Origin of the sequence: Xanthobacter autotrophicus, from assembly GCF_005871085.1 — a bacterium.
Classification (GTDB): Bacteria; Pseudomonadota; Alphaproteobacteria; order Rhizobiales; family Xanthobacteraceae; genus Xanthobacter; species Xanthobacter autotrophicus.
This window is the reverse complement of the sequence record NZ_VAUP01000015.1, coordinates 339,530-562,423: the sequence shown is the minus strand read 5'-3', so window position 1 is coordinate 562,423 and position 222,894 is coordinate 339,530. Positions and strand designations below refer to the sequence as shown.

At 66.3% G+C, this 222,894-nt stretch carries 216 protein-coding genes, 5 tRNA genes and 2 pseudogenes (1 of these 223 running past the window's edge); 125 read left to right on the top strand and 98 right to left on the bottom strand.

Annotated features, from left to right (window positions below; all coding sequences use genetic code 11):
* From FBQ73_RS07415 to FBQ73_RS07395, 5 genes are all read right to left on the bottom strand, one after another.
* Positions 1-56, bottom strand: the 5' portion of a protein-coding gene (locus FBQ73_RS07415) for a type I restriction endonuclease subunit R (protein WP_138398826.1). 3,202 nt of this gene lie to the left of the window's left edge; the window shows 56 of its 3,258 coding nt (coding positions 1-56); it begins with the start codon at positions 54-56; the stop codon falls past the left edge of the window.
* The gene (locus tag FBQ73_RS07410; RefSeq protein WP_138398825.1) at positions 53-1,372 is read right to left on the bottom strand and encodes a restriction endonuclease subunit S; all 1,320 of its coding nucleotides are present in this window, start codon (positions 1,370-1,372) and stop codon (positions 53-55) included. Before FBQ73_RS07410 ends, FBQ73_RS07415 begins: the two co-directional genes overlap by 4 nt.
* Positions 1,365-4,004, bottom strand: a complete 2,640-nt coding sequence (locus FBQ73_RS07405; protein WP_138398824.1) for a type I restriction-modification system subunit M — start codon at positions 4,002-4,004, stop codon at positions 1,365-1,367. The genes FBQ73_RS07410 and FBQ73_RS07405 overlap by 8 nt, the downstream gene beginning before the upstream one ends.
* Positions 4,005-4,167: 163 nt before the next feature.
* Positions 4,168-5,357, bottom strand: a protein-coding gene (locus FBQ73_RS07400) for an IS3 family transposase (RefSeq protein ID WP_392567223.1) whose coding sequence is annotated in 2 segments (ribosomal slippage) — positions 4,168-5,108 and positions 5,108-5,357 — 1,191 coding nt in all. Because the reading frame shifts where the segments join, the coding sequence is not laid out codon by codon here.
* Positions 5,358-5,568: 211 nt separating this feature from the next.
* Complete coding sequence (locus FBQ73_RS07395; protein WP_138398822.1) at positions 5,569-6,213, bottom strand: hypothetical protein; 645 nt, start codon at positions 6,211-6,213, stop codon at positions 5,569-5,571.
* Positions 6,214-6,332: 119 nt separating this feature from the next.
* Between FBQ73_RS07395 and FBQ73_RS07390 the strand changes: the two genes are divergently transcribed.
* Together FBQ73_RS07390 and FBQ73_RS07385 are read left to right on the top strand one after the other, a co-directional pair.
* A complete protein-coding gene (locus FBQ73_RS07390; protein WP_138398821.1) occupies positions 6,333-6,578 on the top strand; it encodes a helix-turn-helix transcriptional regulator in 246 nt (81 codons plus the stop codon).
* A 606-nt stretch (positions 6,579-7,184) separates the two neighbouring features.
* Positions 7,185-9,287, top strand: a complete 2,103-nt coding sequence (locus FBQ73_RS07385) for a DUF3363 domain-containing protein (protein ID WP_138398820.1) — start codon at positions 7,185-7,187, stop codon at positions 9,285-9,287.
* Here FBQ73_RS07385 and FBQ73_RS07380 read toward each other — a convergent pair.
* From FBQ73_RS07380 to FBQ73_RS07365, 4 genes are all read right to left on the bottom strand, one after another.
* Positions 9,284-10,543: a hypothetical protein gene (locus FBQ73_RS07380; RefSeq protein ID WP_138398819.1), complete on the bottom strand. Its 1,260-nt coding sequence runs from the start codon at positions 10,541-10,543 to the stop codon at positions 9,284-9,286. The genes FBQ73_RS07385 and FBQ73_RS07380 overlap by 4 nt on opposite strands.
* 399 nt (positions 10,544-10,942) lie before the next feature.
* Positions 10,943-14,035 carry an AAA family ATPase gene (locus FBQ73_RS07375; protein ID WP_138398818.1) on the bottom strand — a complete coding sequence of 1,031 codons (3,093 nt, stop codon included), beginning with the start codon at positions 14,033-14,035 and terminating at the stop codon, positions 10,943-10,945.
* Positions 14,032-14,607, bottom strand: a complete 576-nt coding sequence (locus FBQ73_RS07370) for an ABC-three component system middle component 1 (RefSeq protein ID WP_138398817.1) — start codon at positions 14,605-14,607, stop codon at positions 14,032-14,034. The genes FBQ73_RS07375 and FBQ73_RS07370 overlap by 4 nt, the downstream gene beginning before the upstream one ends.
* Before the next feature lie 65 nt (positions 14,608-14,672).
* On the bottom strand, positions 14,673-16,811 hold the full coding sequence (locus FBQ73_RS07365) for an ABC-three component system protein (protein ID WP_138398816.1): 2,139 nt from the start codon (positions 16,809-16,811) through the stop codon (positions 14,673-14,675).
* Positions 16,812-17,727: 916 nt separating this feature from the next.
* Between FBQ73_RS07365 and FBQ73_RS23460 the strand changes: the two are divergent.
* A pseudogene (locus tag FBQ73_RS23460) lies at positions 17,728-18,777 on the top strand (recombinase family protein); the annotation flags it as partial.
* Positions 18,778-19,335: 558 nt separating this feature from the next.
* Here FBQ73_RS23460 and FBQ73_RS07350 read toward each other — a convergent pair.
* Together FBQ73_RS07350 and FBQ73_RS07345 are read right to left on the bottom strand one after the other, a co-directional pair.
* Positions 19,336-19,410: transfer RNA gene (locus FBQ73_RS07350), tRNA-Glu, on the bottom strand.
* Positions 19,411-19,578: 168 nt separating this feature from the next.
* The gene (locus FBQ73_RS07345) at positions 19,579-20,001 is read right to left on the bottom strand and encodes a VOC family protein (RefSeq protein WP_138398814.1); all 423 of its coding nucleotides are present in this window, start codon (positions 19,999-20,001) and stop codon (positions 19,579-19,581) included.
* A 119-nt stretch (positions 20,002-20,120) separates the two neighbouring features.
* Between FBQ73_RS07345 and FBQ73_RS07340 the strand changes: the two genes are divergently transcribed.
* The 3 genes from FBQ73_RS07340 to FBQ73_RS07330 all read left to right on the top strand — a co-directional run bounded on the left by FBQ73_RS07340 (position 20,121) and on the right by FBQ73_RS07330 (position 22,150).
* Complete coding sequence (locus FBQ73_RS07340; RefSeq protein ID WP_138398813.1) at positions 20,121-20,891, top strand: SIR2 family NAD-dependent protein deacylase; 771 nt, start codon at positions 20,121-20,123, stop codon at positions 20,889-20,891.
* A 132-nt stretch (positions 20,892-21,023) separates the two neighbouring features.
* On the top strand, positions 21,024-21,602 hold the full coding sequence (locus FBQ73_RS07335; protein WP_138398812.1) for a cold-shock protein: 579 nt from the start codon (positions 21,024-21,026) through the stop codon (positions 21,600-21,602).
* Between the two features lie 107 nt (positions 21,603-21,709).
* Positions 21,710-22,150 carry a DUF192 domain-containing protein gene (locus FBQ73_RS07330; protein ID WP_138399028.1) on the top strand — a complete coding sequence of 147 codons (441 nt, stop codon included), beginning with the start codon at positions 21,710-21,712 and terminating at the stop codon, positions 22,148-22,150.
* Positions 22,151-22,282: 132 nt separating this feature from the next.
* Here the strand turns inward: FBQ73_RS07330 and FBQ73_RS07325 are convergent, their stop codons facing one another.
* The 3 genes from FBQ73_RS07325 to FBQ73_RS07315 form a co-directional block, all read right to left on the bottom strand.
* On the bottom strand, positions 22,283-22,816 hold the full coding sequence (locus FBQ73_RS07325) for a chromate transporter (protein WP_138398811.1): 534 nt from the start codon (positions 22,814-22,816) through the stop codon (positions 22,283-22,285).
* Positions 22,813-23,439: a chromate transporter gene (locus tag FBQ73_RS07320; RefSeq protein WP_138398810.1), complete on the bottom strand. Its 627-nt coding sequence runs from the start codon at positions 23,437-23,439 to the stop codon at positions 22,813-22,815. The genes FBQ73_RS07325 and FBQ73_RS07320 overlap by 4 nt, the downstream gene beginning before the upstream one ends.
* A gap of 79 nt (positions 23,440-23,518) precedes the next feature.
* Positions 23,519-24,355: a hypothetical protein gene (locus tag FBQ73_RS07315; protein ID WP_138398809.1), complete on the bottom strand. Its 837-nt coding sequence runs from the start codon at positions 24,353-24,355 to the stop codon at positions 23,519-23,521.
* Positions 24,356-25,148: 793 nt separating this feature from the next.
* On the opposite strand from FBQ73_RS07315, the gene FBQ73_RS07310 reads away from it, so the two are divergent.
* Positions 25,149-25,793 carry a transporter gene (locus FBQ73_RS07310; RefSeq protein WP_246089608.1) on the top strand — a complete coding sequence of 215 codons (645 nt, stop codon included), beginning with the start codon at positions 25,149-25,151 and terminating at the stop codon, positions 25,791-25,793.
* 60 nt (positions 25,794-25,853) lie between these two features.
* Here the strand turns inward: FBQ73_RS07310 and FBQ73_RS07305 are convergent, their stop codons facing one another.
* The 16 genes and pseudogenes from FBQ73_RS07305 to FBQ73_RS07230 all read right to left on the bottom strand — a co-directional run bounded on the left by FBQ73_RS07305 (position 25,854) and on the right by FBQ73_RS07230 (position 34,301).
* Entirely contained in the window at positions 25,854-26,138 is a 285-nt protein-coding gene (locus tag FBQ73_RS07305; protein ID WP_138398807.1) for a hypothetical protein, read from the bottom strand.
* Between the two features lie 256 nt (positions 26,139-26,394).
* Positions 26,395-27,555 carry a tyrosine-type recombinase/integrase gene (locus FBQ73_RS07300; protein WP_138398806.1) on the bottom strand — a complete coding sequence of 387 codons (1,161 nt, stop codon included), beginning with the start codon at positions 27,553-27,555 and terminating at the stop codon, positions 26,395-26,397.
* Between the two features lie 23 nt (positions 27,556-27,578).
* Positions 27,579-27,743 (bottom strand): annotated as a pseudogene (locus FBQ73_RS23495) (helix-turn-helix domain-containing protein); the annotation flags it as partial.
* A complete protein-coding gene (locus FBQ73_RS07290; protein WP_138398804.1) occupies positions 27,743-28,234 on the bottom strand; it encodes a hypothetical protein in 492 nt (163 codons plus the stop codon). The pseudogene FBQ73_RS23495 and the gene FBQ73_RS07290, both read right to left, overlap by 1 nt.
* Entirely contained in the window at positions 28,234-28,719 is a 486-nt protein-coding gene (locus FBQ73_RS07285) for a DUF968 domain-containing protein (protein ID WP_246089607.1), read from the bottom strand. The genes FBQ73_RS07290 and FBQ73_RS07285 overlap by 1 nt, the downstream gene beginning before the upstream one ends.
* On the bottom strand, positions 28,716-29,582 hold the full coding sequence (locus tag FBQ73_RS07280; protein WP_170218778.1) for a 5'-3' exonuclease: 867 nt from the start codon (positions 29,580-29,582) through the stop codon (positions 28,716-28,718). Before FBQ73_RS07280 ends, FBQ73_RS07285 begins: the two co-directional genes overlap by 4 nt.
* A 29-nt stretch (positions 29,583-29,611) precedes the next feature.
* A complete protein-coding gene (locus tag FBQ73_RS07275; RefSeq protein ID WP_138398802.1) occupies positions 29,612-30,055 on the bottom strand; it encodes a hypothetical protein in 444 nt (147 codons plus the stop codon).
* A 3-nt stretch (positions 30,056-30,058) separates the two neighbouring features.
* Positions 30,059-31,159: a recombinase RecT gene (locus FBQ73_RS07270; RefSeq protein WP_138398801.1), complete on the bottom strand. Its 1,101-nt coding sequence runs from the start codon at positions 31,157-31,159 to the stop codon at positions 30,059-30,061.
* Between the two features lie 10 nt (positions 31,160-31,169).
* Positions 31,170-32,198 (bottom strand): hypothetical protein, encoded by a 1,029-nt coding sequence (locus tag FBQ73_RS07265; RefSeq protein WP_138398800.1) that lies wholly within the window; start codon positions 32,196-32,198, stop codon positions 31,170-31,172.
* Positions 32,191-32,388 carry a hypothetical protein gene (locus FBQ73_RS07260; RefSeq protein ID WP_170218777.1) on the bottom strand — a complete coding sequence of 66 codons (198 nt, stop codon included), beginning with the start codon at positions 32,386-32,388 and terminating at the stop codon, positions 32,191-32,193. Before FBQ73_RS07260 ends, FBQ73_RS07265 begins: the two co-directional genes overlap by 8 nt.
* Complete coding sequence (locus FBQ73_RS07255; RefSeq protein ID WP_138398798.1) at positions 32,378-32,605, bottom strand: hypothetical protein; 228 nt, start codon at positions 32,603-32,605, stop codon at positions 32,378-32,380. Before FBQ73_RS07255 ends, FBQ73_RS07260 begins: the two co-directional genes overlap by 11 nt.
* A 171-nt stretch (positions 32,606-32,776) precedes the next feature.
* Positions 32,777-33,031, bottom strand: a complete 255-nt coding sequence (locus FBQ73_RS07250; RefSeq protein WP_138398797.1) for a con-10 family general stress protein — start codon at positions 33,029-33,031, stop codon at positions 32,777-32,779.
* The gene (locus FBQ73_RS07245) at positions 33,031-33,345 is read right to left on the bottom strand and encodes a hypothetical protein (RefSeq protein ID WP_138398796.1); all 315 of its coding nucleotides are present in this window, start codon (positions 33,343-33,345) and stop codon (positions 33,031-33,033) included. The genes FBQ73_RS07250 and FBQ73_RS07245 overlap by 1 nt, the downstream gene beginning before the upstream one ends.
* Positions 33,342-33,581, bottom strand: a complete 240-nt coding sequence (locus FBQ73_RS07240) for a hypothetical protein (RefSeq protein WP_138398795.1) — start codon at positions 33,579-33,581, stop codon at positions 33,342-33,344. The genes FBQ73_RS07245 and FBQ73_RS07240 overlap by 4 nt, the downstream gene beginning before the upstream one ends.
* The gene (locus FBQ73_RS07235; protein WP_138398794.1) at positions 33,578-33,931 is read right to left on the bottom strand and encodes a hypothetical protein; all 354 of its coding nucleotides are present in this window, start codon (positions 33,929-33,931) and stop codon (positions 33,578-33,580) included. Before FBQ73_RS07235 ends, FBQ73_RS07240 begins: the two co-directional genes overlap by 4 nt.
* Before the next feature lie 46 nt (positions 33,932-33,977).
* A complete protein-coding gene (locus FBQ73_RS07230; protein ID WP_138398793.1) occupies positions 33,978-34,301 on the bottom strand; it encodes a hypothetical protein in 324 nt (107 codons plus the stop codon).
* Positions 34,302-34,545: 244 nt separating this feature from the next.
* On the opposite strand from FBQ73_RS07230, the gene FBQ73_RS07225 reads away from it, so the two are divergent.
* Entirely contained in the window at positions 34,546-35,457 is a 912-nt protein-coding gene (locus FBQ73_RS07225) for a hypothetical protein (RefSeq protein ID WP_138398792.1), read from the top strand.
* A 44-nt stretch (positions 35,458-35,501) separates the two neighbouring features.
* On the opposite strand, the gene FBQ73_RS07220 is transcribed toward FBQ73_RS07225, so the two are convergent.
* Both FBQ73_RS07220 and FBQ73_RS07215 read right to left on the bottom strand, forming a co-directional pair.
* Complete coding sequence (locus FBQ73_RS07220) at positions 35,502-35,762, bottom strand: hypothetical protein (protein WP_138398791.1); 261 nt, start codon at positions 35,760-35,762, stop codon at positions 35,502-35,504.
* 314 nt (positions 35,763-36,076) lie between these two features.
* Complete coding sequence (locus tag FBQ73_RS07215; protein ID WP_138398790.1) at positions 36,077-36,784, bottom strand: S24 family peptidase; 708 nt, start codon at positions 36,782-36,784, stop codon at positions 36,077-36,079.
* An 85-nt stretch (positions 36,785-36,869) separates the two neighbouring features.
* Here FBQ73_RS07215 and FBQ73_RS07210 point away from each other — a divergent pair, with 85 nt between their 5' ends.
* From FBQ73_RS07210 to FBQ73_RS07195, 4 genes are all read left to right on the top strand, one after another.
* Complete coding sequence (locus FBQ73_RS07210; protein WP_138398789.1) at positions 36,870-37,091, top strand: hypothetical protein; 222 nt, start codon at positions 36,870-36,872, stop codon at positions 37,089-37,091.
* Complete coding sequence (locus FBQ73_RS07205; RefSeq protein ID WP_138398788.1) at positions 37,088-37,288, top strand: hypothetical protein; 201 nt, start codon at positions 37,088-37,090, stop codon at positions 37,286-37,288. Before FBQ73_RS07210 ends, FBQ73_RS07205 begins: the two co-directional genes overlap by 4 nt.
* 538 nt (positions 37,289-37,826) lie before the next feature.
* Entirely contained in the window at positions 37,827-38,060 is a 234-nt protein-coding gene (locus FBQ73_RS07200) for a hypothetical protein (protein ID WP_138398787.1), read from the top strand.
* Positions 38,060-38,434 carry a hypothetical protein gene (locus FBQ73_RS07195; RefSeq protein ID WP_138398786.1) on the top strand — a complete coding sequence of 125 codons (375 nt, stop codon included), beginning with the start codon at positions 38,060-38,062 and terminating at the stop codon, positions 38,432-38,434. The genes FBQ73_RS07200 and FBQ73_RS07195 overlap by 1 nt, the downstream gene beginning before the upstream one ends.
* Before the next feature lie 2 nt (positions 38,435-38,436).
* Here FBQ73_RS07195 and FBQ73_RS07190 read toward each other — a convergent pair whose 3' ends face one another.
* Positions 38,437-38,919, bottom strand: a complete 483-nt coding sequence (locus FBQ73_RS07190; RefSeq protein WP_138398785.1) for a hypothetical protein — start codon at positions 38,917-38,919, stop codon at positions 38,437-38,439.
* 107 nt (positions 38,920-39,026) lie between these two features.
* Here FBQ73_RS07190 and FBQ73_RS07185 point away from each other — a divergent pair, with 107 nt between their 5' ends.
* The 7 genes from FBQ73_RS07185 to FBQ73_RS07155 all read left to right on the top strand — a co-directional run bounded on the left by FBQ73_RS07185 (position 39,027) and on the right by FBQ73_RS07155 (position 45,225).
* A complete protein-coding gene (locus tag FBQ73_RS07185; RefSeq protein WP_170218776.1) occupies positions 39,027-39,416 on the top strand; it encodes a hypothetical protein in 390 nt (129 codons plus the stop codon).
* Positions 39,417-39,614: 198 nt separating this feature from the next.
* Positions 39,615-40,235 carry a hypothetical protein gene (locus FBQ73_RS07180; RefSeq protein ID WP_138398783.1) on the top strand — a complete coding sequence of 207 codons (621 nt, stop codon included), beginning with the start codon at positions 39,615-39,617 and terminating at the stop codon, positions 40,233-40,235.
* Positions 40,235-41,479, top strand: a complete 1,245-nt coding sequence (locus FBQ73_RS07175; RefSeq protein WP_246089622.1) for a DNA polymerase III subunit beta — start codon at positions 40,235-40,237, stop codon at positions 41,477-41,479. The genes FBQ73_RS07180 and FBQ73_RS07175 overlap by 1 nt, the downstream gene beginning before the upstream one ends.
* On the top strand, positions 41,476-41,697 hold the full coding sequence (locus tag FBQ73_RS07170) for a hypothetical protein (RefSeq protein ID WP_138398781.1): 222 nt from the start codon (positions 41,476-41,478) through the stop codon (positions 41,695-41,697). The genes FBQ73_RS07175 and FBQ73_RS07170 overlap by 4 nt, the downstream gene beginning before the upstream one ends.
* A complete protein-coding gene (locus FBQ73_RS23455) occupies positions 41,694-42,296 on the top strand; it encodes a helix-turn-helix domain-containing protein (protein ID WP_210236689.1) in 603 nt (200 codons plus the stop codon). The genes FBQ73_RS07170 and FBQ73_RS23455 overlap by 4 nt, the downstream gene beginning before the upstream one ends.
* A complete protein-coding gene (locus FBQ73_RS07160) occupies positions 42,293-42,529 on the top strand; it encodes a hypothetical protein (protein ID WP_138398780.1) in 237 nt (78 codons plus the stop codon). The genes FBQ73_RS23455 and FBQ73_RS07160 overlap by 4 nt, the downstream gene beginning before the upstream one ends.
* Entirely contained in the window at positions 42,526-45,225 is a 2,700-nt protein-coding gene (locus FBQ73_RS07155; protein ID WP_138398779.1) for a DNA methyltransferase, read from the top strand. The genes FBQ73_RS07160 and FBQ73_RS07155 overlap by 4 nt, the downstream gene beginning before the upstream one ends.
* Here FBQ73_RS07155 and FBQ73_RS07150 read toward each other — a convergent pair.
* The 3 genes from FBQ73_RS07150 to FBQ73_RS07140 all read right to left on the bottom strand — a co-directional run bounded on the left by FBQ73_RS07150 (position 45,189) and on the right by FBQ73_RS07140 (position 47,125).
* Positions 45,189-45,824: a hypothetical protein gene (locus tag FBQ73_RS07150; protein ID WP_138398778.1), complete on the bottom strand. Its 636-nt coding sequence runs from the start codon at positions 45,822-45,824 to the stop codon at positions 45,189-45,191. The genes FBQ73_RS07155 and FBQ73_RS07150 overlap by 37 nt on opposite strands.
* Before the next feature lie 89 nt (positions 45,825-45,913).
* On the bottom strand, positions 45,914-46,351 hold the full coding sequence (locus tag FBQ73_RS23090) for an HNH endonuclease (protein ID WP_246089621.1): 438 nt from the start codon (positions 46,349-46,351) through the stop codon (positions 45,914-45,916).
* A 504-nt stretch (positions 46,352-46,855) separates the two neighbouring features.
* Positions 46,856-47,125 carry a hypothetical protein gene (locus tag FBQ73_RS07140; protein ID WP_138398776.1) on the bottom strand — a complete coding sequence of 90 codons (270 nt, stop codon included), beginning with the start codon at positions 47,123-47,125 and terminating at the stop codon, positions 46,856-46,858.
* Positions 47,126-47,190: 65 nt separating this feature from the next.
* On the opposite strand from FBQ73_RS07140, the gene FBQ73_RS07135 reads away from it, so the two are divergent.
* From FBQ73_RS07135 to FBQ73_RS07125, 3 genes are all read left to right on the top strand, one after another.
* Positions 47,191-47,670 (top strand): XF1762 family protein, encoded by a 480-nt coding sequence (locus tag FBQ73_RS07135; RefSeq protein WP_138398775.1) that lies wholly within the window; start codon positions 47,191-47,193, stop codon positions 47,668-47,670.
* Between the two features lie 717 nt (positions 47,671-48,387).
* Positions 48,388-49,053 carry a hypothetical protein gene (locus tag FBQ73_RS07130; protein WP_138398774.1) on the top strand — a complete coding sequence of 222 codons (666 nt, stop codon included), beginning with the start codon at positions 48,388-48,390 and terminating at the stop codon, positions 49,051-49,053.
* 157 nt (positions 49,054-49,210) lie between these two features.
* Positions 49,211-49,774 carry a hypothetical protein gene (locus FBQ73_RS07125; protein ID WP_138398773.1) on the top strand — a complete coding sequence of 188 codons (564 nt, stop codon included), beginning with the start codon at positions 49,211-49,213 and terminating at the stop codon, positions 49,772-49,774.
* A 347-nt stretch (positions 49,775-50,121) separates the two neighbouring features.
* On the opposite strand, the gene FBQ73_RS22710 is transcribed toward FBQ73_RS07125, so the two are convergent.
* Complete coding sequence (locus tag FBQ73_RS22710) at positions 50,122-50,265, bottom strand: hypothetical protein (protein ID WP_170218775.1); 144 nt, start codon at positions 50,263-50,265, stop codon at positions 50,122-50,124.
* Between the two features lie 22 nt (positions 50,266-50,287).
* Entirely contained in the window at positions 50,288-50,944 is a 657-nt protein-coding gene (locus FBQ73_RS07120) for a YfbU family protein (RefSeq protein ID WP_246089606.1), read from the bottom strand.
* 190 nt (positions 50,945-51,134) lie between these two features.
* On the opposite strand from FBQ73_RS07120, the gene FBQ73_RS07115 reads away from it, so the two are divergent.
* The 6 genes from FBQ73_RS07115 to FBQ73_RS07090 all read left to right on the top strand — a co-directional run bounded on the left by FBQ73_RS07115 (position 51,135) and on the right by FBQ73_RS07090 (position 57,705).
* Complete coding sequence (locus FBQ73_RS07115; RefSeq protein ID WP_246089605.1) at positions 51,135-51,755, top strand: putative metallopeptidase; 621 nt, start codon at positions 51,135-51,137, stop codon at positions 51,753-51,755.
* A 243-nt stretch (positions 51,756-51,998) separates the two neighbouring features.
* Positions 51,999-52,466, top strand: a complete 468-nt coding sequence (locus FBQ73_RS07110) for a DUF2280 domain-containing protein (RefSeq protein ID WP_138398771.1) — start codon at positions 51,999-52,001, stop codon at positions 52,464-52,466.
* A complete protein-coding gene (gene terL / locus FBQ73_RS07105) occupies positions 52,453-53,850 on the top strand; it encodes a phage terminase large subunit (RefSeq protein WP_138398770.1) in 1,398 nt (465 codons plus the stop codon). The genes FBQ73_RS07110 and terL overlap by 14 nt, the downstream gene beginning before the upstream one ends.
* A gap of 8 nt (positions 53,851-53,858) precedes the next feature.
* Complete coding sequence (locus FBQ73_RS07100; RefSeq protein WP_138398769.1) at positions 53,859-55,292, top strand: phage portal protein; 1,434 nt, start codon at positions 53,859-53,861, stop codon at positions 55,290-55,292.
* The gene (locus FBQ73_RS07095; RefSeq protein ID WP_138398768.1) at positions 55,292-57,163 is read left to right on the top strand and encodes an ADP-ribosyltransferase; all 1,872 of its coding nucleotides are present in this window, start codon (positions 55,292-55,294) and stop codon (positions 57,161-57,163) included. The genes FBQ73_RS07100 and FBQ73_RS07095 overlap by 1 nt, the downstream gene beginning before the upstream one ends.
* A gap of 62 nt (positions 57,164-57,225) precedes the next feature.
* Entirely contained in the window at positions 57,226-57,705 is a 480-nt protein-coding gene (locus FBQ73_RS07090; RefSeq protein WP_138398767.1) for an HK97 gp10 family phage protein, read from the top strand.
* Here FBQ73_RS07090 and FBQ73_RS07085 read toward each other — a convergent pair.
* Positions 57,696-57,908: a hypothetical protein gene (locus tag FBQ73_RS07085; protein ID WP_138398766.1), complete on the bottom strand. Its 213-nt coding sequence runs from the start codon at positions 57,906-57,908 to the stop codon at positions 57,696-57,698. The two genes, FBQ73_RS07090 and FBQ73_RS07085, sit on opposite strands and share 10 nt — an antisense overlap.
* 29 nt (positions 57,909-57,937) lie before the next feature.
* Between FBQ73_RS07085 and FBQ73_RS22900 the strand changes: the two genes are divergently transcribed.
* The 26 genes from FBQ73_RS22900 (at position 57,938) to FBQ73_RS06965 (ending at position 79,269) form a co-directional block, all read left to right on the top strand.
* Complete coding sequence (locus FBQ73_RS22900) at positions 57,938-59,053, top strand: HK97 family phage prohead protease (protein ID WP_210236688.1); 1,116 nt, start codon at positions 57,938-57,940, stop codon at positions 59,051-59,053.
* Positions 59,054-59,079: 26 nt separating this feature from the next.
* Complete coding sequence (locus FBQ73_RS07075; protein WP_138398765.1) at positions 59,080-60,432, top strand: phage major capsid protein; 1,353 nt, start codon at positions 59,080-59,082, stop codon at positions 60,430-60,432.
* Between the two features lie 69 nt (positions 60,433-60,501).
* The gene (locus FBQ73_RS07070; protein ID WP_138398764.1) at positions 60,502-60,936 is read left to right on the top strand and encodes a hypothetical protein; all 435 of its coding nucleotides are present in this window, start codon (positions 60,502-60,504) and stop codon (positions 60,934-60,936) included.
* Between the two features lie 57 nt (positions 60,937-60,993).
* Positions 60,994-61,521 carry a hypothetical protein gene (locus FBQ73_RS07065; protein WP_138398763.1) on the top strand — a complete coding sequence of 176 codons (528 nt, stop codon included), beginning with the start codon at positions 60,994-60,996 and terminating at the stop codon, positions 61,519-61,521.
* Between the two features lie 3 nt (positions 61,522-61,524).
* The gene (locus FBQ73_RS07060) at positions 61,525-62,070 is read left to right on the top strand and encodes a DnaT-like ssDNA-binding protein (RefSeq protein WP_138398762.1); all 546 of its coding nucleotides are present in this window, start codon (positions 61,525-61,527) and stop codon (positions 62,068-62,070) included.
* Positions 62,067-62,423, top strand: a complete 357-nt coding sequence (locus tag FBQ73_RS22705; protein WP_170218774.1) for a hypothetical protein — start codon at positions 62,067-62,069, stop codon at positions 62,421-62,423. Before FBQ73_RS07060 ends, FBQ73_RS22705 begins: the two co-directional genes overlap by 4 nt.
* A gap of 2 nt (positions 62,424-62,425) precedes the next feature.
* Positions 62,426-62,851, top strand: a complete 426-nt coding sequence (locus tag FBQ73_RS22700; RefSeq protein ID WP_170218773.1) for a DUF4128 domain-containing protein — start codon at positions 62,426-62,428, stop codon at positions 62,849-62,851.
* A 68-nt stretch (positions 62,852-62,919) separates the two neighbouring features.
* Positions 62,920-63,402, top strand: coding sequence for an iron ABC transporter substrate-binding protein (locus tag FBQ73_RS07050; protein WP_138398760.1), 483 nt, complete (start codon positions 62,920-62,922; stop codon positions 63,400-63,402).
* A gap of 38 nt (positions 63,403-63,440) precedes the next feature.
* Entirely contained in the window at positions 63,441-63,773 is a 333-nt protein-coding gene (locus tag FBQ73_RS07045; RefSeq protein WP_138398759.1) for a hypothetical protein, read from the top strand.
* 83 nt (positions 63,774-63,856) lie between these two features.
* Positions 63,857-64,009, top strand: a complete 153-nt coding sequence (locus tag FBQ73_RS22695; RefSeq protein ID WP_170218772.1) for a hypothetical protein — start codon at positions 63,857-63,859, stop codon at positions 64,007-64,009.
* Between the two features lie 6 nt (positions 64,010-64,015).
* Positions 64,016-67,351: a phage tail length tape measure family protein gene (locus tag FBQ73_RS07040; protein WP_170218771.1), complete on the top strand. Its 3,336-nt coding sequence runs from the start codon at positions 64,016-64,018 to the stop codon at positions 67,349-67,351.
* Positions 67,348-67,776 (top strand): hypothetical protein, encoded by a 429-nt coding sequence (locus FBQ73_RS07035; protein WP_138398757.1) that lies wholly within the window; start codon positions 67,348-67,350, stop codon positions 67,774-67,776. Before FBQ73_RS07040 ends, FBQ73_RS07035 begins: the two co-directional genes overlap by 4 nt.
* Entirely contained in the window at positions 67,773-68,273 is a 501-nt protein-coding gene (locus tag FBQ73_RS07030) for a DUF1833 family protein (RefSeq protein ID WP_138398756.1), read from the top strand. Before FBQ73_RS07035 ends, FBQ73_RS07030 begins: the two co-directional genes overlap by 4 nt.
* A 9-nt stretch (positions 68,274-68,282) precedes the next feature.
* Positions 68,283-68,792: a C40 family peptidase gene (locus tag FBQ73_RS07025; protein WP_138398755.1), complete on the top strand. Its 510-nt coding sequence runs from the start codon at positions 68,283-68,285 to the stop codon at positions 68,790-68,792.
* Positions 68,777-71,080, top strand: coding sequence for a host specificity factor TipJ family phage tail protein (locus FBQ73_RS07020; RefSeq protein ID WP_138398754.1), 2,304 nt, complete (start codon positions 68,777-68,779; stop codon positions 71,078-71,080). The genes FBQ73_RS07025 and FBQ73_RS07020 overlap by 16 nt, the downstream gene beginning before the upstream one ends.
* A gap of 36 nt (positions 71,081-71,116) precedes the next feature.
* Positions 71,117-71,560 carry a hypothetical protein gene (locus tag FBQ73_RS07015; protein WP_138398753.1) on the top strand — a complete coding sequence of 148 codons (444 nt, stop codon included), beginning with the start codon at positions 71,117-71,119 and terminating at the stop codon, positions 71,558-71,560.
* 342 nt (positions 71,561-71,902) lie between these two features.
* On the top strand, positions 71,903-73,207 hold the full coding sequence (locus tag FBQ73_RS07010; RefSeq protein WP_138398752.1) for a hypothetical protein: 1,305 nt from the start codon (positions 71,903-71,905) through the stop codon (positions 73,205-73,207).
* Positions 73,208-73,245: 38 nt separating this feature from the next.
* Positions 73,246-73,782: a hypothetical protein gene (locus FBQ73_RS07005; RefSeq protein WP_138398751.1), complete on the top strand. Its 537-nt coding sequence runs from the start codon at positions 73,246-73,248 to the stop codon at positions 73,780-73,782.
* Positions 73,779-74,459 carry a hypothetical protein gene (locus tag FBQ73_RS07000; protein WP_138398750.1) on the top strand — a complete coding sequence of 227 codons (681 nt, stop codon included), beginning with the start codon at positions 73,779-73,781 and terminating at the stop codon, positions 74,457-74,459. Before FBQ73_RS07005 ends, FBQ73_RS07000 begins: the two co-directional genes overlap by 4 nt.
* Positions 74,460-75,004: 545 nt before the next feature.
* Positions 75,005-75,337 (top strand): hypothetical protein, encoded by a 333-nt coding sequence (locus FBQ73_RS06995; RefSeq protein ID WP_138398749.1) that lies wholly within the window; start codon positions 75,005-75,007, stop codon positions 75,335-75,337.
* Positions 75,334-76,644, top strand: a complete 1,311-nt coding sequence (locus FBQ73_RS06990) for an SGNH/GDSL hydrolase family protein (RefSeq protein WP_138398748.1) — start codon at positions 75,334-75,336, stop codon at positions 76,642-76,644. The genes FBQ73_RS06995 and FBQ73_RS06990 overlap by 4 nt, the downstream gene beginning before the upstream one ends.
* Before the next feature lie 18 nt (positions 76,645-76,662).
* Positions 76,663-76,911 carry a hypothetical protein gene (locus FBQ73_RS06985; RefSeq protein ID WP_138398747.1) on the top strand — a complete coding sequence of 83 codons (249 nt, stop codon included), beginning with the start codon at positions 76,663-76,665 and terminating at the stop codon, positions 76,909-76,911.
* A 352-nt stretch (positions 76,912-77,263) separates the two neighbouring features.
* Positions 77,264-78,172: a glycoside hydrolase family 108 protein gene (locus tag FBQ73_RS06980; RefSeq protein WP_138398746.1), complete on the top strand. Its 909-nt coding sequence runs from the start codon at positions 77,264-77,266 to the stop codon at positions 78,170-78,172.
* Positions 78,169-78,474, top strand: a complete 306-nt coding sequence (locus tag FBQ73_RS06975) for a hypothetical protein (RefSeq protein WP_170218770.1) — start codon at positions 78,169-78,171, stop codon at positions 78,472-78,474. Before FBQ73_RS06980 ends, FBQ73_RS06975 begins: the two co-directional genes overlap by 4 nt.
* Before the next feature lie 105 nt (positions 78,475-78,579).
* Positions 78,580-79,026 carry a hypothetical protein gene (locus tag FBQ73_RS06970; RefSeq protein ID WP_138398744.1) on the top strand — a complete coding sequence of 149 codons (447 nt, stop codon included), beginning with the start codon at positions 78,580-78,582 and terminating at the stop codon, positions 79,024-79,026.
* Between the two features lie 3 nt (positions 79,027-79,029).
* Entirely contained in the window at positions 79,030-79,269 is a 240-nt protein-coding gene (locus FBQ73_RS06965; protein WP_138398743.1) for a hypothetical protein, read from the top strand.
* Positions 79,270-79,607: 338 nt separating this feature from the next.
* On the opposite strand, the gene FBQ73_RS06960 is transcribed toward FBQ73_RS06965, so the two are convergent.
* Complete coding sequence (locus FBQ73_RS06960; RefSeq protein WP_138398742.1) at positions 79,608-82,301, bottom strand: HD domain-containing protein; 2,694 nt, start codon at positions 82,299-82,301, stop codon at positions 79,608-79,610.
* A gap of 1,087 nt (positions 82,302-83,388) precedes the next feature.
* Here FBQ73_RS06960 and FBQ73_RS06945 point away from each other — a divergent pair.
* Positions 83,389-83,643 (top strand): nucleoside/nucleotide kinase family protein, encoded by a 255-nt coding sequence (locus FBQ73_RS06945; RefSeq protein WP_138398740.1) that lies wholly within the window; start codon positions 83,389-83,391, stop codon positions 83,641-83,643.
* Between the two features lie 186 nt (positions 83,644-83,829).
* Here FBQ73_RS06945 and FBQ73_RS06940 read toward each other — a convergent pair whose 3' ends face one another.
* The 3 genes from FBQ73_RS06940 to FBQ73_RS06930 form a co-directional block, all read right to left on the bottom strand.
* A complete protein-coding gene (locus FBQ73_RS06940; RefSeq protein WP_138398739.1) occupies positions 83,830-84,516 on the bottom strand; it encodes a hypothetical protein in 687 nt (228 codons plus the stop codon).
* A gap of 8 nt (positions 84,517-84,524) precedes the next feature.
* On the bottom strand, positions 84,525-85,895 hold the full coding sequence (locus tag FBQ73_RS06935; RefSeq protein ID WP_138398738.1) for a hypothetical protein: 1,371 nt from the start codon (positions 85,893-85,895) through the stop codon (positions 84,525-84,527).
* 165 nt (positions 85,896-86,060) lie between these two features.
* A complete protein-coding gene (locus tag FBQ73_RS06930) occupies positions 86,061-86,846 on the bottom strand; it encodes a hypothetical protein (protein ID WP_138398737.1) in 786 nt (261 codons plus the stop codon).
* 290 nt (positions 86,847-87,136) lie between these two features.
* On the opposite strand from FBQ73_RS06930, the gene FBQ73_RS06925 reads away from it, so the two are divergent.
* Positions 87,137-87,469: a hypothetical protein gene (locus tag FBQ73_RS06925; RefSeq protein ID WP_138398736.1), complete on the top strand. Its 333-nt coding sequence runs from the start codon at positions 87,137-87,139 to the stop codon at positions 87,467-87,469.
* Positions 87,470-87,855: 386 nt separating this feature from the next.
* On the opposite strand, the gene FBQ73_RS06920 is transcribed toward FBQ73_RS06925, so the two are convergent.
* Complete coding sequence (locus FBQ73_RS06920; protein ID WP_138398735.1) at positions 87,856-88,524, bottom strand: SOS response-associated peptidase; 669 nt, start codon at positions 88,522-88,524, stop codon at positions 87,856-87,858.
* A gap of 110 nt (positions 88,525-88,634) precedes the next feature.
* On the opposite strand from FBQ73_RS06920, the gene FBQ73_RS06915 reads away from it, so the two are divergent.
* From FBQ73_RS06915 to FBQ73_RS06880, 7 genes are all read left to right on the top strand, one after another.
* Complete coding sequence (locus tag FBQ73_RS06915; protein WP_138398734.1) at positions 88,635-88,844, top strand: hypothetical protein; 210 nt, start codon at positions 88,635-88,637, stop codon at positions 88,842-88,844.
* A gap of 1 nt (position 88,845) precedes the next feature.
* Positions 88,846-89,070, top strand: a complete 225-nt coding sequence (locus FBQ73_RS06910) for a hypothetical protein (protein WP_138398733.1) — start codon at positions 88,846-88,848, stop codon at positions 89,068-89,070.
* Between the two features lie 249 nt (positions 89,071-89,319).
* Positions 89,320-89,805 carry a thermonuclease family protein gene (locus FBQ73_RS06900; protein WP_138398731.1) on the top strand — a complete coding sequence of 162 codons (486 nt, stop codon included), beginning with the start codon at positions 89,320-89,322 and terminating at the stop codon, positions 89,803-89,805.
* A 502-nt stretch (positions 89,806-90,307) separates the two neighbouring features.
* Positions 90,308-90,384: transfer RNA gene (locus FBQ73_RS06895), tRNA-Pro, on the top strand.
* 138 nt (positions 90,385-90,522) lie between these two features.
* A complete protein-coding gene (locus FBQ73_RS06890) occupies positions 90,523-90,828 on the top strand; it encodes a hypothetical protein (RefSeq protein ID WP_138398730.1) in 306 nt (101 codons plus the stop codon).
* 125 nt (positions 90,829-90,953) lie between these two features.
* Positions 90,954-91,259, top strand: a complete 306-nt coding sequence (locus FBQ73_RS06885) for an ETC complex I subunit (RefSeq protein WP_138398729.1) — start codon at positions 90,954-90,956, stop codon at positions 91,257-91,259.
* Positions 91,260-91,437: 178 nt separating this feature from the next.
* Positions 91,438-91,514, top strand: a tRNA-Arg gene (locus tag FBQ73_RS06880).
* Between the two features lie 218 nt (positions 91,515-91,732).
* Here FBQ73_RS06880 and FBQ73_RS06875 read toward each other — a convergent pair.
* On the bottom strand, positions 91,733-92,341 hold the full coding sequence (locus tag FBQ73_RS06875) for an LOG family protein (RefSeq protein WP_138398728.1): 609 nt from the start codon (positions 92,339-92,341) through the stop codon (positions 91,733-91,735).
* A 189-nt stretch (positions 92,342-92,530) separates the two neighbouring features.
* Between FBQ73_RS06875 and FBQ73_RS06870 the strand changes: the two genes are divergently transcribed.
* Both FBQ73_RS06870 and FBQ73_RS06865 read left to right on the top strand, forming a co-directional pair.
* Complete coding sequence (locus FBQ73_RS06870) at positions 92,531-92,938, top strand: ArsR/SmtB family transcription factor (protein ID WP_138398727.1); 408 nt, start codon at positions 92,531-92,533, stop codon at positions 92,936-92,938.
* Positions 92,939-92,944: 6 nt separating this feature from the next.
* Positions 92,945-94,909: an ABCB family ABC transporter ATP-binding protein/permease gene (locus FBQ73_RS06865; RefSeq protein WP_138398726.1), complete on the top strand. Its 1,965-nt coding sequence runs from the start codon at positions 92,945-92,947 to the stop codon at positions 94,907-94,909.
* Positions 94,910-94,922: 13 nt separating this feature from the next.
* Here the strand turns inward: FBQ73_RS06865 and FBQ73_RS06860 are convergent, their stop codons facing one another.
* The 8 genes from FBQ73_RS06860 to FBQ73_RS06825 form a co-directional block, all read right to left on the bottom strand.
* The gene (locus tag FBQ73_RS06860; RefSeq protein ID WP_138398725.1) at positions 94,923-95,360 is read right to left on the bottom strand and encodes a VOC family protein; all 438 of its coding nucleotides are present in this window, start codon (positions 95,358-95,360) and stop codon (positions 94,923-94,925) included.
* Between the two features lie 92 nt (positions 95,361-95,452).
* A complete protein-coding gene (locus tag FBQ73_RS06855; protein WP_246089603.1) occupies positions 95,453-96,712 on the bottom strand; it encodes an RNA polymerase sigma factor in 1,260 nt (419 codons plus the stop codon).
* On the bottom strand, positions 96,709-97,083 hold the full coding sequence (locus tag FBQ73_RS06850) for a YciI family protein (RefSeq protein WP_138398724.1): 375 nt from the start codon (positions 97,081-97,083) through the stop codon (positions 96,709-96,711). The genes FBQ73_RS06855 and FBQ73_RS06850 overlap by 4 nt, the downstream gene beginning before the upstream one ends.
* Before the next feature lie 103 nt (positions 97,084-97,186).
* Positions 97,187-97,588: a DUF1398 domain-containing protein gene (locus tag FBQ73_RS06845; protein WP_138398723.1), complete on the bottom strand. Its 402-nt coding sequence runs from the start codon at positions 97,586-97,588 to the stop codon at positions 97,187-97,189.
* A gap of 42 nt (positions 97,589-97,630) precedes the next feature.
* A complete protein-coding gene (locus FBQ73_RS06840; protein ID WP_246089602.1) occupies positions 97,631-98,110 on the bottom strand; it encodes a MarR family winged helix-turn-helix transcriptional regulator in 480 nt (159 codons plus the stop codon).
* 113 nt (positions 98,111-98,223) lie between these two features.
* Entirely contained in the window at positions 98,224-99,732 is a 1,509-nt protein-coding gene (locus FBQ73_RS06835; RefSeq protein WP_138398722.1) for a carboxypeptidase M32, read from the bottom strand.
* Between the two features lie 186 nt (positions 99,733-99,918).
* Positions 99,919-100,254, bottom strand: a complete 336-nt coding sequence (locus tag FBQ73_RS06830) for an antibiotic biosynthesis monooxygenase family protein (protein WP_138398721.1) — start codon at positions 100,252-100,254, stop codon at positions 99,919-99,921.
* A gap of 58 nt (positions 100,255-100,312) precedes the next feature.
* Positions 100,313-102,427 (bottom strand): TonB-dependent hemoglobin/transferrin/lactoferrin family receptor, encoded by a 2,115-nt coding sequence (locus FBQ73_RS06825; protein ID WP_246089601.1) that lies wholly within the window; start codon positions 102,425-102,427, stop codon positions 100,313-100,315.
* A gap of 441 nt (positions 102,428-102,868) precedes the next feature.
* Here FBQ73_RS06825 and FBQ73_RS06820 point away from each other — a divergent pair, with 441 nt between their 5' ends.
* The 3 genes from FBQ73_RS06820 to FBQ73_RS06810 are packed head-to-tail and all read left to right on the top strand — an operon-like array spanning position 102,869 to position 105,602.
* Positions 102,869-103,729 carry a heme/hemin ABC transporter substrate-binding protein gene (locus tag FBQ73_RS06820; protein ID WP_170218769.1) on the top strand — a complete coding sequence of 287 codons (861 nt, stop codon included), beginning with the start codon at positions 102,869-102,871 and terminating at the stop codon, positions 103,727-103,729.
* Positions 103,726-104,814, top strand: a complete 1,089-nt coding sequence (locus FBQ73_RS06815; protein WP_210236686.1) for a FecCD family ABC transporter permease — start codon at positions 103,726-103,728, stop codon at positions 104,812-104,814. Before FBQ73_RS06820 ends, FBQ73_RS06815 begins: the two co-directional genes overlap by 4 nt.
* Before the next feature lie 11 nt (positions 104,815-104,825).
* Positions 104,826-105,602 carry a heme ABC transporter ATP-binding protein gene (locus tag FBQ73_RS06810; RefSeq protein ID WP_138399020.1) on the top strand — a complete coding sequence of 259 codons (777 nt, stop codon included), beginning with the start codon at positions 104,826-104,828 and terminating at the stop codon, positions 105,600-105,602.
* Positions 105,603-105,685: 83 nt separating this feature from the next.
* On the opposite strand, the gene FBQ73_RS06805 is transcribed toward FBQ73_RS06810, so the two are convergent.
* Positions 105,686-106,159 carry a peroxiredoxin gene (locus tag FBQ73_RS06805; protein WP_138398718.1) on the bottom strand — a complete coding sequence of 158 codons (474 nt, stop codon included), beginning with the start codon at positions 106,157-106,159 and terminating at the stop codon, positions 105,686-105,688.
* Between the two features lie 275 nt (positions 106,160-106,434).
* Here FBQ73_RS06805 and FBQ73_RS06800 point away from each other — a divergent pair, with 275 nt between their 5' ends.
* Together FBQ73_RS06800 and FBQ73_RS06795 are read left to right on the top strand one after the other, a co-directional pair.
* Positions 106,435-109,959, top strand: coding sequence for a YhdP family protein (locus FBQ73_RS06800; protein WP_170218768.1), 3,525 nt, complete (start codon positions 106,435-106,437; stop codon positions 109,957-109,959).
* A 110-nt stretch (positions 109,960-110,069) separates the two neighbouring features.
* A complete protein-coding gene (locus tag FBQ73_RS06795) occupies positions 110,070-112,211 on the top strand; it encodes a sodium-translocating pyrophosphatase (RefSeq protein WP_138398716.1) in 2,142 nt (713 codons plus the stop codon).
* A gap of 38 nt (positions 112,212-112,249) precedes the next feature.
* Here FBQ73_RS06795 and FBQ73_RS06790 read toward each other — a convergent pair whose 3' ends face one another.
* Complete coding sequence (locus tag FBQ73_RS06790) at positions 112,250-113,446, bottom strand: M23 family metallopeptidase (RefSeq protein WP_138398715.1); 1,197 nt, start codon at positions 113,444-113,446, stop codon at positions 112,250-112,252.
* Positions 113,447-113,705: 259 nt separating this feature from the next.
* Between FBQ73_RS06790 and secG the strand changes: the two genes are divergently transcribed.
* The 7 genes from secG to FBQ73_RS06755 all read left to right on the top strand — a co-directional run bounded on the left by secG (position 113,706) and on the right by FBQ73_RS06755 (position 121,153).
* On the top strand, positions 113,706-114,107 hold the full coding sequence (secG, locus tag FBQ73_RS06785; protein ID WP_138398714.1) for a preprotein translocase subunit SecG: 402 nt from the start codon (positions 113,706-113,708) through the stop codon (positions 114,105-114,107).
* A gap of 120 nt (positions 114,108-114,227) precedes the next feature.
* On the top strand, positions 114,228-115,856 hold the full coding sequence (locus FBQ73_RS06780) for a CTP synthase (RefSeq protein ID WP_138398713.1): 1,629 nt from the start codon (positions 114,228-114,230) through the stop codon (positions 115,854-115,856).
* Positions 115,857-115,959: 103 nt separating this feature from the next.
* Positions 115,960-116,832: a VOC family protein gene (locus FBQ73_RS06775; RefSeq protein ID WP_210236685.1), complete on the top strand. Its 873-nt coding sequence runs from the start codon at positions 115,960-115,962 to the stop codon at positions 116,830-116,832.
* Positions 116,833-117,158: 326 nt separating this feature from the next.
* Entirely contained in the window at positions 117,159-117,476 is a 318-nt protein-coding gene (sugE, locus tag FBQ73_RS06770; RefSeq protein WP_138398711.1) for a quaternary ammonium compound efflux SMR transporter SugE, read from the top strand.
* Positions 117,477-117,567: 91 nt separating this feature from the next.
* Entirely contained in the window at positions 117,568-118,446 is an 879-nt protein-coding gene (kdsA, locus tag FBQ73_RS06765; RefSeq protein ID WP_246089600.1) for a 3-deoxy-8-phosphooctulonate synthase, read from the top strand.
* 182 nt (positions 118,447-118,628) lie between these two features.
* Positions 118,629-119,999 carry a glutamate--cysteine ligase gene (locus FBQ73_RS06760; RefSeq protein ID WP_138398710.1) on the top strand — a complete coding sequence of 457 codons (1,371 nt, stop codon included), beginning with the start codon at positions 118,629-118,631 and terminating at the stop codon, positions 119,997-119,999.
* Positions 120,000-120,229: 230 nt separating this feature from the next.
* The gene (locus FBQ73_RS06755) at positions 120,230-121,153 is read left to right on the top strand and encodes a DMT family transporter (protein ID WP_170218767.1); all 924 of its coding nucleotides are present in this window, start codon (positions 120,230-120,232) and stop codon (positions 121,151-121,153) included.
* Positions 121,154-121,218: 65 nt separating this feature from the next.
* Here the strand turns inward: FBQ73_RS06755 and FBQ73_RS06750 are convergent, their stop codons facing one another.
* The 5 genes from FBQ73_RS06750 to FBQ73_RS06725 all read right to left on the bottom strand — a co-directional run bounded on the left by FBQ73_RS06750 (position 121,219) and on the right by FBQ73_RS06725 (position 128,359).
* Positions 121,219-122,418, bottom strand: coding sequence for an amidohydrolase family protein (locus FBQ73_RS06750; protein WP_138398708.1), 1,200 nt, complete (start codon positions 122,416-122,418; stop codon positions 121,219-121,221).
* Positions 122,419-122,535: 117 nt separating this feature from the next.
* A complete protein-coding gene (locus FBQ73_RS06745) occupies positions 122,536-123,309 on the bottom strand; it encodes a ferredoxin--NADP reductase (RefSeq protein WP_138398707.1) in 774 nt (257 codons plus the stop codon).
* Between the two features lie 22 nt (positions 123,310-123,331).
* Complete coding sequence (gene fdxA, locus FBQ73_RS06740; protein WP_138398706.1) at positions 123,332-123,664, bottom strand: ferredoxin FdxA; 333 nt, start codon at positions 123,662-123,664, stop codon at positions 123,332-123,334.
* A gap of 676 nt (positions 123,665-124,340) precedes the next feature.
* Complete coding sequence (locus tag FBQ73_RS06730) at positions 124,341-127,889, bottom strand: molybdopterin cofactor-binding domain-containing protein (protein WP_138398705.1); 3,549 nt, start codon at positions 127,887-127,889, stop codon at positions 124,341-124,343.
* Positions 127,886-128,359: a (2Fe-2S)-binding protein gene (locus tag FBQ73_RS06725; RefSeq protein WP_138398704.1), complete on the bottom strand. Its 474-nt coding sequence runs from the start codon at positions 128,357-128,359 to the stop codon at positions 127,886-127,888. Before FBQ73_RS06725 ends, FBQ73_RS06730 begins: the two co-directional genes overlap by 4 nt.
* A 533-nt stretch (positions 128,360-128,892) precedes the next feature.
* On the opposite strand from FBQ73_RS06725, the gene FBQ73_RS06720 reads away from it, so the two are divergent.
* The 12 genes from FBQ73_RS06720 (at position 128,893) to FBQ73_RS06665 (ending at position 141,826) form a co-directional block, all read left to right on the top strand.
* Entirely contained in the window at positions 128,893-130,398 is a 1,506-nt protein-coding gene (locus FBQ73_RS06720; protein ID WP_138398703.1) for a 6-hydroxynicotinate reductase, read from the top strand.
* 5 nt (positions 130,399-130,403) lie between these two features.
* On the top strand, positions 130,404-131,360 hold the full coding sequence (locus FBQ73_RS06715) for a UPF0280 family protein (RefSeq protein ID WP_138398702.1): 957 nt from the start codon (positions 130,404-130,406) through the stop codon (positions 131,358-131,360).
* Positions 131,353-131,937 (top strand): amino acid synthesis family protein, encoded by a 585-nt coding sequence (locus FBQ73_RS06710; RefSeq protein ID WP_138398701.1) that lies wholly within the window; start codon positions 131,353-131,355, stop codon positions 131,935-131,937. Before FBQ73_RS06715 ends, FBQ73_RS06710 begins: the two co-directional genes overlap by 8 nt.
* Positions 131,934-132,518, top strand: a complete 585-nt coding sequence (locus tag FBQ73_RS06705; protein ID WP_138398700.1) for an amino acid synthesis family protein — start codon at positions 131,934-131,936, stop codon at positions 132,516-132,518. The genes FBQ73_RS06710 and FBQ73_RS06705 overlap by 4 nt, the downstream gene beginning before the upstream one ends.
* 53 nt (positions 132,519-132,571) lie before the next feature.
* Positions 132,572-133,780 (top strand): ABC transporter substrate-binding protein, encoded by a 1,209-nt coding sequence (locus FBQ73_RS06700; RefSeq protein WP_138398699.1) that lies wholly within the window; start codon positions 132,572-132,574, stop codon positions 133,778-133,780.
* A 331-nt stretch (positions 133,781-134,111) separates the two neighbouring features.
* Positions 134,112-136,004, top strand: a complete 1,893-nt coding sequence (locus FBQ73_RS06695) for an ABC transporter permease (RefSeq protein WP_138398698.1) — start codon at positions 134,112-134,114, stop codon at positions 136,002-136,004.
* Positions 136,001-136,783, top strand: a complete 783-nt coding sequence (locus FBQ73_RS06690; protein ID WP_138398697.1) for an ABC transporter ATP-binding protein — start codon at positions 136,001-136,003, stop codon at positions 136,781-136,783. The genes FBQ73_RS06695 and FBQ73_RS06690 overlap by 4 nt, the downstream gene beginning before the upstream one ends.
* Positions 136,780-137,484, top strand: a complete 705-nt coding sequence (locus tag FBQ73_RS06685) for an ABC transporter ATP-binding protein (RefSeq protein WP_138398696.1) — start codon at positions 136,780-136,782, stop codon at positions 137,482-137,484. Before FBQ73_RS06690 ends, FBQ73_RS06685 begins: the two co-directional genes overlap by 4 nt.
* Positions 137,485-137,486: 2 nt before the next feature.
* The gene (locus FBQ73_RS06680) at positions 137,487-137,984 is read left to right on the top strand and encodes a MarR family winged helix-turn-helix transcriptional regulator (protein WP_138398695.1); all 498 of its coding nucleotides are present in this window, start codon (positions 137,487-137,489) and stop codon (positions 137,982-137,984) included.
* A 610-nt stretch (positions 137,985-138,594) separates the two neighbouring features.
* On the top strand, positions 138,595-139,158 hold the full coding sequence (ahpC, locus tag FBQ73_RS06675) for an alkyl hydroperoxide reductase subunit C (protein WP_138398694.1): 564 nt from the start codon (positions 138,595-138,597) through the stop codon (positions 139,156-139,158).
* 111 nt (positions 139,159-139,269) lie between these two features.
* Positions 139,270-140,859, top strand: a complete 1,590-nt coding sequence (gene ahpF / locus FBQ73_RS06670; protein WP_138398693.1) for an alkyl hydroperoxide reductase subunit F — start codon at positions 139,270-139,272, stop codon at positions 140,857-140,859.
* A 58-nt stretch (positions 140,860-140,917) separates the two neighbouring features.
* On the top strand, positions 140,918-141,826 hold the full coding sequence (locus tag FBQ73_RS06665; RefSeq protein WP_138398692.1) for a LysR substrate-binding domain-containing protein: 909 nt from the start codon (positions 140,918-140,920) through the stop codon (positions 141,824-141,826).
* Positions 141,827-141,850: 24 nt separating this feature from the next.
* Here the strand turns inward: FBQ73_RS06665 and FBQ73_RS06660 are convergent, their stop codons facing one another.
* A complete protein-coding gene (locus FBQ73_RS06660; protein ID WP_138398691.1) occupies positions 141,851-143,539 on the bottom strand; it encodes a Na/Pi cotransporter family protein in 1,689 nt (562 codons plus the stop codon).
* Between the two features lie 425 nt (positions 143,540-143,964).
* Between FBQ73_RS06660 and FBQ73_RS06655 the strand changes: the two genes are divergently transcribed.
* The 6 genes from FBQ73_RS06655 to gabT all read left to right on the top strand — a co-directional run bounded on the left by FBQ73_RS06655 (position 143,965) and on the right by gabT (position 154,873).
* Positions 143,965-145,800, top strand: coding sequence for an autotransporter assembly complex protein TamA (locus FBQ73_RS06655; RefSeq protein ID WP_246089599.1), 1,836 nt, complete (start codon positions 143,965-143,967; stop codon positions 145,798-145,800).
* Positions 145,800-150,101 carry a translocation/assembly module TamB domain-containing protein gene (locus FBQ73_RS06650; protein WP_138398689.1) on the top strand — a complete coding sequence of 1,434 codons (4,302 nt, stop codon included), beginning with the start codon at positions 145,800-145,802 and terminating at the stop codon, positions 150,099-150,101. The genes FBQ73_RS06655 and FBQ73_RS06650 overlap by 1 nt, the downstream gene beginning before the upstream one ends.
* Positions 150,102-150,276: 175 nt before the next feature.
* A complete protein-coding gene (locus FBQ73_RS06645; RefSeq protein WP_138398688.1) occupies positions 150,277-151,557 on the top strand; it encodes an efflux RND transporter periplasmic adaptor subunit in 1,281 nt (426 codons plus the stop codon).
* On the top strand, positions 151,554-152,780 hold the full coding sequence (locus FBQ73_RS06640; protein WP_138398687.1) for an ABC transporter permease: 1,227 nt from the start codon (positions 151,554-151,556) through the stop codon (positions 152,778-152,780). Before FBQ73_RS06645 ends, FBQ73_RS06640 begins: the two co-directional genes overlap by 4 nt.
* A complete protein-coding gene (locus tag FBQ73_RS06635; RefSeq protein ID WP_138398686.1) occupies positions 152,773-153,495 on the top strand; it encodes an ABC transporter ATP-binding protein in 723 nt (240 codons plus the stop codon). The genes FBQ73_RS06640 and FBQ73_RS06635 overlap by 8 nt, the downstream gene beginning before the upstream one ends.
* Before the next feature lie 91 nt (positions 153,496-153,586).
* The gene (gabT, locus tag FBQ73_RS06630; protein ID WP_138398685.1) at positions 153,587-154,873 is read left to right on the top strand and encodes a 4-aminobutyrate--2-oxoglutarate transaminase; all 1,287 of its coding nucleotides are present in this window, start codon (positions 153,587-153,589) and stop codon (positions 154,871-154,873) included.
* 261 nt (positions 154,874-155,134) lie between these two features.
* Here the strand turns inward: gabT and FBQ73_RS06625 are convergent.
* From FBQ73_RS06625 to FBQ73_RS06605, 5 genes are all read right to left on the bottom strand, one after another.
* Positions 155,135-155,210, bottom strand: a tRNA-Asn gene (locus FBQ73_RS06625).
* 126 nt (positions 155,211-155,336) lie between these two features.
* On the bottom strand, positions 155,337-157,202 hold the full coding sequence (locus tag FBQ73_RS06620) for an ABC transporter ATP-binding protein (protein WP_138398684.1): 1,866 nt from the start codon (positions 157,200-157,202) through the stop codon (positions 155,337-155,339).
* Between the two features lie 214 nt (positions 157,203-157,416).
* Positions 157,417-157,490 (bottom strand) — tRNA-Cys (locus tag FBQ73_RS06615).
* A gap of 16 nt (positions 157,491-157,506) precedes the next feature.
* Positions 157,507-158,589 carry a glycosyltransferase family 2 protein gene (locus FBQ73_RS06610; protein ID WP_170218766.1) on the bottom strand — a complete coding sequence of 361 codons (1,083 nt, stop codon included), beginning with the start codon at positions 158,587-158,589 and terminating at the stop codon, positions 157,507-157,509.
* A 370-nt stretch (positions 158,590-158,959) separates the two neighbouring features.
* Positions 158,960-159,397, bottom strand: coding sequence for a group III truncated hemoglobin (locus FBQ73_RS06605; protein WP_138398682.1), 438 nt, complete (start codon positions 159,395-159,397; stop codon positions 158,960-158,962).
* A 491-nt stretch (positions 159,398-159,888) separates the two neighbouring features.
* Here FBQ73_RS06605 and FBQ73_RS06600 point away from each other — a divergent pair, with 491 nt between their 5' ends.
* From FBQ73_RS06600 to FBQ73_RS06580, 5 genes are all read left to right on the top strand, one after another.
* Positions 159,889-160,551, top strand: a complete 663-nt coding sequence (locus FBQ73_RS06600) for a protein-L-isoaspartate O-methyltransferase family protein (protein WP_138398681.1) — start codon at positions 159,889-159,891, stop codon at positions 160,549-160,551.
* 200 nt (positions 160,552-160,751) lie between these two features.
* Entirely contained in the window at positions 160,752-162,101 is a 1,350-nt protein-coding gene (locus tag FBQ73_RS06595; protein ID WP_246089598.1) for a TolC family outer membrane protein, read from the top strand.
* Positions 162,102-162,281: 180 nt separating this feature from the next.
* Positions 162,282-163,208 carry a PopZ family protein gene (locus FBQ73_RS23355; RefSeq protein WP_210236683.1) on the top strand — a complete coding sequence of 309 codons (927 nt, stop codon included), beginning with the start codon at positions 162,282-162,284 and terminating at the stop codon, positions 163,206-163,208.
* Positions 163,209-163,443: 235 nt separating this feature from the next.
* Positions 163,444-166,236, top strand: coding sequence for a valine--tRNA ligase (locus FBQ73_RS06585; RefSeq protein ID WP_138398678.1), 2,793 nt, complete (start codon positions 163,444-163,446; stop codon positions 166,234-166,236).
* A gap of 457 nt (positions 166,237-166,693) precedes the next feature.
* Complete coding sequence (locus tag FBQ73_RS06580) at positions 166,694-167,629, top strand: tetratricopeptide repeat protein (protein WP_138398677.1); 936 nt, start codon at positions 166,694-166,696, stop codon at positions 167,627-167,629.
* 24 nt (positions 167,630-167,653) lie between these two features.
* On the opposite strand, the gene FBQ73_RS06575 is transcribed toward FBQ73_RS06580, so the two are convergent.
* The 3 genes from FBQ73_RS06575 to xth all read right to left on the bottom strand — a co-directional run bounded on the left by FBQ73_RS06575 (position 167,654) and on the right by xth (position 169,307).
* Complete coding sequence (locus tag FBQ73_RS06575; RefSeq protein WP_138398676.1) at positions 167,654-168,031, bottom strand: hypothetical protein; 378 nt, start codon at positions 168,029-168,031, stop codon at positions 167,654-167,656.
* A gap of 62 nt (positions 168,032-168,093) precedes the next feature.
* Positions 168,094-168,510 carry a GFA family protein gene (locus tag FBQ73_RS06570; RefSeq protein ID WP_138398675.1) on the bottom strand — a complete coding sequence of 139 codons (417 nt, stop codon included), beginning with the start codon at positions 168,508-168,510 and terminating at the stop codon, positions 168,094-168,096.
* 8 nt (positions 168,511-168,518) lie between these two features.
* Positions 168,519-169,307, bottom strand: a complete 789-nt coding sequence (gene xth / locus FBQ73_RS06565; RefSeq protein WP_138398674.1) for an exodeoxyribonuclease III — start codon at positions 169,305-169,307, stop codon at positions 168,519-168,521.
* Between the two features lie 167 nt (positions 169,308-169,474).
* Between xth and FBQ73_RS06560 the strand changes: the two genes are divergently transcribed.
* Positions 169,475-170,881 (top strand): MBOAT family O-acyltransferase, encoded by a 1,407-nt coding sequence (locus FBQ73_RS06560; protein ID WP_138398673.1) that lies wholly within the window; start codon positions 169,475-169,477, stop codon positions 170,879-170,881.
* Positions 170,882-170,893: 12 nt separating this feature from the next.
* Positions 170,894-172,057 (top strand): alginate O-acetyltransferase AlgX-related protein, encoded by a 1,164-nt coding sequence (locus FBQ73_RS06555; protein ID WP_170218765.1) that lies wholly within the window; start codon positions 170,894-170,896, stop codon positions 172,055-172,057.
* 123 nt (positions 172,058-172,180) lie between these two features.
* Here the strand turns inward: FBQ73_RS06555 and FBQ73_RS06550 are convergent, their stop codons facing one another.
* On the bottom strand, positions 172,181-172,555 hold the full coding sequence (locus FBQ73_RS06550; RefSeq protein WP_138398671.1) for a HesB/IscA family protein: 375 nt from the start codon (positions 172,553-172,555) through the stop codon (positions 172,181-172,183).
* Positions 172,556-172,706: 151 nt separating this feature from the next.
* On the opposite strand from FBQ73_RS06550, the gene FBQ73_RS06545 reads away from it, so the two are divergent.
* The 3 genes from FBQ73_RS06545 to FBQ73_RS06535 all read left to right on the top strand — a co-directional run bounded on the left by FBQ73_RS06545 (position 172,707) and on the right by FBQ73_RS06535 (position 177,675).
* Positions 172,707-173,912, top strand: a complete 1,206-nt coding sequence (locus FBQ73_RS06545) for a deoxyguanosinetriphosphate triphosphohydrolase (protein ID WP_138398670.1) — start codon at positions 172,707-172,709, stop codon at positions 173,910-173,912.
* Positions 173,913-173,947: 35 nt separating this feature from the next.
* Positions 173,948-175,708, top strand: a complete 1,761-nt coding sequence (gene argS / locus FBQ73_RS06540) for an arginine--tRNA ligase (protein WP_138398669.1) — start codon at positions 173,948-173,950, stop codon at positions 175,706-175,708.
* Between the two features lie 107 nt (positions 175,709-175,815).
* A complete protein-coding gene (locus FBQ73_RS06535) occupies positions 175,816-177,675 on the top strand; it encodes an SPOR domain-containing protein (protein ID WP_138398668.1) in 1,860 nt (619 codons plus the stop codon).
* A 78-nt stretch (positions 177,676-177,753) separates the two neighbouring features.
* Here the strand turns inward: FBQ73_RS06535 and FBQ73_RS06530 are convergent, their stop codons facing one another.
* Positions 177,754-178,650 (bottom strand): ATP-binding protein, encoded by an 897-nt coding sequence (locus FBQ73_RS06530; protein WP_138398667.1) that lies wholly within the window; start codon positions 178,648-178,650, stop codon positions 177,754-177,756.
* A gap of 210 nt (positions 178,651-178,860) precedes the next feature.
* Here FBQ73_RS06530 and FBQ73_RS06525 point away from each other — a divergent pair, with 210 nt between their 5' ends.
* Positions 178,861-179,505 (top strand): hypothetical protein, encoded by a 645-nt coding sequence (locus FBQ73_RS06525; RefSeq protein WP_138398666.1) that lies wholly within the window; start codon positions 178,861-178,863, stop codon positions 179,503-179,505.
* A 4-nt stretch (positions 179,506-179,509) separates the two neighbouring features.
* Here the strand turns inward: FBQ73_RS06525 and FBQ73_RS06520 are convergent, their stop codons facing one another.
* Together FBQ73_RS06520 and dusA are read right to left on the bottom strand one after the other, a co-directional pair.
* The gene (locus tag FBQ73_RS06520) at positions 179,510-180,346 is read right to left on the bottom strand and encodes a sulfite exporter TauE/SafE family protein (RefSeq protein ID WP_138398665.1); all 837 of its coding nucleotides are present in this window, start codon (positions 180,344-180,346) and stop codon (positions 179,510-179,512) included.
* Between the two features lie 141 nt (positions 180,347-180,487).
* Positions 180,488-181,480 (bottom strand): tRNA dihydrouridine(20/20a) synthase DusA, encoded by a 993-nt coding sequence (gene dusA / locus FBQ73_RS06515; RefSeq protein ID WP_138398664.1) that lies wholly within the window; start codon positions 181,478-181,480, stop codon positions 180,488-180,490.
* Positions 181,481-182,164: 684 nt separating this feature from the next.
* Between dusA and FBQ73_RS06510 the strand changes: the two genes are divergently transcribed.
* The 6 genes from FBQ73_RS06510 (at position 182,165) to FBQ73_RS06485 (ending at position 189,369) form a co-directional block, all read left to right on the top strand.
* Complete coding sequence (locus tag FBQ73_RS06510; protein ID WP_246089596.1) at positions 182,165-183,835, top strand: ABC transporter substrate-binding protein; 1,671 nt, start codon at positions 182,165-182,167, stop codon at positions 183,833-183,835.
* 68 nt (positions 183,836-183,903) lie between these two features.
* Positions 183,904-185,544, top strand: a complete 1,641-nt coding sequence (locus FBQ73_RS06505; RefSeq protein ID WP_138398662.1) for an ABC transporter substrate-binding protein — start codon at positions 183,904-183,906, stop codon at positions 185,542-185,544.
* A 3-nt stretch (positions 185,545-185,547) separates the two neighbouring features.
* Entirely contained in the window at positions 185,548-186,516 is a 969-nt protein-coding gene (locus tag FBQ73_RS06500) for an ABC transporter permease (RefSeq protein WP_138398661.1), read from the top strand.
* 12 nt (positions 186,517-186,528) lie between these two features.
* Entirely contained in the window at positions 186,529-187,419 is an 891-nt protein-coding gene (locus FBQ73_RS06495) for an ABC transporter permease (RefSeq protein WP_138398660.1), read from the top strand.
* Positions 187,416-188,429 carry an ABC transporter ATP-binding protein gene (locus FBQ73_RS06490; protein WP_138398659.1) on the top strand — a complete coding sequence of 338 codons (1,014 nt, stop codon included), beginning with the start codon at positions 187,416-187,418 and terminating at the stop codon, positions 188,427-188,429. Before FBQ73_RS06495 ends, FBQ73_RS06490 begins: the two co-directional genes overlap by 4 nt.
* Positions 188,419-189,369, top strand: a complete 951-nt coding sequence (locus FBQ73_RS06485; protein WP_210236707.1) for an ABC transporter ATP-binding protein — start codon at positions 188,419-188,421, stop codon at positions 189,367-189,369. The genes FBQ73_RS06490 and FBQ73_RS06485 overlap by 11 nt, the downstream gene beginning before the upstream one ends.
* A 310-nt stretch (positions 189,370-189,679) precedes the next feature.
* On the opposite strand, the gene FBQ73_RS06475 is transcribed toward FBQ73_RS06485, so the two are convergent.
* From FBQ73_RS06475 to FBQ73_RS22895, 8 genes are all read right to left on the bottom strand, one after another.
* Positions 189,680-190,486 (bottom strand): ABC transporter permease, encoded by an 807-nt coding sequence (locus FBQ73_RS06475; protein WP_138398656.1) that lies wholly within the window; start codon positions 190,484-190,486, stop codon positions 189,680-189,682.
* A 17-nt stretch (positions 190,487-190,503) separates the two neighbouring features.
* A complete protein-coding gene (locus FBQ73_RS06470; RefSeq protein ID WP_138398655.1) occupies positions 190,504-191,706 on the bottom strand; it encodes an ABC transporter substrate-binding protein in 1,203 nt (400 codons plus the stop codon).
* A 25-nt stretch (positions 191,707-191,731) separates the two neighbouring features.
* The gene (locus FBQ73_RS06465; protein WP_138398654.1) at positions 191,732-192,499 is read right to left on the bottom strand and encodes an ABC transporter ATP-binding protein; all 768 of its coding nucleotides are present in this window, start codon (positions 192,497-192,499) and stop codon (positions 191,732-191,734) included.
* A complete protein-coding gene (locus tag FBQ73_RS06460) occupies positions 192,496-193,575 on the bottom strand; it encodes an acyl-CoA dehydrogenase family protein (RefSeq protein ID WP_138398653.1) in 1,080 nt (359 codons plus the stop codon). The genes FBQ73_RS06465 and FBQ73_RS06460 overlap by 4 nt, the downstream gene beginning before the upstream one ends.
* Entirely contained in the window at positions 193,572-194,138 is a 567-nt protein-coding gene (locus FBQ73_RS06455; protein WP_138398652.1) for a carboxymuconolactone decarboxylase family protein, read from the bottom strand. Before FBQ73_RS06455 ends, FBQ73_RS06460 begins: the two co-directional genes overlap by 4 nt.
* 473 nt (positions 194,139-194,611) lie before the next feature.
* The gene (locus FBQ73_RS06450; protein ID WP_138398651.1) at positions 194,612-195,151 is read right to left on the bottom strand and encodes a sigma-70 family RNA polymerase sigma factor; all 540 of its coding nucleotides are present in this window, start codon (positions 195,149-195,151) and stop codon (positions 194,612-194,614) included.
* A gap of 152 nt (positions 195,152-195,303) precedes the next feature.
* Entirely contained in the window at positions 195,304-195,984 is a 681-nt protein-coding gene (locus tag FBQ73_RS06445; RefSeq protein ID WP_170218764.1) for an NrsF family protein, read from the bottom strand.
* A 152-nt stretch (positions 195,985-196,136) separates the two neighbouring features.
* Entirely contained in the window at positions 196,137-196,727 is a 591-nt protein-coding gene (locus FBQ73_RS22895) for a CGNR zinc finger domain-containing protein (RefSeq protein ID WP_138398649.1), read from the bottom strand.
* Between the two features lie 179 nt (positions 196,728-196,906).
* Between FBQ73_RS22895 and FBQ73_RS06435 the strand changes: the two genes are divergently transcribed.
* Positions 196,907-197,836: an alpha/beta fold hydrolase gene (locus FBQ73_RS06435; RefSeq protein ID WP_138398648.1), complete on the top strand. Its 930-nt coding sequence runs from the start codon at positions 196,907-196,909 to the stop codon at positions 197,834-197,836.
* 90 nt (positions 197,837-197,926) lie between these two features.
* The gene (locus FBQ73_RS06430; RefSeq protein ID WP_138398647.1) at positions 197,927-198,940 is read left to right on the top strand and encodes an alpha/beta fold hydrolase; all 1,014 of its coding nucleotides are present in this window, start codon (positions 197,927-197,929) and stop codon (positions 198,938-198,940) included.
* A gap of 62 nt (positions 198,941-199,002) precedes the next feature.
* Here the strand turns inward: FBQ73_RS06430 and FBQ73_RS06425 are convergent, their stop codons facing one another.
* Together FBQ73_RS06425 and FBQ73_RS06420 are read right to left on the bottom strand one after the other, a co-directional pair.
* Positions 199,003-199,644: an NrsF family protein gene (locus FBQ73_RS06425; RefSeq protein ID WP_138398646.1), complete on the bottom strand. Its 642-nt coding sequence runs from the start codon at positions 199,642-199,644 to the stop codon at positions 199,003-199,005.
* Positions 199,641-200,198: a sigma-70 family RNA polymerase sigma factor gene (locus FBQ73_RS06420; RefSeq protein WP_138398645.1), complete on the bottom strand. Its 558-nt coding sequence runs from the start codon at positions 200,196-200,198 to the stop codon at positions 199,641-199,643. The genes FBQ73_RS06425 and FBQ73_RS06420 overlap by 4 nt, the downstream gene beginning before the upstream one ends.
* A gap of 263 nt (positions 200,199-200,461) precedes the next feature.
* Here FBQ73_RS06420 and FBQ73_RS06415 point away from each other — a divergent pair, with 263 nt between their 5' ends.
* Entirely contained in the window at positions 200,462-200,740 is a 279-nt protein-coding gene (locus FBQ73_RS06415; RefSeq protein WP_138398644.1) for a hypothetical protein, read from the top strand.
* A 139-nt stretch (positions 200,741-200,879) separates the two neighbouring features.
* On the opposite strand, the gene FBQ73_RS06410 is transcribed toward FBQ73_RS06415, so the two are convergent.
* Genes FBQ73_RS06410 through FBQ73_RS06400 form a run of 3 tightly spaced genes read right to left on the bottom strand, consistent with a single transcriptional unit; the run spans position 200,880 to position 204,400 of the window.
* Entirely contained in the window at positions 200,880-202,889 is a 2,010-nt protein-coding gene (locus tag FBQ73_RS06410) for a hypothetical protein (protein WP_138398643.1), read from the bottom strand.
* 38 nt (positions 202,890-202,927) lie between these two features.
* Complete coding sequence (locus FBQ73_RS06405) at positions 202,928-203,719, bottom strand: molybdopterin-dependent oxidoreductase (RefSeq protein ID WP_138398642.1); 792 nt, start codon at positions 203,717-203,719, stop codon at positions 202,928-202,930.
* 12 nt (positions 203,720-203,731) lie between these two features.
* A complete protein-coding gene (locus FBQ73_RS06400; protein WP_138398641.1) occupies positions 203,732-204,400 on the bottom strand; it encodes a cytochrome b/b6 domain-containing protein in 669 nt (222 codons plus the stop codon).
* Positions 204,401-204,519: 119 nt separating this feature from the next.
* Between FBQ73_RS06400 and FBQ73_RS06395 the strand changes: the two genes are divergently transcribed.
* Positions 204,520-204,984: a PRC-barrel domain-containing protein gene (locus FBQ73_RS06395; protein ID WP_138398640.1), complete on the top strand. Its 465-nt coding sequence runs from the start codon at positions 204,520-204,522 to the stop codon at positions 204,982-204,984.
* A 26-nt stretch (positions 204,985-205,010) separates the two neighbouring features.
* Here the strand turns inward: FBQ73_RS06395 and mtnK are convergent, their stop codons facing one another.
* The 7 genes from mtnK to FBQ73_RS06360 form a co-directional block, all read right to left on the bottom strand.
* On the bottom strand, positions 205,011-206,270 hold the full coding sequence (gene mtnK, locus FBQ73_RS06390; RefSeq protein ID WP_138398639.1) for an S-methyl-5-thioribose kinase: 1,260 nt from the start codon (positions 206,268-206,270) through the stop codon (positions 205,011-205,013).
* Between the two features lie 17 nt (positions 206,271-206,287).
* Positions 206,288-207,166 (bottom strand): nucleoside phosphorylase, encoded by an 879-nt coding sequence (locus tag FBQ73_RS06385; RefSeq protein ID WP_210236681.1) that lies wholly within the window; start codon positions 207,164-207,166, stop codon positions 206,288-206,290.
* Between the two features lie 9 nt (positions 207,167-207,175).
* Positions 207,176-207,910: a glycosyltransferase family 2 protein gene (locus FBQ73_RS06380; RefSeq protein ID WP_210236680.1), complete on the bottom strand. Its 735-nt coding sequence runs from the start codon at positions 207,908-207,910 to the stop codon at positions 207,176-207,178.
* On the bottom strand, positions 207,910-208,977 hold the full coding sequence (locus tag FBQ73_RS06375; protein WP_210236679.1) for a radical SAM protein: 1,068 nt from the start codon (positions 208,975-208,977) through the stop codon (positions 207,910-207,912). The genes FBQ73_RS06380 and FBQ73_RS06375 overlap by 1 nt, the downstream gene beginning before the upstream one ends.
* A 31-nt stretch (positions 208,978-209,008) precedes the next feature.
* On the bottom strand, positions 209,009-209,836 hold the full coding sequence (locus tag FBQ73_RS06370; protein ID WP_246089594.1) for a TIGR04282 family arsenosugar biosynthesis glycosyltransferase: 828 nt from the start codon (positions 209,834-209,836) through the stop codon (positions 209,009-209,011).
* A 123-nt stretch (positions 209,837-209,959) separates the two neighbouring features.
* Complete coding sequence (locus FBQ73_RS06365) at positions 209,960-210,604, bottom strand: pyridoxamine 5'-phosphate oxidase family protein (RefSeq protein ID WP_138398638.1); 645 nt, start codon at positions 210,602-210,604, stop codon at positions 209,960-209,962.
* Between the two features lie 55 nt (positions 210,605-210,659).
* Positions 210,660-211,211 (bottom strand): carboxymuconolactone decarboxylase family protein, encoded by a 552-nt coding sequence (locus FBQ73_RS06360; RefSeq protein ID WP_138398637.1) that lies wholly within the window; start codon positions 211,209-211,211, stop codon positions 210,660-210,662.
* A 183-nt stretch (positions 211,212-211,394) separates the two neighbouring features.
* Here FBQ73_RS06360 and FBQ73_RS06355 point away from each other — a divergent pair, with 183 nt between their 5' ends.
* Positions 211,395-212,324 (top strand): LysR family transcriptional regulator, encoded by a 930-nt coding sequence (locus tag FBQ73_RS06355; protein WP_138398636.1) that lies wholly within the window; start codon positions 211,395-211,397, stop codon positions 212,322-212,324.
* Between the two features lie 12 nt (positions 212,325-212,336).
* On the opposite strand, the gene FBQ73_RS06350 is transcribed toward FBQ73_RS06355, so the two are convergent.
* On the bottom strand, positions 212,337-213,236 hold the full coding sequence (locus FBQ73_RS06350) for a LysR family transcriptional regulator (protein WP_138398635.1): 900 nt from the start codon (positions 213,234-213,236) through the stop codon (positions 212,337-212,339).
* 95 nt (positions 213,237-213,331) lie between these two features.
* Here FBQ73_RS06350 and FBQ73_RS06345 point away from each other — a divergent pair, with 95 nt between their 5' ends.
* From FBQ73_RS06345 to FBQ73_RS06325, 5 genes are all read left to right on the top strand, one after another.
* A complete protein-coding gene (locus tag FBQ73_RS06345; protein WP_138398634.1) occupies positions 213,332-213,958 on the top strand; it encodes an FMN-dependent NADH-azoreductase in 627 nt (208 codons plus the stop codon).
* A 151-nt stretch (positions 213,959-214,109) separates the two neighbouring features.
* Positions 214,110-215,066 carry a metallophosphoesterase family protein gene (locus tag FBQ73_RS06340; RefSeq protein WP_138398633.1) on the top strand — a complete coding sequence of 319 codons (957 nt, stop codon included), beginning with the start codon at positions 214,110-214,112 and terminating at the stop codon, positions 215,064-215,066.
* Between the two features lie 69 nt (positions 215,067-215,135).
* Positions 215,136-215,480, top strand: coding sequence for a cupredoxin domain-containing protein (locus FBQ73_RS06335; RefSeq protein ID WP_138399015.1), 345 nt, complete (start codon positions 215,136-215,138; stop codon positions 215,478-215,480).
* Between the two features lie 169 nt (positions 215,481-215,649).
* Positions 215,650-216,324 carry a sigma-70 family RNA polymerase sigma factor gene (locus tag FBQ73_RS06330; protein ID WP_246089593.1) on the top strand — a complete coding sequence of 225 codons (675 nt, stop codon included), beginning with the start codon at positions 215,650-215,652 and terminating at the stop codon, positions 216,322-216,324.
* The gene (locus FBQ73_RS06325; protein WP_138398632.1) at positions 216,321-217,157 is read left to right on the top strand and encodes an anti-sigma factor family protein; all 837 of its coding nucleotides are present in this window, start codon (positions 216,321-216,323) and stop codon (positions 217,155-217,157) included. The genes FBQ73_RS06330 and FBQ73_RS06325 overlap by 4 nt, the downstream gene beginning before the upstream one ends.
* A gap of 3 nt (positions 217,158-217,160) precedes the next feature.
* On the opposite strand, the gene FBQ73_RS06320 is transcribed toward FBQ73_RS06325, so the two are convergent.
* From FBQ73_RS06320 to FBQ73_RS06310, 3 genes are all read right to left on the bottom strand, one after another.
* Positions 217,161-217,913 carry a haloacid dehalogenase type II gene (locus FBQ73_RS06320; protein WP_138398631.1) on the bottom strand — a complete coding sequence of 251 codons (753 nt, stop codon included), beginning with the start codon at positions 217,911-217,913 and terminating at the stop codon, positions 217,161-217,163.
* Positions 217,914-217,966: 53 nt separating this feature from the next.
* The gene (locus FBQ73_RS06315) at positions 217,967-218,557 is read right to left on the bottom strand and encodes a TetR/AcrR family transcriptional regulator (RefSeq protein ID WP_138398630.1); all 591 of its coding nucleotides are present in this window, start codon (positions 218,555-218,557) and stop codon (positions 217,967-217,969) included.
* A 120-nt stretch (positions 218,558-218,677) separates the two neighbouring features.
* Positions 218,678-219,391 (bottom strand): glutathione binding-like protein, encoded by a 714-nt coding sequence (locus FBQ73_RS06310; protein WP_138398629.1) that lies wholly within the window; start codon positions 219,389-219,391, stop codon positions 218,678-218,680.
* A 168-nt stretch (positions 219,392-219,559) separates the two neighbouring features.
* On the opposite strand from FBQ73_RS06310, the gene FBQ73_RS06305 reads away from it, so the two are divergent.
* Together FBQ73_RS06305 and FBQ73_RS06300 are read left to right on the top strand one after the other, a co-directional pair.
* Positions 219,560-220,270, top strand: a complete 711-nt coding sequence (locus FBQ73_RS06305; RefSeq protein ID WP_138398628.1) for a glutathione S-transferase family protein — start codon at positions 219,560-219,562, stop codon at positions 220,268-220,270.
* Between the two features lie 37 nt (positions 220,271-220,307).
* Positions 220,308-221,114, top strand: coding sequence for an SDR family NAD(P)-dependent oxidoreductase (locus FBQ73_RS06300; protein ID WP_138398627.1), 807 nt, complete (start codon positions 220,308-220,310; stop codon positions 221,112-221,114).
* Between the two features lie 103 nt (positions 221,115-221,217).
* Here FBQ73_RS06300 and FBQ73_RS06295 read toward each other — a convergent pair whose 3' ends face one another.
* On the bottom strand, positions 221,218-221,595 hold the full coding sequence (locus tag FBQ73_RS06295) for a tautomerase family protein (protein WP_138398626.1): 378 nt from the start codon (positions 221,593-221,595) through the stop codon (positions 221,218-221,220).
* Positions 221,596-221,691: 96 nt separating this feature from the next.
* Between FBQ73_RS06295 and FBQ73_RS06290 the strand changes: the two genes are divergently transcribed.
* Positions 221,692-222,549 carry a LysR family transcriptional regulator gene (locus FBQ73_RS06290; protein WP_138398625.1) on the top strand — a complete coding sequence of 286 codons (858 nt, stop codon included), beginning with the start codon at positions 221,692-221,694 and terminating at the stop codon, positions 222,547-222,549.
* Positions 222,550-222,894 lie beyond the last annotated feature (345 nt).

Sequence of the window (222,894 nt, the reverse complement as noted above, 5' to 3'; positions counted from 1 at the left end):
CCCAGCCCTGCAAGCTGGGTCAGCAACGGCTTTTCGACATGGGCGTATTCGCTCATGCGGCGATACTTTCAAGCAGCGGTGCGACCGAAACCTTGCCCGTAAGCAGAACCTGCATCAGGCCGGACTTCTTGAGTGTCAATTTGGAAACTTCGTCTCGCATCGCTTGAAGATGGGACGTCGCTTCACGATAAATTCGGACGATCTTGGATTGTTCAGGGGGCGGGGGCAGAGGCAGCCGCAGTTCCTTAAGCGTAGACGATTGGATTGCGTCCATGATCCCTCCCTGGGACTTCGCCCGGAACCGCGAAAGTACCCAAGGCGCGTGATTCAACTGCCAGCAAACCAGCTCCGGAAGCACTTTCGACTGATCGAAGGTCATCGTCCAGAGGTGCTTAGACGAGAGCATTTCGCCATAGCCGTGAGGAATCACGCAGCAGCGACCAACTGTACCCATAATCGTGATGACTACATCATCGGGCAGAACACGATATCGGTATAGTTCTGCGAATTTTTGAGGCGTAACAAAGCGGATGAAATCGGGTTTGAACTGCTCTACATGAACATTGTCGATACCGAGAAATGGAATGCCGGCAGCAGCCAGCTCGTGCTTCAGAAGCGCGCTGCCGAATGGTCCGCTTCGCATGGGTGTCGGAATATCCGCCAGAAGGCTTTCCAATTCGGGCGCCTTCCACCCCTGAGGCAGCCACCCGAGTTCTGTCTCGTGGTAGAGGTGCGGGGCTTCTTGGCGGTGCGGGAGGAGCTGGCCGTGTTCGTCGACCCCGCGCGTGAACAGGTCCTGCATCAAGCCGGCGCGCACCCGCTCCTGCTTGGCAATCAACGCCTCCGTCGCCTCGATCTGGGCGTCGACGAGCGCGAGGACTTTAGCGATTGCGACTTGGCTCGCTTCATCCGGAATCAACACTGGGAAAGCTACGGTGTCCTTTTTGCCAACTTCCAGAAAGGTACTACCTGAACCGTACCGTGCATATGCCTGCTTGGTACGCTGCATCTGGTAATAGAGGAACTCGTTCGATACACCTTTGTTCGCCACCAGCGATTTGAAGCCCTGATTGGTACAAGATGTCATGGTGGAAATCTTCGCTTCACCAAGCGTCGCACGGGACGTCATGAGGATGCTGCCGGGTGGCAGCAAGCTGGCAGAGCAACTCAAAAGTCCTAGCTTCGTGATCCTGTATTTGGCTTCCGAGATGTATTTTCCAGGGGTAGCCGTTATATCCGTGGGAGTGATCCAAGGGATCGTTCCGCCTTCCCAGAAGCGGGGCACGTTTCTTGATGGCGTTCCGCCACTGATGACCTGCGCCAGGTCTCCAAGCGGCTTAAGAGACCACCCGAACGGAAGGTGCTCAGACATATCTCAGCACCTTCAGATAAGCATCCAGCGCCGCTGCCGCCTTGCTTCGCTGGCGCTCGATATCCCGCACCGTCACCGCATATTTGTCGTGCAGATTCTCGATGGCCGCCGTCACCGCCCTCCGTTCCGCATCGAGATAGGCGCGATAGGTTTCGAACAGGGTGTTGCGGAATCGAGCGAGAATCTGGCTTCGCGCGACGTCCGGGGTGATCTTCTCACGCGCGGCGGCCACCAGTTCCTCCCGCTTCTTCTCCGCCGCCCGCAGTTCCGCCTTCAGCGCCTTAGCTTCGTCCTCCAGCGCCTTGTGCCGGGCCAGTTTTCCTTCCGCATCGGCCAGCACATCCATCATCGCCTGCCCCCGCTGCGCTAAGGCCACAATCGGCTCGGCGAAGTGCGAGGGGCTGGCCGCCTTGCGGGCCGCCGCCGCCAGCCTGTGCACGGCCACGAAATCGGGATCGCCCAGCTTCCCGAGCTTCGCTGCGCCTTTGGGCAGCCCGAGTTCGGCAACCAGATCAGGGGCGGCCCCTAGCGCCGCCCTGAGCAGCGCTTTCAGTTCTGCCCCTCGCGTCTTGATGAGGTCCTTCAGTCGCCGCACCTCAGCCGAAGCGAGAACGCCGCCGTCATCCTCGTCCTCATAGCCCTCCTCGTCGGCCGCCGCGAAGAGGGCCTGCACCTCGTCGATCCGGGCGCGCTTCGCCGCCAGCTCCTCGACCAGCTCCGGAAACTCGCTCTGCAGGATTTCGTCGTCGGGGATCAGCTCCGCACCCCAGCCGCTCGCGGCCACCGACTTCAGGTCGGTCTTCAGGCCATCGACATAGCGTGCCATCGCGCCGCGAATCTGAAAAGGGGTGAGCAGGGTCTGGTCGGCAAAGGCCGCATCGATGTCGCCCACCAAAGCCCGGCGCAGCGCATAGACGTTGCCGCCGCGGCCTCCCGCCGCCGCATCCGCCGGCGCGAGCTGGGCGATGGCGGGCTCGGTCGCCTGCCACCATGCCTCCAACCGGCTCATAAATTCATAATGTGCGGCCAGGACGCCGGGGTGCCCCTTCACCAGCTCGGCGATGTCGCGTCGGGTGGTGACGGCGGCGGCGAAGTCGCAATAGGCCGCATCACCGCTGCGCGGCGCGAAACAAGCCTCGCGCAGGCCATCGTAGTTCCGCCAAAACCGGTCCAGCGCATCGACTTCCGCCACCGGCACACCGCCGTGAATGTGCGCGCGCACGTCCTGCGGCTCGGGCGGAGGAGCGTTATCGACATAGCGGCGAATGTTGCAGTTGAACTCTTCGGCTTCGATCTCCGCAATGGGCACGACGCGGGCATAGCCGGGCACGTTCTGCCTCCGGCGATAGACGTCCACGATCTTCGCCATGTCCTCGGGCCGCAGGAAGTTCTGCGCCTTGCCTTCGCCGTACTCGCGGTCGGCATTGATGAACAGCACGTCCCTTCGCGCTGCCGCGTTCGCCTTATTCATCACCAGGATACAGGCGGGGATGCCGGTGCCGTAGAACAGGCTCGGCGGCAGGCCGATGACCGCATCGAGCCAGCCCTGCTTGATGAAATATTCCCGCGCCTCTTTTTCATCGCCGCCGCGAAACAGAACGCCGTGCGGCATCACCGTCGCCATGCGCCCGCTGCTTTTGAGCACCGCTAGCATGTGCTGGACGAACATCAGGTCGGCCTTCTTGCCCTTTTCCGGCATCCACTTCACGAATCGGCCTTTGAACTCCATCTCGGCGGTGCTGTAGTTCTGGCTGAACGGCGGGTTGGCGAGCACGCGATCGAAGCGGGTTAGCTCGCCGTCCTCAGTCCGGTGCTGAGGCTTGGCCAGCGTGTCTTCCTGCCGGATGTCTGCCGAGTGGATATCGTGCAGGATCATGTTCATCCGGCAGATCGACCAAGTCGTGCCCTGCGATTCCTGTCCGGCGAGCGAGAGGTCGTTCGGGTTGCCACCGTTGTCGCGGACGTAGTCGCGTGACTGGATCAGCATACCGCCCGAGCCGGCCGTTGGGTCATAGATGCTCATACCCGGCTGCGGATCGACGATCTCAACCATTGTGCGCACCACATCGGCGGGCGTGTAGAACTCACCCGCCTTCTTCCCGGCCGAGTCGGCGAAATATTTAATCAGGTATTCGTAGGCGGCGCCAAGGAGGTCCGGGAACTCGAAGTTCTCATCGCGCAGGGGGATTCTCTCGAACACCTGGATGAAGTCGACCAGCGTGTCGTCGCTGAGCGTGCGCTGCCCAATCTTGCGGTTGAAACTGATGTGTTCGAGCACATCCTCTAGCTGGTCCTTGTTGTGCCGCTCCAGCTCGCCCAACGCCGTATTGAGCCCGTTGCCGACGTCCTTCTTCAGATGGCGGATTGTCGCCCAGCGCGATTCAGGGGGGACGTAAAAGGTGTATTGGTCGCGACTTTCCAGCAGGGCCCGGAGCTTTTCGCCTTCAAGGCCATGAGCGCGCAAGCTGGCTGTGAGCTTCTCGCGTTGTTGGTCGAAGAGGTCGCTGCACCGCTTCACGAACAGGACCCCGAAGATGTACTCCTTGTACTCCGAGGCATCCATGTTGCCGCGAAGCTCGTCGCACGCCTTGAAAAGGAGGCTAGTTAGTTGGGAGAGGGTCAGCTTGGCCATGCGGGCAGATGACATAGAACACGTGCGAATGTCGAGGCATGGGAAGGCCGCTCTTGGTGGTCTCCTTGGTTCGCATGGGTCGCAACGTCGGTCACCATACGACACTGCGCCATCAGTCGAATGACCTCGACGCGAGGATCTGCCGTGACGTTGCCCCCAGCTTTTATCCAGCGCTGAGTTCGTTTCCGGCGGTTGCGGAGCCCGTCCGGGCTGGTGAAGCGAGGGGCTCTGGCGCTGTGCTTGTCGCATAGCGCGGCGCCAGGGCCCGTCGCGGGGTGAAGGTCGAGGCGAAGACAGACGGCGTCTGCCACCCGAGCTGGGAGTGAGGGCGTTCGGTGTTGTAGTCTGATCGCCAGTTGGCCAAGGCGGTCCGGGCCTGTGACAGGGACGAGAACAGCGTTTCGTTCAACAGTTCGTCTCGCAGACGGCCATTGAAGCTCTCGATGAAGCCGTTCTGCATCGGCTTGCCGGGCGCGATATAGTGCCATTCGACGCGGGCCTGATCCGCCCATGCCAGGATCGCGTTGCTGGTGAACTCGCTGCCATTGTCGCTGACGATCATCGTCGGCCGGCCGCGTTCCGCGATGAGGCGATCCAACTCCCGCGCCACGCGCAGACCGGAGAGCGAGGTATCGGCCAGCAGGCTGACGCATTCCCGCGTGCAGTCATCCACGATGGTGAGGATACGGAAGCGCCGGCCATCGGTGAACTGATCGCTGACGAAGTCGAGCGACCAGCGTTCGTTGGGCGCGAGCGGCGTCAGGATGGGCGCCCGCGTCCCCATGGCCCGCTTGCGGCCACCGCGCCGGCGCACCATCAGGCGCTCCTCGCGATAGATCCGGAACAACCGCTTGTGGTTGACCGCAAAGCCCTCCCGCCGCAGCAGCACGTGCAGGCGCCGATAGCCAAAGCGGCGGCGCTCGGCTGCCATGGCCTTCATGCGCTCGCGCAAGACGCCATCGTCAGGGCGCGCGGCTTGGTAGCGGACCGTCATGCGGCAACAGCCGGTGGCTTTACACGCCCGCCGTTCGCTCATCGCGTGATGCTGCACGAGATGCGCGACAGCTCTGCGCTCGGCAGCGGGCGTCACCACTTCTTTCCCAGCAGATCCTTCAGCGCGACATTGTCGAGCATCGCATCGGCCAGCATCCGCTTCAGCTTGGCGTTCTCGTCCTCCAGCGTCCGAAGGCGCCTTGCCTCCGACACGTCCATCCCGCCGAACTTCGCCTTCCACTTGTAAATGCTGGCGTCGCTCACACCGTGCTTGCGGCAGAGATCGGCGACCGAAACACCCGATTCCTGTTCCTTCAGGATCGCGATGATCTGCTCTTCCGAGAAGCGGCTGCGCTTCATGTTCTGGTCCTCTCAATGGGCCAGAACGAACTTCAAACCGGATCAAGCCCGAGGGGCAACGTCAGCCGGCATGCCAGCGATGCCGATGGCGAGCGCGCGTTCATCAACTTGAGCAGGCATGCCATTACACCGCAACGGATGTTCGATTGTCCGCGCCCCCACCTCGTGCGCTGACATCGCGAGCACTGTTTCAAGCAGTGAAGGCGATCGGCTACGGCCGCTGCAGTTGCACTAAACGGGCAGCATCCCTACGGATGCGCCGCAGCTCCGGCCACGGGAAATGCCGCCCCTCGGCGCCATCCGCGCCGACGGCAAGCAGCACGTCGAGCTTCGTGGAGAGGCCACGCACAGACGTGGCTTCCGCTGCAAGAACTCCCTTCATCAGGCGCTCTTCTTCGTCGGAAGCCGCCTCCTCTTGCTGCCGAGCGACGGAGTAGCCGATGGCGCGGTCCGCGTCGTCCCAACGCTGCTGATGTGCGCGCAGCACTGCGGCGACTTCGGCGCGCCGCGTGCAAAGCGATGGTACATCTCCAGCAAGCTCATCGAACTGCCACAAGGAGTTGATGCGCACCGGTGATGGCAATTCGGTTGCAGCCAGAATCGCCTGCGGAAAGCCGATCGTCCGCGCGAGCTCGGATTCCAATCGCTGCTGCTTCCGGCACAGGGCGAGCGTCCGCCGATGCGCTGCGCGCCACGCATTCCACGCAAGGATTGCGGCGTCCGTCGTGCCACCATGCTGCGGCGCAGCTGCAGCGGAATTGTTGAAGGAGGTGCCGCCGATCGTCATCAGGGCGGCAGAGAGAACGTCCCTCCGGGATGGCCGGGACAGACTCGTGGTAATCTCAGAATCAGCCATGATCCGAGCTCCAAGCAGCTAGGGTTTTGGTCAGGCTGGGTGAGTGTGACAGCACTCGCTCAGCCGCCTCTCATTATGAGCATATCTGCGCATTTTGCGCAAACGAGACATATTGACTGATGAAGGTTACGCCAGCTCAAATCCGTGCCGCGCGTGCATTGCTTGATATTTCGCAGCAGGAGTTGGCTGACTTATCGAAGGTCGGATTGCGCACGATTGTGCAGTTTGAGCGCGGCTCAACATCGATATCTGCATCGATCATCCAGGCGCTGGTACTGTCGCTCGAAGCCACTGGTATCGAGTTCATTCCCGAGAATGGGGGCGGTGCTGGGCTGCGCTTTCGCAAGCCTGCAGTATCTGAATAAGGCCGCGATGGTTGCAGACAACTCGCCAAATAATTGCGAGTTCGGTGCAACTCGACGACAGGTTCGCTGCGAAGTTTCTACACGGCAGCGGACACCCATTCGCATCTTGAAATGTAAGTTCGAAGGCAGCGAGGCTGCGCTCGAAGCGGCTTTTGACCGCGAGCCCACGGCATCAACGATCGTGCCTCCTAGGCTGGATATAGCAAATACGGCGGAAATAATGCGTCATCGGCGGCCCTTGACGGCAGCTGACATTGTTCGATTGGTTCTTCGTAGTATATTCGGCACGCCTGGGTAGCTTAAGTCCTTCGGTGCAGAAACAGAGGGAAGGACGGCAAGATAAAGCGGATTTTCAATCCGCGCGGGCTGTGCCCCTAATTTGTTGTCTCCACGTTGTTTTCCGCTCCGGAAAAAGGATCTAAAGCGGTTTTTGGAAGGTGCGGATGTGCGCAGCTACCGTTCAAATCGTTGATAGGTTTCTGGTTTTCGCGCGCATGCGCAATGTACGCTCCGCCGCTAGCTCGCCATAACCGACGTTTCCACGCTATACTTTGATAGGCTGTTTTTCGACTTGCAGGCCTGACCTGCGCGGCCAAACCTGCGGTCATGACACGCCGCGACGAGGATGATTTTCGCATCAAACCGGGCCGGCCGCGAAGCCGGGGAACGCGGCTGAAGACCCACGAGCTGCCCTTCGTTCGGCAGGCGCTGATCGCCGCGCGCGACGCCGGCGGCGGTGCGCGGCCGGGTGGCGGGGTTGCCCGGGAAGTGGGTGGCCGGTTCAATGCGCGGGGACGGGGCGCGAAGCTGATGGCGTCGCTGCCGCGCGATAGCGGCGGCTGGCAGTCGGGTTCCTCAGGCCGGTTCCGCTCCCGCCGCGTCGTGGTCAAGGCGCGGGTGGTGAGGCTTGCCGGGAAGGGGAAGAGCGCCCGCGTGCCGAAGATGCGCGGCGCTTTGTCCGTGGGCGCGGTCGGCGCGCATCTGCGCTACCTCGAACGTGACGGCGTGACTCGCGACGGCGAGAAGGGCCGCGCCTACTCGGCGTTCGGGGACGAGATCGACGCCAGGGCCTTCGTCGAGCGCAGCCAGGACGATCGCCACCAATTCCGGCTCATCGTCGCGCCGGAGGATGCCACTGAGCTCGGCGACCTGAAGCGCTTCACTCGTGACCTGATGCGGCACATGGAGAACGACCTCGGCACCAGGCTCGATTGGATCGCCGTCGATCATCACAACACGGGCCACCCGCACAGCCATATCCTCGTACGCGGCGTGCTGGATGATGGGCGTATCCTCAACATCGCCGGCGACTACATCGCCCATGGCATCCGCCATCGGGCGAGCGAGCTGATGACGCTGGAACTCGGCCCGCAGACCGAGGTCGAACTGCAGAACAAGCTGCGTCATGAGGTGGATGCCGATCGCCTCACCCGGCTCGACCGGATGATGATCGCCGAGCAGCGCGAGCACGGCATCCTCGATCTGCGGCCGGACGCTGGCGAGAGCTACCTCGTGCGGACCAGCCGGCTTGTTCTCATCGACCGGATCAAGCGGCTGGAGAGCTTTGGTGTTGCCGAGGAGATCGAGCCAGGACGCTGGAGCATTGCCGAGCGGGCCGAGAGCACGCTGCGGGCGATGGGTGAGCGCGAGGACATCCTGCGCACCATGTACCGTGCGCTGGCCGATCACGGCCTCGCGGACGAGCGCGGCGCCGCGCAATACGTCACCCATGGCAACCGCATCTCTCATGCCCTCGTCGGACGCGTGCTCGACAAGGGATTGGCTGGCGATGAGATGGGCGAGCGGGTCTATCTGGTCATCGACGGTGTGGACGGACGCACCCATCATGTCGAGACCAGCGATGCCTCCCGGCTGGAAGACATCAAGCGCGGCCACATCATCGCGCTGGACCCGCTGCCGACAAAGTCCGACCCGCGCCCGGCGGACCTCAACATCGCCACCATGGCCGAGGCAAACAATGGCATCTATCGGCCGAGCGAGCATCTGGAAGCGGCGCGCCCGGCGATCGAGCAGCAGCGCGGCGATCCGGATGCCTTCATCCGCGCCCATGTACGCCGGCTGGAATCACTGCGCCGCGCCGGCCATGTCGAGCGCATCGACGCCGACCATTGGAAGATCCCGGAGGACCTGCCTGAGCGCGGCATCGCCCATGATGCACGCACCGCGAGGAAGGACTTCGGGGTCCGCACGCTCTTGGCCTTCGATCTCGACCAGCAGGTGGGCAGCGACGGCTCTACCTGGCTCGACCGGGAACTGGCCTCGCGCCAGCGCACGGAGCTTTCCGACGTGGGCTTCGGCCGCGAGGTGGGCGAAGCTCTGGAGCGCCGCCGCCAGAGCCTCGTCGATCAGGGTCATGCTGTCCGGCTGGAGAACGGCACCGTACGGGCGCCGCGCGACATCCTCGCCCGGCTTGAGGCTGTCGAGGTGGACCGCGTCGGACGGGCGATGGCGGCCGAGCGCGGCCTTGCCTACACCCCCAGCCAACCGGGCGAGTATGTGTCCGGCCGGCTCGCCGGCTCAGTCAATCTGGTCAGCGGGCGCTTCGCCATGATCGACAATGGTCTCGGCTTCCAGCTCGTGCCCTGGCAACCGGTGCTGGAGAAGCAGATCGGCCGGCACATCTCCGGCGTCTCCCGCGACGGCGGTGTTGAGTGGCGCCTTGGCCGAAACCGGGGGCTGGGTCTTTAGGTCGCGTCCCCCTGCGGCGGCGGCGTCTCCAGATCGGGATCGGCTGGCAGAGGAGCGAAGGGATCGACTTCCGGGAACAGCGTGCGCTCACGCAGCCAATCGCCAAACGAAGCGGGATCGAGCGCACGCTCTAGTTCACTAAGACGCTGGCGCGCCCAGCTTAGCATACGCTGAGTCTCGGCATCCTCGATCCCATCTGCCCAGGCCATCCAGGAGCGCAGCTGGTCGGCGTTGCGGCCCATCTCGACTATCTCGTCGAGCAGATCGTCGCGCTCCTTCTCACGCTTGGTGCGCGCCTCGGTCCGCTTCCGGTTCTCTTCCGCGCGGCGGCGGAGGCGTGCGTTGCGCTCGTCTTTGAGACGGTCATCGCGCCGGTAGTCGATCCAGCCGTGGAGTTCCTCGATGATGGAGTCGAGTTGGGCCTCCAGGGTCGCACGGGTGTTGTCCCGCCAGTTGCGCCGGCGCTGGTCTGTGCTCCAGGCTTCAATCGCGATCGTCAGTTCACTGCTCGGGATGTAATCGAACTCGGGATATTGGCGTTCGTAGGAGAAATCCCAATCACGGTAGCGAGCCGAGCGCCGATAGCGCTCCTCCGCCTTTAGCTCATCGACCGTCGGCTCGTGCTTTCGCCTTTTGATGGTCTCCGCCAGGATGAAGGGGACCTTGTCGACGCCCCGGCGGACTTCGACGTGCTTGCCCGCGAAGGTGCAAGACATCTCCCGCGCCTCCAGCCCGCGCGCGATGCTGTCGAGAATGAAGATCGCCCTCTCGATCGAACCGGCTCCCAGCCGCATCGACAGCAGGCCTTCCCCGCTAATGGCGATGATGCCGTCATGATCCGGCTTGGCGCGGCGCAGCGTATGGGCGGTCAGCGATACGGCAGTGTGGGGTTTGTCGATCCGGCTCCAGTCTATCGTCCGTGTGTTCGGCTCTCGCGGCTTCAAAAGCCGGCGTGGCGCGATCGCTGCCTTGCGCGTCCGTTCGAGGCGCTCCTCGATGACGGGATCTGACGGGCTCGTCGGGTCGAGGCTGATGAGCTCGACGGCGGGATCGGCGGAGGAGGCAAAGATCGTCTGCCTCGGGCTCTTTCCGGCCGCTCGGCCACGCCAATAGGCCGCCGTCGGCAGCGGCACGCGATGCTGGACGCAGAGATCTTTCAGCCGCCAATGCGAAATGCCGAGCTTGGCAGCAACGGCCTCAAGCGGCTCTGCCCAAACGAGATCGTACATCTCGCGGCGGGTAACGTGGGCAATCATGCGGATATGCGGGCGACGTCAACGGGAAGTCCGCAATCTATCGCCGATCCATGACATCTCCGCCGGGCGACTAACGCCATTCACAGAAAAGCGCCTCCGCGCAGGACCAGTAGGCCGGTCCGCCGCAGCCGCATCAAGGCTGGCGCTTCGCGCCACCGCTCACTCGGCTACGGCCTTGACCCAGCCGCGGCAGACCGGCAGGGGCTGGCCATCGCGTAAGGCGGAGTGTGGGCGACTTTCTAGTCTCGGCGAGTGAGGGAGAATGTCTGTGCGGTCGAAGCGCGGCAGCACCGGACATTCACGCGCGCGAGAAGCAGACCGTTAGCAGCAAGCGCGCTTCATGGCAGCAGACGATCGGCGTCCACCATCTCCTCAAACAAAGGCTTAGGCGCATTCCGCCTAGCCCACTGCCGCCCGAGGCGCTTCGGGGCCTTGGATGGCCTGTTGGACGCCACCCTCGCCCGCCCCCAGAAGGTTGACGAGGGTGCATGGTATGTCTCGCGCCCGAAACTTGCGGCGCAGGAACTCCGCCTGGGACAACTCGTGGGTTGTGAGCAGTACTTGGTAGCGCCGATCAAGAACGATGTTGCCAACGAAATCGGCGAACGCGGATGCATGGATTGCGTCGTTGTGTTGCAGGGGGTCGTCCAGAACCAACGCCTTCCAGCGCGACCACGGAAAGGTCAGGCTGGCGGCGCAGAGAAGGCTGACACCGAGGGCCGCCATCTGGCCTTCGCTGTGGACCAGCAGAGGGTTGATGCCGCCGCGATCCGTCGGGATCAGGTCGCCCTTCACCGCCGCTTGATTGACGGCGTTGCCGTCGATGCGAAACTCTACGCCGATCCGTGGATCACAAAGGATAGCGCGGTTGACTCGCACCATCAGCCGCGCGAGCGGCTGAATGTATTCGTCGTTGAAGGTGCTCAGCTCCCCCTCGATCGCTGTGCTGGCCTGAGCCGCAATCGCCTTGGTACGAGCAATCAGCGCCGACCGTTCGACCAGCGCCTTCAATTCGGCTGTTGACGCGGTGCGGATCTGCTCGCGGGTATGGTTGGCGGCGCCGTGAACATGCGCGCGAAGTCTCTCCAGCGCCTCCTTATGGGCGCCTTGCTTAGACCAAGCTGTGGCCGCCTCGCGCAAACGGGTCAGTTGCGCCCCGGCGTCGGCCAAGGCGTTTCGCCCTGACATGAGTGCCTGCTCCTCGCGGTCAATCGCCGCTTGCGCCGCGTCACCGAGTTCACCACCAAGACCTAAGGACGACCATTCCACGGACTGCGCGGCGTAGCGCGTGTCGAGCGTCCGAAGGGTCTGTCGAGTCTCGTCCCGCCGCGCCTCAAGCTCGACGCGCTCGAGCGTCAGCAGTGTCCCGAGTTGTTCGGCCGCGGCGAGTTCAGCTTGGACAGACACCTGCTGAACCCGCGCGCCGGCAGACGAGGTCTCGAGCCGGGTCACTTCCGCAGCCCGCGCTTCCAGGTTGGCTTTGTCCCCTCCGAACAAGGCCACTGAAATGCGGACGACGTCGGCCTCTAGCTGCGACCGGCGGCGGTCTCGATCCGCCTGTGCGCGGCCTTCCGCCTCGATGACCCGCACCGCCTCGTCGCGCTGCCGGACGGCGCTCTGGGTTGCAGCGGCGGCGTCGACCGCTCCCAACATCGCGCGCCAGCGCGACCGTCGCCGCAGTCTGCGCTCCAAGCTTTCAATCAACTGCGCTAGGGCGTCCGCAACGCGGGTGAGGTCGGCACTGTCAGCGACCCCCTCGGCCTCGGCTCTGCGCCGAAAGCCCTCTCTCTCGAGCCGTTCGGCCTCAAGCGCCGCCTCGGCTTCGTCGACGCGCGCCTTCGCCAGGCAAAGGTGGTTCCGTCGCGCGACTCGCTCACGATGTTGGGCGCTCGCCTGTTCGAGCTGCGCCTGTTGCTGACGGATAGCGGGCGCGAGACGATCAGCTGCGGCCTGGGCGCGGGCGCGCAACACCGAGGGATCCGGAAACTCGGTCGCACAGACTGGGCAACCGCAGGCTTCAGGACCGAGATTGGCGACTATCGTGCTCACTGCCTCGGTAATTTCATCAGCAGCTCCGGTCATGGTCGACAGCGCGGTCTGCAAGCCCTCTGCCACCGCAGCGGCCTGCGTCTCCGCGACCTCGGCAGCTTCGAGACGCGCCTCAAGGTCGGGGTACTCGGCGCGCAGGGCCGTCAGGGCGGAATGCAAATCGGTCAGTCGAAGGTCGGCGGACCGCAGGGTGTCGACAGCCTGCTTCTGCCGCACCACGCGCTCGATCTCTCCCGCGAGCGCGTCGCGCTCCGAGCCTAGGCGATTCTCGATCTGGCGACGGCGTTGGAGGCGGCCAATCTGCGTCTCAGCGGCCAGGCGCTGAGCGGTCGCCTGCGTCGCCACCAGTGACGCCGGTTGCGCCGCCAATTGCTGCAGCGCGATCTCAGCGTCCGATAGCTCTCGCAGGGAGGCTAGGCGCGCGCCTTCGGCAGCAAGCTGGGCGACTAGTGTCTCAAGTTTCGACCGGGCCGTTGCCGTACGCTCGCTCGCGTCCTCCGCTGCCTCGATCAGCGCCGCGAGCCGCGTCTCGGCGGCGCCAATGACCTGCTCTGCCGTCGATCGCTCCACCTGCAGACCCCGGCGTTCGGTCAAGAGCGCCTTGGCGCGCGCAAGGGCGAGCGATCGCTGTTCCACGGCTTGCCGCCCTTCAGCCAGGCGCGCGGCGAGCGCGATGGGTCCGACATCCGGGTCGGCTTGGGCATTTGACGGAACCGCTGCCTGGATTAACCCCACGATCGTGAGTCCAAGCGCCCGCCGCTGCCCGTCGTCGAGCGCGCCAGAGACCTGCGCATCAGCCCAGGCAGCCTGTTCTTGATCGAGCAGCAACCGCAGGGCCGCCGCTGCGGCGTCGACCTTGTCCTTCAGCGCCTTGAATGCCCGTGCAGGCCGGGTTGTGCCTGCGCCGTGAAGCGCCTTGGCGATTGCTTCAGGCCGTCGGCTTTGAGCGGCGTCCTTTAGAATGTCGAACAAGACTGGCCCATCCCGGTGCGCCAACCGGGGGAGGTTTGATTGCGACAGGAAATGGGTAAGCAGCAGATAGTGACCCAGATCGCCTACGGTCGCCTCCCAGTCTGGCGCCGTAAGGTACGCCGCAAGATCCTCATGACCCGAGAGCTTTGATGTTTTGGACTTGGGCGTCGCCAGCTCGCGCGTCAGCGTCACGCCATCGGAAAAGCCCATGACGACCGCCGTCGGCTCCGCCACCGGCTTGGTCCATCGACACAGGTAGCTCGCTCTGACGCGGCTCTTGTCGACCAGCCGAAACTGCTCGATCTGATCGGTGAGCAGCCACTCCATGCCTTGAAAGAGCGACGATTTTCCAAGGCCGTTGGAGCCCTGAACAATCATCACGCCGGGTTGCGGCGCCAACTCGACGTCAAGCGTCGCAAAGTTGCGAAAATGCTTCAAGCTCAACCGCGTTAGGAAGAGATCGTCGCTCATGGCTTCGGCTCCATCAACGCAACGAGCTTGGCTACGAGCACATCAGGATCGTCGGTAGTCTTATCGATCAATTGCTCCCAACGAGTTGCCATCGCAGGATCCAACCCGGCCGCAATCAGCGCGCTCCGAACCACGTGGCGATTATGGTCCAAGGGCGCATCGAGGACGGCGTCGTCGCCGTCCCATGGCCTCGCGAGGAAGGTGCGCGCGACAAATGCATCAAAGGATTTGTCCAAATCGTCCAAGGCCGGCACCCAAACTACCTTGCGGCAGACCGATTCATCGCGCTCGGCAATATCGACGATAGATTCCCAGTCGCCGACGCCAGATTCGGTAGCACAGAGAAACAGATGCGCGTTGATGACTTCCGCGGGACGCATATACGAGCGGGCGATGACCACTTGTCCGTGAAGCGCCTTGAGACGCGCAGTGAGCGCCGCCCGGTCGTTGAGCTGAAGCGTCGCCGCGAGCACCGGATAGGAGCCCAGCTGCAGCCCGACCACCTCACCCGACTTCACCGGCGAGATATCGTCATTACTACTTGGAAAGCTGCGGGCGGCATAGTCGTCCACTCGGGTCGCCGTGCGCCCAGCGCTCTTGGCGGCGTTAAGGACGCGATCGCAGAACTCACTAAGAGTCATGACTTGGTCACCTCCTCGAGGGACGCCTTCTGCCGCCTTCTCATAGCGGCGAACTCAGCCTCGACCGCAGCGGTCCACTCGCTGAGACTCGCCGCCAACCGCCGGCTCCAGGCCTTGCTATTCTGGATTAGGGCTGGCTTGACCCGGCGGGCGGCTCTGAGACTGCCAGAGGCCGCGTCGGCACCGAGACGGTCGAACGGCTCGACGATATCGACTTCGCTCGTGCCGGCCAGGATGAGCGCTTCGACACCCCACTGCTCCGCATCCGAGCGGTCTCGCAGTTCTTCATTGGCAAGCGATCGACAACCGCTGCCGAGGGCCACCCCCCGGTCAACGAGTTCAAGGTTGCCGCGACCCGGGGACGCCGGATGTAGCTTTTCCCCAAGATGGGTGGCCAACATATATACCAGCGCAGCCACGAGGTCGGCGGTGGCCACGTGATCGCCGCTCCATGGCGTGCGGCCGTGGGGGTCAACGCTGTAGAGCCATCGCAGAAAGCTGGAACATAGGACAGGGTTTGCCACGAGCTCCGTTCGCCAAGTCATCCAGGTCGCGCTCAAGGCCCCGGCGATTTCGGGGCTGAGGACGCCGACGCCGGGGACCTTCGAGGTTGCGACAACCGACACCAGACCCCGATCCAACAACCGAAGCAGGCACAAGTCGATGGTTCTGTCCAAGTTGACAACCGGCAGGGCCACCGGACGATAGCTGATGACCGGAGGAGGTTGGGCCGTGATGTGCGCCGACAGCTTAGACCAGTCGTGTTGAACAGTAGCGTCGGCCGACAAGGTAATGCGACCGGCGCTGGCTGCCGCCAAGCGAACGAGCGCTTCGGCCTCCGGGAACTCCGAAGGCGAGCAAACCAGGTGAATTTCGTACGGATCTCCGCGTTCGCAGCGCTCCGCGATATCCGCCAGGCTCACTCGCCCTTTTTCAAACAGCCGCTTTGAGGCCTCATCGACCCCGACCAACACCGTGGCTTCGCCCCGGGCGGCGGCGTTCGTCTGGTCCGCGGCCGCAGGCCCTTGAACCAAGGCGCTGATCCGCCGCTCGTCGAAGAACTTGAACGTCTGCGGATCCAGGCGCGGCGGGACGCCAAGCTCAGGTTTGTTACGGAGGGTAATCTTCAAGTGGGCTAGATAGGCGTCGTATTGCACCTTCGCGCACGCGTACCGGGCCGCGGTCTCTGGACCATGACGCAGGATGGCGTGATCCGCGACCACCGTTCCCGGCCCGCCCGTTTTGAAGGCGACGCTCCGCTCTTTCACTTCCACCGTGATCGACTCGACGGTACCTCGGGTTAGGTTAACGGGTCGGCCGGCGTCCGTCGCCGCTTCGAGGACGGCATATGCGAGCACCTGATTGAGACGCGCAGCGCGGCCAAAAGCGAAAACCGGCCCCGAGCTGTTGAGGGTCAGCCGGCGATCCATCCGCAGGCGGGTTTGCAGCCATGCGGAGACTTCCGCTGCTGCGAGCGCCGGGCGAATATGTGTATCGAACGCGCTCTTCAGGTCGCTGTCCAGAGTCTGCCCTGCGAATGCCGCCTCTGCAGCGCGCGTTAGCGCGTCTCCATTGAACCGGCCCAGCACCTCTTCCGCGAAGGCGACATGCTGAAAGTCGTCGATCAGCAATGACATCAGGTCGGTGAGCCCGCCGTCGCCCGTGCCGCTCAGAAGATAGGTGACTTCGGGTGCGGCCTCGATCGCTGCGGCACTGAGGTTGCCGGGACTCCAGTAGCCAAGAGTTTCTGCGCCTGGCAGGACAGCCTCTTCGCCAAAACCCATCGCCAGGACGACCTTGGAAAAGAACACCAGATCGGCCGTACCAGCGAAGGTAAGCTCCCACCCGTGTTTGCCTGCGGCCACCGATTCCAACGTGCCTGGTTTGGAAACCAAGCTCGACTTCAAATGGACTTGGGCCGCCTCAAACTCCTTTTTCAGACGCTTGATGACTTCGCCAGCTGGGTCAGCCGACCAGTCTAGGATCGGCAGGCCAGCGCGGAGGTCTAGAGATCCTAGATCCGGCCATTCATAAACATGAGGGTGAAGCAGCCGAGGAGAAGCGCTTTGCAGCTGAAAGGCGCCGCCGGAGTTCGAGTAATGGATGACCTCGGCCCCCGCCAAGGCGAAGGCCATGGCAACTGTCGTCCCTGCAGCGCCAGCACCAACAACAGCGACCTTCTCTTTTGACTTGAGCTTACCGGTCGCCGTGAGCGCGTGGACAAGCCGCAGGGCCCTGACCTGCTGAGAGTAAAACGTAATGCGACTTTGACGAGGCCCGAGAAAGTAGAGGCCGTCGTGCGCCGGGTCCCGGCACAGATCGAGCCAGCTCTCAAAGTCGGGAGCACTAGGGGGAATCATGAGGCCCGGATCTGAAAGGAGAATTCCTACGCCCCTCCGGCATAATGCAGGGTTGAGCGGAGGCGCAAGTCGGGTCGGATACTACCGCTATCGTTCGGCGGCGCGCAACGACTGCGCAGCTGCTTCGAAGCCGATCCCGCAGTAAGGCGCGAGGTGGCCGACGAGGTCCCGCCTATCGGACCTTCCGAACTCGCTGATGGGTCAAGTTCAGAGCTATCCGCCAGAGCGCTCGTTCACCCAGTTTTCCTGAAACGCATCTGCGCCGCCTCTCCCAGGTATTTTCGCGACGCGGTACGCCGCAGCTGTACGGCGTAGAATTGGACTGTTTGCCAATTGAGGGATCCCCGCGATCCTGCGTGCATGCACCCGTCACGCCCTCCTAGCCGGCAGAAATCAGCAGCCCAGCCGGGCAGCAATGCGCCACGGCAATTGGCATGCAAGGCTCTTATAGCTTTCCCCATTAGCCCCGACCGCGGTGCTGGCACCGTTCGAAATGTCTGCCAAAGCCTTGCAACGCCGGACTCAGGCGAGCATGATTCGGATGCACTGCATGTCACCGACGACTGGCCATCATCCATCCCGGTCACTCCTTACGAAGTCGACGTGATCGAAGCCTTTCTCAGGTGGGAGATTGATACGCTCCTTAGGTGACGGTGCTGTCGCGCTCGACCAGAAGGGAGACGACCGGACAATGAACGTCACCTCGCCGATCACCAGCCGCGCCGCGCTTTATCTCCGGGTTTCGACCACACGGCAGGCCGACGTTGACCTCTCCATCCCAGACCAGCGCCTCCAGACCGCCGCCTACTGCGAACGGCAGGGCTGGCCCGTTGTCGCGGAGTATGTGGAGCCGGGCGCCTCGGCCATGGACGATAGCCGGCACGAATTTCAGCGTATGATCGAGCGGGCCTGCGACGATGATCGTCCCTTCGACGTCATCGTAGTCCACAGCTTCAGCCGCTTCTTCCGCGATGCCTTTGGGCTGGAGATGTACATCCGCCGTCTCGCGAAGCACGGCGTGCGGCTCATCTCCATCACCCAGGAACTTGGCGATGATCCGGCTCAGGTCATGATGCGGCAGGTCATCGCCCTGTTCGATGAGTACCAGTCCCGGGAGAACGCCAAGCATGTGCTGAGAGCCATGAAGGAGAATGCCCGGCAGGGTTTCTATAACGGCTCCCGCCTTCCGCTTGGCTTCACCCTCGAAGAGGTTGAGAAGCGGGGCCATCGCGTCAAGAAACGGATCGTCGTCGATCCCGTCGAAGCCGAGCTCGTGCGGCTGATGTTCGGTCTCTACCTTCAGGGAGATGGCGCATCGGGCCCCATGGGCATCAAGGAGATTACCAAGCATCTCAACGCCAAAGGCTATCGCACCCGCCTCGGAGCCCGCTATGGCGTCGGCACCATCCACGGGATCCTGACCAATCCCGTTTATGTCGGAGAGTGGAGCTTCAACAAGCGAAGCTCCAAGACCGGTCAGGTAAAGCCGCAGCGCGAAGTTATCCCGATCGCCGTGCCGGCCATCCTTGAGCGCCGAACCTTCGACAGGGTGCAGAAGGCGCTCAGGGCCAAGAGTCCGCACAACAGCCCGCCACGTGTCATCTCAGGTCCGATCCTGCTGACGGGGCTGGCCTACTGCGCCCGTTGCGGCAGCGCCATGACGCTGCGCACCGGCACATCGAAAAGCGGCAGGGTCTATCGCTACTACAGTTGCTCCACCTCCGGCCGGGTCGGCAAGTCTGCCTGTAAGGGGCAAGCGGTGCCGATGGAGAAGCTCGACCATCTCGTGACACGCCATGTGGCCGAACGCGTGCTGATACCCGAGCGGCTTGAGGCGCTGCTGCAGTCCGTCGTCGACCGGCGGGTGAAAGCCGATGCCGAGGTTCAGGCGCGGCTCGACGAACTCTCTCGCGAACGGACGACCGCGGAAGACAAGCTCCGGCGGCTCTACCAGCTCGTCGCCGACGGCATCGCAGAACCAGACGACATGCTCAAGGAGCAAATCGCCAAGCTCAAGGCAGATCGGGAACGCGCGCACTCAGCGCTGGAGCGGATCGAGAATCAGGGCGCAGCCGCAAGCCGGCTTGATGCGGACAAGCTAGCCCGCTTCGGGCAGCTCATGCGCTTAAACATTACGAATGGCGAGGTACCGTTCCGCAAAGCCTACTTGCGCTCGCTGATCGACGCCGTCGAAGTCGACCCACACGTCGTTCGCATCCACGGATCAAGGACGGTGCTGGAGAGAGCCGTACTCGCCGACCGAGCCACCCAGCCGGGTGTTCGCGGTTTTGTACGGAAGTGGCGCGCCCTAGGGGAGTCGAACCCCTCTCTCCACCGTGAAAGGGTGGCGTCCTAACCGATAGACGAAGGGCGCGCGTCGCTTCGGTTCACAGGAGCGATCCGAAGTGCGCGTCCTTATAGGGGGAGGCCCATGCGTCCGCAAGGGTCGCATGGGAGATTTCCAAAGCCGACTTCCGGCGGCATCGGCAAGCGGCGCCAAAGTCTGCCCAAACGGGGCCGCTCGTTCTCGCGCGGCTTCAGCTCACCACTTGCCGGTGTTGGCCATGGAGGCCCAGGGCTCGGCCGGAGGCTTGGGGCCACCCTTCTGCAGCAGCTCCACCGAGACGTTGTCGGGCGAGCGGACGAAGGCCATGTAGCCGTCGCGCGGGGGCCGGTTGATGGTGACGCCGCCCGCCAGCAGGCGCTCGCAGGTGGCGTAGATGTCCTCCACCTCGAAGGCGAGATGGCCGAAATTGCGGCCCTCGCCATAGGGTTCGGGATCCCAATTGTAGGTCAGTTCGATCTCCGCCACGTCCTCCTGGCCGGGAGCGGCGAGGAAGACGAGGGTATAACGCCCCTGCGGCACCTCCTTGCGGCGGACCTCCTTCAGCCCCAGCTTGTTGCAGAAGAAATCCAGCGACTGGTCGATGTCGGTCACGCGGACCATGGTGTGCAAAAAGCGCATTGGCGTTCTCGTCGTTTGGAGGGAGCGCGGCGCTCCGGATGGGGATAGGGTCGCCGCCGGCCGGTGAAGCCGGCGCCGTTGGGGCAAGTGGAGGGCGCCGGTGCTGGCGCTGCTGAGGTATGATCTTTGACACCGATCTCAAGGGTGCGCAGGCACGCCTGACCGAACTTCTCGATCAGGCGTCCTGCGCCGTCGCCTTTACCGGCGCCGGCCTCTCGACAGAATGCGGCATTCCCGATTTCCGTTCCCCGGGCGGGCTGTGGGCCCAGAACAAACCGATCCCGTTCGATGTCTTCGTCGCCCACAAGGCGGCGCGGAACGAGGCGTGGCGGCGCAAGTTCGCCATGGAGGAGGCCTTTGCCTCCGCCCGTCCCGGCCGTGGCCACCGGGCGCTCGCGTGGCTCCACGGACGCGGGCGGCTTAAAGGCATCATCACCCAGAACATCGACGGTCTGCACCAGACCTCCGGCGTGCCCGATGCAGCTCTGATCGAACTGCATGGTAATGGGACCTATGCCACCTGCCTTGAGTGCGGCACGCGCTATGAGCTGGAGTGGGTGAAGGAGCGGTTCGAAGCATCCGGTGGCTCCGCCCCCGATTGCCCGGCCTGCGACGGCCCCGTGAAGGCGGCCACCGTCTCCTTCGGCCAGGCCATGCCCGAGGCCGAGATGGCACGGGCGGACGAACTGACCCGGCAGTGCGACCTGTTCATCGTCATCGGCTCGTCCCTGGTGGTGTTTCCGGCGGCCGGATTTCCGCTGAAGGCCAAGAAGAAGGGTGCACGGCTGGTGATCCTCAACCGCGAGCCCACGGATTTCGACGAAATGGCCGATCTTGTGGTGCGGGCCGAGATTGGCGACCTGCTCGCGCCCTTTGCGCAGGACGCATGACGCCGCAGGCTCTCGCGGAACGATGCCGCGAGCGAAGAGGCGCGTGAAGAGGGTGGGCGAAGCCCTGGCGAGTTGCTATCCTGACAGCGGCGCGGCAAAGCGTGCGCGGCCGCGTGTAAGGTCGGGGTGGTCATGGGGTCTGACGCACTGGGGCTGGGGCCACGGACCGCCGGCTCTTCGGAGGACGGACACGAGGAGCCCGAGGGGCTCGTCGAGGTCATCGGCTCCATCAAATGGTTCGATGCCTCCAAGGGCTACGGGTTCATCGTCCCGGACGACGGCGGCCCCGACGTGCTCGTTCATGTCACCTGCCTGCGGCGCGACGGGTTCCAGACCGCCATGGAAGGCGCCCGCGTGGTCTGCGAGGCGGTGCAGCGGGCCAAGGGCCGACAGGCTTCCCGTGTGCTCTCCCTCGACCTGAGCACCGCGATCCATACCGCGCCGCCCCAGCCGCGCACCCGCACCATGGTGGAGCCGAAAAGCGACTTCGAGCCCGCCACCGTGAAATGGTTCAACCGCCTGCGCGGTTTTGGCTTCCTCACCCAGGGGGAGGGGACGCCGGACATCTTCGTCCACATGGAGACGCTGCGCCGCCACGGCCTCACCGAGCTGCGACCGGGCCAGACGGTGATGGTGCGCTACGGCGACGGCGACAAGGGCCTCATGGCCGCCGAAGTGAAGGCCGATACCGGTCCCAGCGGGAACACCTGATCATGCCATTCGCCATTTTGAAGACAGGCGCGCGCCCCGCGCCGGGAGAGAGCCGCCTTTTGGGCCGACGGATTGCTGGCAGAGTGATTCTGGCGCTCGCCTTTGCCATGTCCATTGCCCCCCTTGCACCCGCGTGGGCGGAGCCAGCCCCGGCGGCGCAGGCGGCGAGCCTCGAGGCGCTGGAGATCGCGTCGTCCAAGGGCGTGGTGACCTTCGAGGTGGAGGTGGCCCGCACCGACGAGCAGCGCACCACCGGCCTCATGTATCGCAAGTCGCTGGGCGAGCGGGCGGGCATGCTGTTCGATTTCAAGGTGGACCAGCCCGTCTACATGTGGATGAAGAACACCTACATCCCCCTCGACATGCTGTTCATCCGGGCGGACGGGAGCATCGCCCGCATCGCCGTCATGACCACTCCGCTCTCCACCGAGACCATCTCCTCCGGCGAGCCGGTGCGGGCGGTGCTGGAGATCGCAGGCGGCCAGGCCCGCAAGCTCGGCATCAAGGCCGGCGACCGGGTGGCGCATCCGGTCTTTTCCGGAAAATAGGTGGCGCGCGCCGCCTGCTGGCGGGGAGCCTAGAGCGTTTTCCGCTCGCCCGAGCTCACGGAAGTTGCTCTAGAGCTTTGTGTTCACGTGTTTTCTTCACGCGAACCGGTACTCACTTCGCTGGAAAACGCTCTAAGACAGCGTCAGATAGCCCACTGCCCCGCCGGCGAGGATAAGCAGCGCCGGGTTGATCTTCGGCCCGAAATACAGGAGCGCGAACACCGCGATGGCCAGCAGCGTCGTCTCGGTGCCGGTTATGGCGGTGCGGGCGATGGCGATCATGCCCGCCGCCATGAGCCCCACCACGATGGGCGCCAGCGCATTCTGCAAGGCAAGCCGCCAAGGCGACCCCTCGAAGTGATTCCACAGGCGGGACGCGCCCAGGGCGAGGGTGGAGGCCGGCAGGAAGAATCCGGCGAAGGCGATGAGCGCCCCCGGTGTTCCCGCCACGTGATAGCCGATGACGATTACCATCAACATGTTCGGGCCCGGCGCCACCTGGCCGAGGGCGTAGATGTCGCGGAACTGGCCGTCGGTGATCCAATGGTGAGCCTCCACCGTGAGCTGCTTCATCTCCGGCAGCACCGCCGTGCCACCGCCGATGGCCAGCAACGACAGCAGGGAGAAGACGCCGAGCAGGCTCAGGTCCGAATTGGACTGGCTCATGGTGCTTCCTCCTCGGGGATCTTGGGACGGTCGTCGCTGCGCGGCCGGTAGATGAACAGGGCGAGCGGCAGCACGGTCAGCAGCACCGCCAGTAGGGAGATGTGCAGGAAGCTCACCATCACCACGGTGATCACCACCAGCGCGAGTTCAGTGAAGTGCTCCAGCTGCTTGTGACCGATTTGCAGGGTCACCGCGGCGAGCAGCCCGACGGACGCCGCTCCGATGCCGGCCAGCACGCTGTGCATGGCCGGGTTGCCGTGATTGGAGGCGTAGAAGACGCCGAGCGCGAACACCAGGAGGCCCCCAGGTAGGGTCATGCCCAGGAAGCCGGCGATGGCGCCAACGGGGCCGCGCAACCGGTCGCCGACGATGACGCTCATGTTGGTGGCGTTGAGGCCGGGCAGGGCCTGGGAGATTTCGAGGGCGGTCATGAACTGCTCCTCGTCGAGCCAGCCTTTGGAAATCACGAGGGCGTTGCGCAGATAGGCGACCACGCCACCGCCGAAGCTGGTGGCGCCGATGACGAGGAAGGTCAGAAAAATCTCGGAGATGGAAACCCGCGCGGCGCCGGGTGCGGCCGGCGGCGCGGCTTCGGGTGAGAGGGATGGCTGTGGTGCGCTCATGGCGGCTCCGGCGCGATGCGGCAGGGCGAGGGCAGGGAGGTCGGGCCGGCAGGGGCGTGTCAGGCGCCCCTGCCCAGGGTCATTCGCTGTGCGCGACCTGCTTTGCGCCGATGCCGTAGACCATGGCGGTCTTGGTGGTGCCGAGCTGGACCCATTCCGGTGCGAGCGTTTGCACGTCGCGGAAAAAGTCCTCGGACAGCCGCTTGGCCTTCTGGTGGACCTCGTCGTAGTGCTGGAACTTCGCCTGGAAGGCGAACTCGCCCACCAGCGAGGTTTCCGAGGCGCGGTTACGCCAGATGGCGATGGTGGCCTTGGCGTCGAAGCCGTGGCCGAAATCGAAGTGGCCAGGGTCTACCTGGATCTCTTCCACCGCCATGTTGTTCACGAGATCGATCTTGGTGTCGCCGTCCACGTCCGCCCGGGCCATGACCGGGAACACGGTGATGATGTCCCTCAGCCCCTGGTTGAGGACCACGCCCGGCGAGATCACGATGCAATTGTGGGAATAAAGCGAGCGCATGCCGCCGAGCCCGTCCTTGAGCGGCAGGATCTCCTCCTTGAACTTCACCTCTACCTGGCCGACGATTCGCGGCACCATGTCCACGGTCGTGCAGGTGTCACGGTCGGGGCTGCGGTATTTGACGGCAAGCTCATGTTCCGGGCGCGGCCAGCCGTCGTCGTAGAAGGTGCGCTTGCGCAGGATGAACGAGTTTTTGTAGAGGTCGTAATTGGGCGTGTCGTAGAAGAGGACTTCGCGCACCATGCGTTGAAATGCGTTCTCATTGGTCTTGACGCCAACGCCATGCTTCTTCGCGACGTTCTTCACCTCGTTCCAATAGTCCTCGAACCTTTTCGGCGCGTAGAACTGCTCGGGTCGCAGGAGGATTTTGTATTCCCGATAATGGATGTCCTGCATGGGGAACCGTGCCGCGTAAGTTGGTGAAAACGGGAGACGTGAGCGATCCCGGCTCGCACGCGGAAGGAATCTGGAGCCAGTTTCAGCAGCTTCCGTCCGGTTGATGGAGAAGTCCACTCCCCCGGCAGCCTGTCGCCAGCCCATGCACGCGCCCGTCCCTGCTGCCGTAAGGTTATTGTGATGGTTCCGCAACAGTGCGTGGTTTTTAATCGGGATGACACTCTCGCGAACGTGAACCCTGTGGCTGATGCCCAAATTGTGAGCTATGTAGATTCTTGCTTCGGCTTCAAGGACCCGGTGCCGGGATGGCCGGATATCCTCGAAGGTCTCGGGCGGCATTGAGCGGGTGAACCCCGCGCCGCCAAGGTCGTGACACGCTGCCGCAGCATTCCCCGCCGCAAGCGCGTGCTCTCCGGTTGTCATCCGGGGTGCAGAAGCAAAGTCGCGTCCGCTTCATTGCGGGCGGTCCGCTGCAGCAGCCGCAAGGGGGCTCGACCCTCCTTCGGACGATAAGAGTCCGGCGCAAAAGCGCCTGAGGAAGCGCCAGCGAAGAGCCCACCGGTGGGACCCGGAGAAGGGCTCACGCCTTTCGGAGGAAAACATGACGACATTCGCAAGAATGGCGGCAGCAGGACTGTTGTCCCTTGCCGCACTCGTGCCCGCGCATGCGGGATCGGTTACTCAGCCTGGTGAAACGGTCGGTCTCGCAGTCGGTGCCCCCCTTCCAGAGGGCGCCTATTTCGTGAATACGGCCGATTGGGGGTGCCGTAACACCTCTCCGGAGTCCACCTGCGTGGGTGTGACCATCCCGGTTCTGGCCTGGGCGACGCCGGTCTTCCTGTTCGGCGGGCGCGTCCAGTTGCTCACCGCCTTGCCGATGATCGAGGTGAACGTCGACAACGGGCCATCGACGTCCGGCTTCTACAATCCCTTCTTTGCCGGCCAGATCGCCTGGGATCTTGGAAACGGGTTCGGCTTCAGCTATCTGGCCGGGTTCTATCTGGGTGTGAACACCGGGGTGGCCTTCGATTCCACCTCTTTCAACCAACGCTTCGCCGTGAGCTATACGGCGGACGGCTGGAATCTCACCGCCAATGCCATCTGGGGCATCCAGGCGCAGGGCGTGACCGACACCATCAATCCCAACTTCCTGAACGTGGATCTCACCGCCACCAAGAAGTTCGGCAAGTTCGAGATCGGGCCGGTGGCCTATTACTCGACGGATCTCAATAATCCGACCGCCTTCTACCAGAAGCAGAGCCAGTTCGCGGTCGGCGGCCTTGTCGGCTACGACTTCGGGCCGGTGATCGCGCAGGCTTATCTCACCACCGACGTCTACCAGCAGAATTATGGTGGTAACGACACCCGGGTCTGGGGTCGCGTCATCGTACCGCTGTGGAATCCCCCGCCGACGCAGACCGCCCTGCTCCACAAGTAAACGCGACCCGGCCGGCAGGGGGGCGCCGGCCGGGTTCCCGGTTTAAGGATGGATCCTGGGTTACGGCTGCGCCACCGCCTTGCCGGCGGCGGTGAAGAAGGATTCGGAGTACCAGCGCATCTCGGCCTCGATCTCCGGCTTGCCGGCAAGTTCGCACTGGTCAACCAGCATGCTCACCCGCTCGAACATGGAGGCGACGAACGCTTCCGGTCGGTCCTGCTGGCCGGCGATCTGGATCACGATGTCCCGCAGAATGAAATGCTGCACCATAGTATGGGCCTGGGCGGTACCCAGCGCCTTGATCATCGAGCTCAGCCACTCGGTCAGCTCGGCATCGGACGCCATCTGAAAATCCCCGTTGAAGAGCAAACACAATCGTTCAAATCGGTCGGCGCGCCCCGAAAAGGAGAGAGACCGGCGGTGCCTCAGCTTTCGGCGCGCCAGCTGCGGAAATCAAGCGGGACGCGCCGCGAGCAGGGTTCGTCCGCTTGGGCAACCTTGCGTCGTCCGCGCCGAAACGATACGAACAGCGCAGGCGACAACGCCGTCGGAGCATAGCGCAGCCTGGTAGCGCATCTGCTTTGGGAGCACGTGCGCTGCATCACTTAAGTCGCTGCTTCCCCTTCACATTTTCCGCGTCGTCGGCATCATCTCGGTGATTTACTCGGGACTTTGACACGGCCTCCATGGCGGCGCGCAGGTCCTCGTCCTGGGCGTGGGCGTACTTGGCCGTTGTGGCGATGTCCTCGTGGCGGAGCAGGCGCTGGACCAGTTTGAGGTTGCCGCCCTCGCGCAGCAGGCGGGTGGCCGCGGTGTGGCGGGTGTCATGCAGGCGGAAGTCATCGACGGCCGGAGCGCCCTGGCGGCGCCATGTGGTTTTCAACCCCTCATAGGTGATCGGGTAGCGCTTGCCCTTCTCGATCATGCGGTGCGTCTTCTGGATCGTTCGCGACCTCTGGGCGACGTAGGTAAAAACGTGTTCGGGGTGGTGCCCGCTGAGGGGCCACAGGATGCTGCGTAGCTCGGATGTGAGCGGGATCACGTCCGGCTTGTCGCCCTTGCCCATGATCGAGATGGTGCGGGCTCCCCAATCGATATCCTTCCATTTCAGGGCCACCACCTCCTTCAGGCGGCATCCGGATACGACGAAGAATCCAAGGGCCGGGAGGTAGTCGTCTCGTATCGCCTGGTTGAGGGCCGTCTCTTCGTGCTCGCGCAGCTCGCGCACCCGTTCCTTGGGTTCGGGCAGAAGGTGCATTCCCCACGCGACCTTTCCAACCGGGACATCCCACGCGTCCCGCGCGCGGTTCATGATGCGCCGCAGCGGCTCGGTGACGGTTCGGTTGACGGTGGCGTTGGAGATCGGGCGCTTGGCGCGCGCATTCTTCTTCGGCAAGAGCGGCGGTTGTCCGCGACGCTTTGCCACAAGCTCTGCAACAAGGGCGTTTCCGAAGTCCGTCAGGCGTCGGTTCCCGGCATGCAGGACCAGCCATTCCAGCGAGCGCTTGAAGGTGACGCCGGCCTGTCCACGGTAATATTTCCCTCGCTCCAGCCAGAACCGGCCGGCGGCATCATCCAGCGTCAGGTTTTCACCCGGCGTAACCCCTGACGCGATCAGCGCCCTGGCTTCGTCTCGTCGGTCTTTCTCATACTGTTTAGCTTCTGGCTTCGTTCCGCGGCCAGTAGAGCCGAAAAAGCGACGACCTTTGAGCTGGAAGTCGTAATGGTAGAACGGGCTGTCCCCGCGCTTGTAGACGGACATTGGTCAATGCTCCGGCGCCGGGCGACAAATGCGGCGATGTCGTCCGGATGGTACAGGCGCCGTTGGCGCACCCTCCCCAGCCCGACCGAGATGTACGCTATCTCCCCGCGGCGGGTCAGCTCAAGCAGGGTGCGGGGGCAGACCCCGATCTGCGCGGCCGCCTGATCGACGGTGAGGAGCTTGCTCATCATCCCTCCCGCCCGTCGTGCTCGGCGAGGGCGGAGAGGTTGTGACGCTCGACGAACCTTACCGTCTTCAAGAACTCTTCTCGCCATAGGCCCTTCAGAACGTCTCCGGTTTCGGTCGTCCACTTCTTGAGCCACTGCACGTCGGTTAGCGTGTCGATAGCCTCGGTCTTCGCGGGTTCCGGGGGCGGGGCGGGCGAGATGACGCGGACGGCGCGCAGCTTCCGTTCAGGGCAGCAGCCCACGTAGCCGTTGGCCTGCATGGTGCGAAGGTCGCCCTCCGGCCGATACGAGAGGCGCCCGCACGACATGCACTCCCAAGCCTCGCGCCCGTCCACCACCCCACGCAGGAGCGCAGCGAGCGCGCGGGCTTCGGCATCGTGAAAGCAAAGGATGATCGGTAGGATGGATTCGATGCTGTCTGACGCGAGTTCGTGGGTGATGTCGTCTGCCACTCTGAGCGCCAGCGCGGCGGTGTCGATGGTCTCGGTCATCACTTCCCCCGTCCGATTGGTTCGCCCGTGGCTTCGGCCCGCGCCTTGTTCACAATGGCGGTGAGCGCCTGCACGATTTCCGCTTCCGGCCGTCCAAGCCCCCGGAGGGCCACAGACAGGTCGTAGAGCCGTTCAGCGACACGGAGGGGGTTGATGCCGTGGCGCTCCCAAAACCAGCGCTCATTGCCTTCGTGCTGCTCGCGGTGCTTCTCGGCCGAGAGCGGGACAGTCCAGCAATCGGACGGCTTGGCCCCAACACCGGCGTTGCGCTTGCCCATCGCCGCGTCGGACATCCGGATGTGTGCCGCCTCGATGCGCTCCCGAGACCCAGTGACGAGGCACGGCAGCTTTCGGATAAGCGCCAGGTGCGCAGGGTCTTCCTGACGGCCACGCTCCCTTGCCGGCTTTCTGGCGCGGTCGGGATGCGCTGTCTTTTGGGGTATCGGCGGCCAGCCACCTTCGGGGACGATGCGGAGCGCCATCATGCGGCCCTCGCACTCAGCCGCTCGGCGAGGCCGCCGAGGTCCCATTCATTGAGGAACGCCGCAAAGGCCGCCATGTCCGGCTCTTGCGCGCCGAGGTGTGCGAGTGCCAGAGGCACAGGCACGGCGGTGTCGAGCGTGGCCAGCGAGCGGCTGATGCGGGCGCTTGCGGCGTGATCGGCCACCTTGGCCGCCTGCTTCTCCTTCCGGGCGGTGCCCGCGGCGATGATGTCTTCGAGGCTGCCGTGCCGGCTGACGAGTTCGGCGGCACGTTTGGCGCCGATGCCGGGAACGCCGGGGATGTTGTCGGTGGTGTCGCCCGCGAGGGCGAGCAGGTCGAGGACGCCAGCCGGCGGCACGCCGAAGCGCTCAAGCACCTCGGCCTCACGCATCGTCCTTCCCTTGCTGGCGTCGTAGAGGCAAACGCCCGTCCGATCGTCCACCAGCTGAGCGAGGTCCTTGTCGCCGGTGGCTATGGTGACGCCGGCGCCCGACGCGACGGCCTTGCGGGTGTAGGTGGCGATCAGGTCATCGGCCTCGTAGCCGGCAAGCTCTACGGAAGGGATCGGCAGAGCGGCACAGGCGGCGCGGACCGGCTTGAACTGCCGCTTGATGTCGTCCGGCGGCTCATTTCGGTTCGCCTTGTAGGAGGCGAGGATGTCGTGACGCCAGTTCCGCCGCCCGGCATCGAAAATCACGGCGCGGTGCGATGCCGGCGGTACGGCGGACGTTTCGTGAAGGAGCGTCCACATCATCCAGCAGAAGCCGGAGATGGCGCCCACAGGGTGCCTGTCGCTGCGCCGTGTGACAGGAGGAGCACCATAGAAAGCCCTCCAGAGGAAGGATGAGCCGTCGATCAGCAGCACATGGTCGTCGGCCTGGATTGGGCGAAATGTCACCGGCGGCCTCCCATGATGTCGGCATAGCTGACCCCGCACATGCGCAGGACCTCGGCGAGAAGCCGGTCGCGGGACATGTCGGGCAGGTGGTGGGTGATGAGGAGCAGGATCGCCTCGTCGAGGAAGGACCGGAACTCGTCCACCTTCATCGCCGCGATCGACCGCGGCACGACCTGCATCCTGCCGTCGGTAAACTGGAAGGCCTCGATGCGATTAAGCTTCACCAGCAGTTCGGTGGCGAGCGAGCGCTTGTCGATGCCCAGCGCGTTGCCGGCATGGGTCATCAGCGCCCAGAAGAAGCGGTTCGCCTTGCCCGATTTGTTCGGCATGGAAACGCAGAGCTGCGTCCCCATGGGAATGGCCGAGGCATCGTCGGCGTCCTGTGGGAATGCCGGGACGAAGCCGCGCGGGGTCTTCTCCAGCAGGAAGGTGTCAGCCATGGCTCATCCCTTCCGGCAGAGTTCGGCGAGGCGACGCTCATAGAGCGCGGCGGCGAGCTCCCGGTCCGCCTTCGACCAGGCGTTGATGTCGTCTTCCTCGAAGGTCCACGTGTTTTCGAGCGCCGTCGGGTTCTGACACTTGCCGAGCTCGGCCCAGAGGGTGACGAGGTGGGGAGCCATGTTGGGGAAGGGCGCCGGGGAGGGAGCGCGGTCAGGGCGGGGCGCTCCCTCCTCGGGGCTGGACGCGCGTTCTTCACGCGCGGGGGCGCTCGCCACCGAGGGGGGAGGCGGGGCGGGCGCTTTCTGGGCGAGGCCGGCCGGAGCGCTGGGGCTGTTCAGCACCCTATCGCGGACCTCGGGTGTGGTGACCCTGTCGAGGGGGGAAGGCAGGTCAACGTGGGGATCAAGCGGGGCGAGTGCCGCCGGCGCCGGCGGGGCAGGGGCCTTCTTCTGCTCGGTGGCGGGCGGCGGCGGAGCGGTCGGCGGTGTCACGTCGCGGATCTCGACCTGCTCTTCCTCCAGTTCCTCGCGAAGGTAGAGGCCGCCGAGCACGTCGGCGAAGCCGTCGCGCAGCGCGAAGGCGCGGGCGCGCATCTTCATCATCCGCTCCGGGAAGCGGTGCCAGGGCGCATCGTTCAGCGTCTCATAAGGGTTGCCGTCCTGGCGGCGGCGTGTCACCTTTTCCCGCGTGTCCCAAAGGCGAGCGCGCTTCGCATCGGCGACGCTGAAGGAACCGACGACCGGCTGGGGGTCGCCCTTGCGCTTCACGGTGCAGGTGGCCACGCGATCGTCGCCCTCGCCGATGATCTCCTCCTTGATCGTCTCGGCGAGCCCCGACGCACGCACCAGTGCGATGGCAAGGTCACCCCAGATCGTGGGGCGGCCGTTGATGACGGCGATTCGTTGCAAGGCCGTCATCGGGGGCACACCGAGTTCGAGACCCGTCATGATGGCGATGGCGACAGCCTGGACATTCTTGAGGCCCGTCGGCGCCAGTCCCGAGCGGTGAACCGCGTCCGCGAGGTGGAAAACCTCACCCATGGTCTGCGGGACCATGGCGCGGATCGCAGTGGACTGGACGTTGATCGGTGCAAGCGCGTTCATGGGAGCCTCCTCAGGCCGCGACCTGCTTGGTGGTGACGGTCACGCCGGGCGGGGTGACCCCGGCCGAGATGTTGCGGCGGGCGAGCTTCAGCAGAACCTCCTTGAGGTCGGCGGGCGCGTCGTTCATGCCGGCATAGAAGGCGGCGAGGGCGGGCAGGTCGGTGATGACGATGTCCGTCACGGTGCGCAGGGAGACCTTGGCGCCCGTCCGGCCGGCGCCGGTGCGCTGGACCTCGGCGGCCTTGGCCGTCTCGATCGCGCGGGCCTGCACCTCTTCCGCCTGGGCTGCGGCGGCTTCGTCGCCGGCCTGTGCCGCGGCGGCGAGCCGGGTGGCTTCTTCCTGCTGGCGTCGGGCTTCCTCCGCAGCCTGCCGGGCGCGCTCCTGCTCCTCGGCGCGTAGCTTCTCTAGCCACGGCGTGATGTGGCTTTTCAGGCGACGCACGAGTGTCTCGGCGTCCTGACGCCAGCGCCATTTCTCATCCACGAGCCGGCCGGCTTCGAGGTGGGGCGCTTTCTCGGCCTGGAAGGCCTTGTCTGCGCGGTTCTTGAGATCGCCGATGCGCTTCGACCAGACCGCGACTTGGTCGGCGGCTTCCTGAGCTTCGATAGGCTTGGACAGGAACTTGTCGGCCAGCTCTTTCTCGCCCAGCAACTCAAGGCGCATGGCCTCGGCGGCATCGAGGTCGCCGCTGTTGTCGCCAGCGACGGCGCGCGGGTTCTCGATCACATCGGGCGGAGAAGCGGTTACGGGCGCAACCGGCGCGTCGTCAGGCCAGCCCTTGCCGTCCATGAAGTCCTGATAGGCTTCATAGGCGACCGGCTTCTTCGCCGCCCACGGCCACACAGAGGTCACTTCTACCGACGTGCCGTTGAGCAGGGCCTGGACCGCACCGGTCTCCTGGTCGCGCCAGATCGCGACGGGGTGCAGTTCGCCGCTCTTCCGCTTGACCCGGTAGAAGCCGGAATTGGGCTCGGCATCGTGGATTGCGACGGGTTCACCTGCGAGGGAGGCGCGCCAGGCGGAATATTGGTCAGACATCACGGTCTCCGATAGCCCGCACCGGGATGCGCGGGACATCTCCGTGGGGGTGGTTGTGAGGGTCGAGGGCGTCGGCCCGCCGGCGGCTCGCGCTCACGCGGCCAGCCGCATGGTGGGCGAGCACACCGAGCGCGATCAGGACGGCGCCAAGGCAGGCGATGGCGATGAGCGCGCGCATGTCAGGCGGCACCCGGCCATTCGCCGCCGGCGAGGCCGGCGAGAATGTCGTCGTTGATCCGCTCCACGCGTGCGGTGTCGATCGCCATTTCGAGACCGGCAAAGATCTCGGCCGAGGAGAACCCCGCACCCTGCAGGAGCTGCATCACGGCGGCTTCGTCGCCAAGGTCGACGGCGCAGCGGGTCAATTCTCGCGCCATGAGCACCACTCGCTCGGAAAACGTGACCATGACCACCTCACTCATCGCCGGACGCGCGCCGCAGCGCCGCGTCGTGGGGAAAGCCGAGCGTCCGGAACAAGTCGTACCGGGCGCGGTGCGCGCAGAAGGCCGCTTCTTGTTGGCTGGAGACCGCCATGGCAGCCCAGGCCCTTCGGAACCTGCGGAGGAAGGCCGGGAGCATCAGGCCCCCTTTCGCTTGCTGCCGCCGACGCGCCCGGCCCCCGAGGCGAGGGCGCGGTCGCGCGAAAAGGAGCGCTTCTCCGCCTTGACGGACAGGCCGCCCTTGCGGCCGCTCTCGGCGGCGAGCGACCGATCCTGCGAGAAGGACCGCTTCTCGGGCGGGACCGAACTGCCGCCCATGCGGGCGATCTCGCGCTGCTTTTCCGGTGACATGGCCGCGAAGCCGCGGCGGGACTTGGTGCGGGTCGGTTCCATCAGGCGCTCCAAGGTGCGAAGACCGCAGCGGCGAACCGGCTGGGCATGGTGAAGAGGTCGGCGGCGACGTAGGCCGTCGTGGCGGATGCGAGCGCGGCCCCGAGGATGACGGCGCCGACGTAGGGCGAGACTGGGCACCACGGCAGCGGGATCTTCGGGATGCGCCGGTCTTCGAGGTTCACGACCTCGGCAGGGGAGGGGACAGCCGCCGGCTCCGGCGAGGGAACACCTTGGGCCGGCGGCTGTGGCGCCGCCTGGGGGCGTGCGGCGGCGCGTCTGGAATTGAAGAGGCTGGGGAAGCGCAGCACGGTCATTCTGCGGCCTCGGAAAAGGTCTCCAGCACGGCAGGCGCGGCCGGCCGGATCGCAGCATTGATCGCGTCGCACAGCCGGCGGGCGAGGTCTTCATCGCCAAGGTGCACGCTGATTTCATTGCATCCGGACTGGTCGAATTCGATATGCAGGACGGACGGAACGGACTTTCCGACCCTGGCTTCGTAAGGCCGGCCAAAGATCGTGAAGTTGAAGCTGGCAAATTCGCGAGTGCTCATGCGGCCCTCCCTTGGGCGTGGGTGACGATCCCGTGCCGGGCACACGTGGCCGAAAGCTCGGCGCGGGCGTCAGCGGTGATGGGAACGAGCCGGGCGAGCAGCCGTGTGGGGCCCGCTTCGGGATGGGTGGGGTGCCGCCGACGCATCTCGGCAAGCGCCGCATCCAGCCCAACGGAATGGACGAGGTCGACGAAGATCGTCGCGAAGGCGTCGCTGTAGGAGCGGCTGTGCCAGTAGACCGGAAGGCCGGTTTCGTGAGCCCGGATCGCGGCGTCGAGCGAGATGCTGTCGATGGCGCTCGGATCGGTCATCAACGCGTGGATCGCGGCTTTAGCGGCAGCAGTGTCCATGATCCCCTCCCGTTGAAGAGGAGCGGCCCGGGGCCGCTCCGGTTGCTCAGCCCGGCCGCTTCACGTCATCGACGAGGTGGGCCTGCTTGCCGGTGATCCGGCGGGTGCGGCCCGCGCGGTAATCGCGCATGACCGAGGCGGAGGCGGAGCCGGCCCAATAGGCCTCGAATGGCGTCTGGGCAGAAGCGAGAGCGGCCTGATATTCGGCCTCACGTGCCATCATCCGGTCCATGCCGGAGAGCAGGGCGTCCACTTCAGCTTCGGGGATGGTCGCCTCGTGGCTGGCCTTGAGCACCGCGATCCAGCCCTTGCCGGGCTCGGAACCCAGCTCGATCTTCGATCCGTCGCTGTAGGTGCGGGTGTAGGTCATGTCGGTGTCCCCTCGGTTGATGAGAGGATAATAGGAATAATCCTATCGACCGTCAATAGGCAAAATCCTATCAAAACGACAAATCCCTGCTACACTCCCTCTCGCCCCGTGGTGGGGCGCTGGAGGAAACTCCCGTTGGTGCTGTGTTGCAAAAATGCAACTGATTGTTTCGAGTGAGGATTTTTGAGCGTGGGAGAGTAGGAAATGACTCCACAACCGAACGCCACACTGCTTGGCTTGTGCTATGGCCGAGATCAGATTGCCGCTCGCAATTACCTACGATACCGAAGGGCCCACGCCTATTTCGGATGTGATCGTTGCGTTGCAGGGCGTAGATGCAGCGATTCGCGATGCGGTCTCGTTGCTTCCAAGCTTGGTAGATGGCATAGAGATACAAAGTATCTCTATAAATGTGCGGTCAATAACGCAAGAAAGTCCCCTAAAGGAGTTGTTAATTGTCGGCTTAATTGCGGCAGTGCAACCGGATTTGATGTCGACTGTACCATCCATGCTTGAAGAATGCTTTAGCGTGGATATCCCGGACAAATATAACTCAATCCTCACTATAGTCACGATGGTTGTGCTTTTTTATGGTGCAGCCTTTGCAAAGGATGCTGCAACAAAGGCCGTTGAAGACGGTGCGTTGAGGCATATGCTCAATCAATTGGCAGAAGATATCGCAAATAGGACGGGAAAGAGTAAGGATGAAATATTGAATATTTTAGATGCGAAATATGGAAGCCCGGGCGCCGTAAAAAAGCTTATTGCGACGATTAAAAACTTCTTCATGCCGAGTCAAAAGTCGGGTTCTGCTGCAATTACATTTGATAGGGATAGGATTGAGCCGGAAATTATCAGGGAAATACCATTCCCAGATGAGTTAGATGCGAAGGAAGATTTTGAGAGATACAGGCATTTTAGAGGTGTTGATATAGAAATACATGCTCAAGACAGAGATAGGGCGAAAACCGGTTGGGCTTGTGTTCCGGTTGGGATATCAGACGCAAGAGTGCGCATGAAGATAATTGAGCCTCTTACCTCAAAGGACATATGGAATAAGAATAAAATAAACGGAGATATAACCGTTATATCTAGGATGACGTCTGATGGATATGTTCCATCTGAAATACATCTTACGTCCATAAATGATAATTGAATAACTTGGGTGCTCCATTTTCTCGATTGTCACGTGAAGGTGTCCTACTCAACCGCGCCTGCCTCCTCAAACTCCTCGGGGATCTTGCCATAACGGGCGATTATCACCGGATCCCCCCAGTCGCCCAGCCCAGGGTCCGGCGACGTGCGCGACCATGCGATGACGCCGAGCTTGCTGCCGCGCGCGGCCTGAGCCTTCGCCTTGGCCTGGGATGCCGACTGGCAGGCGACAGGCTCCTCAGCGACCGGATAGCCGTCGATCTCAGTGAACGTCTGGACGACGTGGATGGTGAGTGCCTCGCTCATGCAACCTACATCTGGCGAACGACAGGGAATGCTTCGATCCGCAGCTCTTTGCCGCGCCCGCCGGCGCGCCGGCATGCGGGGCAGAAAAGGCGCTTGGAAACCTGGCTGACCGTGTGATCGGGACGCAGCCCACGTTGCCGAAAATGCCGCTCGAACCAGACTGTCGTATGGCCGCAATCAGCGCAGGAAATGAGCATCGATGCTGTGTTTGAAAGGCAAAGCGCTACTCCGACGCCCGGCATTCTCGCCCCCGTGTTCTTGCTATGTTCCATATTGATCGAGGGGCGATCTGGAGTCGAATCGAATCTGCGCTGCTACCGTGGAACGTTGCCGACGACCTTGTGGACGGCGACCACCCGATCGAGCGGGAAGGTGAGGGTCTTGTCTTGGCCTTCGGGTGGATTGTGCTGCAGCAGGACGAGCTTGCCGCCTCGGCGGGCGACGAACTCCTTCACGAACCCATAGGGCGGCTCGTGTTCGTCCATCTTGACCTGCACCACCACGTCATCGCCCGCGACGATCGGGCGGCTTGGGTCCACATAGACCGTCGCCCCCGGCTTGAATGCGGGCACCATTGATGTGCCATAGACATAGACCGCGTAGGCGTCCTTCACGTCCTCGAGGCCCGGCAGAATGAGAACGTCGGCCACCTTGTTGCCGTTGAGGATGAACCTTCCGTCGTCGTCAGCACCGCCGGCTGCCTGGCCGTAGACAGGGACCTTCCGTGTCGGCCAGTTTACGTCCATCGGGTAAGAGACATCAGCCTTAGGCCGTTCGGGCTTCGGAGAGCGCTGGGGTTCGGCGTTGAGCCGTTCGGCTTGCTGGGGCCGAAGTCGGCCCTCTTCCACCCTGAGGAAGGTCGCCAATGCGATCCGATCGCGTTCCTTCAACTCAACTGGTACGCCACGGGAAATGAACTGCTGCAGGTATGCGTGATTCCGCCCCATGGCGAGGGATGCCGCTTTGAGGTCGGTCCCCAGCTCATTGACTCGATCGATGATCAGTTGGCGCACGGCATCCATGGCATTGGTATAGGAAATTTCCTACATATCCGGCGAATAGGATTTTGCCTCTTGAATGATAGGCAAAATCCTATAGAGTGCGCTCATGATCGAGCCGGAAGCTTTTAAGGCCGAGATAGAGGCCTTCATCTCCAAGAACGGCATTGCCCCGACGCGCTTCGGCAAGGAGGCCGTTGGGGATCCGAAGTTTGTTTTCGATCTGCGGCAGGGGCGTGAGCCGAGCTGGCGGACCGCTGAGCGCGTGAAAGCCTTCATGGCGCAATTCCATGCGTGCTCCCAACCCGAACACCAGGGGAGGGTGGCATGAGCATCGTCGTCCCCTATTGGGTGGCTGGCGCCTTCGTGGCGGTGTGGATCATGACCTTGATCAGCCTTGTCTGCCTCTTAACTGGGTGGGTGAGAGAGCTCAGGGTTGCGACCAGTGCGACGCTTCGGGTCGCGGCTGAGCTGCGCGCTGAATTGGAAGCCTCCGGCAGCAAGATGAGGAAGTCCTCAAAATGCTGATCTCCCGAGCCCATTTCCTGGATGCCTCCCGCGTAGCGGATAATGGCGGAGCCTGCATGCGCGACCCGAAGCTTCGTGCTGATTTGTCGATCGGGTCGGTCGGGCAGATGCACACGAAGCCTTCCCTCGTTGCCGTACTTTGCGCAGTCCAGATATCTCGCAAGCGCCGCGGCCTTAGGGCTTTTAACGCGGAGGCTTTCCATTGCAACTCCTTCATCCGATCTGGACCGCAATGTTATGCGTATTCGGTGCCAGGGTGGCTCGATCTGCTCATCGCTCACCTTAGAGGCAAGCAGTTCGGGCCTCTGGGAATCTATCTCGCGCCGCCATGTCCGCCAGTGAAGGACATAGCTTCCGAAGCTGACAAGCAGCGCGAGCGAGGAGATGATCTCCGCATAGCCAATAACCATGTCTTCACCATCGAATCGGTGTCGCAACCTTGGATGGTGGAGCATCCGTTGCCGGCCGGGCAATTCTGCCCTGACCTGTCCGCGCCCGCGGCGGGACGCGCCACATACGTCTGGCGGAGGACCGCCTGATGTCCGAGTTCGCCCCCGTCACCACCATAGAAGACCTCATGTCTCTCGACACCGTCGAGATGGTCGACGGCTATTGGGATGGCTGGCACGGCGTACCCGAGCCCGGCAACAACCGGTCTCGCGCTTACTGGCACGGCTGGCGGAACGGCGCCGCCGATGCCGGGCACCGGGAGACGGACGCCTACCAGATGGAACTCGCGCGGGCGTTCGTGGCCTACCGGAGGGCCGCCTGATGACGCGCGCCCGACCGAAGAGCACCCTTGAAGCGATCGCCCGGATGACCGAGATGGCGCAGGCCGGCGCCCTCGCTGTCGAGATCGCACGGGACATCGGCGTGAGCCCTGCCTGCATCATCAAGTGGGCAAAGAGGGCCGATGTGCGCCTCCCGTCGCGCTCCGAGGCGCAGCAGCGGCGCTGTGCGGACCCCGCGGTGCGCGCACAGCTTGCCGAGGCATCCCGCGTTGGGCGCCCTCCGCGGTCTGACCTGGTGCCGCGTTGGGTTCCGGCCGACTTGAAGGGCGAGTACATCGATTTCGCCGTACTCTACGGCGAGGAGTGCGCCGCCTCGCGCATCCGCCAGATGAAGGCGGAGGCACTGGCGTGCTGACCTCACCCACCCGCCACATCATGGCTAATCCTCAGCCGGCGCGCATCGGCGCAAGCGCTGGTCATCGCGTCTGCGGTGACAGGCATCTTCGGCCGCAGGTATCCGGCCTCCGCCTCGATGTATCGCAGAAGGGCCTCACCACGGTCGCTGCGTTCGCGCGCGATCCCGGCGAGCAGCGTTGCGAACATCCGCGTCGTCCCAATCGACGGCATCCTCTTCTCCATGTTGGGGCGCCGGCCGGCACTGAGCGCGACTTCTCCGCCGGCCGGCGCACGGGCGGCGGCGCGAGGGGCGATGCGCGCGGCCCGATCCGATTTGAGCTTGTCCACGATGGCGCCTGCCAGGGTGCCGATCGCGATGAAACTGTCGTTCCCCTGGTCGGATTCCTCCCGACCCACTTCGGCGTGCCCGGTTCCCGCCGGGCCGCCGCTTCTATCCGCGCTCGCCGCAGCACGTCCTGCAAGATCATCTGCGGTGAGCAACATCACTCCGTCTCCAGTGCAGTCCGTCTGCTGACCACAGAAGAGCAGAAGGACTGTGCGAAATGCCGGAGAAGTCGTCCGGAATTCCGGATAAACTTGCGAGGGATGAGATGACCCTTGCCGCAGAGATGCACCAGTCGATCAAGGTGCTCGGTGGGCCGCGCGGTGACATCGACACGCGGGAAAGCATGCTTGCGCGCGCCGCACGGTGCGCCGGCATCAGCTATCGGCAGGCGCGGGCGCTCTACTACAAGGAATCATCGGACCCACGCGCATCCGTGGTCGAGCGCGTTCGCGCCGCCATGGCCAAAGCGAACGACAAGGCGGAAGCCCATGCCCGAGAACGGATCGAAGAAACCGCAGATGTCGGACAGCTTGTCGCGCGCGCTGTGGAAGTGGATGCGGAACTGCGCCGCGAGGTGCTTGCTCTGGTGTTCCGGCGGCTCGCGGGCGCTGGCCCTGAAGATCGCCCCCTGGATGAAGACGGAGAAGACAGATGATCCGTCGCCCTGAGTTTCGACGTGCAGCCGCTGCCATGATTGAGCGCGCCGCCTTCACGCTCGCCGGGCTCGCCCTCGGCATCTGGTACGCCGCGCACCACAGCCCGCACTGATTTCGCGGCTTCGGCCGCTCTTCATCACCAACCCACGTCAACCGGCATTTCGCCGGGCGCCTTCGTGCGCCCTGAAGGAGGACCCATGTCCGAGATCCCGACGATGGCTTCGCCCGAAACGGCGGAGCTGATCAAGACGCTCACGAGGCGGCTCACACCGACCGACGCGAGGCTGAACTACCTCACGGACCTTCTCAAGCCGATGCTGGGCGTGGGCGAGCCGGGAGACCGGAATGCCTTCTATGCGGCGTCTCGTCTGATTGGTTCAACGCCGACTTTCGCGCGGACGGTCGTCGCCGCTATCGGGCGCCACGGCTCGGCGGAAGCGTGGATGGACTTCCGCAACCGCGCGCCCGCACTGCCTGTTCTGAACCTCCCGCCGATCGCTCCGCACTTGGTGGGTTTCGTCTATTTCGCCAATCCCGTCACGGCGCCTGATGTGGTGCGGATCGGTCTTTCCACCAATCTCGCACGCCGCATGCGTGATCTGGAAATCGAGACCGGGGTGGAACACCGTCTGGCCCGCTGGTTCGTTGGGACGACCGTCGACGAAGCCGTTGCGCAGCTCGTCATGGCCGACCGCCGCATCGCTGGCAAATGGTTCGCCACTGGCGAGGCGACCCAGATCCCCGGCTTCCTCCCGATGGGCCTTGAGGCGATGCAGCAGACCTTCGGGGCGGACCTCCTGAAGGGGAGGGCTGCGTGATGGGGAACACAAGAAAGAGCCGAATTGCCGAAGGTGCCGGCATCAGCGTGGACGCGGGAGCGTTTTCGCAGGCGCTCGCCCGGGTGATCTCAGCCTGTCACCAGAAGGCGACGATCCCGATCCTTTCCACAGCTCGTCTCGCTGCCGGCCACAGTCGCCTTGAGATCGTTAGTACCGATCTTGATATTGAGATCCGGACGCACGTCGCCGCGGCCGGCAAGCTGGAGGCGGTCTGCGTCGATCCTCGGGTGCTGCGAGACATCGTCCGCGGCCTTCCTGCTACCCAGCGCGTGACGCTTGCGCTTCGGGCCGCCAACGAGCTTCTCGTGCTCGTTGACGAGGAGGAATGGCTCCTGCCCGCCGTCGACGCCAAGGACTGGCCGAAGATGAAGCGGCCGGAGGATGCGCTGAAGCACGGCGCCATTCAACTTGACGCCGGCTTCGTCGGGGACGTGCTCGCCCGCGTCGCGCCCTTCATCTCCAACGAGGAGACGCGGTACTACCTCAATGGGGTTTGCCTCGATCCAGATGGCGACCGGCTCTTTTCGGTCACCACAGACGGGCACCGCCTTGGCAGGGTCGAGCGGAACATCGCGGGCGTCGGAGCCGCGATGGAAGCCGCAGGCTATGTGGCAGGCGAACGTAGATGCATCGTCTCATCTCTGCTCGTTCGTGCCGCGGTTAACCTGGTGCGCGGCCCAGCCCGGCTGACCATTTCGGCCTCCCCGTTTCTGTGCCGGATCGACACGGAAGCGGTGTCGATCACAGGGAGGATGATCGACGGGACGTATCCTGACTATCACCGAGTGCTGTGCGAAGCTACGGATGCCGGCTATGAGGTGGACCGCCTCGCCTTCCTCTCGGCTCTGGGTCGGCTCAAGGCGATCGAGGCCCGCGGCTCCAGCTGCGGTCTGACCCTCTGCTGGCGCAAGGGTGCGCTCTATCTCGATCGGCGAGACGCTGATCGCGGTCGGGCCAGCATTCCCGTGCCTGCCGCGCCCCTGAGATCCTGGCCGGATCAACCCATCAGCTTCGACCGTCGCTATCTGGTGGCCATTGTGCAGCAGATACGCGGCTCGGCCTTCCGGCTGCACTGGACGGGTTCGGCGAGTTCGCAGGTCAGGATCTCCGATGCGTCGGACCCGGCGTCGACCTTCATCCTGATGCCGATGCGTGGCGAAACGGCGCTCCCTCATGAGCCGCCCGTGCCGCCGGCTGAGCCCGAAGTGAGGGCTGCCGAATGATCAAGGTGACAAAGGCGCAGCACGAAGCGCGCGCGGCCATTCGACAGCAGGGCCGCGCCTACATGCAGAACCAGAAGCGGAAAAGGCTGCTGGAGGCCGCAGGCCAGCCCGTGACCATCACGTGCAGCCACCCCGCCGGCTTCTTCGGCTTCCCGATCCGGCACGTTGATCCGGCCACGCGCGCCATGATCGACGCGGCACTGGAGGGGCGGAAATGAACGCCCACATGCTTGTCAATTCGCCCGAGTTGGCCCGGCAGCACGAGCAGGCGAAGACCCGACGGGCCCGCCTGTTTGGGCTTTGCCCAGCCCAAGGCCGCCCGCTGTCTGTCCCGCCGCCGAAGCGCCCGTCATCGGAACGCAGGCCGGTGCTCAGCCCTGAAGAGGCCGCAGAGCATCGGGTGGCCCGGAGGCGGGAAGTGGACCGGATCCGCCGGGAAAAGGCGCGTGCCTTGCGCGAAGGAGCGCCGCCCATCCAGCGCGTGATCCCGCCTCTTCCGGAGGGCTATGACCCTTTGTGCCCGACCGTAGCCGAGATCATGCGGTTCGTCGCCGCATACTACGGCTGCACGGCGCAGGATCTTCAGTCTCCGAGCCGCATCCACACCGTGGTGAAGCCGCGCCAGGTCGCCATGTACCTGGCCAAGACGCTGACCACGCGATCGATGTCGGAGGTCGCCCGGCGCTTCGGCGGGCGCGACCACACCACCGCGCTGCATGCCGTGCGCAAGATTGCGGCGCTGATCGGGGAAGCATCCGACCTGACCGTTGAAGTGGAAGCCCTTCGCCTCAAGCTAACCGGAGGCGACGCGCCATGACGGTCAGCCTTCGACACCAGGCCGAAGAGGCCGAACTCGACCTCATGGAGTACCGCGACTGGATCGAGATCCTCTCGGGAACTCAGGACGAGAAGGCTCGGCGCACGCCGGAGCAGCTTGCAAACATGCGCATCCGTCTGGGGCGCAAGGAAGCCATTGCTGAAACATTGGGCCGCCTCGCTGATCGCGCTGACGCACGCCGAGCCGCCGAGCAAGGGAGCACGGCCGCATGAACGCGCATGCCGACTATCATGATTTCCTCAAGGCCAAGGTGCGCATCGCTCCGGCTCTCGGTTTCGAGGTCGCCGCCGAGGATGTGAACCCGCTCCTCAAGCCGATGACGCGGGCCATCGTCCCATGGGCATGCCGCGGCGGGCGCCGGGCGCTATTCCTGCGCTTCGGCCTGCACAAGACTTCGACGCAGCTGGAAGTGATCCGCCAGTGCCTCATACACGCCGGCGGGCACGGCCTCATTGTGGTTCCCCTCGGTGTCCGCCACGAGTTCTTCCTCGAGGTCGAGGCCCGGCATCCCGACATCCGCCTGAAGTTCATCCGCAGCGCGGCCGAGATGGAAGCGCCGAACGAGCCCGGCTCCCGGCAGGTCGTCATCCACCTGACGAACTATGAGACGATCCGCGACGGCAAGCTCGACCCACTGCTGTTCACGGCGGCCTCGCTGGATGAGGCGGCCTGCCTGCGCGGCTTCGGCGGCACAAAGACCTTCCGCGAGTTCATGGCGACCTTCGCCGGGGACGACCGGAAGGTGGGCCGCAAGCATGCCGGTGTCCGCTACCGGTTCGTGGCCACAGCTGTGCCAGACCCGAACGAATTCATCGAGCTGCTTGCCTATGCTGCGTTCCTCGGCGTGATGGATGTCGGCGAGGCGAAGACCCGCTTCTTCAAGCGGGACAGCGAGCATGCGGACAAGCTGACCCTCCACCCGCACAAGGAAGAGGAGTTCTGGCTGTGGGTTTCCAGTTGGGCGCTGTTCGTGCAGAAGCCCTCCGACCTCGGCTTTTCGGACGACGGCTACGACCTTCCGCCACTCGACATCCGCTGGCACGAGATCCCGTCGGACCACACCGCAGCCGGTGAAGAGAAGGACGGCCAGCTCAGGCTCCTCGCGAATTCTGCCCACGGGGTGTCGGAAGCCGCGCGGGAAAAGCGCCTGTCCCTTGAAGGCCGCATCGCCAAGATGATGGCGATCCGTGCCGAGGAACCCGAAGCGCACCGGTTGATCTGGCACGACCTGGAGACCGAGCGTGCCGCGATCGAACGGGCTGCGCCCGAGGTGATATCCGTCTGGGGTTCGCTGGACCTCGACGAGCGGGAGCGGCGCGTGATCGGGTTCGCCCGAGGTGAGTTTGCGGAGCTCGCTACCAAGCCGATGATCAACGGAGCCGGTTGCAATTTCCAGCAGCACTGCGCCTGGGGCATCTACCTCGGCATTGGTTTCAAGTTCCACGACTTCATCCAGTCGGTGTTCCGCATCCAGCGGTTCGGTCAGACCCGGGCGGTGCGCCTCGACCTGATCTACACCGAGGCCGAGCGGGAGATGCGCCGCACCCTGGAGCGCCGCTGGCGCCAGTTCGATGAGCAGGCGCAGCGGATGTCCGCGATCATCCGGCGCTTTGGCCTCGCGGAACAGGCGGCGGTCGCCGGCGCGCTCGGCCGGTCGATGGGCGTTGTCCGGCAGGAGGCGAGGGGCGAGGGCTACCTGATCGTGCACAACGACACGGTGGAAGAGACCCGCACGATGCAGGCCGACAGCGTCGACCTGATCGTCACGTCGATCCCGTTCTCGACCCAGTACGAGTACACGCCAAGCTTCAACGACTTCGGCCACACCGATGACGATGCTCATTTCTGGGCGCAGATGGACTTCCTCACCCCGGAGCTGCTGCGGATCCTGAAGCCGGGCAGGACGGCGATCATCCACGTGAAGGACCGGATCGTGCCCGGCGGTATCAACGGGCTGGGCTTCCAGACCGTGAACCCGTTCTCGGACGACTGCATCGCCCATTTCCGCAAGCACGGGTTCGCCTTCATGGCGCGCGTCACCATCGCCACCGACGTGGTGCGGGAGAACGCCGGATCCTACCGGCTGGGCTGGACCGAGCAATGCAAGGACGGGACCCGCCACGGGCGCGGCCTGCCCGAATACGTGCTGGAGTTCCGTAAGCCGCCGTCGGACCGCTCCAACGGCTATGCCGACGTGCCGGTGATGAAGGAGAAGCCGCCGTGCTTCGCCGACCACCTGGATCAGCCCGATAAGGCCGCGCCCGTAGGGGAAGAGGTCCGCCTCGTTCCATTCGATCGCCGGCTGCGCCCGGTGCCGGGCCCCGGCTTCAGCCGCGCCCGCTGGCAGATCGATGCGCATGGCGTCTGGCGCTCCTCCGGCGACCGGCCGCTGCTGCCGGATGAACTGCGGGCCTTGGCGCGTGGTGACCAGAAGGCGATCTATCGCGGCTGGAAGGCCTTCAGCCTGTCCCAGGCCTACGACCATGCCACGCACGTCGAATTCTGCGAGGTGCTCGACGCCGAGGGCAAGCTGCCTCCCGAATTCATGCTGGCCCCGCCGCACGTCGAGCACCCGGCGATCCGGACGGACGTGGCCCGCATGCGCACGCTGAACATGCTTCAGCAGCGCAAGGGGCGGGAAATGCATCTCTGCCCGCTGCAGTTCGACATAGTTGAGCGCGCGATCGAGGACTTCTCGATGCCCGGGGAAACCGTCTTCGACCCCTTCGGTGGGATCATGACGGTCCCCTATTGCGCCCTGCGCATGGGCCGGAAGGCGATCGGGGTGGAACTCAATCCCGACTATTGGCGTGACGGGGTCGCCTATGCCCAGGCGGCAGCTGCCGGCGGTTCCGGCCCGACGCTGTTCGACTACCTGTCGGCGGCGGGATCGGAGGCAGCGGAATGAGAACCGAAATGTTCTATCCCCGCTTCCGCGGCGGACTTGATGCAGTTGATTGCTTCATAGATTTTATCGGTCGCGATGAAATCCGAAAGATCGTGGAGTGCAACAAAATCATCGGCAGCAGACGTAATCGCGCGAACGCGGGAAATGCTATCTGGATCGAGATTGCCGATCGCATGGTCAATTTCAGAAACATAAATCATGTTTCTCTCTACTATGTCGATGGCCTCGGAAACAATTTCGTCATCAGTGTGTATGCTGGTATCTTTTATGCCTTCATTGACAATTTCCCTCTTGAAATACTCGAGTGCTTCATTTGCTCCTTTAAGAAGACTGGTGGAATACAGGCGCGCGATCTTGGCGGCTCTCTCTCGTTCGCTGGTGCGCTCAGCCTTTTGATGATCGATTTGCGTATAGACCGCCCTGAGTGCCAGCCAACCCGCAAAAATGGTTGCACCAGCACCCAAAAGCGTCGCGGAAAACTGCAGCCAGTCACCCGCGGTAGGTCCTCGCAAAGCCGCGGCAACGAACGCAGTCAAGGTCGCGCCCAGCGCAACGCCTGCTGCAGTCGCTACAGCAGCATTCCATTTCCAGAAATCCATCCCTTCGCCCTCCCGAGCGCGACCTTAGCAGCAGGCGAGAGAGGGATCCAATGATTGAACTCGTCATCGACAGCTTCGCCGGCGGCGGCTTATTCCGGTTCGATGCTCTCCATTCGACGGAGGAGGGAGGCGTTGTAGTCGTTGCCATCCGCCCCAGCGTGCACTCGTCTATGGCAATTCGGGCAGAGGGCAATTACGAAACGGACATCGTCGGGTCCTCCATCGCTGACCCTTCGTATGTGATGGGGCTCAAGGTAGGGGGAGCCGTCCGCGCGGAAGAAAGGGGCAGTGCAGCCGCATCCTTCACAACGACCGTCGGCGCGCCGAAGCACATAGGAGCGCACATCTCGGCTGCGGGCGTAGACAGTGCGCTCGCTGGTTCCTGTGACTTGGCCGATGCTGGCAGCAGCGATCGCGGCATTGCGGAGTTCTTGGAGGGAGCGGGGATCTGGTTTCGGAGTGTCTGCTTCCTCAGGCTCTTCAACGTTCTCGATCGGGCGGAGCTCGAAAACGAGTGCGGAACGCATGGTGCCATTGCGATCGGGCGCGGGTCTGGTGAGGACATTTTCGCAAACCCACTCTCCCTCGAAGCGCAGGCTGCCGTCCTTGGCGACTTTTCGAAAAAGGAGAAGGGCTTTGCCATCGCGGGAATGCTCAGCGATCGATCGATTCCCACGCGCCAACTGCATATCTCCGATTTGGCCCTCGCCGTAGTATTCGAAGACGCCGTCTTCCCGGAGGCGATCGGTGTAGCCGTGCTGCCCGCCTTCGTCTCCGGTGATGATGATCACGACCGGGTGGCCAGCGGGAGTAACGATGCCGCCCTGTTGTTGACCGCGAAATTTGCCGTGCACGTCGCGCCGTCGGTTGTAGGTGCGCCCGCGCTCAAAGCCCCAAGACATCACGCATTCATCCCCACACGGCTTCCCGCCGAGCCTGAGCTATCTCAGGCCTGCTGGGGATGCAACCGAAGAGCATGGCAGGCGGCCCAGCTGTCTCTCTTCGAGGAATGTGGCGAAGTGATGCGGCCGCTACTCGTCGAACTCCACAAGCGGGTGGTCCCATTGCACCCGTGCGGCGCATTCCGCGACCGCTTGCGCATGGCGATGATGGGCCTCCGGGTTCGCCCCGGTCCATCCCGCCTTGAACTGGATGTCCCAATTGTGCCGGAGGCCAGGGGTGCTCACCTGAACAATCTCAAATGCGTCGGGGGAGAGATCGACCAAGGGGAGGACCATCTTGCGGATCTCGTCGCGGACAAACCATCGCGACGAGATTTCAGTAGTTTGTGGCATCGGCATAGATCACCTCGAGATTACTGCCACCATGAGATGGGCCATGTACTGCTAAGTTCAAGGGGCGCAGCGTGATCGAGCTGCGCCCCATCACCCGCGACGAAGCAGACAGCTTCATTCTTGACCATCACCGTCACCACAAGCCGCCGGTCGGCGCGCTTTGGCGTCACGCGGCTCACGATGATGATGGGATTATCGTCGGTGTGGCTGTCGTCGGCCGCCCCGTGGCGCGCGCCTTAGACGACGGACTGACGGTCGAGGTCACTCGCCTGTGCTCCGACGGTTCGCCCAACGTGTGCTCGATGCTCTACGGGGCTGCGAGGCGGGCGGCGGATGCCAAAGGGTATCGGCGCGGCCTCACCTACATCCTCGCCAGCGAGAACGGCGCCAGCTTGCGCGCCGCCGGCTATCGGCAGCTTTGGACGGTGAGGGGGCGCAGCTGGGACTGCGCATCCCGACCGCGCACCGATAAGCATCCGACTGAGGACAAGGTGGCATTTGGCTGGGGCGCATGGGTGGCGCCTCGGCGGGAAGAGGGGGGCGAACTGTGAGCGCGCCCTGGTTCAAGTTCTACCCCTCCGACTGGCGCGCCGACCCGGCGCTGCGCATGTGCTCAATCGGCGCCCGCGGCCTTTGGATGGAGATGCTGTGCGTGATGCACGAGGCGGAGCCCCGTGGTTCGCTTCTCGTCAACGGCAACCCCGTTTCGGAGCGCCAACTCGCAGGGCTCGCCGGGTGCTCCCTGAAGGAGGTGACTGGGTTCATCGAGGAGTTGGAGGCCGCCGGTGTTTTCAGCCGGGATAACGGTGCGATCTACAGCCGGCGTATGCGTCGCGACGATGAGAAGGCTGAGAGGGATAAGGCTAACGGGCGCAACGGGGGAAACCCGGCTCTTAAGAGGGGGGTTAACCCACAGGATAAAGCCCAGAAGCCAGAAGCCAGAAGCCAGAATTCCGATGCTCACGCATCGGGAGAGGCGACTTCGCCGCCGCCCGCACCGGCCCCTGACCCGGTCGACGAGGCCGTGGAGGGCTACAACCTGATGGCGGATGATGTCGGCTGGCCGAAAGCGCAGCGGGTGACGGCTGCGCGCCGTGCCGCTTTGAAGGCCAGGCTGCGGGAATGCGGAGGCATTGAGGGGTGGCGCGCCGCCATGGCGAAGGCCCGGGCCTCGCCGTTCTTGATGGGTGACCACGACCGCGATTGGCGGCCGAGCCTCGATTTCTTCTTGCAGGCAAAATCATTCACCAAGCTCATGGAGGGTGCATATGACCGTTCCAGCCGCCCTGCAGCCGGGCAGCGCGAACCAGATCGCGGCCCTACTCAATCCGAACGAGGCCGCACCCTCATGGCTGAGGTCCTCGCTGGCCGCCATGACAGCCGACTATCCGCCGCGCCTCCCCGCCCACCGAGCCCTGTCGGACCAGCAGAAGGAGGTGGCAGCGGAGATGTGCTCCCGTTTGGCGAGCCGCCTGGGACCCGCGTCAACCGATGAACTCGCCGCGTTCGTGGTGACGCTGCAGGACAATCTCGCAGAGCGGGTCGAGGACGACGACACGCTGCGCCGGCGGCAGGAAGGTTACCTGATCTCCCTCGACGGCGTGCCGGCCTTTGCGCTCCATGAAGCATATCGCCGGATCATGCAGCGGAAGGTGCCCGGCTTCAGCCCGAGGTTCATGCCGAAGGGCCCCGAGCTGCGTCAGCTGCTGGACGAGATCGCCGAGCCGGCCAGGACATTCCGGGGGCAGCTTCACCGGTTGCTCGCCGCCAAGGTGGAAGAGCCGTCGCGTCGTGATGGCTCACGCACCTTGCCGCCCGAGGTGTCCGCACTCTTTGCCCGGCCAGAAGGCGAGCGCGTCCGCCGCCGGCGTCCTCTGAACCCTTCCGGCGTCGACCATTCGGCTCCGTACCACTTCGCCGTCAAGGGCGAATGAGCCATCCCCGCCGAGGCCTGCGACACCCCGGCGGCATCCACATTATGCGACCAGAGAGGCACTTATGGCAGGGCGCAGGCGCAAGGCAGGGCGGCGGACGGCAGACGGGCGATTGGCGAAGAAGCCGCGCCCGCAACGCGTCAGGGACATCACGGACGTGGCAACCAGCCAGCCGCACCGCAGCTGGCTGAAGGAAGGCCAGCGCCGCGATCAGCGCGCCGAGAGCGCCCTCGGCAGGATGTTCCTCGCCGGCCTGATCACAGAGCCCGAGTGCTGGGCGGGTGAACGGCTCCGATCCATCATTAGGGAATTCCATGTCGTGATCGCCGCGCCCATCACCGCGTCCACGGCGGCGATCATGGTCGCCGAGGGGATGGAGATCCCGGCCGAGGCCGACTACCTGGCGGCGGAGCGCCCCGAGACTGAGGAGGAGAAGCGGGATCGGGTTCTCGCGCAGCACGCCGGCGCAATGGCGGTGCTCGATCGGCTCGAATGGGGACGGCAGATCACCAGTGAACTGGATGCCCTGCTCATGCGGGACGCCGAGCCCGAGCACATCCGCCTGGTGAAGGTGGGCCTGCATGCCCTCGCCGCTTTCTGGCGCATGGCCGAGCCACCGGAAAACCCCAACGATCGCGAGGTCAAGGTGAAGGGGTTCCGCAATGGCGAGGAGGCCGAATGGCCCCACGAGGAGAAGGTGGTGAGCATCGTCTACAAGTAACTTTGTGCTGACTTTGCACCTTCGGTGCAAATCACCCCATAGTGTGCCCGAAATGCAGGGTGAAGTGTTGCGCCCTGATTTAGCTTAGCAGTTTACGGCTCCGGCCCCTTCGGGCAAGTCGTTCCAAGTCCTACCGGCCGGATATGTCGGACTTGGTAGAAGCGGGGATCGGTCACAAACGCGTAGCCTGCCGGGGGCGAACAGAAGCCCCGTAGAAATTCCCGGCACCAATTCGCGCTTCGGCGCGCAACCAGGTGCGGACTGACCAGCAGGCCTCCGGGCGCAAAGGCGGCGAGCACGGCGCTAAAGGCAAGCATCTGGCCCGCGCCGGCTGAGAGGCCGGCAACTCAGTCCATCAGGCTCATGCGCAGATCGTGGAGCAGGGCGAGCATCACCGGATCCTTGGTGCTTTTCACGCTCTCCATGTATGCGGCGAGCATCTCCTGGTACTCGCCACGGTACAGCGCGCCGTTGCGCTGGAGGTACGACATCTATGTGCCGAACCGATAAAGGCTATTGGAGTATTGCGATCAGTTCATCCACATTGAGCGAGCGCCCGACCAGCGATCCTCTCATGGGTTCGAATATCGCCAGCATCGCCCGATTGCGGTTGATCGACGGTGAGTGAGAGTTGAGAGAGCGATCCTTGAAGCGCTCGAATCGGTTCATCTCCTTCACCATAAACGTGGCGATGCTCAAATAGAGGCCCTCGTTATTGCCGTCAAAGCCGCTAAATTTCGGCTTATCATTCCAAGGCCCCGTGGCGTTCACCAACTTGCTGCGGTCAGCTTTGCCGAGCGTCTCTCCTGCCTCTTCAATGAAACTCCACATGTCCAGCACATCTGCGACGAACGAGACGTCGGCATTGGACACGGTTCGATCATGCAATATTCCAACAAGTTCCCACTTAAGTGCCCAGAAGTGTCCGCCATATACCGACTTCTGAATTAAGTTTGCCGTTTCTATATTGTCATATTCTGGGTTTTGTTTTAATACTTCCGCTAACATCCATAGCATCAGACGCTCCGTCTGGGACGGGCGCATCTCACGATCTTCCCCTTGTCGGCGCAATCCAGCCTCGACCAAGCGCCGAATTGCTTCAGCGCGCGATGGCAGATCATCCTGCTGCGAGCGCCAGTTATCGATGAGCGCCAAGGCCTCGGCGTCCATCCGCATCTCGAAGCGTTCCGTTTTTGGGGGCATCGTCCAATCTCAAAATACGTATCATGACCACTGAGTACGTATATATGCCGTACATTTTGCAGGTTGGCAAGTAGCAAGACGAAAGCAGATGATTAACCGGCATCTGCCGAGATGGGCGGCCTAATTGACAGTTAAGCTATTGAGCGAGATTGGCGCCGTGTCCCGACGCCCCCGGCCGCCGGTCTATCTGTTGAATGGTGATGAAGCGCAGTTCGTTCCCACGCCCGAGCTGCAAGCATGGGCGGGTACTGCCGTCATCGCCGAAGACGCGGCACTGGTGAACGAGGATCATGCCCACCTCCGCCTAGCCGACATCGGCTTCCTCTGGACGAACGTCGAGAACAGCCGGCGCGGCCGTCGGATCATCGGGCAGGCGGAATTGGGCGAGCCCCAGGGCGCGATGGGGAAGTGGGCGAAGGCCCGCGCCGAGGCGCAGGTCAGGGGATGGTTCGGCGAGGTGCCGGATTTCATCATCACCATCGACGCGACCTATGCCGCCGAATGCGGGGATGCCGAATTCTGCGCTCTGGTTGAACATGAGCTCTATCACTGCGGCCAGGAGCGCGATCCTTTCGGCGCCCCCCGCTTCAATCGCTACGGCCAGCCGATCTGGACCATGCGAGGCCACGATGTGGAGGAGTTCGTCGGGGTGGTTCGCCGCTATGGCGCCGAAGCCACCGGTGTCCGCGATCTGGTGGAGGCGGCCAACCGAGGCCCGGAGATCAGTGGGGCGCGTGTCGCTCACCTTTGTGGCACGTGCGGGCGAAGCGCTGCCTAATAGGCTACTCCCACACGATCGGGTCGAACAAAAGCTCTCGCTGCTTCAATTCATCCTCCAGCTCGTCGCGCCAATTAGCCCAGTCCGGATATTCCGTAACCCCATAGTAGGGGTCAGTCTTGTTTTGGTTGGCTAGGTCACTTTCGAGCGACGCTCGGATTGAGCGGTGCATCATCCTCAGCCCTGATTCACTCATTTTGGATAAGTCCATGTTGCCTTCCTTGACCCGGCCTTGACACCACAATGGCCAAAGCCAAGCTCAACCATGACGTGAAGACCTTTATCGTGCAAGCGCTCGCCTGCTTCGACGCGCCGTCCGTTGTGACTGCGGCAGTCAAGAAGGAGTTCGGCATCGAGGTGAGCCGGCAACTGGTTGAGACCCATGACCCAACGAAAGCGGCGGGATCGGACACGGCGGCGCGCTGGCGCGCTCTCTTCGAAGAAACCCGGAAGGCCTTCCTCGAGGACACGAGCAAGATCGCGATCTCCCATCGTGCTGTGCGCCTACGCGCCCTGCAACGAATGGCAGAGAAGGCAGAGGGCATGGGCAACATGGCGCTCGCCGCTCAGCTGCATGAGCAGGCAGCGAAGGAATGCGGCGACGCCTATTCCAACCGCCACAAGCTTGAGCACACAGGCAAGGACGGGAAGGACCTGCCCGCACCGGCGCCGGTGACGATCTTCCAGCTGCCGGACAATGGGAGGTCATGAGGCGGGGCAGGGGAGCCCCACGATCATCCGACCGCAGCTGGGCCCGCAGACGACGTTCCTCGGGTCTCCAGCGGACATCGCCATCTACGGCGGAGCGGCGGGGGGGGGCAAAACGTGGGCGCTCCTCATGGAGCCGCTGCGGCATGTCGCGAACCGGCAGTTCGGCGCGGTGTTCTTCCGGCGCACGCTGGTGCAGGTCCGCAACGAAGGCGGGCTGTGGGATGAGAGCGAGAAGCTCTATCCGCTGATCGGCGCGACGCCGCGGGTGGCGCCGGACCTGTCGTGGACGTTCCCGTCCGGCGCTGCGGTGTCGTTCGGCCACCTGGAGCACGACAAGACCGTCCTGAACTGGCAGGGCGCGCAGATCCCGCTGATCTGCTTCGACGAGCTGACGCACTTCAGCGAGAAGCAGTTCTGGTACATGGTCAGCCGCAACCGCTCCATGAGCGGGGTGCGGCCCTACATCCGAGCCACCTGCAACCCGGACGCCGACAGCTGGGTGGCGCGGTTTATCGCCTGGTGGATCGACCCGGTCACCGGGCTGGCGATTCCTGAGCGTTCCGGTGTGCTGCGCTGGTTCGTTCGCATCGGCGACACCATCATTTGGGCGGACCGGCCCGAGGATCTTGCGCAGTACACGGCGCCTGACGAACTTGGCGAACAGAAGCCAATTCCGCCAAAGTCGGTGACGTTCATCCCGGCGAAGCTGACGGACAACCGCGCCTTGATGGCGGCGGACCCGAGCTACATCGCCAACCTGATGGCGCTGCCCACGGTCGAGCGCGAGCGGCTCCTTGGCGGCAACTGGAAGATCCGGCCAGCGGCGGGCCTGCTATTCCAGCGCGGGTGGTGCCAGGTCGTGGATGCGGTGCCGGCCGGCGCGCGCTGGGTGCGTGGCTGGGACCTTGCGGGGACGCCGAAGACCGAGGGCAACGACCCGGACGCCACGGCGGGAACGAAGCTCGGGAAACTGCCGGACGGGCGCTTCATCGTTGCCCACCACGTCGCCGGCCACTGGTCGCCTTCAGGTGTTGAGACCCTGCTGAAGAACACCGCGTCTGCAGACGGCCACGAGGTCGAAATCTCGCTGCCGCAGGACCCCGGGCAGGCCGGCAAAGCGCAGAAGTCGTCTTTGGCGAAGCTCCTCACCGGCTTCAACGTGCGGATCACGCTGGAGAGCGGCGACAAGGTCACCCGCTTTGGCCCGTTCTCGGCCCAGGCCGAGGCCGGCAACGTGCTGGTGCTGCGCGGTGCCTGGAATGAGCAATGGTTCGCCGCCTTGGAGGGTTTCCCCGACGCGGCGCACGACGACGATGCCGACAGCACAAGCCGCGCCTTTAATGCGCTGATCAACGACCCATTCGATTGGTACGTCGGAAGCTGAGGACCAACATGGCATCCTGGTGGCCCTTCGGCCGGCGTCCGCAAACCAAGGCGAGCGCCGCCGGCTCGGTGATTTCGGCGTGGACTGTCGGCCAGCCCGTCTGGACTGATCGCCGCTATGACCGGATCGCCGATGAGGCCTATGTCCGGAACGCGGTCGCGCATCGGTGCGTGAAGATGATCGCCTCGGCAGCCGCGACAATCCCCTGGCTCCTGGCGGACACCAAGGGGCGGGAGGTGGAAGAAAGCCCCCTTCTCGACCTGCTCAGGCGCCCGGCGCCGGGCATCGGCGGTCACTCGTTGTTCGAGGCGTTCTACGCCTACCTGCTGCTCGCCGGGAACACCTACCTCGAGGCGGTCGCGCCCGCCGACGGCAAGCCGCCGCGCGAGCTGTGGACGCTTCGCCCCGACCGGACGCGGGTGATCCCCGGCGCCTACGGCCGCCCGGAGGCCTACGAGTACGAGGCCAACGGCCAGAAGATGACGTGGCAGGTGGATCTGCTGACGGGCGAGGGCCCGATCCTGCACCTGAAGGAGTTCCACCCCATCGACGACTGGTACGGCCTGTCGCGGGTGGACCCGGCGGCCTACGCCGTTGACCGCCACAACGCGGCTTCAGCCCACAACAAGGCATTGCTGGATAACGGCGCCCGGCCGAGCGGCGCGCTGGTCTTCAAGCCGGTCGTGGTCAACGGCACAGCCCAGTCCGCACCGAAAGAGGCGGTGGAAGCGGCCGAGGCGAGGCTGAAGGAGCGCCACGGCGGCTTTGAAAACGCTGGCCGGCCCATGGTGTTCGGCGGGAACGTTGACTGGCAGGAGATGGGCATCTCGCCCAAGGACATGGACTTCGGCGCCGGCAAGGACGACGCGGCGCGGGATATCTGCACCGCCTTCGGGGTACCCCACATCCTGATCGTGCCGGGGGCGAGCACATACAACAATGTCCGCGAGGCAACTTTGGGCCTCTACGAGGATACGGTGCTGCCCCTCGTGGACAAGGCCGTGGACGCGCTTGACGCGTGGCTCACCCCGCGGTTCGGCGACCGCCTGCGTCTCGGGGTGGACCTCGACGAGGTGCCGGCGCTGGAGCCCCGGCGGGAATCGAAACGGAAGGCGACGATCGAGCTGTTCGAGAAGCGCCTCATCACCCGCGATGAGGCGCGGGACGCGCTGCAATACGAGCCGCTCCCTGACGCCACGCAGTTCGACCCCGACGCGCAGGTGCTCTCTGCCCTCGTTGACGCCTACACGAAGGATGCGCTGCCGATCGAGATGCTCTGGCGGTATGCCAGATCTATCGGCCTGAGCGTCCAGACGGACGAGGAGCTTCTCGCCGCCCTCACAGCCGAGCGCGATCTGCGCGCCGCCGAGGATGCTGCCGCCTCGTTGGGTGACCCTGGGCAACCGGCGGCCGACAACCAGGCCGATCCGGCCGCACCCTGATGGCGAAGCCGACCAAGAAGTACCTGCTCGAGCTGGTGGCGCAGCACGGGCCCGAAATCGCAAAGGCGTTCAAGGCGTCGATCGCCTCGATCAAGGGCTCGGCGCAGGTCGGCGCCCTGACCACGATGCTGGAAAAGGGCGATATCAGCGGCGCCCTGCTGGCCATCGGTCTCGATCCGGCGGCGTTCCGGAAGCTGGACCAGTCGATTTCCGATGCGTTCGAGGAGGGGGGTGGGAAGACGGCCCAGACCATCCCGCCGGTGAAAACCCCGGACGGGCTGCGCATGGTGGTGCAGTTCAACGCCCGGAACGACCGCGCCGAGCAGTGGCTGAAGGACCAGTCCTCGACTCTGATCCGCGAGATCATCGAAGACCAGCGGCAGGTGATCAGGACTGTCCTCGCCGATGGCATGGCCCGCGGCCTCAACCCGCGCGACGTTGCCCTCGACCTGGTTGGGCGCCTCGACCCGGTGACTAGAACGCGTCAGGGCGGCCTCATCGGGCTGACCTCGCAGCAGCTGGAATACGTCCAGCGCTACCGGGCCGAACTGCTTTCCGGCGACCAGGCCCAGCTTCGTAATGCGCTGGCGCGGGTGCGGCGCGACCGGAAGTTCGACGGTGCGATCCGCAAGGCTATCGCTGCTGGGAAGCCGATCGACGCCGCCGCGGCGGAGAAGATGGTCGGTCGATATTCCGACCGGCTGCTGCTCCTGCGCGGCGAAACCATCGGCCGGACCGAGGCAATGACGGCCCTGCACCAGTCGCAGGAGGAGGCGTACCAGCAGGCGATCGACAAGGGCGCGCTGCAGAGCAGCCACGTGCGCTATTTCTGGCGAACGGCGGCGGATGAGCGGGTGCGCCACTCGCACGCGATGATCCCCGGCATGAACGAGAAGGGGGCACCGCACGGCACGCCGTTCTCGTCCCCGCTGGGCCCGATCCGCTTTCCCGGCGATCCCAACGCCTCTGCGGCCAACAGGATCGGGTGCCGCTGCTGGCGCGAGGCGAAAGTCGACTTCCTCGCCCAGGCTGTGGAGGCAGAGCAGAAGCCGAAGCCAGCACCAAAGCCGAAGGCGCCGCCCAAGCCGAAGAAGCCGCTGCCACCGGAACCGGTCCTGCTGCCTCAGCGCTATGGCCCGGACGGGGCGGCGTGGCCCCGTGTGCCGTCGGAACTTGCAGATCGCGTCGCTGATGAACTGCTCACTCCGACCCATCCGACCTGGCGCAAGGAGATCGAGACCATCCTCAAGAGTGCGCCCGCGCCGTACAGGGGGCTTTCGATTGGGCAGGCTGGGCTCATCAACTGGTACACCGGCAGTGGCTACCGTCGGCTGAACAAGGATCTGCGGGAAGGCACGGGGAATTGGCTCACCCCGATAATCTCAGACGCGCTGAATGGCGCGCTGGACGCCGTCACCAGGAAGGAAACCGGCCTCGTGACCCGAGGTCTCAACGTCTACAGCGATGCCGAAATCACGTCGACCTATGCTGTCGGTGCCGCTGTCGAGTTCCCGGCCTTCACGTCGACGGGCCGTGGGTTTTCCTTCGGTGGCAATGTCCGGATGATCATCGAGGGGTTGTCCGGCGTGGACGTGAAGCCCCTGTCTCGCTTTCGCAATGAGAACGAGGTGTTGTTCAAGGCGGGCACGCGGTTTATCGTGACCGGCATGGCAAAGCGCGGGAACGTCTACGAGATCAAGCTCAAGGAGGTCGCGGACGACAAAAAGTCCGACGATCGCGTCATGCTGGGCGGAGGGTTCTCGGACGAGGCCAAGCGGATCTTCGATCAGTGGCGTGAACCGCAATCGGACGCGGAACACCGACTGGCGGACAAGATGCAGTCTGGTGGCGCCGGGCGGCGCGTTCGCTGACTGGACCGGAAATCGCTGAGAAATGGCCCGCTTCGGCGGGCTTTTTCATTGGGGAGGCGGGTGTGGCTGACCAGAACCTCAGCTTCGCGGCCCAGGTCGATGCTTGGGCGAAAAAGGTGAAGACGCGTCAGGTCGCAGTCTTCCGCGAGAGCGCGCAACGGGTGATCGGCGACATGCAGACGCCGGAGGGCGCGGGCGGCCGGATGCCGGTCGACACGGGCTTCCTGCGCGCCAGCCTTCAGGCGACGCTCGGCACCCCAGCATCGGGCACTCTGAAGCCCCCACTTGAGGGCGCCGTCCAGGCCTTCGATGCCGGGCAGGTTGCCCTGGTGATCGCGGGTGCTGAACTGGGCGATACGATCTATGCGACCTACGGCGCCGCCTATGCCCGCCGGCTGGAATATGGCTTCGTTGGGGAGGACAGCCTCGGGCGGACCTACAATCAGGCCGGGAAAGCGTTCGTGCGCTCGGCGGCCCAGAAGTGGGGGCAGATCGTCGGCGAGGTGACCGGCGAGCTCAAGGCCCGCCTCGGTCAGTCCTGATTTCGCACGCCGTCCAGTTTGTCGGTGCTCTCTTCCATCGCCTTGACGAGGCTGAGCTGGAGCATCACGAGCGCTCGCCGCGCCGTCGCGATGGCGGTGTTTCCGCGCGTGGTCTCCCCCGGAGCGTACCCGAGGGATTCAGCAGCGGCGACCAGACGGTCGTGAACCTCGGTGTCGCTGAGGGGGCGGAGCTTTCGTGCCATCGGCTCAGACCATAGCGGAGAACGGAGCGATGGGGGAACCCCGGACGCTTTATGTCAGCCGGCCCCTGCTGAACGGCGCGGAACTGATCGATTGGGCGAAGGGGCAGGGGTTTGCCAAGACGGTTCCCGCCGACGATCTGCACGTGACCGTCGCCTACAGCCGCGATCCCGTGGACTGGGCGGACGCCGGTGACCACTTCGACCAGGTGCGTGCCCGGGCCGGCGGGCCGCGTTCGGTTGAGCCGCTCGGGGACAAGGGCGCCGTGGTGCTGCGGTTCGAGCACGCTGAACTTGCCCAGCGCTGGCAGGCCTTCCGCGACATCGGCGCGTCCTGGGACCACGACGGGTACCGGCCGCACGTGACGATCACCTACGACAGGGCGGGCGTCGACCTGGGCAATGTCGAGCCGTTCGGCGGCGAGTTGATCTTCGGGCCCGAAGAGTTCGCGGAGATCGATGAGGATTGGGCCGACCGGGTCCGGGCGAGTGAAAAGGGGCGGCGCGCCATGGAAATCAAGAGCTTCGCTCTGGAACTGAAGGAGGTTGGCGATGCCGGCACCTTCACCGGCTACGGCGCTGTATTCGGCAACGTCGACCAGGGGCGAGACCTCATCGTGCGTGGCGCCTTCGCGGAAAGCCTGTCCGCGTGGCGGTCGAAGGGCAAGCTGCCCAAGCTCCTGTGGCAGCACGACGCCCGCAGGCCCATCGGCGTATGGACCGAGATGCGCGAGGACGATTACGGGCTCTTCGTGAAGGGCCGCTTCACTGCCGGCGTGAAGCAGGCGGATGAGGCCTACGCGCTGCTCAAGGATGGTGCTCTGGACGGGCTCTCCATCGGCTACGCCACCCTCGAGGACGAGATCGACCGGGCCGCCGGGATCCGGAAGCTGGTCAAGCTCGACCTGATGGAGGTCAGCCTGGTCACCTTCGCGATGAACCCGGCCGCAGGCGTCACCGGCGTGAAGGCCGGCCCGCCGCGCACCATTCGAGAATTCGAGGCCGGGCTTCGGGAGAAGTTCGGTTTCTCGCACGCCCAGGCGAAGTCGATCGCTTCGTCCGGGTTCAAGTCGCTGGAGCCTCGGGATGAGGACGGCGCGATGAACGACCTGCTGCGGACCATCAAGGGCATCCGGGCCGGTCTCTGACATCACCCCGTTCATAGGAGGGCGCAATGCCCGTTGAAAATGACGTGCTCGAGCGCATTGAGCGCGAGGTGAAGGGCTTTGGCGACAATGTCTCCGGGCTGAAGGCCTCGATGGAGAAGGACCTCGCCGACGTGCGCAAGCTCGCCGAGGAGGCCAAGAAGTCCGCCGATCGGCCCGAGGTGAAGGCGCAGATCGACGCGCTCACCACCTCCGTTTCCGAGAAACACGCCGCGATCGAGAAGACCGTCGGTGAGCTGAAGGCCCAGGCCGACCAGGTCGCGACCGCCATGCGCCGGGCCCCCCTCGGCGATCCCAAGGAGCAGGGCGAGGAGCAGAAGCACGCCCTGGCCTATTTCGAGACGAAGGCCGCCGTCGCCGGCTCGCTCAAGGTGGGCAGTCCCATCGATCCGGCCGGCCTCGACATGGACGGCTATCGGGCATGGACCAAGTCGTTCCCGCTCTACCTGCGCCGCGACGACAAGCCGATCGAGGCGAAGGCGCTCTCCGTGGGCTCGGACCCCAACGGAGGCTATCTCGTGCCGACCGCGACCTCGGCGCGGATCCTGACCCGGATCTGGGAAACCTCTCCGCTGCGCCAGCTCGCGACCATCGAGACGATCGGCACCGACAAGCTGGAAATCCCGATTGATGACGATGAGGCTTCGGCGGGCTGGGTCGGTGAGACCGAGGGCCGGCTGGAAACCGGCACGCCGCAGATCGGGTTGCAGGCGATCCCGGTCTTCGAAATGGCGGCGAAGCCCCGGGCGACCCAGCAGATGCTGGAAGACGCATCCATCAACATCGAGGGCTGGCTGGCGAACAAGATCTCCGACAAGTTCGCCCGGATCGAGGCCTCCGCCTTCATCGTCGGCAACGGGGTCAAGAAGCCCCGTGGCATCCTGACCTATCCGGCGGCGGCGTCGGGCGTCTACGCGCGGGGCAAGATCCTGCAGGTGAACTCCGGTCATGCGACCAACATCACCGCCGACGGCCTCGTGAACATGACCTTCTCGCTGAAGGAGGCCTACCTCGCCAACGGGTCCTGGCTGATGAAGCGCGGAACCGTCGGCTCGGTGGCGCTGCTCAAGGATGCCCAGGGGCAGTACCTGTGGCGGCCTGGGCTGGAGGCGGGCAAGCCGTCCATCCTGCTCGGCTATCCGGTGCGGCAGGCCGACGACATGCCGGTGGTGGGCGCCGGCGCGCTCCCGATCGCCTTCGGTGACTTCCGCGCCGGCTACACCGTCGTGGATCGCCTCGGCATCACCACCCTGCGCGATCCCTACAGCTCCAAGCCGTTCGTGGAGTTCTACTCCCGCCGGCGCGTGGGCGGCGACGTGACGAACTTCGAGGCCTTCGCCCTCATGGTCGTGAGCGCCTGATCCTGATCTGACCGGGGGCCGCCGCGAGCGGCCCTCTCTCTTCATTCCCGCCCGGAGGAGGGCTCCCCAATGCATGGTCTTCTCAACAACGCCGAGGTCCGGTGGGTCAAGGCGGCCGTCGCCGCGGCGAACAACACCGACAGCAACTCGGCGATCATCGACACCCAGGGCTACGAGAGCGTGATGTTCGCTGTGCCGGTCACCGCGAGCGTCGCGACCGGCGTGGCGAAGATCCAGCTCGAGGAAAACGACGCCAACGCCGACGCCGGTATGACGGTGGTCGACGCGGCAGTGGCCTCGGCCGTGTCGGGCGCCACCAACGACCTCGCCAGCAAGGTGCTGGTGGTCGAGTATTTCAAGCCCCGGAAGCGCTATGTGCAGGCCGTCATCACCAGCACGGTGGCCAACATCGCCTTCGGCGAGATGGTCGCGATCCTCGTCCCGCTCCAGCGCCCGGCGCAGCAGGGCTCCACGGTGCTTGCCAAGGGCTTCGGCCAGGGCTGACCGGATCTGGCGGGGGTCCGACGGGCCCCTGCCGATCGACCACAGGAGGCGTGAGCCATGCGCGGTGTCGTTCTGAAGCCTTTCCCGTGGCTCGAAGACGGGATGAAGGCCGAGTATCTCTCCGGCGGCGAGGAGCGCGAGTTCGGGCCGCACTTCACGGGGCTGTACGCCAGCGGCTTCGTGGCGGAGGTCAAGGCGCTGCCGGGCGCTCCGGAGATTCAGGCCTTCCAGGGTACCCCGGAGAACAAGTCGAGTTCCGCCGAAGGCGCTGCTGACCCGGAGCCCCCGAAGGAGCCGGTGGACGCCGCCGAGGGCGCAGGGTCGGTGGAAGGCACCTCGCTTTCGGCCGGTGCCGGGGAAGGTCAGGGCGTCAAGCCGCCGGCCGCGGCAATCAACCAGGGCGGCGAGGCCGGCTCGGCGGGGAACGCCGAGGCCGCTGCTGGCGCGGAGACCAACGTCGCGGAGCTTTCCGTTCGCCACGTCGGGCGCGGCAAGTGGGCGGTCTACCGTGGTGATGAGCGTCTCACCGAGGACGCCCTGACCAAGGAAGAGGCTACGTCCAAGCTCGCCGAGATGCAGGGCTGAGCCATGCTCGTGATCGAGGACGGCACCGGCGTCTCGGGCGCGGAAAGCTATGCCTCCGTCGCCGAGGCTGACGCCTATTGGGCCGCACGGCCGCAGGATGCGCTGGCGGCGCCTTGGGCGGCGGCAACCGAGGCCAGCAAGGAAGGCGCGCTCCGCGCCGCGTCGGCATATCTGGACGCGATCTACGGCGCGTCCTACCGGGGCATCCGGAAGGGCTGGGAGCAGGGCCTCGAATGGCCGCGCACCGGAGGGCTGGATGCAGCCGGCGACCCGCTCGCCGTTCTCGGGCCGGGGAACGTGCCGCTCCCCGCCCTGCCGCCGATGCTGAAGAGGGGCGCAGCGGAACTGGCGCCGCGGGCACTCTCGGGCCCCTTGGCACAGGACGCCGACCGCGGCGGCCGTGTGAAGCGGGAGAAGATCGAAGGCGCGGTCGAGGTCGAGTATTTCGACGGCGCCCCGGCCGAGACGAGCTATGGCGTGGTCACCGGGATGCTCGGCCCGATCCTCGATGGCTCGCAGGGCGGCCAAGCCACCTGGTACTGGGCATGACGATCTGCGATCGGGCGCGCCAGACCGCGTCGAAGCTCTTCACCAAGTTCGGCCAGGGCGTCGTCAGCCTACAACGCGACGTGCCGGGCGAGGGCGGCGACGCCTGGAACCCGCCCGTTGCGGTCCCGGTCAATTACGGCCTCAATGCCACGGTCAGCGGCGTGACGGCGCGTTATGTGGATGGGACGCTGGTCACGGCCAGCGACCTGATGGTCCGCTGCGCCGTCCCCGAGGTCGAACCTCTCATCACGGACCGGGTCATCATCGACGGCACGCCGCGGGCGATCCTGAAGATCCAGCCCATTCCCGCAGCCGGCACGCCGGCGGCCTACCTCATCTTCGTGAAGGGCTGACCATGGCGGCTTCACGCCCCGAGGCCCAGATCGCCGACGCCCTGATCTGGCATCTGTCGCAGCTCGTGCTGACGCCAGCCCGTCCGATCGCCTGGCCCGGCGTTCCCTTCTCGCCGACCGTGGGCGTGCCCTTCCTGTCCGCCACGCACCTACCCAACACGACGAGCGCAACAGGCCTCGCCTTCGACGCGGGCCGCGAGTTTCGCGGCCTCTTCCAGGTGTCGGTCTTCTGGCAGCCCGGGAAGGGCATCATCGAGCCCCTCGACCTCGCCGGCCAGGTGGCTGGCCATTTCGAGCGCGGAACCCGCATCGCCCGGCATGGCCGCATGGTGGAGGTGAACCGGCCTCCGGACGTGGCGCCGCCGATCGAGCAGCCGGACTGGGTGCAGGTCCCGGTCACCATTCGCTGGCGCTGCGTCGCGCCCTGATCCTGCGGCTTCGGCTGCAACGCCCAATCGCGCCTTGGGCAAGCGCGCCATCCTGATGGAGCCCTTCCATGACCGTCACCACCACTTCCGGCACCAAGATCTACATCGGCCCGGCCGTGACCGCCGATGCCGCCGATACGACCGCCGAGTTCGCGGCCCTCACCTATGTGGAGGTGGGGGAGGTGCAGAACCTCGGCGAGTTCGGCGACGAATCCTCGTCCGTCTCTTTCGCCTCGATCGGCGATGCCCGCACGCGCAAGCTCAAGGGCGCGCGTGATGCCGGCACGCTGGCCCTCACCGTCGGCCGGGATCCGCTGGACGTCGGGCAGATCGCGCTCAAGGCCGCCGAGAAGACGAAATTCGAGTACGCGATCAAAGTAGTCGCGGCCGACGCTCCTTCGGTGGGCCACACCAACTCGATCTTCTATTTCCGTGCGCTGGTCATGTCCGGCCGGAACAATTTCGGGGCCAACGACAGCGTCACGACGTCCGTGTTCAACCTCGGGATCAATTCCGAGATCTACGAGGTGCCGGCGGCCGTGACGCCCTGAGCCTGGGAACATCCCCTTCACCAACCAAAGAGGTCTTCATGTCTGCGAACCAGGGCGAGGTCGAGATCGTTCTCGACGGCGAGACGCATGTGCTCCGTTCCACCCTCCGGGCTGCGAAAGAGGTCAGTGCCTCGGCGGGAGGCTTCATCGGGGCCTACCAGCGCCTCGCGACCTTCGACTTCTCCACCTACGTCGCCATCGTCGCGGCGGGCCTCGGCAAGAAGGTCTCCGACGTCGAGGGGAAGGTCTACGCGACCGGCATCGCGCCGCTGTCGGCGCCGCTCTCCCGCTTCGTGCAGCTTCTCGCCAATGGCGGCAAGGAGCCTAAGGAGATCGAAGACGGGGAGGCCGCCCCCTCGGGGGAAGCCTGAGCCAGTCGGAGTTTCACGACTGGCTTTTCGAAGTGGGTACGGGGTGGCTCGGGTGGACCGAGGCCGAGACCCTCGACACCTCGATGCCCGGCATTGTGGCCGCCTTCAAAGGGCGGACAGCGATGCTCAAGGCGATCTTCGGCTCCGCTGAGAAAGAGCTGAAGGGCGTGTCCGCGAAGGACGGGCCGGGCGTTGCCGCGATGCTTAGAGGGCTCGGGGCAAAGAGAAAGGGCTGAGCCAATATGGCTGACGATATCGCCCGCCTCGGGCTCGCGATCGATTCTGCGCCGGCGGCCAAGGCCTCCCGGGAACTCGACAAGTTCGTCAATTCGTCGAAGCGGGCCGAGGCTGCGAACGATGACCTTGCCTCTGCGGCGGAAGCGGCCGGCCGCGGTATCGATCAGATCACGCGGGAGACGAAGGGCGCGCGGGCCGCGCTTGAGCAGGCGACCACGGCGGCTCGGTCGGTGGAGGCGGCGGCGGTAGCGCTCGGCCGCAACGCGATCGCCCCGACCGTGGCCTATGTCCGGGCAATCGACCAGGTCAACAATGCGCTGCGCGTCCAGCAGCAGATCAACCGGAGCGTTGGTGTCAGGCCCCTCGCCGATGCGGCCGGCCGGGCCTCGGACATAGCCGCCTTTGGGGAAGCTCTGGACGACCTGCGGGCGAAGTTCAACCCGTTGTTCGCCGCGGAGCGTCAGCACCGCGAGACTATCGTGGAGATCGCCGAAGCCGCGCGCGTCGGCGCGATCTCGGAGAAGGAGCGGGCGGACGCGATCACCCGGACGACGGCGGTCTATGAGGCCCAGGTCGCTCAGATCCGGAGGCTTGAAGGCGCACTGCGCAATCAGGCGGCAGCGGCCAAGGCCGCAGCACAGGCGGCCGTGGCGCGCCAGACGATCACACCCGATCGTGGGGCGGACATCGCGGCCTATGGCGCCGAACTGGATCGTCTGCGCGCCAAGTACAATCCCCTCTACGCCGCCGGTCAGCAATACCGGCAGACCCTGCAGGAGATCAACGAGGCGGCCAAGGTCGGCGCGATCAGCGAGCGTGAGCGGGCGGCCGCGCTGGACCGGACCAAGACCGCGTTCGCGACGCAGGTCGTCCAGCTTGATCATGTGGCCAAGAGTTCAGGCCTCGCCGGCTACCAGATGATGAATCTGTCCCGGCAAATGAACGACGTCGCCACCATGGCGCTCATGGGCGCCTCGCCGTTCCAGATCATCACGTCGCAGGCCGGACAGGTCTACCAGGTGTTGCAGGAAGGGCAGGGCGGCGTTACCGGGTCGCTGAAGTACCTCGGCGAGCGGCTCATGGGGCTGGTGACGCCGGCCCGTGCTGTCGCCGCCGGCCTGGCAGGCATCGGCATCGCCGCTGGATTGGCCTATTCCAGCTATCTCGACGGTCAGTACCAGCTCCAGAGGTCGCTTCAGGGGCTCGGAGGCTCCACGAACGCGACGGTCTCGCAGCTTGAGGCGATCGCCGAAGCGGGAGCCGCGGCGAGCAAGATCTCGGTGAGCGCGTCACGGGATCTCACTGCGGCCTTCGCCTCGACCGGAAAGATCGGGAAGGAAACCTTCATTGGCCTCATCGAGGTGACGACGCGGTATGCCGCGCTCACCCAGAAGGACCTCGCCGAGGCTGGAGCGGACCTCGCGGCCGCATTCGCCGATCCGGCCAAGGGCGCACAGGACCTCGACCAGAAGCTCAACTTTCTGAACGTCGAGACCCTCCGGTACATCCGTAATCTGGCTGACACGAACCAGAAGGGGCAGGCCCAGAAGGTCCTGCTGGACGAACTTACCAAAGCGCTGCCGAGTGCGACGACCTATGTGACCGCGCTCGGCCGTGCGTGGCAGGGTGTCGCCGGTTTCGCCGATGGCGCTTATGTCGCCATGGGTAAGGCCATCAATTCCCTGTTCGAGGGACCGGACCTCGATGCGCAGATCAAGGCGCTCGAAAAGCTGGTCGCTGACCAGCGCATTACCGCAGCGGGACCGCGCGGTCGCGCCTCCGGAGCGGCAGCAGCCTCGCTGCAGGTGAACGAGCAGAAGCTGGCGGATCTCTACAAGAAGCAGGCCGACGAGAAGGAGCGCGCGGCAAAGAAGCAGGACGAGCTTGCTGCCAAGGCTGCGCAGGTCATCGCCCAGGAGCGCGACCCGCGCATCGACGAACTGGAGAGCCTGACGAAGCAGGCATCGGCCCTGCAGGCGGCCATCGACAAGGGAACCGGAAACACCCAGCTCTACCGGGAAACTTTGGAGGGGGTGAATAACCAGATCCAGGCGCTCGCCGGGAACGACGGGCAGCTGCTCTCCGTTGCCGAAAAGCTGCGCCGAGAGCGTGAGATGGAGCTGGCGGTCATCCGGGCGGCGACGCCGACACAGCGCGCGGAAGCTCAGGCGGCCTTGGACGCCTATCGCGCGAAGGAGCGCGGCGCGACCAATGCGGCGGCTGCAGCCGAAGCCGAGGATGGCAAGATCAAGGCGCTCGCGCAGGTCTATGCCGGCATGTCCCAGGCCGCGCGCCAGCGCATGCAGGCAGCACAGGAGGCCATCGCCCAGCAGCAGCTTGAAAGCCGGATGGTGGGGGCGACCGCTGAACAACGCGAACTGGCGATTGCCAACCTACGGACTGAGCAGGAGCTGATCCGGGAGGCGGCACAGAACGGGACGGTCGTGAACCAGACCGAGCTTGCAGCGCTCAAAGCCCGGAACGCTGAGCAGGCGAAGCTGAACGCGCTTCTTCGCGAGGCTCAACTCCTCAATGACGCGGCATTCGAGCGCGACCAGCTCGGCCGATCGACCGGCGACCAGCAGATCGCCTCTACACTGCGTACGGCGGGGCTCGCCGTCGACCTGAACTCCCCGACCGCACAAGTTCTGCGACTCAACCAAGCATTGAGCGAGACCAAGAGCATCGGGGAAAGCGCGCTGACGGGGTTTCTCTCGGACCTCCGCAACGGTGTGGGCATGTCTGATGCGCTCACCAATGCGCTGAACAAGGTCGTGGACAAGCTGATGGAGATGGCAGCGAACAAAGTGCTGTCCAGCATTTTCGGGAGCCTAACAGGGGGGCTATCGTCTGGTGGCGCGTTGCCAGCCCTGACCGGATCTGGGTTCACCACCGGCATCTATCATGTCGGGGGCATCGTGAACGACAACGCGCCATCCACTCGCAACGTGTCGGCCCTGGCGTTCCTCGGAGCGCCGAAGTTCCACTCCGGAGGCGGGTTTTTTGGCCCCGACGAGCGCCCCGCGATCCTCCGTCTTAACGAAGAGGTGCTGCGGCGAGATGATCCTCGGCACATTCTCAACCTTGATCGTGTGCAGCGTCCTGACGTCGGAGGGATCGGGGGAAGACCGGCAGTATCGGTAACCACCCCGCCGACGCAGGTCACGTTCCACGGCGCGCCCGCCGGAACGCGGGCCGAAGAGCGCGACGACGGAAACGGCGGGCGCCGCCTCGACGTGTTCTTCGATGAGCAGGTGGCCGCGAGCATGCGCAAGCGTGGGTCGCGGACACAGCAGACGCTCGGTGGCTACAACGTGCGGCCGGCACTGGTGCGGCGATGACGGTCCCTTTCTGGCCTTCCGACCTGCCGCAGCGCGTCCTGGTGGACGGCTATTCTGAGGGCGTTGCCGATGGGCGCCTTCGCCAGTCCATGGATGCCGGTCCGCCCAAGATGCGCCGCCGTACCTCGGCTGCGACGCGGCCCGTCCGCGCCCGGCTGTGGCTGGGGTTCGACCAGAAGGCGCGGCTCAATCGGTTCTGGGCTGAGGGCGTGGCCGGCGGTTCATTGCCCTTCTGGTTTCCGGACCAGACCATGGACGGGTTGGCTTTGCTGACGGCCGATGGCGCCCCGCTGCTGACTGAGAACGGGGCGCCTCTCGTCATCACCTCGTGGTGGCTGGTGATGTTCGGGCAGGACGGCATTGCCTTCGATGCGCAGAGCGGTGTGTTGTTCGGCGCGGCCTTCTCGCTGGACATCCTGCCATGAGGTCGCTGTCGCTCACGCTCCGGCAGGCCCTGACGGGGCAGGCCACGGACGTGGTGCCGGTGGTGCTCGCCACCATCACCCATCCAATGCTTGATGAGCCGGTCCGGCTGTCGACGGACCCGACGCAGCGGCTTTCCGTTGACCCGCTGCAATACGGCACCGTGAGCCGGAGCGAGGTCTATCTGTTCGCCGCCATGCGGGCGGCGTGGCCCGACGACAAGCAGGATGAGGCGCCGGCCTCGCAGCTGGTGTTCGAGAACGTGGCGGCGGACCAGGTGAAGTTGGTGCGCCAGATGCGCGGGCCGGCCACGGTGCTGCTGGAGATCGTCACCTCTGCCGCGCCTGACCATGTGGAGGCGCCCTTCGACGGGCTGCTGACGGTCGATGTGAGCTATGACGCCAACCAGATCACGCTCACGCTGTCCCGCGAGGCCTACCTCAGTGAGCCGTGGCCCTGCGACCGCATGACCAAGGATCGCTTTCCGGGGCAGTTCTGAGGGGTTTCCATGAATGTGATCTTCCGCGGCGCACCGCCTGAGACCTCCATTTCGGAAAGTGTGGTCGATGGCCGGAGGCGCACGGATGTGAACTTCGGTGGCCATTGGTCCGGAAGCTACCTCGGCTTGCCCTTCGTGTCGCTGGGGCGGGGCAGGGGCGGGCTCGACTGCTACGGGCTGGTGCGCCTGGTGCTTGCGGAAGAGCGCGGCATCACGCTGCCCAGCTACACGGAGGCCTATGCGTCGGTCGGGGAGCGGGCGGAGATAGCTGCGGCCCTGTCCGGCGCCATCGCGCAGAGGACGTGGCGAGAGGTCCCGCCTGGGCGTGAGCAGCCATTCGACATTGCCCTGTTCTCGGTGTTCGGCCGGCCGCTCCATGTGGGGGTGGTGGTGCGCCCTGGCCTGATGCTCCACGTCTCGGACGGCCACGACAGCCGGATCGAGGACTATCGCGCGCCCACCTGGGCGGCACGTCTCATCGCCATCTATCGCCACGAGGCCCTATGTCCATCATCGTGATGCAGCGCCTGGACCCGGCCGACCGCCTGTCGATGACAGCGCCGGCCGGGGCGAGCCTCGCCGAGATCGTGGGCCTGGCGGCCCCCGGCGCGCCGGTGGAGCACGTGCGGGTGCTGGTCGCCGGCCACGTGATCGAGCGCCGGCACTGGCACGTGGTGCGCCCGAAGCCCGGCGCCGAAGTGCTGGTGCGGCTGCTGCCGGGCGATTCTGGCGCTCTCCGGGCGGTGCTCACCATTGTGGTTGCCATCGCGGCACTGACCATCGGCAACCTGCTGGCGCCGGGCCTCGGTACTCTGGGGGCGAGCCTGATCTCTGCTGCCGTGCTGGCGGGCGGCACGCTGCTCATCAATGCGCTGGTTCCGGTGCGCAAAGAGCAGGCGGCGAGCGGAGACGCCAGCCCCACCTATTCGATTTCCGGGATGCAGAATTCGCTGAACCCGGACGGCGCTGTTCCGCGGCTGTTGGGCGAGATGCGCTGGGCGCCGGTCTATGGCGCCAAGCCCTACACCGAGGCGAGCGGCAACGACCGCTATATCATCGCCCTGTTCTGCTGCGGATACGGGCCTCTGGAATTGCCGACCTCCGAGATGCGCATCGGCACCACGCCCATCTCGCAATATGACGGCGTCACGGTCGAGGTGCGCGAGGGCTATGCCAGCGACAGCCCGGTGACGATCTATCCCAACCAGGTGTCCGAGGACGCCATTTCGATCCAGCTTTTGCAATCTGGAGTGCACACGCAGGTCACTGCGCCGGACGTGGACCGTGCCTCGGTCGATATCGCCTTCGCACAGGGGCTGTATGCGGTAAGCAAGGGCAGCACGACCGTAAAATATTCATGGGGCGTAGACTTTCAACTGAGGTATCGCAAGGTCGGAGGTGCCTCATGGACGACAATGACGTTCAATGTGAGCGATAATAATTCCAATCCGTTTCTGAGAACGTTCTATTTCAGCTTCCCGGAGCGTGGGCAGTATGAAGTCGAGCTGATGCGGACCAGCATCAACTGGGATGATTTCACCGCCGATCCCAATTACGCCTATTCAACTCGCTCGGACTGGGTGGCGCTGCGCGGCTATCGGCCGGAATACCCCCTCAATTTCGGCAAACCGCTCGCGCTGGTGGCCGTCAAAATCAAGGCGACGAACCAGCTCAACGGCACCCTCGACGGCTTTTCCGTGCTCGGGCGCAGCGTGCTCCCCGACTGGGATAGCGCGAGCGGGACGTGGATCGCGCGGGCGACGCGCAATCCCGCCAGCCATTTTCGCCACGTGCTGACTGGAAATGCTGCGACCTATCCGGTCTCGACGGATGAGATGGAGGCGCTGGAGGACTGGCACGAGTGGTGCGCACTCAAGGGCCTCACCTATGACCGCGTTCACGATGTATCGGGGTCCATGGCGGACGTGCTGGCCGACATCGCCGCGGCGGGCCGGGCTTCCCCGCAGGACCGCGGCGGCCGGTGGGGCGTGGTGATCGACCGCATCATGGACGTGGTGCGCGGCCACATCTCGCCCCGCAACTCCTGGGGCTTCTCCGGCCGGCGCCCGCTGGCGCGCCTGCCCGATGGCTTCCGGATCAAGTTCCGGGACGAGACCAACGATTACGAGGAAGCCGAGCGCGTGGTGCCGCTGCCGGACTTCTACGGCGAGCCGGGGGTGGTGGAAGATCTGGCGCTGCCCGGCATCACGGATCCCGACCTGATCTATCGCGAGGCCCGCCGGCGCGGCTACGAGCTGAAGCACCGCCCCGACACCTATGAGGTCCAGATGGACTGGGAGCACCTCGCCAATACCCGCGGCGACTTGGTGCGGCTGTCCCATGACGTGCTGGACCGCACGCAGGTCTCGGCGCGGGTGCGCACCGTCAGCGGCTCCACCGTCACCCTCGACGAGATCGTCACCATGGAAGCGGGCAAGGCCTATGCCTGCCGCTTCCGGGCGGAGGATGGCGCCTCGATCCTGCGCGGCGTGCACACCGCGCCCGGCGAGACGCGGGCCATCTCGCTGACCGGGGCCGGCCCCGCGCCCGCGCCGGGCGACCTCGCCATGTTCGGTCATGCCGCCGAGGAATCGCTGGAGTGCATCGTCAAGGGGGTGGAGATCGGCGACGACCTCACCGCCAAGCTGATCCTCATCGACCACGCGCCGCAGATCGAGGCGGAGACGGACGCCGAGACGCCACCGGCCTGGAGCGGGCGCGTCGGCGCCGAGGCCGGCGTGAGCCTGATCGCCCCGGCGGTGCCGGTGATCTTCGAGGTGCTTTCGGGCTCGATCATCGGCCCGTAGTCGCAATCCCCACCTCAACCTCAGAAGGTGAATGACATGGTAGCCCCCGTAAAGTTCAGTGGCACCGCTGAAGCGATTGCTGAGAAGGTTCATAATTTCGCGTCTGATACGTTCAAGATCATGCTGACCAATACGGCCCCCATTGTGGGTAATTCGGTCAAAGCGGATCTGACCGAAATTGCAGCCGGGAACGGATATACGGCCGGTGGCGTGGCAATTACTGTTGTTTCGTCGTCGCAGACCGGTGGCGTTTACACCCTGATGTCCAACGCATCTCTGATCATCGCCACGCCGACCGGTGGTCCCATCGGCCCCTACCGTTACGCCGTCATGTACAACGACACGCAGACATCTCCGGCAAAGCCGCTGGTCCAGTGGTGGGACTACGGATCTTCGGTCACCGCCAATGTCGGCGAGGGGAGCATCAAGATCGATTTCGACCCCGCGGGTACCCCTGGGCGCGTCCTGTCCCTTACCTGATCGCAGGGCGGCGCGGCCATGACCACCTATACGATCACTATCGGGGATGGGTCAGGGACACTACTTGACGGGTACTATGGCCTGTATCCTGAAGTGCCGGGATATATCCCGGCGTTAGGTTCAGTTTCTCCCGAGGGCGGGGCTGTATATGGGTTTATCTGGAATGCGGATGGATCCGATATCCAGATTGCAGCAGCCCCCGTCACCGCAGATTTGACGGTCACCTGGCTCGGGCATGACTATGTCTGCACATATGACGGCGATGGGTACGCACAGTACACAGGGCCCGGGCTGGGCGGCCCCTATCCGACCGCTGGGACTACGACATTCGACACGGATGAGGTGGCGCCGCCCGAGCATACCTTCATTGGGGCAGCTGGGGCTTATGCTCTCACCGGATACCCCGCCACGCTTGCGCGCGGCGGCGGGAGGACCCTGGCGGCGGACCCTGGCATCTATGCGCTCACGGGCTATGACGCGGCCCTGACCAAGGGCTTCGCCGGGACCATCACGGTCGGAAGCTTCTCGGGGTTCATCTACGGCTACCAGCAAGGCGGCTACGGCTCGATCTCCTGGGCGAGTGGTTCGGCTCCGTCCGGCGCGCCGACGCAGATTGCATGGACCTCGGGCGGGTTTTCCGTGCAGATGGCCGGGCCACGCCCGGCGCAGATCATCCTCAACGGCAAGACCTATACCCTGTCCGGATACGATGGGTCCTACACCCGGAGCGGGGCGGGCCTTGCCGGCCCGTATCCCACATCCGGCACCGTCGATTTCCTCTTTTCCTACGGCCAGGACTACCGGTTCGGGGGCGTCGCCGGCGCCTATGCGCTGACCGGGATGGATGCCGTCCTCAGCGTCGGAGCGGCGACGCGTGAGGCGATCGCCGCCGTTCCCGGCGTCTACACCCTCACCGGCTACGACGCGACACTGGGAAAGTCGGGCGCCCGGACCCTTGCGGCGGCTCCCGGCGCCTATGCGCTCACCGGCTATGACGCTGTCATCGGCAAGGCACCCAACCACGTCCTGGCGGCTGATGCCGGCGCCTATGCCCTCACCGGGACGGACGCGGTGCTGTCGCTCGCGAGCATGCCTGTGGTCCCGGCCATCGCGGTGACGATGCGGCCCGGCGGCGGCCCGGTGGCGCCGGTCTCCTATCAGGTGGGGCACCGCCTCGCCGGAGTGGCCGACTGGACGGTGTCCGACCTCGCGGCCGTTTCCGGCACGCTGTTCCTCCCCGGCTACACGGCGGGGCAGCTGGTGGAGCTGCGGGCACGGGCGGCATCCGTGTCCGGTGCCTGGAGCGACTGGAGCGGGGTCACCACCCACGTGGTGGGGTCCTCCGACCCGACCATCCGCGACGTGGCGACCTTCGCGGCCCACTGGACCGGCACCGCCTGGCACTATGCTTGGGCGCTGGAGGTGGGGCCGGTCTCGGTGGAGCCGGCCGGCATCAAGATCCGCCACGGCCTCGGCGCCAGCCTGGGCTGGGACGATATGGACGATCTCCACACCGGACTGCTCACCGTCTCCCCATGGGACCTGAGCGCGCCGCCGGCGACGCCCGGGGCCCACACCTTCGGCGCCTGCGCCGTGACCGCGACCGGTGCCTACGGAACGCCCGTTCTGGTGACCGTGAGCGTCTGACCAATCCAGATTGAGGAGGGCCGATCATGGCCGATGGAGTGCGCACGCCGAACCTGCCGGCGGCGTCGAACGCCGCTGCGTTCCTGGTCAACGAGGACGCCGGCGGCGGGGTGCTGGTGACCCGGGCTTTGCCGGCTGATGCCGTCAAGGCGGCGGCCGGCCTCGGCAATGTCGATAACACCGCCGATGCGGACAAGCCGGTGAGCGCGGCGCAGGCGGCGGCCATTGCCGATTCTGCGGCGACCAGAGCCTCCCTTGGCAAGCTGGAAGGGCTGGTCACCAATTCCACCGCGACACGAACGCTGGCGCTTACCGACCTCGGCAAGGCAGTGGAGATGACCTCCGGTTCCGCAAACACCCTGACGGTGCCACCAAACTCGGCGGTCCCGTTCCCGCTCACCACCGTCATCCCGTTGATCCAGATGGGGGCAGGGCAAACCACCATCGCTGCCGGAGCCGGCGTCACGATCCGCAGCTTTGGCGGCAAGCTCAAGCTCTCCGGCCAATATGCGCAGGCCAGCCTCTACAAGCGCGGCACCGATGAGTGGGTGCTCGCTGGAAGCCTGGTTCCATGAGCATGCTCGGAATGCTTATGGGCTCGGTCGCCGCCGCCGGCGCGGCCACCCTCGAATTCATCGGCTCCGGCTCGGTCGCGGCTGCAATCACCACGACGATACCGGGGGTCTCATTTGGAGCCGCCGCGGTCGATCGCGAGATCATCGTGGTCTTCAGCACCGTCATGACGACGGCGTCAGTCAGCTCGGTATCGATTGGTGGCGTGACTGCCGCGCCCGTCACGGTGCGCTCGGACACCCTGCCAAGCAATTTCGGCTTGTTGGCCTGCGCCCGCGCCACAGTGCCCTCTGGCGCATCCGGCAATATCGTCATCACCTATCCGATTGCGCCATCGGCCGTGACGGAATACGCGGTCTATCGGGTTACCGGCCGGGTCTCGGTAGGCTCAAGCCCATCCGACACCACCTCCGCGGCCACTTCCTCGGCGGCCACCACGGCGACCCTCACGAGCATCGATACCCCAGTCGGTGGATTCGTCCTGTCCGCGGTGATCACGCAATCATTGGTGACACCAACTATCTCCGGCGCCGGGCTGACGGTCGATACCCCGGCGAGCGCCAACCGCGGCTTCGCCTCATCGCTGATCCTGACAGCGGCCAACAGTAATGCATCGGCGACCTGGACGTTTTCGTCTTCGGTGCGCTGCGTGTGCGCGGCCTTTTCGTTCTCGCCGTAGGCAGTCTCCGGCGCTCGATCGTCGGCATCATCTGAAATCTCGGAAGAGGAGAGCGCGTCATGGGAACCGGCCCAACGCCTGTACAAGAAACTTTGACAGCCCCTGGCTCAACCGCATGGTTTAGCCCCGTCGCGGGGAGCTATACGCCCGCTGCCGGGCGCCCATTTAATGCGTGGGTGCTTTCTGGGTCGTGGAGTGGATTGCTTTACCTTGAGAAATCCCCGGACGGAGGGGCCACGGCTGTCCCGATCATGGTCGGCGACGTGCAGCTATTCGTTGCAACCCGCGTCGGCGTCACTCCGGTGGAAGAGTCCGAAGGTGGCGTGCTGTGGCGTTGGACAGCAGGGGAGGGGTTTTTCGGTACCGCAAAGGTGAGGCTCTCCCAATGAACTCTTTCGTTCCGTCACCGATAGGCAAGGGCCCCCGATCGCCTTTCGTAGGGTGTGCTGGTCATTGACGCGTCTTCACGTTGTGCAATTCTGTTATTGCCACGTTTAAGCGGCCAGGGGATCGTCACATCGCGGCGACCAGTTAAGGGGCACTAAATGCTAAATATTCTGCAGGCGCCGGGCACGGTATCAGGCCAGACGGCAGTTACTGGTACCTTCACCGCCACCGGTAACGGCGCCAGCTTTATCCCCATCCCTGGACGAGGCTTCAACGTCTCGCTGTGGGGCACGTTCGTTGGAACCGTGGTGCTTGAACGGAGCTTCGACTCCGGCACAACTTGGCTGCCCATCACCGGTGCGGGCGTGGCCATCTCCACCTTCGGAGGCCCTGTCTCGGAAGTGTTCGAGGAGCCCGAATACGGCGTTCAGTACCGACTGCGGTGCATGTCATTTGGCTCCGGAACCATTAACTACAGGATCAGCCAATGAGCATCGACAGCATCGCGCGCGGGCTGGCGGCGGCCCCGTGGACGCGCCAGCGTAGCCCGAACCTTGTCGCGACCCTTGGTGACAGCATCGCCGCAGCGCTCTATCTCGATAGCCAATACAATAACACGGGTGCACGATCGCAACTTGCATGGGCTCAGCGGCTTGTCGTTAATGGGTACAGCAATAGGTTCAAGCTGACTGCTGCAAGTCGTGGCCTCTTCGGCTATGCGGGCTATCGCACTGACCAGGTCATCAGTGCGTACCTAAGTCCGTGCATCGCCTCTGGTGCGGGGACTGTAATCCTGATCGTGGGGACGAACAACGCTGCCCAGATTTGGCCGGACGCCGGGACTTGTGTGTCCCGCGCGGTTTCTGATATAAAGTACATGGCGAATGCAATTGTTGCTGCTGGTGCCCAAGTTATCATAGAGCTTTTGCCCGGCGCGACGAACTTAAATGCGACTACGTCGGGGTACATCAACGGCATCAACAATGCCCTGATCGAATGGGCGCCCACAGCCCCCAAGGGCGTCTATCTGCATGACGCCTCCAAGGTAGTCCTTGATCCTATCAACTCGACGACCGTCTTCGCGCCCAAGGCAAACTATTTCTATGATACAACGCACCCGGCACCCCTTGGAGGGTTTTACTGGGGCCTGAGCCTCAGGACGTTGATGGACACGATCATCCCGCCCTATCCCCGCCTTGGGCACCTCAACAGCAATACCCAGCCGACGCTCTATCTCCCCAATGGGTTCTTCGTGACCCAGACCGGCGGCACGAACAGCATCGGCGCTGCGCTCACGTCGGGTGCGGTCCCGGCCAACTGGCAGCTCAATCGCTCCGGCTCTCCCACAGTTGCTATCACCTATGGGACGGACAACGCCACTACCCTTGACCCTGCGGTTGGCAGCAAGTGCATTCTGACTGCAACGTTCACGGCGGCGGGCGAGCGCATTTATCTTGTCACGTCTGCTACTGTACAAAATCTTGCCATTGGTGACATCTTCGATTTCGGCATCCGGGCCAATGTTGTGAGCGGCATGTCTTCGCTTGCCTCGGTTCGGGCGCGCGTCGATACGACCATCGATAGCGTGACGACCAACATCTACAGCCTTATCGAAGGATCGACTGCGGAGTACGGCCCCGACATCGCCTATACCGTGGACCACGTCGTCGGCCCGGTCTCCCTCGCCGGAACCACCCTCAGCTCCGTGTATCCCCGCATTGAGTTGGTGGCCCGCGCTGCCGGCACGGTCGTCGTCGAGGTCTCTCGCGGAGTAATCCGCAAGCGCTCTACCATGTAATCCAGAAAGGATGGGCTCATGCCCTATTTCCTCAAGGTCGTCTCTCCCGCCGCCCTTGGTGAGCCTGAAGGCACTTATCGCCTCTACCTCATGTCGAACGATGGCGCGTTCACCGTCGAGCTAGATGGGCGCGATGTGACTTTCACCAATGGCGTGCCAGGCTGCCCCCACGTTCATATCTCTTATGAGGACGCGCTGGCCTGTCCCGAGGCGCGCGTGACCATCGGCGACATCACGGGAACGCCGCTGCCCGACCTGATCGACTGACCGGCCGCCGCGCCGCGGCTTCTGACAACAACCTCACCACGGCCCGCATCGTCGCGCCACTCGTCAGAGAGTGCGGCCGTGACGGTTCGACGGAAGGTAATTTTGGCGATTACAGGCCTGACCGCCTGTGGACCGGGCGAGGTGGACTCCCCTCACCCGGTCCTATCAGCTCCAGTGGTTCAGGCAACTGGAACTGACGCTGGAACTGTAGCTCCGCTTTAGGTTGCGACGCAACATTCGCGTCGGCCGCTTCACAGCCTCCCATCACACCCCCACCACAACTCGCGCCGGCCCGCCTCTCGTCAGGGAGCGCGGGGCCGTGCGCGTTTCCCGGACAAACATGAGGTGAACCATGGTTGCGCAGAACTTCGAGCCGGCGCTTGCCTGCGTCAATGTCCACGAGGGCGGCAAGGATGACGACAAGAGAGACCCCGGCGGACGCACCGCCTATGGAGTGACGCAGGCGCGCTATAACCAGTATCTGCGCGATCAGGGGCGGCCTCGCGCCGACGTGTGGGACATCACCGTTCGGGAGCGCGTCGCCATCTGGCGCACCTATTATTGGGACGTGATGCGCGCGGATGAGCTGCCTGCGGGGCTCGACTATGCCGTCTTCGACGGCGGCGTGAATTCCGGCCCCGCTCAGGCAGCGAAGTGGCTTCAGCGGGCCGTGAATGACGTGCGCGCCAAGAGCGGGGAAGGCCCCATCCTCGTGGACGGTCAGATGGGTACCAACACCCTCGCGGCGGTCAACCGCATCGACGATATCGATGCGGTGATCGCGGCGATGCAGGATCGCAGGCTGGCGATGCTGCACAACCTCAAGACCTGGGCGGTCTACGGCAAGGGATGGTCCCGCCGTGTGAACGACGTGCGCAAGCTGGCGCAGTCCGTCGCGCGCGGCTCGGTTGTGCTGGCACCCCCGCCGGGGTGGACCACTGCGCCGGGCAAGGCCCTGCCCAGCGACGCCAAGCCGCTGCCCAGCGCCACCTCGGGCGCCGTAACGTCGGCAGTCGGGACGGCTTCCTCTGCCGTTTCCAGCGCCGCAACTGCCCTGCAGCCGGCGCAGGGCGCATCGAAGACGCTCGATACCGTGCTCGTGGTGCTGCTCGTCCTGGGCGGGCTCCTTGCCGCCGCGGGTGCCGCATGGGCCTGGTGGGCGAGCCGCAAGGCCAAGCGCATGGCGGCAGACCTCGACATCGCGCCGCCGCCGGCGCTCGCCAATGACAACGCGCTGGTGCCGGCGGAAATGACCGCGTGATGGCGTGGCTCCAGTGGCTCCTCTCCATCATCCCCTGGTGGCTCTATGTGGCCGCCAACGGCGCCATCGTCGTGGCCGTGTGGGTGCGCTTCGGCTCCCGCTCGGCCGCGATCTATGCAGCCCTCGCGCTGGTGTGGGTGGCCTATGACAAGGGCGGCGATGATCGCGCCGCCTACCTCCAGCAGAAGACGGAACGCGATGCACAACATACGATTGACCGGGCGAACCGTGCGCGCGAGCGCAGCGATGCTGCTCCTGCTGGGCCTGACGGCCTGCCAGACGACGGGTTCCGCCGGGACTAGGACCGCGTGCGGGTCCTTCCGGGCCATCTCGTGGTCGAAGGCGGACACCCCGCCGACGCAGCAGCAGGTGCGGGCGCACAACGCTGTCGGCAAGGAGATCTGTGGGTGGGGCCGATGACGGGCGCCTTCAACATCCTGCGCCACAACGCTGACCGCTCGATCGAGTGGTTCAGCTCCATCGTCATGCTCAACTGGGCCTTCATCCTCAGCCTGCCGGGCGAGACCATGGCAGTGGAAGGCACCTTCTCCGAGTTCAACCATTATGGCCTCGGCGAGGAGCGGCTCGCCGTGGTCCTCGCTTTGGTGGGCGCAGTGCGGATCGTGGTGCTCTGGATCAACGGCCGGTGGCCGCGCGGCCCGCTCTTGCGAATCGGCGGCTGCGTGGTCGGCGCCATGATCTGGGGGCAGATCGCGTGGCTCATGGCGTTGGGCACCATCGTCGACCGGGGGATCGTTGCGACGGGCACCGGCGTCTACGCCATGCTCGCCGTGGCCGAAATCCTGTCCATCTACAAGGCCGCATTCGACGCGCGTTACGAACGGGGGCAGTAGGACATGCTGGGGATCACGGTTGCCGACAGCGTCTTGGTCGGCACGCTCATCCTCGCGGTTCTCGCCGCCTGGCAGGGCAAGAAGGATGGGGCGACTGCGGCGAAGGCCGGGCCGCAGGTGGATGGGATGAAAGACCTCGCGGCGGCCGTGCGCGAGCTGACGGAGTCCATCCGCGAGGGGAACGATGCCAAGGAGGTGCATGCCCTCCGCGAGCGGCTGGAGCGGCTGGAGCGCCCGCGATGATCCGGATTGCCATCGACCAAGACGGGGACGGTGCGTTCGTCGTCATCACCCGGCCGGGGCAGGCGGCGGAGCGGTGGAACTCACGCACCGCGATGCCGTCCGGCTCATGAGCGAGGCGGCGCAGGTGGTTCTGGTGGAGGAGGGGAGGCGGCAGAGCACTATGAAAATGGAGCATAGTGCTCTGGCAGACGCCGCCTCGCCGCAAAGGAAAGAGTCAACATAGCGCGCCTAAAATGCGCGGTAATGACTGCGCGTCCGCGTATGTCGCGGAGTTCGTCCAAAGCGCCAAATCCAAACGACGGGATGAGCTTACATCGGGATTATAAATTCCGGTGAAGTTAGCGCCTTGATCCCCTTAATCGGAGTACCCACGATCGTAGATGGCCTGCGAATGCGTTCCCTGCGATCAAGTCTGCGCGTTCAATGCTGAACGCAAGATCAGATGCCCAGACATTTCGCGCAAGATCGCACAAATATTGCAGTTCATGATTATCTATTACTCTGCTTATCTGATCTGCACTGAGTGCTTTGCGGCCACAATCGACGATTTCACGTCGTTCTTCTTCAGTAAGAAGATCTGCATTATTTGACAGCTGATGAACAACGGCAACGGTTGGGTGTAATTGAGACGTAAAATATGGAGTTGTAAGGTTGTTCATTCCTCGAAATGAGAGGCTGTTTTTGTAATCACTGTGTTCGATGGGAATATCTATATAAATAGAATCCCGAATTGAGTGTCGAAATTCGTCGATAGTCACGAACTTACCACCTAGAAATCCGAATGGCAAAAGCTTCGATTCCGCACCAAGTTTTATGAGGGAATGGCAAATCGCGACACGAGACAAGGTAGTGAACCTCTCTGGGGCGATCAAAGAGTCTTGCTCTTGGGCCCATCGTGCTATTGCCTCCCGGGAGACAGTGGGGCTTGCAAGGGCGCGGGAGGCATCCGACGTGTCGCCTAAAACCACACCAACAATCGAATGGCTACCCGAAAATACCCCTGATTCTGGCGGTTCATTGTTGAAACGATATTTTTCAAGCAATACCCGTTGGGATGAAAAACCACCGACTGAGACCAAAAACCCACTTTTATCGCCTAGACCCGGTAGTGCTAACACCGCGCGCCCGACTACCGTCCCATCTTCCTCGGTGATTAGACGGACACGATCCTGATGAGCTTCAATGTATTGCAGAATACCGTTTGGATTTTGAAGTGCGCAGACTTCCTCTAGAAAATCTTTTGGACTGCTCGCCAACCACTGACCGCAATGTTTGTGAGATTGTTGATGGACGCGATCGATGATCTCGATGTCCACGTCTACTGCAGCTACCAGATGCAGGATCAATGATACGAAAGACACATAATGTGGTGCCCTGAAAGCACCTGCCTTTTGAGGCTCGATCTGAGCCAGCGTTGCGTCGCTTAGCTTTACGCTGACACGCGTGGTGTAGTCGAGGGGGAGTTCACCCGTAACTGTTTTTCGCAACAGTGGCCGGCGAGTGAGTTCGTCAAAACTTAAAACGACGGCCGAGCTTTCGCTTGCATCGAAACGGTGGGTAACGACCCTTACCGCGTCGCCGAGGAGGAAAATTGAAAAAAAGCCGATACCGAACTTTCCGACCAGCTTGGGCGCATTGCTACGTAAACCTGGAAATTCCTCATCTAATAGAGTGGATGACCAAAACGACTTTCCAAAGTCAATCAGAGGTCCAGTTACTACACGCTCTGACATGCCTGTTCCAGTGTCATCGACATGTAGCCATACATCAGGGGACTCAGAATCCGGACGTTCGATGATTAAGCGGATTTTACCCCAGTCGCTCTCTCGCGACTGGTGAGCGCGCCGCGCACGCACTGCGTCGACTGCATTCTGAAGAAGCTCGCGCACCGGCGCGATCGCCCCCAAGCCGTAAAGGTTGCGGCCTCCGAGCGTTCTCGCCAAATGAACGGGATCCGAGACTTTTACTTCTGCTCCAATCGGTGTCCACCCGTCAACGCGGACCGATTTGCTCAAAAGTCTCGGGGAGTCGATGCCATGCACACCGATTGTAGCAAATTGAGAGGCTCCTGTCTCCTCAAGGATCGCATTGCACAACTTAATTTCTCTGTCAATCATTTGCATGGTATCGTAGGCAAGCCACCAGCTGCCAGCTTCATCGGCGCAGAATGACTGTCCGGCGTAGTAAAATAGCTTGTCTTTCTGTCGCGTGACTGCATTCAGCTTGTTTTGGAATGTCCAGTGTTCTGCCGAAGTATCTTCGACGTGCGAGATGGCGAACAGCATTGTTGGTGCTCGCAATGCATCAATATGTGCTGCGTCAGCGCACCGTAACAGACAGGCTACCTTCAGTTCATTTATTGTCCATTCGGTCGGGAAGCCAGGAACCGTTCCAGCGACCGGAACTAATTTTCCGGACAGGTCGGCGTTGTGCCAATGGTGGCTGTGAGCAATTCTCCCTATCGTTTCACCCAGCGCGTCTTTTAGGCCGATATCCTGCAGGAGTGGGATCGCCTCGTCACGATTCGGCCGCTTAAAAGTGAAGTCTATAAGCTTCGCAGCCTGTTCGGCATGCAATTTACGCAACACTAAGAATAAGATAGCTTGTTTCTCACTGCTGCTGAGCGGGGCATCTGACAGCGGCCTGCGACGAGATTTCGCTGCGGCCTCGGCGTCTCGCCAGATCGCCGTTTCTCGCAACTCTGCCAGACCTCCGGGGTAACTTGCGACGGCCATGCCTGTGTCGTGGAGTAGCACTGACGCACCAAATACAAAGGCTTCGATAGGAGTGAGTTCAAACTCCTCTCCCGCAATAATGCTCGCGGTATCCCACAGTGTATCAAGGTGCGTTTCGTCATGGACTGTAAGACCGAGCACATCGCGATGGATGTTCCTCACGAAAGGAATGACGTTGTCGCGCATCGTCAAGAGTGAGCTACGGAGTCGGTCACGATATTTTGCATGGGGGTCATTTTCACGGGCATGCAAGCTCTGCCGCCAAAGAAGAGTTTCTTCCAAACGTTCGATCGTCATTTATGCCCCGCAATTTGCCGCTGAACTATTCAACACTGCCCTAAGCCGACAACATATTGTATGCCTTATCGGTTGGCTAGGGCTATGCGTGTCTATGTATAATCGGCTGGCCTCCACGAATGGTAGCGCTAACAATATTAAACATTGGCGCGCATACAGTTATACCAAAAATATGTAAATCGTTGTATTGAATTATTGTCGTCGTATCGACGGATCAACAAGATGATGTAAACTATCTGGATTGGCACTAGGCAATTTTACAGAGGAAGAATCGTTTTATCTTCTGCTATGGGTTGTCACTGCTCATTAGGTGCGGTCTCCTACCGGCTCATCCTTCCTCTCGCCGCGCGCCACGATCTCCAGCGTGCCCTCCGGCAAGGGCCGCTGAAGCACCTTCGCCTCATCCCATGGCACCAGCACCTATGCCTCGAACTCGGCCGGCTCCGTAAGCGCCATGTTCCGCTTCGTCATATTCCCTCGGCAGCAACGGGCAGGCTATCGGCGGCATTGTCGCCCGGCCGGCCAAGCTTTTCCACCAAGTCGCAGTCGCGCTAAGCGCCGGCCCGCGGGGCTTCAGCAGGGCGCTGGGAGATAGGCCGGGCGGCTACTCCGCCGAGGGGCGCCGCTTCCAGCCAGTCGGTGGTGGCGCGGCGGCGTGGAACTGGCCAAGGGTCTCCAGCCAAACGGCCACGCTGGCAGGAATATCCGCATCTCCGGAAGCCCATCGCCGGATAAGGCGATCGTCGCATTCCAGGGCGTCGGCCAGCCCACGCTGTGACCAGCGCAGGAGGGTGAGGCACTCGCGGAAGCGGTCGGGGGTCATTTCCCCAGCACCTTCTTAATGACCATGCCGGGAAATCCCTCATGCCACCCGGGCTGACCCCTCGAGTATGTCCGCATAGTGCGGACTCACCTGCGCGGCGTCAATCGCCATCGTAGCCCCGACCTCTCCGGAGGGCGGGGCATCTCGTTTACCTCCCCCCTTTCGCCCACCGGCAGTGCGCAACCGGGGGCGTCCGGCTCATGAGCGAGGCGGCGCGCCCAGTTCGGCGGCGGTCAACAGGTCGCCGGCGCCGCCAAGCCCCGCGTGGTGGTGGACGATGTGCGATTCCCGAATGAGGTCGAGGCCATCCGTGCGCTCGGCGGCGTGGTGATCGAGATCACGACGGCGGCGGCTGCCAATCCGGCGACGCTGCAGCACGTCTCCGAGTGGGGCCTGCTGGACTGGGATTTTTCGATCATCAACCCGATGAACCCGTCCTTCTTCGACGCGCTCGACCTGCTTGTGGCGGATTCGGTGCGGCCGGTGGAGGCGAACTTCATTGGTGAGATGGGGGAGTGAGGGTTTTATGGTGGGGTGCGCCAGGAGCGGAACTTGCCCGCCTGTCCAGAACCGGACATCCCGGTACCGTTGTAGAGCGATCAGCTGGGCTGTGGCAGGTAGGTTGACCGCGCGCTACCGCGTTTTGGTCCTTCAGTATCGACCGGCTATGACGAGGTGCCGGAAGTCGCCTGGCGGAAGCGAACGCTATGTCTTGAGCAGATTGGCCTTGTCGATGGACGTCAGCGCTTCGCGGAACCAGGTGCGGTACTCGGCGGATGCCCCGCCGATCTCCTCATTAAGGTCAATCTCGGTCACCGCGAAATCCTGGGGGATCGAAAAACGCAGCTCCCGGCGGAGCAAACAGGCCACGACATAATCGTAGCTCACATTGTGATCTTCGTGGTGTTCGATGGCGTAGATGCCGAAGTGGCCGGCGATCAAAGGGTCGATGATCGTGTAGATGAACTCCAGCGATAATGCGCTGAGGTCACGAACATCCGGCGGGCAGAAATGCTGGATCGCATTGCGCGCTTGGCGCAGGCGCTCGTAGCAATCAGGATTGGGAATTCTCAGGCCGGTGGTCGCCCACAGGACCTGTGGCAGCTTCTCGAAGTCGTGCGTCCGCCCGCGCGCCAACAACCGCTGAAGGTCAAGCTCGTCAGCGCTCTTGTCTTCAAGAGTGACAAGGTCCTTGAAGATCAACAGCGGGTGCTCAGTGGCGATTATCGCTTTGAGGAACAGTTCTCCAGCGTGAGCAGTATTGAGCACAGACATCAATGGCCAGTGCTCGTTTCCGGGATCTAAGAAAACAGCGTGATGGTTTGCCTGCGTGAGGGCCGCTTGCGCTAGTCCGAGGATGCGGCCTGGGATGCCGCGAAGCTCTTCGTTCATGGGCTGGGCTAAGCGTTTAGGCAGACGACGATGAGCCGCGATGCCTGATCCCATAGGGCTGTCAGGTGACTCGGAGAAGGCGCGAAGTCGGGCGAATGGACATAGCGGTTCATCGTGTCGATTGAGAACAGGCCGTCGGCGTTGTCGAGCTTGCGGATCAGGCTTGCATACTTCCCGTCGATCTTGCTCTTGGCCTCAAGATCGCCGCCGACCTTCTTGACCTTGTTTTTCAGCAGATCGTTCGGATGAACGGCGGTGAGGTTATTGCGCGTGATATAATTATCGATAGCGAGCTCGAACAGGACTCGGAACAGCACCGAGATCGCGTTGGGGTGGTCGTCCAGCCGCAACTTGAACTGCAACTCGTCCCAAATCTGGCGATGACGCTGGACGTGGGCCTGCCAAACCACCGCATGGTTGACTTGAGGAATTAGGGTTGTGCGCTTGCTCGGCTTCGGAGCCAGCGGCGGTTGCGGGGCGACCGGAGGCGCGGTGTGGTCGCCCGGACCTCGTCCGGAATTGGGAGCCAGGCCGGGATTGGGCTTCGGTGGGGGGCTAAGGTCGGCGCCCGATCCAGCGACCGGAGGGGTTAGCGGCGGTAAGGGCAATACGCCCTCGGTCTCCAGGCCGTCGAGATAGGCGACCTTGCCCTCGTTATCCCAGAGATCGCCGAGGACCACCTTGCGGCTTGCGAGATCCTCCGCCACACGCCGGAAGATCGGAAGAACCAAGCTTTCATTATGGGTGAGTTGGAACTTGCCGCGCGTCACGCTGATTCCGACGCGATTGCGCAGGCCTTCGGAGGACAAGAGCCGATTGGCCGTCGACCACGGTATTTTCCTCGCCGGCAGCGCGCCTGCGGCTTGAAGCCGCTTTTCTATCTCGTCCGCGACGTTGACCCCGCCGCCCTTGCCCGTCCGCTCCACGAAGGTCGCCGTCATCCGGTCTGTCCAGGGATTGCGCCCGACGCCGCCGCGCGTGCCCGTATGCCGGCGCAGTAAAATATCGTCAATGCGCTCGCGGTCGGGCTCGATCTGACATTCGAGCCTCGTGGGGAAGGTGCCGGCCCAACTCTCCTTCAGGCCTTTGAAAAAGGCTTGCAGTTCTACGCTCGGCGCTCGCTCCGGCTGGGCGATCAGCTTGAGGCAGGTGACGCGCCGGTTGCCGTCGAAGACGAGGTAGGCGTCTCCGTTCGGCCAAACCAACGGCGGCTCGTAAACATCGCCGGTCTCTGCGAGGTCCTTCGCCAATGCGCGCATGGCCTTTTCGTGGTTAGTGAACAACCAACCGATGGCCGCTGTTTCATTCTCGAGCTCGCCGTGGCGGTCGTTGGCGCTATTCACGGTGAGCGCGTCGAGCGCCAATTTCTTGTACGCCATTCTATTCCCCCCTGCTCTCGACCTTAGCAGTCAGGGCCGGGCCGGCATATATGGGATGCTCGGCATTGTTGTGTTTCGGCCGTGGGCACCTCCAGCGGGCCCGGGGCCGTGACTGTCGCAAAAATCAGAGAACTGCAAGCGTGTGTCGTCGGGCAGATTTGGCGTCTAAAAAGGCCCAGTAACGGTCTGGAGCCAAGCGATTGTCGCCGAAACCACGTCTGACGCCGCCTTCGCCACGCCAGGGAGGAACTGGGAGGTGACATAGGTCGCCAGGCCGGCAACACTTATGCCGGCGGCGTTGCCAAGTGATTTTGCAAAGGCGTCGACCGCGGTATCCGCCTTCTTTTGCAGCCACCCGATTGCGGTTTGCAGCCGTGAGGTTGCCTGCGCGACGGCGAGGGCATCAGGGGTGGCTTTGACCATTTCTGCGCCTATCTCGGCGACTGCTTCCTGGACTTCTCCGACGATAGGGCTGGTCTCTTCATCCTCAGGCGGGCGATTATGCCCAATGCCGCCATGGGCTGGCTTCAGCGCCTTCAGCTCCGCTTCAAGCACATCGAGGCGAGACAGGATTTCACGGCGCTGCGCTCGCTCCTCTTCTCCACCAAAAATCGGCGTCGCGCCGCTCTCCAACATTTTCAGGACTTGCTGGAGCGGCCTTTCTTCGGGCTTATCGTCCGGATATTCGTCTACCAATTCTTCACGCGCATATTGTTGATTGGGGTGGTTTGGATGATTCCGGCTAGGTGCCCAATTTGTTATTCCATCGCTCTCAACTTTGTCGACCGCTTGGCGAATCCGGTCCTCCAGCACAATGTCGCCGAATTCAGCAAAAAGTTCTTCAGCCGCGTCATACGGTCCGCCCCAGATATACTGATAGCCGCCCTCGCGGGTTTCGTAAGGGGTCTCGTTCGCGGGGTCTTCAAAATTTCGACCAAACCAGTGGATCATGTACTCAAGTTGACGCGCGCGAGCTAGGCGCTTGAGCTGTGAACGCGTGACTCCCGTCTCAAAGTCCGCGTCAGAATAGTATCGGGTGCGACGCCGCCCTGCCATCCAATGCACCTCGTTTCATAATGAACCGACTTACCGGAAGCCTGCCCATTACATCATTTTATAGCGAAGCAACAGGCAACCCACGTCTCTTCCCTTCTACCGAAAGTGCGAAACGGATGGAGCGAGCGCTGGCCCGCACTTTTATCTGTGATAATATCCTTTGTCACATATAGGAGGGCGTGCCGATGCGAACGATGAAGCTGCCGCTGTCAGGGGATGTCGTTCAGGCGATCTGGACGGCCTTCCTGAGCCCCTTCAACAATCAGATAGGGGTGATCAACATCAACCTTGGCAAGTCGAGCGCGCCGGAGGTCGAGGAGCAGGTCCTGAATGAGGTTGGCAGCTATGGAAGGCAGCTGGGCCGGATCGGCGATGCGCTAACGGTGCTTATGAAACACTTCCATCCAGCCGAGCCCTTGGCCGAGCACGAGCAGGAGGCGCTGATCGGGCTCAAGCTCATGCTCGATGAAATCGCGGACATCAAAGAGCAATACAAGCGCGAGGCTATCCGCGCATGAACTTGGTCACTCCTTCTCGCCGCCGTTCTAGAGGCACCGGCGCTGCCTGCGGGTGTGATCGCCGTTGGTGCAGCGGGGTAAATACACTTTATCAAGTTTTTTCGGCGAATCCAATATCCGACCCAACTTTCATATCTCTACATCGCAGACTTGCGGCGTTCCACCGTCTACTTTAGATAATTTTCGGTTATTTTCCCACCTTTTGTATTCGGATTATTGTCTTTTACAAATTCAAGCGCGTCATACTTAAAAGACTCCGAATGTTTAATTTCAGATGCATCATGCCAGTGGCACAAAATATCATCTCCTATGATCGAATCATTTTCATTGCCGGGCCTGTAGATGTCGATGCCAAGCCAATGGGAGGTATGGGTCATCTCTGCGCGTTAGACGGGATGGGCCAACGGCTGATCCTTCCTATCACCCCGCGCAACGATCTCCAGCGCGGCGTCCGGCAAAGGCCGCTGCAGCGCCTTCGCCTCATCCCATGGCGCCAGCAACCATGCCTCGAACTCGGCCGGCTCCGTGAGCACTACCGGCATCGCCCTCGGGTGGATGCTCGCCACCGGCTCGCTGGGCTCGCAGGTAAGGAAGCCGTAGACGTCGGTGGTGATCTCGCCCTCGGCCTTTTTTCGAACGCTGGTCCACGTCGTCCACAGGCCGGCGAAGAAGGCGAGGGGCCGCTCCTCGGACAATGCGAACCACACCGGCACCTTCTTGCCGTCTACGGTGTCGTACTCGCTGAAGCTGGTGAAGGGCACCAGGCAGCGGTGCGCCGGGCCCAGCCAGCGACGCCAGTGCGGCGAGGCGACGTTGCGGATGTTCGTGACGCCCGAATCTGTGGTGCGGCCTTTCAGCACGAACTGCGGCGACGGCATGCCCCAGCGCGCCATGGCGAGTTCACGCGCACCATCTTCACCCGTCCGCACGATGGGGGCGGAATAGTCCGGGAAAATGCCCGGCTGCGGCGGCAGATTGCCGGCCAAGTTCCGCGTCGCACGCACCAGGTCGATGATCGCCTGAGCGTTTGAGGTGTGGCTGTAGAGGTTGCACATGGGGCAACGGTAGCCTCGGTCTCCCCCACGTTCCACCCCCAAGATGTAGCGGCTTGTTCTATTTTTGTTCCCATGGAATCCATATGCCGGAAACCAGACCGGAGACGGCCATGCCGAGCGAGCCCGCGCCCGCCGAACGATCCCCTTTTGACGTGAGCGATGCCGAGATCGACCAGGCTCTGACTATATGCGATGGCGACCCGCGCGAGACCATCCGCGCCCTGCTGGTCGGCCAAGCTTTCCTTGAACACGAGATGTCGACGCTAAAGGCGGACGCATCCGCCGGCTTCAGGCGGCGGCGGCAGCCGGTCGAGGACTGAGATGGTCCAGCGGTCAAAGCGAGGATGGTCAGAGGCCGATGCGGCTCAGTTCATCGCGACGGTGACGGCCGCCCGCAACAGCGTTTTCCAACTGCTCGCTCGGGCGCCGATCGGTTCGCCCGAGTACCGCGCGCTTTCGGCGTACCTCGATGCGATCCATCAGGCTGCGATTTTCCTGGGGTGCGACTGGACCGCCCTTCAGCCCAGCCGACCACAGTCGAAATGAAGGGCTGCGGCGAGATGCCCTAAGGGAGCTTTTGGCTGGACAATCAACCTTGAGGTGCACGACCATTGGGTAGTGATTTGCGGCGGGGTGTAATGTGCGGTCCCTCCTTATCGTTATGATGATCGTGGTGGCGGCCTCTCCATCCTTGGCGAGGAACACGCCGTGCTCGGGCAACAAGGGTGGCGTCTCCCATTGCAGCGGCGACAAGTTCGTGTGCAAGGACGGCTCCACCAGCGCATCGAAGCAAAAATGCTCGGCCAGCTCCTCGGAGTAAGCGCGGTCCTCTGCGCTATATGGTCTCCGCTCGCTGCAGAGCCGATCGCCGGGCGCGCCTCGGTGATTGATGGAGACACCATCGAAATCCACGGAACGCGCATCCGACTAGAGGGGATCGATGCTCCCGAAAGCCGGCAGATCTGCACCGAGCGGGAAACGGGCGAGCCGGTCCGCTGCGGGCAGAAGGCGGCATTCTTCCTCGCGGGCATGCTGGGCGAGCACACCGTCGCCTGTATCGAGAATGGTCGCGACCGATACCGGCGGATCCTCGCCCACTGCCAGGTGGACGGTGAAGACGTGGGCGCCGCGATGGTACGGGCCGGCTGGGCGCTCGCCTTCGTCCGGTACAGCAGGGAATATGAGGCTCAGGAAGCCGACGCGAGGGCCGCGGGCGCCGGCCTGTGGGCAACCGAGTTCGTGGTCCCCTGGGACTGGCGCGCGGCACGACGGGCGAAATGATGCATGAGCCGTGGACTTCACCGGATGCGCCATGGTGGAAGCGGGCTCTCGCCAACGTCGGCCTCGTGGGAGGCGGGCTCTTGCTGACTGGCCTTGCGTTTGCCGATCCGGTGATCCGTCTATGGCGCGCGATGGCGAGCTTCATTGCCCTTGCGGAATGAACCAGCCCCAGTGCGGAAACCTCGCCAAAGCTCCAAGGGCTCCGCCGGCCCCTGCCGCGAGCGCGTCCTCTTGACGACTGCTTAGCCGGTTCGCCAACCGCCATGCTCAATTATGCACCCAGCGGCCGGTCTCTTTGGGGGGATGTCGGCGGCGGGGCCTTGGCGCCAATTCGCAGGAGTGGCGCGCCACACGCGGAACGAACGATGAACGAGCTCGGGGATTTCTCGGGACTTTCGCTCCCAGAGGGCTCTATTCGATGCCCTTCTGTTCTCTTGCCTCGGTTGGCGCCCTTGCGTTCACCTTTCCAAGAATGTAGGAACGACGCCACTTAGATAACAGTCGGAGCATAGCGCAGCCTGGTAGCGCATCTGCTTTGGGAGCAGAGGGTCGCAGGTTCAAATCCTGCTGCTCCGACCATCTTTCCGATCGTTGGGTGGTCCTTTGCCGTTTCCTGCCGGTCCCGTCGCGAACGGTCCAGCTTGCATTCCGCGCCCATCTGCGGCTCTAACCCCTCCAGCCCCGCCCGGCGCGGGCGGATGCGAGGGAGTGGCGTGCATGACGATCATGAAGGCGACAAGGGCATTTGGTTTTGGCGGTGTTATCGCGGCGGGCCTGGTGGGTACGCTGCTTTCCGGCACGGCGGCCCTCGCGGACAAGGCGGCGGCCGACCGCTGCGCCACCAAGTTGCCGCCGGACGCCAAGGCCATCTATGTGTCGAGCGCGCCGCTGCTGGTTCCCGGTGCCGATGGGCGTGCCGTAGTGACGGAGCAGACGCGGGGCCTGGTGCTCTCGGGCAAGATTGCCCACGCCACGGCCGCCGAATCGGCCCAGGCGGCGGCGACCTGCCTCGTGATGCGCTGAGGTCCTGCTGGCCGGGGCGGAGCAGTTCGCCGATGCTGCTCGGTTGTCAGTGCCGCGCGGCTTAACTATAGACGGGATGGGTCGCGGGCGAGGGGCGCGCGACCCCGTATGACGGGTTCAGCATCATGGTCGCACGCATCTACAAGCCGTCGCGCAATGCCATGCAGTCGGGCGTGGGGAAGACCCGCTTCTGGGTGTTCGAATATGAGCCGGAGCACGCGCGCATGGTGGAGCCGCTCATGGGCTACACCTCTTCGGCCGACATGCGCAGCCAGATCCGCCTGAAGTTCGAGACCAAGGAAGAGGCGGTGGCCTACGCGCAGAAGCGGGGCATCCCCTTCCAGGTGTTCGAGCCCCACGAGGCCGGCCGTCGGCGCATGGCCTATTCGGACAATTTCGCTTTCACCCGCGTGGGCCAGTGGACCCACTGACGGACGGGACAAGGGCCTGTCGGGTCAAAGTGGACAGCCTTCGGATCGCCGGCCCGTCACGCAGGGGCGGTTTCCGCCCGCGCCGGGTTCAGCGGCGCTCGGGCGTGGTGGGCTGGCACGTTTTCGTGGTGAGAACCGGTATCCCTTTCGCTTGAAAACGCTCTAAAAGCGAAACGCCGGCCCCGTAGCTCAGCTGGATAGAGCGAGTGCCTTCTAAGCACTAGGTCGCAGGTTCGAGCCCTGCCGGGGTCGCCATTCCGTTGCCGTGGGGCGCCATCATGCGCGTGTTCGGCTTTTTGTGCATTGCAACAAAACTGGCTCTTTGTTCTAATCCCCTCGTGCCGCATTGCAGCAAGAGGGGAAGGACATGCAGAACGTCGTCACGATCGTGTTGATCGGTTCGGTTCTCATGGTTGCCATCGCCGCGCTGGACCAGCCGGGCAGCTGACGCTCGACCGGCCAATAGCGCCGTCTCACATGCGGTCGGCCAGCGCGCCGTCCGCCGCGTGAAGCACTCGCTCGGGCACGGCGGCCGCCGCTTCCCGCAGGCGGGGGAGGATGTCTTCCACCCGGTCGGCGGCCAGGATCTCCACCGGCGTCGTCTCGCGGATGAAGGCGGTGGACCGCATATGCTCGATGAGGTTCAGGAACGGGTCCCAGAAGCCTGAGATGTTGGCGATGAGGATGGGCTTGCGGTGACGGCCCAGCTGGGCCCAGGTCAACTGCTCCACCAACTCCTCAAGGGTGCCGACCCCGCCGGGCAGGGCCACGAAGGCGTCCGCCCGCTCGAACATCAGCCGCTTGCGGGCATGCATGTCCTCCACCACGATCATCTCCGCCTCATGGGCGAAGGCGCGCTCGCGATTCATCAGGAAGCGCGGGATGATGCCGGTGACGGCCCCGCCCGCCAGCGCCGTGGCGCTCGCGACCTCCCCCATCAGCCCGATGCCGCCGCCGCCATAGACGAGGCGCACCCCTTCGGCCGCGAGGATCTGCCCGAACCGGCGCGCTTCCTCGGCGAACAGCGGATCCGTGCCGGATGCGGAGCCGCAATAGACGCACACACTTTCGATTCTAGCCATGGGAGCACTTTAGCAAACTCGACGCCGTGTGGGACGTGACGAACCGTCAGGGGCAGGAGGCGTTCGCCCCGATCGGCTCGGGCTCTAGCGTGTGGCTGCGACGCCGGCGTGACGACGCGCCGACGTGAAAAACCGGCCAGCGGCGAAGTGCTTGAAGTTGCCGCATTCATCGGTTATCGCCGATAAACGATGAACATGACGCCGTTTCCCCACCCTGGCGAACCCGACGCCACCGATCCGGCACCCCAGGGCTCCGAGCGCCCGGTCGCGGACCGTGCAGCCCTTGCCGAGCGCCTGCGGGCGCTGGCCCATCCCGTGCGACTGCAGGTATTGGAGACGCTCGCCGGCCAGGACCGCTGCGTGTGCGGCGAGATCGTCCGGGGCCTGCCCCTTGCGCAGTCCACTGTCTCACAACATCTGAAGGTCCTCACGGACTCAGGCTTGCTCCGGAGCCGGACCGAGGGCCAGCGCACCGCCTACTGCCTCGACCGGGATGCCATTTCCGCGCTCAAGGGTGAGATCGATGCTCTGTTCTCGGCGCTGTTGCCGCCCGGGGACTGCTGCGCGCCGCCTGCGGGCCGCACCGAAGACCGATAGGCCATCATGTCCAAGACGCCTCCTCCCGCCGCCGGCTCGCGCCGGCCGGTCGTTTCCGCCGACGCTCTGCTCGACACCATCCGCGGCCTCTGGCCCTATCTGTGGCCCGTGGGCCGCGCGGACCTTCGGGCGCGCGTGGTCATCACCTTCGTGCTGCTGTTCGCGTCCAAGGGCGCGACCCTGGCAGTGCCGTTCCTGTTCAAATGGGCGACGGATGCGCTCACCGCCGAGGTATCCTCGGGCGGCACCAGCACCCCCACGCCGGCCTTCTGGGCCCTGGTGGTGGGCACGCCGGTGGCGCTCACGCTCGCCTATGGCCTCGGGCGCATCCTGATGGCCGGCGTCACCCAGCTGCGCGACGGCATCTTCGCCAAGGTGGCGCTGAATGCGGTGCGGCGTCTCGCGCTCGAGACGTTCGAGCACATGCATGCCTTGTCCCTGCGCTTCCATCTGGAGCGCAAGACCGGTGGCCTCACCCGCGTGCTGGAGCGGGCGCGCTCGGGCATCGAAACCATCGTGCGCATGCTGGTGCTGCAACTGGCGCCCACCATCGTCGAGCTGGCCATGGTCATCGGCGTGCTGTTCTTCGCCTTCGACTGGCGCTATGCGGCGGTGGTGGCGGTGACGGTGCTGCTCTATGGCCTCTTCACCTATTTCGCCAGCGAATGGCGGCTTTCGATCCGCAAGGAGATGAACGAGAGCGACACCGACGCCAACACCAAGGCGGTCGACAGCCTGCTCAACTACGAAACCGTGAAGTATTTCGGCGCCGAGCGGTGGGAGACCCAGCGCTACGACCGCTCCATGGCGCGCTACGAAAAGGCGACGGTGAACACCTATACCTCGCTGGCCTGGCTGAACGCGGGGCAGGCGGTGATTTTTTCCATCGGCCTCGCGGCGGTGATGGTCATGTGCGTGCTTGATATCCGCGCCGGGCGGCAGACGGTGGGCTCCTTCGTCATGATCAACGCCATGATGGTGCAGTTCTATATTCCGCTGAACTTCCTCGGCTTCATCTATCGCGAGATCAAGCAGGCCATCGTGGACATCGAGGCCATGTTCGCCGTGCTGGCGGTGGCGCCCGAGGTGAAGGACCAGCCGGCGGCGCAGGACCTGGTGGTGTCCGGCGGCACGGTGCGGTTCGAGAATGTGCGCTTTGCCTATGATGCGGGCCGCGAAATCCTGAAGGGCGTCACCTTCGAGGTGCCGGCGGGGCGCACGGTGGCCATCGTCGGGCCGTCGGGGGCGGGGAAGTCCACGATCTCGCGCCTGCTGTTCCGCTTCTACGACATTTCGTCCGGCCGCATCACCATCGACGGGCAGGACATCCGCGCGGTGCGGCAGGAGAGCCTGCGCGCCGCCATCGGCATGGTGCCGCAGGATACGGTGCTGTTCAACGACACCATCGCCTACAACATCCGCTACGGCCGCCCCGCCGCCTCCGAGGAAGAAGTGGAGGAGGCGGCGCGCCTGGCCCAGATCGACGGCTTCATCCGCGCCACCCCCAAGGGCTACCGCACGGAAGTGGGCGAGCGTGGGCTGAAGCTGTCTGGCGGGGAGAAGCAGCGCGTCGCCATCGCCCGCACCATCCTGAAGGCGCCGCCCATCCTAGTGCTGGACGAGGCGACCTCCGCCCTCGACAGCCACACGGAAAAGGACATCCAGGACGCCCTTGAGCGGGTGTCGGAGGGGCGCACCACCCTGGTCATCGCCCACCGGCTTTCCACCGTGGTGGCGGCGGACGAGATTCTCGTTCTGGCGGAAGGGCGCGTCGCCGAGCGCGGCTGCCATGCGGAGCTGCTCGCCCGCGGCGGCCTTTACGCCGCCTTGTGGAACCGCCAGCGCGAGGCGGACGACGCGGCCATGGCCCTTGCCCGGGCGCAGGCGGCCGATCTCGGTGTGGCCGAGGCCGGCGCGGCCCATCCGGACGAAGAGGGCATCAGCGAGGAGCGCGTGAGTGCGGTGAGCTGAGCCGGGCGTGATATCAGAGCGGCTGGTTGAAGGCCCAGACGACGCCGAAGGGATCGCGCACCTGCGCATAGCGCGCACCCCAGAACATGTCGGACGGCGGCATCATCACGCTCGCCCCCGCCGCCACCGCCCGCTCGAATGCGGCGTCCGTGTCGGTGACGTGCAGGCTGAGATTGAAGCCACCCAGCTTCTCGACAGGGCCGGCGCAGTATTCGGGATAAGGGTCGGCCAGCATCACCGAACTGCCGTTGATGTAGAGGTGCACGTGCATGGTGCGGCCGCTGTCATCCGGGGGGATGGCGAAGGCGAGTTCCGCGCCAAGGGCGCTCTTGTAGAACTCGACCGCCTTCATGGCGCCGTCCACCGTCAGGTAGGCTGTTACGCCGCCCTTCACCGGGGGCATGGCGCTGAAATCGGCCGTGGGAGTGGTCGTCTCGGCGGTATCGGACATGATCTTCCTCCTCCTGAAGCCCCGGAAAGGGGGCGCCCGTGCTCCAAGAACGTCTCATGTGCCGGCGTCCCGACAGCCGGCCGCGAACTTTTTCAGATCCCGGCCTCGGCCATCAGCCGGTCGAGATGGGTGCGGATATGGTCGGCCTCGGCGGGCGTGTTCGCGAGGGCGATGGCGCGGTCGAAGGCTTCCCGCGCCTCCGCCCGCCGGCCCAGCTCCAGCAGGAAGGCCCCGCGCGCGCCGAAATAGTGGAAATAGCCCGAGAGCTGCGGTGCCAGCGGCTCGATCATGGCGAGGGCCGCCGCGGCACCCTTCACCTTGCTCACCGCCACGGCGCGGTTGAGGGTGACCACCGGGGACGGCTGGAGATACTCCAGCGTCGCGTAGAGCGCGTCGATCTGGGCCCAGTCCGTCTCCTCCGGCCGGGACGCGCGGGCGTGGAGGGCGGCGATGGCCGCCTGAACCTGATAGGCGCCGGGCCGGCGGTGGCGCACCGCCTTGTCGATCAGAGCGAGGCCTTCGGTGATGCGGGCGCGGTCCCATCGGGTGCGGTCCTGCGCATCCAGCAGGATGATGCGCCCGTCCACATCGAAGCGCGCGGCGGCGCGGGCGTGCTGGAGCAGAAGGAGGGCGTTGAGCCCCATGATCTCCGGCTCGGTGGGGAACAGGCGCAGCAGCAGCCGGGCGAGGCGAATGGCGTCGTCGCACAGGGTGGCGCGGTCCGGGTCGGGACCGGCCGAATAGCCTTCGTTGAACACGAGGTAGACCATGGCCGCCACGGTGCCGAGCCGCTCGGCCCGCTCCACCGGTCCCGGCGCCTCGAACGGCACGTCGGCCCTGGCGATGCGGCCCTTGGCCCGCGTGATGCGCTGCTCCATGGCCGCCTCACTGACGAGGAAGGCGCGGGCGATCTGCTTCACCGACAGGCCGGAGACGATGCGCAGGGCCAGCGCGATCTGCTGGGTCACCGGCAGTTCGGGATGGCAGCAGATGAACAGCAGGCGCAGCACGTCGTCGCGATAGTGGGAATTGTCCAGCCGCTCGGCGAGGCCGGCTTCGGCATCATCTAGGTCGGACAATTGCTCGTCCGGGGGCAGGGGATCGTGACGCGCGCGCTTGCGCACCCCGTCGAGGGCGGCATTGCGGCCCACCAGGATCAGCCACGCGGCCGGATCGCGTGGCGGGCCGTTTACCGGCCAGGTTTTCAGCGCGCGCAGGCAGGCTTCCTGAAAGGCTTCCTCCGCGGTGTCGAGATCGCGGAAATAGCGCAGCAGGGCCGCCACCGCCTGGGGCCGCGCCGCGGTGAGCGCGGCGTTGATCCAGGCCGGATCGACCAGCGACGGCGTGGTCACGGGGCGACTCGCTGGTCCGGGAAGAACATGCCCACCGGCCGGATCTCATAGGCGCCGCCGGGATTGGCGGCGGCAAGGTCGCGGGCAATGGCAAGGGCGTCGTCGAGGTCGGTGGCGTCCACCAGATAGAAGCCGAGCAACTGTTCCTTGGTCTCGGCGAACGGCCCGTCGATGACGAGGGGCGGCTCCTCGCTCTTGCGCAGGGTGGTGGCGGCAGTGGTGGGCAACAGGCGCAGCGAGGCACCCATCTTGCCCGCCTTGATCAGGCGCTCCTGCACCACGGCCAGCTTCGCCATGACGGCGTCGTCCTCCGCCTTGCTCCAGGCGCAGACCACGTCTTCTTCATGGTAGCAAAGGATGGCGTACATCATGGGCAAGGCTCCCTGTCGTCTTGTCCGAGGACGCGGGAGTATGCCCATGACCGACAGGCGGATGCAAAAATCGGGAAGCTTTGCCGTGGAAGGGGTTGGGGCCTCAGCGGGCGCCGGGGAACCATTCCACTTGGGCGTCGCCGGTGCGCCCATAGTAGATGGCGCGCCGTCCGCTGAGGCTGACCTGATAGCCGACGCATCCGGCGGCGACGATCTGCCGGCAGAACTCCTTGTACCGAATCCGCCCGGCCTGGATGGCCCGCACCGCGGCCTCGACGCCGGCGGCCGAGAACGCCGCCGGAGCTGTACCGGCCACAGGCGCGTTGGGAAGGACGAGGCTGGAATCATCGGGCAGGTAGAAGGTTTTCTCCGCCCGCACCAGGTCGGCATCGTAGCGCTCGACGCCCGCCGCCGTGAGCCGGGCCACCACCTCGCCGAAGGTGATGCGCTCCTCGTCCGATGCGGCCACGCATTCGCGCATGACCTCCATCACGGTCGTGTCCATGGGGTCTTCTCCGATTTGCGAGTGATCTGGTCAGGCCTGCGGTCAATCCACCGGCACGGCCCGCAGCCCGAGGCGGCGGACGATGGCCTTCATGACTGCCTCGACCTGTGTCCGCTCAACGGCGGACAGGTGGCCGAAGAATTCCGCATCATTGGCATCCGCCAGCGATGCCAGTTCGGGCACCAGCGCGCGGCCCTGCGGGGTGAGGGCAAGGCTCTGGAAGCGGCGGTCGTCCATGGCGGCCGTCCGCGTCGCGAGACCCTTGGCCGCGAGCCGGTCGGCCAGCTTGGAAATGGCGCCGCGCGTCATGCCGAGGCGGTCCGCTAGGGCGCTCGGGATGGCGGCCTCCTGCTCGAACAGCTCGCGCAGCAGAACCCATTCCGCCACCGTCACGCCGCGCCGCTCCAGCTTGAGGCTGAAGGCGTGCGAGACCTGATTGGAGACGAAGCGCAGCCAGTAGCCGAGATGGGAGTCCAACGCCGGCAGGGCGGGCGGAGGGGCGATGGGGGCGGGATCGGTCAAAAGCACCTCGTTGATTGACTAGGAAACTATCCCAATAAAATTTCCTAGTCAACTATTGCTCCGGAAAAATGCGGGCGGACCCGCATTCTTCCGTCTATCCGGACAAGCGTCGATCACGCCGCCTGGTCCTGCTCCATCTCACCGCCATAGCGCCGCACCAGGTGGGCCTTGAACACCGAGGCGTCGAGCGGCCGGCCGGTGGCGCGGGTGAGGAGCGCGTCCGTCTCCAGCAGCGAGCCCTGGCTGTGGACGTTGGTGCGCAGCCAGGCCAGCAGTGGCGCGAAATCGCCGCGGGCGATGCCGGGCAGGATGGACGGGTCAGCCTTGCAGGCGGCGTCGAACAACTGGGCCGCAGTCATGGCGCCGAGGGTGTAGGTGGGAAAATAGCCCCAGCCGCCGCTCGGCCAGTGGATGTCCTGCAGGCAGCCGAGGCGATCGTCCGGCGGCACCACGCCGAGCAGCGTTTTCATGCCGTCGGCCCAGGCGCCGGGCAGGTCGGACAGCTTCATCTCGTCGCCGATCAGCGCCTTTTCCAGGCGATAGCGCAGGATGACATGGGCGGGATAGGTCACCTCGTCCGCATCCACGCGGATGAAGCCGCGCTCCACCCGCGTATAGCTGCGCCACAGGGCCTCGGCCTCCCAGGCGGGTCCGGTGCCATTGAAGGCGGCGCGCATGCGCGGGGCGGCGAAAGTGAGGAATTCGCGGCCGCGGCAGGCCTGCATCTCCATGAGCAGGGACTGGCTCTCGTGCACGCTCATGGAGCGGGCCTGGCCCACCGGCTGGAAGATAAAGTCGCGCGGCCGGCCCTGCTCGTAGAGGGCGTGGCCGGTCTCGTGCAGCACCCCCATGAGGGCCTTGGAGAAATTCGCCTCGTCATAGCGCGTGGTGATGCGCACGTCGTTGTCGGCCCCGCCGCAGAAGGGATGGGTGGAGACATCCAGGCGGCCGCGGTCGAAATCGAAGCCCACGGTCTTCATCATCTCGACGCCGAGGGCGCGCTGGGCTTCCACCGCGAACGGGCCAACCAGTGGCGGCGTCGCGGGGCGGCGGGCCTGCACCTCCAGCACCTGCTCGGTAAAGGCGGGCAGGAACTGGGCGAGATCGTCGAACAGGGCGTCGATGCGTGACGAGCGGCCGCCCGGCTCATAATCGTTCAAGAGCGCGTCATAGGGGGAGAGGCCGAGCTTCTCGCCCTTGGCCTGGCCCATCTCGCGTTGCAGGCGCAGCACCTCTTCCAGATCGGGCAGGAGGGCAGGGAAATCCGCCTCGGCGCGGGCCTTGCGCCACGCCATCTCGCACTTGGAGGAGGCTCTGCTCGCGGCGTCCACGAGATCGGCGGGGAGGGCGGTCTGGACCGAATATTGCCGCTCGATCTCGCGCACGTTCGCCTGTTCCCAGGGGCCGAGGTCCTCCCCTGCAGCGCTGGCGAGCCAATCGCCGATGCGCGGGTCGGTCACCATCCCGTGATGGAGCACCCGCAGCAGTGCAAGGCTTTCCGCGCGGGTTTCGGCGGCGCCCTTCGGCATCATGGTGTCGCTGTCCCATTGCAGGATGCCGATGCCATTGCCGAGTGCGGCGGCGCGGGTGAAATGGGCGGAAAGCTCGGAATATGCGCTCATGGTCCTCGACGTCCTGAAGGCCAGACGGCCGTGTTCGAAAGCGATGGCGCGACGGTAGAGAACAGCGCGGCTCAAGGAAAGGGCCGGCCCAGCGCCGCCGCATGGCCGTTGCCATCGACCCAAAAAAAACCCGGCGCGGGAGGACCCGGCCGGGTTGGAGGTGCTCAAGGTAGAAGGAAACGCTACTCAGGCCGCCTTCTCGCCGGGGGTCAGCGAAAGGACGGACTCAAAGCCTTCAAACTCCGGACCGCCGATATAGTTCACGCGATTGGACGAAGATCCTGCATCGCGATGGGCGAGGCGGAAAGCCTCTGACTTGGTCCAGGCCTCAAAATCGGCCTTGGTCGCCCACACGGTGTGGGAAATGTAGAGGGTGTACTCCTCCTTCTCCGCGCCGCGGCACAGGTCGAAGGCGACGAAGCCGGGGACGGCGGCGATGTAGGTGTCGCGCTCGCGCCAGACCCGCTCGAATTCGGTCTCGGATCCGTGCTTCACCTTGAACCTGTTGGTAGCAATGAACATTTTCATACTCCGACGTGTCAAATGGCATGGGTGAATGGGTCGCGCCGGGCGGGCGTGGCTACTTGAAAACGGGAGACGGGGTCGCCGCGGCGATGGTATCCGCTCCGAACCTGATCTTGAGCCCGCCCCTTACGGTCAGGCCGGCGCTCGGCAGGAACTGCTGGTATTGAGTGTACTGCTCGTTGAGCAGGTTCTCAACGGAGACGGACGCCAGCACGTTTTCGCTGGGCTGGTAGCCCAGATAGACGTTCACGAGGTTGAAGCTCGGCGTCGGCTCGTAGGGGGCGTCGGCCGGCATGTCGGCCTCGGTCACGGCGGCCACCCACTGCCAGCGCACGGACACGGTGAGCTTTCGGTCGAGGAAGCGGGCGCCGAGCGTCCCCGCCACGTTGTTGGGCATGGTGTTGGAGAGCGGCCCGCCGGTTTCGGTGTTCTCGCCATCTGACACGGTGACGTTGAAACCCGCGAACCAGGCCCCCGCGTCGTAATTGCTCTCCAGCTCGAAGCCCTGGAGGCGGGCCTGGGCGATGTTCTGATACTGGTAGTTGGCATAGGTGCCGTAGCGGGTCATCTGGTAGCCGACGAGTTCGATGTAATCGTCCACGTCGTTGCGGTAGATGTTGGCCTTGCCGCGGAACTTGTCGCCCTTCACGAAGATGTCGTCGAAGCGGATGTTGAGGCCGAGTTCCTTGTTCTTGCCCACCTCCGGCTGGAGATAGGGGTTGGGCACGAAGCAGAACACGCCATAGCTGCCGTCCGGGCAGAAGACGAGGGGGATGTTCGGCGGGTGCGCGCCGTTCACCAGCGTCTCGGTCACCGCAGGGGCGCGGTAGCCTTCCGCATAGGTGCCGTAGAAGGTCAGCCAGTTCCAGGGCGTGATGCCGAGGGTGAACTTGGGCGAGAAGCGCTGGCCGTCGGTGGAGACGCCGTCGCCATTGAGGCTGTAGGTGTCGTAGCGCACCGCCCCCTGGGCTTCCAGCCAGCTGGAGTAGTTCGCCTTCCATTGCACGAAGGCGCCGCCGACCCCACGCTCGCCGGAGGGATTGTAACCCTCGCCGAAGCCGTAATCGTCGATATTGTCCACGTCGTCGTGGAAGTAGTCGCCGCCGATGGTGATCGCGTTGCGGATGTCGTTCCAGACAAAGCGAGACGTGTTGTTGGCGTCGAAGCCCACGGTATTGATGGTGAAGTAGCGCGGATTGCCGATGGCGCCTGTTATCGAGCTTGCCGTTCCGGCCACCTTGATCTGGTCCTGCTTTACCTTGTTCCAGTAGAGCGTGCTGCGCCAGTCGAACACATTGTCGTTGGGGTTGGTATAGTTCCAGCTCGCGGTGGCTGTCTGGTTGAGCACGGTGGAGCCGTACTGGGTGGCGGTGGAAGGCAGGGCGCCGTTCACCAGCGCCGTGTTGTAGGTGGTGTAGTCGGCATTGTAGTTGAGGCCGGTGAACTTCACCTCGTGGAAGTCGGCAGGCCGGAAGGTGGCCTTGGCGATGCCGGTCCAGGTGTCGTAGCCGGTGCCGGGCACCACGTCGCCGTTGCCGTCCTTGTAGTCGTTCTGGGCACGATAGGTGCCGCCGAGGAACAGGTCCACGTTCTGGCCCACCCGCGCTGCGGCGAACAGGGCGCCGAAGCCCATGGGACCGTTGGAGCCGAAGTCGCTGCTGGCTTCCACGCCCCAGGTCTGGCCCTTCTTGATGATGTCGTCGGCATCCTTGGTGCGCATGGTGACGACACCGCCGATGGCGCCCGAGCCGTAGATGTTGGAGACCGGGCCACGCACCACGTCCACGTCCGCCAGAAGGCCCGGCTCCAGGAAGAAGGAGCCGGCGCCGGTGCCGTGGCCGAGCTGGGTGAAGTTCTGTCGCGCCCCGTCCACGAACACCGCCACGCGTCCGAAATCCTGCATGCCACGGATGTTGATGGAGGCCTGGGTCGAGTTGCCGTTCTGGATCACCGTGGTGCCGGGCATGCCTAAGAACACGTCCTGCGTACGCGCTGGCATGAGTTGCTCAAGGTCTTCCGGGCGAACCACGCTGATGGCCGCGAGCGCATCGATGGTGCGTTCCGGCGTGAGGCTGGCGGCCACCGTGATGGTGTCGAGGGATATCTCGCCGTCTGACTCGGACTGGGCCGTCGCAGCCGTCGCACTCTGGGCCCGTGCGACGCCTGCCATGCCGGAGAGCAGCGCGCAGGCGGCGACGCCGGAGCAAAGAATCCGTCTGGTCCAAATGCAAACGCCCGCTCGCTGCGGCCTGAGCGCCATGATCGTCTCTCCGGAATCGGTTCGTGATCGGGCTGGCTACCGTCCGAATCCTCGGACGTGGCGCGCTGCGGGCATCCCCGCCTGTCCCTCCTGAGCTACCGTTCCGCCACAGGACAGTCAAGATTTTTACATGATTGTTGCCAAAAGACGTAAATAACGTCACTGATTGTGGCAGCTAAACAACTCGGACGGATCAGTTTTGAATTTCGATAAATTCAAAAAAGCATGATCTACCTACGCGGAATAAATGCGCCTGACATGAAATGGAAATTTTCTAATTCAATGAGCCGGCCCGTTCGGCGCCGCAGTCTCGGGACACTTCTTGGTGCGGCGGTTGCGTTCCTGTGTGGCATGTCCGAATTTTGTGCCGCCGAGGTCCAGAAGGGGGATACATCCCGCATCGTCGCCATCGGCGGGGCGGTGACGGAGATCTTGTTCGCACTCGGTCTCGGCGACCGCGTCGTCGCGGTGGACCAGACCAGCCGCTATCCCGCTGCAGCAAGCCGCAAGCCCGATGTGGGTTATTCCCGCGCTCTGTCGCCGGAGGGGGTCCTTTCCATCGGACCGAGCCTCATTCTCGCGGCTGAAGGGGCCGGGCCGCGCTCCACCCTCGATGTGCTGGAGCAGGCCTCGGTGCCGGTGGTGCTCATTCCCGAGGCCCACGACAAGGCCGGCGTGCTCGCCAAGATTGCCGCCGTGGCGCAGGCGGTGGGCGAGCAGGAAAAGGGCCGGGTGCTCGCCGCCGAGGTGGCGGCGGATTTCGCGGCGCTGGAGGACATGGTGAAGGCCCTGCCGAGCCGGCCCCGCGCGGTGTTTGTGCTCTCGGCGTCCGGCGGGGCGGCGGTGGTGGGCGGCTCGGACACCAGCGCGGATGCCATCTTCCGCCTTGCCTGCGTCACCAATGCCATGGCCGCCATCAAGGGCTTCAAGCCGGCGCTTGACGAGGCGGCCATGTCAGCCGAGCCCGATGCCGTGGTGGTGATGAAGGGCGGCGGACAGGTCCTCGACGCCGACACTGTGTTCTCCCTGCCGGCCTTCGCCGGCACGCCGGCCGCGCGTGAGCGGCGGCTGGTGACCATGCCGGGCTCCTTCCTGCTGGGATTTGGTCCGCGTACGCCGCGGGCGGCGCGGGATCTTGCAGCAGCGCTCCATCCGGGTGCGCGTCTTCCGGAGTTGCCACCCCGCCAATGGGCTGCGGAGAAGGACCAATGACCGTGGAGCATGTCACCATGGCCGCTCCGGCGGAAATCGCATCCGGCCGTCCGGTGAGGGCGGGGCTGATCCTGTTCGCGCTGCTCGCCGGCGCGGCCGTGATCGGGGCGCTGGCCATCGGCCCCTTCACCATCGCTCCGGGGCGGGTGCTGACCATTCTGTGGGCGGCGCTGACCGGCGATGCCGCCCCCGGAGTCGCCCTGCGCGAGCGCATCGTGGTGCTCGACGTGCGTCTTCCCCGCGCCGTGGTGGGCGCGCTCACGGGGGCGGGCACGGCGGTGGCCGGGGCGGTGATGCAGGGGGTGTTCCGCAATCCGCTGGCCGATCCGGGCCTCGTGGGCGTTGCCCCCGGCGCGGCGCTGGCAGCGGTGGCCTTCGTGGTGTTCGGCGCGCCACTGGCGATGCTGCTGCCCGCGCCGCTTCAGGCGCTGGGCCTGCCGCTGGCGGCGTTCGCCGGCGGCCTCGGCACCACGCTCGTCATTGCCCGCCTCGCGGCGCGGGACGGGCGCACGCAGGTGGCGACCCTGCTCTTCGCCGGCCTCGCGCTGGGGGCGCTCGCAAGCGCGGGGACAGGAGTGATGGTGTTCCTCGCCTCCGAGCAGCAGACCCGTGAATTCCTGTTCTGGACCTTGGGCAGCCTCGGCGGCGCCACCTGGCTGAAGGCGGCACTGGCCGCGCCCTTCGTGCTGGGCCTGCTGGTGGCGTCGGTCTTCCTCGCCCGCGGCCTCGATGCGCTGGCGCTCGGCGAGGCGGAGGCGTTCCACGCCGGCGTTTCAGTGGAGCGGCTGAAGCGGGGCGCGGTCATTGCCGTGGCGGCAGGGGTGGGGGCATCGGTGGCGGCGACGGGGGTAGTCGGCTTCATCGGGCTGGTGGTGCCGCATCTGGCGCGGCTCGTGGTGGGACCATCCCACCGGGTGCTGCTGCCGGCCTCCGCGTTGCTGGGCGTTGCGGTGCTGCTCGGCGCCGACATTCTGGCGCGGATGATCGCCGCGCCGGCCGAACTGCCGCTGGGCGTCGTTACCGCTCTGGTGGGCGCGCCCTTCTTCCTGTGGCTGCTGCTGCGCCGGCGCGCCTTCGTCGGATGATGGGGATGAACATGTATCGGGCCGACAACGTGAGCGTTGCGGCCGGCGGCCGCCTGCTGGTGGAGGGTGCGAGCCTTGCCGTTCAGCCGGGGCGGGTGACCGTGCTGGTGGGGCCGAACGGGGCGGGCAAATCCACCCTGCTGAAGGCCATGTCCGGCGAGCATCGACTCTCAAGCGGCCGCGTGACGCTGGATGGCGTAGTCATCACGCACCTGTCGCCGTTGGCACTTGCCCGGCGCCGGGCGGTGCTGCCGCAGGCGGCGGAGGTGGCCTTCCCCTTCACGGCGGGAGAGGTCATCGCCGCCGGCCTCATGGCGCCGGATGGGCGCGACGGCGCGCGCATCGCCCGCCTCCTCGGTGAGGTGGACCTGTCGGGCTTTGCCCAGCGGCGCTACGACAGCCTGTCGGGCGGCGAGCGGCAGCGGGTGCAGTTGGCGCGCATTCTCGCCCAGCTGGAGCTGACGCGGGCCGATGCGCCCTCCTATCTCTTCCTCGACGAGCCCACGGCGAGCCTCGACCTTGCCCACCAGCTCACCGTGCTGCGGCTGGCGCGGGCTCATGCCGACAAGGGTGGCGGCGTGCTCGCGGTGCTGCACGACCTCAACCTCGCGGCCATGGTGGCGGACGAGATCGTAGTGCTGGCGCAGGGCCGCATCCGGGCGGCCGGACCGGCAGGCGAGGTGATACGCGAGGAGGTCCTGGAGGCGGCGTTCGGGGTGCGCGTGCGCGTCGGCATCATGCCGCCGGGGCCGTTCGTGCTGCCGCAGAACGTGCACTGGGCCGGGTAGGCAAGGAGGCTCCCCCGGCGCGCCGGGGGATGGTACGGGGCGATGGCGGCCGTTCAGGCCTCGGTCCCCATCGCAGAGTGCCCTCAGCCCAGCTCCTGCGCCGCCTTGAGTACCTCTTCGGCGTGGCCGGCCACTTTCACCTTGGGCCAGGTGCGGGCCACCTTGCCGTCGCGGCCGATGAGCAGGGTCGCGCGCTCGATGCCCATGTACTTGCGGCCGTACATGCTCTTTTCCACCCAGACGCCATAGGCTTCCAGCATCGCCTTGTCCGGGTCGGAGCCCAGCGGAAAGGCGAGGTCGTACTTGGCCTTGAACTTGTCCTGCGCGCTCACTGCATCGGCCGAGACGCCGAGAATGTCGGTGTCGGCAGCGGCGAAGGCGGCTTTCAGGCCGTTGAAGGCGATGGCTTCCTTGGTGCAGCCGGTGGTGTTGGCCTTGGGGTAGAAATAGAGCACCAGCTTACGGCCCTGGAAGTCCTTGAGCGCCACCGTGCCACCCCCATCGCGGGCAAGCGAGAACGGGGGCGCCTTCGCGCCGGCTTCGGGAAACTGCGACATCCGCCTTCCTTTCGACGTGTTCGGCGCCATTACGGGGGTGAGCGGCGCGTTCTCGTGGCTCTGGCGACCCACAACATCGCCGCCTTCCCGGCGCACATGGTAACTTGCAAGGATTGATCCACCTCATCTTTACGAGGCATGGGCAGGTTAGGGTCAATCGGCCCGTCATGGACGAATCGCCGCGCGCGGGGGAAGAGCCTGTGCAGCAGGTGTAATGGCGGGTGTGTCGGAAGCCGAAAGAAGCGTGGAAGGGTTGCAGCGGCATGGAGGATAGGGTGCGCAAGCCGGAGCCGGTGCGGCGTCAGCCGCGGCGCTCCCGCTTCCGGGGCATCATGGGGGCGCTGACGCCGCGCAGCCGCGTGGCGCGTGTGTTCACCATGGTGTGCCTGCTGCTCATCGCCCTTGGTGGCCTTGCCGCGGTCACCCTCTACGTGCTCATCGCCAATGGCATTGTCACCGCCAATCTCGCGACCCCCTATATCGAGCGGGCGCTGGAGGAGCGCATCGGCGGCGGGCACAAGGTGGCCATCGGGTCGACCACAATGGAGACCATGAACGGCGGCGCCACCGTCGTGGTGGTCCACGACATTCGCGTCACCGGACCTGACGGCCAGCTGGTGGCCAGCGCCCCCAGCGCCGAGGTGGAACTGGAAGGCTCTCTGCTCTCCCTGATGCCCAAGGCGCGGCGGATCGACCTTGTCGGCGCGGAAATGACGGTGCGCATCGCCGCTTCTGGCCATCTGGCGGTCGCCACCGGCAAGGGGGCCAAAGCGATCACAGCACCGATTTCAGCGTCTGGCCGTGCCCCATCGCCGTCTGCCCCGATCGCCGTTTCCCCCGCGCCAGCGACCGGTGGCGCGCCTGTCGCTGGGCCGCAGCCGGCGGTGTCCGATCCCGCTGCGGCGGCCACTGTCTCTGCCCTCGATACCGATCCGCTGAAGCCGGTTGCCCTGGCTCGCTGGATCAACGAACTGGAATCGGCCGGCTTCGATGGCGGGGCCCTCGCCGACGTGGGCCTCAAGGACGGCACGCTCATCGTGGAGAACGAGAGCGCGGGCCGTCGCATTGTCTTCCAGCACATCAGCGTGCGCCTGGCCCGGCCGGTGGCGGGCGGCGCGCAACTCACCTTCACCATCCAGTCGCCGCAGGGTGTCGCCACCGCGACGGCGCGCATCGGCCCGGCGCAGGACGGCGAGCGGACCATCGAGCTGGTGATCCGCAACCTCTCCACGCGCGACCTGGTGCAGGCCTTCATCCAGGACCAGCGCCGCTTCTACATGGACACGCCGCTGAACGCGTCCGTCACCGCGCGCCTCTCCGTCGATGGCGAGGTGAAGGCGGGGGATGCGAATGTGGACTTCGGCGCGGGAGCGCTGGGCAGCGGGGAAGACCCGGAAGAGCGCTTCGTCATCGATCGCGCCCGCATCGGCGCCACCCTCGACGTGGCCCGTCGGGTGATCGTGGTCGCGCCCATCGAGGCGGTGAAGACTGAAAACATCATCTCGCTCACGGGCGAGATCAAGGTGCCGGCGACCCTGGGCGCGTCGTGGCCGTTCCAGATGGTGCGCAAGCAGGTGGTGCTCGCCGGCAAGGAGATGCCCGAGCCGGCCCTCGTCGTCGACAAGGTGGACGTGGTGGGCCGGTTTGATCCACCAACCCGGCAGATCATCGTCGAAACCGGCTTCCTCGGCTCGGCGGCGGGGAGCTTCGCCTTCACCGCCCTGTTCGATTTCGGCGTCGACGTGCCGTATGTGAAGTTCGACGGTACGGCCTCGCCCATGCCGGTGGCCACCATCAAGCGATTCTGGCCCGTGAACATCGCCCCTCCGGCCCGGCAGTTCGCCATCGACAACGTTTCTGGCGGCACGGCGGACGGCATCACCGTGGCGGTCAAGCTGGCGCTTGACCTGATCGGTCAGAAGCAGGTGCCGCTGCCGGATGACGCCGTGCGCTTCACCATCAGCGGGAAGGGCGTCACCCTCCGACCGGTGAAGGGGTTGCCGCCGATCATCAATGCGAGCCTCGCCATCCTCGTCACGGGCCGTTCGGTGCGCATCACCCTGCCGGACGGAACCGCGGTGACGCCGCAAAACCGCAAGATCGCGGTGAGCGATGGCGTGATGTTGATGCCGGACTATTTCCCCCGCGAACCGTCCTCCCAGATCAAGGTGAAGTTCGACGGGCCGGCCGACGGTGCCATCGAGGTGCTGGGTATGGAGCCCTTGAAGGGCCCTACCGGCACCGCCTTCGACCCCTCCACCACGCGGGGCAAGTTTTCCGCCCTGCTTCAGGTGAACATCACCTTCCGCAAGGTGCCATTGCCGGAGGACTTCGACTATTCCCTCGAAGCCACCCTGACGGATTTCGGCGTGGACAAGGTGTTTCGCGGCCTGCGGCTCGAAGGGGCGACGGTGAAGGCCTTCGCCTCGCCGGCCGGCGTGGTGCTGCGCGGCGACGGCAAGATCGCCGGCGCGCCGATGGCCTTCGAGTATGAAAAGCGCAAGGACGTGGCCGATTCCGACATCCGCGTCAGCGCCACCCTGGATGATGCCGCCCGAGGCAAGCTGGGCGTGGACCTGCCCGGCGTGTCGGGGCCGGTGGGGGTGCGCCTCGTCGGCACCACCAACAACAAGGATACGCGGGCGACCATCGAGGCCGATCTCGTCAACGCCCGCATCGCCGACCTCATCCCCGGCCTCAGCAAGCCGGCTGGCAAGCCGCTGAAGGCAAAATTCGCCCTGAACGACAAGGGCAACAGCGTCCGTCTCGACGACATGGTCATCGAAGGCTCGGGCACGCTGCTGAAGGGCTCCATGGAACTCTCCGACGGCGGCGACCTGGTCGGCGCCAGCTTCCCTACCTTCCAACTCTCCGACGGCGACAAGGCATCGGCCAGGGCGGAGAAGGTGGGTGACGTGCTGAAGGTCCGCATCACCGGTGATGTGATGGATGCCCGGGGCATCATGAAGAGCCTCGTTTCGGCGCCCGCCGGCCAGCGGCGCTCCCAGAAGATGCCCGACGTGGACGTGGAGGCGCGTATTGGCGCGCTGACCGGCAACAACGGCGAGGTGCTGCGCCAGTTCGATCTCTCGGTGGCGCGCAGGGGCGTGGAGACGCGCGATTTCACGCTCACCGCCAAGGCTGGTCGCGATGGCACGGTGGCGGGGGAGATGCGCAACTGGCAGGGCCGGCAGAAGGCGCTGCTGGTCACCACCTCCGACGCCGGCGCCATGCTGCGCTTCCTCGACATCTATCCAAAGGTGCAGGGCGGCGAGGCCTGGCTGGTGGTGGACCCGCCCCGCAGCGACAGCACCCCGCAGGACGGCGTGATCCACGTGCGCGACTTCGCCATCAAGGGGGAGCCCGGGCTGGAGCGGCTCTCAAGCGCCGCGCGCGATTCCTCCGGCAAGATCGAGGACGGCACCGCCGCCTTCCAGAAGGCGCAGGCCCAGTTCTCCCGCACCACCGGCAAGATCGTGTTCAAGGAAGGCGCCATCTGGGGTTCGTCCGTAGGCGCCACCTTTGACGGCACGCTGGACTTCGCCGCCGACCGTATTTCCGTGCGCGGCACTTTCGTGCCGGCCTATGCCCTCAACAACATCTTCTCCAAGCTGCCGGTCATCGGTCTGTTGCTGGGGGGCGGACCGAACGAGGGCCTCGTGGGCGTGACCTTCGAGATCGTGGGCCCCCTCAGCGGCGGGCCCACGCTGCGCATCAATCCTATCTCCGCAGTGGCGCCAGGCTTTCTGCGCAAGATCTTCGAATTCCGCGATTCCAGCGACGCCCCGCCGACCCGGTAAGACGGCAGACACTGCGACAGTTTGACCGGACGCCCCTTGCCGTGGGTCACGGCACCGCTCACACTCACCCCATAACAAGATACGGGCGGAAACGAAAAAGGGTGGGACTGATGCTGGCACTGGTGTTGATCATCGCCTGCGGTCTGCTGGCCGTGGCGTACGGCGTATGGGCCATCCGCGAACTTATGGCAGCGGATCCAGGTACCGCGCGGATGCAGGAAATCGCAGCCGCCATCGCGGAAGGAGCGCAGGCCTATCTGAAGCGCCAATACACCACCATCGGCGTGGTGGGCGTCGTCATTTTCGTTCTCGTGGGGCTGTTCCTCGGCTGGCTGGTGGCGGTGGGCTTCGCCGTCGGCGCCATTCTCTCCGCGCTGGCTGGCTTCATTGGCATGAACGTGTCGGTCCGCGCCAATGTGCGCACAGCGCAGGCGGCGACCCTGTCGCTCGCCGGTGGCCTCGACCTCGCCTTCAAGGCCGGTGCGGTCACCGGCCTGCTGGTGGCGGGCCTCGCGCTTCTCGGGGTCACGGTCTACTTCCTCGTGCTCACCCAGATCCTCGGCTTTGCCGTCAACAGCCGCACGGTGGTGGATGCGCTGGTGGCGCTGGGCTTCGGCGCCTCGCTCATCTCCATCTTCGCCCGTCTCGGCGGCGGAATCTTCACCAAGGGCGCCGACGTGGGCGGCGACCTCGTGGGCAAGGTGGAAGCCGGCATCCCGGAGGATGATCCGCGCAACCCGGCCACCATCGCCGACAACGTGGGCGACAATGTCGGCGACTGCGCCGGCATGGCCGCCGACCTGTTCGAAACTTATGCGGTGACAGTGGTGGCCACCATGGTGCTTGCCGCCATCTTCTTCGCCGCTGCGCCGGCGAGCCTCGCCACCATGATGATCTATCCGCTGGCCATCGGCGGGGCGTGCATCATCACCTCCATCGCCGGCACCTTCTTCGTGCGGCTGGGGGCGAATTCCTCCATCATGGGCGCGCTCTACAAGGGCCTGATGGCGACGGCGGGCTTCTCCATCATCGCGCTGGCGGCGGTGACCTGGCTGCTGCCTGGCTTCGGCGCCATCGCCGGCGCCGACTTTACCGGCACCAGCCTGTTCCTGTGCGGCCTCGTGGGCCTCGCGGTGACCGGTGCCATCGTGGTCATCACCGAATATTACACCGGCACCGGCTATCGTCCGGTGGTGTCCATCGCCCAGGCCTCGGTCACCGGGCACGGCACCAACATCATCCAGGGCCTTGCGGTGTCGCTGGAATCCACGGCGCTGCCGACGCTGGTCATCATCGCCGGCATCCTGTTCGCCTATGGCCTTGCGGGACTGTTCGGCATCGCCATCGCCGCCACCACCATGCTGGCGCTGGCCGGCATGATCGTGGCTCTGGATGCCTTCGGCCCGGTGACGGACAATGCCGGTGGCATCGCCGAGATGGCCGGCCTGCCCAAAGAGGTGCGCCAGTCCACCGACGCGCTGGACGCGGTGGGCAACACCACCAAGGCGGTCACCAAGGGCTACGCCATCGGCTCCGCCGGCCTTGGCGCGCTGGTGCTGTTCGCCGCCTACAGCCAGGACCTGAAATACTTCATCGCCCAGGCGGGGCAGGGCACCTATTTCTACGGCGTCGCCCCCAACTTCTCGCTGGAAAACCCCTATGTGGTGGTGGGCCTGCTGTTCGGCGGCCTGCTGCCGTTCCTGTTCGCCGCCATGGGCATGACGGCGGTGGGCCGGGCGGCGGGCGCCATCGTGGAGGAGGTGCGCCGGCAATTCCGCGAGAAGCCGGGCATCATGGCCGGCACCGAGAAGCCGGACTATTCCCGCGCCGTGGACCTGCTCACCAAGGCCGCCATCAAGGAGATGATTATCCCCTCCTTGCTGCCGGTGCTGTCACCCATCGTTTGCTACTTCGTCATCTATGCGGTGGCGGGCGGCGGCGCGGCGGGCAAGTCGGCCGCCTTCTCGGCGGTGGGCGCCATGCTGCTAGGCGTGATCGTGACCGGCCTGTTCGTCGCCATCTCCATGACCTCGGGCGGCGGCGCATGGGACAATGCCAAGAAGTCGTTCGAGGACGGCTTCGTGGACAAGGATGGCGTCCGCCACATGAAGGGCTCGGAGGCCCACAAGGCGTCCGTGACCGGCGACACCGTTGGCGACCCCTACAAGGACACGGCGGGCCCCGCCGTGAACCCCATGATCAAGATCACCAACATCGTGGCCCTGCTGCTGCTGGCGGTGCTGGGCCACTGAGGGAAGTGTGCTGGCGGGCGCCTGGCCCGCCGGCACCTCTATTTCCCGTCGCCGAAATCCACCACCTCGTTGTTGAGGGGCAGCGCGTCCTGCTTGGGGCCGGCGAGGCGGGTGCGGTCGATTTCGGCCGGAACCGGCTTTTCAAAGAAGTTCGCGCCGTCCGGGTTGGCCACGCCCTGGCCCTGGAAGCGCGTGAAGGCATAGGGCAGGCCGTTGGCATCCAGCGGCGAGGGACCGTCCATCACGTGGAAGTGCAGGTGGGGCGCGGTGGTGTTGCCGGTGTTGCCGAGCAGCCCGATGACATCGCCCGTGCGCACCTTGTCGCCCAGCTTCACCTTCAGGCTGCCGCGCTGCATGTGGGCGTAGAAGGCGAAATTGCCGCCGCCGATGTCGATCACCAGCATGTTGCCGCCGATATTCTCCGTGGTGATTCCCTTGGCATTGCCGCCGGGCACCTGGGCGTCGGTGGCGTCGTAGAGGTTCACCACCACGCCGTCAGCCACCGAATGCACCGGCACGCCGTAATAGGCATAGCTCTCCAGCTTGTGCACGTCGCCGGTGAAGAGGCGATCGGCGGCGTCGAGTTGAACGAAGTCGATGGCGAAGCGCTCCGGCACCCGCAGCCGCCCGTTCACCGCCATGATCGCCCCGCGATGGGAGGTGAGGGCATCGCAGCAGCCGTTGATGGCCACCCAGCCCTTGCCGCGCAGCGGCGGCGCGATCACCACCGCCGGGCGGCCGATGGCGGTTTCCGCGCCGGTGAAGCTGAAGGTGCCCGGCAGGGGCCCATTCGCCGGCATGGGCACCGGCTTGCCGTCGGGGCCGGCCTCCTGGCGGGTCGCAGTGACACGCGCCAGGACCCGCTCCGGGAGCTTGGCGTCGCGGGCGAACGGCACGTCGAGGAAGACCGCCGCGATGCCGCCGGGGGCCATGGTGCCGTCCGTACCGGCATAGACCGTCTGCAGGGCACGCAGGCCCGCGCCTTCGAGGCTCGCGAGGACCTGCCCGGCGCTGTCCACAGCCTCCACCTTGTCGAGGGTGACGAACAGCTTGGTGGGATTGGTAACGTAAAGCTCATAGGCGAGATGGACCCGCCCATCGGCGCCCAGCACGGGATTCGGCGCGGTGATGGGCTGGGCCGCGATTGAGCTGTAGACCTCGTCCGTCTTCAGCGACTGTGCCGGAGCGGGCGATGCCGCGCCAAGCGCGACCAAAACGACAAGAAGACGGTGCAAGGCTGGAACCCCGGATCACGAGAAAGCACGAAGGGGAAGACGGCGCACAGCCTCGTTCAAGCCGGTCTCATGTTCAATCTGCGGCCCAATACCGCCATGTCGGGCCGATGCGGCCCGATGTCCGGCGGCGCCGACCTGCCATGCGTGTCAGGCAGGCGGCGAGGCGCGGGGGCGCTCTTCCCTCCGTGCGCCCGATCGTGTAACAGACCGGCAACTGACGCGCCGGGCTTTTGGTCGTGGCGCGAACATGATGGATTCCATGCAGACGGTTCTCATTGTCATTCACCTCATGGTGGTGCTCGCGCTCATCGGCGTGGTGCTGATCCAGCGCTCGGAAGGCGGCGGACTTGGCATCGGCGGCGGCGGAGGTGGTGGTGGCGGCGGCTTCTTCACCGCACGCGGCTCCGCCAACCTGCTCACCCGCGCCACTGCGATCCTGGCCGTGATCTTCTTCATCACGTCGCTGTCGCTGACCATCGTGGCGGGCTGGGGCCGCGCCCCGCGCTCGATCCTGCAGCCGGCGACCCAGTCTGGCCCGCAGGTTCCGCAGAGCGGCGGCACCATTCTCGACCAGATTCGCCCGCAGGGCGGCGGCGCCGATCAGGGTGCCCCCGCGACGCCGGCCGTGCCTTCGGGCCCGCAGGTTCCGCAGTCCAAGTAAGCCCCGAGTGAGCCCGTTGCCGCGGTTCGCGCGGCGACATGCTTTCCCCACAGGCGAGGCGAGGCCGACCCCGGCTTCGCCCTCGCCGAATCGCGTTTGCACGAGGTAAGGTCGAAGCCCATGGCGCGCTATATCTTCATCACCGGCGGCGTCGTGTCTTCCCTGGGCAAGGGCCTCGCCGCCGCGGCTCTCGGCGCGCTTCTCCAGGCGCGCGGCTATACCGTCCGGCTGCGCAAGCTGGACCCCTACCTCAATGTGGATCCGGGCACCATGAGCCCGTATCAGCATGGTGAGGTGTTCGTGACCGACGACGGGGCCGAGACCGATCTCGACCTCGGCCATTACGAGCGCTTCACCGGCCATCCGGCGACGAAGCAGGACAACATCACCACCGGCCGCATCTACCAGGATATCCTGACCAAAGAGCGCCGTGGCGACTATCTGGGCGCCACCATCCAGGTCATCCCCCACGTCACCAATGCCATCAAGGACTTCGTCCTCGAAGGCAATGAGGGATTCGACTTCGTCCTCATCGAGGTGGGCGGCACCGTGGGCGACATCGAGGGCCTGCCCTTCTTCGAGGCCACCCGCCAGCTGAAGAACGAGCTGCCGCGCGGCCACGCCATCTTCATCCACCTCACCCTGATGCCCTACATCCCCTCCGCCGGCGAGCTGAAGACCAAGCCGACCCAGCACTCGGTGAAGGAGCTGCGGTCTATCGGCATCCAGCCCGACATCCTGCTCTGCCGCACGGATCGCGAGATCCCGCGCGAGGAGCGGCGCAAGCTCTCGCTCTTCTGCAACGTGCGCGAGACGGCGGTGATCGAGGCGCGGGACGTGGACAACATCTATGCCGTGCCCTCCGCCTACCATGCGGAAGGGCTCGACAAGGAAGTGCTGGCCGCCTTCAACATCGAGCCGGCTCCGGCGCCCAATCTCAAGCGCTGGACCGACATCGAGGGGCGCGTGCGCAACCCCGAGGGCGAGGTCACCATCGCCATTGTGGGCAAATATACCGGCCTGAAGGACGCCTATAAGTCGCTGATCGAAGCGCTGGCCCATGGCGGCATCGCCCACAAGGTGAAGGTCAATCTCGACTGGATCGAGAGCGAGACCTTCGAGCGTGAGGATCCCGCGCCGTTCCTGGAGCATGTGCACGGCATCTTGGTGCCGGGCGGCTTCGGCCAGCGGGGCGCGGAAGGCAAGATCCGCGCGGCCCGCTTCGCCCGCGAGCGCAAGGTGCCCTATCTCGGCATCTGCTTCGGCATGCAGATGGCGGTGATCGAGGCGGCGCGCAATCTTGCGGGCATCCATGAGGCCAATTCCACAGAGTTCGGACCCACCAACGAGCCGGTTGTGGGCCTGCTTACCGAATGGCTGAAGGGCAACGAGCTGGAACGGCGCAACGCCGCCGGCGACCTGGGCGGCACCATGCGCCTCGGCGCCTATGCCGCGCATCTGGAGCCCGGCAGCCGGGTGGAGGCGGTCTATGGCGGGCGCGACATCTTCGAGCGCCACCGTCACCGCTACGAGGTGAATACCGCCTATCGCCAACGCCTTGAACAGCATGGCCTGCGCTTCTCCGGCATGTCGCCGGACGGTCTCCTGCCGGAGATCGTGGAATATGGCGACCACCCCTGGTTCATCGGGGTGCAGTTCCATCCGGAGCTGAAGTCGCGGCCGTTCCAGCCCCATCCGCTGTTCGCCTCGTTCGTGGGCGCGGCGATGGAGCAGAGCCGGCTGGTGTGACCTTTCGGCAGGGACCACGGCAGGCACGCGCCTGCCGGCTGTTTCCCTCCCGGCCGCTGCCGCTCTAAGCTCCCCTTTTGGCGAGTCGGGGAGGGGAATTGGCATGCGGCGCGGTCTTGACCATGTGGTGCATCTCGTCCGCGATCTGGATGCGGCGGGAGAGGTTTACGACCTTCTGGGCTTCACCGTGGGCGCCCGCAACCGGCATCCCTGGGGCACCGAGAACCGCATCGTCCAGACCCCCGGCTTCTTCGTCGAGCTGCTGCAAGTGGTTGAGCCGGAAAAGATTCCGCCGGACGAGGGCACGCGCTTCTCGTTCGGCGCCTTTAACCAGCGCTTCCTCGAAAACTGTGGCCAGGGCCTTTCCATGCTGGCGCTGGAGGGTACCGATCCGCAGGCCGACAAGGCCGCTTTCGATATCGAGAACTTCGGCGGGTTCGACACGTTCGAGTTCGGCCGCACCGCCCGCCGGCCGGACGGGCAGGAGGTGGAGGTCGGCTTCACCCTCGCCTTCGCCCGCGACCCGCTCTCGCCGGACCTCGGCCTGTTCACTTGCACCCAGAAGCTGCCGGAGAATTTCTGGTCGGCGGACCTGCAGCGCCATTCCAACCAGGTCACCGGTGTCGCCGGTGTGGTGCTGGTGGCGGATGCGCCGGCCCTCCACAAGGCGTTCCTGGAGACGGTCACGGGCGGGCCGGTGCTGCGGGCGAGCGACGACTGGTTCGTGGGCCAGACCCCGCGTGGCGCCGTGGACGTGATGAGCCGGCCCCTGTTCACCGAGCGCTATGGCGTGCCGGCCCCCGGCGGGGAGGGCTTGCGGCTCGCGGCGGTGCGCTTCAACACCCCCGGTGCCCCGGAGCTGCGGCGCGGACTCGCAGCCCGGCGCATGGTGGAGGAGGCTATCGCGGGCGTGGTGGTGGTGCCGCCCAAGGCGGCCCTGGGCGCCACGCTGGTGTTCGAACTGCCGGAGGGCTGAAGAGGCCTACCCGGTGCCGGCCTTGCAAGCCTCTCCCTCTCCCGCTTGCGGGGGAGGGCCGGGGAGGGGGCAAGTCTCTCCCGCCCTATGATGCGCGGGGGGACGTAAAGTTCACCCTCCCAACCCTCCCCCGCAAGCGGGAGAGGGCTTTGGAGCCGCGCGCACCCTCCCCATTGCCGCGCATTTGTGCACGGCCTCCGGCTTCACCGGCGCGCGGGATGCCCTAAATGAGGGCAGGGGACATCCGTCCCCGACGGGACGCGGACGGCCGCGTGCCCTTGCGTATCGAGCGGCGGGGACGACCCCGCCACCCGAGGTACCCGCCAATGGCGTGGATCTATCTGTTCGTCGCCGGTGTCATGGAAATCGCCTGGGCCATCGGCATGAAGCAGTCGGAAGGCTTCACCCGGCTGTGGCCCAGCCTCTTCACCCTGTCGGCCATCGCCGTCAGCCTGTTCCTGCTGTCGCTGGCGCTTCGGGGCATTCCCATCGGCACCGCCTATGCGGTTTGGGCGGGGATCGGCACCGTGGGCACGGCGCTCGTCGGCATTCTCTTCTTTGCCGAATCGACCGACCTGCTGCGGCTTGCCTCCATCGGCCTTATCGGTGCCGGGATCGTGGGGCTGAAGCTGGTCACGCCCTGACGTTAGAGCTAGTTTGGCGCGCCGCCGGGGCTTGACCATAGGTCTTGGCCACAGGTTTCGCCCCGGCGGCCCGCTTCCCAAGGATGAGCCCATGAACGCCGCACCGCCCGCCACCACGCCCCACGCCATCGTCGAGGTGGGACACGATGGGGGACCCGTGCGCATCGGCAACGGCCTGCCGCTGGCGCTCATCGCCGGCCCCTGCCAGATGGAAAGCCGCGCCCACGCGCTGGAGGTGGCCTCCGCCCTGAAGGAGATCGCCCAGCGGCGCGGCATCGGCCTCATCTTCAAGACCTCCTTCGACAAGGCCAACCGCACCTCGCTCTCGGCCCAGCGCGGCTTGGGGCTGGAAGCCGCCCTGCCGGTGTTCGCCGAGATCCGCGAGAGCCTCGGCCTGCCGGTGCTTACCGACGTTCACGAGATCGACCAGTGCGCCGCCGCCGCGCAGGCGGTGGACGTGCTGCAGATTCCCGCCTTCCTGTGCCGCCAGACCGATCTGCTGATCGCCGCCGCCCGCACCGGCAAGACGGTGAATGTGAAGAAGGGCCAGTTCCTCGCCCCCTGGGACATGGCCAATGTGGTGAACAAGCTCACCGGCGCCGGCAACGGCCGGGTGCTGGTGACCGAGCGGGGCGTGTCCTTCGGCTACAACACCCTCGTCTCCGACATGCGGGCGCTGCCCATCCTCGCCAAGACCACGGGCGCGCCGGTGGTGTTCGATGCCACCCACTCGGTGCAGCAGCCAGGCGGGCAGGGCTCGTCCTCCGGCGGCCAGCGCGAGTTCGTGCCGGTGCTGGCCCGCGCGGCGGTGGCCGTGGGCGTGGCGGCGGTGTTCATTGAGACCCATCCCGACCCGGACAAGGCCCCCTCCGACGGGCCGAACATGGTCCCGCTCTCCCAGCTTGAAGCGCTGATCGCCACGCTCCAGGCGTTCGACGCCGTTGCAAAAGCCAATCCCGTCACCATCTGATCTGAGCTTGGGCTTGGCCGTCCGGCTCCGCCGGATCGGCCGTGTCGGGTGCGTTCCTGTTCGCCGGGCCACCCGACCCGGTTGATGGGGCGGCTTGGACGGTATTGAGAAACCGAAGCGTCTGTTGCCTTGGCCGGGCCGCCGTGTATGGTCTCGCGCCCATTTCGTTGAAGAGATTTCGTATGGCCCGGGACACCCTTGACGCGACCCCCATTGCCGGCCGGCACGAGCTGGTGGAGTGGATGGAACAGGGGTCCAAACCGGAGCGGGCCTTCCGTATCGGAACCGAGCACGAGAAAATCCCCTTCACCCTCGGCCGTCACGAGCCGGTGCCCTACGAGGGGCCCAAGGGCATCCGCAAGCTGCTGGAGGGCATGCGCTCCCTGCTCGGCTGGGAGCCCATCATGGAAGGCCCCACCATCATCGGCCTTGCCGATGTGACCGGGGGCGGGGCCATCTCGCTGGAGCCGGGCGGACAGTTCGAGCTATCGGGCGCGCCGGTGTCCACCATCCACGAGACCTGCGCGGAGCTGAATGCCCATCTGGCGCAGGTGCGCGAAGTGGCGGAGCCTTTGGGCATCGGCTTCCTCGGCATCGGCATGAGCCCCAAATGGACCCGCACCGAGACCCCGGTGATGCCCAAGGGCCGCTACAAGATCATGGCCGGCTACATGCCCAAGGTGGGCACGCTGGGCCTCGACATGATGTTCCGCACCTGCACCGTGCAGGTGAATCTCGATTTCTCGTCCGAAGCCGACATGGTGCGGAAGATGCGCGTCGGCCTGGCACTCCAGCCGGTGGCGACCGCCCTGTTCGCCAATTCGCCCTTCACGGAGGGCAAGCCCAACGGCTTCCTCTCGTTCCGCTCCGAGATCTGGCGCGATACCGACAATGCCCGTTCCGGCATGCTGCCCTTCGCCTTCGAGGACGGCTTCGGCTTCGACCGCTACGTGGACTACGCCCTCGACGTGCCCATGTATTTCGTGAAGCGTGGCGAGACTTACGTGGACGTGTCGGGCACCTCGTTCCGCGATCTGCTCGCCGGCCGCCATCCGCTGCTGCCGGGGGAGACCGCCACCCTCTCCGACTGGATCAACCACCTCTCCACCATCTTCCCCGAGGTGCGCCTGAAACGCTTCCTGGAGATGCGTGGCGCCGATGCCGGCCCCTGGGCCAAGCTGTGCGCGCTGCCCGCCTTCTGGGTGGGGCTGCTCTACGACCAGCACAGCCTCGACGCCGCCTGGGACCTCGCCAAGGACTGGACCGCCGAGCAGCGCCAGCAATTGCGGGACGACGTGCCGCGGCTGGGCCTGAAGGCCGAGATCGCCGGCCGTTCGCTGCGCGATATCGCCCGCGACGTGCTCAAGCTGTCGGAAGCCGGGCTGAAGCGGCGCGGCTTCCACGACCGGCTGGGCCGCGACGAGACGCGCTTCCTGGAGCCGCTGGAAGAGATCGTGCTCACCGGCCGCTCCCCCGCCGACAAGCTGCTGGCGCTCTACAACGGCGAATGGGACCACTCGGTGGAACCCGCCTTCAAGGCGCTGGCCTACTGAGTCGGGGCGGCGGGTACGCGTAACGCCGCCCGCCCTTGCCGCATGAGCTGAGCGCATTGCAGCCATGCGCTGATGCCATGCAGCACAGCGTGGTTTCCACCCGGACGGCGATGTTGCGCGCGATGCCGCGCGCCTGCGTGGGGGCATCGCGCCGGCCACGCCCGGCAGCCGCGTTGCGGGGGCGGCGGGCGCGTGCTCTACCTTGGGGCTCCTGCCTGGATCTGCCCCCCATGCTCCCCGACACGTCCCGAACCGATGGGCCCCTCGGCCCGCGAGATTTCGTCCTGTACGCGGTGTGCGTGCTGATCTTCGGCTCGGGCTGGCTGCCGCTGAAGCTCCAGCTGGGCGTGGTGGCGCCTGAAGTGTCGGGCACCTGGCGTTTTCTGGTCGCGACCCTCGCCATGCTGGTGTTCGTGATCGCCACCCGCGCCCCGCTCGCCTTCAAGGCGCGGGACCACCTGCTATTCGCCGGCCTCGGGGCGACGCTGTTCTCGCTGAATTTCCTGTTCTTCTACTATGCCGGCTATCACCTGCCGTCCGGGCTCTTGTCGGTGATCTTCTCCCTGACCGCCATTCTCGTTCCCCTGTTCTCGGCGCTGCTGCTGGGCGTGCCGCTGCGCCGGCAGATCCTTGGCGGCGCGCTCGCGGGCATCGCCGGCACCGCCCTGGTGTTCGGGCCGAGCCTTGCCGACGGGCGGGGCATCGATGGCGCGGGGGTGGGGCTGGCGCTGGGCGTCGCCGGCACCGTGTGCTTCTCATTCGGCAGCCTGCTGTCGGGGGTGGCCGGGCGGCGGGGCATTCCCATGGCGTCCACCAGCTTCTGGGGCTTTGCCTATGGCTTCCTCATCCTGCTCATCATCTCCCTGGTGCGCGGCGCGCCGTTCATAGTGGACTGGAGCGTGCGCTACCTGGGCTCGCTGGGCTTCCTGATCGTGGTCCAGACGCTGGCGGGTTTCGCCGTCTACATCCAGCTGATCCGGAACATCGGGGCCAACCGCGCCGGCTACGGCACGGTCATGTTCCCCATCGTGGCGCTGTTCCTCTCCACCCTGTTCGAGGACTACCACTGGACGCTGACCGCCGCCGCCGGCATCGCCCTGGTGCTCGCCGGCAACCTGCTGGTGCTCCGGCAGCCGAAGCCGGCAGCCGGCTGAAGCCCGCGCGGCGCCTGAGCGAAACCCTCTCGGTCCCGGTCGAAGACCGGGACCGTCGGTAAGGTTCAGCCCTTCACCACCACCGGCATGCGGCCCGCAGGCGGGGTGTTGCGCGAGCGCTGGGTGCGCACGATACCGTCGATGACGGTCATGCACACGCCGGGCAGGTCGCCGAGCCGCACGCTGTCGAGCAGGGTCACGCCGGGCGAATGCTGGGCCTTGTCCATCAGCACGAAATCCGCGGCCCGGCCCACCTCGATGATCCCGCAATCCAGCGCCCGCATGCGCGCGGTGTTGCCGGTGGCGAGGCAGAACGCCTCCTCCGCCGGAAGCTCGCCGAGGGAGGACAGCATGGACACCATGCGCAGGATGCCCAGCGGCTGCACGCCCGAGCCCGCCGGCCCGTCGGTGCCGAGGATGACGCGGTTGAGCTCGCCCAGCTCGCGGGCGACGCGCAGGGTGTAGAGGGCGGAGCGCTCGTTGCCGTTGTGCACGATCTCCAGCCCGCGCTTGCAGCCCTCGCAGATGCAGCGGATCTGGTTGTCCGGCAGCGCCGTGTGGCCGCCATTGATGTGGCCGACCACGTCGGTGTCCGCCTCCAGCACCACATCCTTGTCGATGAGGCCGGAGCCGGGAATGGAGGGCCCACCGGTGTGGATGGTGGACTGGATGCCGTACTTCCTCGCCCATCCCACCATCTTGCGGGCGGTGGGGCCGTCCTTCACGCCGCCGAGGCCCACTTCGCCCAGCAGCTTCACGCCGGCGGCGGCCAGTTCCTTGAAATCATCCTCCACCATCTCGTTCTCGATGACGGGGGCGCCCGCATGGACCTTTACCCCCGAGGGGCGGAAGGCGTCGAACGAGCGCTGGGCGGTGATGGCCAGCGCCTTCAGCCCCACCACGTCCTTCGCACGTCCGGGATAATGCACCTCGCCCGCCGAGATCATGGTGGTGACGCCGCCATGGAGCGAACTGTCGATCCAGTTCATCTGGCTCTGGCGCGGGGTCCAGTCGCCGGCCACGGGGTGGACGTGGCTGTCGATGAGGCCGGGGGTCAGCGTGGTGCCGTTGGCGTCGATGAGGGTGGTGGCGCCCTCGGTGTCCACATCCTTCTCGCGGCCGATGGCGGTGATCTTGCCGCCTTCCGCCACCACCGTGTCGGCATCGAGGATGGGCCGTGCAAGATCGCCGCTCAGGATGAGGCCGATGTTGCGGATCACCAGCTTGGTGGGGCCGCCGGCGGCTGCGGGGGCATCATGAGCCATGGGAAGGTCTCCGGAAGGGACGGCCGGAAACGCGCGGGCGCACCCGGTCTTTTGTTTGTAGGCATATGAAGTGTAGGCCGCCGCCCCGGTCCTGAGAACGGGGCGGCGCGAAAAAACTCACCGCTCGGCGAACGCCTTCTCGATGACGAAATGGCCGGGCTCGCCGCTGTTGCCCTCCTCGAAGCCGCGCGACGCCAGCAGCGCCCGCAGGTCGCCCATCATGGCGGGCGAGCCGCAGATCATGACGCGGTCGGTGGCGGCATCAAGGGGCGGCAGGCCCACGTCGGCGCAGAGCCTGCCGCTCTCCAGCAAGGCGGTGATGCGGCCGGTGTGGCGGAACGGCTCGCGGGTGACGGTCGGATAGTAGGCGAGCTTGCCGGCGATCTCCTCGCCGAGGAATTCGTGGGCCGGCAGTTCCTTCATGATGAGGTCCTCATAGGCGAGGTCGCTGACATGCCGGCAGCCGTGCACCAGCACCACCTTCTCGAACCGCTCATAGGTCTCCGGATCGCGGATCACGGAGAGGAAGGGCGCAAGGCCGGTGCCGGTGCCGAGCAGATAAAGGGTGCGGCCGGGCAGGAGATTGTCGAGCACCAGCGTGCCGGTGGCCTTGCGGCCGACGGTGATGGCGTCGCCGACCTTGATATGCTGGAGGCGCGAGGTGAGCGGCCCGTTCGGCACCTTGATGGAGAAGAATTCCAGCGTCTCCGCCCAGCTCGGGCTCACCACCGAATAGGCGCGCAGCAGCGGGCGGCCGTCCACCTTCAGGCCGATCATGGTGAATTCGCCGGTGCGGAAGCGGAAGCCGGGATCGCGCGTGGTGGTGAAGCTGAACAGGCGATCGGTCCAGTGATGGACGCTGAGAACGTGTTCCTCGAAAAAATTGCTCATGGTGGGTCTCTGGGAGTGTCGGTCAGATCGCGGCGGGCGCGGCGGAGAGGAGCGCGCGCTTGTCGGCGGCGTCCTTCCAGGCGTCGGCATCTTCGGGCGGGGCGCCCTTTTCCGTGATGTTGGGCCACTGCGCCGCATATTGCGCATTGAGGGCGGCCCAGTCGCCGGCGCGGGGATCTGAGTCCGGGAAGATGGCGGCGGCGGGACATTCCGGCTCGCACACACCGCAGTCGATGCATTCGTCCGGATGGATCACCAGCATGTTCTCGCCAGCATAGAAGCAGTCCACGGGGCAGACCGAAACGCAATCCATATAGGTGCAGCGGATGCAGTTCTCGGTGACGACATAGGCCATGGCGAGAGCCTCGGAATATTGTTTGTATACAAATGAAAATACGGCGAGGGAGCGCGGGCTGTCAACGGCGAGGCGGCTTGGGATTGCGGAGCTTTTGGGCGGCGGTGCGGGAATTTTGGGCACGGTGAGGGATGGGACGGGAGGGGGGAGGTGGCGTGCCGCTCGCAATCGCCGTCCTGCCCGGTTTGTGCCGGGCATCCACGCCGTGCCGCTGGCGCTTCATTGCGGAGCTTTATCCCGGCCCGGCCACGTGGATGGCCGGGTCAAGCCCGGCCATGACGGCCTGACTGTTCTTTCCGTCCCGACGAACGCGGGCCGGCGCTTCTCCACCCGCTTCTCCCCCTCGTCGCCCTCCGGCTTGACCGGAGGGCCCTTCGCGCCTGGTCCCGGCCTTCGCCCAATTGTCCCGGCCCGGCCATGGGCCGTCCGCTCAAGCCGGACGGCGACGGTGTAAGGGGGCCTGAAAGCGCTGCCCCCACAAAGCGCAGCCCCCTCCCCAACCCTCCCCCGCAAGCGGGAGAGGGGGTGCCCGGGGCTGGGGTGAAGCGCATTGGCCGGCATCCCGCACGAATGTGAACCCTCTCCCGCTTGCGGGGGAGGGCAGGGTGGGGGAGGGCGCCGGGAGCTGGAAGCGCCATCGGCACGCCCCAACTCCGCCGCAGGCGCCGCAACACCCTCACTGCGTCGGCGTCGCCCGCAACCGCGCCACGGTCTGGGCCAGCCCGTCCCACGCCGGTGCGTCAGGCGCGAACTTCGCGCGCATGTAGCGCACGAGGTCGGCCACCTGCGCGTCGTCGAGACTGTCGCGGAAGGCGGGCATATCGCCCAGCGCCGGCGCGGCGGGGGCGGGGATGCCTTCCAGGATGACGCGGATGAGATTGTCCGGCTGCGCCGCATGCACATTGGTGTTGAGCGCCAGCGAGGGCCGCGCGCCGAACAGGGTCGGCCCCTCCGGTGCGTGGCAGGCGGAACAGGCCCCCTCGAACAGGCGTCCGCCCACGCTGTCCATGGGCCGCAGCGACGCCTCGGCCTTGGCCTCCAGCGTCGCCGCCACGGCGGAGGCATCCGCGCTGGCGGGGCCGGCGAAGGACGCCAGATAGATCGCCATGGCGCGGATGTCCGCGTCCGGCAGGTGCGCGAGTTCCTGCACCACCGGCGCCATGGGGCCGGCCGCCGTGCCGTGGAAGCGGGAGAAGCCGGTGCGCAGATAGGTGTAGAGCTCGTCCTCGCTCCACGGAATGGGCGCCTTCGAGAGCGCGGTGAGGGCCGGGGCCTCCCAGCCGTCCGCGACCCCGCCGGCGAGGTACGCCGCGCCGCCCTTTTCCGCGCCCAGAAGGTTGCGCGGGGTGTGGCAGGCGCCGCAATGGCCGAGCCCCTCCACCAGATAGCGCCCCCGGTTCCACTGGGGCGATTGCCCCGCTTCCGCCTGAAGCTGGCCGGGGGTGAGGAACAACAGGTTCCAGCCGGCCATCAGCGGGCGGATGTTGAAGGGGAAGGTCATGCGATTGGCGGGCGGCGTCGCCTTCACCGGGGCCTGCGACATGAGGAAGGCGTAGAGCGCCTGCATGTCGGCGTCCGAGATGCGGGTGAAGGCGGTGTAGGGAAAGGCCGGGTAGAGGTGCCGCCCGTCGCGGCCGATGCCCTCGCGCATGGCCCGCTCGAACGCGGCATAGGACCAGGAGCCGATCCCGGTCTCCACATCCGGCGTGAGATTGGTGGAATAGATCGTGCCGAAGGGCGTGTGCAGCGCCCGCCCGCCGGCATTGGCTATGCCGCCCTCAGCCGTGTGGCACACGGCGCAATCGCCCAGCGCGGCGAGGATTTTGCCGCGCGCGATCATCTCGGCGGAGAAGCTGGCCGGGTCGGGCGGCGCGATGGGGGGAAAAGCGCCGCGAATGGGCAGCGCCAGCGTCGCCATGCCCAGCGCACCGGCCAGCGCCGCGCCGGCCATGGCGAACCACGGGCGGCGGCGCTTCTCCTTCACCGGCTTCGGCGCGGCCTCGCCCGAGAGCGCCGCGCGCACCCGGTCCGGCGTGAAGGGCGGTTCGCGCAGGCGCACGCCGGTGGCATCGAAAATGGCATTGGCGATGGCCGCCGCGCTCGGCACGGAAGCCGATTCCCCCGAGCCCAAAGGCGGGTCATCCGGGCGCGGCATGAGCACCACGTTGATGACAGGCACTTCCGGGAAGGTGAGGATGGGGTAGGCGCCCCATTCCCGGCTGGTGACGGCCTTCTCGTCGAACGTCACCTGCTCCTTGAGCGCGCGGGAGGTGGACTGGATGACGTTGCCGTGGATCTGGTGCTCGATGCCCGCCGGGTTGATCATGAGCCCGGAATCCTGGCCCACCACCACGCGCTTCACCGCCACGTCGCCGGTGCGCTTGTTCACCTCCACCTCGGCCACCCAGGCGGACCAGGCGGCGCCGTAGCCGGGGAATTTGGAGTGCACGTAAAGGGCATAGGCGAAGCCCTGGCCGCGCACCACGTCGCCCTCCACCACCTCCAGGCGCGGGGCGGTGCGCTTCTGCCAGCCGGCGCGGGCGGCGGTGGCCTTCACCAGTTCGGCGGCGCGGTCGTCGTGGAGGTGGCGCAGGCGGTAATCCACCGGGTCGACGCCGGCTGCCGCCGCCAGCTCGTCGATATAGCTCTCGTGGGCGAAGCTGTTGGGCAGGGCGGAGACGCCGCGCAGCCACGCCGCCCGCACGATGGGCGCCACATCGTCCACCGTGACGCGCATGTGGTCGTAGGCATAGGGCGGGATGGCGGTGCGGTCGCCCATCTCGAACACGGGATTGTCCGCCGGCACCCGTCCCGTCAGCAGCAGCGCCAGGGTCACCGCCGCGTTGGAGGGATAGCGGGTGTTGAAATCGTAGGCCGCAGGTGTGCCGTCGGCGTTGAGGCCGCCCTTCACCTGCATGAGCTGGGCGGCGCCCTTGGGCTCCCATGCATGCTCCTGCTCGCGGGTCAGCTGCACCCGCACCGGACGGCCCACGGCGCGCGACAGCAGGGCGGCGTCGGCGGCCACGTCGTCCGCGCAATTGCGGCCATAGCAGCCGGCGGCCTCGAAGCGGACGATCTCCACCGCCTCTTCCGGCAGGCCCAGCAGCAGGGCGATATCCATGCGCAGGGGATAGGGATTCTGCGTGCCGGCCCAGATAGTGGCGCCATCCTCGCCCACATTCGCCACCGCGCACGAGGGGCCGATGGAGGCGTGCATCTGGTAGGGCCACACATAAGTGCGGTCGAGGGTCTCGGCTGCGGCCGCGCGGGCGGCGTCGGGGTCGCCGCGCTCATGCAGGGTGCGCCGGTTCTCGGCTGGGATCGCGCGCAGCGCGTTCTCCACGTTGTCGAGGTCGGGCAGGGTGGGGGTGGGCTTCCACTCCACCTTCAGGCGACGGGCGGCTTCGGCGGCCTGCTCCTCGCGTTCGGCCACCACGCCCACGAAATCGCCCATGGTGACCACCGCCACCATGCCGGGAATATGCGCCACCGAGGCCTCATCCACCCAGATGAGGCTTTTGCCGACGAACTCGCCCGCGTCGATGCCGGCATAGGGCGGGCGCACCACGCGGCCGTGCAGCATGGCGGGCACGCGCACGTCATGCACATAGGTGAAGCTGCCCGTGGCCTTGGCGGGGATGTCCACCCGCGGCACCCGCTGGCCGACGATGCGGTGGGCGCTGGCGGGCTTCACCGGGATGTCGTCGGAAAGAAGCAGGCGCTCGGCGCGGCCCTTCAGCAGATCGGCGTAGGTGAGGCCGGCATTGCCGCCGTCGCGGGGGCGGACGATGCCGTCCTCCACCTCCAGCGTGTCGGCGTCCAGCCCCAGCGTCTCGGCGGCGAGTTCCACCAGCCGGTGGCGGGCCTGCGCGGCGGCGCGGCGCAGGGGCTGGGCGGAGACCTGGATGGAATCGGAGGCGATGGTGGCGCCCTGGTTGGGCGCAAGGCCGGTGTGGCCGAGCACCATGGTGACGCGCTCCAGCGCCACGTCCAGCTCCTCGGCCACGATCTGGGTCAGCGCCGTGCGGATGCCGGTGCCGAGGTCCACATGGCCGTTGAAAGCGGTGACGGCGCCGGTGTCGTCCACCAGCAGGAACAGGTCGAGGGCGCCGTCCCGTGGCATGGCGCTGCGCTGGAGGCCGGCGACGGATTGCGCCGGCCGCAGCACGCAGAGAGTGCCGGTGGCGGCGAGGATCTGGTTCTTGTCCGGGCGCGGCTCGGTCATTCGCTTGCCTCCCCGTGGGCGGCGCGCATCACCGCGCGCAGGATCTCCACATGGGTCCCGCACCGGCACAGATTGTAGCGCAGGGCGGCGCGGACCTCGTCCTCCGTGGGCGAGGGGGTGCGGGCGAGGAAGGCGACGGTGGTCATGATCATGCCATTCAGGCAGTAGCCGCATTGCGCTGCCTGCTCGGCGATGAAGGCGGCCTGCACGGGGTGGGGCGCCGCAAGGGTGCCGAGGCCCTCCAGCGTGGTGATGGCGCGCCCCTCCGCCGTGCCCAAGGTGGTGACGCAGGAGCGGGCGGCGACGCCGTCCATGAGCACGGTGCAGGCGCCGCACTCCCCCAGCCCGCAGCCGAACTTGGGGCCGTTGAGGCCCAGGTCGTTGCGCAGCACATAGATGAGGGGCGTGGAGCGGGGCAGCGCGAACGCGTGCGCTGTGCCATTCACCTGAAATTGAACCGGCTCGGACATCTTCGTTTCGGTCCGCTATTCGGACGTGCCAGTGTTTAAGAGCATGTTTGACAACTCGGCCGAACTTGCCTCCCGCGCGATGTCATGCCCGGGCTCGTCCCGGGCATCCACGCCGAGCGGCTTGGGACAACGTCCGAAAACCGATCCCAGCCTCCCCGCGTGGATGGCTGGGACAAGCCCGGCCATGACGGCGGTAGAGGGCGGAAGGGGTGAGAAAAAGCCCATCGCGTCGAACTTTAAAACGCTCACAGCGCGAGGCGACACGCCTCACGCTTCCCTGGATTGTTTCTATACGAATGATCTGGCGTCAAGCGCGCACTGCGCACAAATGCGCGGCGCGCCCACCCGCCCTGAAGCGGCGCATGACAGGTCATAAACCTGTGGCCGCAAAAGGATAGGACAGGTCTGCTGCCTCTTCGGGCGGCGTGCCTCATCCTTGTGCTTGACACTTTGGGCTGCTCCTTTTTCATTAGTGTACATATGAAATCGAAATCGCCCCGCCGGCTGTCCGCCGGGGCCGGAGCCCGCCCTCCATGGCGCAGAACATCCAAGGCGACGCCTCAGGCCAGACCCCCGTCGCCGCATCGGCTGCCGACGACAAGATCCGCTGCGATGCCTGCCCGGTCATGTGCTACATCAAGCCCGGCAACACCGGTGCCTGCGATCGCTACGCCAACCGCGCCGGCGAGCTGATCCGCGTCGATCCCCACGTTATCCTCGACCGCACGCTGGAGCAGGGCGGCAAGGTGGTGCCCTTCGATCGCGGCGGCGACTGGGACGGGCGCCTGGTGGCCGATGGCGGCACCTTCGTCACCGCCGTGGGCTCCGGCACCACCTATCCCGACTACAAGCCCGCCCCCTTCATCGTCTCTGCCGAGGTGAACGGCGTGGACATGGTGACCGTGGTCACGGAGGGCATCTTTTCCTATGCCGGCGTGAAGGTGAAGATCGACACCGATCGCTTCCTTGGCCCGGAGCAGGCCACCGTGCGCGTGGCCGGCGAGCCGGTGGGCCATGTCACCACCTCTGAATACGGTTCGCAGATGCTGTCGCTGGGCGGGGTCCACCACCTCACCGGCGGGGCCAAGAAGGAAGGCCGCGTCACCTGCGAGGCGCTCCTCGACCTGTGCAATGCCAAGCCGGTGGAACTCACCGTGGATGGTGGCGCGAGCATCATCGTGCAGGCCGGCCATGCGCCCATCGTCAATGGATCGCAGGAAGAACGCATGCGGGTGGGCTGCGGCTCCGCCACCATCGGCATGTTCGCGCGGCAATGGTTCGGCAAGGTGGACGAGGTGGTGGTGGTGGACGACCACATCACCGGCGTCCTCTCCGAGCATCAGGCCGGCAAGCTTCTGGGCGTGCGCGACACCGGCATCCGCATGAAGGGCCGCCGCTCCACCCCCGGCCGCTATTTCCAGGTGGCCGAGCCGGGGCTGGGCTGGGGCGGCACCAATATTTCCGATCCGCTCTCCATCCTCGGCGCGTTCGATGCCAAGGCGGCCTGGCCCGGCCTGCGGCTGCTGCTGGTCTCCACCACCGGCGAGCATTTCGGCTATTATGTGCTCGACGAAAACCTGGTGCCGCGCGAGGCCGACATCCCGCAAGATCTCGCCCCCTCCGTGGAGCGCATCCGCGAGAATTGCGAGCCGGCGCTGTCGTCCGTGCTGTTCATGGCCGGGGCCGGCGGATCGCTGCGCGCGGGGGTGACGGAAAATCCGGTGCGGCTCACCCGCTCGGTGAAGGAGGCCATCACCCGTGTCACCTGCGGCGGCGCGCCGGTCTACGTCTGGCCGGGCGGCGGCATCACCTTCATGGTGGATGTGATGCGGGTGCCGGAGAATGCTTTCGGCTATGTGCCCACGCCGGCTCTCGTGGCACCCATCGAGTTCACGCTGACGCTGGAGGCCTACGCCGCGCTCGGCGGGCACATGGACCATGTGCGGCCGGTGGGCGATATCCTTCACCGCGACAGCGTGCGGGAAGTGGCGCCCATCGGCGACAATCCCTGGCCGCTCTCGACCCGCTCGCAAGGCTGACGGCCATGCTGAATGCTGCATTGTCCGCCCCCCTCGCAGCCCCGCCGGTGGCGCCCCGCGCGCCGCAGGTCAAGCTGCTTGCGGACGGGCGCCGGCTGCACCTGAACGATGGTCCCATCGACCTCGTCTTGGAGGCGAGCGGCGATCCCCGGCAGGTGGCGGCAGCCTACCGGGCGGCGGTGGCGCGGCTCACTGGCCTGCTGGATGAGCTGTGCGCGGAACTGCCTTTGCTGCGCCGTCCCGCCTATGCGGGGGCCTGCCCGCTCGACGGGAAGGTGGCCCGGCGCATGTGGGCGGCGGTTGAGCCCCACGCCCGGGCCGGCTTCATCACCCCCATGGCGGCGGTGGCCGGCGCGGTGGCCGAGGAGGTGCTGGAAGCGCTGGCGCTGCCCGGCATCGCCCGCGCCTATGTGAACAATGGCGGCGATATCGCCCTTCATCTGGCGCCGGGGGCCGACTATGTGGCCGGCCTCGTGGATCGCCCGGACCGGCCGAGCCTCATCGGCACGGCGCGGGTGGGCGCGGAGAGCCCGGTGCGCGGCATCGCCACCTCGGGCTGGCGCGGGCGCAGCTTTTCCCTCGGCATCGCCGATGCCGTCACCGTGCTTGCCCCCACCGCCGCGGCGGCGGATGCGGCGGCCACCGTCATCGCCAATGCGGTGAACCTGCCCGGCCATCCCGGCATCGTCCGCATGGCCGCCCGCGAGGTGCAGAGCGACAGCGACCTCGGCCCGCTGAAGGTGACGCGCGCCGTGCCGCAGCTTTCCCCCGCCGAGGTCCATGAGGCGCTGGCGGAGGGCCTTGCCTGCGCCTCCGCCCTTGTGGGGCGGGGCCTCATCTCCTCCGCCGCGCTGCATCTGCAGGGCGTGAGCGTTTCCACCGATCCGGCCGAGGGGAGGTTTCCCGGCCGTTCCGCTTTGTCCCTCGCCCGCCAACAAGAAAGCGAAGCAGCTCATGCCTGAGGTCAAGATCCGCAAGCAGGTCCGGATCGTGGAGGAGATCTTCCACGAAGGCGGCCCCGTCGCCGCCACGCCGCGCCGTCGCGCCGCCATCGTCACGGTCATCGAGAACCCCTATGCCGGCCGCTATGTGGAGGACATCGCGCCCTTCATGGAGGATCTGAAGCCGCTGGGCGTCGCCATGGCGAAGGAGCTGGTCAAGACCCTCGGCGGTGATCCGGCCGCCGTGGACGGCTATGGCAAGGGCGCCATCGTGGGCGCCGCCGGCGAGATCGAGCACGGCGCCCTGTGGCATGTTCCCGGCGGCTACGCCATGCGCGAAGCCCTGGGCGACGCTTTGGCCATCGTGCCCTCCACCAAGAAGGTGGGCGGGCCGGGCACGCGCCTCGACGTGCCGGTGACCCATAGCGATGCCTCCTATGTGCGGAGCCACTTCGACGCCATGGAAGTCGGCGTATCCGACGCCCCCAAGGCCGACGAGATCGCTCTGGTGCTGGTGATGACCTGCGGGCCGCGCGTCCATGCCCGCGTGGGTGGCCTCGCGGCGGCGGACATCTCCAAGCGGGACGGCCTGCGATGAGCGCGAAAATCCGCAAGATCGTCACCATCGTCGAGGAGACGCGGACGGAGATGGGCCGCCCCGTCTCCCCGCCCACCCGCCGGGCGGCGGCGGTGGCGGTGATCGAGAACCCGTTCGCCGGTACCTATGTGGAAGACCTCTCCGACCTCATCGCCATGGGCGAGGAGCTGGGCGGCCTGCTGGCGGCCCGCGCCGTGGCGGCGCTGGGCATCGAGGGGCCTGCGGCGCAGAGCTACGGCAAGGCCGCGCTGGTGGGCGAGAACGGCGAGCTGGAGCATGCGGCCGCGCTCTTGCATCCCAAGATGGGCGCGCCGGTGCGCGCGGTGCTCGGCAAGGGCGCGGCGCTCATCCCCTCGTCCAAGCGGCGCGGCGGGCTGGGCGCGGAGCTGGACATTCCTTTGGGACACAAGGACGCTGCCTTCGTGCGCAGCCATTTCGACGGCATGCAGGTGAGCATTTCCGACGCGCCCCGCGCCAATGAGATCGTGGTGGCCGTGGCGGTGACTGATTCCGGCCGGCCGCTGCCGCGCGTCGGCGGGCTGAAGGCGGACGAGATCAAGGGTGAGGACGGCTTGCGCTGAACCGGGCGGCGCAGCCTGTAGTGCAGGACTTCGGATAAACAGGGGAACAGCACATGAAGAAACTCATCAGTGCAACATTCGGGGCGACGTTCGCCGCCCTGCTGCTCGCCTCCGGCGCCGCGAAGGCGCTCGAAGGCGAGATCAAGGTGGGCGAGATCAATTCCTATTCGGCGCTGCCCGCCTTCACCGAGCCCTATCGCAAGGGCATGGAACTGGCGCTGAAGGAGATCAACGACGCCGGCGGCATCAAGGGCAAGAAGCTGGTCATCATCTCCAAGGATGACGGCGGCAAGCCCGCTGACGCCCTCACCGCCGCCAACGAGCTGGTCTCGCGCGATGGTGTTGTGATGATCTCCGGCGGCTTCCTCTCCAACGTCGGGCTGGCTCTGGCGGACTTCGCCAAGCAGAAGCAGGTGGTCTACATCGCCGCCGAGCCGCTCACCGATGCCATCGTCTGGTCGAAGGGCAACGACTACACCTTCCGCCTGCGCACCTCGAACTACATGCAGGCCGCCATGCTGGCGGAAGAGGCGGCAAAGCTGCCCGCCAAGCGCTGGGCCACCATCGCCCCCAATTATGAATTCGGTCAGTCGTTCGTGGCGGTGTTCAAGGACCTGCTCAAGAAGAAGCGGCCGGATGTGGAATTCGTGGCCGAGCAGTGGCCGCCGCTCAACAAGATCGACGCCGGCCCGGTGCTTCAGGCCATCGACGCCGCCAAGCCCGACGCCATCCTCAACGCCACCTTCGCCGGCGACCTGGTGAAGCTGGTGCGCGAGGGCAATACCCGCGGCATCTTCAAGGACCGCGCGGTGGTGAGCTATCTCACCGGCGAGCCGGAATATCTCGACCCGCTGAAGACCGAGACGCCGGAAGGCTGGATCGTCACCGGCTATCCCTGGTACGGCATCAAGACCGCCGAGCATCAGGCGTTCCTCGACGCCTACCAGCAGCTCCACAAGGACTATCCGCGCCTCGGCTCCATCGTCGGCTACTCGACGGTGAAGTCCATCGCCGCGGTGCTGAAGGCTACCGACGACCACACCACCGACGGCATCGTCAAGGCCATGAAGAACCTGAAGGTTTCAACCCCCTTCGGCGACATCGTCTATCGCGCCGGCGACCACCAGTCGACGCTGGGCGCCTATATCGGCACCACCGCGCAGCAGGACGGCAAGGGCGTGATGGTGAACTTCACCTTCAAGCCCGGCGCCGACTACCTGCCGCCGGAAGCCGAAGCCGCCAAGCTGCGCCCGGCCAACTGAGGTTGTCTCCCCCTCTCCCGCTTGCGGGGGAGTGCCGGGGAGGGGGCAGGGCCTCTCCTTTAGGCAGTGTGCTGGCGGGTAGCGCCGCGTTCCCCCACCCCAACCCTCCCCCGCAAGCGGGAGAGGGGGCAGGGCGGGATGGCACGAATGGCGGGCTCGACGCTCGAAGGCACCGTCCGTGCGAAGGGCTTCTCCCTTTCCCGCCGGGGGCCAGCCGGTGCAAACCAAAAGGCCAGGGCGCCCGCGCCCTTGCCGCAACACCCTCCTCCCTCGACGGCGGCGGGTCCAAGAACAAAACCCCTTCCAGGCCGGTGAACGAGAGGCGAGACAAGTGGAATTCCTGTTGGTCCAGGCCCTGAGCGGGCTCGCCAGCGCCGCGTCGCTGTTTCTGGTGGCGTCGGGCCTGTCGATCATCTTCGGCGTGACGCGCATCGTGAATTTCGCGCACGGCGCTTTCTACATGCTGGGCGCCTACGTGGCCTACATGCTCACCACGCGCCTTGCCGGCCCCATCGGCTTCTGGGGCGCGATCCTCGCCGCCTCGGTCATCGTCGCGGCCATGGGCGCACTGATGGAAATGGTGCTGCTGCGCCGCATCTATCACGCCCCCGAACTGTTCCAGCTCCTCGCCACCTTCGGCGTGACGCTGATGGTGCAGGACCTCGTGGTCGTCATCTGGGGGCCTGAGGACCTGCTCGGCCCACGCGCCCCCGGCCTTGCCGGCGCGGTGAGCCTGTTCGGCCGCATGGTGCCCACCTACGATCTGTTCCTGATGGTGCTCGGCCCCGTGGTGCTCGGCGCCCTGTGGCTGCTGTTCCACCAGACCCGCTGGGGCGTGCTGGTGCGCGCGGCGACGCAGGATCGCGAGATGGTGGCGGCCCTCGGCGTGAACCAGAAATGGCTGTTCACCGGTGTGTTTGCGCTGGGCGTCTTCCTCGCCGCGCTGGGCGGCGCCTTGCAGATCCCGCGCACCACGGTGACCCACACCATGGACCTCTCCGTTATCGTGGAAGTGTTCGTGGTGGTGGTCATCGGCGGGCTGGGCTCGGTGCTGGGGGCGTTCGTCGCCGCCATCATCGTGGCGGAGCTGAACGCCTTCGGCATTCTCATCCTGCCCCAGATCTCACTCATCATGGTGTTCCTGGTGATGGCGGTGGTGCTGGTGGTGCGGCCCTGGGGCCTGTTCGGCAAGGCCGAGAGCGCGCCGCGGCCCGCCGCCGGCCTCACTATCCGCCCGTGGCGGCCGTTCTCCACCGCCGAGCGGGTGGCGGTGGCCGTGGCGGTGGCCGCGGTGGCGACGCTGCCCTTCTTTCTCGGCAATTATGCCCTCACCGTGGGCGCGGAAATCCTCATCTTCGTGCTGTTCGCAGCCAGCCTGCATTTCATCATGACCGTGGGCGGCCTCGCCTCCTTCGGCCATGCCGCCTATTTCGGCCTCGGGGCCTATGGCGCGGCCTTCATGGTGAAGTTCCTCGGCGCGCCCATGGAGGCGGCCCTCCTCGTCGGCCCGGTTTTGGGGCTGGTGGGGGCGGTGCTGTTCGGCTGGTTCTGCGTGCGGCTGTCGGGCGTCTATTTCGCCATGCTGACGCTGGCCTTCGCGCAGATCGCCTGGTCCATCGCCTTCCAGTGGGTGGACGTGACGGGGGGCGACAACGGCCTGCTGGGCATCTGGCCGTCGACGTGGGCGGCGCGGCCGCAGGGCTTCTTCTGGCTGGCGCTGGCGGTGGCGGTGATCGGCGTCGGCCTGCTGCGGATGCTGGTGTTCTCGCCGTTCGGCTATGGCCTTAGGGCGGTGCGCGACAGCACCCTGCGCGCCGAGGCCATCGGGCTGGACCGGGCGCGCCTGCAATGGGCCGCCTTCGTGGTGGCCGGCACCTTCGCGGGCATCGCCGGGGCGCTCTACGCCTTCCTGAAGGGCTCGGTGTTCCCCGATTTCATGGGCATCCCGACCTCGGTGGACGGCCTCGTCATGGTGCTGCTGGGCGGCATCGAGACGGTGTCCGGCGCGGTGGTGGGGGCGGTGCTCTACAAGGCGCTGGCCATCTGGCTCATGAGCCAGACCGACCTCTCCAAGCTGGTGCTGGGGGCGGTGATCGTGGTGGTGGTGCTGGCCTTCCCGAAAGGGGTGGTGGGCTTCATCGAGGACATGCGCCACCGCTGGTTCGCCCCGAAAAAGGCCGCAGCCGAGGCCGCAACCCTTGCCAAGGTGGAGGCCGCGCGATGAGCTTGCTGCTTCAGGTCGAGAACCTCGAGAAATCCTATGGCGGCGTCCATGCGGTGCGCGGCGTCACCTTCAGCCTGGAGGCGGGCACGCTCCTGGCGCTCATCGGCCCCAACGGGGCGGGCAAGAGCACCTGCTTCAACATGTTGAACGGCCAGATCAAGCCCGATGCCGGCACCATCCGCATCGACGGGCGCGACATCAAGGGCCTGCCGCCGCGCGCGGTGTGGCGGCTCGGGGTGGGGCGCACGTTCCAGATAACCGCCACCTTCTCCTCCATGACGGTGCGGGAGAACGTGCAGGTGGCGCTGCTCTCGTTCCACGGACTGATCCGGCGCGTGTTCGGCTTCGCCGGCACCGCCTGCCGGGCCGAGGCCGAGGGCCTGCTGGAGCTGGTGGGCCTCACCTCCCAGGCCGAGCGGCCGTGCGGGGAGCTGGCCTATGGCGACCTCAAGCGGCTGGAGCTGGCGGTGGCGCTGGCCAACCAGCCGCGCCTGCTGCTGATGGACGAGCCCACCGCAGGCATGGCCCCCAAGGAGCGGGTGGAGCTGATGCGCCTCACCGCCGAGATCGCGCGGGAGAAGGGCATCGGCGTGCTCTTCACCGAGCACGACATGGACGTGGTGTTCGAGCACGCCGACGCGGTGATGGTGCTGAACCGCGGCCAGCTTATCGCCCGTGGCACGCCACTGGAGGTGCGCCGCGACCCGCAGGTCCGCGCCATCTATCTCGGCGAGGGCCTGCTCTACGACGCCCGGCATCGCGAGGGGAGCGCCGCATGAAACTCCAGGTCTCGAACCTCAACAGCCATTACGGCCCGGCCCACATCCTCTACGACGTGGGGCTGGAGGTAGGCGCCGGCGAAGTGGTGGCGCTGCTCGGCCGCAACGGCGCTGGCAAGAGCACCACCTTCCGCTCCATCGTGGGCCTCGTGCCCCAGCGCGCCGGCACGGTGGTATTCGACGGGGAAGATGTCTCCGCCCTGCCCACCTATGAGATCGTGCGCCGGGGCCTCGGCTACGTGCCCGAGGACCGGCGCATCTTCAACCAGCTCACCGTGGAGGAGAACTTCATGGTGGGCCGGCAGGCGCCGCGCCCCGGCGTCGCCACCTGGAGCCCGGAGCAGCTCTATGTGCTGTTCCCCAACCTCGGCGAGATGCGCAAGCGCCCCGGCGGCCAGATGAGCGGCGGCGAGCAGCAGATGCTCACCATCGGCCGCACGCTCATGGGCAATCCCTCCCTGGTACTGCTGGACGAACCCTCCGAGGGGCTCGCGCCCAAGATCGTGGAGCAGATGGCGGATGCCATCCTCACCATGAAGAAACAGGGCCTCTCCATCGTCATCTCGGAGCAGAACCTGCACTTCGCCAAGCTGATCTCGGATCGCGCCTATATTATCGAGAAGGGTCGCATAAGGTTCTCTGGTACCATGGCGGACCTTGAGGCGAACCCCGAGATTCGCGACGCATATCTGGCGGTGTAGGCATGGCTCAAAGAAAGTCCGCAGCGGTCAAGGCCGAACCGGCGGAGGCCGCGCCTCCCCGCCGCCCGGCGCGCCGCGCCAAGGCCATCGCGCCCTATATCCTCGACGAGCAGGTCGGCTTCATGCTGCGCCAGGTGGCGCAGCGCCATGCCACCTTGTTCGCCGCGCGCATCGGTGACGAGCTCACCATGACCCAATGGGCCGCGCTGGCGAAGCTGGCCGAGACCGGCCCCTGCTCGCAGAATCTTCTGGGCCGCCACACCGCCATGGATGCGGCCACCATCAAGGGCGTGGTGGACCGGCTCGCGCGGCGCGGCTTCGTGGAGACCCGGCCCGACCCCGAGGATGCGCGGCTCCTCGTGGTGCTGCCCACCGAGGCGGGACGCGCGGTGATCGCCCGCGCCACCCCCAACGCCTTCGCCATCACCGAGGAAACGCTGGCGCCGCTTGATCCGGCCGAGCGCGCCACGCTGCTGAAGCTCTTGGCGCGGCTGCGGTAGGGGCGGTCTGCGCGCAGGGCGCAGCCGTAATCCTGCGATCTGGCACGGTGAGAACCCTCGCCCGTCCGAACTCGGCCGTTGCCGAGTTCGGTTCCCCAAGAGCCGAAGCCGGAAACATCCGGCTTCGAAGCGGGGGGGCAGGGTGGGGCCGGGGTGGTTTTCACCCTTGCCCGCCGGTGTCATTTGGCCGGGGTCTGCCCCCTCCCCAACCCTCCCCCGCAAGCGGGAGAGGGGGCGACGGCGCCGAGTTTCAAGCGGATGTAAATCCTCCCAACCGTCATCCCCCGGCTTGACCGGGGGATCTATGGAGTGGCCGGGGCGGCGCTGCGCTGGCCGGGTCCCAAGCTAGCCGCTGTGGGACCGCGCCATCGTCTTTCCCGACGTAAGTCGCGCGCAAATGTCGCACCGCACTTTCGGCCGCGCCCCCGCTTGTCCCAGCTGCCTGTTTCACGGGCTTTCGCCGCCGGATGAACCGGTTGGGTGGTTTTGTGATAGCTAATATCTATCGATATCGACAATCTTATCTATTTCATTTATCCCTAGCTCGGCCTTATGTTGCATCGCGAAGGCCCTGGCCTCTCGCACCGCAACAGCCATCCAAGGAATTGCCATGTCCCTCGTCAATACTCCGGTCAAGCCTTTCAAGACCACCGCTTTCAAGCAGGGCAAGTTCATCGACGTTTCCGAGGCGGACCTCGCCGGCAAGTGGTCGGTGTTCTTCTTCTACCCGGCCGATTTCACCTTCGTGTGCCCCACCGAGCTGGGTGATCTCGCCGATCACTACGAAGATTTCAAGAAGCTCGGCGTCGAGGTCTATTCGGTCTCCACCGACACCCACTTCACCCACAAGGCGTGGCACGATTCGTCCGAGACCATCGGCAAGGTGCAGTACGCCATGCTCGGTGACGCCAGCGGCGCCATCACCAACAACTTCGAAGTGATGCGCGCGGGCCAGGGCCTCGCCGATCGCGGCACCTTCATCGTGGACCCCAACGGCATCATCCAGGCCGTGGAAGTCACCGCCGAGGGCATCGGCCGCGACGCTTCCGAGCTTTTGCGGAAGATCAAGGCTGCGCAGTACGTCGCCTCCCATCCTGGCGAGGTGTGCCCGGCCAAGTGGCAGGAAGGCGAGGCGACCCTTGCCCCCTCGCTCGACCTCGTCGGCAAGATCTGAGGCCGTCCGGGTCCTTCCATTGGGGAGGACCCCCCCCCTCCGCCGCGCGTTCTGCGCGCGGCGGGTGCGGAGCACCTTCTCGTTTTACAAAGCATTCGTCGGAGAATTGCCATGCTCGACACAGCCATGAAGACTCAGCTCAAGGCGTATCTGGAGCGGCTCGTCCGGCCCGTGGAAATCACCGCCTTCGTGGATGACGGCGCGAAGTCGAAGGAGATGCTGGAACTGCTCTCCGACATCACCGAGTGTTCCGCCAAGGTCACCGTCGCCGAGCGCCGCGATGGCGATGCCGCCGGCGCGCGCGTGCCCTCCTTCGCCCTGTCGAGCCCCGGCGAGAGCATCGCGCTCACCTTCGCCGGCCTGCCCATGGGCCACGAATTTACTTCGCTGGTGCTGGCGCTGCTGCAGACCGGCGGCTATCCGCCCAAGCTGGAGCCGGAGGTCATCGAGCAGATCAAGGCGCTGGATGGCAACTTCGTCTTCGAGACCTATTTCTCCCAGTCCTGCCAGAACTGCCCGGACGTGGTGCAGGCCCTGAACCTCATGGCCGTGCTGAACCCGAACATCCGCCATGTGGCCATCGACGGCGCCCTGTTCCAGAAGGAAGTGGATGCCCGGCAGGTCATGTCGGTGCCCACCGTGTACCTGAACGGCGAAGTCTTCGGCCAGGGCCGGATGGGCGTCGAGGAGATCGTCGCCAAGCTCGACACCGGCGCGGCCGCCCGCGACGCCAAGCGCATGGCCGAGATGAACCGCTTCGACGTGCTGGTGGTGGGCGGTGGCCCGGCCGGCGCCACGGCGGCCATCTATGCGGCGCGCAAGGGCATCCGCACCGGCGTCGCCGCCGAGCGCTTCGGCGGGCAGGTGCTGGACACCATGGCCATCGAGAATTTCATCTCCGTGCCTTACACCGAGGGCCCGAAGCTTGCCGCCGCGCTGGAGCAGCACGTGCGCGAGTATGAGGTGGATATCCTCAACCTCCAGAAGGCGGTGAAGCTGGTGCCCGGCGCCGACATCATCGAGGTGGAATTCGCCAACGGCGCGAGCCTGCGCTCCAAGACGGTGATCCTGGCCACCGGCGCCCGCTGGCGGCAGATGAACGTGCCGGGCGAGGACACCTATCGCAACAAGGGCGTGGCCTATTGCCCCCATTGCGACGGCCCGCTGTTCAAGGGCAAGCGCGTGGCGGTGATCGGCGGCGGCAATTCCGGCGTGGAAGCGGCCATCGATCTGGCCGGCATCGTCGCCCATGTGACGCTGATCGAGTTCGACAGCGCGCTGCGCGCCGACGACGTACTCCAGCGCAAGCTCAAGAGCCTGTCCAACGTCACCATCCTCACCTCGGCCAAGACCACCGAAGTGCTGGGCGACGGCCAGAAGGTGAGCGGCCTTGTCTACGAGAACCGCAACACCGGCGACAGCGTGAAGGTGGAACTGGAGGGCATCTTCGTGCAGATCGGCCTTCTGCCCAACACCGAATGGCTGAAGGGCGCGGTGGAGCTTTCCCCCCGCGGCGAGATCGTGGTGGATGCCCACGGCCAGACCTCGGTGCCCGGCGTATTCGCCGCCGGCGACTGCACCACGGTGCCCTACAAGCAGATCGTGATTGCGCTGGGCGAAGGCGCCAAGGCCTCGCTCTCCGCCTTCGATCACCTCATCCGCTCCAGCGCGCCGAAGGAAGAGGCGGTGAAGGCCGCGTGACTGGCCGGGCACGCCACTTCCTCTTCTTCCGGGCGACCTCCGATGGGGGCCGCCTGCGGTGACCTTGCGCGAACTGCAATATCTCGTCGCCCTGGCCGACCACCGGAACTTCCGGCGGGCGGCCGAGGCGTGCCTTGTCAGCCAGCCCACCCTCTCCACCCAGCTGCGCAAGCTGGAGGAGGAACTGGGCGTGCCGCTGGTGGAGCGGGCCCCGCGACGCGTCATGCTCACCCCCGCCGGCCGCGAGGCGGTGGAGCGGGCGCGGCGCATCCTCGACGAGGTGGAGCAATTGAAGGAAGGCGCCCGCCGCAGTTGCGCGGCGGAGGCCGGCGCGCTCAAGCTCGGCGTGTTCCCGACGCTGGGGCCTTACCTCCTGCCTCATGTGGTACCCCTCATCCGCGCCCGCTTCCCGGAGCTGGAACTGCTGCTGTTCGAGGAGAAGAGCGCCGCCCTCATCTCGCGCCTGAATTACGGCACGCTGGATGCCGCCTTCCTGGCGCTTCCGGTGCACGACAGCCACTTCCATTCCGAGTTCCTGTTTGAGGAGCCGTTCCTCCTCGCCGTGCCGGGCACCCATGCGCTGGCCAGCCGCGACAACCTCTCCATCACCGAGCTGTCGCGCTATAATTTGATGCTGCTGGAGGACGGCCACTGCCTGCGCGACCAGGCGCTGGACGTGTGCCAGATGGCCGGGGCGCGGGAGAAGTCGGAATTCCGCGCCACCAGTCTTGAAACCCTGCGCCAGATGGTGGCGGCGGGGGTGGGCATGACGCTGCTGCCCATGCTGGCAACGCGCAATCCCACCCGGCCGGCCGAGAACATCCACCTGTTGGAATTCAGCGATTCCAAGCCCAGCCGGCAGATCGCCCTGCTGTGGCGCAAGACCTCGGCCATGGGCCGGCTTCTGGCCGATGTGGCGCAGGTGTGCCGCGCCCTGCCGCAGGAGCTGCTCGCACCCCGGCACTGAGTGGCGCCGGCGCCCGGCGGGCCTTCACGACAGCTCGATGGGTTCGCGTCCTGCCGCGATGCGCGTATCCAGCAGTTCGCCAGTGCGGGCCAGCACCGGATAGGCGGCGGCGGCCACCACGTGGGAATTCACCAGCTTCAGGTCGCGCACGATGTCGATGTGCAGGCCGCTGGCATCGGCGAGCGGGGCAAGGCCCTGACGCAGGCGGTCGAAATGCCGGCGCGCCGCCAGGGTCTCGCTGTCGCGGAAGGCGGTTTTCTCCAGCGCCAGCAGGCGCGCGGCGCGCGGGTCGGCGGTCATGAACAGGGAGGAAGCGAGGCGGATATTGGCCTTCAGCCGCGCCATGAGCTGGTCCAGCTCCGCCTGTTGCGCGGATGAAAAGGCGATGCCGCGCTTGAGACGCTTGCCGGCGTCGGTCATCAGGCGGCCGCACACCACGTCCGCCGCCTGCTCCATGTTGGCGGAGAAGGCGAGGATCTCCTCCACCCGGCGGCGGTCGGCGGGGTTCATGTCCTCCGGGTCCAGCATGGCGAGATAGGTGCGGATCTCCCGGTTCAGGCGGTCGGGAATGTCGTCGCGCCCGCGCGTTTCGGCGATGCGTCGGCGGTCGCCGGTGGCGAGCGCGCCGGCGGCCTCCTCCAGCATCTCCTCCAGCGCGTCGGCAAGGCGCAGCGCCTCGCGGGCGGCAGCGCCCAGCGCCAACACCGGCATATCGCGGTCGGTGGCGGCGAGATAGCGCGGCCGGGCGGGGTCGGCGGCATCCTCCCGGTCCGGATAGAGCCATTCGAGCGCCCGCGCGAATGGCTTCAGCAGGGGCAGGAAGATCAGCGCCGTGGCGAGGTTGAACAGGGTGTGGAAGTCCACCGCCACGCGGGCGGTGTCCGGCTGGAACTCGACCATCCAGCGGCCGAGGGGCTCGATGAACGCCAGCGCCACGGCGACGCCGAGGACGCGGTTGATGAGATTGCCCATAGGCAGGCGCCGCGCCGCCGCGTCGCTCCGGCCCATGGCCTCCACCATCGGCGCGATGGCACTGCCGAGGTTGGCGCCAAGCACCAAGGCGATGGCGGCATTGGGCGGCACCACGCCTTGGGCGGCAAGGGAAGCGGTGATGAGCACCACCGCCACCGAGGAATGCACCGCCCAGGTCAGCACCGCCGCCAGGAGCACATCCAGCAGCGGCACCGTGGCGACGGCGCCGAGCAGCATGCGGATCGAGGGGGCATCCTCCAGCGGCCGCAGCAGGTCCACGAGGTGGGAGAGCGCCAGCACCACGAGGCCGAGGCCGATCATCACCCGGCCGAGGTCGCGCATGCCGGTACCGGCACCGCGCCGGAACATGATGAGCCCGGCAAGGATCGCCACCGGCGCCACCGCCGAGACATCGAAGGACAGCACCTGAACGATGAGGGTGGTGCCGATATTGGCCCCTAACATCACCGCCAGCGCCGGCACCAGCGCGACGAGCCCCGCCGCCGTGAAGCCGGAGACCATGAGCGCCGTCGCCGTGCTGCTCTGAAGCAGGGTGGTCACGGCCGCCCCCGCCACGAAGCCCTGCAGCGGATGGCGCAGGGCGCGGCCCAGCACCACCTTCAGCCGCGGCCCCAGCGCCCGCATCACCCCGGTCTGCACCATGTGGATGCCCCACAGGAGCAGGGCGGCGAAGCCGGCCAGATCCAGCAGCGTGACGGAAAAGCTCATGGAAGAGCCCATGGCGAGACCTCCGTTGGCAACCTCCGTTGCGATTCTCGTGCGCTTCGCCTCGAGGCAAGCGTGGGAAGGCCCAAGAGTAGGCACCAATCATATTGCGCTGCAACATAATTGGTGGGGATGCGAGGATCGGAGCCCGCGCAGGGGCGATCCCGCCTCATGCGGTGCCGTATGGTAATTGCTTAAGGCTAAATGGCGTACAGGGTGGCGTTAGGACACCCCATCGTGTAGGTTAACCTGCAATAAAATAATCATATCTTCACCGTAGCAATGGCTTGAACTGAGGGCGTTGGGCTGGTTTGGTGACGACATCTGCATCATATTTTGGGACCCGGCTGCGTCCGTTGTTGCTTGCAGTCGTGGCTGTAATGCTTTCGGCTGCGCCTTCGCACGCGCAGAACGACGATTTCTTTGGTTCGATCGCGGCGTTGTTCAATCCGAATCCAACCTCGGGCCAAGCGCCCGTCATCGATGCCACGCCCTATACTTTGAACATCGAGGTCCAGGGCGGCGACAGCAGCCTCAAGACCGCCGTGACCCAGGCGTCCGGCCTTGAAAGCCTGAAGGATCGTCCGCCCTCCGGTGCCGCCGGCCTGGTGCGCCGCGCGCTCGCCGATTTCGAGCGCATCACCGCCGCGCTCTACGGGGAAGGCCGCTACGGCGCCACCATCCGCATCACCGTCGCCGGCCTGGCGCCCAATTCGCCCAACATCTTCGACGTGGTGGAGCGGGCTCGCAAGGCCGGTCCGGTGCCGGTGCGGGTGGATGTGGACCCCGGGCCCCCCTTCGTCTTCGGCGACATCCGCATTCTCGATGCCGCCACCCGCCGCCCGCTCTCCGACGGCCCCAGCCTGCGCGCCCTGGGCCTGGAGCCGGGCGAATCGGCGCGCGCCGATCGCGTGGTCCGCGCCGAGGCGGTGGTTGTGGATTTCTGGCGCGAGCGCGGCCACCCCTTCGCCCGCCTCACCGGCAAGGACGTGGTGGCCGACCACGCCACCCACCGGCTCAACGTCACGCTGTTGATCGAGACCGGGCCGGTCGCCACCTTCGGCACCTTCACCGTCTCCGGCGCCGATTTCCTGCCGCCCAACTTCATCGAGGAGCGGGTCGAGATTCCGCCCGGCACGCCCTATTCGCCGGACCGGCTCACCCGCTTGCGCAAGCGCCTTCTGACCATCCAGGCCATCGCCAGCGTTCGCATCCGCGAGGGCGAGCGGCTGGATGCCCAGGGCCGCCTGCCCATCTCTATCGAGGTGCGCCCGCGCGAGCCGCGCTACGTGGGCTTCTCGGCCAAGTATTCCAGCACCGACGGGTCGTCCATCAACGGCTTCTGGGGCCACCGCAACCTGTTCGGCGGCGGCGAGACATTGCGGCTCGACGCCTCCGTGTCATGGTTCGGCGGCGCCCCGGAGGCGGTGCCCAATGCCGACCCGTTCGGCTACAAGCTCGCCGCCAGCTTCGTGAAGCCGGGCATCTGGACCCCGCAGGACGACCTGATCCTCAACGCCGCGATCCTGCGCGAGGTGACCAACGCCTATGTGCGCGAGGGCGTCGTCGCGCTTCTCGCCGTGCGCCACCGCTTCGACGACCAACTGTCCATGCAGGTGGGCGTGGATTTCGAGGACGGGCAGGTGGAGGACACCACCGGTATCTACGATGCCCTGGTCACCGGTATCCCGGTCGACATCTTCTACGACACCACCGACAACGCGCTCGATCCCTCCCGCGGCATCCGCCTCAATGCCACGGTGGAGCCCTTCGCCTATCTCGGCGACAGCGGCGCCGGCCCGGTGATGCTGAAGGCCGCGCTCTCCGCCTATCACGCCTTTGACGACGACCGGCGCGTCATCATCGCCGGGCGGGTGGCCGCGGGCAGCCTCGTGGGGGTGTCAGACCTCTACAACGTGCCACCGCAGCGGCGCTTCTACGTGGGCGGCGGCGGCTCGGTGCGCGGCTACGACTACCAGTCGGCGAGCCCGCGCAACGCGTTCGGCCAGATCGTCGGCGGCCTGTCCTTCTTCGAGGCGTCAGCGGAGCTGCGCGTGCGCATCACCGACACCATCGGCATCGTGCCCTTCTTCGATATGGGCTCGGCCTTCGCCACCGAATATCCCGACTTCAGCGGCCTGAAATACGCGGCGGGCATCGGCCTGCGCTATTACACGCCCATCGGGCCGCTGCGGCTGGATTTCGCAGTGCCGCTCAATCCCGGCCCCGACGACGGGTCCTTCGGCGTCTACGTCAGCCTGGGGCAGGCCTTCTGATGGCAATCATGCGCACCATCGCCAAATGGACCGGCCTCGCGCTCGCGGGCGTGCTGGTGCTGCTCGCTCTGGCGTTCGGCGCCCTCCAGACCCCGCCGGGCAAGGCGCTCTTGGCCCGCGTGGGCTCTTCGCTTGCCTCTTCCAACGGGCTGAACGTCGACATCTCCGGCATCACCGGCTTCGTGCCCGCCAACATGGCGGTGGCGCGCATCGTGGTGTCCGATCCCAAGGGGCCGTTCGCCGAGGTGGAGAATGTGAGCCTCGACTGGAATCCCCTGTCGCTGCTCGTGGGTACGCTCGACATCAATTCCGCTGGCGCCGCCCGCGTCGCGCTTCAGCGCAAGCCCGAGCTGCCCCCGGCCCCGGCTGCGCCCCAGGCGGCGAGCAGCGGCGGCGGCTTCGCCCTGCCGGTGCGGGTCGGGCGCCTTTCGCTGGACGAGATCGTCATCGGCGAACCGGTGCTCGGTCATGCGGCCGTGCTGACGCTGGTAGCCACCGCCGAACTGCGCTCGCTGGACCGGGGCCTGTCCGGCGCCTTCAATCTCAAGCGGCGCGACCAGCCCGGCAGCCTCACCGGCCGGCTCGGCTATGTGCCGCAGACCGAGCATCTCGACCTCGACATCACCGCCGAGGAGCCGGCGGGCGGCCTCGTGGCGCGTGCCGCCGGCATCGCCGACCTGCCGGCCATCACGGCGACGCTCAAGGGCGTCGGCCCGCTGGATGCCTGGGACGGGCGTCTCAATGTTTCGGCCGGCACCTCCGCCAGGATCGACGGCTCAGCCCAGGTGCGCGCCACCGGAGCCGGGCGGCGCGTGAGCTTCACCGCCGAGGCCGACATTGCCCGGCTGCTTCCGGCCCAGATCGCCCCGCTGCTGGAGGGCGGCGTGGAACTCGCCGGCACCGCCACCATCGACAAGGCCCGCCGCATCGCCATTGAGACCGCCACCGCCCGCTCCGCAGGCTTCGGCGCCGGGGTGCATGGCACGGTGGATGCGAACGCCATGACCGCCGATCTCGTGTTCGGCCTCAAGGCCGGCGAGGCTGCGCGCTTTGCCGCGCTCGCACCGGGCGTGACCTGGAAGGCGGCGGCGGTGGACGGTACCCTGAAGGGCGCGTTCGCAGCCCCCGTCCTTGCCGCCCGCGCCACGGCGGAGGGCCTGAAGGGCGCCGGCTATGGCGCCGCGACCCTCGAAATCAACGTCGCCACCCTTCCCGATGCCCGCCAGAACCTGGCCTTCACCCTCGACGGCAAAGCGGACGGGCTCTCGGCCGATGATCCCAAGGTGGCGCAGGCCCTGGGGCGCACCGCCCGCTTCCGCGTGGCCGGGGCGCAACCCAAGGGGCGTGCGCCTTCCGTCACCGCTGCCACGGTGGAGCTTGCCGCCCTCACCAGCCGCTTCACCGGCAATGCGTCGGCGGAGAAGATCGCCGGCACGCTCAAGCTCGAAAAGCTGGATCTCGCCGCCTTCTCGCCCCTCGCCGGGCGGACGCTGGCCGGCACGGCGGCACTGGACGCCACAATCGATGCCAGCGGCGATCTCTCCCGCGTGGATACGAGCATCACCGGCGGCACCAGGGATGTGGCCACCGGCATCGCGGCGGTGGACGGCCTGTTCGGCGGCGCCACGACCCTTGCCGCCAAGCTGGCGCGGGACGGGCAGGACGCCATCCGCGTCGACCGCTTCAACCTCGCCTCTGACAGCCTGACGGTGACCGCCGACGGCACCATCTCCCGTGCCCGTGCCGACCTTGCGGCTAAGCTCGCGCTGGCGGATGTGGGCAAGCTCGATCCCCGCGTCTCCGGCGCGGTGACGGGCGAGGCGGCGTTCCGGGGCAGCCTGGACACTCTTGGCCTCACCGCGCGGCTGCTGATGCCCGCCGGCACCGCCATGAAGCAGAAGGTGGAGGGCCTGAGCCTCGCCGTGACGGCCTCCGACCTCACCGGCAATCCGGCGGCTGAGTTCACCCTCGACGGCCGGGTGGCCGGCAAGCCCGCCACCGGTTCGGGTGCTTTCGCCACGCTGGCCGATGGCGCGCGGCAGCTGAAAGACCTCGCCGTCGCTATCGGCTCGGTCTCGGCCAAGGGCGATGTGCGGCTCGATGCCAAGGGGCTTGCGGACGGGACTTTGGCCATCGCCGCCGGCGATCTCAATGATCTGTCGCCCCTCGCGCTCACCGAGCTGGCCGGGCGGCTGAATGCGGATGTGCGGCTGGACGCTACCGGCGGCCGCCAGCGCGTGGCGGTGAAGGCCGACGCCGCCAATGTCTCCGCCGCCGGGCAGAGCGTCGGCAGCGCCCGCATTGACGCCACCGTGGTGGATCCGGCCGGCGCGCCGGTGCTGGACGGCACGGTGCGGCTGCGCGCCGTGAATGCCGGAGGCATGGACATTTCGCAGGCCAACCTCACCGCCAATGGCGCGGCGGCGGGCAATGGCGCGGCGGGAACCAGCCTCAACCTCGATGCCGTGGTCAACGGAGCGACGCTGACCACGGCGGGCCTCCTGACCCCGCGCGACGGCACCATCGGCTTCCGCCTTGATCGCCTTTCTCTGGCGCGCAGCGGCACCAGCATCACCAATTCTGCGCCGGCGAATTTCCGCTGGTCCGGCGACACCCTCACCATCGACCGGCTGGCGCTGGCCACGCGCGGCGGCAGCGCCAGCGTGTCCGGTCGGGCGGGCTCTTCGCTGGCCCTCGACGTGACCCTCACCACCCTGCCGCTGGCGCTGGCGGACCTCGCCGCCCCCGGCCTCGGCCTGTCCGGCACGCTGTCGGGCTCCGCGCGGCTCGACGGGCCGGCGGCGGCGCCCACCGGCACCTATTCGCTCACCGTGGCGCGCGTCAGCACGCGGGACCTGTCCGCCAACGGCGTCGGCCCCCTCGATATCCGCGCCGATGGGAGGTTCGCGGACGGGCGGGTGAGCACGCGGGCGACCGTCACCGGGCGGTTCCTGTCGGATGTGACCCTCACCGGCTCGGCGCCCTTGGGCGCGGGAGACCTCGACCTTGCGATCCGGGGCGCGCTGGACCTGGGCCTTGCCAATCCCATGCTCGCCACCTCCGGCGCGCAGGTGCGCGGGCGCGCGGCCATCGATGCCACCGTGCGCGGCACCGCCGCAGCGCCCCGGGCGGGCGGCACGGTGCGCATCTCCGGCGCCCGCTTCGACGACGGCGTGAACGGGGTGAACCTCTCCAACATCGAGGGCGTGATCACCGGCACCGATCGCTCGGTGACGCTCTCCTCGCTCACAGCCCGCACGCCCAATGGCGGCGGCCTCTCGGCGCGTGGCACGGTGGCGCTGGAGCCGGCGCAGGGCTTTCCCGGCCGTATCGACGTGGATCTCACCAATGCCGGCCTCGTCAACAGCGACCTGATGCGCCTCGTGGCCGAGGGGCGTCTGGCGGTGGAGGGGGCGTTCGCCAACAATCCGCGCCTCACTGGCCGGATCGTGGTGCGCCATCTCGATGTGAACATTCCCGATCGCCTGCCCGGCGGCGGCGCGGCGCTGAACGTGCGTCACGTGAACGGCGGCCGCAACTGGAACGTGACCACCAACCGGCCGGGCGGCAAGGCCGGGGCCAACGCGCCGCGCCGGAGCAATGCCGGCATGCCGCTGGACCTCACGGTCTCGGCGCCGAACAACGTGTTCGTGCGCGGCATGGGGCTGGAAGCGGAACTCGGCGGTGACCTCAAGGTGGGCGGCACCACCGCCAGCCCGGCGACGCTGGGCGGCTTCGAGATGCGGCGCGGCACCTTCGATATTCTCGGCCGGCGGCTGAATTTCACCCGTGGCAAGATCACCTTCAACGGCACCACCGACCCGGACCTCGACTTCGTGGCGGAGACCACCGCCAACGACATCACCGCACAGATCCTGGTCACCGGGGCGGCCTCGCGTCCCGACGTCACGTTCAGCTCCACCCCCACCCTGCCGCAGGACGAGGTGCTCTCCCGCCTCATGTTCGGCCGCTCGGCCGGCTCGCTCACCGGTGCCCAGGCATTGCAGATCGCCCAGACCATCGCGCAATTCTCCGGCGGCGGCGGGGTGCTGGACAAGATGCGCCGCTCGCTGGGCGTGGACAGCCTGGACGTGGGCACCAATGCCGCCGGCACTGGCGGACAGGTGGGCATCGGCCGGCGTCTCAACGATCGCATGTATCTGGGCGTGCGGCAGGGCACCACGCCTGGCTCCAGCCAGGTCACGGTGGACATGGACATCACCAAGAACATCCGCCTTCAGGGCGCCACCGGCGCCGATGGCTCCGCCGAGGTGGGCATTGGCGCCCAGTGGGATTATTGAGCGGGCCCGAAAAAAAGGACGTGCGCGGCCCATGGCTGCGCTCAAGTTGAGCCATCGCCTTTAACCGGCCTGCAATGCAGACCATGATCGCAAGGCTCGCACTGCCATCCCGGCGGCCGGACTTCCCGGAAGCGGACATACCCGTACCCCCACGCCGCAACCATTCAGGGATCAAGTGGATCAGCCTGTCCCCGCCGCCAAAACCGTACCGCGCGACCCGCCGAAGGGCGCGGGGCGCCGCGACCTTGCGGCCGCCCTGTGGCGCCGCAAATGGCGCATCGCGGTCCTCGTGCTGGTGCTTTCCGGTGCGGGCTGGGGGCTGCTGCGCTGGCGCGCGGGGCCGGAGGTGGTGGTCTATCCGGTGGTGAAGGCCGAGCTGGTGCGCGCCGTGGTCGCCACCGGCCATGTGGAGACCCCCTATCGGGTGAGCATCGGCAGCCAGATCACCGGCACCGTCAAGGAGGTACTGGTGGAGGAGGGGCAGGCCGTGCGGCAGGGCCAGCCGCTCATCGCCCTCGACGGGACCGAACTTGACTCGGCGGTGGTGCAGGCCGAGGGCGCCGTGGCCCAGGCCGATGCCCGCATGCGGCAGCTGAGGGAATTGTCCCGGCCCGCCGCCGAGGAAGCGCAGAAGCAGGCCCGCGCCAATCTGGACAACGCCCGGACGGCCTTCGATCGCGCCGACAAGCTGGCGAAATCCGGCGCCGGCACCCAGGCCGCACTGGACGAGGCCACACGGGCGCTCAATGTGGCCCTGACTCTCTCGCGCACTGCCGAGCTTCAGGTCTACACCACCAGCCCCGGCGGCAGTGATTACGTCATCGCCGAGACCCAGCTCAGCCAGGCCAAGGCGAATCTGGCCACCGCCCATGCGCGGCTGGGCTATGCGACCATCACCGCGCCCCGCGATGGCGTGCTCATCACCCGCAGCGTGGAGCGCGGTACGGTGGTGCAGGCCGGCAAGACTCTGCTGGTGCTGGCCCCGGCCGGAGCCATCCAGCTTGTCGTGCAGATCGACGAGAAGAACCTGCGGCTGCTTCAGCCCGGCCAGGATGCCATTGCTTCCGCCGATGCCTATCCGGACCAGAGATTCCCCGCGCGCCTCACCTATATCAACCCCTCCGTGGACATCACCCGCGCCTCGGTGGAGGTGAAACTGACGGTGCCCGATCCGCCCGCCTATCTGCGGCAGGACATGACCGTCTCCGTGGACATTGCGGTGGATCGCCGGCCCGATGCCGTGGTGGTGCCCGCGCGCACCGTCCACGCCCCCGCCTCGGCGGCGCCCTTTGTGCTGGTGGTGCGGGAGGGGCGGGCGCGGGAGCAGAAGGTCCGCCTCGGCCTGTGGGCCGGCGATCAGGTGCAGGTGCTGGAGGGGCTCACCCCCGGCGAGGAGGTGTTGCCCGTGGCCTCGGGGGTGCGCGCCGGCCAGCGCATCCGGCCGGTGTTGCGATGAACCGCTGGCTGCCGTTCGAATGGATTGCCGCCCTGCGCTTCCTCGGCGAAGGCCGCATGCAGACCGCCTTCATCCTCGGCGGCATCACCATCGGCGTTGGGGTGATCGTGTTCATGTCGGCCATGCTGGCCGGGCTTCAGACCAATTTCATCAAACGGGTGCTGACCTCCCAGCCGCAGATCCAGCTTTCGCCGCTGGACGAGGTGGCGCGGCCGCTGCGCTTTGATCCGGGGGTGATCGAAGGCGCGCTGGTGCAGAAGCCCTCCCAGCGCATCCTCTCCATCGACCAGTGGCAGTCCATCGCGGTGGCCATGCGGGCGCGGCCGGACGTGGTGGTGGTGGCGCCCACGGCCTCCGGCTCCGCCCTCGCGGTGCGGGGCGATGCCAGCCGCTCCATCTCCATCACCGGGATGGAGCCCGAGCAGTATTTCCGGATCGTGCGCGTGCCCGACTATCTGGTGGCGGGGGAGACGCGGCTCGGCACCGACGACATTCTCATCGGCACCGAGCTGGCGAAGGACCTGGGCGCGGGCGTCGGCGACAAGCTGAACGTGACCACCGCCAACGGCAGCGGGCGGATCCTGACCATTACCGGCATCTTCGATTTCGGCAACAAGGGCGCCAACGAGCGCAATACCTATGTGGCCCTGCGCACCGCCCAGAGCCTGCTCAACCTCATCGGCGGCGCCACCACCATCGACATGACCGTGACCGACACCTATGCCGCCGACACCATCGCCCGCGACATCGCCGCCGTGGTGCCGGTGGAGGCGGACAGCTGGATCACCACCAATGCCCAGTTCTTCACGGCGGTGCGGGCGCAGCAGACCTCCAACACGCTGATCCGGCTGTTCGTGGGCATCTCGGTGGCGTTCGGCATTGCAGCCGTGCTGGTGGTGTCGGTGATCCAGCGTTCCAAGGACATCGGCATCCTGCGTGCCATGGGCGCTTCCCGGGGGCGGATATTGCGGATCTTCCTCATCCAGGGCGGGGTGCTCGGGCTGTTCGGCTCGGTGCTGGGGTCGGCGGCTGGCGCCGGGGCTCTGATCCTGTGGCATCACCTGTTGCGGCAGGTGGACGGATCGGAGCTGTTCCCGCTGATCCTGGAGCCCAGCCTGTTCGTGGCGGCGGCGCTGCTCGCCACCCTGACCGGCGTGGTCGCCGGCCTTGCCCCGGCGGTGCGCGCCGCCAGCATCGATCCGGTGGAGGCGATCCGTGGCTGACGTGCTGGCCCTCGAGGCGATCCGCAAATCCTACGCCATCGGCACGCCGGTGGAGACCGAGGTGCTGCACGGCATCGACCTCACCATAGGGGCCGGCGAGTTCGTGGCCCTCATCGGGCCGTCCGGCTCGGGCAAGAGCACCCTGCTCAACATCATCGGGCTGCTGGACAGCCCCACCTCCGGGCGGCTGCAGGTCAACGGGGAAGAGACCACGCGGCTCGACGATGCCGCGCGCACCCGGCTGCGCGGCCACGCCATCGGATTCGTGTTCCAGTATCACTACCTGATCTCGGCCTTTACGGCGGCCGAGAACGTGATGATGCCCATGCTGGTGGACCAGGGCCGGGCCGACCGGCGCATGGAGCAGCGGGCCGACGAATTGCTGGACCGGGTGGGCCTCAGCCGCTGGCGCAACAACCGGGCCACCAACATGTCCGGCGGCCAGCAGCAGCGCGTGGCCATCGCCCGGGCGCTGGCCATGGAGCCGGCTCTGGTGCTCGCCGACGAGCCCACCGGCAACCTCGACACCGCCTCCGCCGACAGCGTGTTCGCGCTGCTGCGTCGGATCAACGCCGAGCGCGGCACCACCTTTCTCGTGGTCACCCACAATATGGCCCTGGCCGAGCGCTGCGACCGCATCGTCGAGCTGGTGGACGGGCAGATCAACGCTGAGCGCCCCGGCCGTGCTGAGCCGGGAGCCGTTTCCAAGCTCTGATACCGGCCGGCGGCGGCGCTTGCCCCGATCAAGCCCATTCCCGCCGAACGCGATCGCGTCTTATCCTGAGGCAACGATAAGGAGGAGCGCCATGTCCGAGAATGCCGCGCTGCAAGCCCGCCGAACCAAGGCCATTCCCCGGGGCATCGCGACCGCCTATCCGGTCTTCGCGCAGAAGGCGGAGGGGTCGGAGGTCTGGGACGCCGACGGCACGCGCTACATCGATTTCGCCGGTGGCATCGCCGTCCTCAACACCGGCCACCGCCACCCCAAGGTTCTGGCGGCGGTGCGCGCGCAGCTCGATGCCTATACCCACACCGCGTTCCAGATCGTGCCCTACGAGCCCTATGTGGCGCTGTGCGAGAGACTGAACGCCATCGCCCCCTTCTCCGGCGCGGCGAAATCCATCCTGTTCTCCACCGGTGCCGAGGCGGTGGAGAATGCGGTGAAGATCGCCAAGGCCGCCACCGGCCGCACCGGCGTTGTCGCCTTTTCCGGCGGCTTCCACGGCCGTACGGCACTCACCATGGCGCTCACCGGCAAGGTGCTGCCCTACAAGAAGAAGTTTGGCATTTCCCCGCCCGGCATCTTCCATCTCCCGTTCCCCTGCGCCGACCATGGCGTGAGCGTCGCCGACACGCTCAAGGCGCTCGACTACCTGTTTCGCGCCGACATCGGCCCGCAGGACGTGGCGGCGATCATCATCGAGCCGGTGCAGGGCGAGGGCGGCTTCCTGCCGGCGCCCACCGAGCTGCTGGTGGCGCTGCGCCAGACCTGCGACGCGCACGGCATCGTGCTGATCGCCGACGAGGTGCAGACCGGCTTTGCCCGCACCGGCCGCATGTTCGGCATCGCGCATTCCGGGGTCGAGCCGGACCTCGTCACCGTGGCTAAGTCGCTGGCCGGCGGCTTTCCCCTCTCGGGGGTGATCGGCCGCGAGGCGATCATGGATGCGGCTGAGCCCGGTGGCCTTGGCGGCACCTATGCCGGAAATCCCATCGCCTGCGCCGCCGCCCTCGCCGTGCTGGACGTGATCGCCGAGGAGAGGCTGGTCGAGCGCGCCAACGTCATCGGCGCCCGCATCAAGGACGCTCTCGCCCGCGTGGCGCTGCGCAACGATGCGGTTGCCATCGGCTCGATCCGGGGACCCGGCGCCATGATCGCCTTCGACGTGGTGAAGAAGCGCGGTACCGTGGAGCCCGACGCCGATGCCGCCAAGCGCGTGACCCAGGCGGCGCTGGCGGACGGGCTGATCCTGATCACCTGCGGCGTCTACGGCAACACCATCCGCCTCCTGAACCCGCTGACCATCACCGACGCCCTCCTCGACGAGGGGCTCGGCAAGCTGGAGCGGGCACTGGTGGCAGGTGCCGCCTGAAGCAGGGGAACTTGATCAATCCGCGGAAGCGGGCGGGCACAGGAGGCCGGCCCGTTTCCTCGGCTGCCGCGGCGCGCGCCGCGGCTTGAAGCGGCGCTCTCAAGTAGCGCTTTAGGCGGCCTTGCAATGATCTGAGGCGAATGATCTGAGGCGAATGATCTGAGGCGGGGAGGCGAGGCTGGCCCCGGTTCACATCCCGCGCCGTGGCTGCCGGGCCTTATGCCCTGCCGGCGACCCTGGGCGTGCTGTGCGGGGTGAAAATGGCTCCCTGAGCAGGACTCGAACCTGCGACCATTCGATTAACAGTCGAACGCTCTACCAACTGAGCTATCAGGGACCGTGGGTCTTGCGACCGAGGCGGGCGATATAGCAACCGCTTGCCCGCTTGTGAAGTCGAAACGCGTATTTTCTGCGCCCGCATTGCCGCACCCGGTCCGCAAACCGGGTGCAAAGCCTTGTAAAATCAGGCGTGGAGGCGCGCGCCGTCGGCCTCGCCGAGATTGTCCACAGGGGCGTCGGCGCTGCCTTCGGCGCCCTCCTGCTGCTTCTGCTCGTGCGCGAACTGGGCGAAATAGAATCCGTAATAGCGGCCGCGCCGGGCGATCAGCTCGTCATGGGTGCCGTGTTCCACCACGCGGCCATGCTCCACCACGCAGATCTTGTGCGCGCGCACCACGGTCTGCAGGCGATGGGCGATGACGATGGTGGTGCGCTGGTGCTGCAGCTCGTTCAGCGCCCGCTGCACCAGGGCCTCCGATTCGGAATCGAGGGCGGCAGTGGCCTCGTCCAGCAGCAGGATGGGCGCGTTCTTCAGGAAGGCGCGGGCGATGGCGATGCGCTGGCGCTGGCCGCCGGAGAGCTGGGCGCCGTGCTCGCCCACCGGCGTGTCGTAGCCGTTCTCGAAGCCCATGATGAAGTCGTGGGCGTGGGCCGCGCGCGCCGCCGCGATGATCTCCTCATCCGTGGCGCCGGGACGGCCGAAGCCGATATTGTCCTTCACCGTGCCGGAGAAGAGGTACACGTCCTGGCTCACCAGGGCGACGTTGGCCCGCACCGACGAGCGCGTCACGCTGCGGGCATCGATGTCGTCGATGAGCACGGCGCCGCCCTGCGGATCATAGAAGCGCTCGATGAGGTTGATGATGGTGGTCTTGCCGCCACCCGACTGGCCCACCAGGGCCGTGGTCTGGCCCGGCTCGGCTACGAGGTCGAGGCCGCGGAGCACGCTTTCACCGGGGCGATAGCCGAACACCACCTCGCGGAACTCCACCCGGCCGCGGGGACGGGGCAGGGCCGGCACGCCGGGGGCGTCGCGGTCGGGGGAGGGGGCGTCGAGCAGCTCGAAGAGCATGCGCGCGCCCATGACGTGGCTCGCGAGGTCCACATGCATGCGGGCGAGGCGCTTGGCGGGCTCATAGGCGAGCAGCAGCGCGGTGAGCACCGAGAAGAACTGGCCGGGCGAGCGGCCCAGCTCGATCACGTTGTAGCCGGCGTATAGCACCACGCCGCCGATGGCGAGGCCCCCCAGCGTCTCCATGAGCGGGCTGGACTTGGCCTGGGTGCGCACGAGGCGGTTGGAATTGGCCTCCACGTCGTCGATGAACTTGTGGGTGCGCTCGCGCATCACCGGCTCAAGCGTATAGGCCTTCACCGTGCGCACGCCCTGGATCGCCTCCATGGCGATGGAGGAGAGCTGCACCCCGGAGCGGAAGCCGGAGGTGAAGAGGCTCTTGGTCTTCTTGATCAGCTTGCGGGTGCCGACCACGGCCGTGGGCATGACCACCAGGGCGATGACGGCCAGGAACGGGTCCTGCACGATGGCCACGGTCGCCAGCATGATCAGGGACAGGGCGTCGCGCCCGATGCTGGTGATGATGAGGTCAAGCGCGCCGCGCGCGCCGTTGGCGCCGGCCGAGAAGCGGCCGGTGATCTCGGCGGTGTGGTGCTTGGCGAAATAGCTGGCGTCCTGCAGCAGGATCTGGTCGAACGCCCGCTTCTGGTTGTCGGCGACGATGCGGTTGCCGACCCGCGCCATGGTGATGCTCTGGCCGTAGGCGGACGCGCCCTTGACGATGGACAGGAGCATGACCGCGCCGGACACCGCCCACACCGCCTGGGGCGTGGGGGCGACGAAGATGGCGTTCACCGCGTCCCGCATCAGATAGGCGAGCAGCGCGGTGCAGGCGCCCATGAGGCCCATGAACACGAAGGCCAGCGCATAGCCCTTCCAGTGGGTGCGGCCGTCCGAAAGGAGCAGGCGGCGCAGCACCGTGCTGGTCTCGTCCTTCGCGGCGCCCTGGCTCTGGCTCGGGGGGGCTTTTGAACTCATGCCTGTCTCCGGCGGCCAAAGGAGTGGGGCCGCATAAGGTTCATCAACCGCCGCCGCCTGCGCAAGTCAACGGTGTGTGGTATCTCGGTGTATCATCGATGGGGCGCGAAGGCGCGGAACCGCCGCTTCGGCGGCGTCTGTGGCCCGCAAGCCGCGCTCTTGCGCTGGCGGCGAAGCCTCGGGACCGACACGCTCGGGAATGGTCGGCGGAGAATGGAGGCCACGCCCGGAATCGAACCGGGGTGCACGGATTTGCAGTCCGCTGCGTAACCACTCCGCCACGTGGCCTCACGAAGGCGCGTTCTTAAGGTGTTACCGCGGCGGGCGCAAGCAGAGCCTTCAGCTTGTCCCCGGACCATTTATGCATCTCCTCCAGCTCCCGCAGCTCCCTCAGGACATCGCGGGCCACGTAGCGCATGGCGCGTCGCGACAGCGAACGGACAGGGGTGAGAAGTGTCGCCTCGATGATGGGGTGGACCAACGCCATTCTGCGGCGAACCTTGGGCTGCATGACCGCAACCACCTGCTGAACATCATCCCAGGCGCGCAGCAAGCGGTCCTTGTCTCCGCTTCGGGAGGCGGCGATGAACTCGCCGGTGAGCAGGCCGAGAAAGTGGGGTCCAATGGCGTCGCGGGTCGGAAAAAGTTCGATGCGCGGCTCGTCCGGGAAGATTTCTACCAGCTTGTGGAAATAGATCGCGCGTGAGCGCGCCATGCGCGGGCTGTAGGAGGTCGAGCCGGAATAGATGCGCCAGCGCGTCACGGCGACGTTGAGATAGAGGATGCCAACGCCGCGCGCGAACATCCGCACGAACAGGTCGTCGTCCTCGTAGCCGGACAGGCGCTCGTCGAACAGCCCGGCATCGATCATGGCCTGCTTCGACGCCAGCGTCGCCCCGGGCAGAATGAACATGTCGTGGCGCAGGCAGTCGCGGAGCGAGCGCTTGGGCTGGGGCGAGAGGTTCTCATCCAGGCAGCACTGCTGGATCAGCCGTCCCTTGCGGTCGATCTGATCAAGGTTGCCGTAGACCAGGCCGAGGCGGCGCACGTGGCCTTGCGTGAACGGCCGCTTGAGGATTTCCAGATGCTCCTCGTACCAGGCGTCGTCCTGATCGAGGAAGGCCACGTGGCTGCATGCGGTGTGCTGGATGGCGAGGTTGCGCGCCGATGATTGCCCACCATTGGGCTTGCGCAGCAGGGTGATGGGGTTGCTGAGCGCCATCTCCTCGACGATGGCGGGGCCGTCGTCGGTGGAGCCGTCATCCACCACGATGATCTCGTCCGCCGGCTCCGTCTGGCTCAGGACGCTTTCCAGCGCCTCGCGGATGAAGGGCGCCCCATTGTAAAGTGGGATGACCGCCGCAACGGTGACAGCATTGTTTCGCACGGGGGACCCACCCTCTGAACGTGTAACACGCGTACGTTGTATAGACGACACGGTACTGTGATAACATATGGCCAATTGTGGCCATATGCCGCAATGTAACCGATTTCATAAAGTTAATTGTTACCAATGGCTTCCAGCCAGACCGGCGACCGGGCGTTCGACGTTGTCAGCGTTGTCTTTTCCGCCACGGAACGCATGCCATGCGGTTTTGGCACGACTGCCATGCGTTAAAATGCAACCTAGGGTGATATTCGTTCGCATTTGTAACGGTTGGGACGCGGTGCCGGAAGCAGCCTTCCGCGCAAGACGCTGCGGCCGCTACGGCAGGTCGCGTTGCAGGGCCGGGGTGAAGCCGAAACAGAAGCCTATTTTACCTTAGGGGCGGCATGCGCGTGATGTCCTCGCCGCTGTGGAAACCGATGGCGAGGCGGAAGGAATGGGCCATCCGCTCGGCATGGGCGATGGCGGCCTGCGCAGCGTCCGGCGGCAGCACTTCCAGCGCCGTGGGACGGAACAAGGCGAGCCAGCGGGCAAACTGCGCGTCTCCGGCGTCCGATCCCAGCGCCAAATGGGGCGGCAGGGGGCGGCCCTCGTAGCGTCCGGACTTCAGCAGCACGGACGACCAGAAATCGCACATCTTGGCGAGATGCACGGGCCAGGCATCGGGGGCGATGCGGCCGGAAAAAATCGGCCCGAGCACCGGGTCCTTGTGCACGCGCTCATAGAACAGGTGGACCAGCCGGCGCACGGCTTCCTCGTCGAGGCCAGGGGCGGGCCCGGCCGAAGTCGGGGGAAGGGAAGCGTTCATCCTGCGGGTCTCTCCCTGCGTCTCACCGCGAAACTGGCCGTGCGTCTCGTCGCGCAACCCCCGGCGTGGTTTGGCGAGCTCGTCGCTGTCTTGCGATAGTCGCCTCCGCTACGTCGCGCGACGGGCGGTCGCGGGGCGCGGCCTTGCCCGACGCGTGGGCGCCGCAGGCGGCTTCGGGCCGGGGCAGGGGATCAACCTCCACCCGCTGCCGGCGCGGGACCATGCGACTTGCGGCCACATCGGCCCGCCCACGACGGCCTGGACCATATGGAGCGCCTTGCAAAAGGGGCGGCAATATGGCTCTTGAGCCGAGCGGCACAGGCGTTTCCGAACCTTATGGGGACGCCGGTCGCGCCAGCGCCCGATCCGGGCGGATCGCCTGGCGATCCGGTCGGCAGGAAGGTGTCCTCATCAAGAGTTTTGGCACGGAGCCGCCGCCCGGGATGTTTCGGCCGGGCCGGTCCGGGTCCGGGTTTGGCCGGAGACGCATCATGATCGATTTCGTCGAGCTTCGCCGCGGCATGGTGGACGGACAGGTCCGCACCAACAATGTCACCGATCCTCGCATCGTCGCCGCCATGCTGGAGATCCCGCGCGAAAAGTTCGTGCCGGCTCAGCTGAAGTCGCTCGCCTATATCGACGACGATCTGGCGCTCACCTCCGGCAATGCCCCGCGCTATCTCATCGAGCCGATGATTCTGGCGCGCCTCGTGCAGGTCGCCGACGTGCAGGAGCACGAGCACGTGCTCGACGTGGGCACAGGCACTGGTTATTCCGCCGCCGTTCTGTCGCGTCTCGCGCAGCAGGTGGTTGCCGTGGAGGAGGACGCTGGCCTTGCCGCGACCGCGACGGCCACCCTCGCCGAACTGGGCGTCGCGAACGTGGCGGTGATGCAGGGGCCGCTGAACGCCGGCTGGGCCGCGGAGGCACCCTACGACCTCATTCTCATCAACGGAGCCGTCGACGAAGTGCCGGCCAGCCTCTTCGCCCAGGTGAAGGAAGGCGGCCGAGTCGTCGCCGTGGTGGGCCACGGGGGCGCCGGGCAGGCCCAGGTGTTCACCAAGGTCGCGGGCGCCATGAGTGAGCGGGTGGCCTTTAACGCCGCCGTGCCGGCGCTGCCGGGTTTCAAAGCCGCGCCGCGCTTCGTTTTCTGAAGCACCTGTGGCGCGTTTGCCGCGCTGCCCCGAAAACGTCCGCTACATCGAACCGATCGGTTCCCGATCGCGAGCGGTGCAGATATCTTTCGAACAAGTTACCGCGCGGCAGAGTCGCTGCAGCACGTCTGCACGCCGCGTCGGACCGGGAGATTGGGATGTCGGTTGCGAGACTCTTTCGCCGAAACGGATATGCATTTTTGGCGGGGGCCAGCATCATCGCGCTCGGCATGGGGAGCGCATCCGGCCAATCCCTGGATGCCGCTCTCGCCATGGCCTATGTGAACAATCCCACGCTGAATTCGCAGCGGGCGGGAACGCGGGCGGTGGACGAGAAGGTGCCGCAGGCTCTCTCGGGCTATCGGCCGACCCTCGGCGCCAGCGCATCGGCCGGGCCGGAAGCCTACCGGTATCAGTCGACTGGATCCCCGACGGCCAGCGGCAGCGCCTGGCCGCGCCAGTTCGCCCTGACAGCGGCCTATACGCTGTTCAACGGCTTCACCACCGCCAACCAGACCCGCACGGCCGAATCACAGGTGCGCGGCTCGCGCGAGACGCTCCGCAACACCGAGCAATCGGTGCTGCTGAACGGTGTGACGGCCTATATGAACGTCATCCAGGCCATCGCCCTGCTGGACCTTCAGCGCCAGAGCCTCGCCGCCTTCGAGCAGGAATTGCGGGCTACCCGTGACCGCTTCAACGTGGGCGAGGTGACGCGCACCGACGTGGCCCAGGCCGAGGCGCGCGTGGCGGACGCCCAGTATCAGGTGAGCCAGGCCGTCGCGAACCTCTCCTCGGCCCGGGCGGTGTACCGGCAGGTCATCGGTGTCGAGCCGGGCAAGCTGTTCACGCCCCGCTCCATCGAAGGCATGCTGCCTCCCAAGGTGGATCGGGTGATCGCGAACGGGCTGAGCCAGCATCCCGCCATCAAGGCCTCGGAGTTCGCCGTGGATGCGGCGGTGTTCCAGGTGAAGGTCGCCGAAGGCGCGCTGCTGCCGAACCTGAGCCTTCAGGGCCAGGTCTCGCAGGCCTATGATTCGAATATCGGCGTCGAGCGCGTCGGCACCGCTGCGGCGACCCTCAACCTGTCCGTGCCGATCTACCAGGGCGGCATCGAGTACGCGAACATCCGCCAGGCGAAGGAGCTGCTGTCGCAGGCGCGCATCGACGTGGACGTGAACCGCGACGCCATCCGCGCCCAGGCCGTGCAGTATTGGGGCGCACTGGAGGCGGCGAAGGTCCAGATCCAGGCGGCACAGGCCTCGGTTGCCGCCAACACGCTGGCGCTGGAAGGCGTGCGCGAGGAATGGCGCGTGGGCCAGCGCACCACCACCGACGTGTTGAATGCCCAGCGTGACCTGACCAACTCCCAGTCGGCCCTCGTGGTGGCGCAGCGCGACCGGGTGGTGGCGGCCTATTCGCTGGTCTCCATCATCGGCAAGCTCGATGCGATTTCGCTGGGCTTGAAGGTGGACGTCTACAACCCGCAGGTGCACTACAATCAGGTGCGCGACAGCTGGGCCGGCGTTCGCACGCCCGACGGAAAATAGCCCTCAAAATAACGCTGCATTCGGGTGTGCAAGGCTCTTTTGCAGCCCGGTGCCAGGGTGAATACTTGCCTTCGCGTTTGGCGATTCTCGCCCGCCGGTGCGGCTGCACGCATGGGTGCGCCGGGACGCTTTCGGCCGAGGTCGAACATGGCTGCGATCCCAAAGGTGCAAGAGCCGTCAATGGAAGACATCCTCGCCTCCATCCGTCGTATCATGGCGGATGATGATGCTCCGCCCGCTGCTGCGCGCCCGGCGTCCGAGCGGGCGGCCCGGCCGGGCCCGGCGGAACGCCGTGCGCCCGATGCCCCGGAACCCGATCCCGATGCGGCCGAGCGTCCGGCCCGCCGCGTCGAACCCCGCGTTTACGACCCACGCGAGGCGGGGCGCCGCGAAGTCCCCTCCCGGCCCGCGTCCGCCGACGGGCAGATGCGCGCCCGCGCCCGCATCGACCTTGAGGAGCTGAGTGAGCATTTGACCTCCGAGACCCAGGCCATCGATCCCTCCGAAGCCGATCCGCACGACATCCCGCACGACGCCAACGGGCATCCGGCCCATGGTCCGGCCATGAACGGGCAGTCGCCGGCGGAGCCGTCGGGCCGCGAGCGGGGCCGGGCGTTCGCGCCGGAGGCCGCGCCGCGCGTGGTCCGCGATTTCGAGCGGCGGGCCGCACCCCCCTCCGAGCCGGAGCGCTTCGAGGCGCCTGCCGCCCCCCGCGCTCCCCGGCTTGGCGAGCGCCCGGCCCCCGAGCTGCGCTCTGGTCCCCGCGGTGAGGCAAGCTCACGGGGTGAGGACCGCGCGCCGCAGATGGCGCGGCGTGCCGCCCCGCCCGTTGCCGAGGAGCCCGCCGCCATGGATGCCGACACCGACCTGCGTGGGGACGCGGTGCGCCGCCGCGATCTGCTGTCGCCCAACGTGGACGATGTGGTGGCTGCGGCCTTCCAGTCGCTGGGCGATCTGCTGCTGCCACAGAAGCAGCGCACCATCGAGGATCTGGTGAAGGAGATCCTGCGGCCGATGCTGAAGGATTGGCTGGACCAGAATCTCCCCTCCATCGTGGAGCGCCTGGTGCGGGCCGAGATCGAGCGGGTGGCGCGCCGCCCGCGCTGACGTTGATTTTGCATTTCCGGTTTCAAGCCGCCGATCGCGCCCGCTGATCGGCGGCTTTTTCCGTTGTGCCGGGTCCGGACGGGCGCCGCGTGGTGGGGCACCGCTCCGCGTAGTTGACGCCGGCCTGCCGGAACGGCTTTAACGCCCGCAGACCTGTCCCGACCGTTGCGGAGGCATGGCCGGCCGCGACGTGCGTCCCTGCACTGCGCCCGGCACCATCCGCGGAGCCCGTTTCATGCTGGAAAAAGTCTTCGATCCCGCCGCCGTGGAAGAGCGCATCGCCGCCCAGTGGGAAGAGGCCGGCGCGTTCCGGTGCGGCCGTCCCGAGCGCAAGGACGCCGAAGGCTTCTCCATCGTCATCCCGCCGCCGAACGTCACCGGCTCCCTGCACATGGGCCACGCGCTCAACAACACGCTTCAGGACGTGCTGGCCCGCTTCGAGCGCATGCGCGGCAAGGACGTGCTGTGGCAGCCGGGCACCGACCATGCGGGCATCGCCACCCAGATGGTGGTGGAGCGCCAGCTCGCGGCCCAGAAACTGCCGGGCCGGCGCGACATGGGCCGCGTCGCCTTCGTGGAGAAGGTGTGGGCGTGGAAGGCCGAATCGGGCGGCACCATCGTCAATCAGCTGAAGAAGCTCGGCGCCTCCTGCGACTGGTCGCGCGAGCGCTTCACCATGGACGAGGGCCTGAGCCGCGCCGTGCTGAAGGTGTTCGTGCAGCTCTATCGCGAGGGGCTGATCTACAAGGACAAGCGCCTCGTGAACTGGGACCCCAAGTTCCAGTCCGCCATTTCCGATCTCGAAGTGCTGCCGGTGGAGGTGAAGGGCAACCTCTGGCACCTGCGCTATCCCATCGAGGGCGAGAAGGACCGCTTCATCACGGTGGCCACCACCCGACCCGAGACCATGCTGGGCGACACGGCCGTTGCCGTGCACCCCGAGGATGAGCGCTACCGCGACCTCATCGGCAAATTTGTGATCCTGCCGCTGGTGGGCCGGCGCATCCCCATCGTCGCCGACGAATATTCCGATCCCGAGAAGGGCTCGGGCGCGGTGAAGATCACCCCGGCGCACGATTTCAACGACTTCGAGGTGGGCAAGCGCCATGGCCTGCCCATGATCAACGTGCTGGACGGCGAAGCACGCATCGACCCGCAGGGCATCCTCGACGATTATGCCGAGCGCCCCGAGGCCTATGTGGATGCGCCCGACGCCGCCGGCCAGCTCTCCCACCTGAAGGGCCAGGACCGCTTCGCCGCGCGCAAGCAGATCGTGGAGCTTCTGACCGGCCTCGAGCTGCTGGAGCAGATCGAGCCGCACACCCACATGGTGCCCCACGGCGACCGCTCCAACGTGGTCATCGAGCCCTGGCTCACCGACCAGTGGTATGTGGACGCCAAGACCCTGGCCCAGCCGGCGCTGGCGGCGGTGCGGGAGGGGCGCACCAGCTTCGTGCCGAAGAACTGGGAGAAGACCTATTTCGAGTGGCTGGAGAATATCCAGCCCTGGTGCATCTCCCGCCAGCTGTGGTGGGGTCACCAGATCCCGGCCTGGTACGACCCCTTCGGCAATGTCTTCGTGGCCGAGGACGAGGACCAGGCCTTCGAGCAGGCGCTCGCCCACAATGTGGGCAACGAGACGCTCTCGCCCGAGGACGCCCAGGCGCTGATCGACGACGCCGACAAGCGCGCCGGCTTCCTCACCCGCGATGAGGACGTGCTCGACACCTGGTTCTCCTCGGCCCTGTGGCCGTTCTCCACCATGGGCTGGCCGGACGAGACGGCCGAACTGAAGAAGTTCTACCCCACCAGCGTGCTGGTGACGGGCTTCGACATCATCTTCTTCTGGGTGGCCCGGATGATGATGATGGGCCTGCACTTCATGGATGGCGAAGTGCCGTTCAAGGATGTCTACATCCACGCCCTCGTCCGCGACGAGAAGGGGGCGAAGATGTCGAAGTCCAAGGGCAACGTCATCGACCCGCTGGACCTCGTGGAGAAATACGGCGCCGACGCCCTGCGCTTCACCCTCGCGGCCATGGCGGCGCAGGGGCGCGACATCAAGCTCGCCACCGGTCGCGTGGAGGGCTACCGCAACTTCGCAACCAAGCTCTGGAATGCGGTGCGCTTCGCCCAGATGAACGGCTGCGCGCGGGTGGAGGGCTTCGACCCGGCCAAGGTGGAGGGCACCATCAACCGCTGGATCATCGGCGAGGCCGCCCGCGCCTCCGCCGAGGTGTCCGAGGCGATCCTGGCCTATCGCTTCAACGAGGCGGCCGCCGCCATCTACCGCTTCCTTTGGAACGTGGTGTGCGATTGGCACCTGGAGCTGGCCAAGCCCCTGCTCTCCGGTCCCGACGGCCCGGCCAAGGACGAGACGCGGGCGGCAACGGCCTATGTGCTGGATGTGGCCATGGCGCTGCTGCACCCCTTCATGCCGTTCCTGACCGAGGAGCTGTGGGCCGAGACCGGCAAGGACGGCCCCGCCCGCACCAGCCTGCTGGCCCTCGCCCCCTGGCCCGATCTTTCAGGCCTTGAGGCGCCCGATGCCGAGGCGGAAGTGGGCTGGGTGGTGGACCTCATCACCGAGATCCGCTCGGTGCGCGCGGAGATGAACGTGCCGGCCGGCGCGCAGGTGCCGCTGGTGCTGGTTGAGCCGGGCGCGGAGACCACGGCGCGTGCCGCCGCGTGGGACGACGCCATCCGCCGCCTCGCCCGCCTCTCCGGCGTGACGGTGGCCGATACCGTTCCGGGCGAGTCGGTGCAGATGGTGGTGCGCGGCGAGGTGGCCGCCCTGCCGCTGGCCGGCGTGGTGGACCTTGCCGCCGAACTCGGCCGCTTGCGCAAGGAAGAAGGCAAGCTGGACCAGGAGGTGGCCCGCATCGACGCCAAGCTCGGCAACGAGAGCTTCGTCGCCCGCGCGCCGGAAGAGGTGGTGGAGGCCGAGCGCGAGAAGCGCGAGGAATATCTCAACCGCAAGGCCAAGGTCCGCGCCGCCATCACCCAGCTTTCGGGCGGGGCGGCCTGAGAACACATTCCGACGGGGGCCCGGCCCCCGTCGCTCAAGGGGTTGGCCATGGAATGTTGCTCCTTTGCCACGCTCCAGCGCCTCCGCATCGTCCGATACAGTGTTCGTGCCAAGGAAAGCGGCGGCTTTCGATCTCAATATTGTGACGGCGAAGACACACTCCCGAGCCTTTGAAGTTGCCGCCCCGGCAGGGGCCCCAAGGCGCCGCGAAGCCGCCACAAAACCCCAGTGAAACGGAAAGCAACGCGCGACGTGAGCGTAGCTCGGAAAGTGTTTCCGAACGCCGCGCCTGGGGTGGGTCCTTATGGACGGACGTTGCATTCTCGAACGGGTGGCGCCGCTGGGCGTCGCGGGGCTTGGCTCCGGGCGACGCCCAAGAGGTTGCCGCTCCAACGCCGCGGCTCGGCCTTTCCGCGGCCCCGATATTGCCGCCACGCTCCGGCACCTTCCCTCCATCATGATTTTGGGCGGCACAACGAAGATCAGATATGCGGGCCGCGCGGCCGGACGCCTCGGGCGGTCGGCGGGCGCGCGGCGCGCCTGCGCCGCCCTGTTCGCGGGCGCCGTGGCGGCGGCATGTCTTTCGGTGCCGCTGGCCCTTGCGTTCGATGGAACGGCGCAGACGCTCCAGCCTTATGAGACCCAGCCCATGACGCCGCCGGCCGACGTGCCACTGGCGCCTGCCGTGCGTCCGGTGGACGAGGCCTTCCGCACCGGGGCCCAGGCCCTGCGCGCCGGCCAGACCGCCAAGGGCATCGACGCCCTCGGCTATGCCGCCTCCCAGGGCCACGCCATGGCCCAGTGGAAGCTCGGCCGCATCTATGCCGACGGCGACGGCGTGAAGCGCGACGACGCCAAGGCGTTCGACTATTTCTCCAAGATCGCCAACACCCATGCCGAGGACTACCCCGGCACGGCGCAATCCCGCTTCGTGGCCAATGCCTTCGTGGCGCTGGGCTCCTATTACCTCGTGGGCATTCCCTCCGCCGGGGTGAAGCGCGACGCCTCGCGGGCGCGGGACATGTTCTCCTATGCCGCCTCCTATTTCGGCGATGCGGATGCCCAGTACCATCTGGGCAAGCTCTATCTGGAAGGCGTCGGTGGCCCGCGCGATGCGCGCAACGCCGGTCGCTGGCTGACGCTGGCCTCGCAGAAGGGCCAGTTCCAGGCGCAGGCGACCCTGGGTCAGCTGCTGCTGCGGGGCGACGATGGGGTGCCGCGTCAGGCGGCGCGGGGCCTCATGTGGCTGACCCTGGCGCGTGATGCCGCGGTGCGACCCGAGGACAAATGGGTGGTGTCGCTTCAGGAGGAGGCTTTCGCCGACGCGACGCCGGACGAGCGCGAGAAAGCGCTGCTTTACCTTGAAAACTGGCTGAAGACCGCCAAGAGGTGAGGGCGGGAAGCGCCGGCTTCCGCCTTAGGCGCAATGGCGCCGGTAGGCGTCCATGACCTCTTTCGGCCACACGATCTGAAGCAAGGCTTCCTCGGGCCAAGGATCGCTTCCATAGGTGTAACCCTCCAAGGTTACGATGGAGGGGCCCACGAAAAAGATTGTAAATCCAATATTCAGGCGGATGAATAACGTTTCGGGGAAGTCACCGCTGACGTGGCGGTCGAATCTTTCGGGCTCAGTACCGTTCGCTGCATGGAAGTGGGTAAAAACGCCCTTCCCCGAATAGCTTCTGCCCTTCACTTTCAGATGGCGGATCTGGCCGATGGCGTCAGCCTCGGATCCGATCATGTTTGAGATGATATAGAAAAGAATCCTGCGTTCGGACTCCTCGATATCGGTCATGTATCCCCCGCGCTTAGGCTCGGTCTGCCGACTCGCCGCCCGGCGTCTCCTTCGGGGTCGTTTCAACCCCCGTTCGCCTCTTCCCGCTCCGCCTCATGCCGCGGCAGGCCGGTTCCGAGCTCTGCCGTCATCTCAAGCGCCGATTGCGTCCAGATGTGATGGGTGGGCGCCACGGCGTCCGGATCGTCCAGCGTGCCGACGGTCACGTCCACCGCAGCTTCCTTCGCCATGTCAAACAGGATCGGGCTGCCGCAATGGCCGCAGAACAGGCGCGTCACGCCCGGCGAGGATGAGAAGAGCGCCGGGGTGCCGGCCGTCATCTCGAAATCCGCCCGCGCCACGGTGAGCCACGGCAATGCCCCGGATCCCGAGGCCCGGCGGCACATGGTGCAATGGCACCAATAGGCGCTCTCAATGCGGCGCACCCGGTAGCGCAGGCGCCCGCACAGGCAGCCGCCGGCGTGGGATGCTTCCCACATGACCGAACTCAGGCCGCGATGGCGAGATCGGCCCAGATGGGCACATGGTCCGAGGGCTTCTCCCAGGCGCGCACATGCTTGTCGATGCCGGTGGCGATGAGCTTGTCCGCCGCCTGGGGCGACAGCAGCAGGTGGTCGATGCGAATGCCCATGTCGCGCTGCCACGCCCCCGCCTGGTAGTCCCAGAAGGTGTAGAGCCGCCCCGCGTCGGAGGTGGCGCGCAGGGCGTCGGTGAGCCCGAGATGGGTGAGCGAGCGGAACGCCGAGCGGGTGCGCGGCAGGAACAGGGCGTCATTCACCCAGGCGGAAGGGTCCGCCGCGTCGCGCGCCTCGGGGATCACGTTGAAGTCCCCGGCGAGGATCAGCGGCTCCTCCAGCTTCAGCCGGTCGGCGGCGAAGGCTTCAAGCCGCTCCATGAAGCCAAGCTTGTAGGGATATTTCTCGGTGTCCACCGGGTTGCCGTTGGGTAGGTACAGGCAGGCGACCCGCACCACGCCGCCCTTCACCGACACCACCGCCTCGATGAAACGGGCCTGCACGTCGCCATCGTCGCCAGCGAGGCCGTGGGTCACGTCCTCCAGCGGCAGGCGGGAGAGCAGGGCGACACCGTTGAAGCCCTTCTGCCCATGCACGGTGACGTTATAGCCAAGCTGCTCGAAGGCCTCCTTCGGGAAGGCCTCGGTCTGGCACTTGATCTCCTGGAGGCAGACGATGTCCGGCCGCGTCTCCCCCAGCCAGCGCACGGCGTGGTCCAGCCGCTGGCGGACGGAATTGACGTTCCAGGTGGCGATACGCATGGGGCGGGCTCCTTCGGAGGCGGAGGATACCCCGGTGCCGCCGGGAGGCAATGGCCGTTCCGGCGGGCGCACCGCAAATCCGGCCAAGGGGTACGAGGGCAAGGGTTGCGATGGCGGGCAAAGAGTGGCAGGAACGCCCCCTTGTCCTTCAGTGGCGGCGCAGTGGCATGACGTTCGCGTCCATCGAGTTTCTGTTCTACTTCTTCCCGTTGTTCCTTGCGTCTTATTTTTCCGCGAAGTCCATCACGACGCGGAACACTATTTTTCTTGCCTTCTCGCTCGTGTTTTATTCTGCGGGTTATACGCCCCATATTCTCATTCTATTGGCGTCGGTGGCGATCAACTTCCTGCTGGCCCGCGCCATCGACGATCGCGACGGGGCTCCGCGCCAGCGCCTGCTGGTCTATGGGGTCGCCTTCAATCTGCTTTTGCTTGGCATTTTCAAGTATACGGGCTTCCTGGTGGAGAACCTGAATGGTCTGATCGAGCCGCTGGGCGCGTCACTGCCCTTGCCGCGGATCTCGCTGCCGCTGGGCATTTCCTTCTATTCCTTCCACGCCATCTCGTACCTCGCCGACATCTACAAGCGGAAGGTGCGGGCCAATCGCGATCCAGCGCAGTTCGCGCTCTACATGTGCATGTTTCCGCAGTTGGTCGCCGGCCCTATCGTGCGCTACGCCACGGTGGCCAAGCAGCTGTCGCAGCGGCGCACAACCATGGGGCGGTTCTCCGCCGGGGCGCGGCTGTTCGTCATCGGCCTCGCCTGGAAGGTGCTGATCGCCGACGAGGTGGCGCGGCTCGCGGATGGGGTATTCGACACCACCACCCACCCCACCTTCGTGGAGGCCTGGCTCGGGCTCTACGCCTATACGGTGCAGATCTATTTCGACTTCGCCGGCTATTCCACCATGGCGGTGGGCCTCGGCGTGATGGTGGGCTTCGTGCTGCCGCGCAATTTCCGCGTGCCCTACACAGCTCATTCCATAACCGATTTCTGGCGGCGCTGGCACATGAGCCTGTCCGCTTTCCTGCGCGATTATCTCTACATCCCCTTGGGCGGTAACCGGCGCGGGGAATTGCGCACCTACCTGAACCTCTCCGCCGTGTTCCTGCTGTGCGGCCTGTGGCACGGGGCGAGCTGGAACTTCGTTATCTGGGGCGCCCATCATGGCGCCTTCCTCATCATCGAGCGGGCGTTCCTCGGCCGCTGGCTGAAACGGGCGCCGGGCGTCATGGCCCATCTTTATACGGTGCTGGCAGTGATGCTGGGCTGGGTGTGGTTTCGTGCCGACAGCCTCGGCGGCGCCATGGACATGTTCTCCGGACTCATCGGCCTCCACGGCTTCAGCCGGGCCTCGCTGGCGCTAGGCTTCGGGCTGACACCGCTGGCCATCGCGGCGCTGGTGGTGGGTGGGTTCATCGGCTTCTTCCGCTGGCCGCGCTGGAGGGCGCTGGCCGGCCAGGGGGCTTTTGCGACCGTGGCGGATTATGTCTTCATCGCCGTGCTGATGCTGGCGAGCGTGGCATGGGTGGGCGGCACCACGGCCACGCCATTCCTCTATTACCGGTTTTGAGGAGGCGCCATCGTGACCCTGCTCTCGCGTTCGCGCCGCCATGTGGGCCTGCTCGTCGCTGGCCTGTTCGGCTTCCTCCTGGTGTCCAACCTCATTCCGGATCCGCTGGCATCCGGCCAATGGCGGGTGCCGATCCCCGAAAGCTTCACCTGGAGCCAGACGCTGAACTACAAGTTCCGTAACATCGGCATCTATCTTCAGGATAATTTCGGCTTCCGCGCCACCCTGCCCATCCTGCGCCGGGATCTGCGCGAGGTGCTCGGTTCGCCCGACAGCCGGCCGTTCTATACGGGACGCGACGGCCAGCTGTTCTGGGGCCGCGAACAGACGCCGGCCCAGTCGGCGGGCGCGCTGGTGCGGACCGCCAACGTCGAGCGTTTCGTGACCATGGTGGGCGAGATGCAGCGGGTGCTGGCCCCGAGAGGCACCCGCGTCGTGGTCGCTATTCCGCCCAATGCCCAGTCGGTTGAGGTGGAGGCCCTGCCCAACTGGTACGACGCTTTGAACTATCCCACCACCGAATACGACCTCGCCCTCGCCGGATTGAAGGCGGAGGGCGTCACCACGGTCGACCTGCGGGCGGTGCTCAAGGCCAGTGCCCGGCCGCGGTACCTCATGACCGACACCCACTGGAACAGCCGTTCCAGTGTGCTGTCCTTCAATGCGGTGATGGTGGCGGCGGGGCATCCGGACTGGCAGGTGGACCCGGCGGCGGTGCTGGGGCCGCCCATTCCCGCCGCGCGGGGCGATCTGCTGCGCACCACCCGCCTGCCATCGAAGCCGGAGTCGGAAGAGCCCTTCGCCATCAAGGATCGTGCCGCCCCGGCACGGTTTGATCCGGCGCTGGTGCATCACAACGAGCACGCGGCCTTCAAGTCGCTGGCATATGACTACGCCCCCACGGGCCAGCGCGTGCTGATTCTCGGTGATTCCTTCACCGGCGGGTCATGGCCGCGCCTGTTTCTGAACGCGGATGTGAGCGTGGTGGCTTGGATTCACGAATCCCGACGCGTCACCGGCTCATGCGACTTCAATTTCGATGACGTGAAGGCCTTCGCCCCGGACCTCATCATCATGGCCCGGACCGAGCGCTTCTTTCCCTGCTACGGCGACGACTGGCCGGTGGGCCTGCCAAGGCCCTGGTTCCACGCCGTCCCGAAGAACGTGGCGCCGTGACGTTGCGTCGGACCCGAAGGTCTATGCTCCGACACGAGCACTGCGCAAAGACCAGCCGCCCACCCGGGCACGCCGGGTGGTGACGCCAGCGAGACGCAATAGGCCTCAGGACGCAAAAAGCGATCAGACCCCGAAGCTGGACCCGCACCCGCACTTGGCGGTGGCCATGGGGTTCGAGATCTTGAAGGCCGAGCCCATCAGGTCCGCCTTGTAATCGAGCTGGGAGCCCTTGATGTAGTCGATCGAGATGCGATCAACGACGATCTTGGCGCCTTCCTTCTCGATGACGAGGTCGTCCTCGCCCTGCTCGCGCGTCACGTCATACTTGTAGGAGAAGCCGGAGCAGCCGCCGCCTTCCACGCTGATGCGCAGGAACGTTCCGGCCGGTTCGGGCGAGAGGATCTGGCAGATGCGGCGCGCAGCGGCATCGGTCACGGTAAATTCGGTGTCGGGCGCCGGGAGGTCGGCGGCCGGGGTCGGGGCGAGAGTTGTTTCCATGATATCGACTTTACGAATTGAAGCTGGCAATGGCCCATAAGGTAAGTCCAACGGCCCCCGAGTTAAAGGGCGGTGTCGGAAAAACGTCGGCGAGGCTGTCCCATCCGGGCGCCAGCGTCGGTTGCGGGGCGCGGAAGGTGAGGGGACGATCATGGCGGTGAGCGGCGCGCTGCCTCGCGTATCGTGGGCCTGCGACGCGCAGCAGGTGCGCGGCCGGCTCTTCCCGGAAGGGGAAATGCCCCCGCGTAGCCCGTTCCGGCGCGACTGCGACCGCATCATCCATTCCACCGCCTTCCGGCGGCTGAAGCAGAAGACCCAGGTGTTCGTTTTCAACGAGGGCGACCATTACCGCACCCGCCTCACCCACACCCTGGAGGTGGTGCAGGTGGCCCGCTCCATCGCCCGCGCGCTGGGGCTCGACGAGGATCTGGCGGAGGCGCTGGCCCTCGCCCACGACCTCGGCCATCCGCCGTTCGCCCATGCCGGAGAACGGGCGCTCGACGCCTGCATGGCCGGGCACGGCGGGTTTGATCACAACGCCCAGTCGCTGCGGGTCGTCACCCGCATCGAGCGGCGCTATGCCCAGTTCGACGGCCTCAACCTCACATGGGAGACGCTCGAGGGCATCGCCAAGCACAACGGCCCGCTCACCGGCCGCGACGGTCGCGGCATCGGCCGCTATCTCGGTGGCCTGCCCCACGCTATCGAGGTGCATTCGGCGCAGCAGGATCTTGAGCTCTGGAGCCATGCTTCCGCCGAAGCGCAGGTGGCCGCCATCTCCGACGACATCGCCTATGACGTACACGACCTCGACGACGGGCTGCGGGCGCACATGTTCACCCTCGACGATCTCGCCGGCCTGCCTCTCGTGGGCGAGGCGCTGGGCGAGGTGCGCGGGCTCTATCCCGGGCTCGGGGTGGCGCGCACGGTCAACGAGATGCTCCGCCGCGTCATCACCCGCCTCATCGAGGACGTGGTGGCCGAGGGCTCAAGGCGCGCCGGGATGGCGGGGGTGGCCTCCGCCCAGGAGGTGCGCGCTCTCGAGCATCCCGTGATCGCCTTTTCCGACGCCATGCGGCAGAAGGAAAAGGCTTTGAAGGCCTTCCTCTTCTCGCGCATGTACCGTCACGAGCGGGTCGAACGGGTAATGGAGGAGGCGAAGGGGGTGCTGCGCGACCTGTTCGGCCATTTCATCGCCCATCCCGAGGACATGCCACCCTCCTGGCACGACGACCTGGACCAGCTCGACGACCGGCGGCTCGCCCGCCGCGTGACCGACTACATCGCCGGCATGACCGACCGCTACGCCCTCGACCAGCACGCCCGTTTCTTTGACTTGACGCCGGACTTGCGTTAGGCGCCGGGCCAAGCAACCCGATTGGACCCCGCCCCATGAACGTCTACGCGATCTTCGCCGATCACGTGCGCGAAGCCGTCGCCGCCCTTGTCGCCGAGGGCATCATCGCCAAGGACCTCGATCTTGCCCGCGTGGTCGTCGAGCCGCCGCGCGACGCGAGCCATGGCGATCTCGCCACCAATGCCGCCATGGTGCTGGCCAAGGATGCCGGCCTGAAGCCGCGGGATCTCGCCGAGCGTATCGCCGGCAAGCTTCGCGCGGTGGCGGGCGTGACGAAGGTGGATGTGGCCGGCCCTGGCTTCATCAACATCGCGTTGGACGGCTCGTTCTGGCCGGTGGTGCTGGCCGCCGTGCTCACGCAGGGGCTGGATTTCGGCCGCTCGCCGCTGGGCGCGGGTGAGAAGGTGAACGTGGAATACGTCTCCGCCAACCCCACCGGCCCCATGCATGTTGGCCATTGCCGGGGCGCGGTGTTCGGCGATGCGCTGGCGAGCCTCATGGATTTCGCCGGCTTTGCCGTGACCAAGGAATATTACATCAACGATGCCGGCGCGCAGGTGGACGTGCTGGCCCGTTCCGCCTTCCTGCGCTACCGCGAGGCGCTGGGTGAGGACATCGGCGAGATCCCGGAAGGTCTCTACCCGGGCGATTACCTGGTCCCGGTGGGGCAGAAGCTCGCCGCCGCGCACGGCCCGGCGCTCAAGGAGAAGAGCGAGGCGGAATGGCTGCCGCTGGTGCGGGCCGAGGCCATCGCGACCATGATGGTGGCGATCCGCGAGGATCTCGCGGCGCTGGGCATCTCCTTCGACGTGTTCTTCTCCGAGCGCTCCCTCTCCACCGGCGCGGTGGACCGCGTGGGCGCCGCCATCGAGGCGCTGCGCACGTCGGGGGAGGTCTATGAGGGCCGCCTGCCGCCGCCCAAGGGTGCGCCCATCGAGGATTGGGAGGATCGCGAGCAGACCCTGTTCCGCTCCACCGATTTCGGCGACGACGTGGATCGGCCGCTGAAGAAGTCGGACGGCAGCTACACCTATTTTGCCGGTGACATCGCTTATCACAAGGACAAGGTGGATCGCGGCTTCCTGAAGATGATCGACGTGTGGGGCGCCGACCACGGCGGCTATGTCAAGCGCATGCAGGCGGCGGTGAAGGCGGTATCCGGCGGACGGGCGAGCCTGGACGTGGAGCTGATCCAGCTGGTGCGGCTGTTCCGCGCCGGCGAGCCGGTGCGTATGTCCAAGCGCTCGGGCTCGTTCGTCACCCTGCGCGAGGTGGTGGATGAGGTGGGGCGCGACGCGGTCCGCTTCATGATGCTGTTCCGCAAGAACGACGCGCCGCTCGACTTCGATCTCGCCAAGGTGATCGAGCAGTCGCGTGAAAATCCGGTGTTTTACGTGCAGTATGCGCACGCGCGGGCCAAATCGATCCTGCGCAAGGCGACGGAGGAGTTCGCCGACCTGCCGCAGGAGGCGGTGTCTTTCGCCACCGCGCAGCTTGGCCGACTCGACGACGAGGGAGAAATCACGCTGCTGCGCCGGCTCGCCAGCTGGCCGCGTCTCGTGGAGCAGGCGGCGGGAGCGCGGGAGCCGCACCGCATCTCCTTCTTCCTGCACGAACTTGCCAGCGAGTTTCACGGCCAGTGGAACCGTGGAAAGGACTTGCCTCATTTACGCTTCATTATCGAGAATGATCGAGAGTTGACCTCGGCTCGCTTGGCCTTGGTCCATGGCGTGGCCACGGTGCTCGCCTCCGGTCTCAAGGTTCTGGGGGTGACGGCCGTAGACGAGATGAAATGATCGCTTGTCCCGTGGCTGCGGACGGAGCGGTTGGCCCACCAGGCTAGACTTCTCGGCGCGGTCTTGGATCCGCAGGTTCACGGGCGGCGACAACACATCGAGGCGATATGGTCGACGAAAGCAGGTTCCGCTACCGGCGTGATGAAGGTGCCGCGGAGGGTGGGCAGCGGCCCCGCTCCGCTCCGTCGTCCGCCGCGACGGGGGGCGATCCCCTGGCCGAGCTGGCCAGGCTGATCGGCGACGACGACCCGTTCGACGACTTCTCGGGCCTCGATCGTGCCCCGCAGGATCGGGCGCCCCAAGATCGTGCCCCTCAAGATCGTGCAACCCAGGATCGCACCCAGCAGGCCACCGATCCGCGCGGGCAGGACCCGCGCATCGACCCACGGTTTGATCCGCGCGTAGCGCAGCGCCAGGCGGCGCCGGCCGCGCCCGCCTATCCCGATCCCCGGACGGTCGCCCGCGCTCCGGCGCGTCCCGTGCCGCCGCCGGCTCCCACCTACTACGACGACGAGGACGACGAGGACTGGGAAGCCGAGCCGCAGGCCAGCCATCAGGCCGCGCCGCCCCCCGCCCATGCGCCCGCCCGTCCGGTGTCCAATCAGGCGCCGGTACGCCCCGCGCCCGCGGTCCCTCCGCGTCCGTCCAGCCCCTCGCTTTATGCCCCGCCACCTGCGCCCCAGCCCGCCGTGCCGGCCGCACGCGCCGTCCAACCCCAGGCGGCGCCCTCCTTCGCGCCCGCACCAGCCGCCACGCGCGGTGCCCCTGACGCAACGGTGCGCTCCGGCTATGGGTCGCTATCCCGCGTGGCTCCGCCCGTGGGCGGGCAGGACCGGGACGAAGACGATTACGAGGATGATTACGACGACCTGCCGCCCGCCCGCCCGGCGGGTGCCGCCGCCTATGGCCAGCAGGCCGGATATGCCCCCTCGCGTCAGGATCCCCGTCAGGACCCCCGCACCGGCGCCCGTGTCGACCCGCGCTCCCATGCGGCTGCCCAGGGCCGCAGCTATGAGGCGGAGGACGACGAGGCGGGGTATGCCTATTCGGCCGCCCGTCGCGACGACGACGGCTATGACGACTACGATGACACCTATGATCCGGAATATGGGGAAGACGGCTACATGCCGCCCCATGGCGAGGAGATGTACGACGCCGAGCCGCGCCGTCGTAAAGGTCGCCTCGCGCTGATTCTCGGTGTCTCGGTGCTGGGTCTGGTGGTGGCGGGCGTCGCCGGCGTGTTCGCCTTCAATATGGCGTCGGGCAGGTCCTCCCTGACCGCGGCGAGCACGACTCCGGTGATCAAGGCCGACACCGCACCGGCCAAGACCGCCACGCCCGCGCCCCAGTCCGCCGATGGCGGGCAAAAAATGATCTACGATCGCATGGGCGCCAACGCCGGCAACGAGCGCATGGTCTCGCGCGAGGAGCAGCCGGTGGATGTCACCGCCGCCGCCCGGGCTCTGCCCGCGGATACGAGCGCGCCGCCGCCCGCCCCCATGCAGGCCACCCAGAACCTGACCGAGCCTAAGCGGGTCCGCACCGTGGCCGTGCGCGCCGACGGCAGCTTTGCCCAGACCGTGCCCGGCACTGTGTCGGCCTATGCGCCGATGCAGAATCCCATCCCGGCCGGCCTGCCGGACCCGAACCCGGTCACTACCGTTCCGGCCGTAGCGCCCAGCCAGACGGCCTCCATCAACCCCGCGCCATCCGCCGCCGGGGCCTATGTGGTGCAGGTGGCATCCCAGCGCTCGGAAGCCGATGCCATGGGCTCCTGGCGCGCCTTGCAGACCAAGTATCCCAATCTGCTCGGCAACTACCGGGCCACCGTGAAGAAGGCGGACCTCGGCGACAAGGGCATCTATTACCGTGCCCAGGTCGGCCCCTTCGCCAGCCGCGACCAGGCCAACGAGCTGTGCCAGTCCCTGCGCGCCCAGGGCGGTGACTGCGTCGTCAACAAGAACTGACGACGCCGGTCGCTCGGCCGCCGCCTCATGAAAAAGGCCGCCTCTCGGGGCGGCCTTTTGCGTTTCAGGGTTCGGTGATCAGTCTGCCTTGAGCGGCAGGCCGAGGCGGCCCGCCAGATCCTGCACAAACTGGAAGGCGGTGCGGCCCGAGCGGGCGCCGCGAGTGGTGGCCCATTCCAGCGCCTGCGGCCGCCACTGCTCTTCCGGCACACCGAGGCCGTGATGGGCCACATAGCCGTCCACCATGGAAAGATATTCGTCCTGGCTGCACTTGTGGAAGCCCAGCCACAGGCCGAACCGGTCGGAGAGGGAGACCTTTTCCTCCACTGCCTCGCCGGGATTGATGGCGGTGGAGCGCTCGTTCTCCATCATGTCGCGGGGCAAAAGGTGGCGGCGGTTGGAGGTGGCGTAGAAGATGACGTTGTCCGGCCGCCCCTCGATGCCGCCTTCCAGCACCGCCTTGAGCGACTTGTAGGAGGTGTCGTCGGAATCAAACGAGAGGTCGTCGCAGAACACGATGAAGCGGTGCGCCGACCCGCGCACCAGGCCCATAAGGGCAGGCAGGGCCTCGATGTCCTCGCGGTGGATCTCCACCAGCTTGAGGCGGGACGCCTGCGCGGCGCGGTCGCGGTTGATGCGGGCATGGGCGGCCTTCACCAGTGAGCTCTTGCCCATGCCCCGCGCGCCCCACAGCAGCGCATTGTTGGCCGGCAAGCCACGGGCGAAGCGAGACGTGTTCTCCACCAATTGGTCACGCACCCGGTCGATGCCCTGCAACAGGTCCATCTCCACCCGGTTCACGCGCGGCACCGGTTCGAAGCGCGGCGGTTCGTTGTGCCACACGAAGGCGTCGGCGGCCTCGAAATCAGGTGTCGGCACGGCGGGCGGGGCAAGGCGCTCCAGCGCATCGGCGATGCGGGCGAGCACCTCCAGCGTTGCGGCGGCGGCGAGCGCGGGGTCGGTCTGTTGTGTCATCTTGGTCCTCCCGTGCGGGGGATTAGGACGGGCCGCCAGCCGCCGCAAGGCGCCGCCGCGCCGGTGTTGCGCAAAAGCCATGCGACGCGCGCATGCGCGGAAAATGCCGCGCCGCAGCAATCTTGCCCTAACTTTTCCGCACCCATGATGAAAGTCGCTTCCGCCGCTGCCGTGCGGCACCGTATTCACCCTGCCCGGAGGCCAACGCCGATGATGCCACGCACCACCGCCGCGCTTCTTCTGCCGGTCCTGCTGATCGCCGCCGCGCCCGTCCGCGCCGATTCCAGCAGCGAGACGAAGAAGACGCTGAATGCCGACGGCAGCGTCTCCATGACCTATTGGAGCGCGGTGGAGGATATCGGCACGGTGTTCGGCATGGATCTGTCCAAGTCGGCGACCAGCGCCGCGCCCGTGGTGGTCTCCGGCGCCAGCGACCTTGGCGGCACCGCCTATGCCAAGGTCACGCTCTCCCAGCTTCCCGACTGGCTGCTGTGGCAGAAGGGGACGGTGAACGTCTCCCTCGATCCCGCTGGCGCCACCGGCAAGGTGGCCACCACCTTCTCCCGCACCGTCACGCTGGCGAGCGGCCTCGACGCGACGTTGGCGGACACTTATCGCGTGGCGTCGGGCGCGTCGGAAGCGTGGGAGACCGACAAGTCCGTCAGCCTGAAGCTGGTGGAGACCGGCACCACCTTCTCCCTCGCCACCAAGGCCACGCAGGAGACGCCCACCCTGCTGCCGAGCCTCAGCGCGCAGCAGAAGGTGCTGGGCGACATTACCGTCACCACCGCGCTGGCCGATACCGGCTCCACGCTCAACAAGAGCATCACCGCCGGCTTCACCCACCGCTGGTGAGCCGTCAGCCCCAGATGATGGCGACGAGGAAGCGCGAGGCCACCAGCAGCAGGAACACGCCGAAGCCGATTTCCAGCTGCCGGCGTCCCAGCCGGTGGGCGAGCCGCGCGCCGAAAGGCGCCACCAGTGCCGCCACCGGCGCGATGCAGACAAATCCGATCACCGAGACATAGCCCAGAGAGAGCGGCGGCAGCTGGGAGAGGTGCGGCCAGCCGGCGATGGCATAGCCGATGACGCCGGGAATGGGGATGATGATGCCGATGCCGGCGGAGGTGGCCACCGCCGCATGGATCGGCACCCCGTAGAGCAGCAGGATGTTGGTGGCGATGCCGCCCCCTGAAATCCCCACCAGCGACGACGCGAGGCCGATGACGAAGCCATAGGCCCGCATGGTGCCGGGCCCGGGCAGATGCTCCGCGATGCGGATGTCGTTGCGGCCGAGCAGGCTTTTCAGCCCCAGCAGCGAGATGACCACCACGAACACCGCCTGCAACACCCATCCCGCCACCACCGCAGCGATGGCGCTGCCGGTGAGGATGCCGACGATGGCCGGCACCCGCCAGTTACGCACCACGCCGGGCAGCACCGCGCCCTTCTTCATGTGGGCGTTGTGGGAGGAGATGGCGGTGGGAATGATGATGGCGAGCGAAGTGCCCACGCACAGCTGCATGCGCAGGCTGTCGTCCACTCCGAGCACGCCGAACACCTCGTACAGCACCGGCACGATGACGCCGCCGCCGCCGATGCCCAGCATGCCGGCGATGAGCCCCGTGAGCACCCCGCCCGCCAGCATCGCTCCTGCGAGCATGACGATGTCGTGGGTGGAGATGGAGGCGAGCATGGGGCAGGTCCGGCAAACGTGAGCGGCACAGGGAGTGCTGCAGGAGTGGCGCGGATCGGCGCGCCTGTCCACCGCCGCAGCCGCATACACGCGTTCAGGAGCCGCGCATGGCGTGCAGATCGCGCCGGAAGGGCAGGGTGCTCAGGCCGCCACAGGCTGGCGCCGGCGCACCTCGTCCACGGCCGCCCGCAGCACGTCGAGACCGGCGCCGGGCCGGATGGCCTCGGTGGAGAGATGACGGCGGAAGATGCGCGCGCCCTTGCGGCCGGTGAACAGGCCCAGCATGTGGCGGGTGATGTCGGAGAGCCGTCCGCCGGCCTCCAGATGGTGCGCCACATAGGGCTCGAACGCCTCCACCGCGGCGAAGCCGTCGGCATGCGGGGCGAGCGTGCCGAACAGCAGCGGATCCACGCCGAGGAGCAGTTCGGGGTCTTGGTAGGCGGCGCGGCCCAGCATCATGCCGTCGAGGCCGCGCGCCTCTTCCATGCCCTGGGCGAGGCTGGCGATGCCGCCATTGAGCGCCACCGGCACATGGGGCAGGCGGGCCTTCAGGCGGCGCACACGGTCATAGTCGAGGGGCGGGATATCGCGGTTCTCGCGGGGCGACAGGCCCTTCAGCCACGCCTTGCGGGCATGGACGATGAGCGCATCCGTGCCCGCCGCCACCACGGCGTCGGCGAGGCGATCGAGGGCTTCTTCCGGGTCCTGGTCGTCCACGCCGATGCGGCACTTGACGGTGACGGGAATGGCCACGACCGCCTTCATGGCGGCGACGCAATCGGCCACCAGCTCCGGCTCGCGCATGAGGCAGGCGCCGAAATTGCCACCCTGCACCCGATCGGACGGGCAGCCCACGTTGAGGTTGATCTCGTCATAGCCGTAATCGGCGCAGATCCGCGCCGCCTGCGCCAGCTCCGCCGGATCGCTTCCGCCGAGCTGCACCGCCACCGGGTGCTCATCGGGCGAGAAACCCAGCAGGCGCGCGCGATCGCCGTGGAGGATCGCGGGGGCGGTGACCATCTCCGTGTAGAGCCGCGCCTGGCGCGAGAGGGTGCGGTGGAAGGCCCGGCAATGGCGGTCCGTCCAATCCATCATGGGTGCTACCGAGAATATAAATGATTGATTTTTCAACATTATTTTTGCAATTTCAAGGCGTTGGGTCTCGTCGTGTGCACTCGACTTTTCGCCACGATACGCCCCAATTTCCGATTTTTCGACGCGTGAGTGCACACGGATGAACCCCGACACGCCGCTCTCATCTTCAAGATCTCGCACGCTCCAGCTAATGGTAGATTCCTTTACCTCAAGTGCTCCCCGCCTTGCGGAAGCTTCGGTGCTCGGTGGCCGCCACGGAGTAGCGCAGATGCCGCAACTCGATCGAGGGGAAAACGGCGCAGCCATCCGGGCTCCGGCGTGTTGAACGGATTCGGGATATTGATACCCAAAGTTGCGGGGAGAGGCGATGGTCGCTGAGGACTCTCGCATCAGCTCTGACCAGATGTCCCGCGCGCCGGGATGGTTGTGATCTGCCGCCTCGGGCAGGACGCTGACGCGCCTGAGCGATGGCTTGTGTGCCGCCGTCGTTCAGGACCGGGACAGCCCTGAGTGCTCACCTTGCAGGTCTGGGTGGACGCTCCGGCAAACGCCAGAGGGTGGGCGGACGCGGTGAGACTTGCGGCGGTCATGGCGTCCTCCCTGAAGGTGCAGCTCGAACGCCTGTCACCTTGGCTTGTCGTTTAATATATAAAAACGGTAGATTATATTGACTAAATAATTCGACCCCGGTTATCCTTGTAATTAGCAAGTACAAGGTGTGAAATGGGGACTTGGAACATGGTGCATATCGGGCTCTGGAAAGCCGTCGCAGGGGCGGCTGTGGCGTTGGTGGTCTCAGCCGGCCTCGCCGCCGCACAGGACGCCCGGGATGCGTCCGCCCCGCCCAAGGCCGGCGGAACCCTCACCGCCATCATCCAGCCCGAGCCTGTCATTCTCACCGCCGCGCTCAACACGGCGGCGCCCACAGGCATCGTCACCGGCTCCATCTTCGACGGTCTTGTGGACTATGACGCCAACCTCAAGGCGGTGCCGGCCCTGGCCGAGAGCTGGGAGACCTCGAAGGACGGCCTGACCTTCACCCTGCACCTGCGGGACGGGGTGAAATGGCACGACGGCAAGCCCTTCACCTCCGCCGACGTGAAGTGGACGCTGGAGGAGGTGTGGAAGAAGATCCACCCACGCAACCAGGCCATCTTCGCGAAGGTCACCTCGGTGGACGCGCCGGACGACCGCACCGTGGTGCTGCACCTCAGCCAACCCTCGGTGGCGATCCTGTCCTCGCTGAATTCCAACGGCGCCCAGGTGCTGCCCAAGCACCTCTACGAGGGCACCGACATCCTCAACAATCCCTACAACAACAAGCCGGTGGGCACCGGGCCGTTCGTCTTCAAGGAATGGAGCCGCGGCAATTATATCGTGCTGGAGCGCAATCCCGAATATTGGGACAAGGGCAAGCCCTATCTCGACCGCGTGGTCTTCCGCGTGATCCCCGACGCCGCCGCGCGCTCCGCAGCGCTGGAGAAGGGCGAGGTGCAGTGGGGCGTGCTGAGCCCGGTGCCGCTGAAGGACGCCGAGCGCCTCGCCAAGCTGCCCAACCTGCGGGTTTCCACCGAAGGCTATGAGTGGCTTTCCCCCTGGCTGTTCGCCGACTTCAACGTGGAGCGCGGCCCCCTCAAGGACGTGAAGGTGCGTCAGGCGCTGGCCCAGGCCATCGACCGCAACGCCATCTCCAAGGTGGTGTGGTTCGGCTTCGCCAAGCCTGCGACCAGCCCCATTCCCTCGACCCTCGCTGCCTTCCACGATGCCGGCGGCATCGCCTATGACTACGATCCCAAAAAGGCCGAGGCGCTGCTGGACGCGGCCGGCTACAAGCGCGGGCCGGACGGCGCCCGCTTCACCCTCGATATCGACTACATCCCCTATGGCGACGACTACAAGCGCACCGCCGAATACCTGAAGCAGGCGCTGAAGCGCGTGGGCGTGGAGGCCAATGTCCGCTCGCAGGATACTGCCGCCTTTACCCGCCGCGTCTATGGCGACCGCGACTTCGACATCTCCATCACCTGGTTCGCGGCCTTCTCCGATCCGCAGGTGGGCGTGAACCGCGCCTACTGGTCCGGCTCCATCGGCAAGAACATTCCCTGGACCAACGGCTCGGGCTATCGCAACGACAAGGTGGATGCGCTGATCTCCGCCACCCAAGGCGAGGGCGACCCGGAAAAGCGCATCCAGCTGTTCAAGGACCTGCAGAAGACCGTGCTGACCGATCTTCCCACCCTGCCGCTGGTCGAGCTGAAGTTCTTCACGGTGGAGGCCGCCAACCTCAAGCACCCGAAGGCAAGCGGCGACCAGGTGTATGGCTCGTTCCGCGATTTCTGGATTGACGACGGCAAGCCGACGGAAGCGAAGGCCGACACCCCCAAGTCCAACTGAGTTTCTCCCGAAACTTGGCCGTCCGGTTCGTCCGGACGGCCGCTTCTTTTCATGTCCGAGACACTGCCATGGCTCCTTTCTCCCGCCGCCGTTTCCTTGCCGCCGCCTCGGCCCTCGCGCTTGCCGCGTCGGTCGGCCCGACGCACCTCCAGGCCGCAGCGGCCACCGATGCTCCGGTGCGGGGCGGGACCCTCTCCATCATCCTCCAGCCGGAGCCGGTGACCCTGACGCCGGTGGCGAATGTCGCCCAGCCGACCCAGGTGGTGGCGGGCAATGTGTTCGACGGCCTCGTCACCTACGGGTTCGACCTGAAGCCGGCGCCGCAGCTCGCCGAAAGCTGGGAGGTGGCCCCCGATGGCCTCACCATCACCTTCCACCTGCGCAAGGGTGTCACCTGGCACGACGGCAAGCCGTTCACGGCGAGCGACGTGAAATGGTCGCTGGAGAATGTGTGGAAGACCATCCATCCGCGCAACAAGGCGCTGTTCGAGAACGTCTCCGCCGTGGAAACGCCAGACGACCACACGGTAGTGCTGAAATTCTCCAAGCCGTCGCTGCCGATCTTCTCCGTGCTCAACGGCGTCGGCGCGCCGATCCTGCCGAAGCACCTCTACGAAGGCACGGATATTCTCAACAACCCCTACAATAACAAGCCGGTGGGCACCGGTCCCTTCGTCTTCAAGGAGTGGCGCAAGGGCGAATATCTCGTGCTCGAGCGCAACCCGGCCTATTGGGATGCCGGCAAGCCCTATCTCGACAAGCTGGTGTTCCGCGTCATTCCCGATGCGGCGGCCCGCGCGGCGGCCATCGAGAAGGGCGAGGTGCAATATGCGCCGTTCAATCCCGTGCCGTTCCGCGACGTGGAGCGCCTCGCCGCCTTGCCCAACCTGAAGGTGGAGACGCGCGGCTATGAATGGCTGTCGCCGGTGCTCTATTTCGACCTGAACGTGGAGAACCCCTATCTGAAGGACGTGCGGGTGCGCCAGGCCATCGCCCATGCAGTGGACAAGGCGGCGCTGGCCAAGGTGGTGTGGTTCGGCTACGGCAAGCCGGCCGTCAGCCCCATTCCCTCCACGCTCACTGCCTTCCATGACCCGAGCGTGCCGACCTATCCGTTCGATCCCAAGAAGGCCGAGGCCCTGCTGGAAGAGGCCGGCTTCAAGCGGGGGACGGATGGCGTTCGCTTCGCGCTCACCCACGATTTCCTGCCCTATGGCGACGATTATCGCCGCACCGGCGAATTCCTGAAGCAGGCGCTCAAGCGCGTGGGCATCGAGGTGGCGATCCGCGCCCAGGACAGCGGCGCCTTCATCAAGCGCGTCTATGCCGACCGCGACTTCGACATCTCCTCCTCCTACAACGCCGCCTTCCCAGATCCGCAGATCGGCGTCGTGCGCGAATACTGGTCCGGCTGGCTCGGCACCAAGACGCCGTGGACCAACGGCTCGGGCTATCGCAATGCGCAGGTCGATGCGCTCATCGAAAGGGCGGCGGTGGAAGGCAATCCGCAGGCCCGCGCCGCCGATTTCCGAGCCTTCCAGCAGATCGTGCAACGCGATGTGCCCACCCTGCCGCTCCTGGAGCTGAAGTTCTTCACCGTGCATGCCGCCAACCTGAAGGGCGCGGTGGAGCAGGGCGACCAGGTCTATTCCTCGCTCCGCAACGCCTGGTTCGATGGGCCGAACGCCGACGCGCCGAAGGGGAACTGAGGCGTGGCACGGTACCTGAAGCGGTCGCTCGGGCAGATCGCCTTCGTGATCATCGGCATCGCCGTCATCAACTTCTTCCTGCTCCGCCTCGCCCCCGGCGATGCGGCGCAGGTGATGGCGGGAGAGGCAGGCTCGGCGACGCCCGAATACATGGCGGCCCTGCGCCAGCAGTTCGGCCTCGACCAGCCGCTCTATGTACAATTCCTGTCGTATCTGAAGAATGTACTGACGCTCAATCTCGGCTATTCCTTCCGGCAGGGCATGCCGGTTTCGGAGCTGATCGCCCTGCGCCTGCCGGCCACCCTGCTGCTCATGGGCACCTCCATCGCCTTCGCGGTCAGCGTCGGCGGCACGCTGGGCTTCCTCGCCGCGCGCCATGCCGGCCGGCTCGCGGACACGGTGATCTCCTCGGTCGCGCTGGTGTTCTATGCCACGCCCGTGTTCTGGATCGGCGTGATGCTGGTGGTGGTATTCTCGGTGCTGCTCGACTGGCTGCCCGTGGGTGGCATGGCCAGCATCGAATCCGGCCTCACCGGCCTCGGCTATGCGGCCGACGTGGCCCAGCATCTCATCTTGCCGGCGCTGACGCTGGGCCTGTTCTACCTGGCCATCTACACCCGCCTCATGCGCGCCTCCATGCTGGAGGTCTACGGGCAGGATTTCGTACGCACGGCGCGGGCGAAGGGGGTGCGGCCCCGGCGCATCGCCTTGCGCCACGTGCTGCGCAATGCGCTGTTGCCCATCGTGACGACGCTGGGCGTGCAGCTCGGCTCCATCCTCGGCGGGGCCATCCTGGTGGAGACGGTGTTCGCTTGGCCGGGCCTCGGCCGGCTCGCCTTCGAGGCGCTGTTCCAGCGCGACCTCAACCTGCTGCTGGGCATCCTGTTCTGCTCGTCGGTGGTGGTGGTCTTCGTCAATCTCGCGGTGGATCTCGCCTATACGGTGCTCGATCCGCGCATCGAGCTGAGCTGAGGAGGCTTGAGCATGGCTCTCCTCGATTTCGCCTCGCCGCCCGTTTCGTCCCAGGCGGCCGCCGCGCCCCGCGACACCCTGCTACGTCGCCTGCTGCGGCGCCCGTCGGCGGTGGTGGGGCTCATCTTCTTCGCGCTCATCATCGCCATGGCGGCGTCGGCCGACATCGTCTATCCCGACGACCCGCTGGACATGGTGGCCCAGCCCTTTCTCTGGCCGGGGCAGGATGCGGCCTATCCACTGGGCACCGACATGCTCGGGCGCGACATCGCCTCCGGCATTTTCCACGGGGCGCGGGTGTCCCTGCTCATCGGCGCGGTGGCGACGCTGGTGTCGCTGGTGATCGGCGTCACCACCGGCGCGGTCTCGGGCTATTACGGCGGGCGCCTTGACGCTGGCCTCATGCGCGTCACCGAGCTGTTCCAGACCGTGCCGCCGTTCCTGTTCGCCCTCGCCATCGTGGCGATCCTGCAGCCGTCCATTCCCACCATCACCTTCGCCATCGGCATCACCGCATGGCCGAGCCTGGCGCGGCTGGTGCGCGCGGAGGTGCTGAAGCTGCGGCACGGGGAAATGGTGGCGGCCTCCATCGCGCTCGGCGCATCGGACGGGCGCATCATCCTGCTCCACATCTTGCCCAACACGCTGGCGCCGGTGATCGTCTCCGCCTCCATCCTGGTGGCGAGCGCCATCCTCACCGAATCCTCCCTCGCCTTCCTCGGCCTCGGGGATCCCAACGTGGTGAGCTGGGGCGGCATGGTGGGGGCCGGGCGCGAGGTGCTGCGCACCGACTGGTACGTGGCGACCCTGCCGGGGCTCGCCATCGTCGCCGCCGTGCTGGCGCTGAACCTGCTCGGCGACGGCCTCAACGACGCCCTGAACCCCAAGGGGGCGCGGCGATGAGCGAGCCTGTTCTGGCGGTGGAGAACCTGTCCATCGCCTTTGCCAGCGGCCGCACCACGCGCCGCGCGGTCCACGACCTCTCCTTCGCCGTCGACCGCGGCGAGACGCTGGCCATCGTCGGCGAGAGCGGCTGCGGCAAGTCCATCACTGCCCTGTCCCTGCTGGGCCTTGTGCCACCGCCCGGGCGCATCGACGGCGGCCGCGTGCGGCTGGAGGGGCGCGATCTCGCGGCTTTGTCGGAGGCGGAGCTGCGCAAGGTGCGCGGCGCCCGCATCGCCATGATCTTCCAGGAGCCGATGACGGCGCTGAATCCGGTGCTGACCATCGGCGAGCAGATCATGGAGGCGATCCTTGAGCATGAGAGGGTCGGCCGCGCCGCCGCCCGCGACCGGGCCATCGCTTTGCTGGAGCGTGTCCACATTCCCGACGCACGCCGCCGTTTTTCGGATTTCCCGCACCGGCTGTCCGGCGGCATGCGCCAGCGGGTGATGATCGCCATGGCGCTGGCGCTCTCGCCCGCCGTGCTGGTGGCGGACGAGCCCACCACGGCCCTCGACGTCACCATCCAGGCGCAGATCCTCGACCTCATGGACGAGCTGAAGCGGGAGAGCGGCACCGCCGTGGTGCTCATCACCCACGACCTCGGCGTGGTGGCGCAGCACGCAGATCGGGTGCTGGTGATGTATGCCGGCCGCAAGGTGGAGGAACGCGCCACGGCGGACTTGTTCGCCCGTCCGCTGCATCCCTACACGCGCGGCCTCATCGCCGCCCGCCCACGCCTCGGCTCGGGGCGCTTCGGGCGCCAGCGCCTGGTCGAGATTCCGGGCACGGTGCCGAGCCTGTCTGGCCGGCCGTCCGGCTGCGCCTTCGCCCCGCGCTGCGCGCTGGCCGAGGTGGCCTGCACGGTAGCGGTTCCTCCCCTTGTTGCGGCCGGCGGCGGCTCGGTCGCCTGCCTGCGCAGCGGAGATGTGCATGTTCCAGAGCATCGGCGTGAAGCCCTTGACGCCTGATCCCGTGCTTCAGGTGGAGGACCTCTCCATCCGCTTCCAGACTGGACGGGGCACGGTGCAGGCGGTGAGCGGGGTATCGCTCGCGATCGCGCCGGGCGAGACGCTTGGCCTCGTGGGCGAGAGCGGCTGCGGCAAGTCCACGCTGGGCCGCGCCATCGTGCGGCTGATCGAGCCCGCGGGCGGCCGCATTCATCTCGCCGGGCAGGACATCACCCATGTGCCGCGCCACCGCCTGCGCACCGCGCGGCGCAAGGTGCAGATGGTGTTCCAGGATCCGTTCGCCTCCCTTGATCCGCGCTGGACCGTGGGCGAGCTGATCGCCGAGCCGCTGCATATCCACGCCGTCGGCACCCGGGAGGAACGCCGGGCCCGGGTCCGCGACCTGCTGCACAAGGTGGGCCTGCCGCAGGACGCGGCCGAGCGCACGCCGCACCAGTTCTCCGGCGGCCAGCGCCAGCGCATCGGCATCGCCCGCGCGCTGGCTCTTGATCCCGCCGTGGTGGTGCTGGACGAGCCGGTCTCGGCGCTGGACGTATCGGTGCAGGCGCAGATCCTGAACCTGCTGTCGGACCTCCAGGAGGCGCTGGGCGTCGCCTTCCTGTTCATCAGCCACGATCTGTCGGTGGTGGAATATGTGAGCGACCGGGTGGCGGTGATGTATCTCGGCCGCATCGTCGAGCTGGCCGATCGCGAAACCCTGTTCCGCGCGCCGGCCCATCCCTATACGCGAGCGCTGCTCGACGCGGTGCCGCGGACCGATGGCGGCCCGCACCGCGCCGCGCCGCTCGCCGGCGACCTGCCGAGCCCCTACGCACCGCCGCCGGGCTGCGCTTTCCATACGCGCTGCCCCATGGCCGTAGCGGCGTGCCGTACCGACAGGCCGCAGTTGCGAGCCGTGGGACCGGGGCATTCGGCCGCCTGTCACCTCGCCATGGAGTAGGGTCCCTGCCGCCAGCCACGCCTGGCGACCAGACTCCCAAGCAGAGGTGAGGAGGCCCGCCTACCGCCTCCGCGGTTTCGGTGCGCCTCAGGCGATAACGGCCTGTTCGGAAAATGAAATCCATTGGCCGAGGCGCTCGCCGTGGCGAAAAGTCTCACCGTGCGCCAGCGCGCCAAGCGGTTTGGCGGCTACGGCGGGCTATCCTTCGTCGAAATGCCGCAGTCCATCGCCGATGAGATGGAGGAATGGCTCGCCACCGAGACCTTCGACGGCTGCGTGGACAAGGTGGCGCCGCAACCGCGTCCGCCGCTCAGGACCAGCGGCGGCAGAGGGTGCGGGCGAGGGTGTCGAGCGCGTAACCGAGCACGCCGATGAGCAGCACCATGGCCATCAGCTCCGAATAGGCGAGGCGATCCCGTGTATCGAGGATGAAATAGCCGAGCCCGGCGGAGACCCCGAGCATCTCGCACGGAACAAGCACGATCCACAGGATGCCGATGGCGAGGCGCACGCCGGTGAGGATGTGCCCCATCACCCCCGGCAGGATTACCCGCGAGAGCATCTCCCACCGCGTCGCCGCAAGGCTCCTCGCAAGCAGGATCCAGCGCGGATCGAGCTGGCGCACGCCGGCGGCTGTGGACAGCAGGATCGGCCACACCGCGGCGAAGGCGAGCAGGAAATAGATGGGGTGGTCGCCTACGCCGAACACCATCACCGCCAGCGGCATCCACGAGAGCGGCGAGATCATGCGCAGGAACTGGAAGGCCGGCGTAGTCGCCGCTTCCAGTGCGCCGAACGTGCCCACCGCGAGCCCCAGCGGCACGCCGATGGCCAGCGCGAAGCCGAGGCCGATGAAGATGCGCTGGAGGCTCACATAGACATGGATCGGAAGGTCCGAGTGAAGCAGCAGGCCGCCGAGACTGGCGAACGCGCTCGCGGGCGAGAAGCGCCGCGCGAAGCTGCCGGGTGCGGCCAGCACATCCGTGCCGAGCCACCACAAGGCCAGGAGGACGAGCAGGCCGGCGATGCCGAGCAGGGAACGCGAGAGTCCGCCGCCCCGCGCGGCCTCGCGAGGGCGCGCGCCGCTCTTCGGATTGGCTCGGGCGGCGAAAGACACCTGCTGCGGCTCCGCATTCAAGGCGCGATCACCTCAGTGCGGGTGAAGGCGGCAGGAAAACCGAAGGCGGGGAGCCCGCCGGAGGCCGCCAGCGCCGTCTTCACGAAGCGGTCGTCCACCAGTTCCTTCGCTGCCGTGGCGGGATCAAGCCGGGAGAGGAAGGTGGCGTCGCCCTCGATCAGCGTGCCCTTGAGGCTCCGCACCAGCTCCTCGGTGTAGCTCGGGAACGGATAGGGCTGGAAGTCGATGCGCTTTTCCTTCCAGTCGGCATGGCGGATGGCGCCGGACTTCAGATAGGCCTCGGTGTCGCCCGCCGGCGGGGCCAGCACCTTGTCGAGCACCGCCTGGGCGTGGGGTGTGTAGCGGTTCGGCCCGTCCTTGGAGAGGAGGCGCGCGGTCTCGGAACGGTTGGCACGGGTCCACAGCTGCGCCTTCACAATGGCGTTCACCACCTTCTGCGACCATTCGGGCCGCCCGTCGAGATCGCGCTCGTGCATGAACACGACGCAGCAGGCATGGTCCTTCCACACGTCGCCCGTGAAGCGAAGGACCTTGCCGATGCCCTGCGCCTCCGCCACCGCATTGAACGGCTCGGCGACGATGTAGCCGGCGACCTGGCGGGAGGCGAGGGCGGGGGGCATGTCGGCGGGCGCCATCACCACGAGGTTCACCTCGTTCGCGGCGGGCGCGCCAGTCTTCTTCGTCACTGGCGTGAGGCCGTTCTCGCGCAGCAGCTTCTGTACCACCACGTTGTGGATCGAATACCAGAACGGCACCCCCACCGTCTTTCCGGCGAGGTCGGCGACGGACGCGATATCCGGGCTGACGGTCAGCGCGGAGCCGCTCACGTGGTTCCAGGCCACGACGCGAGCCGGGGCGCCGGAGCCGAAGCGCGCCCACATGGTCATGGGGGAGAGCAGGTGGATGACGTTGACCTGCCCCGAAATGAAAGCTTCGATCACTTGGGCCCAGCTGCGCAGCAGCACCGGCTTCTCCGCCTTCAGGCCTTCCGCCTCGAGCAGGCCGTTGGCATGGGCGACGAGCAGCGGCGTCGCGTCGGTGATGGGCAGGTAGCCGATGCGCACCGGTGCGTCCGCCTCCTGTGCGCGGGCCTCGGCGGCGCGAAGGAGCGGCAGGGCGCCCGCCGCGGTGAAGAGGGCGGACAGCTTCAGCATTTCGCGGCGGGAAAAGCCGTGCCGCGGAAGGCATGCGATGCACATGGTCGGGTTCTCCAGTCGGCAGGAGTCAGTGGCGGCGTACGGCGCCACGCAGGGCCTTCAGAATTTCGATGCGCAGGATACCGAGGGCAGCGACCTCATCCCGGCGCGGCCGGGGCAGATCGAGGGTCCAGTTCTCGACCTGCCGAGCCGGCGAGCCGCCGATGAGCAGGACCCGGTCGGCGACGAGGAGCGCCTCGTCGATATCGTGGGTGACGAGCAGGGCGGCGGTGCGGAAATCGGCCACCACCTTCAACAACAGGTCCTGCATCTCGGCCCGCGTAACCTCGTCGAGGGCGCCGAAGGGCTCGTCGAGCAGCAGCACTTCGGGCTTGCGGGCGAGGCAGCGGGCCAAGGCTGTGCGCTGCGCCATGCCGCCGGACAGGGCGGACGGCGGCAGGTGGCGGGCGTGGTCGAGCCCCACTTCGGCGATGGCTTCATCGACGCGCAAGCGGCGCTCCGCCCGCGACAGCTGCGGCTGGCGCTTGAAATCGAGGCCGAAGGCGACGTTGGCTTCCAGCGTCAGCCAGGGCAGCAGGCAGGGGTCCTGGAAGGCGACGGCAAGGCGCGGATGCACTTCCTCCAGCACCACGCCGCCCATACGCACGGTGCCCGTGCTTGGCCGCTGGAGGCCGCCGAGGACGCGCAGAAGGCTCGATTTCCCGACCCCGCTCGGGCCGAGGATCGCCACCACCTCCCCCGGCTGGATGGCGAGATCGAAATCTTCCAGCACGGGTTGAGACGCGCCGGGATAGCTAAGCGCGATGCCATGCGCGGACAGGACGGGAGGGCTCATGCGGCGCTCTCGCGCTGGGCGGCCAGCGCGGTTTTCAGCTGCACGAGACTAGGGGTAATGACCGGCACGAAAGCCGCCTCCCGCCAGCGACGGGCGAAGGCGGCACCGGGCTCGGAGAGATAGGCCCGCCCGCCTGTCGCCTGCAATTCCAGTCCGACAGCCTCCGCCGCGATATCGGCGAGGGCGATACGGATGCGAAATAGGGCCGCTGGCTGGGTCTCGAAGGCGCCGCTCTCAAGCCCCTCTGCCAGCGCGCGCACCTGGGTGCGCAGGGTGGCGGCGAGGGCAGCAAGCGGCTCACCCAGGATATGGCGGCCGGCACCGGCCGCCTCGCCCGCCGCGGCGACGGCCCGGCGCGCAAGGCCAATGGACATCCCGCACTGGAAGGCGAGGAAGGCCGGGCGCACCTTGGGCAGCCAGACGTGGGCATCGTCAGCGATCACGCGATCCGGATCGATGCGCACGCCGGCGAGCGCGACTGCCGCCGTGTTGGTGGCGCGCAAGCCGATAAGGTCGAGGTCCGCCGAGCGGTCGAGACCGGCATCGCCAGCCGCAAGGGACACGACGAACGCACCGGGCCGGTCGCCATGGGCGACGGCGGCGGCGAGGTGGAAGTTGCCGGGCTCGAGGTTCGTGACCCAGGGCAGCTTGCCGTCGAGCCGAAAACCGTCTCCTTCACGCCGCGCCGTTACCTGAAGCCCTTCAAGTCCGGCGAGGAATTTCATGGCGTTCGAGAGGCCCGTGGCGCCGGCGATGCGCCCGCGCAGCAGATCCGGCAGGAGACGTCCGGCCAAAGCCGCGTTCGGGCTTTGGAGCAGGTATTCCACATAGGTCCGGTGGCCCCAGAAGACGAAGCCGGCGGCGAGCGAATGGGCGGACACAGCGGCGATGGCCTCCACCACGTCCACGAGGCGCCCACCCGCTCCACCCGACGCCTCGGGGACGCCGAGGGTGAAGACACCGGCGGCGGCAAGGCGCGGCAGAAGCTCGCCGGCGGCGCCGACATCGGCATCGAGCCGCGGGGCGGCGTCCTCCAGCCAGGCGGAAAGGGCGGGATCGAGCGGAGCAGGCGTCATGCGGCGCTCGCGCGCGGCGCGTCCCAGCGGAAGGGCTCAAGCTGCTGATTCAGGGACGCATCGCCGAGATTGTTGGCGAAGTTGCACAGGGTGGCGAGGCTGACACCCAGCACCACCTCCGGCGCCGCCTGGGCATCGAATCCGGCGGCGCGGAAGGCGGCGAGGTCCGCATCCTCGACACGGCCGCGGCTGGCGATGACGGATCGGGTGAAACGGGCCACCGCCTCGAGCCGCGCATCCGGCACATGGCCCCGGGCGCGCAGCGCGGCGATGACGGCTGGGTCCAGCCCGGCCTTGGTGATGATGGCGGTGTGACCGGCGACGCAGAACCCGCAGCCACGCTCGGCCGCCGCGGTGATCTGCACCGCCTCCCGCTCGGCCAGGGATAGGGAGCTAGGGGCGTTGATGCCGTAAACGGTGAGATAGGTTTCCAGCGCCACCGGCGCATTGGCGTGCACGTGCAGGAGGTTGGGAAGGAACCCGTTGCGCGCCTCGGCGGCGGCCAGGAGCTCCTTCGCGTCAGCGGGGGCATCGTCCAGCGAGCGAAGGGGGGCGCGCGCCATATAAGTCTCCTTTTTCGACAGGTTTAATTATAATTCTCAGAATGCGCAAGATTTGCGCTTGAAGATGAAAACATCAGCACAAGAGGCGGTGTTGCGGCCTTGGGGGCCGGCGAGCCAGTCAGGCGGGGAGGGGGCAAACGGGAGCTGCGGAAGGGGCGGCAGCCCCTCGAGGCAAGCCGTTTCGCGGGTCCGGGCGTGATCAAGATGGATCGCCTTCGGACACAGGCGTTTCAGGCCGGTGGGCCCTTCGAGCTGCGGTAGTCCAAGCTGCTCAACCTGATCTCAGGCTCGACACGCCAGACGCGTGCGCCGCCCGCTTCGCCGCAAGCGCCAGCGGAAGCCGCGTTGCCAACGATAGAGGTGGACGTGGCGACCGCCTTCGCGCGGGCGTAGCCGTCCACCATTGACGCACGAAAAAGGTGCGGGCACGCCGGCGCCTGCCTCGGACCGCGCCAGAGGTGGCAAGCATGTGGTCAGGAGCGGGAATTGCCCACCTTGGCTGACATGGCCTTGACAGCGCGGTGCAGGAGGACGCGGATTGCTATGGGCGACAGGCCTGAGCGCTGCGAGACCTCGGCCACCGACTGTCCCTCGATCTTCACCGTGCGCACGATGTCGCGGGAGCGTGGAGACAGGCCGTCCAGCAGCCGTTCCAGATCGAGCCGCGCGCTGGCTGACGGTTCTTCGTCCACTCCGATGAAATCCTCGATCTCATCCATGGCGCAGGTCGGGCTGCGACGTGTGGCCCTCAAGTGATCGATGAGCTTGTAGCGGGCGATGGCGAAGAACCAGGCCGCGAAAGGCCGTTGCGGATCATAGGTGGCCCGGCGCTCGTGGATGGCGATGAGGGTATCCTGCACCAGATCTTCGGCGTTCGCATCGCGACCAAGACGGCGCGCGAAATAGCCTCGCAGCGTCACCGCCAGTGCCTTGAGCAAGACGTGATAGGCCGCCTCATCTCCCGACTGGGCGGCGATCATCAGTGAGTCGAGCGGGGGGTTCGGCACCGACACGTCCACCTCCGCACCAGAGTCCTGCCTCTTCGCCGAAGGCCCAACGGCTCGCCGGGTGGCGGCGCAATTCGATGGCAGCCCGACGTTGAATTAATTCTAGAACGATTGCCCTAAAACGCAAGCTGGCATTGGGACTAAAGGCACGCGCGGGCTTACCACCGCAGCAGTCGCGGACCCAGAAGCGCACCGAGAACACCGGTGAGGGCAATGCCCGCCCCGTACCACAAGGTGACGAAGGGCAGCGCCGTCTCGTTGCAGGCGATCGCGTAGATGGAGGCCGAGAGCGCGCCGGCCGTCACGCCCACGGCGGCACCGGCGAGGCGCAGCCGTGTGGGAGCCATCTGGCGCATGGCATACATGCCGGCGGCGAGGATGGGCAGCGCGAGCAGCATGATGAGGGCCGTGCAATGGTCCAGCGTATGGCCGAGCAGAAGCGACCGGATGGCGTCCCGCGGCGCGGTGATGAGTTGGACGCTCGCAAGCAGGGCCATGCTGCCGGCCACGGCGATTCCCACGCCGTAGCCGCGATCGGCCTCGGCCCCGGGCCGGCCCAGCCGGTCCACGGCCATCAGCCCCGCCACAGCAAGGCCGAGCGGGAAGATGAGTTTGATCCAGAACGAGGCCGTGAAAAGCGCGGCGGCCATGTCCGGCCGCAGGCCGAGCAGCGCCAGCATGGCGAGAGCGGATATCACGCTGCCGGCGGCAAACGACACAGCCAGGGTGCGGCGTACCGACGGCACCGGCGCGCTCGAGATATCCCCCGCCAAGGCGTCGATCAGGGCATCCGTCGAGATGCCCTCTTGTCCCGCTGCGAAGCGCACGCGGTCGCGCATCGTGATCCAGCCTTCCCGTGTGGACGCTGCACCAAGGCAGCCCATCTGATTTCAGTGCCCGCCAGTTGCTGGCCGCAGCAGAAATACCTTGGGATCATCCATCCAGGGTGCGGCGAAAGCAAGGAGCGGCCTGGCGCCGTTCGGTGACAAGATCAGGAGCATTCGAGCTTCGCGGCGCGCATGCGGTGACTGCGCACCTTGTGCCGGTTGCCGCAGGCGGACATGGAGCACCAGCGCCGGGTCCCGTTGCGCGCGGTGTCGTAGAAGATGAGGCTGCATTCGGGATTGGCGCAGTGCCGCAGGCGCGCCGTTTCGTACAGGGTCGCGAAGTCCGCGAAATCCGCGGCGATGGCCGCCAGCGGGTCCATGTCGCCGGCTTCTTGCTGCTCCACCAGAAGCTTGCCGTCGCGCCAGGAGAGCTGCGGCGGTGCCGCGCCAGCGACCAGATACCGATTGACGAGATCCAGGTCCGAGGCGGCGGGGCGGCTGCCCGTCTGCAACGCGTCGAACAGGCGCTGCAGGGCTGCGCGCAACGCATGCACGTCGGCCAAGTTGGCGGCGGCAACGCCTTTGCGTCCCGCTCCCGCCTTGAGCCCGGCGGCGGCGAGCCATTTCGCCCATCCCTCCGGCGTCGCCAGAAAGTCCCCCAGGGCCACCGGCGCGGAGTTCGCGAAATCGATCCAGAGGCGGCTGCCCAGAAACGGCATGCCATCCCGGAAATCGCTGTCCTGCGTTGTGGCCAAGACCCGTGTCCCTTCTTCGACAGGCACCTGAAGGGGGCGCCGTAACCGGGAAGATAGTTCGTCACAGGTTTGGCGCAAGGCCAGCGGCAGACGCAGCGAAACTATTAAAAATAGTTTGACAGGTTACATGAGGCATGTAACTCCATTGGCGTCATTAAACCAGTTACGAAAGGTGCCCCATGCTGAATGCGTTTCTCCAGGCCGTCCGTCCGGCTGCGGCCGGATCGGTCCCGGTCGCCAAGGTGTCCTATCGCCGGGCGGCGGTCGGCGGCCTCGACATCTTCTATCGGGATGCGGGACCGGCCGACGCGCCGGTGATCGTGCTGCTGCACGGCTTTCCGTCCTCTTCCCACATGTTCCGCGATCTCATTCCCGCGCTCGCCGACCGCTATCGCGTAATCGCGCCGGACTATCCGGGCTTCGGCTATTCCAGCGCCCCGGCGCCCGAGGATTTCGCTTACAGCTTCGATGCCCTCGCCGACGTGGTGGAGACGCTCCTCACCGACCTCGGCGTGAACCGCTATGTGCTCTACATGCAGGATTTCGGCGGACCGGTGGGCTTCCGCATCGCGGCCCGTCATCCGGAGCGGGTCAACGGCCTCATCGTGCAGAATGCGGTGGCGAACCTGGAAGGCTTCGCCGCCAGCGCGGCCGGCACCTTCGGGCCCTATTGGGGCGACCGCAATGCCGAGACGGAAAAGCCTGTCCGCGGCTTCCTCACCGCTGAGACCACGCGCTTCCAGTACGAGCACGGCTCCTCGGCCCGCGCAGATCACGTCAGCCCGGACGCCTGGCACCATGACCAGTGGCTGCTGGACCGCCCCGGCAATGACCGGATCCAGCTGGAGCTGCTCTACCGTTACCAGGACAATGTGGGCGCCTATCCGCAGTGGCAGGCCTATCTGCGCGCGTACCAGCCGAATATCCTCGTGACCTGGGGCGACAACGACCCCTTCTTCACCGCCGCCGGCCGTGACCTGTTCAAGGCGCTGGTGCCGGCCACCGAGGTGCAGTCCTACGACGCCGGCCATTTCGCGCTGGAGACCCACGGGCCGGAGATCACCGCCGCCATCCGCGCCTTCCTCGCCCGCGTGGCCCCGGCGGCCTGACGCCGGTCGCGCGCGCCCTCGCACATCGCCCGCCGCCCCGCCGGCCGATCCCGGCGTGGCGGCCTTGCTGCCCCCTCGCGGAGTCTTCCGATGCCTTCCCTGTCCCGCACGCTGCTCGCCATCGGGGCGACAGCGCTTTGTCTTGGCTTGCCGCTTCCCGCCGCCCGTTCCGCCCCGCCGGCTCCCGCGCCGGGAGCATCGCAGCCCGTCCTCCAGCCCACGATCCATTACCGGTCGAAGACCATCGACGGTGTCGATGTCTTTTATCGCGAGGCGGGTCCCGCCGACGCGCCGGTGCTCCTGCTGCTGCACGGCTTTCCCTCGTCCTCGCACATGTTCCGCAACCTCATCCCGTTGCTGGCGGATCGCTACCGGGTGATCGCGCCCGACTATCCCGGCTTCGGCCATAGCGCCGTCCCGGATCGCGCCCGGTTTTCCTACGGGTTTGCCGCCTACGCCGGCCTCGTGGACCGACTGATGGGCGAGCTTCACGCCAGCTCGTATGCGCTCTATGTGATGGACTACGGCGCGCCCGTCGGCTACCGGCTGGCCCTCATGCATCCCGAGCGGGTGACCGCGCTGGTGGTGCAGAATGGCAATGCCTATGAGGAGGGCCTGAGCCCCTTCTGGACCCCGCTGAAAGCCTATTGGGCGGATGGTTCGCAGGCGAACCGCAATGCCCTGCGTGCGGGGCTGACGCGAGAGGCGACACGGACGCAATACGTCAATGGCGTCTCGGATGTTTCAAGGATCGATCCCGACACCTGGCTGGTGGACCAGGCCCTGCTCGACCGGCCGGGGGTGGACGAGATCATGCTCGACCTGTTCAAGGACTACGCAAGTAATGTGGCGCTCTATCCCGCCTTCCACGCCTTCTTCCGCGAGCGTCATCCGCCCACCCTCGTCGTGTGGGGCGCCAACGACGAGATCTTTCCCGCTGCCGGGGCGCAGGCCTATCTGAAAGACCTGCCCAAGGCCGAACTGTATCTGCTCGACAGCGGGCATTTCGCGCTGGAGGACAAGGGTCCGGAAATCGCGACGCTGATGCGTGATTTTCTCGCCCGCTCCCTGCCGGTCAAGGGCAACCGGCCGGCCGCGCGTTGAGCCACTCGAAACAGGCCGCCCGCATGGAATGTGCGGGCGGCCCTGCGTTCGCCGGAGCGACCTCACCAGCGCAGCAGCCGTGGTCCCATGGCCCAGCCGAACACGGTGACGAGGGCGATGCCCGTCGCGTACCACACGCCCACATAGACCGGCGTGTCATTGAGGCAATAGGAGGCATAGGCGAGGGCGCCGATGCCTCCTGCAACCAGTCCCAGAAGCGCCCCGCAATAGGGTAGTTCGGTCGGCACCGCCTCGCGCAGCACCAGGGTGAGCAGCACCAGCGGGATGGCCGAGAGCAGCGGAATGGCCACCACGCACAGGCGCCACTCGCGGAACATGACCACCTCGTACCACCGCGACGGCGACAGCGACGCGAGCTCAATGCCGGCCGCGAACCAGACCAGCCCCAAGGGCACCAGCACGAACAGCAGCGTGCCCGACCGGGTGGTGCCGGCACGTGCGGCGCGGCGCAGCCCGTAGAAGGCTATTGCGACCACAGCGGCGAGAAAGCTGATCTTCAGGAAGAAGCCGGGCGTCCGGACCGCCTCCGTGATGTCGGGGCGTAGGCCGAGGGTGAGCATGCACACCAGCGCCGCCGCCACGAACGATCCGAACACGGCAAGCGCCACGACGCGGTCCTGGCGACGGGGATCCACGGCCTCGACGCGGGTGGAGAGGAAGTCGATGAGATCATCGGTATTCATGGGCGTGCCTCCGACAGCACGACGGCGAGCCGCTTCATGCCGCGATGTATTCCGATCTTCACCGCCGCATCGGACATGCCGATGCGCGCGGCCGCTTCCGCGATGCTGAGGCCCTCGATCTTCACGTATTCGATGGGAAGGCGGAAATGCCGTGGCAGTGTCGCCAGCGCCTTGTGCAGCTCGCGCGACGTATCCACGGCGGAAAATGCGTCATGCTCGTCGGCGAGATCGTCCACCTCGTCGATCTGGATGTGGCGCAGGGCGCGGGCATTGGCCCTGAGATAATCGATGAGCTTGTAGCGCGCGATGCCATAGGTCCAGGCCAGCACTGGGGATGAGCCGTCGTAGGTATGGCGCTTGGTGTGCAGGACGAGGAGCGTGTCCTGCACCAGGTCCTCGGCCTCGTCCGTGCCCGCGCCGGCGCGGCGGAGCCTGTTGCGGAAATAGCTGCGCAGGCGGCCGGATACGTGGTTCAGCAGCGCCCGGTGCGCCGCGGCGTCGCCGGACTGGCTCGCCCGCATCAGCGCCTCGAGATCAGGTTCAGGACTGGTCATGAATTATCCCCTCGTGCGGAGGTCTTCGCCCCAGCGCGGCCGTGTGTTACGTCGCGTCCGATCACGAGACTGCGAGCACGGCGCCCGAGACATCAGATGAGGGTTATGACTTCCTTGCAGCTCGTTTTATTCCCGTCCTCTGGAGTGATTTTCTGAGGCCGAGGTCAAAAACAGTTGACCAGATAAAAGGTCATGATCTGTAACTGCAAGGACGCGATTTACGGAAACCTCCATGTCAACGCTTTGAACATGGAGATTACATCATGCGTAAGTCGATCCTTTCCCTTGCGGTCCTCGCCGGGGCTCTCGCCTTCACTGCCGCTGCCCGCGCCGACGACAGCGTGACGGACGCCAACCGCGAGAGCATCCGCGTTGCGCGGGGCGTCACCGCCGACCACGATGGCGGTGCCCAGCACGTGCTCGGCTATGGCAACCAGGCGCATACCGGCGGGTTCGCTGGCGCGCAGCAGGGCCCTTCCGGCGTCTCCGCCGCCGACGCCTTCCTGTTCGAACTCGGTGATCGAGGTCTCGGCCACAACTGACCGCAGCCCGGCCGCGGCGGCAGGTCCGCTACGACAGGCCCGCCACGGCCGGGGCTTCCTTTCGAGGCCGGATCCGCTCAGGTTGGTGAAACCTGAACGGATCCGGCTTTCTGCGTTGGATGGGTCTGATGCGGGGCGGCTATGGCGCTGTTCCGCCCTGGGTCGCCGCCACATAGATGCGCCAGCGGCCCTCTTCCTCCTGCGCCAGGCGAAAGAGGGGGCTTGCCGCGAAGGGATCGTTTCGCCACGCCCCGTCTTGCGCCGTGACCACCGCCGCCCCGCAACCGAAGTTCTGGTGCATCTGAGCGAGGTCGGCGGACGTTCCTCCTCCCGCGAAGACGCGGGCGAACAGGTCGGTCGCATCCGCACGCTGCTTCGGCGTCAGCGGTGCGAAGGCGAGGGCCATTTCGGGTCCCGCAAAGCAGGACCGCCGTTGCGAAAGGAGAGCCCATGACAGGTTGATGGGCCAGGGCGTCAGCTGTTCCAGCCGTCCCGGATTGCTGGCGATGCGCACGTCCGCCGCCACCTCGCGCCGCACCGCCGCCCATAGGGTTGGATCCCCCGCGAAGGTCCCGCTATCCATGCTGCGCACGCCGCGCAAATTGCCACTCGCGAGCGCCACGCTATCCGGCAGGCCGGCGGCGATGAGCAGCGCCGCCACCCCCATCGCAAGCCAGCGCCGGCGTTGCAGGACACCTCCCATCGCGGCGCCAGCGAACCCGGACAGCACCAGCACTGCCGGTAACACGGCGCGCCAGCCGAGATCGTTGTTCTCGCCCGCCGTGCTCACGAGAAAAGCACTGACGGCCAAGGCGCCAAGACTCAAGGTGCCGAGCGCGGCCGCGAGGCGGTTGGTGTCGGGCTGCGGGCCGTGTCGCCTACGAAGCGCCATGACGAGGCCGACGGATCCGGCGAAGGCGATGGCGGGAAACTCGATGGGCAGCAGGACCAGCCAATAGGCCGGTATGTCGAAGAACATCCGCAGCCCCGCCGGAATAGCCGGCCCCAGCACGGCGAACGGCTCGATGCGGATTGGCGGTCCGCCACCGCGCGCCATTGCGACTTGCAACTGCGCGAGCAAGATCGGCGCTACCAGCACGCCGGCGCCAATGGCGACAGCCCCCACCAGCGCCAGGAAGCGCCCGCGCGCCTCGGAGGGACGGCGCGCGGCGAGCACCAGAACGGCAGCCCCGGCCGCCAGCGCAAATGTGACACCGCCCACCCAAAGCGAGCTGTCGAACCCTGCCGCGACCAGGAGTGCGAGCACCACCGCCGTTCCGGGCGAAGGCCGCGAGCGTGCTTGTGCCAGCAGCCAGACGGCGAGTACCGCGCATGAGGCCGACGCCACATGGTGCGGGCTCCAACTCGCCTGATACAGCACACCCGCGAGCCCCGTCGCCGGCTCGATCGCCTGATCGACGCGGGTCGCACCGAACAGGGACGCAAGGAGCGGTCTCAGTGAGCCGGAGGCGGCCGCTGCCAGTGCCAGCAGCGGCGCCATTGCGGAGGGGTGGAACCGAAAGGCGATGCCAGCCACCAGCGCCAATGCGGCGAAGGCCGAGAAGAAGGTTGTCGCGGCATCCGCCTCCCATCCCGTCGCGCCGGTGAGGATGACCAGTTGGGCCGCACCGAAGTGCCAGAGATAATAATAGGATATCACCCCCGGCGCGCCGCCGGAGCCAAACACAGGATTGGCCGGCGGCACTACCCCATGGCGTGCGATCTCATCGACGAGCGCGATCTTGGCGTGATCGTAGATGGGGGTCGCCAGCGCGACGGCCCCGTCCGCGCCCACCTTGGGCAGGACGGCGGCGGCGGGAATGCAGGCGAGCAGCGCGGCCAGCGCGAGGGCGGGCAGGACGAGGCGGGCTCCTGCGTCTGTCGTGGGCGGCGCCGTCCGTCCGCGGCGCAGGAGCGGCGCGCCGACGCACACAAGAGCGGTGACCAGCAGGATGGCGCTTGGCGATAGCCCGATCATCGGGGCGACGGCCAGCATCGCCATGTTCTCCACGGCCCAGCCGAGCGCGGGCGCCAGCACTATGGCCGGGACGCGGCGGATCATGACGGCGCGGGCGATCAGCCAGCCGGGTCCGCACCACAGCGCGAGCCCGGCGATGATCGAAAACAGCACGTGCGCATTCGAGGCCATGGCTGGTCAGTCCCGGTGCCGGAGCGGGCCGAGGGCCCTCACAGCCCGGCGAACCAGTTGAAGCCCTGTTTCTCCCAGAAGCCGAGCGGATAGGTGTTGGTGACCTCGATGGCGCGGATCCATTTGGGATTCTTGAAGCCAAGCTTCACCGCCGTGCGCAGGCGCAGCGGGAAGCCGTAGGGATCGGTGATGGGCTCGCCGGCGTATTTGGTGGCAAGAATGGTTTGGGGATGGAGCGCCGAGGCCATGTCGATGCTCTCCATGTAGTCGTCATTGCCGTAGAAGGCGATGTATTTCGCCGAGAGGTCGGCGCCGATACGGGTCAGGAAGTCCTTCAGGTTCGGCCCCGACCACTGGCCGATATAATCCCAGCCCTCCACGCAGATGTGGCGGATGATCTCCTCCTGCTCGGGCAGGGCGTAGATCTGGTCCAGCGTCCAGGGGCGCTTGTCCTTGATGAGGCCGGAGAGTTCCAGCTTCCAGGTGGAGACGTCCACCGGCTTCACCTCGTCGATCTCGTAATAGGCGTTGAAGCGCGGCGGTTTCACCACGAGGTCGGGGGAAAAGGTGGGGGCAAGCTTCTTCGGGTTGAACAGGGCCGCCTGGACCCCATCGTTGAAGTCCGAGACGGTCTTCAGCACACTCTGCACCGCGCCGCGATCGGAGATGTCGCAGCCGGCGAGCAGCGAGAGGGCGCCGAGGCTGAAGGTGCCGCGCAGCACTTTGCGGCGGTCGATGGTCTCGATGAGCTTGCGGTTCTCCACCAGCAGGCTCTTGTCTGGCGTCGTGACCGCGGGACGCCGCGGGGCGAAGGGATTGCGGAATGCCATTTTCGCCTCCGGTCAATGGGGAGTGGTGGGCGCGGGGGCGCCCTCGGGATGCGGATCTTCGGCGGGCACGGCCGGCCCGCCGGTGAGCATGGCGAGGATGGTGCGCGGCACGAGCAGCGCCAGCGCCACATGCACCACCATGAACCCCACGATGGCAGCCATGCCCAGGAAATGCGCCAGCCGCGCGCCCTGAAAACCGCCGAACAGGCTGACGAAAAAGGAGAATTGCACCGGCTTCCAGATCGCGAGGCCGGAAACGACCTGCATGATGATGATCGCGATGACCCCTACATAAAGCACCTTCTGCACCGCATTGTAGTGGGTGAGGTCCGCATGCTTCAGGCGGAATGTCAGCGCCGCGACCATCTCGGCCACCACCTCGCGCGGGCGGATGGGGAAGAACAGGCGGGCAAAGCGCCCGGTGGCGACCCCGTAGGCGAGGTAGAACAGGCCATTGAAGACCAGGATCCACATGCCGAAGAAGTGCCACTGCAGGGCGTGCTGCGCCCAGATGCCGAGCACGATCTCTTGCGGGAAGTGCAGGAACCCGAAGATCACCTCATCATTATAGATCTTCCAGCCGCTGCCGATCATGATGATCATGGACAAGGCATTGGTCCAATGCATGATCCGGATTGGAAGCGGATGCATGCGTCTTATACGGGACGAGATGGGTTTCATGGTCTCCTCCAATTATAAGTTATGTATTTATTTTCGAGATTCTCGAATTTCATGATTTTATTATTGTAGTTTTTATGTATTGTACTGTCCAAAATTGACTTGGTTGAAGGATCAGAACCATGCGCACAGCCCCCTTGCTCCTCACTCTTGCCCTCGTCGGCGCGGCGCCCGTCGCTTCCGCCGTCGCAGGCGGGCCGCCCCATGCCAACACCCAGGCCGGCCCGGCGGACGACAACCTCACCCCCGCCGAGCGCATGGCCGAGCGCTTCCCCCAGAAGGTGCGCGTGGGCGACCTCGTCGGCCTGCCGCTGCTTGATTTCGATGACCGCACGCTGGGCTATGTGCGGGAGGTGGCGCGCACGCCCGAGGGCGGCATCGTGTTGGTGGTGCCCGTGGGCGGCTGGTTCGGCCACGGCGGTCGTCCGGTGGCGGTGCCCATCGAGACGGTGGCCATCCTCGGCCGGCAGATCGCCCTGCTCGACATCCCCCGTGCCGAGCTGCCCCAGCGGGTCAGCTGGGCGGCGAAGGATGGCGCGCCCATCGCCGGCGACGAGATCATCCGGATCGCCATCACCCGCAGGTGAGGCCGGGGCGGGGAGCGGGCGGCCCATCACCGCCCCTCCATGCCCCGGGCGATGCGGTTCACCGCATCCACCGTGTCCATGTCGCGCCGGTTCACTGCCAGGTGCCGGCCGAAGGCGAGCGCGGTGCGCTCCAGTGCCGCGCGCAGGCCGAGATCGGCGATGGTCTCGAACTCCGCCACATGGGCGAGGCCGAGGATACGGCGGTGAATCTCGATGCCGGCAAAGCCCAGGGCGTCCCGCCACACGGTGTCGAGGTGCTGGGCGAGAGCGGCTTCGCTGCCCACAGCATCGCCCTGATCCTCGAACAGGTCCCGCCCGCCAAGGATGCCGGCGCGCTCGGTGCGCCACAGGCGGGAGAATTCCGCCGCAAATACCCGCCAGCACGTCTCCGCCGTGGCAAGCAGTTGATCGCCGGCCCGGGCCGCGGTGCGTGCGTCGGGGCGGTGGGCCTTGCGGGTGAAATAGGCCATCCACAGGTGCGCCAGCAGCACGCCCACATCGAACCCCATGGGGCCGTAGAGGGCGAATTCGGCGTCGATAACGCGGGTGTCATCTGCCGTCGCCATGACCGAGCCGGTATGCAGGTCGCCGTGCAGCAGGGTTTGCGCGCAGGTGGCGAAGCGCGCCTTCATCTCCTGCGCGGCGATCTTCAGGGGCCGGTCGGCACGCACCGCCTGCGCCGTCGCCTCAAGTCCCGGCGTGTGCCGGTTGAGGGGGGCGTCCTTGAAGGGATCGGAGAATACAAGTTCCTCGGTGATGCCGGCCAGCTCCACGTTGCCGGAAAACAGGGCAAGGTCTGCCTTGCGCGCGGCTGTGGGCATGGACCAGTCGGAGCCGCGGAACAGGGTGCGGGCGAGATAGAGGCCGAGATGCTCGCCAAGACGGGGCAGCTCCTCGCCTTCGATCAGGGCGCGACGCACCACCTTGTGGGGCGTCAGATGCTCCATCACCAGGAGCGCCTGGGCGGGGTCGAACAGCTCGAGGCCCGGCACCCGGCCGGGATCGCGCACGCCGAGCCGCTTCAGGGCTTCATGCTCGAAGAAGGCGCGGTCCAGCGACATGGGCCAGCTTTCGCCCACAACGCGGGCATAGGGCAGCGCCTGCTTCACCACCAGTGAACCTCTATCGCTCTCCACGATGAAAACGAGGTTGAGGTTGCCGTCGCCCACCTCGCGCACCCGCCATCCCGTGGCCGGGCCGAGGGGGGCGACGAGTTCCGCCCGGTCGCCGAGGCGCAGCGGCAGGCTCTCGCAATCGAGGGGGCGGTAGGAGATGCGCTCAAGCATGGCGGTCGTTCCCTCTCTCAGCGGGCGTCTGGCGCGTCGACGAGCGCGTGCGCGTCCCACGCCAAAGCGAAGGCTGAGGCCAGCGCGATGGAGCGGCAGGCGCCGTTGTGGTCGCCCTTCTCGAAGTCGCCATCCACGCAGCCGAGCTGGTTGGTGACATGGGCGAGGCACAGCACCGGCTGGTTCTGGGCGCGGGCGAAGGCGTAGAGGGCGGCCGCCTCCATCTCCACCGCAAGCAGCCCCTCGGCCTTGCGGCGGGCGATGGCGGCCTCGGTCTCGCGGAAGGGCGCGTCGGTGGTCCAGGTGGCTCCGGTCAGCACCGGGCCGTCGGCATGGGCGAAGGCCCGCCGGGCCATGGCGATGAGATCGGGATCCGCCGCTGCGAAAGGCGCGGCCGGCAGATAGTGATAGCTCGTGCCCTCGTCGCGCAGCGCCCGGTCGATGAGGACATGGTAGGAGGGCGGCGCGTGATCGGCGATCTGTCCGGCGGAGGCGATGGAGATCAGAAGCTCGCAGCCGCAGACGAAGGCCTGCTCGGCCACCAGTACGGAAAAGGACGAGCCCACCGCATAGCCGACGATGCCGAAGGCAAGCCCCTCTTCCTCCCACTCCCACATGTCGGTGTGGTAGCAGGCCCAGACCGTGGAGCGGCGCGCGGCGCGATGGGTGCGCACATAGTCCACCATGTCGCCGTCGGGATCGAGCAGGACGATGCGCGGCACCGGCCCTGCCGCCAGGCCCTTCTGCCGGCGCGCCTCGCGCATCATGTTTTCAGGCCGGAAGACCGATGGCGCGCGATGGTCGGCCCGCTCGATCAGCGGCATAAAGCCGGACGGAAGCGGCGAGCGCACCGGCCATTTGGTGTCGTCGGGCTCGTGCAAAGGCTGTAGCAGCATGGACGATTCTCACATCTTGTTCGGCGTGGCGGCACGTCCGGACATCTGGGTCGCCACCCGCAGGAAGGTGGAGACGATGCGGGTCCCGGCGGTGAGCGTGGTGCGCAGGTTGCCGGCGACCTTGGAGACGCCGCCCCGCCGCCGGCGGTAGGCGACCGGGATCTCCACGATGGCGAGGCCGGCGCGGGCCGCGCGCATCTGCATCTCGATGTTCCAGCCGTAGGTCAGCTCCCGCATCCCGAGGCTGACGAGGGCATCGCGGCGGATGGCGCGGAAGGTGCACATGTCGGAATAGGCAACGCCGTAGAGCGCCCGCATGCCGAGGCCCGCCGCGCGCCCTGCCGCCACCTGGTGCCAGGCCATGCTGCCCGGCTCCCGCGCGCCGCGGGTGCGCGAGGCGATGGCGAAGTCCGCCGTCCCCGCCTTCAGCGGTAGCAGCAGCGCGGGCAGGAAGGCCGGATCGTCCGCGCCGTCGGCATCCATGAAGGCGATGATGTCGGCGCCGCGCGCTTCGCACACGCCCTCAAGGCAGGCACGGCCGAAGCCCCGGCCGGAGGCGAGCACGGTGGCGCCGGCAGCAATGGCGATCTCGCAGGTGGCGTCGGTCGAACCGCCATCGGCTACGATCAGCTCGTCCACCACCCCCACGGGGATCTCGGCTAGCGTCGCGCCGATGGTCTGCGCCTCGTTCAGCGTAGGGATGACGAGGGCGATGCGATGGGCTGCAGTTTCGGCTTCGGCCATCACAGGCTCCATCGCAGGCCGCAATTGGCGCAGGCGGCAGGCGGCGTCTCGGAGAGCAGCCCGTCGCGGAAGCAGCGATAGGCTTCGCCCTCCCAGATCTCGGACAAGCTCTGCGTCGTGGCATCGCCCAGCGTGTAATTCTCGTAGCCGCGCTGGGAGAAGGGCGCGATGCAGCAGGGCAGGGCGCGGCCGTTGGCGGTGAAGTACATCACCGTCCATGGACGCCGGCACATGGACCAGGGTGAGCCGGTCTCCGCCCGCTTCAGGCTCATGCCAGGCTCGGCGGCGGCGCCGGACGCGGAGAAGACCATGCCAAGCGCGCGGGCGATCTCGGTCGCCTCAGCGATATAGCGGGCCTCGTCGGAATTGATCTGCTCGTAGAGCGCCTGGTCCGGCCGAGCGAGGCCGATGGCCTCCTGCTCGAAGAAGACGAGGCGCTGGAGATAGACTTCCTTGACGCCCAGCTCGGCGGCCACCTTCACGAAGGCCGGCAGCTCGGAAATGGTTTCCTTCAAGCCGGTGAGCCAGGCGGACACGCGCGGGTTCGCGTGGCCCTCGCGCTCCTGCAATTCGCGGAAAGCGCGCACGTTCTTCAGGATGCGGTCGAAATAATTCTTCCCACGAATGGCGCGATAGGAGGCGGCGTTGGACGCGTCCAGGGAGACGCGCAATTCGTCCAGCCCGGCCTCGATCATGGCACGGCCGTTCTTCTCGTTCAGAACCGTGCCGTTGGTGTTGAACAGCACATAGGTGCCGCGGTCTTTCAGATAGCGGACCATCCGGTCGAGGTTCGGCACCAGCATGGGCTCGCCGATCCCGTGCAGCACGCAGCGCTCCAGGTCCGGGATCTGGTCGACGATGGAGGTGAACAGCTCCCAGCTCATGTCGGCGGGAGGCTCCAGCTCCTCATAGGTGCGCGGGCAGGTGGTGCACAACAGGTTGCAGCGGTTGGTGGTCTCCAGATAGAGGCATACCGGCTTCTTTACTGGAACGCTGGTGCGGTTCGCCTCTGCCCGCTCGAAATAGCGGCGGGCATCGAGGGGGCTGCCGGTGGTGATCACATTCATGGGGCTTTGTCCGTCAAGGGGATGTGAGCGCTCACGAGGCGCGGCGCTGCGGGATGCCGCTTGGCAGCTCAGTGGGCAGGCCGAGGCGTTCGGCGAGGTCCTGCGTGGCGAGCAGGCGGCGCATCAGCCGCTCCGTATGGCGGGCGGCGCCGAGCTGAAGGCCCGACGTACCGAAGGGCACGGCCTGGATGATTTCGCCATGCAACAGCCGCAGCGCGGCGGCATCGTCCACGTCGTACCAAGGCGGCAGCAGGTGAACGTCGAGGCCGATTTCGGAGGCCCGCTCCAGCGTCTGCTGGCAGACCCGCTCGGTGCTCCAGTCGATGTCCTCGAATAGCCGCCAGCGCGGCGTCTTGAGGCCCAGCACAAAATAGCCGCCGTCCGTGGAGGGGCCGAGCACGGCCCGTTCGCCGGGGCGCGCCAGTGTATCGGCCAGTTCGGCGAGGATGGCAGGGGGCAGGGTGGGGCTGTCGGAGTTCAGCACCGCCGCCGCCGGATGCCCGAGGGCGAAGAGGTGGCCGATGGTGGCCCGAAGGCAGGCACCGAAGCCGGGCAGCGCCGCCTCGATGCGGCCGACGCCGGGCGGCAGCAGGGCATCGAAGAAATGGCCCGCGCCCGCCGGCCCATAGGCCACATAGGGCGTGATCCGCGAGAGCGCGCCGGCGGCGAAGATGTTGCCGACGATGTCCTGCACGAAGGCGGTGTTGAAGGCGGCGGCCTCGTGGGGCGAAAGCGGCGGGCACAGCCGCGTCTTGGTCCGCCCCGCCGCCGAGGCTTTCGCCATGACGGCGATGGCGCAAGAGAAGAGGCTGGACGTCGAAACGCCGGAATTGGAAACGCCGCCTGGTCCTTCAGTCATCGCAAGCCCCCGCTCTGGTGTGTTGTTGGTGTGGAGTTCGCTCGCCGGGGGCCGCGCGTTACACGCCTCACGAAGGAGTGAACGCACTGCCTTCTGGCGCGGGGGCCGTGGGCATTCCCGGCACTATCCGCGCGCGTCGAGCCGCGCGCGGAGACCCGCGACCTCCGCCTCCAGCGCCGCGATACGGTCGTCGCGCTCCTTCAGCGCGGCGGCGACGAGGGGTGCGTCGATCTTCTGCGGGATGTGCTGCGGGCAGTTGATGTCCCAGGCGCGCACCCGAAACAGCAGCGCGCGCTCCGGCATGGCGCCGTAGTCTTCCGGCATCAGGCGGGCGACGAGGTCCGGGTCGTTCTCCACCGCGCGCAGCTCGCCCCAGATCTTGATACGGCGGCGATGGGCGTAATCCATGAGGAACAGGAAAGCCTTGCTGTTCTCGCTCAGGTTTCCCAGCGTCACATATTGACGGTTGCCGCTGAAATCGGCGAAGCCAAGCGTTTCTTCGTCCACGACGCGGATGAAGCCCTTCGGGCCGCCACGATGCTGGACATAGGGCTGTCCCGTCGCGTTGGCGGTGGCGAGATAGGCCGTGTCCATCTCGCCGAGAAAGGCGACGAGATCGGGCGTGATGCGGGTGCGGAAGCCGCCGCGCGCCTCGACGCGTGCATACATGGCGCGCGAGCCGCGCTCGGCCTGCGCCGCCTTCACGGCGGGCGTGAAGGCGATGTCGCTGGCGGGCACCGGATGGATTGGGTCTGACGGATCGGGCATGGCAAATCCTCCAGAGGGAGGCCGGGACCGCATGACGGCCCCGGCTCTTGGCGCGTCAGGCCGCGCGCGGGGCGCCGGACCGCACCACCGGGAAGTCGATCTCGGTTTCCGCGACGCTGTTGAGGTAGTTGGTGAAGATGTTCATGGCGACCTGCGCCACGATCTCCACGATATCGCCATCGCCGAGCCCGGCCTGATGGGCATGGGCGAGGTCCCCATCGCTCACCTTGCCGCGGTTCGCGACCACCGCACGCGCGAAAGCGAGGGCGGCCTCGGTCTTGCTGTCGGCGGCACGGCCGGAGCGGGCCTGGCTGATGTCGGCATCGCTGAGGCCGGCGCCCTTGCCGATGAGCGAATGGGCCGAGAGGCAATAATCGCAGCCGTTCACCTCGGCCACCGCGATGGCGAGGCTTTCGCGGATCTTGGCCGGCAGCGCGCCGCCGCCGAGAGCGCCGGACAGGCCGATGAGGACTTCGAGGGAAGCCGGCGAGTGGGCCGCAACCTTGAACAGGTTGGGGGTGGAGCCGAACTTGGCGGCGACGGCGGCGAGGAGATCGTTCGCCTTGCCGGTGGCGGTGTCGGGATCGAGGGCGGGAATGCGGCTCATGGGATTGATCCTTCCTTCGGCGTCCCCGCACGGGGGGCTGAGGCGGAGGGGGGTGACGAAGCCGCTGCGGCCGCGTCGTCTCCGGTTCTTCATGGGGCGCCGTGGGAAAAAGCTAGGCCTTCCCATCGTTGTGCAGAATGAGTAGAGTTTGAAAGCCATTCTTTCGAAAAGTGAAATCAGGGTATGGACCGCATCGACGCCATGACTGCCTTCGTCACGGCGCTCGACGAAGGCAGCCTCGCCCGGGCCGCGCGCCGGCTGGGCCGCTCGCCGGCGGCGATCACACGGGCGGTGGCGCAACTGGAGGAACAACTCGGCACGCGCCTCCTCCACCGCACCACGCGCGCCCTGCACCTGACCCAAGCGGGCGAGCTGTATCTCGCGTCATGCCGGGCCATCCTCGCCGATCTCGCCGAGGCGGACCTGCTGGCCGCCGGCGAGCGCACCGATCCCAGGGGCGTCCTATCCGTCACCGCGCCGGCCACGTTCGGCCGCCTGCATGTGGCGCCCGTGGTCGAGGATCTCATCGAGGCACATCCGGCCCTGGAGGCGCGGCTGCTGTTGGTGGACCGGGTGGTGAGCCTTGTTGATGAAGGCCATGACGCGGCGGTGCGCATCGGCCATCTGCCGGATTCAAGCCTTGTCGCGACGCGGGTTGGCGAGGTGCGGCGCGTGGTCTGCGCGAGCCCGGACTATCTTGCCGCCCGCGGCACTCCCACCGCGCCGGCGGACCTGTCGACGCATCGGGTCATCTCGTTCTCGCAGATCACCGAGAATGCGGTGTGGACCTTCGCGGCGGGGCCTTCGGGCGGGGCGCGCAAGCAGGTGAGCGTCGCGGCGTGCTTCACCGTCAATAGCGCGGATGCGGCTATCGCGGCGGCGGCGCGGGGGCGCGGCATCACCCGCGTGCTGTCCTATCAGGTGGAGGAGGCGGTGGCCGCCGGGAACCTGCGCCTGGTGCTGGAGGAGTTCGAGGGCGAGCGTCTGCCGGTGCACGTGGTCTATCCGGGCGCGCGCCTGCAGGCGGCGAAGCTGCGTGCATTCGTGGATTTCGCGGTGCCCCGTCTGAGAGCGCGGCTCGCAGACCTGCCGGTCTCTTCGGGACGGGCTTGAATGGCGTGAGGCTCAGCCGGGCCTGCCGAGGCGCTCGCGCAGGAACTTTGTCATGAGCCGAACCTTCTTTGGAGTATAGCGCCGGCTCGCATAGATGAGCCACGCTGCGGTGTCGAACGAGGTGGCGGTGATGTCGTGGTCGGGAAAGAGGTCGATGAGCCTGCCGGCCGCAAGGTCTGGCCCCACCAGCCAGTCCGGCAGCAGCGCCAGCCCGAGGCCGTCGTGGGCCGCGTGGCGGATGGCGAGGCCGCTCGATATGGCGATATCGCCGCGCACCGGCACCTCCTCCACCCGGCCGTCGCGGCGAAACAGCCAGCGCAGGCGGAAGTCCGGCAGGCCGAACACGATGGCGGGATGCTTTTCCACTTCCTGCGGCGTGCTCGGGGTGCCCTCCCGCATGCAATAATCGGGGCTCGCCACCACCCGGTATCGGGTGGCGAACAGCTTCACGCCGATCACGTCCGCCCGCACATCCGGCGCCAGCCTGAGCGCCATGTCGATGCGCTCGGCGGCAAGGTCGAGGTTCGCGTCGGTGAGGATCAGATCGAGCTTGAGGCGGGGAAAGCGCATGCGCATCTCCGGCAGCAGCGGCATCAGACAGGCTTCGCCGAAGGCGACGGAAGCGGTGAGCCTGAGCGTGCCCACCGGCTCGGCGCGGGCGGACGCCACCTCGTCGCGGGCACGGTCGAGCTCGTCGAGGATGGGCTCCACTCGGGCGAGATAGGCCAGCCCCGCTTCGGTGAGCGACATGGTGCGCGTGGTCCGGTGCATCAGCCGGGCGTCAAGCTCCGCTTCCAGCGCCGCCACAGCACGGGAGACGGCGGAGGCGTCCATGTCGAGGTCGCGGGCGGCAGCGGCGAAGCTGCCCCGTCTCGCCACATGGACGAAAATGCGCAGCTGAGCGGTATCCATTCGTGCAGGTTATGCACGATTGTACTGTCGCAGTCCCCATTTTTCACCGCGGTGAGCACGCGCCATCTTGCCTCTGCTTTTGGAGGTATCTTGGCATGAAGACTTTGCTTCGGATCGATTCCAGCACACGCGTCGAGGGTTCGCGGTCGCGGCACCTTGGCGACGCGCTGGAGGCACGCTGGCGCGCGAATACCCCGGGCGGGGTGGTGGTGCGGCGGGACCTCGCGGTTGATCCCATTCCACACATCGACGCCACCACCATCGCCGGCTTCTTCACCCCGGCGGATCAAATCACCGACGCGATGCGGGCCGCCACCTCGCTCTCCGACCGGCTCATCGGCGAGGTGGAGGCTGCGGATGCCCTGCTCATCACCGCGCCCATGTATAATTTCGGGCTGCCTTCGGCGTTGAAGGCGTGGATCGACCACGTGGTTCGCATCCGCCGCACCGTAGCCTATGACGGCGTCACCTTCCGCGGCCTCGTCACCGGCAAGGCGGCCTATGTGGCGCTCGCCTATGGCGCGGGGAGCTACGAGCCGGGCGGGGCGCTGGCCTCCTTCGACTACGCGAAGCCCTATATCGCCCATGTGCTTGGCTTCATCGGCTTTCGCGACATCGAGGTGGTGGGCGTGGAAGGCACCAATGGCGAGGAAGGCGCAGTTGCGGCCGCGCTCGATGCGGCGCTGAAAGCCATCGAAAGCCTGCCGTCCCTCGCCGCCTGAAGTTTCCGGAGAAAAATCGCCGGGTGCGCGAATAAAACGGAGCGCGCTGTGGTCTTGGCTGGTGTGGGTCCGCCCACGCCAGCTGAAGCGGCCGCTCCCTCGGGGCGCCGCTCTCCCGCGCCGGACGTGTCCGGCCCACCCGGAGAGACCCATGACCAAATCCGACACCTCCACGCCCGCCGCCGATGCGGACGGCATCCACCGCCGCGGCTTCCTGGAATGCATGACCTGGGCAGGCACCGGCATCCTGTGGTCCCTGTCCGGCGGCCTGCCGAGCGGCCTCGGCCTTGGCTCCGCCTTGGCGGCGGAGCCGGCCAAGGCCTTCACCTTCCTCCAGATCAGCGACAGCCACGTGGGCTTCGACAAGCCGGCCAACCCGGATGCCCTTTCGACGCTGCGCGAGGCGGTGGCGCGCATCAGGACGCTGAAGGAGAAGCCGGCATTCATGATCCACACCGGCGACATCAGCCACCTGTCGCGGGAAAAGGAATTCGACGACGCCGACCAGATCGTCAAGGAAGCGGGCCTTCCGGTCTTCTACGTGCCGGGCGAGCATGACCTGCTCGATGACGGGCAGGGCAAGGCCTATCTGGACCGCTACGGCAAGGGCTCGAAGGGCGCCGGCTGGTACAGCTACGACCATGACGGGGTGCACTTCATCGCCCTCGTGAACGTGGTGGAGCTGAAGGCCGGCGGCCTCGGCAATCTGGGCACCGAGCAGCTTGAATGGCTGGAGAGCGACGTGGCGGGCCTGCCGTCCTCCACCCCCATCGTGGTGTTCGCCCACATCCCGCTCTGGACCGTCTATCCCGAATGGGGCTGGGGCACGTCGGACGGGCTGCAGGCGCTGGCCTATCTCAAGCGCTTCGGCTCGGTGACGGTGCTGAACGGCCACATCCATCAGGTGATGCAGAAGGTGGAGGGCAACGTGACCTTCCACACTGCCCGTTCCACGGCCTTCCCCCAGCCGGCGCCGGGCAGCGCGCCGTCACCCGGCCCGCTGAAGCTGCCGGCGGCGGAACTGCGCAAGAGCCTGGGTATCGCCACGGTGAACTTCGTCCGTGGCTCCCAGCCCCTCGCCATTATCGACCAGCCGCTCGAAGGCTGAGCGGGCGCGCCTTCCCGCCATTCTGAAAGGAGTTTTCTCGTGCGCCAGCCCATCACGCAGCTTCCTGCTTTGCGGTCCAATCCCGCCACGGCCCTCTTCGCCGCAACCCTCCTCGCGCTCGCCCTCGCCCTTGCGGCACGGCCGGTCGCCGCGGGTGAGGAGGTGACAGTCTCAATCGACAATTTCACCTTCAACCCCGCCGAGGTGACGGTTGCGCCCGGTACCACCGTCACCTGGGTGAACAATGACGACATTCCTCACACGATCGTCGACAAGAAGCAGGCCTTCCGGTCCAAGGTTCTCGATACCGAAGGCAAGTACTCCTTCACCTTCAATACGGCCGGAGACTTCACGTATTTCTGTTCGCTGCATCCCCACATGACTGGCAAGGTGGTGGTGAAACCTGCCGGCTGATTTCAACGAATAAGACTCGCAGCGGAACATGGGGTTCCGCTGCGATAGAGCTTGGGAACGGGGCAGGTCGATGTTGGCAACAGGCTCGGGATACGCGCCGTGGTATCCCGCCGGGGCTGCGGCAGGGACGGGCGCGCTTTTCGCTCGGTCGGGTGGATGGCGGGCTTTTGTGCTCGGCCTCGCCGCGCTGGTGCCCGTCGCGCGCATCCGGTCCGCGCATATGCATTCCATGGCGGAGCGTGGGGCACGCCACGGGCAGGCTGCTGCAGCGCCTGCCGCCGATCGCGGGCTCGATGCAGCCGGGGCGGCGCGGTTCGATGCGCTGATCCTGCCGCACCTCGATGCGGCCTATAATCTGGCGCGTTATTTAAGCCGGGATCCGGACGCGGCGCAGGACATCGTGCAGGACGCGGTCCTGCGCGCCTATCGCAGTTTCGCCGATTTCCGGGGCCTGAGCCCGCGGGCGTGGCTGCTCGCCATCGTGCGCAATTGCCATGCAACATGGCGTCTCAAGCGTCGGCGAGCGCCGCAGTCCGCCCCGCTGCCGCATGGCGAAGGAGAGACGCCGGACGATGCGGCCAGTCTCCTTGTTGACGGTGATACGCCCGAGAGCCTTCTCCTGCGCCGCACCGAGGCGGAAGCCGTGCGTGCGCTGCTGGAACACCTTCCCGAGCCACTGCGCGAGGTGCTGGTGCTGCGCGAGCTGGATGAGTTGTCCTACCGCGAGATCGCGGAGGTAGCGGGGGTGCCGGTGGGCACGGTGATGTCGCGCCTGTCCCGTGCGCGCCGGCTGTTCGCGGACCTCTGGTCGCGCACCACGCCAGACGGGGAGGCGACCCCATGAGCACGCCTATTCCAGAAGCCGGGCCCTGCACCGCATGGGAGGAACTGCTGAACGGCTACCTCGATGGCGAGCTGGATGCCGCCCATGTTATGGACGTGGAACGCCACATCGCCGGTTGCCCCGCATGTGCGGGCGCCCTCGACCGCATGGCGCGGGTCCGCCAGCTCGTCACCCTTGATGACGTGCGCTGGCGCGCGCCGCCGGCCTTGCGCGACAGCGTGATCGCTGCCCTCGCACGGGAGCGTAGCGCGTCGGCAGTCCCGCCCTTGGACCGGCCCGCGGGGGTCACGGGGCTCCTGGGCCGGCTGCGCACCCTGCGGCCCGCGCTCCAGCGCTGGAGCATCGTTCCCTCGCTGGCGGTGCTCGCGGCGGCGCTGCTGCTCGTGGTGCTGCCGCCGCGGGGCGGGCCGTCGCTGGAGCAGGACCTGGTTGCCGGCCATGTGCGCTCCCTGCTGGCGGAGCATCTCACCGACGTGGCAAGCTCGAACCAGCACACGGTGAAGCCCTGGTTCGGCGGCAGAATCGATTTCTCGCCCCCGGTGGTGGACCTCGCTGCGCGCGGCTTCCCGCTGGCGGGCGGGCGGCTCGATTATATCGGCGGGCGGGTGGTGGCGGCCCTTGTCTATCGCCGCAACGGACATGTCATTAATGTCTTCGTCTGGCCCGCCGGTTCGGACGCGCGTGTGGCCTCCACGTTCAAGGCGCGCGCCCATGAGGGCTACACCCTCCTCAACTGGTCCGAGGCCGGCCTGACCTATTGGGCCATTTCCGACCTCAACACGGTGGAACTGAAGGAATTCCAGGAGGATTTTCTGGAGGCGCTGCCGAAATAGGTCTCAGGCCGCGACGGCGATGCGCGACAGGTCGGCGAGGGAGGAGATCACGAAATCGGGCGCGTAACCGAGTGCTTCCTCCTGGGTACGCAAAGCCTTGAAGAGCGTCGCTGGCCGCAGCGCTCCGGCAACGTTGTTCCTCTCATCATCGATTTCCCGGGCGAGCGCAGCCTGGGGCACCCGCTCAATACGTGCGACGCGGAAGCCGAAACGCTTGGCGCCGGCGATATCGAACCCGTTCGAGGAGACGAACACCACCTCGTGCGGCTTCACCCCGAGCCGCTCCTCCACCAACTCGTAGGCCCGCGGATCGGGCTTGAACGCGCGCTTTTCGTCCACGCTGATGGTGGTCCCGATCAGGTCGCGCAGGGGGGAGCCGCCCACCAACGTCTCGAGCATCTGCGGGCTGCCGTTGGACAGGATGGCGCGGCGCACGCCGGACAGGCCGACGAGCGCCGGCACGGCGTCCGGATAGGGTGTGAGGCGATTATAGGCCTCGGCGATATCGTCGAACAGGTTGGCGGTGGGCGTGAGGCCGAGAACGCCGAGGGTGTAGGTCAGCGCCTCCCGCGTCACCGTCCAGAAGTCGCGGTAGTCGTTCATGAGCGAACGCAGCCAGCTGTATTCCAGCTGCTTCATCCGCCAGATCTGGGTGACGATTTCGCCGTGGCCGGGAAAGGCCCGTTCGGTCACCTCGGCGACGGACTGCACGTCGTAGAGGGTGCCGTAGGCGTCAAACACGAAGGCCTTGATCATGGGCGCTTTCTCTCCGGATCGATGAAATGCACCGCTGCTCTGGACCGCCCGGATCAGCGCGGTTCCAGCGCGGCAAGGGCGGGACGCAGCACACCTTCCAGCAGCGCCCGTTCGGGGCGGATGCGGGCCAGGACGCGGATGCCGAGCAGCACGCCCAGCAACATGTGCGCGAGGTCCTCTGCGGTCTGGTCGGCGCTGATGGCGCCGACCTTCTGGCCCGCCGCCACGCGACGGCGGAAGAACGCCTCGATCTCGCCGAGGGTGCGGCCTGCGGCGGCCCGCAGCTCGGGGTCGTGGGGACCAAGCTCCACGGCGGCGTTGACCACCATGCAGCCCTTCATGTCAGGGTCGTTCAGCGAGCGTTCCACGATCTCGTCGAAGAAGGCGCCGATGGCCGCGCGAGGGGCGATGACCGGGTCCTCCAGCCGGCGGATGCGGTCGGCCACGCTCTCGTCCACATAGCGCTTGAGCGCACGTTCATAGAGCGCGTGCTTGTCGCCGAAGGCGTTGTAGAGGCTGGCGCCGGTCAACCCCATGCTGGACGCGAGGTCGCGCACGGAGGTGGCCTCGTAGCCGTGCATCCAGAAGCAGCGGATCGCCGCATCCAGAACCTCGTTTTCGTCGAACGCCCTTGGCCGTGCCATGTCTTGCGTGGTCTTTCTTCGTTGGGGGATGCGGGCAAGGCTAGAGTGTTAACGCGTTTTCTTCACGCGAACCGGTATCCACTTCGCTCGAAAACGCTCTAGCGCCCGCCCGCCTCGTCGTCACCCGGCGCGGCGCGCGGTCTGGCCGAAGAGGATCTTCTTGCCTTCCTCGGTCACTGCCGGGCGGCTGGAATAGGGCTCGCCCCTGGCATAGGCGGCGATGGTCGCCGGCCGCGCGGCCACCGCCTCGAACCAGCGCTTGAGATGGGGGAAATCGGCGAGGTCCTGGCTCTGGCGCTGGTGGGGTACGATCCAGGGATAGATGGCCATGTCGGCGATGGAATAGTCCGCGCCCGCCACATATGCCGCGCCGGTTTCGGCGTTCGCCGCCAGCCGACGGTCGAGCACGCCGTAGAGCCGGTTCGTTTCCTTCACGTAGCGCTCGATGGCGTAGGGGATCTTCTCCGGCGCATACTGGCTGAAGTGGTGGTTTTGCCCGGCCATGGGGCCAAGCCCGCCCATCTGCCAGAACAGCCATTGGCTGACGGCCGTGCGGCCGCGCAGGTCGGCGGGGAGGAAGCGCCCGGTCTTCTCGGCGAGATAGAGCAGGATGGCGCCGGATTCGAACACCGAGATCGGAGCGCCGTTGTCGGCGGGGGCATGATCGACGATGGCCGGCATGCGGTTGTTGGGCGCAATCGCAAGAAAGTCCGGCTTGAACTGGTCTCCGGCACTGATATCCACGGGGATGATTTTGTAATCGAGCCCCGCTTCTTCCAGAAAGAGTGTGATCTTGTGGCCGTTGGGGGTCGGCCAATAATACAGATCGATCATGTTCCGCCTCATTGATGGGCTGAACGCAACGCGCAACCGCTCGCGCCGCGCAAAAATCGCAGATGGGATCTTGCGATCCCTGCGTCGGCGTGCATTCTATATCAGTCGATCTAAAATGCAAATGCGGTCCAGCCCAGCGGTTTGGACCGCCCTGGCACAGGTGATCCCTTGATCCGCTTCTACTTCCATCCCACGCCCAACCCCGCCAAAGTCGCGCTGTTCCTTGAGGAGACGGGCCTGCCCTACGAGGTGGTGCCCGTCGACACGGCCAAGGGCGAACAGCACATGCCGGCGTTCCGCGCCATCAATCCCAACGGCAAGGTGCCGGCCATCATCGACACCGAGGGCCCCGGCGGCCGGGAGGCGCGGGTGTTCGATTCCACCGCCATCCTGCTCTATCTCGCAGAGAAGACGGGCCGGTTCCTCGGCGCGCCTGAGGACCGGCCGGAGCTTTTGTCCTGGTTGCTCTTCCTGGCCAGCGGGCTCGGGCCGTTCTCGGGGCAGGCGGTGCATTTCCAGCATGCGGCGCCGCAAGGCCTCGACTATGCAGTGAACCGCTACCGGCGGGAGGTGGAGCGGCACTACAAGGTGCTCGACGACCACCTCGCGACCCGCAGCTTCATCGTCGGCGAGACCTACACCATCGCGGACATGTCGGCGTGGGGCTGGCTCGATCGCGCCGCGCGGGTGCTGAAGGTGGAGAGCGACCCGCTGTCCGGTTTCCCCAACCTGAAGCGCTGGTTCGCGCAGATCGACGGCCGCGAGGCGGTGGCGCGGGCCCGCGCGGTGGGCAAGGACCATAGCTTCAAGGCCTCCGGTGACGAGGAAAGCCGGCGCGCCCTGTTCCCCTCCAACTATCCGCCCGCGGCCGCGGAATGAGACGGCCGGCGCTGGTGGTCTCTTCAAGGAGGAAGCCATGAAGATCGAAGGAAAGCGAGTCCTCGTGACCGGGGGCTCAAGCGGCATCGGCCGCGCCATCACCGCCGCTCTTCTTGAGAAGGGCGCGCGGGTGGTGATCAGCGGCCGCAGGCAGGATGCCATCGACGCAGCCGTCGCGGGCCTTAAGGCCCAGGGCGGCGACGTCCACGGCATCTGTGCGGATGTGACCGAGACGGCAGGGCGGAAGGCCACCCTCGACGGCGCGCTGGTCTACCTGGGTGGGCTCGATATCCTTGTCAACAATGCGGGCGGCGTGCGTGCCGGCCGCCTGGAGGATACGAGCGAAGCCGAAATCCGTGCCATGCTGGAGGTGGACCTTATCGCCCCCATCCTCCTCACCCGCGCGGCCCTGCCGGCGCTCCGGGCAAGCGGAGACGGGCTGATCGCCGACGTCACCTCGGCCATCGCCCTCATCGGCGTGCCATTCTACGCCACCTATGCCGCCACCAAGGCGGGCCTCGCGCGCTTCGACGAAGCGCTGCGGCGGGAACTGGTGGGCGAAGGCGTGCGGGTGCTGACCATCTATCCCGGTGCGACGGACACCCCGATGATGCGCACCAGCCGGGCCGGCGCCGAGGTGGGCTTCACCAAGGAGCCGGCGGAGGCCGTTGCGGACGCCGTCATTGCCGCCATCGAAGGGGATGGGTTCGAGGTGGTGCGGGGCGGCGAGGCGCGGGCACAGATGATCGCTCTCAATCGCTCCGATCCCATCGCCCTCGACCGGCGCTTCGCCGATCTGAAGCCGGCGCTGGCCGAGGCGGTGCGCGACCACTCGGCGCTATAGCGGGCGGAGGCTGCGATTTGCATCCGGCCCCCTTCCGTGGGTCCCTGGATGGATGCGCGTCAAGAGCAGCCGTCAGTTTGCCTTGCATGATTGTGCGATTGTCTCAGGCAAACTGCTGGAGACCGTGGCCAACGGACCAATTCTCCTTCGCGGCATCGGAGATGACTACAAACACATCTTCCGGCCGGATTCCCGGAGCGTCGCCGAGCAGCTCCGCGATGCGTTTGAACAGCGCCTTTTTCTGCTCTGCTGTGCGGGTGTTGAAAACGGTGATCCCGATGTAGACGAGATCCTCGCTCCTCGTGACACCGAAGGCAGCACCGTAGCGGAAATTTGCGGCGTCATGCTCGCTGATGGTCATGAACTGGTCGTCGTCGGGCACGTTCAGCGTCTCGCGCAGCGCGCGGTAAAGGCTGTCAAAAATGGCCTGCCGGTAGGCTTCGGGCTTTCCGGCACGCATGGAAATGTGAATGAGCGGCATCGCTTGTCCCTTGCTCCCATGATCCGGTTCAAGGTTAGACGCCGCGACATCATTTTGATATGCTATGAATATTCATATCAATGATAACAAACCAAAATGACTGAGCGCCCCCTCGACCTGGATGCCGTCCGGGCTTTCATCTGCATCGCCGAGCTGGGCAACTTCACCCGCGCGGCCGAAGCAATGCGGACGACGCAGGCTGCGATCAGCCTGAAGCTGAAGCGGCTTGAAGAGCGGGTGGGCTGCCGCCTCGTCGAGCGGACGCCCCGTTATGTGCAGCTTTCCGCGCGGGGCGATGCCTTCCTGGAACATGCCCGCGAACTCCTGGAAGTGCATGATCGCGCGCTCGCCATATTCGGCGAACCCCGGCAGCGCCTCACCATCGGCATCAGCGACCACGTGGCGGGGCCTGAGCTTCCCGCCTTGATCGCGCGTATGAACGCGCAAGACCCGCAGCTGTTGATCGAAATCCGAATCGGATCATCAGGCGATCTGCTTCAAAGCTTCGATCGCCGCGAACTCGACACGGTGATCGTCCGCTTGCATGCAGGGCGGAGCGACGGGGACATGCTGACGGAGGAAAAGTTCGGCTGGTTCGCTTCATCCGGCTGGCAGCACCGCGCGGGCGAGCCCCTGCCGCTCGCCACGATGGCCGAGCCCTGCGGCGTGCGGGCAATGGCGGGGCAACTCCTCGATGCGGCAGGCGTGCCGTGGACGGAGATTTTCGTCGGCGGGGGCGTCGCCGCCGTCGTGGCCGCAGTCATGGCCGGGCTCGGCGTTGCGGCATTGGCACCGCGCATGCTGCCTTTCGGCGCTGTCGATGTCGGCCACAGGTTGAGCCTTCCGGACCTGCCGCGTTTGCCGGTGCTGCTTCACACGAGAGTCAAGGAGGGCCGACCGCGCGATGCGCTCGCCGCGCTTTCGGCTGCCTTCAGGAGCGCAGTGCGGGGCTAGCAGCCTTCAGATTGCGCAGAGCCAACCATGTGCATCTCGCCGGATTGATCGCGCCGGTGTAAGCCCCCGATTGCCATCCATTGCGCGACAGCACTGAAGGCGCAACTGCCGGCAAGCACTCACTCCACGGCGGTCCGAACGGTCTGTGTCGGGGCCGGAGTCCGAAGACGCCGCGCTTCTCGAGCGTGAGAGCATCGACTCAAGCTGAACACGGAGCACGATCGCGGTTGTGTCGCCGCCGGTGTCGAGCACGGCGCCTGCGCCTGTCTGGACGATCAACCGCGTGGCGCAGGGACATCCTGCGCCCGCGCTCACGGCTTCGAAAGTCTCCTGTAGAGCGTGTGC

Excerpts from the sequence above, each read along its gene's own strand:
- FBQ73_RS07410 (WP_138398825.1), bottom strand. The coding sequence starts at position 1,372 with ATGTCTGAGCACCTTCCGTTCGGGTGGTCTCTTAAGCCGCTTGGAGAC.
- FBQ73_RS07405 (WP_138398824.1), bottom strand. The coding sequence starts at position 4,004 with ATGGCCAAGCTGACCCTCTCCCAACTAACTAGCCTCCTTTTCAAGGCG.
- FBQ73_RS07395 (WP_138398822.1), bottom strand. The coding sequence starts at position 6,213 with ATGGCTGATTCTGAGATTACCACGAGTCTGTCCCGGCCATCCCGGAGG.
- FBQ73_RS07390 (WP_138398821.1), top strand. The coding sequence starts at position 6,333 with ATGAAGGTTACGCCAGCTCAAATCCGTGCCGCGCGTGCATTGCTTGAT.
- FBQ73_RS07385 (WP_138398820.1), top strand. The coding sequence starts at position 7,185 with ATGACACGCCGCGACGAGGATGATTTTCGCATCAAACCGGGCCGGCCG.
- FBQ73_RS07380 (WP_138398819.1), bottom strand. The coding sequence starts at position 10,543 with ATGATTGCCCACGTTACCCGCCGCGAGATGTACGATCTCGTTTGGGCA.
- FBQ73_RS07375 (WP_138398818.1), bottom strand. The coding sequence starts at position 14,035 with ATGAGCGACGATCTCTTCCTAACGCGGTTGAGCTTGAAGCATTTTCGC.
- FBQ73_RS07365 (WP_138398816.1), bottom strand. The coding sequence starts at position 16,811 with ATGGCCTTCGCCTTGGCGGGGGCCGAGGTCATCCATTACTCGAACTCC.
- FBQ73_RS07345 (WP_138398814.1), bottom strand. The coding sequence starts at position 20,001 with ATGCGCTTTTTGCACACCATGGTCCGCGTGACCGACATCGACCAGTCG.
- FBQ73_RS07340 (WP_138398813.1), top strand. The coding sequence starts at position 20,121 with ATGATCTTTGACACCGATCTCAAGGGTGCGCAGGCACGCCTGACCGAA.
- FBQ73_RS07335 (WP_138398812.1), top strand. The coding sequence starts at position 21,024 with ATGGGGTCTGACGCACTGGGGCTGGGGCCACGGACCGCCGGCTCTTCG.
- FBQ73_RS07330 (WP_138399028.1), top strand. The coding sequence starts at position 21,710 with ATGTCCATTGCCCCCCTTGCACCCGCGTGGGCGGAGCCAGCCCCGGCG.
- FBQ73_RS07325 (WP_138398811.1), bottom strand. The coding sequence starts at position 22,816 with ATGAGCCAGTCCAATTCGGACCTGAGCCTGCTCGGCGTCTTCTCCCTG.
- FBQ73_RS07320 (WP_138398810.1), bottom strand. The coding sequence starts at position 23,439 with ATGAGCGCACCACAGCCATCCCTCTCACCCGAAGCCGCGCCGCCGGCC.
- FBQ73_RS07315 (WP_138398809.1), bottom strand. The coding sequence starts at position 24,355 with ATGCAGGACATCCATTATCGGGAATACAAAATCCTCCTGCGACCCGAG.
- FBQ73_RS07305 (WP_138398807.1), bottom strand. The coding sequence starts at position 26,138 with ATGGCGTCCGATGCCGAGCTGACCGAGTGGCTGAGCTCGATGATCAAG.
- FBQ73_RS07300 (WP_138398806.1), bottom strand. The coding sequence starts at position 27,555 with ATGTCCGTCTACAAGCGCGGGGACAGCCCGTTCTACCATTACGACTTC.
- FBQ73_RS07290 (WP_138398804.1), bottom strand. The coding sequence starts at position 28,234 with ATGACCGAGACCATCGACACCGCCGCGCTGGCGCTCAGAGTGGCAGAC.
- FBQ73_RS07285 (WP_246089607.1), bottom strand. The coding sequence starts at position 28,719 with ATGATGGCGCTCCGCATCGTCCCCGAAGGTGGCTGGCCGCCGATACCC.
- FBQ73_RS07275 (WP_138398802.1), bottom strand. The coding sequence starts at position 30,055 with ATGGCTGACACCTTCCTGCTGGAGAAGACCCCGCGCGGCTTCGTCCCG.
- FBQ73_RS07270 (WP_138398801.1), bottom strand. The coding sequence starts at position 31,159 with ATGAACGCGCTTGCACCGATCAACGTCCAGTCCACTGCGATCCGCGCC.
- FBQ73_RS07265 (WP_138398800.1), bottom strand. The coding sequence starts at position 32,198 with ATGTCTGACCAATATTCCGCCTGGCGCGCCTCCCTCGCAGGTGAACCC.
- FBQ73_RS07255 (WP_138398798.1), bottom strand. The coding sequence starts at position 32,605 with ATGGTCACGTTTTCCGAGCGAGTGGTGCTCATGGCGCGAGAATTGACC.
- FBQ73_RS07250 (WP_138398797.1), bottom strand. The coding sequence starts at position 33,031 with ATGGAACCGACCCGCACCAAGTCCCGCCGCGGCTTCGCGGCCATGTCA.
- FBQ73_RS07245 (WP_138398796.1), bottom strand. The coding sequence starts at position 33,345 with ATGACCGTGCTGCGCTTCCCCAGCCTCTTCAATTCCAGACGCGCCGCC.
- FBQ73_RS07240 (WP_138398795.1), bottom strand. The coding sequence starts at position 33,581 with ATGAGCACTCGCGAATTTGCCAGCTTCAACTTCACGATCTTTGGCCGG.
- FBQ73_RS07235 (WP_138398794.1), bottom strand. The coding sequence starts at position 33,931 with ATGGACACTGCTGCCGCTAAAGCCGCGATCCACGCGTTGATGACCGAT.
- FBQ73_RS07230 (WP_138398793.1), bottom strand. The coding sequence starts at position 34,301 with ATGACCTACACCCGCACCTACAGCGACGGATCGAAGATCGAGCTGGGT.
- FBQ73_RS07225 (WP_138398792.1), top strand. The coding sequence starts at position 34,546 with ATGGCCGAGATCAGATTGCCGCTCGCAATTACCTACGATACCGAAGGG.
- FBQ73_RS07220 (WP_138398791.1), bottom strand. The coding sequence starts at position 35,762 with ATGAGCGAGGCACTCACCATCCACGTCGTCCAGACGTTCACTGAGATC.
- FBQ73_RS07215 (WP_138398790.1), bottom strand. The coding sequence starts at position 36,784 with ATGGATGCCGTGCGCCAACTGATCATCGATCGAGTCAATGAGCTGGGG.
- FBQ73_RS07210 (WP_138398789.1), top strand. The coding sequence starts at position 36,870 with ATGATCGAGCCGGAAGCTTTTAAGGCCGAGATAGAGGCCTTCATCTCC.
- FBQ73_RS07205 (WP_138398788.1), top strand. The coding sequence starts at position 37,088 with ATGAGCATCGTCGTCCCCTATTGGGTGGCTGGCGCCTTCGTGGCGGTG.
- FBQ73_RS07200 (WP_138398787.1), top strand. The coding sequence starts at position 37,827 with ATGTCCGAGTTCGCCCCCGTCACCACCATAGAAGACCTCATGTCTCTC.
- FBQ73_RS07195 (WP_138398786.1), top strand. The coding sequence starts at position 38,060 with ATGACGCGCGCCCGACCGAAGAGCACCCTTGAAGCGATCGCCCGGATG.
- FBQ73_RS07190 (WP_138398785.1), bottom strand. The coding sequence starts at position 38,919 with ATGTTGCTCACCGCAGATGATCTTGCAGGACGTGCTGCGGCGAGCGCG.
- FBQ73_RS07185 (WP_170218776.1), top strand. The coding sequence starts at position 39,027 with ATGACCCTTGCCGCAGAGATGCACCAGTCGATCAAGGTGCTCGGTGGG.
- FBQ73_RS07180 (WP_138398783.1), top strand. The coding sequence starts at position 39,615 with ATGTCCGAGATCCCGACGATGGCTTCGCCCGAAACGGCGGAGCTGATC.
- FBQ73_RS07175 (WP_246089622.1), top strand. The coding sequence starts at position 40,235 with ATGGGGAACACAAGAAAGAGCCGAATTGCCGAAGGTGCCGGCATCAGC.
- FBQ73_RS07170 (WP_138398781.1), top strand. The coding sequence starts at position 41,476 with ATGATCAAGGTGACAAAGGCGCAGCACGAAGCGCGCGCGGCCATTCGA.
- FBQ73_RS23455 (WP_210236689.1), top strand. The coding sequence starts at position 41,694 with ATGAACGCCCACATGCTTGTCAATTCGCCCGAGTTGGCCCGGCAGCAC.
- FBQ73_RS07160 (WP_138398780.1), top strand. The coding sequence starts at position 42,293 with ATGACGGTCAGCCTTCGACACCAGGCCGAAGAGGCCGAACTCGACCTC.
- FBQ73_RS07155 (WP_138398779.1), top strand. The coding sequence starts at position 42,526 with ATGAACGCGCATGCCGACTATCATGATTTCCTCAAGGCCAAGGTGCGC.
- FBQ73_RS07150 (WP_138398778.1), bottom strand. The coding sequence starts at position 45,824 with ATGGATTTCTGGAAATGGAATGCTGCTGTAGCGACTGCAGCAGGCGTT.
- FBQ73_RS23090 (WP_246089621.1), bottom strand. The coding sequence starts at position 46,351 with ATGCGTTCCGCACTCGTTTTCGAGCTCCGCCCGATCGAGAACGTTGAA.
- FBQ73_RS07140 (WP_138398776.1), bottom strand. The coding sequence starts at position 47,125 with ATGCCGATGCCACAAACTACTGAAATCTCGTCGCGATGGTTTGTCCGC.
- FBQ73_RS07130 (WP_138398774.1), top strand. The coding sequence starts at position 48,388 with ATGACCGTTCCAGCCGCCCTGCAGCCGGGCAGCGCGAACCAGATCGCG.
- FBQ73_RS22710 (WP_170218775.1), bottom strand. The coding sequence starts at position 50,265 with ATGTCGTACCTCCAGCGCAACGGCGCGCTGTACCGTGGCGAGTACCAG.
- FBQ73_RS07120 (WP_246089606.1), bottom strand. The coding sequence starts at position 50,944 with ATGGACGCCGAGGCCTTGGCGCTCATCGATAACTGGCGCTCGCAGCAG.
- FBQ73_RS07110 (WP_138398771.1), top strand. The coding sequence starts at position 51,999 with ATGGCCAAAGCCAAGCTCAACCATGACGTGAAGACCTTTATCGTGCAA.
- terL (WP_138398770.1), top strand. The coding sequence starts at position 52,453 with ATGGGAGGTCATGAGGCGGGGCAGGGGAGCCCCACGATCATCCGACCG.
- FBQ73_RS07100 (WP_138398769.1), top strand. The coding sequence starts at position 53,859 with ATGGCATCCTGGTGGCCCTTCGGCCGGCGTCCGCAAACCAAGGCGAGC.
- FBQ73_RS07095 (WP_138398768.1), top strand. The coding sequence starts at position 55,292 with ATGGCGAAGCCGACCAAGAAGTACCTGCTCGAGCTGGTGGCGCAGCAC.
- FBQ73_RS07085 (WP_138398766.1), bottom strand. The coding sequence starts at position 57,908 with ATGGCACGAAAGCTCCGCCCCCTCAGCGACACCGAGGTTCACGACCGT.
- FBQ73_RS22900 (WP_210236688.1), top strand. The coding sequence starts at position 57,938 with ATGGGGGAACCCCGGACGCTTTATGTCAGCCGGCCCCTGCTGAACGGC.
- FBQ73_RS07075 (WP_138398765.1), top strand. The coding sequence starts at position 59,080 with ATGCCCGTTGAAAATGACGTGCTCGAGCGCATTGAGCGCGAGGTGAAG.
- FBQ73_RS07070 (WP_138398764.1), top strand. The coding sequence starts at position 60,502 with ATGCATGGTCTTCTCAACAACGCCGAGGTCCGGTGGGTCAAGGCGGCC.
- FBQ73_RS07065 (WP_138398763.1), top strand. The coding sequence starts at position 60,994 with ATGCGCGGTGTCGTTCTGAAGCCTTTCCCGTGGCTCGAAGACGGGATG.
- FBQ73_RS07060 (WP_138398762.1), top strand. The coding sequence starts at position 61,525 with ATGCTCGTGATCGAGGACGGCACCGGCGTCTCGGGCGCGGAAAGCTAT.
- FBQ73_RS22705 (WP_170218774.1), top strand. The coding sequence starts at position 62,067 with ATGACGATCTGCGATCGGGCGCGCCAGACCGCGTCGAAGCTCTTCACC.
- FBQ73_RS22700 (WP_170218773.1), top strand. The coding sequence starts at position 62,426 with ATGGCGGCTTCACGCCCCGAGGCCCAGATCGCCGACGCCCTGATCTGG.
- FBQ73_RS07050 (WP_138398760.1), top strand. The coding sequence starts at position 62,920 with ATGACCGTCACCACCACTTCCGGCACCAAGATCTACATCGGCCCGGCC.
- FBQ73_RS07045 (WP_138398759.1), top strand. The coding sequence starts at position 63,441 with ATGTCTGCGAACCAGGGCGAGGTCGAGATCGTTCTCGACGGCGAGACG.
- FBQ73_RS22695 (WP_170218772.1), top strand. The coding sequence starts at position 63,857 with ATGCCCGGCATTGTGGCCGCCTTCAAAGGGCGGACAGCGATGCTCAAG.
- FBQ73_RS07040 (WP_170218771.1), top strand. The coding sequence starts at position 64,016 with ATGGCTGACGATATCGCCCGCCTCGGGCTCGCGATCGATTCTGCGCCG.
- FBQ73_RS07035 (WP_138398757.1), top strand. The coding sequence starts at position 67,348 with ATGACGGTCCCTTTCTGGCCTTCCGACCTGCCGCAGCGCGTCCTGGTG.
- FBQ73_RS07030 (WP_138398756.1), top strand. The coding sequence starts at position 67,773 with ATGAGGTCGCTGTCGCTCACGCTCCGGCAGGCCCTGACGGGGCAGGCC.
- FBQ73_RS07025 (WP_138398755.1), top strand. The coding sequence starts at position 68,283 with ATGAATGTGATCTTCCGCGGCGCACCGCCTGAGACCTCCATTTCGGAA.
- FBQ73_RS07020 (WP_138398754.1), top strand. The coding sequence starts at position 68,777 with ATGTCCATCATCGTGATGCAGCGCCTGGACCCGGCCGACCGCCTGTCG.
- FBQ73_RS07015 (WP_138398753.1), top strand. The coding sequence starts at position 71,117 with ATGGTAGCCCCCGTAAAGTTCAGTGGCACCGCTGAAGCGATTGCTGAG.
- FBQ73_RS07000 (WP_138398750.1), top strand. The coding sequence starts at position 73,779 with ATGAGCATGCTCGGAATGCTTATGGGCTCGGTCGCCGCCGCCGGCGCG.
- FBQ73_RS06995 (WP_138398749.1), top strand. The coding sequence starts at position 75,005 with ATGCTAAATATTCTGCAGGCGCCGGGCACGGTATCAGGCCAGACGGCA.
- FBQ73_RS06990 (WP_138398748.1), top strand. The coding sequence starts at position 75,334 with ATGAGCATCGACAGCATCGCGCGCGGGCTGGCGGCGGCCCCGTGGACG.
- FBQ73_RS06985 (WP_138398747.1), top strand. The coding sequence starts at position 76,663 with ATGCCCTATTTCCTCAAGGTCGTCTCTCCCGCCGCCCTTGGTGAGCCT.
- FBQ73_RS06980 (WP_138398746.1), top strand. The coding sequence starts at position 77,264 with ATGGTTGCGCAGAACTTCGAGCCGGCGCTTGCCTGCGTCAATGTCCAC.
- FBQ73_RS06965 (WP_138398743.1), top strand. The coding sequence starts at position 79,030 with ATGCTGGGGATCACGGTTGCCGACAGCGTCTTGGTCGGCACGCTCATC.
- FBQ73_RS06960 (WP_138398742.1), bottom strand. The coding sequence starts at position 82,301 with ATGACGATCGAACGTTTGGAAGAAACTCTTCTTTGGCGGCAGAGCTTG.
- FBQ73_RS06940 (WP_138398739.1), bottom strand. The coding sequence starts at position 84,516 with ATGAACGAAGAGCTTCGCGGCATCCCAGGCCGCATCCTCGGACTAGCG.
- FBQ73_RS06935 (WP_138398738.1), bottom strand. The coding sequence starts at position 85,895 with ATGGCGTACAAGAAATTGGCGCTCGACGCGCTCACCGTGAATAGCGCC.
- FBQ73_RS06930 (WP_138398737.1), bottom strand. The coding sequence starts at position 86,846 with ATGATCCACTGGTTTGGTCGAAATTTTGAAGACCCCGCGAACGAGACC.
- FBQ73_RS06925 (WP_138398736.1), top strand. The coding sequence starts at position 87,137 with ATGCGAACGATGAAGCTGCCGCTGTCAGGGGATGTCGTTCAGGCGATC.
- FBQ73_RS06920 (WP_138398735.1), bottom strand. The coding sequence starts at position 88,524 with ATGTGCAACCTCTACAGCCACACCTCAAACGCTCAGGCGATCATCGAC.
- FBQ73_RS06915 (WP_138398734.1), top strand. The coding sequence starts at position 88,635 with ATGCCGAGCGAGCCCGCGCCCGCCGAACGATCCCCTTTTGACGTGAGC.
- FBQ73_RS06910 (WP_138398733.1), top strand. The coding sequence starts at position 88,846 with ATGGTCCAGCGGTCAAAGCGAGGATGGTCAGAGGCCGATGCGGCTCAG.
- FBQ73_RS06900 (WP_138398731.1), top strand. The coding sequence starts at position 89,320 with ATGCTCGGCCAGCTCCTCGGAGTAAGCGCGGTCCTCTGCGCTATATGG.
- FBQ73_RS06890 (WP_138398730.1), top strand. The coding sequence starts at position 90,523 with ATGACGATCATGAAGGCGACAAGGGCATTTGGTTTTGGCGGTGTTATC.
- FBQ73_RS06885 (WP_138398729.1), top strand. The coding sequence starts at position 90,954 with ATGGTCGCACGCATCTACAAGCCGTCGCGCAATGCCATGCAGTCGGGC.
- FBQ73_RS06875 (WP_138398728.1), bottom strand. The coding sequence starts at position 92,341 with ATGGCTAGAATCGAAAGTGTGTGCGTCTATTGCGGCTCCGCATCCGGC.
- FBQ73_RS06870 (WP_138398727.1), top strand. The coding sequence starts at position 92,531 with ATGAACATGACGCCGTTTCCCCACCCTGGCGAACCCGACGCCACCGAT.
- FBQ73_RS06865 (WP_138398726.1), top strand. The coding sequence starts at position 92,945 with ATGTCCAAGACGCCTCCTCCCGCCGCCGGCTCGCGCCGGCCGGTCGTT.
- FBQ73_RS06860 (WP_138398725.1), bottom strand. The coding sequence starts at position 95,360 with ATGTCCGATACCGCCGAGACGACCACTCCCACGGCCGATTTCAGCGCC.
- FBQ73_RS06850 (WP_138398724.1), bottom strand. The coding sequence starts at position 97,083 with ATGATGTACGCCATCCTTTGCTACCATGAAGAAGACGTGGTCTGCGCC.
- FBQ73_RS06845 (WP_138398723.1), bottom strand. The coding sequence starts at position 97,588 with ATGGACACGACCGTGATGGAGGTCATGCGCGAATGCGTGGCCGCATCG.
- FBQ73_RS06835 (WP_138398722.1), bottom strand. The coding sequence starts at position 99,732 with ATGAGCGCATATTCCGAGCTTTCCGCCCATTTCACCCGCGCCGCCGCA.
- FBQ73_RS06830 (WP_138398721.1), bottom strand. The coding sequence starts at position 100,254 with ATGTTCATTGCTACCAACAGGTTCAAGGTGAAGCACGGATCCGAGACC.
- FBQ73_RS06825 (WP_246089601.1), bottom strand. The coding sequence starts at position 102,427 with ATGGCAGGCGTCGCACGGGCCCAGAGTGCGACGGCTGCGACGGCCCAG.
- FBQ73_RS06820 (WP_170218769.1), top strand. The coding sequence starts at position 102,869 with ATGTCCGAATTTTGTGCCGCCGAGGTCCAGAAGGGGGATACATCCCGC.
- FBQ73_RS06815 (WP_210236686.1), top strand. The coding sequence starts at position 103,726 with ATGACCGTGGAGCATGTCACCATGGCCGCTCCGGCGGAAATCGCATCC.
- FBQ73_RS06810 (WP_138399020.1), top strand. The coding sequence starts at position 104,826 with ATGTATCGGGCCGACAACGTGAGCGTTGCGGCCGGCGGCCGCCTGCTG.
- FBQ73_RS06805 (WP_138398718.1), bottom strand. The coding sequence starts at position 106,159 with ATGTCGCAGTTTCCCGAAGCCGGCGCGAAGGCGCCCCCGTTCTCGCTT.
- FBQ73_RS06795 (WP_138398716.1), top strand. The coding sequence starts at position 110,070 with ATGCTGGCACTGGTGTTGATCATCGCCTGCGGTCTGCTGGCCGTGGCG.
- secG (WP_138398714.1), top strand. The coding sequence starts at position 113,706 with ATGCAGACGGTTCTCATTGTCATTCACCTCATGGTGGTGCTCGCGCTC.
- FBQ73_RS06780 (WP_138398713.1), top strand. The coding sequence starts at position 114,228 with ATGGCGCGCTATATCTTCATCACCGGCGGCGTCGTGTCTTCCCTGGGC.
- FBQ73_RS06775 (WP_210236685.1), top strand. The coding sequence starts at position 115,960 with ATGCGGCGCGGTCTTGACCATGTGGTGCATCTCGTCCGCGATCTGGAT.
- sugE (WP_138398711.1), top strand. The coding sequence starts at position 117,159 with ATGGCGTGGATCTATCTGTTCGTCGCCGGTGTCATGGAAATCGCCTGG.
- kdsA (WP_246089600.1), top strand. The coding sequence starts at position 117,568 with ATGAACGCCGCACCGCCCGCCACCACGCCCCACGCCATCGTCGAGGTG.
- FBQ73_RS06760 (WP_138398710.1), top strand. The coding sequence starts at position 118,629 with ATGGCCCGGGACACCCTTGACGCGACCCCCATTGCCGGCCGGCACGAG.
- FBQ73_RS06755 (WP_170218767.1), top strand. The coding sequence starts at position 120,230 with ATGCTCCCCGACACGTCCCGAACCGATGGGCCCCTCGGCCCGCGAGAT.
- FBQ73_RS06750 (WP_138398708.1), bottom strand. The coding sequence starts at position 122,418 with ATGGCTCATGATGCCCCCGCAGCCGCCGGCGGCCCCACCAAGCTGGTG.
- FBQ73_RS06745 (WP_138398707.1), bottom strand. The coding sequence starts at position 123,309 with ATGAGCAATTTTTTCGAGGAACACGTTCTCAGCGTCCATCACTGGACC.
- fdxA (WP_138398706.1), bottom strand. The coding sequence starts at position 123,664 with ATGGCCTATGTCGTCACCGAGAACTGCATCCGCTGCACCTATATGGAT.
- FBQ73_RS06730 (WP_138398705.1), bottom strand. The coding sequence starts at position 127,889 with ATGACCGAGCCGCGCCCGGACAAGAACCAGATCCTCGCCGCCACCGGC.
- FBQ73_RS06725 (WP_138398704.1), bottom strand. The coding sequence starts at position 128,359 with ATGTCCGAGCCGGTTCAATTTCAGGTGAATGGCACAGCGCACGCGTTC.
- FBQ73_RS06720 (WP_138398703.1), top strand. The coding sequence starts at position 128,893 with ATGGCGCAGAACATCCAAGGCGACGCCTCAGGCCAGACCCCCGTCGCC.
- FBQ73_RS06715 (WP_138398702.1), top strand. The coding sequence starts at position 130,404 with ATGCTGAATGCTGCATTGTCCGCCCCCCTCGCAGCCCCGCCGGTGGCG.
- FBQ73_RS06710 (WP_138398701.1), top strand. The coding sequence starts at position 131,353 with ATGCCTGAGGTCAAGATCCGCAAGCAGGTCCGGATCGTGGAGGAGATC.
- FBQ73_RS06705 (WP_138398700.1), top strand. The coding sequence starts at position 131,934 with ATGAGCGCGAAAATCCGCAAGATCGTCACCATCGTCGAGGAGACGCGG.
- FBQ73_RS06700 (WP_138398699.1), top strand. The coding sequence starts at position 132,572 with ATGAAGAAACTCATCAGTGCAACATTCGGGGCGACGTTCGCCGCCCTG.
- FBQ73_RS06690 (WP_138398697.1), top strand. The coding sequence starts at position 136,001 with ATGAGCTTGCTGCTTCAGGTCGAGAACCTCGAGAAATCCTATGGCGGC.
- FBQ73_RS06685 (WP_138398696.1), top strand. The coding sequence starts at position 136,780 with ATGAAACTCCAGGTCTCGAACCTCAACAGCCATTACGGCCCGGCCCAC.
- FBQ73_RS06680 (WP_138398695.1), top strand. The coding sequence starts at position 137,487 with ATGGCTCAAAGAAAGTCCGCAGCGGTCAAGGCCGAACCGGCGGAGGCC.
- ahpC (WP_138398694.1), top strand. The coding sequence starts at position 138,595 with ATGTCCCTCGTCAATACTCCGGTCAAGCCTTTCAAGACCACCGCTTTC.
- ahpF (WP_138398693.1), top strand. The coding sequence starts at position 139,270 with ATGCTCGACACAGCCATGAAGACTCAGCTCAAGGCGTATCTGGAGCGG.
- FBQ73_RS06660 (WP_138398691.1), bottom strand. The coding sequence starts at position 143,539 with ATGGGCTCTTCCATGAGCTTTTCCGTCACGCTGCTGGATCTGGCCGGC.
- FBQ73_RS06650 (WP_138398689.1), top strand. The coding sequence starts at position 145,800 with ATGGCAATCATGCGCACCATCGCCAAATGGACCGGCCTCGCGCTCGCG.
- FBQ73_RS06640 (WP_138398687.1), top strand. The coding sequence starts at position 151,554 with ATGAACCGCTGGCTGCCGTTCGAATGGATTGCCGCCCTGCGCTTCCTC.
- gabT (WP_138398685.1), top strand. The coding sequence starts at position 153,587 with ATGTCCGAGAATGCCGCGCTGCAAGCCCGCCGAACCAAGGCCATTCCC.
- FBQ73_RS06620 (WP_138398684.1), bottom strand. The coding sequence starts at position 157,202 with ATGAGTTCAAAAGCCCCCCCGAGCCAGAGCCAGGGCGCCGCGAAGGAC.
- FBQ73_RS06605 (WP_138398682.1), bottom strand. The coding sequence starts at position 159,397 with ATGAACGCTTCCCTTCCCCCGACTTCGGCCGGGCCCGCCCCTGGCCTC.
- FBQ73_RS06600 (WP_138398681.1), top strand. The coding sequence starts at position 159,889 with ATGATCGATTTCGTCGAGCTTCGCCGCGGCATGGTGGACGGACAGGTC.
- FBQ73_RS23355 (WP_210236683.1), top strand. The coding sequence starts at position 162,282 with ATGGAAGACATCCTCGCCTCCATCCGTCGTATCATGGCGGATGATGAT.
- FBQ73_RS06585 (WP_138398678.1), top strand. The coding sequence starts at position 163,444 with ATGCTGGAAAAAGTCTTCGATCCCGCCGCCGTGGAAGAGCGCATCGCC.
- FBQ73_RS06580 (WP_138398677.1), top strand. The coding sequence starts at position 166,694 with ATGATTTTGGGCGGCACAACGAAGATCAGATATGCGGGCCGCGCGGCC.
- FBQ73_RS06575 (WP_138398676.1), bottom strand. The coding sequence starts at position 168,031 with ATGACCGATATCGAGGAGTCCGAACGCAGGATTCTTTTCTATATCATC.
- FBQ73_RS06570 (WP_138398675.1), bottom strand. The coding sequence starts at position 168,510 with ATGTGGGAAGCATCCCACGCCGGCGGCTGCCTGTGCGGGCGCCTGCGC.
- xth (WP_138398674.1), bottom strand. The coding sequence starts at position 169,307 with ATGCGTATCGCCACCTGGAACGTCAATTCCGTCCGCCAGCGGCTGGAC.
- FBQ73_RS06560 (WP_138398673.1), top strand. The coding sequence starts at position 169,475 with ATGACGTTCGCGTCCATCGAGTTTCTGTTCTACTTCTTCCCGTTGTTC.
- FBQ73_RS06550 (WP_138398671.1), bottom strand. The coding sequence starts at position 172,555 with ATGGAAACAACTCTCGCCCCGACCCCGGCCGCCGACCTCCCGGCGCCC.
- FBQ73_RS06545 (WP_138398670.1), top strand. The coding sequence starts at position 172,707 with ATGGCGGTGAGCGGCGCGCTGCCTCGCGTATCGTGGGCCTGCGACGCG.
- argS (WP_138398669.1), top strand. The coding sequence starts at position 173,948 with ATGAACGTCTACGCGATCTTCGCCGATCACGTGCGCGAAGCCGTCGCC.
- FBQ73_RS06535 (WP_138398668.1), top strand. The coding sequence starts at position 175,816 with ATGGTCGACGAAAGCAGGTTCCGCTACCGGCGTGATGAAGGTGCCGCG.
- FBQ73_RS06530 (WP_138398667.1), bottom strand. The coding sequence starts at position 178,650 with ATGACACAACAGACCGACCCCGCGCTCGCCGCCGCCGCAACGCTGGAG.
- FBQ73_RS06525 (WP_138398666.1), top strand. The coding sequence starts at position 178,861 with ATGATGCCACGCACCACCGCCGCGCTTCTTCTGCCGGTCCTGCTGATC.
- FBQ73_RS06520 (WP_138398665.1), bottom strand. The coding sequence starts at position 180,346 with ATGCTCGCCTCCATCTCCACCCACGACATCGTCATGCTCGCAGGAGCG.
- dusA (WP_138398664.1), bottom strand. The coding sequence starts at position 181,480 with ATGTTGAAAAATCAATCATTTATATTCTCGGTAGCACCCATGATGGAT.
- FBQ73_RS06510 (WP_246089596.1), top strand. The coding sequence starts at position 182,165 with ATGGGGACTTGGAACATGGTGCATATCGGGCTCTGGAAAGCCGTCGCA.
- FBQ73_RS06505 (WP_138398662.1), top strand. The coding sequence starts at position 183,904 with ATGGCTCCTTTCTCCCGCCGCCGTTTCCTTGCCGCCGCCTCGGCCCTC.
- FBQ73_RS06495 (WP_138398660.1), top strand. The coding sequence starts at position 186,529 with ATGGCTCTCCTCGATTTCGCCTCGCCGCCCGTTTCGTCCCAGGCGGCC.
- FBQ73_RS06490 (WP_138398659.1), top strand. The coding sequence starts at position 187,416 with ATGAGCGAGCCTGTTCTGGCGGTGGAGAACCTGTCCATCGCCTTTGCC.
- FBQ73_RS06470 (WP_138398655.1), bottom strand. The coding sequence starts at position 191,706 with ATGTGCATCGCATGCCTTCCGCGGCACGGCTTTTCCCGCCGCGAAATG.
- FBQ73_RS06465 (WP_138398654.1), bottom strand. The coding sequence starts at position 192,499 with ATGAGCCCTCCCGTCCTGTCCGCGCATGGCATCGCGCTTAGCTATCCC.
- FBQ73_RS06460 (WP_138398653.1), bottom strand. The coding sequence starts at position 193,575 with ATGACGCCTGCTCCGCTCGATCCCGCCCTTTCCGCCTGGCTGGAGGAC.
- FBQ73_RS06455 (WP_138398652.1), bottom strand. The coding sequence starts at position 194,138 with ATGGCGCGCGCCCCCCTTCGCTCGCTGGACGATGCCCCCGCTGACGCG.
- FBQ73_RS06445 (WP_170218764.1), bottom strand. The coding sequence starts at position 195,984 with ATGCGCGACCGCGTGCGCTTCGCAGCGGGACAAGAGGGCATCTCGACG.
- FBQ73_RS06435 (WP_138398648.1), top strand. The coding sequence starts at position 196,907 with ATGCTGAATGCGTTTCTCCAGGCCGTCCGTCCGGCTGCGGCCGGATCG.
- FBQ73_RS06430 (WP_138398647.1), top strand. The coding sequence starts at position 197,927 with ATGCCTTCCCTGTCCCGCACGCTGCTCGCCATCGGGGCGACAGCGCTT.
- FBQ73_RS06425 (WP_138398646.1), bottom strand. The coding sequence starts at position 199,644 with ATGAATACCGATGATCTCATCGACTTCCTCTCCACCCGCGTCGAGGCC.
- FBQ73_RS06420 (WP_138398645.1), bottom strand. The coding sequence starts at position 200,198 with ATGACCAGTCCTGAACCTGATCTCGAGGCGCTGATGCGGGCGAGCCAG.
- FBQ73_RS06415 (WP_138398644.1), top strand. The coding sequence starts at position 200,462 with ATGCGTAAGTCGATCCTTTCCCTTGCGGTCCTCGCCGGGGCTCTCGCC.
- FBQ73_RS06410 (WP_138398643.1), bottom strand. The coding sequence starts at position 202,889 with ATGGCCTCGAATGCGCACGTGCTGTTTTCGATCATCGCCGGGCTCGCG.
- FBQ73_RS06405 (WP_138398642.1), bottom strand. The coding sequence starts at position 203,719 with ATGGCATTCCGCAATCCCTTCGCCCCGCGGCGTCCCGCGGTCACGACG.
- FBQ73_RS06400 (WP_138398641.1), bottom strand. The coding sequence starts at position 204,400 with ATGAAACCCATCTCGTCCCGTATAAGACGCATGCATCCGCTTCCAATC.
- FBQ73_RS06395 (WP_138398640.1), top strand. The coding sequence starts at position 204,520 with ATGCGCACAGCCCCCTTGCTCCTCACTCTTGCCCTCGTCGGCGCGGCG.
- mtnK (WP_138398639.1), bottom strand. The coding sequence starts at position 206,270 with ATGCTTGAGCGCATCTCCTACCGCCCCCTCGATTGCGAGAGCCTGCCG.
- FBQ73_RS06385 (WP_210236681.1), bottom strand. The coding sequence starts at position 207,166 with ATGCTGCTACAGCCTTTGCACGAGCCCGACGACACCAAATGGCCGGTG.
- FBQ73_RS06380 (WP_210236680.1), bottom strand. The coding sequence starts at position 207,910 with ATGGCCGAAGCCGAAACTGCAGCCCATCGCATCGCCCTCGTCATCCCT.
- FBQ73_RS06375 (WP_210236679.1), bottom strand. The coding sequence starts at position 208,977 with ATGAATGTGATCACCACCGGCAGCCCCCTCGATGCCCGCCGCTATTTC.
- FBQ73_RS06370 (WP_246089594.1), bottom strand. The coding sequence starts at position 209,836 with ATGACTGAAGGACCAGGCGGCGTTTCCAATTCCGGCGTTTCGACGTCC.
- FBQ73_RS06365 (WP_138398638.1), bottom strand. The coding sequence starts at position 210,604 with ATGCCCGATCCGTCAGACCCAATCCATCCGGTGCCCGCCAGCGACATC.
- FBQ73_RS06360 (WP_138398637.1), bottom strand. The coding sequence starts at position 211,211 with ATGAGCCGCATTCCCGCCCTCGATCCCGACACCGCCACCGGCAAGGCG.
- FBQ73_RS06355 (WP_138398636.1), top strand. The coding sequence starts at position 211,395 with ATGGACCGCATCGACGCCATGACTGCCTTCGTCACGGCGCTCGACGAA.
- FBQ73_RS06350 (WP_138398635.1), bottom strand. The coding sequence starts at position 213,236 with ATGGATACCGCTCAGCTGCGCATTTTCGTCCATGTGGCGAGACGGGGC.
- FBQ73_RS06345 (WP_138398634.1), top strand. The coding sequence starts at position 213,332 with ATGAAGACTTTGCTTCGGATCGATTCCAGCACACGCGTCGAGGGTTCG.
- FBQ73_RS06340 (WP_138398633.1), top strand. The coding sequence starts at position 214,110 with ATGACCAAATCCGACACCTCCACGCCCGCCGCCGATGCGGACGGCATC.
- FBQ73_RS06325 (WP_138398632.1), top strand. The coding sequence starts at position 216,321 with ATGAGCACGCCTATTCCAGAAGCCGGGCCCTGCACCGCATGGGAGGAA.
- FBQ73_RS06320 (WP_138398631.1), bottom strand. The coding sequence starts at position 217,913 with ATGATCAAGGCCTTCGTGTTTGACGCCTACGGCACCCTCTACGACGTG.
- FBQ73_RS06315 (WP_138398630.1), bottom strand. The coding sequence starts at position 218,557 with ATGGCACGGCCAAGGGCGTTCGACGAAAACGAGGTTCTGGATGCGGCG.
- FBQ73_RS06310 (WP_138398629.1), bottom strand. The coding sequence starts at position 219,391 with ATGATCGATCTGTATTATTGGCCGACCCCCAACGGCCACAAGATCACA.
- FBQ73_RS06300 (WP_138398627.1), top strand. The coding sequence starts at position 220,308 with ATGAAGATCGAAGGAAAGCGAGTCCTCGTGACCGGGGGCTCAAGCGGC.
- FBQ73_RS06295 (WP_138398626.1), bottom strand. The coding sequence starts at position 221,595 with ATGCCGCTCATTCACATTTCCATGCGTGCCGGAAAGCCCGAAGCCTAC.
- FBQ73_RS06290 (WP_138398625.1), top strand. The coding sequence starts at position 221,692 with ATGACTGAGCGCCCCCTCGACCTGGATGCCGTCCGGGCTTTCATCTGC.